This window comes from Nocardia cyriacigeorgica, from assembly GCF_010858045.1.
Lineage (GTDB): Bacteria > Actinomycetota > Actinomycetes > Mycobacteriales > Mycobacteriaceae > Nocardia > Nocardia cyriacigeorgica_E.
Genome location: NZ_JAAGVC010000004.1, coordinates 115,344 through 295,835 on the forward strand (window position 1 = coordinate 115,344; position 180,492 = coordinate 295,835).

The window sequence follows — 180,492 nt, forward strand, 5'->3', positions numbered from 1 at the left end:
ATCCAGGGCTGCGCGGGTTACGCGCAGGCGCGGGCGTACACGGTCGTCGAGATCATCGGTGACCACTACTCGAAGACCACCCTTTACGGGCAGCCGTTCAGCATCGGCTGAGTCGTCGAATTCGACCGTACAAACCTCTCGCCTCGAGCGAACTCGACCCTCGAAGGGTACAAACATGATCAACCGTAAGATCGTGGCGCGGGCGGCCGGACTCGGCGCTGCCGCCACCGTTGCCATGGGCCTGTTCTCCACCGGTGCGGCCAACGCCGACACCTTCGTGCCGCTGCCCGGCGGCGAAATCGTCAAGACGCTGTCCGACGGCACCGTGGTGACGGTCCGCCTGGTCGGTGAATCGGCCAACATCAACCCCTCCCTCGGCTCCACCCCGGTGCACCGCAACGCCTGGGTATCGGCCAGTGCGCAGGTCGAGCTGGCCGGTGAGGGCGCCAAGGGTGGCAAGATCTACCCCGGTTACGTGGTGGGCTGCCAGGTGAACATCGGCGGCGGCGGCGTCGAAGGCGGCGCCTCTGCCGGTGGCACCTGGGAAGGCGATCCCACCGGTGGCGTCGAGAGCGGCGGCGAGCTGTCGCTCGGCCCCGGCCAGGCCAAGTCCTTCTACGTGCTCGACCTCGAAGACACCGACGACTTCGGCAACGAGTCGCACGAGACTCGCAACGTCTTCAAGGGCACCAGCGGCTCGGTCACCTGGGCCGATGAGACCATCGGTCTGACCGGCTGCGCCGGCTACGCGCAGGCGCGTGCCTTCGTCAAGGTCAAGGTCGAGACCGACAATGTCATGTCGGTGGTGACCCTGTGGGGTCAGCCGTTCAGCCTGGGCTGATCGGCTCCCGCTCGGGCCGGCCAACGGCCTGAGCAAACGCGACCAGCGAAATGAACGCGGGTCTGTCACAATCGTGACAGGCCCGCGTTCTGCTGTTTTCGGCCCGCGACCGGTGAATTCGTCCCTGTCGCGGCGGATTCGGCCGATCTGCGTAACCTCTCGGCTACCTACACCTCATCTTGCTGCCATGCCGCGGACGAAATGCCGTCCCCGACTGTTCATTCGCTGTGCCGATTCGGGTTCATCTGGCGGTCAGCGCTTTCGAGCACGCTCATCTGAGCCTGCTGTAGGCCATCCCCGTGCGAACGGGGTTGTCGCTGAAAACCTGATGAGGGGAAGTATGAGCAAGAACCGCACCAACGTCACGCGCGCGATGGGCGTCGGCGCCGTCGCCGCCGTGGCCATGGGACTGTTCTCGGCCGGCGCCGCCAACGCGGACGCCTTCGTGCCGCTGCCGGACGGTGAGAAGATCGGCCCCGGCGTCACCATCAAGCGCACCCATGAGAGCGCGCTGGTCTCGCCGTCGCTGGCGGCCAACGGTGCCGGTCGCACCGTGTGGGTTTCCGGTATCGCGAGCGCCGATGTCACCGCCACCCCCGAGGGTGAAGTGGGTCCGAACAACGGTCCGACCGGTGCCCCCGGCACCAACAACTCCTCCACCCACGGCACCTCGCAGCTGAACACCGGCTACATCGTCGGCTGCCAGGTCGCCATCGGCGACGAGGCCATCTCGGCCGGTGTCTCCGGCAGTGTCGACCTCGACGGCGCGTCCGTCGGCGGCTCGGTGGGTCTCGAGCTCGGCCCGGGTGAGGTCAAGTTCGTCCAGATCGAGTACAAGGACATCACCAAGCCGGGTGTCTACTCCGTCGAGTACCAGGACGTCGAGATGGAGATCCAGGGCTGCGCCGGTTACGCGCAGGCCCGCGCCTACACCGTGGTCGAGATCATCGGCGACCACTACTCGAAGACCACCCTCTACGGCCAGCCGTTCAGCATCGGCTGATTCCGGGTCTGCCCGGCCGTCTCGGCCGGACCGGACCGATGTGTCTCGAATCCGCCAATCAATCTCTCGCTGAAGCGAATCAACCCCAGAGGGGCATTACACAATGATCAACCGTAAGAGCATCGTGCGTGCGGCCGGTGCGGGTGCCGCCGCGGCCGTCGCGATGGGCCTGTTCTCCACCGGTGCGGCCAACGCCGACACCTTCGTGCCGCTGCCCGGCGGCGAAATCGTCCGCACCCTGTCCGACGGCACCGTGGTGACGGTCCGTCTGGTCGGCGAGTCGGCCAACATCAACCCGTCGATGGGTTCCACCCCGGTGCACCGCAACGCGTGGGTCTCGGCCAGCGCGCAGGTCGAGCTGTCCGGCTCGGGCGCCAAGGGCGGCAAGATCTACCCCGGCTATGTCGTGGGCTGCCAGGTGAACATCGGCGGCGGCGGCGTCGAGGGCGGCGTCTCCGGTGAGGGCACCTGGGACGGCGAGTCCTTCGGTGTCGGCGCCGAGAGCGGCGGCGAGCTGTCGCTCGGCCCCGGCCAGGCCAAGTCCTTCTACGTGCTCGACCTCGAAGAGGCCGACGACTTCGGTGAGGAGTCGCACGAGAAGCGCAACAAGTTCAAGGGCAAGAGCGGCAGCGTCACCTGGGCCGACGAGACCATCGGCCTGAGCGGCTGCGCCGGTTACGCGCAGGCGCGGGCGTTCGTGAAGGTCAAGGTCGAGACCGAGAACGTGATGTCCGTGGTGACCCTGTGGGGTCAGCCGTTCAGCATCGGCTGATTCTCCTCCCACGATCGAAAGGGCCTGTCGCACTCGGCGACAGGCCCTTTCGTCGTCAGGACTCGGAGGAGTACTCGTGCCGCCCCCCGCCGGTCTTCTGGCCCTCGGCCAGCAGATCGCGGATCTGGATCAGCAGGTCGTTGTCGCTGAGCACTTCCTCCTTCTCCTCCTTGGCGAAGCGCTTCTTCACATGCGTGGAAGGCATCACCAAGACGAAGTACAGGACCGCCGCGATCATCAGGAAGTTGATGCACGCGGTGATGATCGGGCCCACCTCGATGAAGGTCGAGGGATTGTCGGCAACCAATCGGAAACCGAGCCCGAGTTCATTGGGACTGCCGAAAACCGCGAGCAGCGGATTGATGATCCCATTGGTGAACGCGGTGACGATCGCGACGAACGCGGTACCCATGACGACGGCAACAGCCAGGTCGACGACGTTTCCGCGAAGCACGAAATCCTTGAACCCCTTGAGCAATGCCCTATCTCCTTCGGTGTGCGGAACCGAATGTCCGCAGCCGGGTGCTGGTCTTCCCGGATGCTAGTTGACCGCACCGGCTAACGCTCGGCGAACGATGGAGCCGGCGATCAGAGGTGATCGATCTCAATGGAAGACGACGGTCAGGGCGGTGCTCAACGAGGCCGCGGCCACCGCGGCCGCGTTCTCGGCGCCCATCGCCACCAGGACCACTCGCTCCGCCGATCGTGTCGGCGATGACCCGGGGGAGCCGGAGATCAGGACCACGGCGGCATCGGTGGCCAGGGTGCGCGCGGGGCGGGCGGCTCGGTCGGATTCGTCGGCTGCGATGACGTCGACGCGATCACCCGCGCGCAGGATGTCGGCGACGGCGGTATCGGCCAGCCGGAGGGGAACGATCCTGGCGTCCGGTGCGCCACCGGCCACCGCGGCCAGCCGCGGGCCGATCACACGCAGATCGGTCAGGATCTCCCCGGTGCTCATCGCGCCGGTGATGGTGGCACCGATCAGCGGGGCCGGATCGCGCGCCGCACCGCCGGGTAGTGCGCCGGATTCCCGGTCGACGACCCGCAGGTCCGCTGAGGTGAGCAGATGGCCGGGTGGTAGATCGCGAGCCGCGACGACGACGCGTGCGCGGTCGGCATCGGGATCACCGCGCAGCATCAGTACGACTGCGGCGGCGGTGAGAACGGCGGCGAGGACCCGCCTGGCGAGCAATCCGTCGGCCCATGGTGGCCGATTCCAGAATGCTTCCCGCAGCGTCTCGCCGCGGCCGAGCGGACCATCGCCGAAGCGCTGGGGGCCGAGTCGGCGGCGGCCGGCGAACATTCCGATCATGCGCCGAGCGTATGGCGCGGATCGGCGGCCCGGGCCCGGTGAACGACGGGTTGTGGACAACTCGCGGGCTGTGCACAACCCGCGACTCGCCTCAGCTGGCGGCTGCGGTGCTGGCCGCCGCCGCGGGGGCGGCCGAGGAGCTCGAATCGGAGCCGGAGGAGGATCCGCTGTCGGACTTGGCGGGCTCGCTGGCGGTGGACGCACCGCCGCGGCTGTCGGTGCGGTAGAAACCGCTGCCCTTGAACACGATGCCGACGGAGTTGAACAGCTTGCGCAGCTTGCCCGAGCACTCCGAGCAGACGCTCAGCGCCTCGTCGGTGAAGGACTGAACGATGTCGAAGCGGTTATCACACTGGGTGCACGCGTACGAATAAGTTGGCACAGGATCCTCCGCAGGGTTCGTCGATCTAGCACTCTACAGGCGACAGTGCCAACATTGCCACCCGGGATTTCATTCCCGGCGGGCGCGCGGTCAATCGGCGGACAACTCGCGCAGCCCGCCGCGCGGCGTCAGGGCCCAGCCCATCCGCAGGTCGTGCGGCTCCTCGGGCAGCCGTTCCACCAGCTCAGCGTCACGAACCACCGCCACGAGCCGGGCAGCCGGGTCGGCCGCGGCCAGCGTGCGGTCGTAGTAGCCTGCGCCGCGCCCGAGTCGCACACCACGTAGATCCACCGCCAGCGCAGGGACGAGAATCACACTCGCGCGGGCCACCGCGGCAATACCCAATGCCGGTCCGCTCGGCTCGAGCAGCCCGTAGCGGGCGGCCCGCAGACTCGCCGCACCGGTGTACTCGGCCCAGTCCAGAGGTCCCGGCGGCCCCGTCACCGGCAGCAATACCCGCGCTCCCGCTGCCAGCAGCGCGTCGAGCATCGCCTCCGAGCCCGGTTCACCACGCACCGGGACATACGCGCACACCCATTCGCCGACCTCGATTTGCCCGGCCGTCGCTGCCAGCGCGGACGCCTCCTGCGCCCGGTCGGCGTCGGACACCGCGGCCCGCTGCGCGAGAATCTCCAACCGCCAGGCATGTTTATCGCGCTCACCGGGCATCTTCACGGTGATCACCATAGGCTCATGCGGGCGCCAGGCCGCCGCGAAGCAGGCTTGGACGACGTATTACACGGATAAGGTGTGCATATGACAGCGAAGGCAGGCGAGCCCGGCTCGACGACGGGCGCGGCGGTGGAGTCGTGCTTCCGTACTGCGGTCGTGCCGGCCGCTGGGCTCGGGACCCGGTTCCTGCCCGCGACCAAGACGGTGCCCAAGGAGTTGCTGCCGGTCGTCGATACCCCCGGCATCGAACTGGTGGCCGCCGAGGCCGCCGAATCCGGCGCCGACCGGCTGGTCATCGTCACCTCACCCGGTAAAGACGGTGTGGTCGCGCATTTCGTCGAGGATCTGGTGCTGGAGAGCACCCTCGCCGAACGGGGCAAGTTCCAGCTGCTGGAGAAGGTGCGTAAGGCGCCGGGGCTGCTCGATGTCACCTCCGTCGTGCAGGACGAGCCGCTCGGACTCGGCCACGCGATCGCCCAGGCCGAAAGTGTGCTCGACGCCGACGAGGACGCCATCGCCGTCCTGCTGCCCGACGATCTGGTGCTGCCGTGCGGTGTGCTCGACACGATGAGCCGGGTCCGGCGCGAACGCGGCGGCACGGTGCTGTGCGCCATCGACGTCCCCAAGGATCAGGTGAGCGCTTACGGCGTCTTCGATGTCGAGCCGGTGCCCGGCGTGGCGGATCCGGATGTGTTGCGCGTCAACGGGATGGTGGAAAAGCCGGCCCTCGCCGACGCGCCGTCGACCTACGCCGCGGCCGGCCGCTATCTGCTCGACCGGGCCATCTTCGACGCCCTGCGCCGGATCGAGCCGGGCACGGGCGGCGAACTGCAGGTGACCGATGCGATCGCGCTGCTGATCGCCGAGGGTCATCCGGTGCATGTGGTGGTTCACCGTGGGTCGCGCCACGATCTGGGCAACCCGGGCGGCTATCTTCGTGCTGCAGTGGATTTCGCGCTGGAGCGGGAGGAATACGGTCCCGCCTTGCGGGAGTGGCTGCAGCATCGGCTGGGACCCGACTGGGATCCGCAGGTGACGGCGTAGGAACAGATCGCCCGAGGGGCGAGGGAGATCGGGAAGGGCTGGATGCGCTCGGTTGAGGATCAGCAGATCAAGGTGACCGCGGCGGCGGTCGCGCCCCGGCCGGTCCGGGTCGCGATATCCGAGGCCCAGGGCCTGCTGTGTGCCGAGGACGTCGTCACCGAACGGCCGCTGCCCGGTTTCGACCAGGCCGCCATCGACGGTTACGCGGTGCGCAGCGTCGACGTCGCGTCGGCCGGCGCCGAAATCCGTGACGAAGAAGGCGAACTGGTCGATCTGACGTTGCCCGTGGTCGGCGAGGTGGTCGCGGGTTCGCGCCAGCCGATCCGGTTGCAGCCGCGCCAGACGGTGCGCGTCGACACCGGTGCCCCGCTGCCGACGCTGGCCGACGCGGTGCTGCCGATCGACTTCACCGACGGCGGTCGCGCCCGGATCAAGGTGTACGAGCCGGTGCGTTCCGGCGATTACGTGCGCCGCATCGGCGACGATGTGCAACCCGGCGACGTCGCCGTGCGCGCCGGCACCATCATCGGCGCGGCGCAGGTCGGGCTGCTCGCGGCGGTCGGCCAGGACAAGGTGCTGGTGCATCCGCGGCCCCGGCTGTCGGTGATCTCGGTGGGCGCCGAGCTCATCGACATCGACCGCACGCCCGGCCCTGGCCAGGTGTACGACGTGAATTCCTATGCCCTGGCGGCGGCTGCGCGCGATGCGGGCGCCGACGTCAACCGGGTCGGCATCGTCGACGCCGATCCGCGCAGGCTGCGTGATGTGGTCGAAGGTCAGCTGGTCCGTTCGGAGGTCGTGGTGATCGCGGGTGCGGTCGGCGGCTGGGCCTCGGAACAGGTGCGGGAAGCGTTGGAGGGTCTCGGCGAGCTCGAGATCGCCAGGGTCGCCATGCATCCCGGTTCCGTGCAGGGCTTCGGGCGGCTCGGCCGCGATGAGGTGCCGACGTTTCTGCTGCCGTCCAATCCCGTCGGCGCCCTCGTGGTGTTCGAGGTGATGGTGCGGCCGCTGATCCGGATCGCGCTCGGGCGACGTCAGCCGATGCGGCGAATCGTGCACGCCCGCACGATCACTCCGATCCAATCGATGGCCGGGCGCAAGGGCTATCTGCGTGCCCAGTTGATGCGCGACGAAGCCACCGGCGAATACCTGGTGCAACCACTGGGTTCGGGGGCGGGCGCGTCCTCCCATCTGCTGGCGACGCTGGCCGAGGCCAACAGCCTGATCGTCGTCGATCCGGACGACACCGAGATCCGGACCGGCGACGAGGTCCAGGTCGCTTTTCTCGCACAGCGCGGCTGAAACGTGGAGACCATGAACGTTTTCCGGGCCACCCAGCACCCTGGGTGGCCCGCACATCTGGGCCCGGTGCGGGTCGCGGCCGGGCAGGTGGCGTTGCGACCGGTGCGGCTGCGCGACGCCGCCGCCTGGAGCCGGATCCGGTTGCGTGACCAGCAGCATCTGGAACCGTGGGAGCCCACCGGCCGAGGTGCGTGGGAAGCGCGCAATCACGCCTCGAACTGGCCGTCGCTGTGGTCGAGCCTGAAGGCCGAGGCGCGGCGTGGGGCGATGATCCCGCTGGTGATCGAGGTCGACGGCGCGTTCAGCGGACAGTTGACCGTCGGCAATATCGTGCGCGGGGCGTTGCGATCGGCGTGGATCGGTTACTGGGTGGCCAAGGATCTCGGCGGACAAGGCGTGGCGACCGCGGCGCTGGCGCTCGGACTCGACCATTGTTTCGGGCCGGTCGGCTTGCACCGGGTCGAGGCGACCGTGCGGCCGGAGAATATGGCGAGCCAGGCGGTGCTGCGTAACGTCGGGTTCCGTGAGGAAGGCCTGCTACGCCGCTATCTGGATGTCGATGGGGCGTGGCGCGATCATCTACTCGTCGGCCTGACCGTCGAAGAGGTGGCCGGGACAGTGGTGGACCGGCTCGCTCGGGAAGGCCGGTTGACGCTGCTGTGAACGCGGGCCCGACGACGGGCCGCAATGGTGGAAATGTGACGGGTGTGGCGGATGTGCACGGCGCGCCTGCCGGACCGTGCCCCTACCCGGAATTAACCTACGGACGTCGGTGGTGCGCCCTGCGCCATCGGCAGGGAGCCTGCGACCCGCCCGGCGACCATGCCGCAGCGCCTGTGCGGCAGCCGGAACAGTCACCGCGACGGGGCCGCGGGGCGCGGGTCGGAACTGGATCAGGCGGGGACGGAGGTGCTGACGGCGATGCCGAATTCGATCTTGTGGATCGGCCTGGTCGTACTCTGGGTCTTCGTCCTGTTTCCGATACTCGCCGACCGGCATCCCCGGATCCGGCAGACCACCGACACGGCACTCGCCACCCGGGTGCTGCATCGCGGAGGTTCGAAGCGGCGCACCAGGTCCGGACCCGCCGCCGGGCACGACAGCGACCCCGATTGGCGGCCGAGACGAGTGCAGAGAAAGCGTCCCCACAGCGATGATGCGGAGGATCGGATGACGACTTCGGCCGACGAGCCCGTCACCGAGGCTGACGACGAACACAACACGCCGGGAGACGTCACCGACACCGGCGCGGCCCGTGCCACGACCGCCAAGGCGACCCGCCGGGCGGTGACTGAGACGGAACTCGATGAGATGGCGGCGGACGAGGCCGCCGACGCCGACGACACGGAATCGGGCGTGCCCGGCGACCCCGATGCCGTGCGCGCCGACTATGTGGACGATGAAGAGCGCGAGGAACGCGAAGAGCGCGAAGACCGCATCGACCGCGAACACCGTATCGACCGCGAAGAGCGTATCGACCGCGAAGAGCGCGTCGACTATGACGACGACCAGGACGATTACGCGGACGCCACCCGACGCGACCCGCTCGCCGCCCGGATACCTCCCGCGCGTTCGGCGCTGCCCGCCGTGGCCGAACCCGAGCCCGCCGACACCGACGACACCGACTTCATCCCCACCCGGCGCGGCCGCGGCGGATTCGACCCCGAAGCCGACGCCATCGCCCGCGCCGCCCGCTACACCTTCCGTCAGCGCGCCGTGCTCGGCCTGGTACTCACCACCCTGCTGTGCGGAGCGCTGGCCATCGCGATCGCGCCCGTCTTCTGGTGGGGTTGCGGCCTGACCGCGACCGTCCTCGTCACCTACCTGGCCTACCTGCGCAAGCAGGTCAGGATGGAAGAAGAGATCCGCCGGCGCCGCAGCGCCAGGCTCGCGCGCACCACCCAGCGCCCCGACAAAGAACGCGACGAACAAGCCGCGCGTCCCGCCCGCCGCGGCATGGACCGCGACACCGCCCGCGCCCTGCGCCGCCGCTCCGAACTGCTCGAACCCGACGACGAAGACCCCGCCTTCGAACACCTCGAAGCCTTCGACGCCACCGCCGCCCGCGCCGTCCGCAACCGCGCCGCCGGCGGCGACATGCGCCGCGCCGCCGGAGAATAACCGCAGGTGGCGGGCCCGATTCGGAATCGGCGCCCGCCTCCTGCTACAGTGTCACAGCGCGGTTCCCGCCAGGAACCGCACGGGGCTATAGCGCAGTTGGTAGCGCGTCTCGTTCGCATCGAGAAGGTCAGGGGTTCGATTCCCCTTAGCTCCACCAAAGGCGGCGCATGCTCATGGCGAGCATGCGCCGTTTTTCGCGGGCTCGCTCCACGCGGATCCGATGGGAACGGTGACGAACTGTGCCGGGCCGACCCAGACGGTGGGGTGAATCGCTGTGGGGGACTGCGCGTTGGGGACACGCTGACGGGGTGGATTTCCGTAGCGTGGGCGTGCTGGGAAGTGCGAATGACGGATGTGGGGGCGGGGTGCTGTGGGATTTGCGGGGCCTTCGGCTGCCGGGGTGCCGGGTGCCGCGGTCATCGGATATCGCGATATGGCGGGTGGCGGGTTGGACTTGCGGGCCGCGGCGACGACAGCGGTCGCTGTGGTGATTGAGTTCGGGGGGCGTGAGTTGATCGTCGAGGGCTCCGGTGGGCGGCAGGAGCTGGGTGGGTTCGTCGTGGGTCCCTCGATGGCGGCCACACGTGTTCGGGCCAGGCGGGCAGAGTGTGTGGAGGTTCGGATGTCGCCGATCCGGGCGTACTCGCTTCTGGGGGTCGCTGCTAACGAACTGGGGCTCGGCGTCGTTCCGGCGGAGCAGCTGTGGGGGTCCCGGGTCCGGCGGCTGCGCGAGCAACTCGCGGACGTCGCGACCTGGGAGGAGCGCTTCGCGCTGACGGGAACATTTCTGGCGCGGTGCGAGCGGCCGATGCGGGCGCCGGATCCCGAGGTGATTGCCGCCTGGCAGCGGATACTCGGCTCCGGTGGGCAGGTGAACGTCGGTGACCTGGCCGCGTCGGTGGGATGGAGCCGTAAACGGTTGTGGGCGAGGTTCGACACGCAGATCGGTGTGACGCCCAAGCGGGCGGCCATGCTAGTCCGGTTCCGGCGCGCGGTCGCCGGGTTGCTGGCGGGCCGGCCCGCCGCCGACGTCGCGGCGGTGTGCGGGTACACCGATCAGGCGCATCTGTGCCGAGACGTGGCGATCTTCGCCGAACGCACACCGGGGACGCTGCACGCGGGCAATCTGCCCGGCATCGCCCTGGATCGGTACCGGGCCTCGGGAACATTTTTCCAATCCCCGGGGTGACAGGTCGGTCGATAGTGGTGTTCGCCTCGGGTGCGGCCGGCGAGCCGAACGCACCCCCACCTGATCGACGAGAGGACACGTTCGTGACCGGCGCCCTCGGCCATGCGAAGCCATCCAACACCGATGAGCTGCCTGCGGCGACGAGACTGCTGCTGGCGTGCGGGGTCTTCGCTCCGCTGCTCAACATCGTTGTCGTGCTCATCCTCGGCGCCATCCGCCCTGACTACAACCCCTGGGTAGTCCCCGACAGCAACCTCGAACTGGGTCCCGGTGGGTGGATGCAGATAACCAACTACATCGTCATCGGGACGTTGCTACTCGCGTTCGCCTTCGGGATGCGGCAGGTTGTGCGGACCGGACGGGGATCCACCTGGGGTCCCATCCTGCTCGGCCTCTATGGCTTCACCTTCTTCGCTATCGGGCCGATCCTGCCCGACCCGTCGTTGGGCTACCCGCCGGGAGAGCCGGAAACGCTGACCCTTCACGGCGCCGTGCACAGCCTGCTCGGCCTCGTTCGGTTCACGTCGCTGGCCGTGGCCTGCATCGTATTGGCACGGCGACATGAGCTCGGAAGCCATGGGTTGTCCCGATATTCAATGGCCACCGCCCTGCTCGTCGCCATTTCCTACGTCGCTTTCGCGCTGGTCGCCGAACTCGCCGACGGGGGACCGGCAGGTCTCATCGAACGCATCGGGATCTTTGCCGGCGGCATCTGGGTTGCCGTGCTGGCGCTGCGCCTGATGTGCGGTCCGCGCCGTTCCGATCAGCGCTGACGCCAGTCGAGCCCGGATACGAAATGCACGTCGTATCGCTCTTGCTCCGGAATCAGGCTGTCGAAGGTCTCCTGGCCGTGCTGGATCCGGCCGAGCCTGCGGAAATACTCGAACCGATCGGTGCCGGGGCCGAGCACGATGAGCAGGTCGGCCGTCGAGCCGGGGGCGGCGCCGAAAGCGTGCGGCATGCCGGGCGGGATGATCACGAGCCCGCCGGCGGCGACGTTTTCCGACCGGCCGTCGAGATAGAACTCGGCCGAGCCGTCGAGCACATAGAACAGTTCCGAGGACCGCGCGTGGTAATGCGGCGCGGCGCCGTCGGCGCCGGTACCGAGGGTGAGGCGGTTCACACCGAGCGCGCCGCCGGTATCGATGGCGTCGGCGAGCAGATGGAAGGCTCCGCCGTGCGGCAGGGCAACGGTTTCCGCGGTCGCGTTCGGTACGACCACGGCGGCGGCAGTGCTGGATGACATTGTGCGCTCCTTCATATATGGGTGCCGTCTACGCCACGGCGTCGGGCGGGTCTGGATGGAACCGGTGGAAGCTGTAGCGCGCCGCGCTCACGGTAGGCTCGAACGCCATCGGTGTATTTCTTCATCGAGCCAGGTAGGAGGCAGCCATATCGGCCGACCCGTGCCCCGCGTCGGCCGCCCGGCGGAACCGGTCGAGGCCCGCCGCGGCGAGATCGGCCGCCACACCGGCGCGCTGCGCCGCGGCCAGGATGAGACGGGAGTCCTTGATGGCGTTGGTGATCGAGAACGCCGGCGCGAAATCGCCCGACAGGGCCGCGTCCGACTTTGCTCGGAAGAACCCGCTGTCGAGCGGACCACCGGATACCGCCTCGACGACAATGTGCGGGTCCACACCCAATGCTTCCGCGAGCGAAAGGCTTTCGGCCATACCGTGTGTGAGGGCGAAGACAAGGCTGTTCAGCGCCAGCTTGAGCCGCGTCGCCGCGCCGGGCCGATCGGCGACCCATAGGGTCCGGCTGCCGATCGCGTCGAAAACCGCGTTCGCCGTATCGCGTTCGCTTTCCGGTCCGGCGGCCAGCACTACCAGCCGGCCGAGCTCGGCGGGCTGCTTCGTGCCTTGAACGGGAGCGTCGTAGAACACCAATTCGCGCTCATCGGCGAAGGCGGCCAGCTCGGCGGTATCGTTGTCACCGACCGTGCTCATCTGCACCCACACCGTCCCCGGTGCAGGCGCGGCCGCTTCGACGACCTCGCGCACAGCCGCCGCGTCGGTCAATACCGTGACCACGACATGGGCGCCGGACGCAGCCGCCGCCGGGGTCGGTGAGACCTGAATACCGTCGGCGGCCAAGGGTTGCGCCGCGGCGGCGGTGCGATTCCAGGCGCGTACGGCAAAGGCTTTCCGCAGGTTACGTGCCACCGGGGCGCCGATGGTTCCGGTACCGAGTACGGCGGCGGTCCGGGAGTGTTCGGACATGGTGTCGGCTCCTTCACTGTTTTTGACTGATCATTACACTATGGGGCGATGCCTGACGATTAGACTGAAAGCCCTTGGTTCAGAACATGTCTCGCGTCTAAAGCGAGCGGATGTTGGTCTCGACAATGCCGACGAGCGTGTCGCGGCCCGCGGACTTACCGAGCACTCGAAGCCCGTACATGGCATTGAGTAGGCAGGCGGCGAGTGCTCGTGGGTCGCGGTCGGAACCGATCTCACCCTCACGCCGCGCTCGCGTGAGTGCCTCCTCGAACCCGTCCTGCATGCGTTCGAAGATGCGGCGGACCCGAGCGGTCACCTCGGCATCGTCACCGCCGAGTTCGATGGCCGCGTTCACTGCCAGGCAGCCGCGGTTCGCACACGCGGCGCCGGTTTCCTCGTCGACCACCGTCATCAGTACCGTGCGCACCTTGTCCCGCACGGGTCCCTCGCCGCTGAGTATCTCGACCTGCCGTGTCGCCCATTCGCTCTCATAGCGGCGCAGTGCCTCCAGGAACAGCTGATGCTTTCCGCTGAAGGTGTGATAGAGGCTGCCGCGGCCCAGGCCGGTGCTATCGACCAGGTCCTGTGCGGAGGTCGCCGCGTAACCCTTGTTCCAGAACGCCGTCATGGCGGCGTCGACCACGCGATCCGGATCGAATCCCTTGGGGCGAGGCATGGCTGTACTGTAGCAGATATTTTAATGGTCGTTACACAATGGTGGTAACACGCTGGTCAGCTGCCAAATGCTGCAGTGCCGAGCATGGGAGAGTGAGCAGTAACCGCCACCACGGACTCGGTTGCCGGCCCGCCTCGGCGGGCGTGCCGTCGGCTCACCGGGCATCTCCGGCCGCGCGGTGGCCACCATCTGCCGAGCAGGGGCGTCGGTCGTGCCGGTGGGGTGTTGCCCGGCGACGGCAGGGCGAGGTCATCGGGCAAGGTCATCGGGGGAGATACCCGCCGGCTCGAGGCGGATGATCCCTCGGTCCAACGCTGCCAGGACCGCCGGTATCCGACCGTGCACGCCGAGCCGATCGAAAATGCGAGCCAACCGGTCCTGGACGGTGCTGCGAGAGATATGCAGATGCTCGGCTATCTGGGCATTCGACAGGCCGCGAGCCAGCAGGGAGAGGGTCTTCACCTCGTCCTGGGAGAAACGGCTGTATCCCCGCGTCGCGGGTACGAGCTCACGGTCACCGAGGCGCAACCACCCGCGCTGCCAGGCCTGAATGACAGATTCGATCGTGCTGCCTGTCCCGAGTGTCGATTCGATGTCTTCCAGACGACGGCGGACGGTACTGGCCGACGCATCGATTGCCTTGCCCGCGTCCGCCAGCGAGCAGCCGTCCGCGATCAAGGAAAGAAGATAGATCTCGTCTTGGCTGAGCTCGGCGACGCGTTGTTCGTGGCCCTGTCGCGGGGTAGCAGCCGGCTGCTCGTCCCGTTGCGCGGCCGGACTGCTCCCAGCCGATTCGCTCGGCGCCGCTGATGCATACTCTCGCAACTTGTCCCGCCGCGCATGAGCGGCATCGAGTGTTTCCTGGGAGTGGTCGATGTCCATCCCCAGCACTTCGTCGGGGAACTGCTGGATCACCGCCGCCCGCTCGTCGGCGGTCAGTTCGCTATTCCACCAGGCGGCGAGGTCGGTGCCCGCCGGGCGCGCGGCAGGGTTGGTCAGCCATTCGGGCATCGCGTCGGCGCCGAGCTTGTCCAGCGCGACCGCCCACAGCAGGCGTTGGTCGATGAGGAAGTCGTCGATCGAGACCTCCGAGCCGGTCAGCCGTCGCAGCGCTTCCGCGAGGTTGTCTTCCTCGGGGTCGAGGATCATGTCACGGATGAGGTCCCCGGTCGCGGTGGTGAGCCCGTTTTGCTCGATGCTGGGGCCGATGAGCCGTCGGTAGACCGACAGCGCCACCACATCGCTGAACAGGTAGGACCAGTAGCGCCCGAAGTACACGTCGAATGCGCCCATACGAGCGAAAAGATGCCGGAACCATTGGGGTGGGTAGGGATTCCCGATCTCCGGGAAGTTGATGCCTGCCCGGGAGAGTACGTTCTCTGCGAACTCGGCCAGGAGAGCTCGGGCGTCCGGACCGTGCGGGACCTGCTCCGGCCGCAGCGAGCTCAACGCCAAATCGATGAGCGCTCCGGTCAACCGGCCAACGGTGATCGTGCCCCGGTAGGCAGCCTGCTGTTCGTCGAACTTCTCCAGCAGTTCCTGCGGCATCGGCTCACCGCTGTCGTGATGCGCGGCGAACCGCGACAGCACATCCGGATGCCTCCAGAAGTTCTGGAACACTTTGGCCACCAATTCGATCCACGCGAAGTTCAGGTGCCGTTCGGCAGGCTCATACGTGCCTTCGCTCAACAGGAAGTGCACCGCGTGCCCGAATTCGTGGAACAGTGTGCTCACTTCGACCGGGCTCAGGAGGGTGGGCTTACCCATGGGTGGCTTCTGGATGTTGACATGAACGCTGATCAGCGGCTGCTGGCCGGTCGGCGTAAATTTGATGCGGATCGGGTCCGTCCATGCTCCGCCGTTCTTTCCGTCACGCACGTACGGATCGAAGTAGAAGTGTGTCAGGTGTTGCCGGTCCTTGTCCTGCACCGCGAATACGCGGACATCGCTGTGCCAGACCGGTGGCTTGCGGTCGCTGTCGAGCTCCGTGACCGTCAGCCCGAATATGTGCTTCGCGAGGCCGAACACACCCTCCACCAGTACGCGATCCAGTTCGAAGTATTGCCGGATCTGCTGTTCATCGATCCCGATCCCCTTCTTGATCAGGACGTCGAGTGCCCGCGCCCTGTTCCACGGCCGGATCTCCGTACCGATGGCTTCGGCCAATCGCGGAAGCTCGACTCGAGTGGCAGCAGCCGCCGCGTGGGCGAGCTCGGCCGCGATGGCCTCCACCGACCGGACCGAATCGAAGATGCCGCCCGACAATACGTAGTCGGCATGGCTGTGGTAACCGGTCAACTCGGCACGTTTGGCGGAGGCCGACACCTGGCCGAGGACGTTCGCGGAATTGTCGTTGTCACCGCCGACGGCCATCCTGGCGACGGCCTCGTAGAGTTCTTTGCTCACCTGGGGATCGGTCAGGTAGGGGAGGTAGGGATGCCAGATCGAGCTGACGTCGGCGGTCGGGGGCAGGAGAAAGCCCTCGGAGTCTCCGGCTCGTGACCGCGCTGCCGCGATTTGGTCGTCGGTCAGGCCGTTCAGTTTTCCGACGTCTTCGACTCGGAATTCGAATCGCTCCAGCTCCCGCTGCTGGTTGTCTTTGTATTCGGCCTGCAGGAAAGACACCGTGTCGTTGTATTCGGCCAGTGCTTTCCTGTCATTCGGGTCGGTCAAATACGCGCCCGCTCGTTGGAAGGACCGGTACTTGCGCTCCAGGTAGGCACGGTCACGTTCGGTCAGGTCGAGCTCGTCGCGGCGCTCGTACAGCTCACGGAACAGTTCGGCCAAGTCCGGGTTGGAGCGAATCCAGTTCTCATGCTCCTCTTGCATATGCGCGATCACAGACTCGATCGAGGCGGTCGCGTCGTCTCGGTCCACCGCGGCCTTGTGGCTGAACAGCTGTTTCACCGCGCCCAGCGCAAGCCCGGACTCGACAAAGATCCGCAAAGACTCCTCATCGGCCCATCGTCTCGGCCGAGCGACGATGTCGGCGACAGCCAGCCACTGCAGCTCGATCGCGTAGGCGAACGCGGGCGGAAAATGATGCGCTTCCATGCGATCGAAATCAGGGTTAGCTGTGGGGTTCGTCATCGCTGCGAACACCGGATTTTCTAGGACGATATCGTCTGCGCTGGGTGACCGGAGGCCTGCTTCCAGGAGATTGAGCCGAGTATCGGTTCCAATCCACGTCCGTAATCCACTGTCCGCGCCCGGATTACTCGGACCGGACGTGGACCCCTCGCTGGAATCCGGTCCAGATGCCACGGTGCCGGGCTTGGTGGGGAGTTCGAGTCGGCCCGCTGGATCGGGCCAGAGGTCATCGCTGGTAACCGAAGGGCCATATGGCACGTTGGATACCAAGTAGCCTTCGCGGGCCAGATCGGAATACACGCGCATCGCGGTTCTGGGTGCAACGCTGAGATGCTGGGCGAGCAGCCGGCTTTCCGGGAGCCGCCTCCCGTCGGCGAATTCTCCATCGTGGATCGCTCGGCGCAGCGCGACGGTCAGCAGCGTTCGCCAGCCGTAGGTGTTTGCCAGGGCCGCGAGGTCGTCGGTTCCCAATGCCGCCGACAAGGCAGCGGATACCTCGCGTGAGGTGAATTCGGCGGCTGCCAGGTCCTCCTCGGCAGCCCATCTGCCTTCCGGTATCCGAGCGAGGTTCGTGACGGCTTGGCGCAGATGCAGAGGCGCGAGCACTCCGGACGGCCGCAGGAGGCTGCGGTACTGGTCAGGATGTGCTGCGGCCAGGTTGTTGAGGCGCTCCCGAAGTGCTTCGCGGGCGAGTGATCGAAACGCCCGCCCGTTCTTTCCGTACCGATGGCGTTCCGGAAGCGCGTTCAGCACGCGACGGCGAATCTGCTCTACCTGGACGTGGTCCTCGATGGTGTGCCCAACGATGTTGGCAAGCTTCTGGCCGATGTGTTCCGGACGGGTACCGCGCAGCTCACGGGACGCGGCGTCGAAACTCGCGTCGGTGATCTCTCGCGACAGTTGTCGGCGCTGCGCTGGGTCGAGTTCCAGGACACCGCGTTCGGCCATGCCTTCGACAGCCGCACGCACGCGCTCGAAGACCCTGTCGCCGAACAGATCACGCAGGTGGTTCGGCTCGGTGGCGGGAGCCGGCTGGATCTGTCCGCCCCGCGCGGCGCCCCCACCGTCGGCGTGAACGGTGCCGAGGTCGCGGAAGTTCTCGCGTAGCTGATGTTGCAGCGTCTTCCAGTCATCCACGCGATGCTCGAATCCCACCGTCCGGGGTTCGACGCTGCCTCCCGCGGCACGTGATACCCGCACAGATGGCTGTACTGCTGATTCGGCTTCATGGGAGGTGGACACCTGCGGAAGGGCGTGATGCGTCGCGTGGCGGCTGCCGGGTTCCACGAACGGCCGCGTGGGGGCTGTCGGCGCAGTCGGTGCACGGGTGATGCTGTTGATGAAGGGTACGTGCGCGGTGCCGTTCGGGTGGCGGTGACGGACGGTCTCCCTGACGTGGTCGATGTACTCCAGGTATTCGGGCAGTGCCCGGTGGTGAAGGTAGGAGCCGAGGTCGGTATGTCCGGCGAGCAGTTCGCCGACCGTGGCGGCGAATCGGCGGACTGCCTGGTCTTCGGCGGAAGATTCGGGTGCACTGCCGGACGTCTGGACCTTCAGCGCGTGCCGGAGTATCCGCGGGGCCGATTCCGAGGGCGCGTCCAGCATCGCGGCCGCGGTAGTCGCGAACCACTGGCCGATTCGTTCGTCGGCGGACAGCGGGCGACCGACGTAACTCTCGACGAGTTCTGCCGCCGCACGAAGCTGGAAGGGGGCTACCACGTCGTCCATCAGATAGCCGTAGAACGTGCGGGAGGCGATTTCCGGGAGCAGAACGTCGGCGTAGTACCTGGTCCGTAGATAGTCCTCGGTCCCGTTGAGGTACATCCGGCAGCCGGGGTAGTGGAGTGTGTAAACCCCATCGCGCGGGATGCGTTGGAACCGTTCGCGCTCGGCAGCCGACAGGACGGTCTTCGTCAGAGCGATATCGTGTGGCAGCAAGGGCCGCGCACCCACGAGCGAGATATAGGGGTACTGCGGAATCTCATCGAGCGAGAGCGTTCGAGCCCCGTGGCCGATAATGGTCGGCTGTGCCCCGGGGCTGGGCTCGAGCGTCGTCAACTTCCAGGTCGGAAGTATTTCACCAGGCAGTCGAGGACGATCTTGCACGATCAACAGCGGACCGTTGCCCGTGTGGGGCATACCGAGCAGCGTTTCCGCTTCCAAGGCCGCCAGCGTGAATGCGCCGAGGGCGCCCAGCCGCGCGCCGTTTTCGGCGAGCCAGTCCAGTTCCCAAGCCATTTGATGAGTGGTGTTGAAGAACGCCGCACCGCTCGGCTCACCGGGCTGGTTCGCGGGCCGGTTGACGACATAGCGGAAACCGTGATAGCGCACTAGGGCCGCCTCGCTGCCGGTGCCGCCGTGACCAGAGCCGGAGCCGGCCGGACGTGGTGACGCCGAGCTGGCACGGCCGCCCGGGTCGACTTCGTCGCCGGGCACTGCGCCGAGCTTCCACGGCGTTCCTCCGGTACCGCCCCTGCCGGCCCCGCCGCCGTCGTGCTCGAACTCGGCGAGCCGCTCGACGGCACGCTGCCCACGTCGGCGCGCTGGTCCGCGGTCCCAGGGTGTATGACCTCGACCGTCGAGCGGCGCATCGGAGTCCGGGACTCCCGTGGTTCCGATGATCGCCGTGGTCCCGGCTGGACCCGCCACGGTGTTGTTCTCGGCTGCTCTCCGGGCGTGTGTGTTTTGCTGGTAGCTGAACCAGTCGGTTGCGGGCGCGGCGCGCCCTGCTTCCGGATCTTCGGGCCTCGACCCGATTCGGCGCTGGAGCCACGTCGGACTATCGATGCTCAGCCGGTGCGGAGCGTGCGGTACCTCGGCTCCTCGGCCGACCGCGATCAAACCGAAGTAGCCGAGTGATTCGGTCGGGATCCGGAAGATGGGATCGATGAACTGCCAGTATTGCCGGTGAGTGCGCAGTCCGTCGGAGAATCGTGGCGTGTTCGGGAATTCGGCCGGGATCCGATGGATGGCGGTGTCGGTCGACGGATCGCGGCCCTGACCGCGGCCGACGAATCGGCCGGATCGGCCGGGAATGTTGGATCCGAGCCAGGTGACCGGATCTTGGCTGCCTGCGGCGACATACTTTTCCGGGATGGCGTCCGGGCGCTCCTGATGTATGCCGGGAGACCCCAGGTAAGTCACCGATTGGACGAAGTCGTCGAGACGACCGTTGTCGGCGGCGTATCCCGTGGTCGTGGAGCCGTAGCTGTGGGCGTAGAGACGGTTGATCGGTAGTGGAGCACCGTCGGGCAGGTCGGCATACAGCGCGCGTGTCGTGTGGAAACCCACGACGTCTCGAACCAGCAAACGCCCACCCTCGACGGCCGGCCGGGCCGAAATGGTCTCGGTCATCATCTTCCCGCCGCTGGGTGCGTCGTATCCCAGCCATGCGATCGACACAATGCCGAGCTCGGGGTCCAACCGCGTCGCTACCTCGTACAGGTTCAACGAGTTCGACAGCCTGCTGTTCAATCGTTGCAGCGTGGTGGTGATACCCGGGATCTGCCACAGCGTCGCAGCGGCGGTGTCGGGGTTGCCGTACCCGACAACCGCCCGACCGGATCCGCCGAAAGCCTCTGCGTCGAAGGCCATCACATGCACGGGTGGTGCGGGCACGGGCGGTGCCAACATCCGGGCTTTCGCAGCGGCTTTCGCCAGCGCGCCGTGGGTGTAGACCAGATTGCGCAGATGCAGCCGTTCCTCGTCGCTCAGCTGTCTCTGGAACCACTGCGCGAAATCGGCGCCCGCGGGAACGCGGGCCCGATAGGCCGCGATGCCGCGGGCGATCGCCAGACGGTTCGCCTGGTCTCGAACCGCGAAGGAAATGCCGTCGGTATTGCCGATCACGGCCGGATGCACCCGCACCACCGCCCGCTGTTGGTCGTCGGACAGTGCGTGCCACCACTGGAAGTTCGTCTCTGCCCGCCGCATGGCCGCTGCGGCTACCTCGTCGTCGAGGTAGTCGCCGTGCAGCAGCTCCGACACATGACGAACGGGGCTCGACGCACCGAACGCGCTCTGCGCCAGCGTCTTCTCGGCGGCCGTCGGCGGGCTCGCGTCGGGCAGGATCTCAGCGGGTAGCGACTGAATCTTTCCGGGCCCGATGACCTGACCGTCGAACCCGAGGTGCGCATCGGTACCGTCGTCGATCGCTGCGAAACTGGCGGCCACCCCCCGGGGCGAGACGACCTGGACGACCCAGTACGACGGCCTGTCGGTTTTCGAGCGAAAACGTCTGGGCTGCTGGGTTGGCAGCGCGCGGAACCATTCCCACGTACGCGCTGTGCCGAGGCGGCCGGAGCGCATCATGTCGCCGACTGCGGGCACCGCCGGATCGGTGTTCGTGGGGATGGCGGCGAAGACCTCGAGCGCCGCGGAGGGTTTCCCCGTCTCCGGATCGGCGGCGAGGTAGCGCTCGAGTACCGACTTTCCGGTCAGCGGAGTGCGCGGCACCGTGATGTGCCGACCGCCGAATCGCGCATCCACGCCGCGGCCGAAGACCTTGCCCGCCCCTTCGCCGAGCTGGACGAACCTACGCGGGGCGGCGTGCACGATATTGACCTGCGGCACACCATATTCCGTCGCCTTGCCGGCGCGCAGGGCGCCCCGTGGATCAGCCAATGTCAGGGTGTCGACCACTGAGTGCAGCCCATCGAGCACAGCAGCGCTGAGAATCGCCGCGCCGGCTCCGTATCCGAACGCGTGCTGTTGCGGTACCGGTGCGCCGCCGGGCAACTGTGCCGAGAACTCCCGGCCCGCTGCGAAACCGGAGATACCGGCCGCGACCTGGCGGGCCTGGGCCGCGGTGCCGAGGCGGGTGGCGCCAGGGACGTCGTGGCGATGCGAGATGATCGTGGCGATCGGTGCGCCGAGTGCACGTTTGGTCGCCGCGGTGTGATGGTGGTGCGCGTACACCACGTCGTCGGCCAGCGAGGACAGGTCGGCCCGGCGGCCGAGCGCGTGCCGCGATACCGACACGGCGCGATCGGCGTCGCCGTAGCCGATCGCGATTTCACTGTCGGTGTAGGTCAGCACCTGGACGGGCATCGGCACACCCCTGGCGGCACTCTCTTTCGCCAGTGTGTCGGCTCGAAGTAGGGCTTTACGCGCATCGAGGATGTTGCGCAGCTGCTGCGGCTCGTTCGGCCCGAACTCCGAGTTGACCAGTTGGCCGCTGCCGAGCCGCTCCGGGCGGCGAGCGAGAAATGCGGCGAGGGCACGGTCGAGCGCCAGCCGGTTCGCCGCGTCCTTGGTCGCGCTCGGCAGGCCGAGGGCGTTACCGACCTCGACCGGATGCACCAGCACCATCGCCTCTTGCCGGACCGAATCAAGTGCGTGCCACCAGGCGGCATTGGCCGTCGCGCGCTCTGCGGCGAGGACAACTACGTCCCCCTCGACGTCTGCCCCGAGGAGCAGGTCCGCGGCGGTTGCCTCGGTGGCGAGGCTCCGCAGCGCGTCTTCCGTGTAAGCGAGGTCGACAACGGTGGGGGGCCGGGTGGCGAGCCCGGTATCGGAAGGCGACGACGGCGTGCGGTCTGCTGGTCCGATCTGTTCGGCAGCTCCTTCCGCGGGCAGTCCAGGGGCGGCGCTCGCCGATGGCCGCGCCGGGCCGCGGGCAGCCCCGCCCCCGTCGTGCTCGAATTGAGCGAGCCGTTCGACCGGTCGTTGCCCTCGTGTCGGTGTGGGGCCGTGGTTCCATGCCCGGCCCACACCGTCGATGGGCACTTGCGGGTCCGGCACACCCGCGCCGTGAACCTTCGCGTCACCGCTGGGCCGGTCACGCCCGGCGCCGGAGACGGGAGTCTCGTTTTCCGGCGTCGTGTGGTCGTCCGCGGCTACGGGGGCCCGGCCATCCGGTGGGTGTGACACGGTGGCCGCTGCGACGATCAGTCCGTCGCTGACGGTGAAACGGCCGGGAATCACCGTGACCGGCGGTCCGGAGTCGGTGAGCGTGTCGGCGGGCAGGTGCGCGCGGAAGACACCGGGAGTGTCGGGGTCGAACATCACCTGGACGTGCCGGAGGTGAGGCCAGCGCCCGGCCAGGGGAAACCACGCGTGCCGGGCGCTTTCTTTGGCCGCCAGCAATACCCGGTCCCACCACACCTCGTCGCGGTGGCCTGTCTTCTGCAACCACCGCCGCTCGGCCGGCACGGAGATCTCGGCGAGCGTGCCGGCGGGCAGCCGTTCATTGCGCTCGGCATGCAGCCCGATCGATCGGAAGTCGCGAGCATCGGCTACGGCGGCGGCGCTGTAGGCCTCGGTTTGCGTCACGTCGCCGACCACGCCGTTCGGCCACAGTGGCCGGCCGACGGGTCCAGTCGCCACCGGGCCGTCCGCACGGCCGAGGCTGTGCAGCGCCTCGTCTGCGCTGCGGCGCACGGCCACGGCCGATAGGGGAGCATCGGCGCTGACGACCTCTGCTGTATGGACCGCGTGCGGCACGAGGTCCGCGAGGATGCTGCTGCGCCGTGCGGGTCTCTGAGCGCCGGGGGTAGGAGCAGGCGCTTCGTCGAACGTCGAGGTGCCGTTCGTGGTCACTTCTATGGGGGCGAACAGAATTCGCTGTTCGTCTTCGTCGGCCTGCGGCGCGCCGGCGGGCGCTGCGGATCGTGCCGCGGATTCCTCGGATGCGTCCGAGGCGTGGTTCGTCGCCTCGGCTTGCTCCGCGCGTACCCGGTCGACGGTGGTGCGGACCAGGGTGATGAGTTCGCGGCGCGTCATCATCGGATAGCTACGGCCAGTGGCGTCGAATGCGCTGACCATCGCCAACTGCAAGTTGCCGGCGAACATCCACGCCTGCGCGTCGTCCAGCTCGCCGGCGATATGCAACCGGACCATTCGCAGCAGGTCGACAGCGGACCGCCAGATATCGAGCAGTGCCCAGAACGGGTACTCCTCTTCGCGGATCTCCTCGGGAACAACCCCGGCCGCAGTCCCGCTCCGATGGGTGGCGATGATGCCGTCGAGACGCTGTGGTCCGGGGCCGGCGAGCTGAAAATCGGTGACGGTGATGTCCTCGTTGCGGTCGATCAAGACGTTACTCGGCTTGACGTCCATATGTAACGGCACCCATGGTTCCGGACGAAGCGTGCCCAGTCCCAGTCCCAGTCGATGTTCCAGTCCTTCGGTCAGCCGCGGACCGAACCCGAGTGCGATGCTCGCTGCCCGGAACTCCGGAGAAGTGCGAAGTGCCTCTTGGAAAATGTCCTCGTAATACTGAGCGTGCATCCGAATGATTCCCGCGATATCGCCGGACTTCGGGTACCACGCTGGCACCGGTGGAAATATTTCCAGCGGTAGACTGTGGAAATTTCGGAGAATGGTATTCACCTTTTCGCGAATACCGATGTCGAGGAAGTCGGACAGCGGAACTCCCGCGTAACGGTCGATACGGAATCCGTCACCGTTGAACAGGATACGCGGCAGCCCCCTCATCCTCCCCGCAGCAGCCGCGATCACCGCGGCCTCGTCCTTCCAGACCACGAAGTCCAGTGCATTGTCCGGGCGTGCCATCACCCGAATAGCGAACCCGAGCCCCACGTAGACGTCATGCGAGCCGCCCGCTCGGCGTGGGAAGTGCTCCATCGCGAAATCCCGCAACGCCGTGGCGAGGTCGGCAGACATGTGCACACCGGAATCGTCGGGCGCTCCCAAGAAGTGGTATTCGTCGGCCGATAGCAGCTCGCCGAGTAGCGGAGAAGCGCGCAAGGCGCGCATCGCCGCCGCATCGAGTAGTTCGCCCGCCTCCACGCGGGCCGCCAACTGCTCGGCGGGTGCCACGAAGAACTCATCGTCGGGATCGGTGACGACATAGACCTCCTCCTCGGATCCCGCAGTGCCCTCGGCAGTTCCGGTATCGCGGTTCGATGCGGCAGATGAGGAGTGTTCCGCCCTGGACGGCTCCAGTTCACCGCTTCCCGCGCGCGACGGCGCGGATTCGGCGACGTTGTTCGCCGGACCCGGTTCCTTCCCGGCCGGTGGCCACAGGTCCGGCGGTGTATCCGTACCGGCTGCCGGCGTCAGATATCGGCCGCCCGCACGATCGGTGCGGTAGATCGTGACGTTTTCGCCGTAGACGACGGAGACTTCGTCCTTGAAATGAACGTCGGTCGACAGCGCACCCAGTTTGGAGCGCACTCGAATTCCCTCTGGCGTGATCGCTTCGACAACGCCGCTGTGTGTGACAACCCCCTGGTCGTTCCGGTAGACCACGACATCGTCTGGCCTCGTCTCGCTGTCCGCGACCTCGTAGAAACCGTTCTCGGCGAGGATCGCGTCGATCGAGGCTCCACTCAGCCATCCGCCCCGACCGTCCGCGGTGAACGTCGCGCCGTGGCAGTTGTAGAACGGGTTGATCGGGCCGCGCGGCTCGAAATCCTCGTACCTTGTTCCTCTTTCGTGGCCGATGACGAACAGCTCGATGAGCCCATCGGTAGTTTCGTAGACCCACCCGGGCTCGGGTGCGTTCGCGGTGCCCTCCGCGAGAGATCTGGCCGGAATCGGAGTTCCGGCGTCGGTGACATGACCGCGCAACGGCAGGGGTTCTATTTGCCACCCGACGGTGTCGATTCGCTGCTGTGCGTAGGCGGGTACCTCCCGGGCCACTGGAGCCGGCGTCGTGGAGTCATCCCCGGTCGCGGCGGAGTTGGAGCGCTCGGCGCCGGGTCGCTTCGCCGGCTGTTGGTGGCCGGCGGGTTCGCCCGAGCCATAGCGACTCCAAACGTCCGGACCGGGGTGAAAGCTGTGTACCGATGGATCCGCGGCGTCGCGCACCTTGCTCGCTGGGATGTCGAGCGCGTCCGCGATGTCGTGCACGCCCGGCATCGCACCTTTGCCGGGGGTGACGCGGGCCCTTGCGAGAGCGTCGGAATTGCCGGTGACCTCGGAGGTTGTGCCTTGCCGGCGAGCGTTTTCGGCCGCTACCCTCCGCGCGAGGTAGGCGGCCATGATTTCTTCTCCCTCGCTCGCCATATTCCACCGGCTCGCGGTATGCGCCTCGGGAAAGGCCTCCAACGGATTGAGGTTGGCGAGGTTCTTTTCGTCCAGATAGTCGTGGAAACTGTATCCGCTGAACTCGCTCACCAATTCGTTCAGATAGGAGAGGAACCCGGTGCGATACTCGACGAGATCGCCGACGAAGTATTCTTCGACGAATTTCTCTGCGATCTGCTCGGCGTCCCGGGACTGATATTCGTCAATCGACGTCATGTCCTCGGGCTCGCGGGCTTCGAACTGGTTCAGAAAGTTCGGTAGGTGCTCCGGCGCATTGTTCTCGAGGTACCGACGGGCAAAGTCGCGCAGCACCATCGTCCAGTCGGCATCGGCCTGGATGAAGGCCGCTTCCGGCCGATCGTCGTGCCCGTGCGCATACATTTGCATGGCGTGGCCGAGCTCATGGGTCACGGTTCGCACCGGCTTGTCGCGGGGCCCGCTGAAGTGGCCTCGATCAACCATATCTTCGACGAAGGAACGGGTGAGTTCGCCGTTGATCGTGTAACGCTCGCTGAAAGTTATGGATATGCCGTCCGCGGTTTGTTCCGTTTCGCCGAGCCGATCATCGTTCCAGTAGGGCGCTGCGCCCATGTCGACGACGCCGAAATCGCCGAACCGGACCCGGTGGTAACGGTATTCGTCGACGGTCTCGCGGACTCGCTCCAGGGCGACTTCTTCGATATCGAAGCGGGACAGGTCCAGGCCGAGCTCCCGCTCCGACTCGCGTATGTACGCTCTCCTCTCCTGCTGGATCCGCTTCTCGACGACGGTCATCGTCCGGCCGACGGCCTCCGCCGTTTTTCCCTCCCATTCGTTCGCCAGATCGATCATCATGCGATGCAGCATCCGGTGCTGGGCTGTCGCACTCGGATCGCGGGTTTCGACCTTTTCGAAGGATTCGACGAGCACGGCCCGAACGTCCGGGGTGCGATTATGGGTATCACTTTCTTGCCGCTGGTTCCGCAGTTCGCGGGCGGCGTGAACTTCTACTCGCCACCGTCCAGCCTGGATGAGGGAATGCGCATACATCTCCATGACCGTGCTGCGGATGGCTTCCCGCGACATTTCCTGGACAGTATCCGGGTCCAGTACCAGTTCGATACTGCCCGCCGAGACTGCTCCGTTTTCTATCCGCGCGGAGGCATAGATCGCGCTCTCGCCGATCCCCGGCTCCGACGTGATGAGGATTTCCGACAGCCCGGTCGGATGGCGGGTGGCCAGTTCGTGCAGTGTTTGCGCGAAGACATACGCTCGACCCGGGTCGAAGACACCCAGCCCGTTCACGGCGATGGAGTCGTGCCGGTATGCGAACGCATCCGCGACATCTTGCGTGGTGTGCGCTTGCTGCTCCACCAGGTCGGCCCGGCTGTCCATGTCGAGGAACACCTCGATGGCCCCGATCATCCGGTCGAGTCCGGGTATGTGTCCGGTGAGTGACCGAAGCCCCGCCAGTGGCATATCGGTAGCTTCCGCCGTCGGCCATTCGGTGCCTCTCGGCAACCCGAGCAGGGCAGGCAGTTCGCCGCTGAGCGACCGCTGATCGAGCGCCGCCAGCCGATACGCTTCCGAGTACGGGTCCGTGGACTTCAGCGCGAGGTCTGCGGCGATCTGGCGGCCGACCCAATGAGCTATCTCCTCCGCCCTCGGGCCGGACGGTCGCAGGTGCTGAAGCCGGTCGTCCCAACCACTTCCGATCGACGTCACTGCTTTCAGAAGCGAAGAACGCTCGGACAACATCGCCGGGTCGATGTGGAGGATCTCGGCCAACTCCGCGCGTGCTCGATCGAGCTCCGCTGGACGGACGGTTGGTTTGCCCCACATAGGTGCCCCTGGACTGTCCGGGCTCTGGGCTACTCCGGGTGGAGACTGCGGCCGGTCGGCGAACACGGGTGTGGTCAGGGTGAGATGCCTGATCCGTTCTCCGTTCCGATATCGCTCGAGCACGGCGATCGGAGATCGGTGGCCCGGCAGGTCCAAGCGGTGTGCGGTCTCGACCGACTCGATGTCTGCGGCGCCGCGATCAGGCTCGTTCTCCGGCCGGTCGGCGACCTCGACGCGCATCCACGCCGTGTCCGGCCGCGGGCTACGGCTGACCCGAACCACTGCCGCGCCGTCGGCGGAGCCCAGCAGCTCACCGACCAATTCCACGACGGCCGCGGTGTGCGGCTCGAAGGGTGAGCCGGCGAGCATGCCGCCGACGACATCGCCAGCGCGGTTTACATCGAACTTCCGAGACGGGCCGGCGTGCACCGAGATCTCGATGCTGCTCTGCGGGGGCGGAGGTGCCTCGTTCAGCCGGGTGGCGGCCAGCGAGTCGGCCAGCTGCCGATCGTCGATCGCGAGATCGGAATACACCAACCAGTGGTCGGTCTCGGTCCGGGTGATACCGGAATCCGCGGCGACGAATTCCCGCGAGGCCACTACCTGGTCGGGTGCGCCGTCCCAGCCCGGCACGGTTCGGGCGTCGGGCGCGAGCACGGGGGACAGCCCGATCTCGTCGAAGGTTTGCTGGTACACCGCATGGGGACGGTCGGTGTTGAGATCCGCGGCGATCACCACGGGGCCGGTAGCCATGGAACGCAACGTCTGTGCGATTTCATCGGCGTGTGCGGCGCCGTCGCCTTCCTCGTAGCTGTACCCGAAGAAGCCGAGTGGCGTCGGATGCAGGTTCACCACGCTGATTCCGGCGATCTCGACAACTTGCGCGAAACGGTCGTGCGGAGCCACCGGCTGTCCGCCGATGCGTAGTTCGAGCCGGGTGACGGGCAGCTGGTGCGCGGTCGCCGCATCGATCGGCAGCCGGCTGATCACAGCGACACTCAGCATCTTGCTACTGTCCATGTGAGACTGCGACATCACGGTCTCGTACACATACGGGTAGCCGAGCAATTGCGCCAGTTGCTGTGCCGTCGAACCGTCGACGCCTGCCTCTGACTCTTGGATGGCGACCACATCCGGGTCGATGTCGCGGAGACGATCGGCGAAATACGCCACGTCGATGTCGTCGTAATCGAACGGGATCGTTTCGTTCCCGTCCTCTTCAGCCGAGGATTGCCGAAGCCGACGCCCTCCGGCGATATTCCATGTGGCCACGCGCAACGTGCGGGTGCGATCTATGGCACGGGTGGGGCTTTCGGCCGGGGCCGTGTTCTCGACTGCCGGCGCATTGTGCGGCCCTTGGTCGGCTCCGGAGGCCACATCGAATTCCGCAACCGGCGGATGGCCTTCGATAGCCCCGATACGGTTGTCCTGCTGGTCGTCAGAACTGTCGGGTGCCGGCTGCCGGGATGGGTGGTCGAGCTCGGACGCGGGCTCAGGTGTTTCGGCTGCGCTGTCGCCGGTACCGAAGCGGCTCAGTACCCAAGGGTTTCGACGGTAGGTGTGGACCGCGGAGTCGGTCGACACGCGCGCACGGCGCTCGTCGATTCCCAAAGCGGCCGCGATTTCGGCCGCGCCCGGAGGCATTGCCCCTTTGCGGGCAGGCGCATCGGGTCCGAGGCTGCCACTCTGCTCCCCGTTCGATGGTCGCCGCCACGGAATCGGTGCCGACGCGGGCTGCCGCGAGCTCCATGGGGTCGGCGGCGCCGGCGTCGGTGCAGTCGTCGGCTGGTGCGCAGATTCTGTGGTCGGATCAGCAGCACCGTTGTCGCCCTTTGCGCCAAAATCGCGGCCACCGATGCCCGGACGCAAGTCCATCGCCGCCCAGGTGATCTTGCCACCGTCGCGCATGTCGATTCCGGCTCGGATGGCACGGTTCTGGCCGGCCAGATCCTGGACTCGCCATCCGCTGCCGGTTGCCGATGGCGCGAGGGGTAGCCGGTCGGCCACCGTGACATGGAATTCCAGTCCGTGTCTGCCGAGGGCGACCTGTCCGGTCAGCAGCGCTGCACCGCCCGGTGCGACCACGAGATTGTGCACGAGCTCGAGCGCGAGCATGGCCGCAGCCGGGCGGGCGTCGGCACGTACGGCTTCCGCAGCGATGTCGGTGAATGCGCGGTCGACGAGTTCGAGCACGCGGCCGTAGGCCTGGTCTGCGTCGGTTCCGGCAGGGAACCGATGGACCGCGCGCACATACGGATCGGGTCCATCGTAAGGGCCGGACTTCGCGGCGGCGTCTTCGGTCTGTCGGTGGGCCTGCACCGATTCGACAGGAGCCGGGGGAACGACGGTGACCTCGGTGCTCGGCCGAGTCGATGGGCGGAAGACTATTTCGTATTCGGTGCTCGGGGCATATCCGACACCCCGGTCGTAGGTGATCGTCAGTGACAGGACACCGGATCGGGAGATCTGCACAGAAAACGTTCTGCCCGAGCGCCAGGCATCGACAGTCATCCGCACCACCGACTCGGCCAACGCGGCGAGATCCCGGATTTCACGTTCGGTGCCCTGGCCATGCTCGTGCATGAAGTCCCGCACGAGCCCCCCGGCGATGCCCGCCGCCTCGCGGGACAGCGGGATGTCCATCTGCCGGTAGTGGATGTCCTCGTCCGGCGTAAAGAAGAACGGCGTGAAGCGTGCCTCCCAGGCCGCACGCGTCCGGGCCTGGGGATACACATCGTCCACGCTCTGGAACTCGGCGACGATACGGCGACGCCCGCGGGGCATCTCGGCCCGCCACGCGCTCGCGCGTTCATCCAGGGCGCGCGCGACCTCCGGGGCCAGCTTGTTGTCGCCGGTGTGTTCGATCACCACCTGGAGGGCTTCGCCCGGCAGCGGCTGCACGTAGGCATTGATGCTGCTCTCGGTGGTGACCATCAGCGTATCCGCGGCCACCACCGCCACTGTGGCGGCCACTGCCCCTCGCCGGTCATCCGGCCAGGACGGGGCGGCGGCATCGATGGCGGACACGATCTTGGCGAACACGTCGTCGTCAGCGAACAGCCACAATGCCTTCGGTTGTGGTTCGCGGCTGCCCGGCCCGCCAGTGCGGGCGAAAGGCGGCGGGGTTCGGTCGCGAGCATCGGTCGGTGTCGCGGCCGGTCGAGCCGAACCATCTGCCGCCGCCTGCCTACGCGCGCGTTCGGCTTTCGCTTGCTTCGCGAGATAGCCGGCGATGATCCGCTGTCCCTCGGTCGCCGTCTGCCACCGCTGTGCAGTATGGGCCTCGGCGAAGGCCTCGGTCAGGTTGAGATATTCGATCGTGTGTTCAGGCGCGTTCTCGACGTAGCTGTACCCGCTGAGCCCCGCCGCTCCCGCTGCGAGATACTCCAGGAATCCGGTGAGGTGCTCGGGGAGGTGATGCTCGAAGAAACCCTCGACCAACTCGGGCAGAAACTCATGCCAGTTCGGGTGAGCGTCGCCGTGGTGGAGGTACAGCTGGGTTTCTCTTTCCGCCACCGTGTCGACCCGATGGCGGAACTCTGACAGCTGCTCCGGGGCATTGGCACGCAGGTACTGCTCGGCGAATTCGACGAAGATCCAGGCCCATTGGTTCTTCTCCGAGTTGGAGTAGCCGGTACCCGCGGCGCCGTCCGCCGGATACATTGCGATCGCATGGCCGAGCTCATGGCTGATGGTCCCGCGGATGGGCTCGTCGCGGGGACCGGCGTGAAATCCGCTGTCGGTATCGTCTTCGGTGACGTGTCTGGTCAGCGCCCTGTTTATCGCGTATCGCTCGTTCCAGTGCAGAATCAGGCCGTCGTCCGCGAAGTCGATTTGGGCGTAGACGTTCTCGTTCGCGAGCGGAGCGATGACGATCCTGGTGACGTCGGTGCCGCCGAACTCGTCGTAGTGGTGGCGATACTCATCGGCGAAATCGCGGATGGTCTGCGGTTTGACATCGGCCATGTCGAAACCGACGAGCTCGAGTCCGAATTCGGTTTCCAGCTCGTGGATCATCGGTGCTTTGACCTCGTGCAGGCGCGCCTCGAAAGCGGTCAGCGGACGGGCCAGCGCGGCTTCGTTCCGGCCGTCCCATTCCCTGGCCAGGTCCACCAACAGCCGATGAAGCACCCGATGTCCGGATGTGACACTCGGATCGCTGTTCTCGACCAGTTCGAACGCATCAGGGAGTGCGGTCCGCACATCCAAAGACGCATCGGCACGGAAATGCATCGGGTCGAACTGGGTGAAGAGCCACTCCACAAAACTGAGCTCGGACTCGGCAATGCGCAGTTCTTGTTCCTTGTGCGTGCGCAATCTGCTGACAGCGTATGCTTCGGCCCGCCAACGTCCGGCATGAATCATGGCGCCTGCGAAGGCGTGGAGGGCAACTCTACGGATGTCTTCGGCCGATATCGTGGCGTCCTCAGAGTTGACCTCGATATACAGGGTCTGCGCAGAAACCTCGCCATTTTCATCGACCCTCGGCACTGCGTGGGCGACCAGTTCTTCGCTGTTCGCCCGGACGTCGACCCGGACGGTCGGCAGCTGGATCGGATACTGCACCAGCAGCTCATGGATGGTCTGTACAAGCGCGTGGGCAGGGCTGTAATCCAGCAGCTCCCAACCACGAATCGCGGTGTACGGGTGCCTCGCTTCGAAGGCTTTGATCAGGTCGTCCAAGGACGGATACCGCTCGAAATCCAGTGCAGCGCGGTGGTCTGAGTCGATGAACTTCTCGATCGCCGCGGTGAGGGGGCCGAGCCCGGCCTGATGGTCGCCGAGTTGCCGCAACTCTGCCAACGGGTCACTACCCGGGACGCCCCAACCCCATGATCTGCTGGGCGGAAGGCCGAGCACCGCGTGCAGGGAACCCTCGAGCTCATGCAGCTCTTCCATCCACCGCCCGCGCTCGAGCGGACTGAGATCCCCGGCTTGCACAGCCGTTTCGGCGGCGATCCGCCGCCCGAGCCACCGCGCGATCTGCTCGGCCCTGGAGTCGTTATCGATGGCGTGCCAGTCCGGCTCTGTCAACGCGCCCAACGCATTCCGGATCGGCTGCAAAGCCTGCAGGACCGACTGCGAGGCCGTTAGCAGGGTGGTGTCGATCCGCAACAACGTCGCAAGTTCCGCGCGCGCTCTTTCGAGCTGCTCAGTGCCGACGACGGTCTGTCCCCAGGTGGGCGCCGTATCCTCCTGCGATGCGGGTGCGGCGTGATCAGGTCCGTCGGATCTCGGCAACTCGCCTGGTGCGTGACCCCAGGGAGTCGAACTGCCCGACCGGGGGGAGTCCGGTGATGCCGCTGCTTGCCGTCGCCGCGGCGTCGCGTGCGGATCGACCCCGCTCGCAGGCGGAGGGGTTCCTACCTCAGGTTCTGGCGCTACTTCATCGATATCGGCGAGTACGTCGGCAACCGTTCGTGGGGGTGGCCGGCCGTCATCCCCGGGCTGGGGGGCGATCTCGTCGATGTCAGCGAGAACCTCGGCGACCGATCGCGCAGTCGATATCGGCGGCGCCGCGCCATCTCGCCGATCCGGCAGGTCTTCGCCGAGAACCCTGGCGATATCGTCGACGACGTCGCTCGAGCCGGGGCGGAGCATCGACACGGGCCCCGTTGCGGCGTCAACTCCGGGCGCCACATCACCCGCAGCCGTGGGTCGTAGATCCACAGTCGCCCAGGTGATCGTGCCGCCACCCCAGGAGTCGGTTCCCGAACGCGCTGCCAGCCGATCGTGCACCTGTCCGTCGCCGGTAGCCGGATGGCGGTCGGCCAGCGCGACCCGGAATTCGAGACCGTGTGTGCCCATCGTCACCATGGCGGTGAGCAAGGCCTCACCGCCGCGGTTCGCCACGAAGTTCTCGACCATACCAAGCGTCAAGGTCATTGCCGCTCCCCTGGCGTCGCTGCGCACGAGTTCGCTCGGAATGGAGTCGAATACCTGATCGACGACCACTGCCGGCTCGACCGAGCCGTCGGCCGCCGTGAACAAACGTTCTGCTCGGGCGAAAGCGTCGTCACCGTCGAACAGGTCGCTCGCATTCGCCGCCGGATCGCCGCCGACCGCCCAGTGCAGTCCGACCAGCCAGCTGTTGCCGTAGAACGCGAGCGCTGCGGGCGATTGCGGCGCCCAGCCGGCCGTGCGCTGGAAGAGCTCGACAATCTGTTCCGTGCGGTGCGCGCCTTCGGCGGTCACGGTCAGTACCTTGCTGCCCGGTGCACCGGACACCGCCACCGCCAACCGCCACGGACCGTCATTTCCTGCTCGTGCCGCGAACTCCGATACCCGGTGGGCAAGTACGGTTTCGGCGGCTGTGAGCTGAGCGGAGTCGGTCCACCCGTGTCGTGTCATTTCGTCGCGGATCGCCCGCCGGACCTCGCCGCTTCGTGCTTCGATATCCGCTGCCCGAGTGAGGTGAATGCCGGGTTGCGGTGGGCCCGACGTCCGGAACACGACCGTGTGGTCGGTCGACTCGCCGTCGGTCGTCCGGTCACGGACGATTGCCATGGACACCAGCCCCGAGCGGGTGATCTCGGCGGTGAACGCAGTGCCCTCCCGCCAGGTGTACACAGCGTTCTGCACGAGGTTCTGGGCCAGATTCATGGCCTCGACAGCGTCCTGGTGGCCGGTGCGGCCGGCCAGTAGCCGGTGCATCACCTCGCGCGCGAGCTGGACGCTGCGGCGCTGGGGACCGATCTCGAGCATTCGTGACGCCACTGCGGGATCGTCGTGAGCGGGATCGGTGGGACGCGTGACCAGCGTGTGGTCGATCCGCCGGAAATCAGCGACGACGCGCCGGTGCGAGCCATCGGCATCAATCGACCACGATTCCGTTGTGCTTTCCAGCGCCGCCACGAGCTCTGGTGGTGTATCACCATCGGTGCGGTACCCGATCGTCACCCGCAGACCGAACTCACCCCGCGGCTCGGCAGAAACGGTCGCACGGACATTCTGCGGGGCATGAGCCACTGCCTCGTGAACAGTGCCGATGACCTCTGAGCGAGTGATCACCGGCCAACCGGGGGCGGCGCCGTTGATCGCTGTCTCCAGCCGTGCGACCAGCTCCGGATCCTCCGGAGAGATACGCGCGGATGTTGCCCGCGCCCGCTCCGGATCAGCGTCGTACACCGGTACGAAAGCGTCGTCGTCCGCGTAACCCGTACCTTCGGCCGGCGGTGGGGAATCCTGCCACGGCACGGTGGCCAGAAGCAGGACCTGGTGTGGCTCGGCGTCGAGCATTCGCACCGACACATCAGCGTGGTCCCTGCCGAGGGCCGCCGTGAGTCGCCCGACGCCGCGCCGGGCCTCCGCGACGAGTTCTTGGCGCAGCCCCTCCGGAACATTTTCGCCGACCGGATCGGTGCTCGCATCCGGCACCCGAGGTGCACGGTCGGCCAAGACAGCGACGAGATTGCCCGCTGTGTCGGTTCCATCACCGAACACCGTCCAGGCGGTGTAGCCGTCGTTGCTGTACTCGATGTCATGGGCGTCGGCGTACATCGAGGGGAGGTGCAGCTGCGCACGGCCGGTCCCGCGCACGCGGCTCTCGATGGCGACCGCGTCGGCGCCGGCAAGCTCCGTCAGCCACGTCACCACCAGCACCGCCTCGGCCTCCGGATGGCCGGCAACGCTGCTCACGATCTCATCGAGCAGCAGTAACAGCAGCTCGCCACGCTGGTCCGGCCAGGTATTGCCGCCGTCGAACAGTTCGCCGACCAGCTCCTCGACCTGCGCGCGGGCCTCCTCCGCTGAGCTGTCCTGCCCGATTTCGAGGATGCGGACCAGAGCTTGCCCGACCGGTCGCTGGTCGAGGTCCGAGTCATCGGCGAGAGTTGTCCGGGCACGATCGCCGGTCGCGCCCAGTGGCGTCGGTACCGCAGGCAGCGCGGTCGGGTGCGATGCGGGCCCCGAGGGCGTTCCGGCGGCAGTGGCGGTGTCGTCCCATCCCTCGTGCGGCCGATCCTGCGGGTGATGGAAGCCGAGCCAGGGCTGCTGTTGATCGAAGGTCGTGGCGGATGCGGCGTCATCGGTGGTCCGCGCGGCGCGGGGCTCGGAGAGCGGGTAGCCGAGTTCACTGGCCACCCGTCGGATCAACGCGGCATCCGCGGCGCTGGGACCGGGGAGCCCGCGCACGGCGAGGGAGACGGTGCTCTGCGGCTTTCCGGTGAGCGTGGCAATGGTTTTCTGGGTGACCGGACGGGTGCGGTCGACATCTGACAGGTCCACCGGCAGGCCGGGATCGGTCTGGACGACGAACTGGGCCGGGTCGACGGCGAGGAATCCTTCGAGGGCCTCGAGGAATTGCTCGAATTGCTCTGTTCCGCCCGTCTTTTCATGGATCGAACGCAGCTCGCTCAATGCGTCGTTACCCCAGTCCGCCACTGGTTCCTGCCGCAGTCCGGGCAGACCCAGCATGGTGGCCAGTTCGCGGTTGAGCGCATCGACCGCCCGAGTTCGATCCGCCACCGTGCCCGGGTTGTTCCCGCGCACGGTGGAATCGGCGATCGTGTGATGCAGTCCGATCAGGTCCCCGAACCAGCCCCGGATTCCGAGGAGATCCCCCGTAGCCAGCGCGCGCGTCCAATCGGCGTCATCGAAGAGTCGCAGCTCGATCGTGACGGTGCGCAAGGCTTCCCGCACCCGTCCGTGAGTTACCTCAGCGGGCTCGGCGCCGACCGCATCCGCCAGCGCCTTCCGCGCTTCCAGAGCCTCGCGATTCGGGGAACTGCCTCGCACCGAGTCATCGAGTGCTGCTACTCGGCTCGTGGTCGGCGGTGTTCCGGTCGTCGGCCGGTGAGCCGGACGCCGAGCGTGGGCATGGTCGGACCCGTCGCTCGTAGGATCGAACGCAGTGACCCTTCCTGGGTCGAAGCCGCCCGGTGGTTTCATGACCCCCGGATGATCCGGCGCGTTCCACGGGTGACGAGTGGGGCTGGGTGTGCGGGAGGTGGCCGAGAGGCGCGGTACGGGATCTCCCGGCCCTGCTACGTCACTGCCCGGCGGCCTGGTGGGGAAGAGTTCCTCCAACCGCCGCAGGACGTTGCCCAGTTGATCCGTCGCAGACTCGGGGTCTGCATTGATACGCGCCTGATGCTCTTCCCTTGCCAGTCGCTGTCCCCGCTGGAAGGCGGTCTCCTCGGCGGGCATGGCCGGACCGGTCTCGGTCGGGCTCTGCGTGGAGACGGGAACGCGCGCGCCGGTGACGGCAACGGATTCTACGAGATAGCCGGCCATTCGGCGCACCGCGCCCGCGACCATGAATTCGATTGTGGGCTCGGACAACCCCAGTCGCTGCGCCACCGTGGCGGGGGACTCACCTCGTTCGAGCAGCCCGACGACGATCTGCCGCTGTTGGGTGCCCAGCCGGCCCAGGGCGTCCTGTAGCTGCCGAACGTTCGCCGACGCGATGGCGGCGCGTCGAGGATCTGCCTCGATCTGTGCATCAGCGAGCACATCGGCCAGCTGTCGCGCCGCGCGCATTCCTTCGTCGCGGATCGTCTCGCGCGCGGCGGCCGGGATGAACTGCCCCGAGCGCAGTATTCGCAACGCTCTGCGTTCCCGCGGCGTGAGCGATCCGATGGCCTCAACCATCTGCTCGGCGGTGGTCGCCGCCAGTGTCTGCTCAGGGTCGGGGGTTGCGGACGCATCCAAAGTTGCGAGCAACTCGGCGCGGAAACTCTCGAGGCGAGGCCGGCTGTCCGCCTGCCAGGGGTGGTCGCCGAGCGTAACGCGGCCTGACTGCCGGTCGTCGGAATGCTTCCTTGGATCCGGAAACTCGTTGAAGCGGCTGAAGACTGCCGGATCTCTGCCATCGGCGCCGGACAGGCGATCGGGTCTGCCCACCAGCCTGTGACGTTCGGGGGCGAGGGGGTTGAACTCGGCATCGGGTCTATGGCCGACCTGGGGACCAGGTGTGGGGGATGTGGCGGGTGTGCCGCCGTCGGCGGGTCGAGCGACGGCGATACCGCGCGATTCGAGGTATGGGCCGACGTCCGGATCGTCGCCCAGGGACCCCTCGACGATCGAACGCAGGCCGATCTCTTCGTGCCGGAAGATCGTTTCGCGCATCCAGTCGCCGACAGCGCTGGTGAACCCGTCCTGCTCGATTCGCTGCTCGGTCGTTCTGGCGACGATCTTGGCGAGTATCTCGCCGACGGGGTACGCGTACATGACACCGCCGTAGGACGAGCCGATGATGTGGCCGAAATGTTGCAGGGGATGGCTGTCGAGGACATACGGCAGATCGAGTCCGTGCCGGGCCAGTTCGGAGTCTTCGAGATCGCGGACCAGCGCCGCGAGGTCCGTGCCCGGCGGGGTGCTCACGAGGTTGCGGACCAGCGCCTCGAGGTCCGTTCCTGCCGGGATGTCTTCGGGACTACGGACCAGCGCCCGCAGCTCCGCCGCTGCCGGCGGGAGGCCGTCCGGTGTGCTCATGTGCCACAGCAGATCGAGACGTGTGTAGGCAAAGTTGCGGGCGGTGCCCAATCCGCGGCGAGATTGCTTGTTTGCCAGCAGCGCCTCGATCATCTGCGGCGGCATCGGCTCGCCGGTTTCGTAATGCCTGGCGTACTCGCCGATGACCTCCGGACGCGACCAGAACATTTCCATCACCTGGGCCGGGAACTCGGCCCAACTGCGTGGTTTGTGGCTGCCGAGCAGCTCTCGCACGCCGTCACCGACGGTGATGTTCACACCGTGCCCGAACTCGTGGAAAATGGTGACGACATTGTCCGGGATCAGTTTTTCCGGTTCGCCGGCTTCCGGTTTGACGAAGTTGGTGGTGACGACGCATACGGGGAGTTGCCCGGTCGGCACGAACTTGTTGATGATTCCCTGCGTCCATGCCCCGCCACGCTTACCCGGTCTGGCGAACGGGTCGTGCAGAATCAGTCCGAGTTTGCTCCCTTGTTCATCGGTGACCTCGTAGGAGCGGACATCCGGATGGAACGTCGGGATATCAGGGCGTTCGGTGAAAGTCAGGCCGAAGAATTCCTTCGCGAAGGAGAAGAACCCGTCCTCGAGTACCTGATGCAGGATCAGGTAGTCCTGTGCCTTATTGTTGATCTGCGCGATCTCGGCGTCGGCGTTGGCGAGAGCCAGGCGGCGAGCGTAGGGCGCATCCCACGATTCCAGCTGCTCCACGCCGAGCAGCTCGGCACCTTCTGCCAATTCCTCCTTCGCTGCGGCTACTATCGACGGGAGGAGCTTGTCCAACAGGGCAAACCATTGTTGCGGACTGACGGGCTCGTCTTCCGTCGCGAACGTGGCGTGATCGGGATAGCCGAGTAGGTTGGCGCGTTCGGCGCGCAGCAACATCACCTGGACCGCGATGTGAGTGTTGTCATGCGGTCCGCCCCGGCCGATTTCGGTCGCCGCCCGCTCCAGCCGCTCGCGCAGGGCTCGGTCGTCCAGCGTCGTGAGCAGTGGTTGATAGTTACCGGAAGCGGCGGGGGTGAGCTCGATGACGTAGCCATCGGTAAAACCCCGCTTTACAGCCGCGGATTTCGCATCGTCGATCTGCGACTGCGACATGCCGGACAGGCTGTCGAGATCGGTGACGTACAGGGCCGCCGCATCTGTAGCCGCCGATACGTTGGTGTCGTACTCATTGATCAGTTCGGCGATCCGTTTGTCGATCGTCCTGAGCAGCTCCTGTTTTCCGGGCGGTAGGTCGATGCCGGTTCGGCGGAAATCCTGGTATAGGCGTTCCAGATGTTCTGCGGTGGCAGCATCGAGATCCAGTTCACCACGCTGATGCTGCTCATGAAGTGCCTTGACCCGTTCGAAGAACGACTTGCTGGTGAAGATGTCACTGCGAAGACCGGACCCCATCGCCGAGATTTCCGGAATGATCTCGTCTATTCCGGGGAACCGTTCGGGATCCTTCAGGTTGCCGGCGATGACATGAACCGCATTGACGACACGGTCGAGCAGCTTTCCCGCAGCAGCGAAGCGGTCCAGCGTGTTGGCGATATTCGCGGGTTCTCGGTTGTTGGAAATCTCTTCTATCTCCGAGAGGACCTCCGCGACCGCGGTTCGCATAGCGGGTATCAAGTGCTCGGATTCGAGCAGATCCCAGCGCACCATCCCGTAAGCATCGACGTTCTCGTCCGCGGCGATCAGCGGGTTCGAGCGGTCGGCGAGCGGTTCGGATGCGTCCGTCGAGGTGCCCTCGGGCAGCGAAACGGGCTGGGCGCCTGTGTCTTCCGCACCGACGTGGTCTGACCGGCCGGTCGGGTCGGCTGTGGCGTGGTTACCGACGGCGGGATCCGGCGCGTGTTCCGATTCCGGAACGAAAGTCCCGTCGAATGGCGCTTCGCGCGCGAGCTGGGCCAGGTGGGATCTGATCTGTGTGAACCACGCACTGTGGCCGTGTCGCTCGAATACTTCCTTCTCGTCGTACAGGCGGTTCCAGAGATCGACGATCTTCACTCGTGGGGTACCGGAAGGAACCCATGCCGAGGCCCGCTCGAGCTCGGCGGCGAAGCGTTGCTGCCAGTCATCGAACGACTCGGCGCGGGCAGATTCATCGGCAGGCGCTACCACCGGAGACAGCGCTCCGCTGCCTTTTCGCAGGGCATCTTTGATCTTGTTCGCGAGCTGCTTCGGGTTCGCGGCGTGCCAGCCATCGAAATACCGGGCGATCACGACGTCTGTGCCGAAGCCGCCTCTTGGTTGTGCGATCTCCACCCCGCCGCGGCCGTCGGGCGCCATCGGGATATCGATCTTCAGCCCGCCGACTTCGATCTCTTGACGCGTCTGCATCAGCGGTCGCCCGGCCAGCGGTTCGCGCCACTGCGTGGATGCGGAGGTTTCGCGGTTGAGGAATCGCCGGGCCACCTCGCGCGAGCTGAACGGTTCTTCGGCGACGGTGGCGATATCGCGCCGGGTGTCGCGGACGAGAGCGGCCGTCGCACCGGAGGCGGGTCCGTCGTCGGCAGCGAGCCGAGCGGCGATGTCGCCGACCTTCGTTGCCGGGGTTATCTCGCCGATGGGCTTCATCCATGTGTCGAAGCCGGCTGCGCCGGGAAGCAGATTCGCGCTGCGATAGGTGAGATACATCAGCAGGAACGTCGAGCTCATCTCTGCCGCGACCAGAGGTCTTTCCGGTCCGAGGCGTTCGGTCGAGATGTGGTAAGCCCTGCCCTGGGAACTCGGGCCCACATGCGCATGGAAGATGTCGAACGGCGGCTCCGGCGTCAGCGCGTGGGTGAGTTCTGGGTAATCCCCGCCCCTGGCGACGACGGCCTCGAGCAAGGCCCGCCGATGCCTGCCCGACGTGGCGACAATCCACAATTGCGCCGAGTGGCCATCGAGGGCCGGCTGGTATTTGACGTGGTCGGTGATCCATCGCCCGGGCTGGGACGGGAAGAGCTGCTGCGCGCGCTTGGCCACCTCGTCGTCGAGTACCCGGGTGGCCTGCTGGTGTTCGGCGAGCACCGTGCCGAGACGAATGACGTCGGCTGCGCGCCGCATGATGTCGCCGCGCTGCTTGTCGGCCAGCCAGAACCGTTCGGCCAGCGGCTGGAGTGGATCGTCGGACAGTCGAGCAGGATCGCCGAAGATGTCGAGCGGAAGGTCGGCGAGTACCGCGGGGTCGACGTGCATGTCGGCGGCGAGGTCGACCCAATCACGCTCGGTCTCGCCGCGGATCGCCGCGAGTTCCGCAGCGTTCGGAGTCAGCTCTCGCGACTGGTCGATATTCAGCCCGGCGGCCAGAGCGTCGCGTTCGCGAGCCAGACTTTCGATCCTGAGTTCGACGAGATCGAAGTCGAGCACCACCTCGCCACGGCTACGGTCGAAGTCTTCGAACGGTACGGCGAGCTCCTCGCGCTCATCGTGGATACCGGCCGACTGAGCGAGTGCGCGGTGTTGATCGAGTACCTCGGACAGTCGGGACAGTGCCGTTTCGTGGTGCCGCAACGAATAGATGGTGTCCTCGATTTGTCGCAGCGCCCAGACCCGACGATCCAGCGTTACCCGCTCGACCTGCTCGGACGTCACGCCGAGCCGCGTGGCCAGGTCCGTGCGGGAGGCGGCTACGCGGGCCGCGATGGCGCCGATCGCTTCGCGGATCGGAACCATCGGTAGCTCGAGCCCCGGCGTGGACACCAGGCCGAGTGTGTCGAGCAGCTCGTCACGCTCGCGCTCGAGGGCGTGAAGCTGTCGATCAACCGGCTGTTCCGTCTCTGCACGCCGTGGCGCCGGTGCGTCGGTGACAACCTCCCACCCGGTGTCTGTCCACCGAACCCGCTCTTCGGGCCGCTGGTCAGCACTTGCTCCAGGCGCGGATTCGGCGGCTCCCGGTTCGGCTCGGCGAGACGGTTCGGCAGTCCACACAGTCGAAGGGAGTCGCGTAGCCGGCGGTTCGGCCTGGTCGCGCCCGGCAGGTGCGCGCCCATGGTGATCGAAGGCAGGGCTACCCCAATCCTGCCCGCCGCCGTCGGGATGGGTGTGGTTCAGGATGGCGGGGTTCAGGCCGAGCCCGCCGAGTATTTGCCTGCGACCCTTGTGGGGCCCGCGTTCGGGTGCGAGTGGGTTGAGGTCCGCGACGGGCTGGAACCCGATGTGCGGGCCCGGTGTCGGGCCGGGGCTGCCCCCGTTCCGTGTCGTGGAGGCTTCGATTGTCGGTATGAGGATGCGCCGCTTATCGGAGCCTTGCTGATCGATGGCAGTTTCCGGCGAGGAAGCGGGAGTGCTGGAAGCAGCGGACCGTTCGACGGGGATGCCGCGTTCTTCGAGGAACCCGCTGACATCCGGGGAATGACCGAGGAGTGTGTCGACGAACCGCCGCAGACCGGTCTCATTGCGACTCAACACATTATCGATCAGCCAGTGCCCCGCCTCGCTGGAAAGCCCATGCCGCTCGATGAGCCGTTCGACAGTCGTCGCGGATATCTTGGCGAGGATATCGGCTACGAGGTAGGCGTGCATCACACCGCCGTAATTGGAGCCGATGATATGCCCGTAGTGCTGCAGGGTATGACTGTCGGTGACGTACGGTAGATCGAGCCCACGCTCGGCCAGTACGGCCACCTCGAGTTCACGAATCTTCCTCTGCAGGTCCGCTCCCGACGGTAGCTCGTCCGGCCGGCTTTGGTACCACATCAAATCGAGGACGGTGTAGGCGAGGTTACGAGCGGTCGCGATTCCCTTGGTCGGTTGCCTGGACGCCGGCGCGACAGCGGCTACATCTTCCGGAATGGTTGCGCCCGTGACATTCTGCTCCGCATAACGGCGGAGTGCGGTGGGATGAGACGCGAACATCTCCGTCACGAGAGCCGGGAATTCGGCCCAACTGCGTGGCATACGCATGCCGAGCAACTCGTTGGCACCGGAGCCGTGAATGATGTTGAAGGAATGCCCGTGCTCGTGGAAGAGGGTTCGGTGCTCGCTCTCCGTCAGCACGGCAGGTTTTCCGGGTGGCGGTTTGGGGATGTTCAAGGTGACGATGCACACCGGAAGCTGCCCGGCCGGGACGAACTTGTCGACCAGAACGTGGGTCCATGCACCACCGCGTTTCGTCGGCCTGGCGAAGGGGTCGAACAAAACCAGCCCCGCCTTTTCTCCATTCCTCGCGGTGACCTCGAACGTTCGGATGTCCGGATGGAATACCGGAATATCGAATCGCTCGGTGTAGGTGAGCTCGAGCGGATTCTCGGCGATGAAGTGAACGAACTGAAGGCTGGATTCCAGTGTCCTGTCGAGCTCTGGACGGTTCCGGGCATCATCGGCGGGCCGTGCGGTTTTGTCGACAGTGGCGTCCAATGCCTCCTGAGCTTTTGTGGTGGCGTACGGAACATCCCAGGGTTCCAGCCGCTCCAGGCCGAGCAGCTCGGCGCCTCGTTCCAGTTCTTCACGCGCTGCGGCGACCACCGGAGGGATGAGCTCATCGAGCAAGGCGAGCCACTGCTGCGGACTGACCGGCTCTTCCTCGGCGACGAATTCGGCGTGGTTGCGATAGCCCAGCAGCTCGGCGCGGACAGCGCGCAAGCGCACCACCTCGAGGCCGATTTCACTGTTGTTGTGGGCTTCGCGGCTGCCGATTTCGGTGGACGCGCGATACAGGCGTTCTCGGAGTTCACGGTTGTCCAGCACATCGAGCAGCGGCTGGTTGTTTCCGGAGGAGGTGGGCGTCAGTTCGATGACGTAGCCCGTCAGGCCCCGCGACTCGGCGGCGAGCCTCGCGGCTTCGATCTGCGCGGCAGACATTCCGGACAGGTCGTCGTGATCGGTGACATGGATGGCAGCGTCCCGGTATGCCTCCAGCATGTTTTTGTTGTAGGCGCCGATCAGGTCGGCGATCTTGTCATCGATCTCTTTGAGCAGCTGCTGATTCTCGGGCGGCAGGTCGATGCCGGTACGGCGGAAGTCCTGGTAGAGGCGTTGCAGATGTTCCTTGGTCGCCGGAGCGAGGGAAAGCGCGTCAATCTGTTCGTGGAGGGTCTTCACCCGTTCGAAGAAGGCCGTGTTCGTGAAGATTTCCCGGATGAGATCGGATCTCATCGACCTGATCTTGGGGATGATCTCGTCGATGCCAGGGAACCGGTCGGGATCCTTGTGGTTGTCGGCGATGACCGCAACCGTCAGCACCACCCGATTGAGCAGCTTCCCTGCCGCGGCGAACCGGTCGAGAGTATTGGCGATCGTCGGCGGAGCGGGATCGGCGATGATCGCGGCGATCTCGGTTTTGTACTCCGCGACCGCCGTCTCCATCGCGGGGATGATGTGCTCGGATTCGAGCAGATCCCAGCGCACCATCCCGTAGGCATCGACGTTCTGGTCCGCGGTGAGGATGGGGTTCGTGGCCGACGGTTCGCCGGACCGGGGTAGCTGGGCACCGGTGAGATCGCCGGCCCGCGCGGCGTCGAGGTCCTTGGCCATGCCCCTGGTGCCGGCCGCGAAGCCGGTGAACTGACCTTGAGCACGATGTGTGGCGCCAGAAGCGGGCCGCCCCGGCGCAGGGAGCGGATTGTGTTCGGGCGACGGGATCTGCGCGCTCGGTGTGGCGGCAGGGGCGTCCGCGGCCATCGACCATGGGATGCCCGCTTCGGCCAGTGCCTCCTGCAGTTGGTCATCGGGCGGTCGGCCATGGAAGACCGCACGCTCGATGTCGGCGACCGTGACATCTCCGCGGTCGGCGTCGCGGTGAATGTGTGCCTCGATGTAGCTGTTGCGGACGAATCGTTCGCCCGCATAGTCGCGGCCGATGCCTTCGAGACCGTAGTACCCGAGATCGTTGTGGTTACTCGGTGTCGCGCCGAAGGATTCGGGCTGCGGATCGACGACGCTGCTGGGTATGGAACTCACCCCCCACGGAGTTCCCACAGTCGCAGTGGTCCGCTCGGCCACGTTTCTGTCGAGGATTAGATCGACGTCACCGTATTCGGCGAAGGGGTCGTCGGCACCCGTCCGCTGATATGGCGTGGTGCGAATGTAGCCGTAGATGGGACGCTGTTCCGCCGGGAGGTCGGTCGGATACCCGAACAACTCTTGTTCGAGCGCGGAGCGTTTCGCCAGCATGCCCCGTGCCAGCGTATTCCGCTGCCCGACCAGCTCGTATTCGGTTTTGAACCGTCCACTCTGAATGATCCGATGAATCGTCAATGATTTGACGCGCACCACGATGTCGCCTCGGAATGCCTGGCGCAGTTCCTCGACCATGAGTGTGCGGAGTTCGTCTACCGTGATGCCCAGTTCCTCCGCCAGTGCGGTAGTGCGTCGCTCGTTGGCTACGCGGCGTTCCACGGCGGCGCGGTTCTCGGCATCCGGAATGGGTAGGTCGCTGTTGTAGCGTTCGGGCGAGCCGGGGACGGGCCGGTCGGTCCCGGGGGCCGGGTCCGCCGGGTTGATGCGCACATTTTCGGTGTCCGGCTGCCGCGCGGACGCAGGCGCTGGGTTGTGCGCCGTGGTGGATGGGTCGTCGGATCGTTCGCGTCCGAGGCGGGTGGTGGGGTGGGGTGTGTGCTGCCAGGATTCGCTGGTCCAGGTGCCAGAGCCGACGGGGTGTTCGGGCTGGACCAGGTATTCGTTGTTGTCGTCGTCGATGCGGTACGAGATGGCGTGGAACCGGATGCCCTCCCGCCTCAGTTGCGTCAGCCGTTGGTGTGCCTGTTCGCCGTGGTATTCGGCTTCGATGGTGTTCCCGTCGGGATCGCGGGCCAGGGTGTGGTCGGCATTGCGGCGGAGTTCGTGCAGCCACAGTCGGCCGTCGTCGTCCCGGGCCAGGGTGACGAGATGTCCGTCGATGGTGTCTTCGCGGTCGACGGCCTCATCGCCCTGGTGGGGATAGGTGACACTCAGAAATGCGAGGGCGGTGGATGATTCCTCGCTTTCGATGTTCGATACCAGCTCGTCGAGGGTGGGGGTGCGGCGCCCGGTGCTGTTTGGGGTGGACTCATCGGTGTTGCGGTATTCGCGGTAGCCGCCGTACGCGTACTGGGCGAATTCCTTCGGGTGGAATCCGGTGTACCGCATGATGAGAGCGGTGTCGTCGTCGGGGGTTTCGATGAATGTGTAGCTGTCGAGCTCTTCCTTGGTGGCGGTGTTGATATCCCTGCCGGGGTGTTCGCGCTCGAAGTACGGGGCGGCGAAGTATCTGCGGGCGAAGTCCAGCGCGCTGAGACCGCATTCTGCCGTGGTGGCCGAGCCGTCGGGGTCGAGCGCGGATGCCAGGGCGGCATGTACCTCGTTGTCCACTTCGGCTGTCGAATCGTGTCGACCGGCAGCGCTGTCCGGCTTCGCGGTGGGAGCCGGCTCGGTGGCGGGCGGGGTGGGAAGCTCGAGAATGCCGGTGCCCAGTCCGACGGCCACCGCCGCGGCGGGGGTGGCCGTTCCGAGCTGTTCACCGAGGCTGTCGAGCTGACCGCGGAGTTGCGCGGCGGTGAGACCGTGTGCGGCGGCAAGGGCGTTTCCGGACAGTCCTTCCGATATCGAGCGGAGTATCTCGAGCCCGGTTCCGGACAGGCGGGGCGGACCGGATACGGTCGCGGGGGTGAGGTCGGTGATATCGAGATATCCCCGCCGAGTCGCTTCGACGACCAGGCTGACGGCGTCGGTGGCACCGAACTGGGCGATCAGCTTGTCGAAGAGCTTCAGAGCGGATTCTGCTTCGATATCCAGCTGTGCGGCAATCTCTTCGGCCGTATGTCCGAGGGCGGTGCGGTGCAGCACCTCCCACTCGGTGTCGGTGAGGTAGTTATCGGCGCCCGGCAGATTGTCGGCACGGGCGACCATATGCGCGAGCCGATGTAGCGCACCGGTGGTCACGGTGTGGGCCGTCGTGGCGGTCAGCGTGGGGGATTCTGTGACCATGGCCGCGATGGCTTCATCGAGCCTGCCATGCTGAGCGACCAGCGTGGTTATCGCGGCCTGCTGTGGCGGGGACAAGAGCCTAAGGTGGGCCCGCACAGTGGAAAGACGCGTCGTGGCGAGCTCAGTGGCGATCGGGTCGTCGGGCGTTACCCGCGCGAGCGCCCGATAGGCGGCGGCCAGCTCTGCCGGGGTGGTCGTCGTGACCCCGAAGCGGTCGGGTCTGCCGGTGGCCCGGCGCACCCATCCGCGGAGCGGTTCCACGACCGGGGCGGCCGCCCTGCTGCGCACCAGTTGCGTGCCGGCGGCGGCCCCGGCGAACGTTCCCATGGTCGCGGCAGCGGTCCAGCCCGCCACGGTGGGGTCCACCGGGATCAGCGCTCCGGCGGCCGCTCCGCCGAGCAAGTAGGCGGTGCGGCTGGTGGCCCGGTACAGCCCGAGGTGGCGTCCATAAAAGGTCCCGGGGACCACCTGTTGGGTGTACGTTGCCCTGACTGTGTTGGTGACACTGTAGGTCGTCCAAAAGGCGGCCAAACTCAGTGCGGCGACGGCCGGGTCCGCGAACGCGGCTTCTGCGGCGGCGGCGGAAACCTCACGCACCACTATCCTGACCGCGGCGACCGCGGTCAGGATAGTGGTGCGTGAGGTTTCCGCTGCCGCCGCGCTGGTGCCCGGATGACGTGGCAGCTCGACGTCGTCTCCGCGCGACCGATGAAGCCGGATCCGGTCGGCGAACGTGCTGGCGACTCCACCGAGGATCGTACCCACCGGCATTCCCAGGCTGGCGATCGATTGCTCGACACCGGTGAGGTCATGTTCGTTTAACAGCGAGGCGAAATACAGACCCTGGAAGCCCAGATACAGATTCATCAGATCGTTTCCACGATCCAGCCTGCTCAGCACTGGATTTCGCTTGATGAACCGGCGGGCTTCGGCGTAGCTTTCCCGGAATCGCCCGAGACCTTCCCGGAGCCGCCTGACGTCTCTCGCGAACCGCCGGCCCGGATCGTCGGCCGCGCTCCGGCGACCTCGGCGCGGTGCGGTGGCCATATCGGGGAGCCGGTGGAACGTCCACCAATTGATACCGAATGTCGCGGCATTCAGCCCGAACACCGCTGCCGGTGACCAATCGAGCAAAATCGGCCCCAGGGCGGCACCGCTCATGGCGATGGTCGAACTCATCATCGAGTTGGCCCGTTGGTAGGACTTCGCGCGTTCCGGGCCGACCAGGAGCTCGTTGATCTTCCGGGCGGTGATCGACCGCAGTTCATAGCCGATCGCCTCCACGATCATCGTCGCCGCGACGTAGTAGGGCAGATAAGGAGCATCGGCAAGAATCGCCCCGGCGGTAACAGCTGCGCCGGCGCCGCCGAGAAGCTGGCCGATCTTGGCGGTATCCATCAGCCTTTCCGCATCGGCTTCGCGTCCGGCGGCGATCGCAGCGACGATATGCGGGGCCTGGGAAGCCGCGAAAATGCCCGCGGCCGGTCCAGGCCCGAACAGGCCGACCGACCAGAGCGCCAGCGCCGAGTCCATGGCGGCGTCGCCCAATCCCGAGGTCTGGGCACCGAAAAAGCGCCAACGGAAATCCGCATTGGTGCGAAGCAGTTCCAGGATCGAATCGCTTCGCTGGTTCGAGTTTTCGGATGTCGGCGTCCGCGGTTCGTGGTTGCGGTGCCAGAGTCGCCAGTCGCGGAGTTTCGCGATAGATGCCCGGTTCGGTTGGTTCCCGTGCTCCGGATTCTCCGGTTGGTCGCGGCCGATGCGGTACTGCGGCTGGGCCGTGGGCCTTCCGGTGTCCGCTCGTTCGGTGTCGTTGTCTTCCGGTCGGGACGACTTGGTGCCGGACCTATCGCTCTCGGCTTCTGGTTTGCGCGGATCTGGTGGTCCTTCTGGACGACCGGTCTGGTCGCCGGGGCCCTTTTTGGGTGTGGGGTCGGGGAAGTTGTTGAAGCGGTTGAAGACCGCGGGGTTACGTCCATCCGGACCCAGCCGTCGACTGGGCGTCGAGGGCTGCGCCGTCCGTTCGCGAGCGAACGGGTTGAATTCGGCGTCTGGCTGGTAACCGACATGGGGTCCGGGTGTCGGGGCGGTGCCGCCGGTCGGTTTGGGGGCGGCGGGTTGTGGGTTGACCGTGGCGCGGGTGCGGGCCTCCGCCTTGGCGCGCTCGACGATGTAGTCGGACAGGATGCGTTGTGCGGCATTCTCATCACCCTCGCGGCGGGCCGCGAAAGCCTCGGGAAAAGCCTCGGCCGGCCGGATGCTCCCGTCCTTGTGGAAGCTGAAGCCGCTCAGGACACGGCGCAACCACGCATCGAAAGGCTCGCGATCACCGACTTCGGCGGCATGCGCCGAGCGCAGGGCAGGGAGCACATTCTCCCAATCCTTGGCCGCCCGCTCGTTCGCCGCGTATTTGTCGACTCCTGGATCCGGTGCCGGGTACATATGTGCCGCGTGACCGATCTCGTGGCTGAACAGCCGGCGAACGAAGTTCGACCGGGAACCTGAATGGCTGTGACTGTCGACGTCGTCTTCGTTGATGTAGCGGGAAAGCTCTCGGTTTATGGCATAACGTTCGTTCCACCTGATCCACAGTCCCTCGGGAGTGGGATCCAGGTAGCCGATTCGCTCGTCGTGGAGCATGGGAGACAGCGCGATTCCGACGATGTCGAGGTCTCCCAGCTCTGCCCGGTGGTGGCGAAGCTCGTCGGTGATCTCCCGGAGGGTTTCCTCGCTGAAGTCGTTCATCTCGAAGCCGACCAACTGCAAACCGAACTCGTTTCGCAGAACGTCGAGCAACGGTTGTTTCGCCTGGAAGCGAGCCTCTTCGGATTCGGTCCTAGGCCGGTTCATCACGGCCTCGTTGCGGCCATCCCACTCCCGGGCGGCGTCCACCGCCACCTGATGGAGCACCCTGTGGCCCGACGTCGCGTTCGAGCTGTCGTCGACGACAGCAGAGAAGGACTCCTCCAGCGCCGTTCGCATGTCGAGGGAGCCATCGCCGCGGAAGTTCTCCGCGGCGAATTGTTCACGCAACCAGGGCCCGAACCCAGCTGGGCCCGCGCTGGGCCGAGTGAGCAAATAGTGCTGCTCGAGTTCTCCAAGTGCTCGGCTTTCGGCGCGCCACCGGCCTGCGTGTATAACCGCACGGAAGAAGGCCCGCGTCACTATGTCGCCGATGTGCTCGGTCAGCATGGACGGTGCGGCGTCGCGCCTGATCGTCACCTTGATCGAGAACGCGGAGACCTCGTCGCCGGAGATGTGCGGAGTTGCCTCGGCTGAGATGTCGTCGCCATCCTCCGCAATGGATACCGCGATCTCCCGCAGCTGGATCGGGTAACGAGTAAGGCGATCGTGGAAGGCTTGTGTCAGCTGATGAGCATGCTCGTCGGCCAGCGCCTCGATGCCGTAGAGCACCGTCTCCGGATGCTTCATCTCGAAGGCGTCGATGAGTTCGTACGGACTCGAATACAGGTCGGCGTCCAGTTCCACGCGCGAATCCATGTCGAAGAATTTCGCCAGGGACGCCACGAGCGGCGCGAGCCCGGACTCCCCGGGCACGTGTACGCCGAGGCGGCGCAGTTCGGCCAGCGGATCCTCGCCGAGGAGTCCCCCGTTCCCGAGCTCGATGTCGGGCGCGCCGAGCACCCTCACAAGGTCGTTCGCGATTGTTTCCAGCTGCGCTTTACGTTGTTCGAGCTCGTCGATGCTCAACCGTCGTCCGCGGACCGCTGCCTCGGCGGCGATGGACCTGCCGATCCAGCTGGAGAGTTCCGAGACCTGCAGGTTCTCGCCGACCACTCGCAGCGTCGTCTCGTCCAGCGGGCTCAACGCGTTCCTGAGCGGCGCCAGAGCTCGAAGCAGCGGTTGCGGAGTCGGTAGCAGCTCGGGATCGATCCCCAGGTGCGCGGCCAACTCCGCACGCGCCTGGTCGACCTGGTCCTTTCCAATCGTAGGTCGTCCCCACGCATTGCTGTCGGTAGCGGGTTCGGAGGCCAACGCGCCTGCTCGGTGCGGTTCTCCGGCAAACCACACCGATGGGTCCGTGCGCCCGCCAGGAACGGCAATAGTCTCGATCGGCCAGCCTTCGATGTGTTTGCGAGCGGGAATATCGAGGATCTCGGACGGGCTGAGCGGCGGACCCGTGACTGGCGTGCGCGCTGCCGTTGGGGCACTCGGCGCGCTCGTGGACCGAGGCTCCGGGTCGGGGAACGAGTTGAATCGGTTGAAGACTCCTGGGTTACGGCCATCGGGTCCCAGCCGCCGACTGGGCGTGGCCTGCTCGGTCCGGCGGTCGTGGCTGATGGGATCGAACTCGGCTTCCGGTCGGTTGCTGACCTGGGGGCCGGGAATGGCGGTGGGGCCGCCGGTGCGGTCCGGAGCTTCGGGTCCGTCGGCGAGTTGCTTCGGTCTGGCAGTCTGGCCGGAGTCCGGGAGGAGGTAGCCGTACTCGACGATCTGGTCGCCGTCCTGGACCACCCTGGTCACCACCTGGGTGATCCCTCGGCCGCGCACGCCTTCCGGGATGCCGGTGACACTTTCCACCCACGGAAGGCGAGTGCCCTTGGGCGCCAGGAAAATCCCCACATCGACGAAGTCGAAGCGTGGCGACGGGTGGTGGCCGAATTCGGCGGTGCTGTAGCCGGGGTTCCAGGAAGTCCCGACCGTGCCCTCGGACAACACGGGGACATTCACGAAATAGTCGCGATCGGTGCGATGGCGGTCCATGAACTCGTCCACCCGGCGGACGTGCTGGGCCGCGTCGTCGGTCGGTGAGCGTTGTTCCTCGGGAGTGGTCAGGTAACTGTTGGCGGCGTCGTATCCGAGGGGGCTCGCTGTGACCGAGCTGCGGATCCAAGCGAACGATTCACGGACCGGCTCGGGGAAGGTGGTCGTGAAATGCTGCCGGGCATAGTCGATGGCTTCGTCGCGGCTGCCGAACATCAGTGCCGTACCGGACAGTTCCGCGAGGGCAACCTCGTGCTGGCGGTGTGTGGGCAGCGCACCGAATTCCTCGTCGCTCATCGACGATCGATACTCGAACGGCCGATCGGAATCGGTAGTACCGGCGTGTGGTTGTGCAGTGGACCCGGCAGAGTGCTCGCCGGGGACGATGCGGCCCTGCTGGTCGGGTGGTTGCGTGTCCTGCGCCCGGATCTCGGCAGTGAACCGCGTGTTGGGATCGGTCTCCGCTGCGCTGAGCATGTCCGCGAATGCCTGTTCGGCGGGCAAGGGGCGGCCTTGGCCCGGCGGCGGAAACCGACCGGCGACACCGGAGGCGTCGCGGCCGGATTCTTCCTGTGCTGCCTGCTGGGTTATCGGCGCTCTGAGCCGTTCGTTCGCCTGCATGGCGCGCTGGACCAGATGGGCGGCCAGAATGAGCTCCGTCTGGTTTGCCGTGCCCCAACGCCAGGCAGAGTGTGCCTCGGCAAACGCCTCGACCGGTACGGGTTTACCGTCCTTATCGACGCTGTATCCGCTGAGTTCTCGCTGGAGGTGGGCAAGGAACTCACCCAGATCCTCTGGCAGGTTCGAGCCCACGAAATGCTTGACTAGTTCGGGTAGGACTGCTTTCCAATCGCTGGCCACCGAATCGGCCATGTTGTTCGGCCCGAGGACATCGGCCGCGAAAAACTGCAGCACGTGACCCATCTCGTGGATGATCGTTTCGGCGGCGCCATCGACTCCGGGAGCCGAGAAGTGGCCGCTTGCTGCACCGTCCGCGGCAGCTTGACGATGCAGCTCGGCGTTGATTGCGTGCCGTTCGGATATCTGGAGAGTTATCTCATGGTTCTCCAGTAACACATATCCCATGACGGCTTCATCTGCTATCGGGACCACCGAAAGGGCGGCCAGGCGAAGCTTGTCGAACGTTGCGAAATACGGAGCGAACTGCCGCAACATCGTGTGCAAGACTTCCGGGTCGATCTCGTCGAGGTCCAACCCGGACGTCTTGTCGACGGCGCGCAGCTCCTCGATGGCATCGATTGCGGATTTCCTGAGCGGCCGGATCATCTGCGCTGCCAATGTGCGGATATTCGCGGACGGGCTGCGATGGTACTGACCCATGGCGAGTGCGACCAGGGTTCGATAGAGAGTCCGATGCCCTTCGGTCGCATCGGGGGCCTTGGTGAAGATCTTCTCGAAGGAGCGGGACAATGCCAGTCGCTGCCATAGCCCACCGTCGTCGCGAAACGTCGCTCCATCGAACTGTTCGCGCATCCACGCAGCGAATCCGCGCTCCCCGCCTGTGCCTCCGCCTCCGATGTAGTGCATCCGCAGTTCGTCGAGGAGATAGCTTTCCGCCCGCCATCTGCCCTGATGAATCAGGGCATGTCCGAAAGTACGGATGGAGACGGAAGTGATGTCCGAACTGGAAAGCTCTCTTAAGCGCTTGCTCCCAACGGTGAACTGCACCGCCCCGGCCGAGACTTGATCGCCCGAGACAGCTGGTTTTGCGACTGCGCTCCAGCTGTTCCCGTCGACGACCGAAACGCCGATGACTCCGAGCGGGATCGGGAAATCGGTGAGCAGCCGGTGGAATATCTGGGCGAAGGTGTGCGCCTGCTCGGAACTCAGCTCACCGGCCAACTGCATCGAAGTGCGGGGATGCTGCTGCTCGAACCACTCGGCGATCTCCAATGGGGACAGGGCATGGCCTTGGCTCGGCGCTGGAATCCGATCGGCGTCACGGGATGCGTCGTGAGCAGATTCTTCCTGCGGTGGCCCGGTGATCTTTCCTTTCTGCCGGGGGCCCGGTGCATCGGGGTTGTGGGGATGGAGGTTGGTGAGGTTGTTTCGGTCGTCGGTGGTGAGTTCGGCGACATAGATCTTCTCGATCTCGTCGGCGAAGGGAAGCGTGTATTCCTCGTGCTCGTCCTTCTTGCTTTTGTCGTCCTTCTTGCTTTTGTCGACAGGGGTGCGGACGCGGACGCGGGGCGCCCAGTCGGGGTCGTCGGGGTCGGCGCTGTGGGCGTCCTTGATGTTGGTATCGAAGAAGACGAGAGTTCCTCCGCCGATATCGGTGACGACCGAGGAGTGCATTCCCTTCTTTTTTCGGTATTCGTAGAGGAATACCGTGGTGTCGACCCGGGACTTCGGGTCGGCGACCTTATCGAAGTACGCGGATAGGGTGGCCTTGGGGTCGCCGTTGTGCGGAAGCTCGACGAGCTGGGTCGCGATGGCAGCGGCGAGATGCTTGGGTTTCTTCTGCTTATCTGTGAGCTTTATACCGTCGTTGAGTCCGAGCGCCCAGGTGACTTCGGCTGTCTGGTTGATGCAGTCGAGAATCGGGCGGGCCTTGTGACGTCCGAAAAGGCGTTGCAGGACGGTCCATGCGCCGAATCCGCCGAAGCCTGCTGCGATCGCTACCGACGCAGGGGCCTGCCCCAACAATGCGAGCGAACCACCTGCGGCTGCGACGCCGAGCGCGACTCCGCCTCGCATCGTCATGGTGCGCAGCGCCTGTACCTGTCCCTGTACGCGCTCCGGCGTCTTTTTGCGCGCGTAGGTGGTGATGGGTGTCCCTGCGGCGGTGAGTAGCACCCAGCCGCCGGCATAGATCGAGGTGGCCATTACGGGATCATTGGTGAAGGCCTCCGCGATGCCGGTCGCACCCACACCGGCTGCCCTGATGGCGACCAGTGTTTTGATCCGGAGGTTCTGCAACCATTTCGGTTGTACGAAGTTCCCGAGGACCGCGCCAGCCGGGATGATGAGTGATACCGTGCCCATTTGGCCGACCGACATGCCTGAATTGACCAGTAAGGAGGTGATCTGGGTGAACTGCATGCCGGTGTAGACGTTGGTGATCGCATGCGCATTGTTGACATAGCGCAGCAAAGAGTGCCCGTAGATCGTGCGGGTACCTTCGACGATCGAATCGCGCATCTGTTCGCGAACACTGTTGGTTCGGGGGATGGTCGGTAGCTCTGGTATCCCCGACATCGACGCCAGGTTGACAATATTCGTTCCGAGGTTGATCGCCGGCGCCAACCAGACTCCGGCGGCTACGACTACGGGTGCCAGACCTCGCCCGATCAGCCGGGTCGTATACACCGTGATGTTGTTGAAGCGGGTGAGGTCATTCTGCGCGGCGCCTGCCATCCTGTTCAGCACCTTGGAGGAGCTGTTCCCATAGACGAGGGAGGCGCCGGCCTCAACGAAGGTGGTTCCGATGATTATCGGGACCGTATATGGCGTGCCGATCGCCAGCGCCGCCGTTGCCGTGGCTGCTGCGGCGGTTCCGACTATCGCGCTGCCGCGCATCAACTTCCTGGGTGAGAAGTGGTCGGTCAGATACCCCGCGATCGGTGCGCCCAAGAACCCCGGCAGCTGGGCCAGCGTCCCGACCGTACCCGCTACGGCAGGCCCTTCTTCCGCCATCAACCACAGGCCCATGGCCCCTTCCATGATCGCGAAGCCGATGGCGTTGAGGAACTCGGAGCCGACGCGGGTCCCCACATTGCGGTCGGTGCGCATCAGCTTCGCCAGCGAGCTGGTCGGCTGCTCGGGCGCTGATGGTTCCGTTGTGGACGCAGGTGTGAGTTCTGCGGCCTGCCCCTCCGCCGGTACGGGTGTCGACGCCTCGGCAGCGGGTTGTGCTGGGCGCGGAGTGGGTGCGGGCTTGTGGGCGTCACCCTCTTCGCCGTCGGGGATGCGCGCGGTCACCCGGCCGGGATCGAAGCCTCCCGGGGGAACCATGACGCCAGGGTGGTGCTGTCGGGCATCGGCTCGTCGCTGTGGAACGTCGAGGACATCCGCCGGCGAACGCGGAACCTCCGGTGCGCGTTGGTCGAGCGCCTCGCGAGTTGGCCTCGAGCCGATGAGATCGGCTGGCGGAAGCCCGGTTTCGCCGTCCAGAACACTTGCGTCGATGATGCCCACCAGGTATTCGGCGGGGACATAGCCGGGGGCTCTCGAAACATCGGTGTGGACGCGTATTTCCTCACCGGGAACATCCAGGACGATCGCTGTCGAGCCTGGCCCGGTGAAACGAGTGTCGCCGTGTGCGTCGAAGCGAATCGGCTGTTCGGGACCGAACAAGCGCGCTGTGCCGTGGAGTGCTCCCTGCTCCACATAGCGCAAGCCGTTGTCGATGATGCCCGGGATATCACGCGGGTTCCTGGAGATGTGAACAACTCGGATATGGCCTTCAGGTAGAACGGGCAGCGCCTCGACCGAGGTCGCGTACCGGTCGAGCTCGCCTGGGCGGAGTGTCCGTTGCGGGACAACGGGTACTGCGGCGGCCGGATCACGCGGCGGTCGTACCGGACGAGTTGGGCCCGGAAGTTCCGTTGAGCCGTCGGAAACCGGTGGCAGGTGGAGCTGGAGTGGCTCGCCATCGCCCATGTCGACCCAGCCGTCGTCTGCGTCGGGCAGGAACCCTGCGGCGGTGAAGAAATCTCCGATATCGATCCCTGGAGAGCGGTTCGGCAGCTCGGTCGGCAGCACGAACTCGCGGGTGTCCGAACCGGAATACATCCGGACCGTCAATGCCTCTGTACCGTCGACGATTTCGTATTTTGCGTAGATCAGCGGGTTCTGTGCGGTGGCGTGGGCGCCCGCCTGCGCGATGACGGTGTCGAGTTCGGCATTCTGCTCAGGCGACAGGTACCTGCGCAGCATCGAATCCCACACGATGGTGGCGCTGCCGGTTCTGTCCTGGGCGAGGCGGCGGGGCAGCCAGGTGAGCGCGCTTTCCTGGTCGATCGGCATATCCCCGGCGCGCTGTGCGTCGATGAACGAGGTCTGGATTCGTCGCACGGCATCGTTGTCGGTGCCGACGAAACCTGCGGCGAGGCGTCGCTGGTCCTCGATGTTGTCGGCTTGCAGTGGATCGAGATCGGCGCCGGCGACTTCGATCACTTGCGGCCGCACACCGAGCAGGTTGCGAATCCGGTCTACCTGTTCGGGCCGGGCCGACCATCGATCATCGATGACGGTCGCGGCGTCCGGGTTACCGTATTCGGCACCCGCGAAACGGTATCGATACAGGTGGGCTCGCGCATCGAGCATTCCGCACGCGCCGATCGACAACACCCGCAAGGGCAGTCCCGTGGCGACGGCCGCGAGGATCTCCACTGGCAACAACAATCGTGCTCGCGCCGGATCGTTGATCTGAGTGCCGCGGAGCAGGAACGGCGCCAATTCCGAAGCATTGTCGCGAATTATTTGGAGAACATCCTGCGCCATCGTGCGCAGATCGGCGTCGGTGTGCGCAGGTCGACCACCCATGACGGTGTGCCAACGCGCAAGGTCGGGTTCCAAACCGGACAGTGCGCGGTGATGCACGGCCTGGACAAGTCGAAAGACCGGGTGTGACGAGGCCTTGCCGCCCGGCGGCGAATGCGGACTCAACAGTTCCGCGACGATTCCACCCGCCGCCGCGTCCGCCGCCAGCGCGTGCAAGAGGTACATCTCCTGCCTGCGATGCGCCTCGTTCTCCGCCGACAACGGGGACATCAGCGCGTTGTCCTCTTCGAACCAGGTCAGAGCGCGTCGGATACCTGCGATGACGCTGCTGAGGCTCGGGTCCGAGGATGTGGGGAACGGGACCTGTATCGGCTCTGTTCCCTCGGTGGCCGGCAGGTTTGCCGGAGTCGCAGGCGCTGCGTTGCGTGGGCCGGCTTCGGGTGCGTGGTGGTCGAGGGCGGGGTCGCCCCATTCGCGCCCGCCGGGATGGTGATGGTTCAGCACGGAGGGATCGAGTCCGAGCGCGCCGGGGATTTCCAGGTGGCGTTTGCGGGTGCTGCGCTCACGTGTGAACGGATCGTGGGTGTCTTGGTAAGACACGGTAGGGCCGGGGGTTCGGCTGCCGCCGCCGGTTCCGGTGCGGCCAGGGTTCGCCGGCTTGTCATCGGTGTGCATGAAGCCCTGCCGTGGGTCGGCGGGGGGCTGTGCGGGCCGAGTTGTGGTGGTGTCGACCCAGATGACGAGGTCGGTCATGTTGTCGCGGGTGCCGGTGGTGTGGGCGTGTTCGTTGAGTGCTTCCGCGACCGCACGGTGATCGCCGGGGGACTGTTCGTGGACCTGCCGGATGATCGTTGCCAGCGCGTCGGCCTGGTAGGTGTCGTGCCAGATGCCGTCGGTGGCGATGAGGACGTATCCGCGGCCCTCGAGGGTGAACTCGGTGGCGTGTGAGGTGGCATCCTCGGGCAGTGGGCGTCCGAGTGATCGGGTAAGTTGGCCGGAGATCGACATGGCGAGTGCTTCGCCTTCGTCCATATTGTCGGCGACCAGCTTCGGCACGATGGTGTCGTCGACGTTGAGCTGCTTTGCCTGCCCGCCGTCCATCGGCAGCCAGTAGACGCGGGTGTCGCCGGCCCAGTCGACGACCAGTTTGTCCTCGTGGACCACCGCGAGCGCGATGGCGGCGTCGGGGGAGTTCGGTTGTCCCGGGTTTTCGGCCAACCCCGCGACGGCGGCGCGGGCCGCCGACATTCCCCTCCGCACCACGCGAATCGGTGCGAACTCTCCGGCGGAAGCGAGCTGTGTCGATGCCTCCGCCATGCCGGCAACGGCGGCGCGAACGGCCGCCAACGCCGCCTCTCCGCCCAGCGGAGAACCGCCGACCCCGTCGGCGACGGTGGCGAGGTGAACCGGCGCTTCGCCCTCCAGATGCACCGTGGTGAAGTCGAATGCGTCCTCGTTGTTGGAGCGGCCCTTGCGCTCGGGCCCCACGCCGATGTCGCTGACGGCGGCGATCGGGCCGGCCGCGCGTTCGGCATGGTCGGCAGGTGCGGGCGGTGCATCGCCGGGTTGCTCGTCGGCTACTGTCGGCGGGCCACCTATCACGCGGTCGATCGGCTCGGCATCCGTACCGGCGAATTCCTCCCGCAGCAAGATCCTCCGGTCGGGGAATCGTGCCAGCAGTGCCGTCTCGATCATCTTGCGAATAGGTTCGAAGCCGAGGTGGTCTATCTGCGGATTCTGGTAGAAGACCCACGCGTCGTACCTTTCGCCATCTTCGAACCGATAGATGACGCGGACCGGTACGGAAAGTCCGGCATGCTCTATATCCACCCAGAAGGGACTACGGGTTTCACCGCGCAGCAGCGCATGAGAGATACCGCCACGCTCGAAGGCATGCAGGACCAGCGAGTTCGTGTCGCTGTCGAACTCCGCGCGCGAGACCATCCCGGCGACGGAGTTCGGATCCCAGCCGGAGATCCCCAGGCTGTTCTCAGGTTCGTGCCGGACGATTCGCCCGGTCGGTGGAACATTGTTCCCGCCCTGAACAGCCGGTCCGGTGCGATCGCCTGGCGCATTCGGCGACGCCGGAGCCGGTGTCACATCCACGGCCGCCCAGGGGTTTCCGGTTTGGGTGCTGGCCTGCGCTCCTGGGGCCGGCTCGGCCGTCGCGGGCTGCCGCAGTTCTGGTGGCAGGGCCGGAACGATGACGGTCGGCGGCGGGACGGTGATGGGCTCATTCCAGGACGGGGTTCCGGGACCCGGTACTTGCGTGGCCTCCAGTCTCCACTGCCGCTCGCCCATGTCTTGCTTGTGGTCGACCCGGATCCACAGTCCATTCGTCAGCAACAGACGCGGAAGGATCGCCGGAGCATCGGGCAAGACGAACAACGGGAACATCGGGGTACCGGGGGATAAGGTCAGCGTGACCTCGATTCCCGATCCCAGCACGGGCGGGAGCACGCCCATTATCGCCACGTTGAACTCGGGCAACTGGAGGATGCGGCCCGTTGGGGTTTCGGATATGTTCAGCTGATCGCGGGAGATTCCGATACTCACCGTTATCGGCTCCGGCGACGGTCGGCGCGCCAGTGCGTGTTCGAGGATCTCGATAGTCCGGGCCAATTCCGGGGTGAGTTCGTGTTCTCCCCGCAATGCGCTCTCCAGCGCTTGGACGGTTTCGTTCCTGGAGGAGTCGCCGGTGAAAGGTCGCAGCGCTTCGATCTCTTCGGCGGTCAGTTGCGGCGCGATCTCGCTCCAGATCTCGTGGCCGTATTGCAGTCTGGCGGCCCAATCAGTCGAGCCCTTCTTGGAATAGAACAGTGCCGGCGCAGGCTGGGCTGCGCTGGATGTGTTCCGCAGGTCTGCATGCAGCCGGTCGATGCGCTGCTCGATCGCCTGACGTTCGGGTCCGGCGGCGTCGTGTACCGCCTCGACCGCATGGAACAAGTGGGACAGCAGCCGGAAGCGATTGGGGTCGGCTTCGGCGGGGCGCCTGATGTGGTGCAGAAACTCGTCGAGCAGCTCACGGACCTCGGTGAGACGTCGATGGGCCGCGTCGGCGCTGCTCGCAACGATGCCGCCGCGCGCGAACTCGAGGGATATCCCGTTGCGCGCAGAGCGGACTCGCTCCTCGTCGAGGACCTCCAGCAGGCTCGCCACCAGCGGGTCGAGCGAGCTGTTGTGCGCGTGACTGCGGCGGTCGCCCCTGGGGTCGAAGGCGGTGACCTGCCCGGGACCGGAGGAGGGCGGCTCCATCACACCCGGGTGCATCGGTCCACTGTCGGTCCGGCGGCGGGGTACATCGAGAGCGTCCGATCGCGACGGTGGCACGGTAGGGAGCCCGGAGCTCGGCGCGGGATTCGTCGGCTTGTTCGAGTCATGGCCGACGCTCAGCGAGCCGGCGTCGGAGGCAGGCGAATCTGATTGTGCGACAGGCGATGTCGTGCCCAACCTGTCGGCGGCCACGGCGATTTGCGATGGGGTGAATGCCACCACCACCTGGGTGTAATTTCCGGGTGGTCCTGCCAGGTGCAGCACCTCGACCTCGCCGAAGCCATGGCGAACGGCCATCTTGCCGGTCCAAGTGGTCAATGCGGCGTCCTCAGGTGAGAGGCCGGCCGCGATCCCTGCGTTGAAGGTGACGAGGTTGGAGTCTTGGCCCGCGTCCGCCTTCCACGCACCCGAGATGCTGCGCACGTCCTGGCCGATGGCCTGCCACAGGTCGTCGAACATCTCGGCGCCGCTCGGTGTGCGGTCGGAGCTCACGACCCGCAGGGAGAGGACGCCCGAGCTGTCGACTTCGCCGGAAATCCCTTCGAGAAGCCTGGTGAGGTCTGGGTGGTCACTGGCGCCATACCTGTTGACGTATCGGGTGACCGGAGATTCCTCGGCTTTCGCCCGCAGGAAATCCATGACCTGCTGGTGCCAGTCGGCGCCGCCGATGCTGTCGAATGTGGGCCGCAGCTCGGCGAACTGCTCGGCGAACGCCTCGATGTCGGCGCGCAGCATGTCGTAGTCGAGGAAGTCGAAGCTGCGCGCACCGGGGGCGAACGCGAATCGCGTGGCGAGGGGACCGAGGAGTTGGCGCATCGCGGCGACGGCGGGGTCGTGGGCATTCGACTCGGGCGGCGAGGAACTGTGGGCATGGTCACTACCGTCGCTCGTGGGGTTGTAGGCGGTGACCTGTCCCGGAGCATCGCTCCGCGGCGGAACCATCACGCCCGGATGTTTCGGGCCGCCGTCGGTCCGCCGTCTGGGCACGTCGAGAACATCTGCCGGTGTCCACATCGCGTCCGGCGGAGCAGGCGTCGCCGACGGGGTCCGGGTGGTCGCGGGCGTGGTGGGGGAACTGTCGTCGGACGGGGTCCGGGTCTGCTCCGGGGGCTTCATCCGGAACGTCAGTTGGATGGATTTGCCCGCCGCACCGTAGGGAGCGAGCTCATATCCGATCGATGCGGCGCCTTGCATCGAGATGCCGGCGCCGAGTCCGTGGGTTCCGTCGACTTGGGCGGTGGTCAAGTCGAAAGGGTTCTCATCCCGGGCGATCAGGGCGTCGAGGTCGATCACGCCGAGCCGCCGTTCGAGTTCGGCCTCGTCGATCTGATCCAGCGGAAGGTCGTCGACGATCTCTTCCGTCTCGTCGCCGTCGGGGATCTTCCAGTCGGGGACCTTCCTGGACGTATCCGAGATGTGGACGACCAACTCGTCTGGGTTGGAACCGCGCATCCACGCCTGAACCGAAGCGCTACCGCCGGCGGCATATCGGGCGACGTTGCCGAAGAATTCCGACATCGTCAACACGACCTCGTCGACCTGGGCGCCGGGCCAGTGTTCGTTTTCGAGCAGACGCCGGAAGCTGCGCCGGACTCGGCCGGTGCCGGGCGCGATCTCCTCCGGCGCGAAGTTCAGGTCGACGACCAGGTCGCCGCGATCGTGGAGCGGGCCATCGGGCACGGCGGGCGTCGCCAAGGTGAACCGCAGAGTGCGTTCGCCGCCCTCGTGCAAAGTCAGGCCCCAGGTCCGTGACTTCTCGTCCAGCGACGTGAGCGCCCTGCCGGTGTCAGTGGGAATGAAGATCCCGGTATTGGGGTCCGGCCTGTCCCTCGCCGGCGCCGAGCGGCTGTGGTCGGTCATTTCGACGATCACCCACTGCGCGTCACCCTCTCCGCCCCTCGTCGCGCGGACCACCGCCGGACCGTCGGCGAGGCCCAGCAGCACATCGACCAGTTCCTCGGCGGTGGCTGATTGCGGCTCCAGCGGCGTACCTGCCAATGTGCCGCGGACCGCTTCACGTGCTTGTGCGATCTCGGAGGACTGCCCGGGTTGCACCGAGACTTCCACCGGTGTGGCGGGTTGTCCTGCCGTCGATGTCCCGCTGTCGGCGGGTGCCAGTTCGGCCGGGACCGGTAGTTGGCGTTGGGTGTATCGCGCAGGGTCTTGTTCGTAGAACTCCTTGAGCTCGATGGACGAGCCAGGGAACCGAGACGTCAGCGCCGTATCGACGGAGCCGCGGAGCGCTTCGAGCCAGGCGGGATCGTGTGCGGGCAACGAGTAGATGGTCGTTGCTTCCACTGCCCCGGATGTGAAACGCCGGTACAGCACCGTGAGATGCACGGTCTCACCGTCGACTTCGACGGCGATAGAGGGTGGCTTACCGAGCTCACGCCACATGCCCGGATGACTGAGTACGGAGGATTCGATGGCCTGCAACTCGACGATGAAGGTTGGTCCCTCGGCGCCGGACGCCTCACCCGCGGCCGCGGCGGCCGGTGCCGTTTCCACACGAATGTCGGTGACCAAGCCCCTGAACTTGCCTTCGGCTGGGATGCCCTCGCTTCCGTCGTCGATGTTCCGCGCGACGATCGTTCCCGAACCACTCGACTCGACAGGAGAATCCGTGTTTGCTTGCCGTGGCGTTCCTCTGGGCGCCTCAGTTTCTCCCTCGCGGGGGGCTTGCAAGGCCGAGGCTTCTTCGTCCGGTGCTCGCTCTACGCCGAATAGCCCGGGCGCAGTGCCGAGCTCTTGAATGCCGTGTTGAGCCTCGGCCATCACCTCAGAGGGACCCGGGCTGTCATCGGCGAGGGCGGCCGCGACGGGCCAGTGTTCGGCATCCGCGACGAACGTTCCGAGTGACGGCTTGATCACCATGTAGCCTTCTCGCGCCAGCGTGCGGAATGCGGCTCGAATGGTGTCCTTCGACAACCCGAACGGCTTAGCCAGTTCCTCCGCTCGGGTCATCCGCTGCCCCTGGGCGAACCGGCCCTCACGGATCTTCTGCCGGAAAGCGTTGGTCAGGGTCGTTTGCCAACCGGTGCGGGCCGCTGTTTCTGCCAGGGCGCCGGGTGATGCGACACCGGTGAGCGCGACGAGCGTGTCCTCGGCAGAGAGCGGTATCTCCCTGGGAGTCGGATCCTCGCTCGGCCAGTTGCCCCTGCTTGTGACGGTGGTGCCAGCCGATCGATGATCGGGTGAGTGCTCGACGTGTAAGTAGCCTTCGTCAGCCAGTTGATTGTACGCAGTCAGGACCGTAGTCGGTGATACCGAAGTGGCGATGGCGAAACGTTCCGCTGACGAGAGCAATTGGCCCTCGGGAAAACGGCCGTCGAGAATTGCCCTGCGAAGCCCCGCCCTCAGCGCAGTGAGCCACCCTACCCGGGCAACAGTGGCCCTGAAGCCATCCGGGAGCGCTTCATCGACCAGGTTTTCCTGAACTTCTGCAGAGACTGGGACAGCCGGGTCATCAGGGGGGTCCTGGGGCCAAAGATCTCTGCTGGTCACTCTCGTGCCGCCCCTGCGACGACTCACCAGGTACCCCTGGCCGGCGAGCTCGACGTATGAGCGTGTGACAGTTCTGATCGAGACGAAAATTCCTGTCGAGTTCGCCAGACCTTCTGCGAGCGAGGGACCTGTCGCCAGCAGCTGACCTTCGGCGATGTCGCCTTCGAGAATCGCGCGGCGCAGCCCGGAAGTCAGTGCCCGGTGCCAGCCGATCCGAGCTACCGTCTCAGCGAGCCCGTCGGGCAGCGCGGCATCGATCAGGTCAGTTTGCTGCTGCGCGGACAATCTCGTTCCGGCAGTGGACGGGTCGGGCGCGGCCGACGGCTGCGCATTGTCCCCGGTCGTACTCGAGCGAGACTTCCCCGCACCAGGCTCTCCGCCGGGTGGCGTATGGAAGGCCATGATGCCTTCGGGAAGGCCTTTCGAATACGGCACAGGCGGGCGGACACCCAGACTACTGTCGGCGGCACGGCCGGTGTCGAGGCGGTCTGCCGGCGCCGGGTAGGCGGGCGGCGGTCCAGGGGTGGCGCGTGAGGGAGGCGTGGGGGCCGTTGGCGGTTCGGAGGTGGGGAGGATGGGCCGCGATTGCCACGTCCGGTACAGGTGGTCGAGGTATTCGCGCGCGGTGGCGTCCAATCCGGGTTCGGCGCGTTCGGCTCGGATGCCGTCGAGTACCCGGGTTCGCAGCGCGGACAGCGTGGGTGCCAGGTGCGCGGCGTTCGGATAGCGCTGGGCGTAGTCGTCGCTCTGGAGCAGATAGCGGGCGATCCGGTCGGCCCGGTCGAAGGCCAAGGCTGCTGATTCGAGGCGGGGTGGAATACGGTTCGCACTGGAAGCGATTGCGAGACTGCTGGTTTCGTCGAGGAGCGCCGAGACCGTGTTCTCCATCGTCATGACGAGCCGGTCCGGTGTGATGTCCTCGGCGTCGGCCGGGAGCACACGGGACAGAATGTCGAAGCGTTGCTCAGGGCTGATGGGTGTGTTTGAGGGCACGTGGTTCGCGCCTTGCGACGGTCTGCTGCCGATACGCGCGTGGTCGGAACCCGATCGGACCAGCAGTGCGTCGTCCAGGCCGGGTTGGCCGGTGGGTATCGCGTTGATGTCGTCTTGCAGGGCCGCCGGCACATCGACTCGCTGGTCCGGCGGCAGCTGCTCGGCCTCGGGGGCGTCCGCGCGCAATCGGGGGACCAGGTTGCCGTCCCGGTCGAACTCGATGGTTTCGAACCGCTGTTGTTCCGCCGCCAGGCTGATGCGTTTTTGCTGGTCGCGGAGCCAATCATCGAAGCCGACAGCCTTGTTCAGCAGGGTGCGGCTGTTGCGGAGGTCTTTGGGGCCGTAGTCGTTCGCGGTGTCACGATCCCGCGAGGCGGCCAGATCGACGACGAGCACTTTCGGATCGTCGACCGAGGTGCTGTCGTTGACCAGCAGCACCATATGGTCGTCGGCCTCGGTGCTGATGCCGTTGGCCGTGTCTTTCCATTTGTAGACCAGGACCGTGATCCCACCCGGCCGCGACTCGAGCGATTCGACCACCTCGTGCAGCGACCCGCGCCCCTCGAGCTCCGCACCGAATATCCGGTGGACGTCGTCGAGCCCGTATCCGCCCAGTTTGGTGGGCGGCACCTGAAAGCGGTCGGCATTGTCGGGACACAACACTCGCATTCCGGTCACGGCATTGTTGACACAACTGGTGGGACTGCGCCGATGGATCTGTACGACCAAGTCGAGCAGAGCCGAGAGCGCCAGATATCGCGACGCGGCGGCAACGATATCGTCGGCTGTCCCGTGGTCGACAGCGCTGGTCTGGGTGCCAGGCTTCTGAGCGGCGGCATCCTGGGTTGCCATGTCCGTGACTGTCGTGTCCGCGACTGTCGTGTCCGCGACTGCCGTGTCCACGACTGCCGTGTCCACGACAGTCCCGTCCGGGTGGTCGTGGTCGATCGGCAAGGAAACGGCTGCCGCCGCGGCGGCCTCGTCACGTGTCGCAGGTCCGTCGGAAGCCTCGGACTTGGCGGTGTTCGCGGCGAGCAAGTGATCGCCGAGCGCTTCACCGAGGATCTCCCGGGCGATAGCGGGGGTGATGCCGGCGGCGGGATAACCAAGGGCTGAGGCGAGAGCGTCCCGCGCTTCGGCCACCGCCGGATCGAGCGTGCGCATACCTTCGGCGCCATCGACAGCGGTGATCGGCAGGCCGAGTCCGGCGGCGAGCCGGTCCCGCAACGGAATCGCATGGTTCACAGCCTGCTCGTCGGTGAACAGAGCGTGCTGCAATGTCGTTGCGGGAGCGGTGGAATCGACATGTTGACGTAGTGCCTCGGCGGCCGCCGGGGCGATACCGGCAGGTTGCAGCAGCTGATGGATCGGGTCGAGCGCACCAGTGCGTTCGAGTACGGCGATGTGGTCCGCGACGGTCTCAGCCGGGATTCCCAGCAACCCGGCCAGGCGTGCGCTCCGATCCGCCGGCACGTCCGGACGGGTGAAGTCGACGTCGCCTGCGTACAGCCCGGTGTCGGCCTCGGCGAGGGCGAGGGCGGGCATGGCGGTCGAGAAGGCGTGATGCCGGATGAAATCCGCGGTCGCGTGCCGCAGCGCCCGCTGCTGTAGTTCGGGCACCAGCTCACGGACAGCGTGACGCGCCTCGACGACGGCGTCATGAGTCCGGGGCGTGGGGGCGGCCTCGTGAGCGGCCACGGCCTGCTCATAGTGGACGACCGCCTCACGGACCCCGCGCAGGTGCATGGCATTGCGAATCAGAGCATCCTGGGACGACATCACCACTTGCGCGCTGCCGAGCTGGCCGTTACGTGCCGTCCGGTTCTTGGCCTGCTCGTGGATGTACGACTGCTCCGGCGCTTCGGTGATCCAGACATGCATGCCGCCCTTGGCCTTCACCTCGCCCGATACCGAGATGTCGACGCCGCGTCGGCCCTGCCCGTTGATCACCAGGATCTTGCCCTGCTCACCGGCTTCGTCGAAAATCTTCTGCAGCTGGGCTTCCCAGTCCGCGCCCCAGCCGATGATCCGCTTGGCGTCGACCGCTTCGATCGCCTCTCTCGGCACGCCGGCGCGTACCAGCGCCTCCACCTGCCGCTCGACCAGGTCGTTGCGGTGAACCAGGATCTCCTGGAACCGGCCCGCACCCCCATCCCGCATCTCGTTCGCGTATTCGGCGATCGTGCGCAGCTTGGCGTGGGTGCTTTCGACTACGTCGTGCTGGCCTTCCACCAGCCGATGCGGCTGCGACCGCGCGATCTCATGTGCCGGTTCCAGTCCGTAGATCTTCTTCAGCACCGGGTTCAGGTCGGTGAGCGTGCCGGACGCGCCGGTCACTTCATCGAAGAGGGATTTGTCGCCGACACGGTAGATTTCGACCGAATCTATGCGTTTGGCCGACTCCGCATCCGCGCGCACCATGATCTGATGCTGCTCGGGACTCTCCCCCCGAGCCGCGGCCGCGCGGAACTCCTTCGCCTCGATGGCTTGCGCGAGGCTTGCCTTGCCCGGCTCCGCGCTCCACCGGGACTCGCTCGAGGTCTTCGGGTTCCGTTGCAGTCCGTGCTCGGCCTGATCGATGATGACGATCTTGCCCGCGTCCATTTCGTAGTGGACGCCTCTGCGGACGAGAAATTCGGCGTGGGCCGCGGTCTCCAGCCGGGAGAGACCCATTCCCTCCAGCCAGTCCTTGCCGCCGGGCAGCGCCTCGAGCTTTGCCCGCCCCCCGGGCGTGAGCTCGGGTTGACCGTCGTACCAGTAGAGGATTTCGGGTGTGCCGTCGGCGTGCACGCCGATTTCCTCGGCAATTCGCGCGAGACCGAAATCCTCATGGGACAGCTTGTTGTTCGCGATCGCCTTCGCGAGGAAGTCGTGCGCGTCGAAAACCTGCTTCGCCGTGGCCTCCGGCGCCGCTTGTTCGGGACCTTCGGACCGGAGGAACTGCCGTTCTCCACGGTCGATGACGGCGTCGAACTCGTCGATCAACACATGCCGTGGGGGTTTGATGCCGGCATTGGCCAAGTGCCCGACTGTTTCGCCGGTCGCGACCACCACCGCCGGCCGCCCCTTCGTGATCGGCCCGAAGCCGCTCTCCTGGTCGGCCCGGAACACATCGATATCGAAGTTGGCCAACAACTTCCGATAGGCCTCGGTTTCACGATGGGCCAGCCCATCGGCCGTGGTCACGAGCAGAACATCGCCGTGCTGCACCGCACGTTGTATCGCAGCGGCCATGAATACCAGCGATTTGCCCTGTCCAGGCTTCATTTCCACCGGACGTGAAGCCAGCGTGTAGACGGCCTCGGCCTGTGCGACCCACAACACCATGCCGTCCGGCGTGTCCGCATCGATCGTGCCACGCCGGATGATCTCCACCGTCGCCAGCATCGACTGGTGCTCATCGCCGCTGCGCAAACCGGCCGACAACACGTCGTCGGGTAGGTTGCGCAGGCGCTGACCTTCCGGTACATGGTCGGCGGAGGCCGCATGGTATTCGGCCAGCAGATCGACAGCCCGATCGCGATTACTACGCGCCGGACCGGCGGACGCATCGGCTCCGTCGGTCCGACCGCCCTGATCGGAGGCGGGGGCACCGTCCTCGTTGCGAATCGGAGACGAATGAGTTTCCGCCGCAGCCGCTTCGGCGCCGTCACCGGTCGAGTCGGTTCGATGCGAGTCCGCGGGATTGTCCGGTTCGTGTTCGCCGGCGGCCTGCCGCAGCGGAGTCGGCTGTTCTCCGTCACTCGTCGATCGATGCTCGTCGTGAACTCGCGACGGCCCGGCTGCGTCGTCGGCGACTGGATGGGGGCGTGCGGGCGCCGCGTTGCCGGCGCCGTCCGCGACCGCAGTGTGTTCTCGGGCCGGGAGAACGGCCTTGTCGGGAACCCCGCCGTCCGGCCGCGCACTCGCCGGGACATTCGGCGGCGGCGAGGTTTCTCCCGCCGCCTCGGCCCGAGGCACGGGCGCTCGCCCGGCAGTGGCCGACTTCTCCGTCGGCGGCCGCTCGGCTGTCGCGGTCGCATCCGAACGCGGCCGAGCGGGCGCGGAATCCGATGCCGCAGCACCGGCAGTGGTCTGCGCTCCCGCTGCTCTACCGCCGGTTCCTTCGGGTGTTCGGGAGCTGGTCCCTTCGGGTGCTCGGGTGCTGGTTCCCTCGGGTGTTCGGGTGCTGGTTCCCTGGGGTGCTTGGCTGCCGGTGCCCTCTGGCGCTCGATCACCGGAACCCTCGGGCGTTCGACCATCGGTCGCCCTGGCCGTCCGGGCACCGGCACCGTCGGCCGATGCCGATGCCGATGCCGGTGCCGATTGCCCGCTCTGCGATTGTGGCTGCGCGGCTTCGGCCTTACCCGCGCCCTCGGCAGGGGGCCTGGCAGGGGCCTGCGTGGAATTCCCGGTCGCCGCAACCGGCTTCCATGCCTGCCGCGCGTCGTTCCACGCTTTTTTCGATTCCGGCGACACCGTGACCGGTGGCCGAGGCGCTGCGGCCTTCCCGTCCTGCCCGGCCGAGACGGCATCGGGTGGCGTGAACGCCCCTCCGCCGTCGACCGCGGGCGGGCGGGCGCTTCGAGCATATACGCCTCCGGCGAAAGCGCCGTTGAGCAGCGGCCCAAGCACCTGCTCGTAGTGCTGCGGCCAGCCCGCGACCAAGGAGGCCGCGGCGAGGCCCGAGATCCCCCCGGCCACACCATGGACCACACCCATGGCCAACCGACTGGACGCGATCTGGGGGAACACCATCGGAGCGAACCGGCCCGCGAGCATGCCGCCGACAGCGCCGCCCGCACCGGCCAGAGCGGCGACCTTGATCGACGTCAGATCGATACCCGTGGGGTTGGAACCGTCCGATCCCATGATCTCGAGCGTTCGGTCACCAGTTGCGACCTGTAGCGCCTGCACACCGGCGTCGACACCCACGGGCAGCGCCACTGCCATGCCCATCCACTTGGCGAACTGCGCCGGCCCCAAGCCGCTCAGTCGGGCGGCCACCTGGGCTCCACCCGCCCGAATGGCCTGATTGAGGCCCGCGCGCATCACGGCGACCTCGGCGCGGCCCTCGGCCAGGGTGGCCTGCACCGCAGGCGCGGCCGCGACCGGACCGGCCGGACCCGCCGCCGTGGCGGCGGCGATCAAACCGTAGATCCGCCACGCCAAGTGGATTCCGAACGCGAACATCACGCACAGCCACTTCTCCGCGTCGTTGGCCGCCCCCTGCGCCTGATCGGCCAGGGCGTCCACATCCTTGCCGAGCCGGGCCGCGTCCTTCCGATAGGAGCTCAGCATCGTACGCAGCTCCTCGGCCATCTCGCCGACCGAATCCTCTTGCGTCACCAGGCTGGCGAGATCGGCCGAGTGGCCGTCCAGTTCTGCACTGCGGGCACGTAACTCGGCCGCCAGCCGGCGCAACCCGGAAATGTCGGCACGGGGGAGTTCCCCGCCGAACACCACCAGCTCGATCGGAGTCCGCAGGAAACCGGGCAGCGCTTCGAAGGCTCTGCGCAGCTCCACGACCGGGCTGAACAGCGAACCGTCCATCTCCTCGACCTACTCCGGTCGCGATGCCGCCGCGACCAGGATCGCATGCAGCAGTCGTGCCTGAATGCCGGCCTGCTCGCCGCGCTGGACTACCTCCGCGAACGCGATGCCGAGAGCCTCGTCCACATCGAATTCCGCTGGCGCCGTTACGCCTCCGGTCAGCTCGGCACGCCAGCCCCGGTAGCCGAGCACCACCTCGGAGAGGGCGGGGCGCGGGCGCGGCAGGGTGCTCAGGTATTCCGCGATCAGGACGCGTTGCGCCTGCCGACGCGCGAGACCGCCACCGGCAGCGTCGAAAGCGCGGCCGAACGCCCGCAAGGTGGCCGTAGAGATATCCGGCGGTGCCGGCGCGCCCGACTCCTCGGTATCGGCTGTAGTCACCTGGGTGTGTGCGGGCGCAGGCGAAGGCCGGGCAGGTTGCCTCGGCTGCTGTGCGGCGTACCGGTCGAGCGTCATCGACCGGGCACCGTCCTCGATGTCCGGTGCCGCGCGATCCCACCAGACCGTACCGAGCCCGTCACCGAGCTCGGCGACCGCGACGATCTCCAGCACAATCATCGGATAGTCGGTCAGGACCCGGTCCACGGCGGTCACGAACTCCTGTACCGGCGCGAGCTGAAGACCGGGAGTATCGAAACCGGTTACCTGGACGCCGTGTCGCTCGGCCAACGCGCGTGCCAGCCGTTCGATCTCCGATCCCGCCCGGTCGTCGCGTCGATCACGTTCGCGGGCCTTGTCACCGGCCCGCGCGTTCGGTCGCGGTGCGGGACCCTGCCGCGGATCCGCCCCGGCGTTCGCTGGGCGTCCAGCGTTTCCGGGGGCACCCGGTGTCCGGGGTTGGCCGGGTGTGCGGGGCGGCTGTTCGGTCCACGGTGTTCCATCCCTTCCAGCGGGTCCCGCGACCCGGCTGCCGGGCGGTGCACCCGGCGTGCGGACGTGGCCTGGTGTGCGGGGCGGCTGCGCCGTCCACGGTGTCCCGTCCCGTCCCGCGGGTCCTGCCACGCCGCCGCCGGACGGTGCGCTCGGCGTCCGGGCACCGGACCCGGCTGCGGGCGAAGGTGATGCCGCGGGCGACGATGGCGATGCCGGCGATCCGGACCGCTGGCCGGGCGCGCCGGCCGCATCGTCGCTCGCTGGGCCGGATTCGGGCCGGGAACGACCCCACGGCGCCTGGGATGGTTGTCCGTTGTCCACCGAAGGCAGCTCCGGGGATCCGCCGGATGGCGTCGCGCCAACGGGCCCGTCGTGGGCACCAGCCGGGAGCCGGTCGGCGCCCTGCGGCCCGCTGACGGGATAATCCGGCGGATTCGGCTCCAGCGATACCTCGGCCTGATGGGACGGGTCCGGCCGGCGTCCAGCCGGCGATTGCGGGTCTGCCGTGCCATTCGATGGCCACTCGGTGTGGCCGGCTCTTCCCGGGCCCAGATCCTGACCCGCCGCGGCCACCCTCCTGGCGCCGTCGGCGTCTCGTGCATCAAATGTATCGGCAGCGCTGACGATTCCGGCCGCGGTCCGGCGCAGGCTGCCCGCCATGGCCTCCACGGTGGAAACAACGTGTTCGGCGCGCGGCGTGAACTCCTCGGCGAACATGCGCCCCATATAGTCGTCGCCGTAGCTACTTTCCGCCAGCCGCAAGCACTCCTGCAGCCCGGCGTGGGTGCGCTGTACCCGATCGGCGATGGCGGCCAGCCGCGCGCCGCGCGCCCGCAGGCCATCCAAGTCCAGTCGCAGCTCGCCGGTCATCTCCCACCTCGGGCCGATGACATCGGTCCGCCGGTCCGTAGTCGGAATCGGTGCTCGAAATCGGCGATGAACGCGGACAACGGCACTGACGAGCTCGAGCGCTCCACCACGCCATCGTCCGCGACATAGAAGACCGCCCGGTCGAGCGCGATCTCACTCTCCGGCGCCGGCGATCGCACCATCCAGCCCACACTGATCCGCTCGGCCCGCAATGTCGAGAGCGGGAATTCGGTCGTGTCGTAACCCCGGCCGCGGATGTGATCTCGGACCAGCTTCAGCGCCTCCGCCTCCAGGATGCCGACGACGTCTCCGGCGACGAGATCGGCGAGCACGAACTGGAACAGGGCGCCGTCGGCATCGACCTCGGCGTTCTCGCCGACAACTTGCGCGATCGCCGCGCGGGTCACCGCTTTGGCCTGCGCGGCCGAGACCAGCAGTTCAGCGGCATCCTGCGACGGGCCGTCCAGCACGCCCGCCACCACCTTCGCCACCGAATCGGCCGTCCACACGGCGGGCAGCGCAGGTGCGCATTCGGCCATCGGAGCGGATTCGCCGCGGTACCACTGTCCCTGGTCCCACCAGTAGCAAAACGACAACATCCCGGTCAACACCCGCGGGTTGAGAACCGGGTCGGCCACCCAGGCCGGTGCTCCCGCGAACAATCGCGGCATCGCCGCATCGCCGTTGTAGGCGGCTACCAAGACCGGTGCATCCCAGACACCACCTGACAGCACCGCCCGATCACCGGGCAGCAGCGTCAATGTCGAACCGCTGTGCCGTGAACTCTCGAAGATGCCGACCGACGGGCCGATACGCGGGCCCCGTTCCGACCCGGCCGCCACGAATGCCGCGGACAGCACCGCCCACCGGGCCCACAGCGCCGCCAGATCCGGCAACTCGCCGGCCACCGGCACTGCCTGCACGCCCGCACTCCGATCAGCGCGCACAGCGTCCGCGGCTGCGCGCGGCGACCTCGATTGGGGTTCACCGCGCCCGATGTAGGCGGCCAGCCACGCGTGCAGCCGCGTGTGCGGATACTGTTCCAGATCCGCCAGATAAGCCTGTGGCGCGAACAATTGCTCACCGGAGAATGGCTCCGCGCCCCGATCGATGACGACCTCGGCCCCATCGGAATCGACGTGCACGATCAGCCGCCACCACGGCCCATCCTCGAGGCTTGCGGACAGGTCCCGATGTCGGCGTACCAACTCCCACACCTCATCCGACACCTGGCATCTGACCGGTTGGTCGCCGTCATCGGCGACGAACAGCGCAGACTCGGCGACAACGGTCATCGCGAAGGACGCCTCCAACCGGTGTCGCCCCGGCGGCGCGAGCGCACGCAGCCCCGCGACGATCCGATCGGCCAATTCCGCGAGTTCCGCACCCTCCGGACCGATCACATCACTCTCCCACGTCGGCGGACCTCCGTCCTGCGCCAGGTGAACCCGACCCGGACAGCGTCGGGCCGAGCGGCCGTCGGGATCGCACTCGGATCAAAGATTTTCGCAATCCCGGTGCGGGTGCAACCAGGCCTCTTGCCAGCTGTGGAAAGAGTTCGCGCGCGCAGTTCTCCCCGGACTGTTGGGCCGCGCCGCCGCGACGGCACACCGACCATCGTCGGTTCTGCCTCGAGGCACGGCGGCGCGCGCCCGTCGAGCGCGGTGCTGTCGATTCCACCCCAGACTCGGGGGCGGGCATGTAGCGGCGACGTCGGCAGCGAGTCCGATCACAGTGCTCAGCGGACGCGGACGTGTCGGGTCCGTCGGCGCGGGTCGTGGCGGGCGGACTGGCCCTTCGCGGTTCTTATCGGTCGGAGAGTCAGCGGACGACGTCGACCCGGTCGCCGGGATTCAGGTATTCGAAGAACCGGTGCGCGCCTTCTTCGGTCATCCGCACACACCCGTGCGAGGTGTGCTCGACCGGACCGACGTGGAAGGCGATGTCGTTGTTGAAGAACACCGCCCAGCGCATCGGGGCGTGATGCATGGTGCTCCAGTGGAAGGGCCGCTTGAAGTCGACGTCGAACACGCCAGGCGGCGTTTCGTAGCCGGGCATACCGTGCGAGATCGGGGTGGGTCCGAAGACCACGCGGCCGTTGTCGACCAGCCAGGCCTCGTTGGTGCTCAACCGCATACAGGCGCGGGCTTCGGGAGCGCAGGGCGCTGAGGTCGGGATGATCGCCGGAACGCCGGGAATGTCGGGTCCGCCCGGGAACAGTGGTTCGGTCTGGGCGGGGGCCGCGAACAGCACACCTGCGGACACGGCGCCGAGAAGCACTCCGAATCGAGCCGACCAGCTGCGGAAACGGTTACTGCGAATCAATTGTCCGAACCTCTCTAACCCTGCCGGTCGGCCTGCACGAGTCAGGTCGCCCGGGCCATCTCGTCTGCACAAGCCTGGGACCACCGAGGTAGTGGTGATCATGGCCGAGCGGCCGCACCTGGTCAACGATGGCGCGCGACTGGGATGAGTCCGTTACCTGCGCTCGGGCGCGCCGCGGTCAGTCCTCGCTGCTGTCGCGGCCGGCGAGGTAACGCAGTAGGTCCGGGTCGGAGGAGGTGAGGTGGTCGAGTTCCTCGTCGCCGGTGCAGGGGTAGAAGGTGACGGTGACGGCATCGGGCCGCCGCGCGGTGACGCGCCAGATGGCGCCGGAATCGTGCCAGCGCTGCAGGACTGCGATGGGGTTGTCCGGCATGAGTCTCCGCGGTCCTCGGTTACGTGATCGGCCTCGACGTTACCGCCCGGCGGGTAACCCGGCGGCGGTCGCGGCCCGCACGAGCATGTCCTCGATCATGGCGGGCGTGAGCCGCCCGGTGAAGGTGTTCTGCTGGCTGACGTGATAGCAGCCGAACAGCTGCAGCGGTTCGCGGGTGTCGGTGGGCGCGAGCTCGTAGTGGGCGCCGTGGCCGAACTTGGGTCGCGGCCGGGGAATCTGCCAGCCGGCGTCGGCGAGCACCGGGAGCAGGGCCTGCCAGCCGAATGCGCCGAGCACCATGACCGAGCGCAGCGTCGGCGCCAGCAGCCGCAGTTCGGTGTCGAGCCAGTGCCGGCAGCGGTCGCGTTCTTCCGGGGTGGGTTTGTTCGCCGGGGGAGCGCAACGCACCGGTGAGGCGATCCGGACGCCGTGCAGGAGCAGCCCGTCGTCACGGCTCACGGCGGTGGGCTGATTGGCCAGTCCCACCCCGTACATCGCCGCGTAGAGCACCTCGCCGCTGCGGTCGCCGGTGAACATCCGGCCGGTGCGGTTGGCGCCGTGCGCGGCGGGCGCGAGGCCGACGATCAGCATGCGCGCGTCGGCGGGGCCGAATCCGGGCACCGGGCGGCCCCAATAGGTCTGATCCCGGAAGGCCGCGCGCTTCTCCCTGGCCACCAGTTCTCGCCACGCCACCAGGCGGGGGCAGGCCCGGCAGTGTGTCAGCGTTTCGTCGAGCTCGGCGATGGTCCGGCACACCAGCCAATTCGATCACACGCCACGGGGTTTCCTGTGCAAATGTCCAGTTGAAGGCGACGTGCGCGAAACGATCTTGTGACCGGCACCGCCCGCCACGATTGGTAGCATGGCGGTCCTGGCCGACCGGATGCGGACTATGCCCGGTGGATTCATCTCGAAAGAGTCTTTCCATGCAGTTTGAAATCGTCGAGCGGGACGAGACGTGGGTTGCCGGGCTTCCGGTGCGCAGCCCCAAGCGTGCGCTGCGGGAACTGCGGGATCAGGACCTGGAAGCGGCATGGGCCGCGGTGCTGCACCACGACCTCGGCGGGCCGCTGGCCAGCGCCTACACCGACTACTCCGCGGAGCTCGGCACCTACAACACCCAGATCGTCGGCTATCAGTGCTCGTCGTTCGACGAGGTCACCCGTGGCCATCTGGTGGCCCGGCTGCCGCGCGGCACCTACGCGCGTTTCTCCTCGATGGGTGAGTTCCCGCAGATCATGACCGGCCTGTGGACCCAGATCGCCTACGCCGAGGAACACAAGCAGATCAAACGCACCTTCACCGGCGATTTCGAGTGTTATCCGCACGCCTACAAGATCGATCTCTACCTGGCGGTCGATCCGCGATGAGCTACTCCATCGTCGTCCGCAGCGAGGCGATCTACGGCGGTCTGGTGGTGCCGCGGGTGCGGCCGAGTTTCAAGGTGAGCAACAGCGAGCTGATCGAGTTCCTCAAGGATCGCCTGCGCGATCGGACGGCGGGCAGCGCGGCCGCCGGCGGCCCGATGTTCACCGTCTATGTCCCCGATCCCACCGAGACCTACAACGCGCTGGTCGGTTTCGAGTATCCGGCGCCCGAGGCCGCTCACGTCGGTGATGTGCTGGTGCGGGTACCCAAGGGCGTCTACGCCCGGTTCGTGCCGAACGGCGATTACCACGATCCGGTCGAGGATGTGTGGGCTCAGGTCGACGACGCGACCGCATCGGCCGAGATCACCCGCGCTTACCGTGAAGAGATCGAGATCTGGCACGGCCCGCATTCGGTGGAGTTGTTCATCTCCATTCTGGTGTAGCTTGCCGTTGGTTTGCTGTACACGTACCAACCGGTCTCGTTTCTATCCCGGTATGCGGACTTGAGCGGCCTGACCTGCGGGTTTTTCCGGAAGAAAAATTGGTTTTCGGAAGATTAACCAGATATCTAGTCAATTCTGGCCCCGATGACCCATACTGCCCATGACGTACTCACTCCGCGTTCGGGGCGCCGGGTGAGTCTGTCTGATGGGTTCGATCACTGTGTGCGCGCACGCAGCAACAGAGTAGGAACGTCATGGCTGTCGAAACGATCGCCGTCGACCTGGTTGAGACTTGTAGCGCCCCCGCGGTGCGATTTCACGACATCGTCTCCGGATGCGACTTCACCGCCACCACCCCGGCCGCCGACCCGCAGCTGTGGAATCGATATCTGGCGGGTGCGCTGGATGTTTACCGGCACTTCCGGGTCGAGTCGGCCCTCGAATACGACGCGGTGGCCGATGGCCGATCCACCACGCTGTTCTTCGCGGCGACCGACCGCAGCGGCGCCGTCGTCGCCGGTGTCCGGGCGCAGGGGCCGTACCTGCGCACCTCGGACGTCGGATCGCTGGCGCCCTGGGCCGGCCGCCCCGGCGAGCGTGAGCTGCGAGCCATGGTTGCCCGGCGAATACCGCGCGGCGTGGTGGAATCCCGTGGCGCCTGGGTGGCACGGGATGTACCCAACCGCAGGGAACTCGGCGCGGCGATCTCGCGCTGTATCGCGCACACCCCGCGCATTCTCGGCGTTCGGTACGGTTTCGCCACCGTGGCCGCCTTCACCACCGGTCGACATCGCGGCAGCGGCGGTGTCGCGGCCGATCTGATCCCCGCCGTGCCCTACCCCGACGACCGCTACGAGACGGTGCCCATCTGGTGGGACACCCGGATGTACCGGATGTTCGCCGATCGGTTGCAGTATCTGCTGATGTGCGATGAACTTCGAGATATGGGAGTGGCCGAGGGCGCGCTCGAGCGGGTGCGCCGCGGCTCCGGACGCAGATCGGAGAGTCGGTTCGGGTATGGCCGGTGAGGGTGACCGGGGGGTGGAATATCGGCCGTTGATACTGGATCCGCAGCACCCGGGCGATGCCCGGGTGCTGGCCGAACTGCGTGCGCGCGGCGATATCGAATTCAGTGATCTGCGCGATTTGCTGGACCGCGAGTTCGCCGAACTCACCGATCCGCCCGAACGCGTGGAAGGCCCGGAATCGGATCGCTGGATCTACTATCCGTGGCGCGGACGGGTTCTCGGATTGCCGGGCCCGCAGACCCTGCGCGCCATTCGCCTCGACCGCAATCGCAATAAGCTCACCCGCGATGAACAGCGCAGATTGCGCGAGATGTCGATCGGGGTGGTGGGCCAGAGCGTCGGCCACGCGGTGGCGTACACGATTGCGCTGGAAGGAATCTGCGGATCGCTGCGGTTGGCCGATTTCGACGTGCTCGAGCTGTCCAATCTCAATCGCGTGCCCGCGAGCCTGTTCGATATCGGGACGAACAAGGCCGTGGTCACCGCGCGCAAGATTGCCGAACTCGATCCGTATCTGCCGATCGAGGTCTATCGGGGCGGCGTCGACGAGGATTCGGTGGAGGAATTCGTCTCCGGGCTCTCGGTGGTGGTGGAGGAGTGTGATTCGCTCGATATCAAACTCGTCGTCCGCGAAGCCGCGCGCAGGCATCGCATTCCGGTGGTGATGGAGACCAGCGACCGCGGCCTGCTCGACGTGGAACGCTACGACCTGGAACCGCAGCGGCTGCCCTTCCACGGGCTGCTCGGCGGGGTCGCCGCGAGCGATCTACGTGGGCTGTCCACCCGTGACAAGGCGCCCTATGTGGTCGCGCTGATGGGGCCGACCGAGCTGTCCTCGCGGATGGCGGCCAGCATGGTCGAGGTGGGCGAAACCCTGAGCAGCTGGCCGCAACTGGCCGGTGACGTGATGCTCGGCGGCGCGAGTGTCACCACGGCCATCCGCCGGATCGGGCTCGGCCAGAAACTGCCGTCCGGACGCACCAGGGTCGACCTCGAATGCGATCTGGACGGGCTCGCCGAGCCGTCGCCGCCCGACGATCTGGACTGGGGCGCCGACGCCGGCCACCCCGAGCCCGAGCCCGCCGATCCGATCCAGCGGATCCTGGCCTGCGCCCAGCGCGCGCCGTCGGGCGGCAACGTCCAGCCGTGGACGCTGCACGCCGGTGACGACGAGATCCGTCTCGCGCTGGACCCCTCGGCCACCACCGCCATGGACGTCGGCTTTCGCGGCAGCGCTGTCGCCCTCGGCGCCGCGCTGTATAACGCGCGGGTCGCCGCGGCCGCGCACGGCATGCTCGGTGCCTGCGAACTCGTCGAATCGGCCGACCCGGGCGCCGCGCCGATCACCGCGATCCTGCGCCGGAGCGGCGCACCGGCCGACGCGCCCGCCGCCGACTATCCGCTGGCGCTGACCCGCGAGACCAACCGCAGGCTCGGCACCGGCGCGCCGATCCCCGCCGACGTGCTCGCCGGCCTGTCCGCGGCGGCCGCCGCCGAAGGCGCCACCCTGCGCCTGGTCACCGACCGCGCGGGCCTCGACCGCGCGGCCGCCCTACTGGCCGAGTCCGACCGCATCCGCTATCTCACTCCGCTGCTGCACGAGCAGATGTTCGCCGAACTGCGGTGGTCGGCCGATGACCTCGACACCGGCATCGATGTGCGCACGCTGGAACTGGCGCCCGACGAGCGGGCGGCCATGCAGATCGGCCGACGCGCCGATGTGATGGCGCAATTGCACAGCTGGTCGGCCGGGGCCGCGCTGGGCGATTACGCCCGCGATCGGGTGCGCTCGAGTTCGGCGATCGTCGCGGTCACCTTCACCGACCCACCGGGCGCAGATGAGCGGTCATTGGCCGGATATGTGCGTGCCGGCGGGGCCGTGGAACGGGTCTGGATCCAGGCTCAGCGCAGCGGTCTGGCGGTGCAACCGATGTCGCCGGTGTTTCTCTATTCGCGACGTGAGCGCGACTCGAACGCGATTTCTCCGGCGTACGCAGATACACTAGCGTCACTTCAAGGCTGTTTCCTGGACCTACTGGGAGTGCCGGAACATGAGACCATGGCATTGGTTCTTCGCCTGAGCTACGCGGCCGCGGCCGGTGTGCGCAGCAGGCGGCGACCGGTGCCTGGCGCGGACACCCGCAGTTAGCGCGATCGGAGACAAAGTGCCTCGGCGGACGCTCGACTCGTTGGTGACGGAGGTCGCCGCGGAGCTCATGGGTGTCGACGCCACGACGATGGTGTCGGCGACCGAGAAGGTCCTTGCCACGCTGGTCGACTATTTCGACGTCGATTTCAGCTACGTCCGGCATACCGATACCGAACGCCGGGCGACGGTGCTGGTGGCCGAATGGCCGCACCGGGCGAACGTGCCCGATCCGGACCCGCTGCGGGTGGTGTATTTCGAACAGGCCGATTCGGTGTTCCGCGCGCTCGAGCACGCCACCGAACCGTTCCTGGTCACCGGCTCCGACGCCGACTATCAGGAGACCATTCAGCGGGCCTCCGGGCTGCCGAATGTCACCTCGGCGGCGGTGCCGCTGGTCTCGCGCGGCCAGTCCACCGGTCTGCTCGGTTTCATCAAGGTCGGCGACCGGGAGTGGAGCACCCGCGAGCTCAACGTGCTCAAGGCGATCGCGGCCCTGTTCGCGCAGCTGCAGGCCCGGGTGGTGGCCGAGGAGCGGCTGCGCTACATCGCGCTGCACGACGACCTGACCGGGCTGGCCAACCGCCGCGCCCTGCTCGAGCACATGGAGCAGCGGCTCAGCGAGGGCAGCCCGGGCCCGGTCGCGGCGTTCTTCCTCGACCTGGACCGGCTCAAGGCGCTCAATGATTTCCTCGGCCACACCGCGGGCGACAACTTCATCCGCAGTCTGTCCACCCGTCTGCGGGAGAACCTCGACCCGAACGACATGATCGCCAGGCTCGGCGGCGACGAATTCGTGATCGTGCCCGCCAAACCGATGGACGCGGTGGCCGCCGAACACGAGGCGGGCCGCATCCAGCAGCTCATCGGCCGGAGGGTCACCGTCGGCGGCGAGTCGGTGAGCCGGGCGGCGAGCATCGGCGTCGCGGTCGGCATCCCGGGCGAGACCACGGTCGCCGACGTGCTGCGCCGCGCCGACCACGCCCTGCTCTCGGCGAAATCCGGTGGCGGCAACGGCGTCGCGATCTTCACCGACGCCATGCGCGCGCAATTCGAACTCCAGGACGACGTGGAGCTGAACCTGCGCGGGGCGGTGAGCGACGGTTCGCTGATCCTGCACTACCAGCCCGAGGTGGACCTGCGCACCGGCCGGATCGTGGCCATGGAGGCGCTGGTGCGCTGGCTGCACCCGACCAGGGGGCTGCTGCCGCCCGGCGCGTTCGTCACCGTCGCCGAGGCCACCAATCTGGCCGGTGAACTCGGCCGCTGGGTGATCCGTTCGGCATGTGCCCAGTTCGCCGAATGGCGCAGGCAGGGCCTGGCCGCGAATGTGGTGATGCGGATCAACGTGTCGCCGGTGCAGCTGGTGAGCCTGGATTTCGTGGAACGCATCGAGGACATCCTGCGCATGTTCGGCATCGACGGCAGCTCGGTGTGCCTGGAGATCACCGAGCATGTGGTGGTGCAGGATCTGGCCCGCACCCAAGTCACGCTGCGCGGGCTCAAGCGGATGGGCGTGCAGATCGCCATCGACGATTTCGGCACCGGATACAGCTCGCTATCGCATCTGAAGGCGCTGCCGGTGGACGCGGTGAAGATCGACCGCGGTTTCGTGCAGCGCCTCGGCGCCAGCACCGACGATCTGGCGATCGTGAAGTCGATCATCGGGCTGGCGGGCTCGTTCGGGCTCGGCGTGGTCGGCGAGGGCGTCGAGACGCCGGTCGCGGCGCGCACCCTGGTGGGGCTCGGCTGCTACCGGGCCCAGGGCTTCCTGATCGCGCGGCCGATGCCCGCCGAGGAGGTCGAGCAGCATCTGGCCGCGGGCCGCATCCCGCTGAACCTGGATCTGCCGCGGGTCGACCGCAACCTGACCGCGCGCTGAGCTCGGTTGGCCGGTTCTTTCACGCCTGTTCACGTGCCGTTCGGCAAGACGGTTCCGGCGGTAACCCGGTGCGCGTCACCATCGGCGGCGTGCGCATCGTGCAGCTGGCGAACTTCTACGGCCCGCGGTCGGGTGGGTTGCGCACCGCGCTGCATCATCTCGGGGAAGGCTATGTGGCGGCCGGGCACGAGGTGGTGCTGATCGTGCCCGGTCCACGCCGCGGTGAGGAACTGCTGCCGACGGGCGTCGTGCGGATCACCTTGCCCGCGCTCGCGATTCCGGGAACGGGCGGTTATCGGGCCGCCGACCCGCGCCGGGTGGCCGACGTGCTCGGCGGGCTGCGCCCTGACGTCCTGGAGGTCTCCGACCGGCTGACGTTGCGCGGTTTCGGCCGCTGGTCCCGGCGCCGCGATGTGGCGAGCGTGATGATCTCCCATGAACGCCTGGACCGGTTGCTCGGCCAGATCATGCCGCGCGCGCTGGCCCGCCGCTGTGCTGATGTGGCGAACCGGCGCACCGCCGACCAATACGACAGGGTGGTGTGCACAACGGATTTCGCGCGGGCCGAATTCGAGCGGATCGGCGCGCCGAACGTCGAACTGGTGCCGCTGGGCGTGGATCTCGACCTGTTCAGTCCGCGCCGCGCCGATCGCGGCCTGCGCGCCGATCTCGGTGTGCCCGGCCATCCGCTGCTGGTGCACTGCGGCAGGCTCTCGGTGGAGAAGCGGGTCGACCGCAGCATCGAAGCCGTGGCCGAGCTACGCCAGTCCGGAGTCGAGGCCCGATTGGTCGTCGCGGGCGACGGACCGCGCCGCGACGCGCTGCACCGGCGCGCGCGGTCACTGGCGCCGCTGCCGGGCGGGCTGCCCGCGGTGCACTTCACCGGATTCATCACCGATCGCGCGATGGTGGCGAAACTGCTGGCGACCGCCGATGTTTCGCTCGCCCCCGGCCCACACGAAACCTTCGGGCTCGCCGCGCTGGAGGCGCTGGCCGCGGGGACGCCGGTGGTGGCAAGCCGCTCCTCGGCACTGGCCGATATCGTCACCGCCGAATGCGGCGCCGTCGCCGACGACGATCCCTCGGCCTTCGCCGACGCCGTCACCGAGGTGCTGGCCCTGCCGCCCGCCGGCCGGCGCGCCGCCGCTCGCCGCCGCGCCGAGCAGTTCACCTGGCCCGCGGCGGTCGCAGGCATGCTCGCCGTGCTCGGTGGATGAGCGAATCGTTCCCGAACCTCGCCCCGGTCGGTAATGTCCGGCTGACATGCACTGCGGGACGAACGGATCGGAAGTGGGATCGATGGGTCGGGTACGCCGGAGGACGACGGTCGAGGGGGCCAAGACCCTGATCACGGGGGCGGCGAGCGGGATCGGGCGGGCCACCGCGCTGGCCGCCGCCGCGCGGGGCGCCGAACTGGTGCTCACCGATATCGACGCCGCCGGGTTGGCGAGCACGGTCGCCGATATCCACCGCGACGGCGGCAAGGTACTGGTCGCGACGCCGCTCGATATCACCGATCACGAGGCCGTCGCCGCCTTCGGCGCCGATGTGCACTCCCGGTTCGGCAGCGTGGACGTGGTCATGAATGTGGCGGGCACGTCGGTGTGGGGCACCGTCGACACTCTCGAACATCGGCATTGGCAGCGGATGGTCGACGTCAACCTGATGGGGCCGATCCATGTGATCGAGACGTTCGTGCCGGAGATGGTGCGGGCCGGGCGTGGCGGTGCGCTCGTCAACGTCTCCTCGGCGGCGGGCCTGCTCGCGCTGCCCTGGCACGCCGCCTACAGCGCGAGCAAGTACGGCCTGCGCGGGCTGTCGGAGGTGCTGCGCTTCGAGCTGGCGCAGCACGGTATCTCGGTGCATCTGGTCGCGCCCGGCGCGGTGAACACGCCGCTGGTGCAGAGCTTCGAACTGGTCGGCGTGGACAAGGAGGATCCGCGGGTCCGCAAGCTGGTCACCCGTTTCACCAGCCACGCCGTCTCTCCGGACAAGGTGGCCACCGCGATCCTGCGCGGTATCGAACGCAACCGGTTCATCGTCTACACCTCGTTCGACATCCGGTTCGGCTACTGGTGGAAGCGCAAATTCGCCTTCCCGTACGAACTGCTGATGCGGGTGGCCAATGTGCAGTTCAGCAGGCTGCGGAGTTCTCTGCGCACATCGGATCCCCGGTAGCGTCGACGTCGTCCGGGCAGTTGAGGTGCACATCGAGCACGCGCGCGCCCGGGCCCTCGTCACCGAGGTGATCGAACTCGTTGACGATCTTGCAGCTGCCAAGTGACAGACAGCCGCAGCCGATGCAGCCGGTGAGGTTGTCGCGCAGGCGCACCAGTTGGGTGATGCGTTCGTCGAGATCCGCGCGCCAGGTGGTGGACAGCGTCTCCCAGTCGCGCCGGGTGGGGGTGCGGCCCTCGGGCAGCCGGTCGAGGGCGTCGCGGATCTCGCTGAGCGGGATTCCGACCCGCTGCGAGATCCGGATGAAAGCGACCCGGCGCAGCGTTTCCCTGGCATACCTGCGCTGGTTGCCGCTGGTGCGCCGGCTCGAGATGAGCCCCTCGCGTTCGTAGAAGTGCAACGCGGAGACCGCCACTCCGCTACGCTCGGACAGCTGACCGGGGGTCAGCTCCTTGGCTCGCCAATCTGCTGTCGTCATTCGGCACTCCTCCTTTACCTCAACCCTACTTCAGGTTCTCGGTTGCGCGTGCGCGAATCGCCACACGTCACGCCGACAGCGGACACGCATCAATTCCGTGCTCTCCTGGCCGCGGCGAACTACGGTCGGAACATGGGAACAGATGCGGTACCGGCGAACCCCGGCAGCGGCCCGATTCCCGGTGACGGATGGGACACCGACCCCGGCACCGAACCCGCGCCCGCGCCGCGCCTCGCCGTGACCTCCGAGGTCGGCACCCTGCGCACGGTGCTGCTGCACCGGCCGGGTAACGAGCTGCGCAGGCTCACCCCGCGCAACAACGATCAACTGCTCTTCGACGGCATTCCGTGGGTCGAACGCGCCCAGCAGGAACACGACACCTTCGCCGGGGTGCTGCGCGATCGCGGAGTCGAGGTGTTGCTGCTGGCCGATCTGCTGGCCGAGACGCTCGCCGTCAGCGGGGCCGCGCGCATCCAGGGCATCTCCGCCGCCGTCGACGCCCGCAGGCTCGGCCACAGTCTGGCCGACGAACTCGCCGCCTATCTGCGCGGCGTCCCGGCCAGGGAACTGGCCGAGATCTTGATGGCGGGCATGACCTTCGACGAACTGCCCTTCGGCCCCGACCACACCTCGCTGGTGCGCCGGATGCATCACGGCGGCGATTTCGTCATCGATCCGCTGCCGAATCTGTTGTTCACCCGCGACTCCTCGTTCTGGGTCGGCCCGCGCGTGGCGATCACCGCGCTCGCCCTGCCCGCCAGGATGCGCGAGACCTCGCTCACCGATCTCGTCTACGCCTTCCACCCGCGTTTCCTCGGGGTGCGCCGCGCCTACGAATCCCATACCGCGCCCATCGAGGGCGGTGACGTACTGCTGCTCTCGCCCGGCGTGCTGGCCGTCGGCGTCGGTGAACGCACCTCGCCCGCCGGTGCGGAAGCCTTGGCGCGCAGCCTCTTCGACGACGATCTCGCCCACACCGTGCTGGTCGTGCCCATCGCGCAGAACCGCGCCACCATGCACTTGGACACCGTGTGCACCATGGTCGACACCGATGCGGTGGTCATGTATTCGGCGGTGCGGGAAACCTTGTCCGCGTTCACCATCCAGCGCGGCGACGACTACGACCACGGGGGCGCCGTCACCATGCGCGGGCCCGACCCGTTCCTGCCTGCGGCCGCCGACGCCATGGGCATCGGGAAGCTGCGGGTGATCGACACCGGGCTGGACGGCGTCACCGCCGAACGGGAACAGTGGGACGACGGCAACAACACCCTCGCCCTGCGGCCCGGTGTCGTGATCGCGTACGAACGCAATGAAATGACCAATGCCCGGCTGCTGGACGCCGGCGTCGAGGTGCTGCCCATCCCGGGATCCGAATTGGGTTCCGGCCGTGGTGGTCCGCGCTGCCTGTCGTGCCCGCTGTCCCGGGATGATGTGTGAGCTGGGGGCCATGCTCGAAATCACCGTGTCGCACGAATCCGCCGTGCCACCCTACGAACAGTTGCGGCTCGGCATCGTGGCACAGGTGCGCGCGGGCACGTTGACCGCGGGCACCAAGATCCCCACGGTGCGCGCGCTGGCCGCCCAACTCGGTCTCGCCCCGAACACCGTGGCCCGCGCCTACCGCGAGCTGGAGGCCGACGGCGTGCTCGAAACCCGCGGCAGGCTCGGCTCGTTCATCGCCTCCTCCGGCGATCCCACCCGCGATCAGGCCGGCCGGGCCGCCACCGAATACGTCGCCGCGGTACGCAGGCTCGGCCTCGACGACGACGCGGCGCTGCGCTACGTCAAGGCGGCGTTGGAGAGCTGACCGACGGCGCTCAGCGCCAACTGGGCAGCCACAAATGGTCCTGCCAGTTACCCGGCGTGATGGGCATGGCGGTCAGGATCGGCCACAGCCAGATGAAGTTCGCGATCACCAGGCCCAGATACAGGCTCACGATGAGCAGGCCGAGCCGATAGCGCTCGGTCGGTGGTGCGGCGACGAACGTGCCGGTGGGTCCGCGCGGCCCCGGAACCCGGCGCGCCGGTCCGAGAATGTCGCCCAGCACCAGCGCCACCGCCATCGCCAGGAACGGCGCGAGCACCATGGCGTAGAAGAAGTACATCTGCCGGTCCAGGGTGATGAACCAGGGCAGCAGGCCGGCGGCGTATCCGGTCAGCACCGCGGCGTAGCGCCAGTCGCGGCGCACGATGGTGCGCCACAGCGCCCACGCCAGCACCGGGAACGCGATCCACCAGAGGGCGGGCGTGCCGACCAGCATCACGGCCTTGACGCACTGGTTCTGCCCACAACCGGTGACGCCGGAGTCGGCGTAGTAGTAGAGCATCGGCCGCAGCCCCATCGGCCAGGTCCACGGCTTGGACTCCCACGGATGATGATTGCCCGCCGAGTTGGTCAGCTCCTCATGGAATTCCAGCACCTTGGTGCTGTAGAACCAGAGCGAGCGCAGGGCATCGGGGACGAACGCGAAGGAGCCGCCCCGGCCCACCTCGTTGCCGACGGCCCACCGGCTGAACCCGGTCTCACTGGCGAACCACGCCCAGTAGGTCGCGAGATACACCCCGATCGGGATCAGCACCAGCGCGTAGAGCGCCGGCCCGACATCACGCAGCGCGGTACCCACCCATGGTCTGCGCACCCGGTACGCGCGCCGGGCCGCGAGGTCGAAACACACGCTGAGCAGACCGAACGCGGCGATGAAATACAGCCCCGACCACTTCGTGCCGCAGGCAAGGCCGAGCAGCACGCCGGCGCCGAAACGCCACCAGCGCACCCCGAGCCGGGGCCCGGAGGCACTGTCGCCGAGGCGGCCCTCGGCGTCGGCGCGCGCTATGCGCTCGCGTACCTGATCGCGATCGACGATCAGGCAGCCGAACGCGGCCGTCACGAACAGCGCGAGGAAGATGTCGAGCATGCCGATGCGGGAGGAGACGAACGTGACGCCATCGGCGATCAACAGCAGCCCAGCGATTGCGCCGATCATGGTCGAGCGAGTCATCCGGCGCACGATGCGGATCACCAGCAGCACCAGCACGGTGCCGGCCAGCGCGGCCGAGAAGCGCCACCCCCAGCCGTTGTATCCGAACAGCGCCTCACCGAAGGCGATCAGCTGTTTACCGACCGGCGGATGCACCACAAGTCCGTAGGCGGGATTGTCCTCGACGCCGCCGCCCTTCAGGATCTGATACGCCTGCGGCGCGTAATGCTTTTCGTCGAAGACCGGGGTGCCGCCTTCGGTCGGGTAGTTGAGCATGGTGAACCGGGTCACCGCCGCGAGTGCGGTGAGGAACGCCGTCACCACCCAGCCGCGGGCGGTGTCGAGCGGCCCGAAATCGGGGGAGGGGCGCAGCGGCGCGGGGCTCGACCAGGAACGTATCGGCCGAGAGGGCGCGACGGAGCGCTGGTCGGTCACCTGGGTCACGACCCGATCGTATGCTGTGCGCACTCGCGTTCCGTATTCGTGGCCGCGGCGCTGGGCCCGCGTCGTGCGTCGTCTCGCCGTTTCGTGCCCGGGCGCCGCGCGCTGATGGGTGTGCCGTGCCGACCGCATCGTGCGCGACGGCAGGACGGGCGCGCCCGCCGCGTTCCTGGCCCGGCCGGGGGTGCCCGTACGCTGCCATGGTGCGGCAAGTGACGTGGGCGATCGAGGCGAGACGACGGTGACCGCGGATTCCGGCCCGACCGGCAGGCTGGTGCTGGCGGCGACACCGATGGGCGATATCGGCGACGCCTCCCGGCGGTTGCGCGATGGCCTGGCCACCGCCGATGTCGTCGCCGCCGAGGACACCCGCCGTACCCGATCGCTGGCCAAGGCGCTCGGCATCGAGATCGGCGGGCGCGTGGTCAGCTTCTACGACCACGTCGAGACCGCCCGCATTCCGGCGTTGCTGGAGGAGATCGAGTCCGGCAAGACCGTGCTGCTGGTCACCGACGCCGGTATGCCATCGGTGAGCGATCCCGGATACCGCATGGTCGCCGCCTGCGTCGAGCGCGGACTCCCGGTCACCTGTCTGCCGGGTCCCTCGGCGGTCACCACAGCGCTGGCGCTGTCCGGGCTGCCGGTGGAGCGGTTCTGCTTCGACGGATTCCCGCCGCGCAAATCCGGACAGCGCCGCGAATGGTTGCGCACCCTGGTCGCCGAACCGCGTGCCTGCGTGTTCTTCGAGGCACCGCACCGGCTCGCCGATTGCCTGGCCGACGCGGTCGAGGTGCTCGGGCCCGATCGCCGCGCCGCCGTCTGCCGGGAGCTGACCAAGACCTACGAGGAGGTCGTCCGCGGCACCCTGGCCGAGCTGGCCGCCTGGGCGGTCGAGGGTGCCCGCGGGGAGATCACCGTCGTCGTCGAGGGTGCTCAGCCCACCAGCGCCGAACCGGCCGATCTGGTCGCCGAGGTCGAAGCGCGTGTGCAGGAAGGCGTGCGCCTGAAAGAGGCGTGCGCCGAGATAGCCTCGACCACCGGCGTTTCCCGTAAGGAGCTCTACGATGCCGTCCTGGCCGCGCGCCGGCAGGCCGACGGTTGAGCGCCGAGCCGCACTCGCCATCCGCGCCGGTCACAGGGTTTACCAGTCGGCTACCGCGCGCGGCGGTCACCGGCCGACCATGACCAGCGGACCGTCACCCGGCGGCTCCGATGGCGCCGCGGAATCGGCCGTGGTCTCGACCGGGCCGACTTACCGTCGACCAGCGGCGGGCGGCCGGTGTGGAGCTCGGACGTCGCAGGAACGGGAGACGATCGCCGCGCCGGTTCGCCCGGCACGCGAGGTGACCTGGGCCGGACCGCGTGCGCGTGCGCAATGCCGGTGATCCCACCATGATCGACCCCATGACCTCTCTCGAGCACAAGGCCAAGGAACTACTCGCACTGCATCGTCCCGGTGATCCGGCGGTGCTGCCGACCGTATGGGATGCCTGGTCGGCGAATCTCGCGGTCGAGGCCGGGTTCGCGGCCTTGACGATGGGCAGCCATCCGGTCGCGGATTCGGTGGGACGCGCCGACGGCGAAGGCATGAGTTTCGACGAGCTGCTGGCGCGGGTGCGGCAGGTGACCGGCGCCGTCGAGGTGCCGGTGTCGGTGGATATCGAGTCGGGGTACGGGCTCGAGCCGGCGCAGCTGATCGAGGGGCTGCTCGGCGCCGGCGCGGTCGGGCTCAATATCGAGGACACCGTGCACAGCGAGGGCGGGCGGCTGCGCGGCGCGGAGGAACACGCCGATTTCGTTCGCGGGCTGCGCCAATTCGCCGACGCGGCCGGTGTGCACGTGGTCGTCAACGCGCGCACCGATCTGTTCCTGCGCAAGATCGGCGACGAGGCCGACCGCATGGATCGCGCGATCGAACGGCTGCGCCTGGCCGCCGATGCCGGCGCCGATGTGCTGTACCCGGTCGGACGCCACCCCGACGCCGACATGCGCCGGTTGACCAGTGAACTCCCGCTTCCGGTCAACGCGATCGGGCTGCCCGCCGAGGCGGACAAGGTGCTGCTGGCCGATCAGGGCGTGGCCAGGATCAGCTTCGGCCCCTATCTGCAGTACGCGCTCGCCGCCGAAGCCAACCGGCTGCTAGCGCGCTGGGCGTGAGCGCTCAGTCCTTCGGCTCGACGTAACGCGGGTACACCGGCTCCGGCGCTGGCAGTGCCACCCCCGGCTCCAGCGGCGTCGCGATATCGGCGAAGGTCCGGTTCGGTACCGCGAGCAGATCCAGGATCTTGGCCGCCGAACCGGGCATCACCGGCTGGACCAGGATGGCGACGATGCGCACCACCTCGAGGGTCACGTAGAGCACCGTCGCCATCCGGGCCAGATCCTCGTCGGTGCCGGACCTGCGCAGCGCCCACGGCGCCTGCGCGGAGAAGTAGCGGTTGGTCTCGCCGAGGGTCAGCCAGATCGCCTCCAGCGCCAGATGCAGCTGCTGGGCGTCGAATTCGGCGCGGCAGCGCTCGAGCAGACCGTTCGCCCGGTCGAGCAGGGCGCGGTCCTCGTCGGTGAACTCACCGGGCGTCGGAACCTTGGCGTCACAGTTCTTGGCGACCATGGTCAGGCTGCGCTGCACCAGATTGCCGAACTCGTTGGCCAGATCGGCATTGATCCGGCCGACGATCGCCTCGTGGCTGTAGCTGCCGTCCTGGCCGTAGGAGATCTCGCGCAGCAGGAAGAAGCGCAGCGCGTCGAGGCCATAGGTGTCGATCAGTGCCAGCGGGTCGATCACATTGCCGACCGACTTCGACATCTTCTCGCCCTTGTTGTACAGGAACCCGTGCACGAACACGCGTTTGGGCAACTGCACACCCGCCGACATCAGGAACGCCGGCCAGTACACGGTGTGGAAACGGGTGATGTCCTTACCGATGATGTGCACATCGGCGGGCCAGAACTGTTGGAACGCCGCCGATTCGGTATCGGGGAAGCCGACGCCGGTCAGGTAGTTGGTGAGCGCGTCGACCCACACGTACATCACGTGATCGGGATGGCCCGGCACCGGGACGCCCCAGTCGAAGGTGGTGCGCGAGATCGACAGATCCTTCAGGCCCGCCTTGACGTAGCTGACGATCTCGTTGCGGCGGGTCGCGGGCGCGATGAACTCCGGATGCGTCTCGTACAGCTCGAGCAGCTTGTCCTGATACTTCGACAGCCGGAAGAAGAAGTTCGACTCCTCGGTCCACTCCACCGGCGTCTTGGTTTCGGTGGAGACGCGGCTGCCGTCGTCGAGCAGCGTGGTCTCCTCCTCGGCGTAGAACGCCTCGTCCCGCACCGAATACCAGCCGGAGTAGTTGTCGAGGTAGATATCGCCCGCCTCCAGCATCCGCTCCCAGATCGCGACGCTGGCGACCTCGTGGTCGGCGTCGGTGGTGCGGATGAACCGGTCGAAGGAGATGTCGAGGGCCTTGTGCAGCTGCTCGAACACATCCGAGTTGCGCGTGGCCAGCTCCTCCACCGGGATGCCCTCGGCGGTCGCGGCCTGCTGCATCTTCTGGCCGTGCTCGTCGGTGCCGGTCATGAAGAACACGTCGTAGCCGTCCAGGCGCTTGAACCGCGCGATGGCGTCCGACGAGATGTACTCGTAGGCGTGCCCGATATGCGGCGCCCCATTGGGGTACGCGATGGCCGTGGTGATGTAGAAGTTTCGCTCGCTGCGCTCGCTGCTCATGGTGCATCTACTGTAATGCGCGTGCCATCTGACCTCCGCGTGAATATCCCCTCAGCGCACCGCCGGGTCACCGCGACGGGCGGTGCGCTCCGATGAGCGCCAAGCGTCCCGCTCCCGAAGCGCCCGAGCCGCTGGCGCCGCTGGTCGACGCGCACACCCATCTGGATGCCTGCGGCGCCACCGATGCCGAGTCGGTAAAGGACGTGGTCGATCGCGCCGCCGCGGTGGGTGTCGGTCGGGTGGTGACGGTGGCCGACGACCTCGCGGCCGCGCAGTGGGCGGTGCGGGCCGCGCACTGGGACGACCGGGTCTACGCCGCGGTCGCACTGCACCCGACGCGCGCCAACGCCCTCGACGACGCCGCCAAGGCCGAACTCGAGCGGCTGGCCGCCGATCCGCGCGTGGTCGCGATCGGCGAAACCGGCCTCGACTACTACTGGCCGGGCAAACTCGACGGCTGCGCCGACATCGAGACCCAGATCGAGGGCTTTCGCTGGCATATCGACCTGGCCAAACGCAGCGGCAAACCGCTGATGATCCACAACCGGGAAGCCGATCACGATCTGCTCACCGTGCTGCTGGACGAAGGCGCGCCGGAGACGGTGATCTTCCACTGCTTCTCCTCCGACACGACGATGGCGCTGGCCTGCGTGGCCGAGGGGTATCTGCTCAGCTTCTCCGGCACGGTCAGCTTCAAGAACGCCCATGAGCTGCGCGAAGCCGCCAAGGTGGTGCCCGACGAGCTGGTGCTGGTGGAGACCGACGCGCCGTACCTGACCCCGCACCCGTTCCGTGGCGCGCCGAACGAGCCGTACTGCCTGCCGTACACGATGCGGGCACTCGCCGAAGTGCGCGGTCAGGATCCCGCCGAATTGGCGGAAATAAGCACCGCGAATGCGCGCCGGGTATACCGATTTTGACGTTTCCGCAGGTCGAATAAAAATGTGTCTCAGATCACTTATCGCTGAAGGTTTGTGATCTACCTGCACAGTCTATATCTGATCGTAATGTGAAAAAGTGCTGCTCCACGGCGCGCTGTTGTTCCGCGGGGACGTCTTCGTTATCGTCCTGTGACCATGTCCCCTTTAGCGCGGATCAACTCGTCTCGGTCGCCGCTGTTGTACGCGGCGATCGCGGCGCTGCTGATGATTTTGATCGTCGGCGCCGTCATGGCGATCGTGAACCGCAAAACCGTCACCGTGGTCGTCGACGGCGCGAAATCGACGCAGACGTCCATGTCGCGGGACGTGCGCGGGGTGCTGAAGGACGCCGGCTACCAGATCGGTGATCGGGACGAGGTCACGCCCGCGCCCGACGCCGCCGTCACCGACGGCGCCACCATCACCCTCGACCGGGGCCGGGAGATCGAACTGACCCTCGACGGCCGCACCGAACGGGTATGGACCACCGGCCGCACCGCCGGCGCGGCGCTGGAGGAATGGGGTATCGACCCCGATGCCTTCGTCCAGCGCGGCCGCAGCCAGGAGCTGCCGCTCGACGGTGCCGCGCTCACCGTGGCCACCCCGCGGACGGTCTCGGTGATCGACGGCACCGCGGGGCCGAGGGAGATGCGGCTCGCCGCGCCGACCGTCGGCGAACTGCTCGACCTCGCCGGGGCTCCGCTGCGCGAGCACGATGTCGTCGAGCCGTCGGCCGACACCAGGCTGAGCGACGACATGCGCATCACGGTGACCCGCAAGCAGCTGGAGACGCGGACCGAGACGCTGCCGCTGGCGCCGCCGGAGAACATCATCGAAGACCCCACCATGAACATGAGCCGCACGGTGGTGGAGAACGCCGGTGCACCGGGCGTGCACGACGTCACCTTCGAGATCACCCTGGTCAACGGCGCCGAGGTGGCGCGAAGGGAGATCGCTTCGGACGTCAAGGTGCCCGCCCAGCCGCGCACCATCCGCAAGGGCGCCAAACCGGGCACCGAGGTGCCGCCGGTACAGAACGGCGAAATCTGGGACGCGCTGGCCAAATGCGAGGCCGGCGGCAACTGGAAGATCAATACCGGCAACGGTTACTACGGCGGCATCCAATTCGATCAGAGCACCTGGGAGCGCCAGGGCGGACTCAAGTACGCGCCCCGCGCCGACCTCGCCACCCGCGAAGAGCAGATCGCCATCGCCGAGGTGACCAGGGCCAAGCAGGGCTGGGGCGCCTGGCCGTCCTGCACCAGTCGTCTGGGCCTGAGCTAGCCGGGTCCGGATATCGCGAGCGCCACTTCCGACGACATAGTGGCGCTCGCGGCATATCCCGAGCCTGCCCACCTGCGGGTTCGCCATCGCCCATCGAGGCCGTCCCTGCTGTCGTACACTCGTCCAGATTTGTGGATACGAGGGTCGGGGGCAGAGGAGTGATTCGATGAATCTGCTGCACGTGGCCGGACGGTCGATGCTCGCCGTCGCCGTATCGGCCGCAGCCGTGCTCGCCACCGCGCAGGCCCCGGCCTCGGCCGCCCCCGCGGGCTCGGTGATCTCGGTGACCGCGCAGCCCGATGGCTGGCACGGCATGAGCGGCGGTTCGGTCATCGAGTACTGGATGAGCGGCTCGGACGGCACCCCGCGCCAGGCCAGCGGAGCGCTGCTGATGCCGGCGGGAACGCCGCCGCCGGGTGGCTGGCCGATCATCGCCTACGACCACGGCACCAGCGGGCTCGGCATGGGCTGCGGTGGCATGTCGCGGCCGGAGGCCGCGCCGTTCCCGAGCATGCAAGCACGCCAGGATCTGCTGCTGCGACGGCTGGTATCGCAGGGCTTCGCCGTGGTGGCGCCGGATTACCTCGGGCTCGGCACCTTCGACACCGGCCCGCACCCGTATCTCGAGCTGCGCACCGAGGCCACCGCCACCATCGACCTGGTGCGCGCGGCCCGCGCCACCCATCCCGAACTGTCGGCCACCTGGGCCGCGTTCGGCATCTCCCAGGGCGGGCAGGCTGCCCTCGGCACCGGGCACCTGCAGTCCTCCTATGCCCCGGAACTCGACTTCCGCGGCACCATCGCGGTCGACCCGGAATCCGATGTCGAGAAGCTGCTGCCGCTGGCCGGGCCGGGTGTCCCGTCGCTGCCGATGCTGGACGACGGGCTGAGTTTCATCGTCAGCATCCTCGCCGGACTCCGCGAGGCACGGCCCGATATCGCCGTCGACCGATACCTCACACCGCTCGGTAAGTCGGTGCTCGACGACGCCGGCGATATGTGTCTCGACCGGATCATCGAGCGGGTCGACGGGCTGAGCATCGGCGATCTGCTGGCCCGCCCGCTGTCCGAGGAGCCGATGCGTACCGCGCTGACCGAGTACATGGCGGTGCCGGTGCGCGGCTACGACGCCCCGATCCTGGTGCTGGCCAACGCGACCGACACGGTGGTGCCCTCCCCGCTGCACGGTGCGCTGATCGCCCAGTTGGCCGCGAACGGCGCCGACTTCCGGACGGTGGTCGGGACCGGCGAGCACGGCCAGGTCGATGCCAGGATGTGGGCGGCGATCGATGCGTTCCTCGCGGGCATGAAGCCCTGAGGTCGCGCCGGGCCGGGTGAGCCTGGCCTGTGGCACCAAACGCCTCCCGTGCGGACGGGCCGGGGCCTGCGGGTTGGTAGGTTCATCGGGTGTCCGATGCCGAAATCTCCGCCCGCGGAAGTGCCGCACTGCTCGGCCCCGCCGAAGTGCGGGCGCTGGCCGAACGGCTCGGCGTGCGGCCGACCAAGCAGCTCGGGCAGAACTTCGTGCACGATGCGAACACGGTGCGGCGGATCGTCGCCGCGGCCGGCGTCGGGCGTGACGATACGGTGCTCGAGGTCGGGCCCGGCCTCGGTTCGCTGACGTTGGCGCTGCTCGATGTGGTCGATTCGGTGGTCGCGGTCGAGATCGATCCGGTGCTGGCGAAGCATCTGCCGGTCACCGTTGCCGATCGCGCGCCGGAGTTGAGTGCGCACCTCACCGTCGTCGAGGCCGATGCGCTGCGCGTGCGGACCGGCGATCTGCCCGCCGCGCCGACCGCGCTGGTGGCGAACCTGCCGTACAACGTGGCCGTGCCGGTGCTGCTGCATCTGCTCGCCGAACTGCCGAGCATCACCACCTCGCTGGTGATGGTGCAGGCCGAGGTGGCCGACCGGTTGTCGGCGACCCCCGGCGGCCGGATCTACGGCGTGCCGAGTGTGAAGGCGGGCTTCTTCGGCACGGTGCGCCGCGCCGGTGCGGTGGGGCGTCAGGTGTTCTGGCCGGTGCCGCAGGTGGAATCGGGTCTGGTGCGCATCGACCGTTTCGCCGAACCGCCGTGGCCGATGGACGCCGAGCATCGCGCGAAGGTGTTCGCGGTGGTCGATGCGGCCTTCGCGCAACGCCGGAAGACGTTGCGGGCGGCGCTGTCCGGCTGGGCGGGCTCGCCCGCGGAGGCCGAACGCAGGCTCACCGCCGCTGGTATCGATCCGACCGCACGCGGGGAGACCCTCGATACCGCGGCGTTCGTCCGTGTGGCGGCGCAGGGCTGACGGCCGACCCTTCGGGGTGCTCGGCGGTTGATGTGCTCGTCGAGGCAGGGAATGCTCGGCTCGAGGCGCCACGTTGACGATCACCCTCCGCGGGGTGGTACTCATCGGGCGAATGCAGGCCCGCCCGAACGGAACGCCTCAGTTATGGCCGCCCGGGTGTCCGCCTGTGGACGGCGCCGCATCGGAAACCTCCACGGTGAATTCGGCGGTGTGCACGGATCCGCCGTGCGAGAAGTCCAGATACAGCCGGTAGGCGCCGGCACTCGGTGCCTGCGCGTGGAAACTCACCTGCGGCCCCGGCGGTGCCGTGCCGACTTCGCCCTGCGGATGGACGTGCAGGTAGGCGAGGTCCTCGGTGCGTAGCGCGACCAGATGGGCGTAGGCGCCGAGGTAGGGGTCCAGGTCGGTGACCGGGACGCCGTCGCGGGCGATGTCGAAATGGAGTTCGCCACCCGCGGTGGTCAATGCACCGGCGCGGGTGACGGTGTAGCCGTCGACGGTCGCGGTGGCCGAGGGCGGCGGAAGTGGTTGCAGTTGCACGGTTCCGGCCACCGTGACCGCCCGGCTCAGTACCAGATCGCCAGGGCTGTCGCCGGCGGCGGGCACGAAGTCGGCGAAGACCCGGTAGCTGCCTGGCGCGTCCCAGGTCCAGTCGATCGACCAGGTGCCATCGGCGGCCATGTCCGGATGGGCATGCCGGTACTCGGTGGTGTCGGAGCGCGCCACGATCAGATGCAGCTTCTTGTCGTGCTGAGTGGTGAACTCGGTGACGGGCGCGCCGTCGGGTCCGGTGATATGGAATCGCAGCGTGCCCGCCCGGCCGGGTGTCTCCGGCGCGCTGATCTCGGACAGCGTGTAACCGGCCACGTGCTCGGTGCGGCCGAGCGCGTGGCCGGCGGGCGCGGTCGGCTGCCCGTCCGGCGCCGGCTCGGTCTGGTCGCCCACCAGGGCGCCGATACCGAGCGCGACGCCGAACAGCAGCAGCAGCGCACCGCCCACCGCGGCGAACTTGCGGCGATCCGACATCAGCTCGCGATCGCGTAACCGGCCTCGTCGACGGCCGCGGCGACGTCGGCGTCGGCCAGCGGCGCCGCGCTGTCGACCGAGACGCGACCCGAGGCCAGATCGACGTCCACGCTGGTGACCCCGTCGATCTTGCCGATCTCGGACTTCACCGAGCTGACGCAGTGCCCGCAGGTCATCCCGGTGACAATGTAGGTGCTGGTGGCCATGTCCCACTCCTTCGCTCGCGGTAATTATACGGTCTGGGGGTATCCCCGACACAAGTGAACATACCCCCTCGGGGTATTGAGCGCAAGCCGTCGGCGCACGCACCTGTCGTGATCACCCATTACGCTTGGGCCTCGTGCTGTCCGTTGTGCCGAGCCCCGTCACCGTGCGTGCGCCGTCGAAGGTGAACCTCCATCTCGGAGTCGGTGACCTGCGCCCGGACGGATACCACGATCTCACCACCGTGTTCCAGGCGCTGTCGCTCAGTGACGATCTGGAAATCGCCCCCGCGGCCTCGCTGACGGTGCGGGTCACCGGCGAGAGCGCGAACGAAGTGCCCACCGACCGCACCAATCTGGTGTGGAAGGCGGCGGTGCGGCTGGCCCATCTGGCCGGGCGGGCGCCGCTGGTGGAGATCTCGATCAGCAAGGGCATCCCGGTGGCGGGTGGCATGGCCGGTGGCAGCGCCGATGCCGCCGCCACCCTGGTCGGGTTGAACGAACTGTGGGATCTGGGCCTGTCCCGTGAGGAACTCACCGCGGTGGCGGCCGAACTCGGCAGCGACGTTCCGTTCTCGCTGCACGGCGGAACCGCGCTCGGCACCGGACGCGGCGAGCGGCTGCTGCCGGTGTTGTCGCGCAACACCTTCCACTGGGTGATCGCGCTCGCCAAAGGCGGTCTGTCCACACCGGCCGTCTATCACGAGTTGGATCGCCTGCGCGAGATCGGCGATCCGCCACGGCTGGGCGCACCGCAGGAACTCATGCAGGCGCTGGCCTCCGGCGACCCGAAACAGCTCGCCCCGCTGCTCGGCAACGACCTCCAGGCGGCGGCGGTGTCGCTGAAACCCGAGTTGCGCCGCACGCTGCGGGCCGGGGTCGGCGCGGGTGCGCTGGCGGGTCTCGTCTCCGGTTCCGGCCCGACCTGCGCGTTCCTGTGCGAATCGGAAGAGTCCGCCGTCGCGGTGGCCGCGGAGCTGGCCGGTGCCGGGGTGAGCCGCAGTATCCGCACGGCCACCGGCCCGGTCCCCGGCGCCCGGGTGGTCGGGGGTGAGGGTCCGCATCCGCAGCCGCGGCGCGAGGGCGGCAAGATCGGCTGATCCGCGGGTCGTCGACGGGTGCAGCGAATTCGACGGCGGTCGATGCGATGGTGCGGTCGCAGGTCGGCATTCGTCCACACCTGAGTAATGGCGGTTCGACGGGCGCACGGTGGGGCCCCGCCGATTGCCGGACGGGGGCGTTCATAGTTCAGTCGGTACCCTTGCTCGGGGCAGGCGAGTCGACCGGCCTCCACGGGGGTGGACCACACAACGCCCGGTAAGGCACGGAAAGGTTTCATGTCCAACCTGATCAACCTCGAACAGGTCAGCAAGAGCTTCGGCATCAAACCGCTGCTCGATGACGTCTCGCTCGGCGTGCACGCGGGCGAGCGCATCGGCGTCGTCGGCCTCAACGGCGGCGGCAAGACCACCCTGCTCGAGGTGCTGACCGGCATCGAGGAGCCCGACAGCGGTCGCGTCAGCCGGGTCGGCGGGTTGCGCATGGCCGTCGTCACCCAGCGTGGGGTGCTGCCCGAGGGCGCCACCGTCGGCTCGGTGGTGCTGGCCGGATTGGCCGACGACGCCCTGACCGATTCGGTGGCCGAACACGAATGGGCCGCCAACCCGCGCATCCGTTCGGTGATGGAGGGCATCGGCATCGCCGGGCTCGGCCTCGACACCACGGTCGACAACCTCTCCGGTGGTGAACGCCGCCGCGTCGCGCTGGCCGCCGCGCTGGTGCGTGATCTGGATCTGCTGGTACTCGACGAGCCGACCAACCATCTCGATGTGGAGGGTGTGCGCTGGCTGGCCGATCATCTGCTGGCCCGCCGCAGCGCGCTGGTCGTGGTCACCCACGATCGCTGGTTCCTCGATACCGTCGCCACCCAGACCTGGGAGGTCGTCGGCGGCAAGGTGGAAAGCTATGAGGGCGGCTACGGCGACTGGATCTTCGCCCGCGCCGAACGCGCACGGCAGGCCGACGCCTCCGAGGCGCGCCGGCGCAACCTGGCTCGCAAGGAGCTGGCCTGGCTGCGGCGCGGCCCGCAGGCCCGCACCTCCAAACCGCGCTACCGGGTGGAGGCGGCCGAGGCGCTGATCGCCGATGTGCCGCCGCCGCGTGACAGTGTTTCGCTGAGCGCGTTCGCCCGTAAACGGCTGGGCCGCGTCGTCATCGAACTCGAGGACACCACGCTCACCACGCCCGACGGACGCGAATTGGTGCGCGATCTGACCTGGCGGCTCGCGCCGGGCGAGCGGGTGGGCCTGGTCGGTGTGAACGGTTCCGGCAAGACCACCTTGCTGCGCGCCCTCGCCGGTGACGCGGAACTCGCCGCTGGCAAGCGGATTCAGGGCCAGACCGTGCAGATCGGCTGGCTGCGACAGGAACTCGACGATCTGCCCACCGATATGCGGGTGCTGGAAGCGGTGCAGCAGATCGCGATGCGGATCATGCTCGGCGACAAGGAGATTTCGGCCGGTCAGCTGGCCGAGCGGCTCGGTTTCACGCCGGCTCGCCAGCGCACTCCGGTCGGCGATCTGTCCGGTGGTGAGCGCCGTCGTCTGCAGCTGACCCGGATCCTGATGTCGGAGCCGAATGTGCTGCTGCTCGACGAGCCGACCAACGACCTCGACATCGATACCCTGCAACAGCTAGAGGATCTGCTCGACAACTGGGCCGGAACGCTGGTGGTGATCAGCCACGACCGGTATCTGATCGAGCGGATCTGTGATTCCACCTGGGCGCTGTTCGGCGACGGCAAACTCACCAACCTGCCCGGCGGGATCGAGGAGTACCTCACCCGTCGTGCCGCACAGCAGACGACCCGCTCGACCGCGCCCAAGCCGGCGTCGGCGAGCGCCGGCTCCACCTCGGCGGCAGCCGCAGCACCGGTGACCGACTCGGCCGCCTACCGCGCCGCGCGCAAGGAATTGACGCGCCTGGAACGCTCCATCGACAAACTCACCGAACGCGAGCAGCGCCTGCACACCGCGCTCGCCGACGCCGCCACCGACCCGGACAAGCTCCTCACCCTCGGCGCCGAACTGAAGCAGGTGCTGGCCGAAAAGGAAGCGGCCGAGCAGCGTTGGATGGAACTCGCCGACGAAGCGTGAACCGTCAGCTGGTCTCGGCCGCGGGCCCCTCGTGCAGCACCACCGGCAGACAGGTCTGCACGAACTCCGCACCGAACCCGGTGAGGATGATGCTGCGATAGGACACCTTGGTGCCGAATCCCGAGCGCTTGAGCAGCTCGCGCACCGGTGACTGCGCCTCGAGCAGCTGGTAGCGGTTCGGGTTGCCGACCGGTTCCTTGGCCAGCTCGATCAGGCCGAGCCTGCGCAGGTTGGTCAGATAGTGCTGGATGCGGTTGGGGAACCGCAGCCCGGCGTGCTCGCCGAGCAGGGTGAGACCCGATTCCTGGCGCAGCCCGAGCCGTTCGGCGCCGAGGCGGCTGAGCCTGCCGCCGTGCACCTCGATGGACGGCTGCGGACCGTCGGTGCGCAGGTAGCGCAGGATGCGGGCCTCGTCGGGAGTGATCTCGGCGAGGATGTTCGCGAACGCGGGATGCCCCTCGTCGCCGGCGTGGGTACTGGCCGACAACCGCAGCAGCGCCGCGCCCTGTTCCCGCAGGGTGGGCGCACTGAGGGGGCGCCGGGGCTGTTCTGTCTCGGAAAGTCCGAGCGCGCGCCGGAGCGCGGCCCGCACCTCGGCCTCGGCTTCGGCGCGGATCTCGGCGGGCGGCACCCCGGCCGCGCTGCGGCGGACCACCGTCCCGGTCACGTCGAGGACGGTGCCGACGCCCCAGCCCGCGGCACCGGCCACCGTGGACAATGCCACCCGAACCACCCCGCTCGCCGTGCGCACGGTGACGATCGGACGGCGCAGGGGATTGGCCCGCACGGCGGGCGCCTTGGGCTCCGCCCCGTACTCGAAAAGATGCGCTACCTCGGTGGATGTGCTGACCGGCTCGGCCGCACCGCCGGGATCCGAGGACGCCGACGATGCCGCTGAACCGGTTACATCCATGTAGTCGCCACTCCTGTCCCGAAGACCAGAATGTGAGCGTAACCGGCGAAGAGCCCGAGCACACCGCCATGGACGAAAAGCAACCATTCGTCCTGTTTGATGGCCGATCGCAGCATTTCCACGAAGTCGTTGGGTGAGAGCACCGACATTTGTTTGGCGATGTAGTCGTTGATCTGCTTGCCCTGCCGGATGTTGAAGTCCGGGTCGGCGAAGGCGATCGGAGCGATGGCCATGGCCTCGCTGGTGATCGTCGATTGCAGGGCGTCGTACTCGCGGCTGCCGAGCACGAACTTGACCGCGCTGCGGGCCGGGCCGAGCGCGCGGTCGGCGGCAGGCCGCAGGGTGTCCTCCAGCATCTGCATGGTGCGATCCGACCGCGGGCCGTTCAGCAGCTCGTCACCGATATTGGCCACCGTGACCACCTGGCCGGACACCAATTCGGCGTAACCGGCGGTGATTTCGGGCTGCCGTTTGATCAGCAGCCCTTGCCGCCACGGGCACCACCATTTCGGCTCGGCGGGCGCGAAGATCATGTTGATGCCGACCCAGTTCACCACCCAGCCGATGATCACACCGCCGATCGGCAGCACCGCCAGCGTCGGCCATCCGGTCAGATGCAGCACCGCGACGAGGACCGCGCCCATCGGGGCGCCGAAGTAGAAGCCGAAATTCTGCATGAACCGCAGTTCCTTGGCGCCGAGTACCTGGAACAGCTGGTTGAGCAATTGCGGGCGGGCCTGGAAATAGCGGATGACCATTTGCTTGACGTCGAGCAACTGATCGATGTTCTCGCCGAGTTCCACGGTGAGCTGGCGCAGAATGTCGGGCAGTTGCGCGCGGACGCGGTCGTGCACCATCTCGCGCACCTGGCTCGGCAGGTTGTACCAGAGCTGCGGATGTTCGCGGCGCAGGATTTCCTCGACGATATCGCGGATCTGATCGTCGGCGATGCTGGCCAGATGTTCGGCGAGAGCGTCGGGTTCGAGTTCACGATAGAAATCGGCGACGCTGCCGAGCTTGGACAAACCTTTGTCCACGGCGATGCTCGCCATTTTGTCCGCACGCGAGGGCACGATTCCCTGCCAGCCCATGCGTCCGTCGTAGCTGAGCAGCGGTAGCACCTGAATTCGCTTGGGCAGGAAAGGATAGACGGCGCGCAGGCCCGGAACATGGATGCCGTGGAATGCGATCGGCCGAAACAGCATCAGCACACCGGTCCAGTTGGTGATGTAGCCGATGACGCCAGTGAAAAGCGGAATGGTCACAAGCTCGAGGAGGATCGTCGGGTGAATCCCGAACACACTCTCTAACACGACACCCTCCTGCCGATACCCGGTGATCGCCGCCTCACCGGCACCTCAAATTAGCACCCCGTCGGCAGCAGGACCCTATGTGACGTGCGGCTCCGACTCCAAGCGCGAGTGCCACGCACCACAGGTAGTGTCTGAGACGTTTACCACAGTGCCCTCCTGTGGTGTCGTGGTTCTACGCGGGGGTGGGGACAATGACCACCACCACATCTGTTCGTGACTGGTGGGCAATAATCTGTGAGCGGAATCGTTCACCTGGCGATACATCGGAGTAGACGTGGCAGACGACAGGACCGGACAGGACGTGGCCCGGGCCGGTTCCCGTGCTGTGGAACGCAGCTCGGATGTCGAACAGCGGCAGATCAGCAATGAGGCCCGGCTGATCCGCGGCGTGTTCCGGGCCGCGGGGCTGGCGGCGGGCACGGTGGTGCGCGGCGGCCAGTGGGCGGTAGAGACCTCCTATGAGATGACCCGCGAGATCACCCAGGCCGCGCTCGACGGTGAGTCCTCCGCCGAGATCGCCGAGCGCACGGGAAACGCGCTGCGCTCGATCGCGCGCAGTGCGCTCGGGGTCACCGAGGGGTCGGTGCGCGAGATCGTCAGCTATGTGCCCAATCCGCAGGGGCCGGGCCAGCAGGCCATCGGGGTGGGCTCGTACCTGCGCTCGGCCACGGTCGACGAACTGCGCAGGCGTGGTGACGCACTGCTGGCCCGTTCGGCGGATGTGTACTTCACCGAAGAAGTGCATCCCGCCTACGACCGTATCCTCGACGAACTCGCGCCCGACGAGGCGCGCATCCTGCGTTTCATGGCGCTCAACGGGCCGCAGCCCTCGGTCGATGTGCGCACCAACCGCCCACTGGGCATCGGCTCGGAGCTGGTGTCCGGTGATCTGACCTCGGTGCCCGAACAGGCCGGGGTGCGCTACCCGGATCGGGCCCGCTCGTATCTGATCAACCTCAACCGGCTCGGCCTGACGCTGACCTCCGACGATCCCGTGGTGCTGAGCCGGTACATGGTGCTCGAGGTGCAGCCGGTGGTGGAGGCGGCGCTGAAGAAGGCCGGCCGCGCGCCCAAGATCGTGCGCAAGAGCCTTCGGCTGACCGAATTCGGCGAGGACTTCTGCCGCACCTGCTTCACCATCGGCGGCTGACCGGGCCGCGGCCGCGAATTCGCTGGGTGATAGCGATCTGATACAGATCTCGTCAAACGTTCGGTATGCCCGGTGCCGGGTGGGATCGTTGAGGTATGGACCAGGACGAGGAGCGTAGGGACTCCGAGTCGGGCGCAGAGCGGGAACCGGTCGGCCGGGTTCTGTTCGGACGGATGCCGGGTTCGATACCGGCACCCGAGAACGGTGCGCGCGACGACGTGTCCGAGATCTGCCGTTTGAAGTACCGGTATCTGCGCACGCTGGATACCAAGCAGTGGGACGAGTTCGCCGACACCATGGTCGCCGAGGCGACGGCCACCTACAGCGAGTACCTGCAATTCGAATCCCGCGAGGCGTTCATCGCGTTCATGCGCAATACCCTCGGGCCGCACGTCATCACCGAACACCGCTGCGATCACCCCGAGGTCGACGTCGACGGCGATACCGCCACCGGCACCTGGTACCTGGCCGATACGGTGCTCATTCCGGAGCACAACATGCTGCTGCGCGGCGCCGCGTTCTACTCCGACCGCTATATCCGCTGCGACGACGGGCGCTGGCGGATCTCGCACACCGGCTACGAACGCACCTATGAGGTGGTGCTCTCGCTCAGCGATCTGCCGAGCCTGCGCCTGACCTCGAGCCGGTGGGGACTGATCGCAAGGGATTCCGGGCTCGAATCGGTCGAGCGCGAGCCGGAGGCCGGCTGACCACTCGGTTCGCGGCTGTACCGCCCGGCCAGGGCCGGACCACCCGGGTTCAGTCGGCGGTGGCGACCAGCGGTTCCAGGGTCAGGCCCGGATGCTCCTTCTCGATGTACTGCAATCGCCATTTATCGCTGAACAATGCGAGCAGCACGCCATCGCTGCGGGTGAACACCTCGACCCCGCGCTGGCGGCCGAGTTCCTCGGCGGAGCCGGCGTCGGTGCGCCGGGCCAGCGTGTAGGGCAGATGGTCCATCTGCGTTTCGACGTTGTACTCGGCCTGCATCCGGGCGGTGACCACCTCGAACTGCATCGGGCCGACCGCCGCGAGCACGGGGGAGGCGTCGCCGCGCGCATCGTTGCGCAGCACCTGCACGACACCTTCGGAGTCGAGCTGGTCGATGGCCTTGCGGAACTGTTTGTACTTGCCGGCGCTCTGGGCCCGCAGCACCGCGAAATGTTCCGGCGCGAAGGACGGGATCGGCGGGAACTCCACCTTCTTGTCCACGAACAGGGTGTGCCCCGGCGCCAGCGCGGTCGCGTTCACCAGGCCGACCACATCGCCGGGGTAGGCGGTGTCGACGGTGGCGCGTTCCCGGCCGAACACGGTGAGCGCGTACTTCGTCGCGAACGGGCGCCCGGTCTGCGCGTGCGTCACCACCATGCCGCGCTCGAACTCGCCCGACACGATCCGCATGAACGCCAGCCGGTCCCGGTGCGCGGTATCCATGCCCGCCTGCACCTTGAACACCACCGCGCTGAACGGATCGGTCGTCTCGCGGACGCCACCATCGACGTCGCGGCGGCCGGCCGGCGCCGGGGCCAGCGCCACCAGCGTCTCCAGCAGCTGACGCACACCGAAGTTCAGCATCGCCGAGGCGTAGATGACCGGTGAGGTCTGCCCGGCCAGGAACAGTTCCTGATCGTGGTCCTGACCGGTGGCCGAGAGCAGTTCGCTCTCCTCGGCCGCGGTCTCCCATGCCTCACCCTCGCGGGCCTGCGCCTGCTCCGGGGTCAGCGATTCCTCCGGCGCGATGGTCGCGCCGCCCGCGGTGCGGGTGAAGTGGATGTACTCGACCGCCTCGCCGCCAGGGCCGCGCCGCAGCAGGCCGCGGAAATCGCCCGCGATGCCGACCGGAAGGAACAGTGGTGTCGGGGTCAGGCCGATCCGCTCGTCGATCTCGTCGAGCAGCTCGAGCGGCGCCCGGCCGGGCCGGTCCCACTTGTTGATCACGGTGATCACCGGGATACCGCGGTGGCGGCAGACCTGGAACAGCTTCAGTGTCTGCGGCTCCAGACCCTTGGCGGCGTCGATCAGCATGACGGCCGCGTCCACGGCGGTCAGCACGCGGTAGGTGTCCTCGGAGAAATCCGAGTGGCCGGGGGTATCGACCAGGTTGATCACATTGTCGATGTCGGAGCCGGCGGCGCGATAGTTGAACTGCAACGCGGTCGAACTGACCGAGATGCCGCGCGCTTTCTCCATCTCCATCCAGTCCGACACGGTGGACTTGCGCCCAGCCTTGCCGTGGATGGCGCCCGCTTCGGAGATCATCTTGGCGTGCAGTGCCAGCGCCTCGGTGAGCGTGGACTTACCGGCGTCCGGATGGGAGATGACGGCGAAGGTCCGCCGCCTCGACACCTCGGCGGGCAGCCCGCGTGAACCGGACGAGACAGCGCCGTCAGTGGAGGCGGTCAACAGCGACAACCTTTCGGGGGAGTGCGAGAATGTGGCAACCGGACAGTGCCTATTTTGCGCTGCCTACGGTCGCGCGTGTTCACGGCCCCTGTATGTCTCGCGTTTGCGCTGCCACTCGGCCTGCGCGGCGAGAGCGCGAACGCGAGGCGGGCCCCGCACTCGCAAGGTTCGGTGGTGTCTCGCTCGACATCGGTGGCACGACCGCCCGTCGCTGCCCGGTGACCACCCGATTCTGGTACTCCGCCCGGGTTGCGCTATGGTGTTCAGGTTGTCTCGGCGAGGGTGACCGCAGACTTTTTGCGACACCGTGATCGACGCGGCTCGGCTTCCGGCCGTCCTCGTTGTTGTCTTCGCCCGACGAGTAGACCAACCGAGCCAGGGCTCCCACGTTCCCTGGCGCCACCGTTGACCAGCCCGGAAGAGCCGTAGGAGTAGATCAGGTCATGTCCGACGCCAACCTTCTCGAAGCCGCAGTCCGCACCGAGTTCGGCAAGGGCGCGGCCCGCCGCACCCGTCGTGACGGCAACGTTCCCGCCGTCCTGTACGGCCACCAGACCGATCCCCAGCACCTGGCGCTCAACGCCCAGGCGTTCGCGGCGATCCTGCGTGAGCACGGCACCAACGCGGTGCTCAACCTCGTCATCGACGGCAAGAAGCAGCTGGCGCTGACCAAGTCGGTCGTCGTGCACCCGATCCGTCGCTACATCGAGCACGCCGACCTGCTCGTCATCAAGAAGGGCGAGAAGGTCACCGCCGACGTCACCATCACCATCGTCGGTGACGCCGCCCCCGGCACCCTGGTCACCCAGGACGCCACCACCGTCTCCATCGAGGCCGACGCGCTGAACATCCCCGAGACCATCGAGGTCTCGGTCGAGGATGTCGAGGCAGGCACCCAGATCAACGCCTCCGACCTGCAGCTGCCCGAAGGCGTCGACCTGGCCGTGGATCCCGAGACCCTGATCGTCAACGTCATCGCCGCGCCGGCCGCCGCTGCCGAGACCGAGGGTGAGGGCGAAGCCGAGGCCGAGGGCGAGAGCGCCGAATAAGACTCGCGCATCGGTTGTCTCGATGACCGACTCCACGCCCGCGCTCGTCGTCGGGCTCGGTAACCCCGGGCCCGAATACGAGCGCACCAGGCACAATGTGGGCTTTCTGGTCGCCGACGTGCTCGCCGAGCGCGTCGGCGGCCGTTTCAGTGTGCACAAGAAGTCCGGTGCCGATCTGCTGACCGCGCGACTGGACGGCCGTCAGGTGCTGATCGCCAAGCCGCGCACGTTCATGAACCTGTCCGGCCGCCCGGTCGCCGCACTGGCCCGGTTCTTCTCGGTGCCCGCGACCGAGGTGATCGTCGTGCACGACGAACTCGATCTGCCCTTCGGCGCGATCAGGCTCAAGCGCGGCGGCGGCGAAGGCGGGCACAACGGCCTGCGCTCGGTGTCGCAGGCGCTGACCACCAAGGACTATCTGCGCACCCGCATCGGCATCGGCCGCCCGCCCGGCAGGCAGGACCCGGCGGACTATGTGCTCAAGCCGTTCTCCGCGCCCGAACGCAAGGAAGTGCCGGTGCTCGTCGAGCAGGCCGCCGATGCTGTGGAGTTATTGCTGCGGGTGGGCCTGGAAACCGCGCAGAACCAGCTGCACTAGTGCAGATGCACCGCGGTGGCGGCCCGGCGCAGCTTGCCCGATGACGTCTTCGGCAGGGCGCCGGGGCCGAGCACCGCGACGGTGCGCGGGCGCACGCCCACCTCGGAGAACACCGCGTGCACGATCTCGCGCTCGATCCGCTTGACCTCGTCCGGGTTCTGGTGATCGTTGCTTTCCACCACCACCGCGAAGCTCTCCCGCTTCTGCCCGGCGTCCAATCGCACCGCGACCGCATTGCCCGGACGCACGCCCTTGACCCGCATCGCCGCCCGTTCGATATCGGTGGGGAAGATATTGCGGCCGGCCATGATGATGACGTCCTTGATCCGGCCGCACACCACGATCAGCCCTTGTTCGGTGAAATAGCCGATATCGCCGGTGTCGAGCCAGCCGTCGGCATCCTGTGCCGACCGGAAGCCCTCGACGGTCACATAGCCGGAAGTGACGGCGGGACCACGCAATTCGATCACGCCCACCGAACGGGTGGGCAATGGCTGACGTTCGTCGTCGACGACGCGGCCCTCCAGATCGTCGACCAGGTAGCCGAGGGTCGGCAGTCGGCGGATATTGCCGTGATGCGAGTGCTGATCGTGCACCGGGACCGCTTTGCCGAGGGCTTCGAGCAGATCGGCGTCGACCAGGTCGAGCACCTGGCCGTGCCCGGGATCGGGGATGGAGACCGCGAGGGTGGTCTCGGCCATGCCGTAGACCGGGGTGAGCGCCATCGGGTTGAGCCCGAAACGCTGCCCGGCGGCGGCGAGTTTCTCCATGGTGTCCGGATCGACCGGCTCGGCCCCGTTCCACATATAGCGCACGCAGCTCAGGTCCAGGTTCGAGCCCTCGGCCTGATCGAGTCGGCGAGCCAGCAGTGAGTAGGCGAAATTCGGTGCCGCGGTGACGGTGCCGCGATACTTGTCGATCAGCTCGGCCCACAGGATCGGCCGCTGCAGGAAGTCCATCGGCGTCACGCACACCACCTCGGCGCCGAATTGCATCGGGACGCTGAGGAATCCGACCATGCCCATATCGTGGAACAGCGGCAGCCAGCTGACCATCACATCGTTGTCGAGCTGGAACTTCACCCGGTTGAACATGGCGTGCGCGTTGACGAAGAAGTTCTCGTGGGTGATCCGCACGGCCTTGGGCGAGCCGGTGGAACCCGAAGTCAGTTGTTGCAGCGCGATATCGGCCTCATCGGTGGGCAGCGGATCGGTATCCTGGCCCTCGCGCAACTGCTCGACCAGCACCACGGTGATGCCGCGTTCGCGCAGCAGCGGCTCGGCCGCCTCGAACGGCGCGCCGAGGATCACCGCCCGCGCCTCGATCATGCCGAGCACGGTTTCGGTATCGCGCGCCCACACCGCGAGATCGGTGCGCGGGGTCGGCTGATGCAGCATGGTGATCGAGCCGCCGCGCATCCACACGCCCTGACAGGCGGGCGCGATATCGACCGGCATCCCGGCCAGCACCCCGACCGCGTCGCCGTGCCCGATGCCCGCCGCGGCCAGACCGCCCGCCATGCGCCGCGCGATCCGATGGATTTCGCCCCACGTCTGCCGCAGTGGTGCATCCGGTTCCCCGGTCACCAGCCCGCGCGTGGTCTCGCGCGCCGTCGCGTACATCTCCTCGGTGAACCTGCTCAACGCACCCGCTCCTCACCGGCCACACGGGCCGCCGACCGACCTGTCTCAACTATCCCGCTGTTCGAGCCCCGCGTTAACCCCCTCCGTGTGCGCGCTGGTCAGCGCCACATTCACGCCTGAAATGGCGGATGCGTCCGCAGGTGTCCGAATGGCCGCCCCTGACCCGCGTGCCCGAACCCCGCCGCACCGCCTACGCCGTTCGCGCGGCATGACCGCCGACCGGCTCAGGGATAGTAGCCCGGGCCGCCGTGAGCCGGGCGCGCGCGGCCTCGGCGTGGCGCGGACCGAACACGCCGCCGACACCGGCGCGCCGGACCCGACACGCGAATTCCGTTGGCGTCGTGCCGGTATCCGCCAGATCCGCGATCGGTGATCTCAGCGGCGTGGCGGCAGCGGGATGCGGGTGAGGTCGGCGGCGACGACGATGGGGCCGCTGAATTCCCTTGCCGCCTCGGCGAAGTGTTCGTCCAGGGTGCGGTAGCGCTGGGAGAAATGGGTCAGCACCAGGGTGCGCACGCCTGCCTCGGCCGCGACCCTCGCGGCCTGGCCCGCGGTGAGGTGGCCGTGCTCCTCGGCCAGGTGCGCGTCGGCGTCCAGGAACGTCGCCTCGATGACCAGCATGTCCACCCCGGCCGCGAGTTCGGGTACGGCCGGGCACATACGGGTGTCCATGATGAACGCGAAACTCTGTCCGGGACGGCGGGTGCTCACCTCGTCGAGGGTGACGGTGCGGCCGTGCCAGTCGATCCGGCCGTCGCGCTGCAACCGGCCCACCGCGGGGCCGTGCAGGCCGATCGCCGCCAGCCGCTCCGGCCGGATGCGGTGGCCGTCCGGTTCGGTGATCCGGTAGCCGAAGGCCTCCACCGGATGCGAGAGGCGGGCCGCGGTGAGATGGAACGGCGCACCCGGCGCGTCCAGCGGGCCCGGTTCGGTGATCGGATGTCTGGTCAGCTCCGCGGTGCGGTAGTAGACGCTGGCATCGCACAGCCGCTCGAAGTAGTGCTCGCCGGAAGCCGGGTAGTAGGCGTCGATCGGGTGCGGCACCTGGTCCAGATTGATCCGCTGCACCACGCCGGCCAGTCCGAGACAGTGATCGCCGTGGAAGTGGGTGACCGCGATCCTGGTCAGATCGGTGACCGACACCCCGGCGTGGATCATCTGCCGCTGGGTGCCCTCGCCCGGATCGAACAAGATCCCCTCGGCACCCCAGCGCAGCAGGTAGCCGTTGTGGTTGCGCTGTTTCGTCGGCACCTGGCTGGCGGTGCCGAGGACGATCAGTTCGCGCTGCGACATCGCCGCGGGCCCGTCAGAGTTCCGCTACCGCGGCCAGGAACCGGTCCAACTCGTCGAAGGCGACGAAACAGTGCGGCGAGGCGCGGACCACGGCGTCGAGGGCACGTCCGGACATATCCAGCAGAGTGGAGCTGCGGTGGCTGACGGTGACGGTGATGTCCTGGGCGGCCAGCCGATCCCGCACCTCGATCGGGGCCACCGCGTCGACGGTGAACGACACGATGCCGCTGTGCCGGATGCCGAGATCGCGCACGGTGACGCCGGCGATCTCGGCCAGGCCCTTGCGCAGGTACTCCGCGCGGGCGGCGATCGCGGCGTAGACCTCGTCGGGACCCAGCCCGAGCAGGTAGTCGACGGCGGCGCCGAGGCCGAGCCTGGCGGCGACGTCGTGTTCCCAGAATTCGAACCGGCTCGCGTCCGGGGCCAGTCGGTAGTCCTCGGGTGCGGTCCATTCCGCGCTGTGCAGGTCCAGGCGGGCCGGCTCCATGGCCGCGGCCAATTCTGGACGCACGTACAGGAATCCGGTGCCGCGCGGGCCGCGCAGCCATTTGCGACCGGTGGCCGACAGCGCGTCGACGCCGAGCTCGGCGACGTCGAGCGGGATCTGCCCGGCCGACTGGCAGGCGTCGAGCACGACCAGCGCACCGGCCTCGTGCGCGATCCTTGTGGCCTCGGCGGCCGGATTGACCAGGCCGCCGTTGGTGGGTGCGTGCAGCAGCGACACCAGCTTCACCCGGTCGTCGATCAGGGCGGCGAAGGCATCCAGATCGAGCTGGCCGGTGCCGTCGCTGGGGATGTGCTCGACCGTCGCGCCGCTCGCGCGCGCCCGCTGCAGGGCTGCGATGGCATTGCTGGCGTAGTCGGAACCGGAGATGAGGACGCGGTCGCCGGGCCGCAGCGGCACCGAGTAGAAGAAGTCCGCCCAGGACCGGGTCGCGCTGTCGCTGAGCGCGATGCTCGCGGGCGTGGCATTGATGAGCCTGGCGATCGACTGTTTGACCGCGGCCAGATCGTCGAGGCGCTCATTGGCCGCGCGATAGCCGCCGACCTCGGCCTCACGGCGTAGATGGGCGATGACGGTGTCGGTGACCACCCGCGGCGGCAGCGACGATCCCGCGCTGTCGAGGAAGACCAGACCGTGTCCGACACCGGGGGTGTCCTCGCGTATCCGCTGCTCGTTCAGCATGCCGACGACGATATCCGCTCGATCCGCCGAACGCTTGCCCGGTACTTGTCGGTGTCCCTCGCTACCCTGGAATCCACCGACGACGCCGCCGGAACACCCACACGCCGTACCGCACGCCATATCGCAGCACCGAATATCCCGACGATCCACGCGCCGCATATCCACCGCGCACCGGAACCACCTGGAGGTCGAGCATGGCGGTCACCCTCGAGCGCAGGCAGGCGGGGCAGATAGCCGCCGACGGGGAGCTGTCCTCGCGCGCGGCGGCGGAGGCCTACATCGGCGGCGTCTGTTTCAAACTTGGGCCACCCGGTTTGATCGGCGCCGAACTCGAATGGCTCACCACCCACGGTGAGTGTCCGGCGTCAGGCCAGACGGCCGCCCCGCGTCCGCCACTCGACGTCGTCGCGGATGCCCTCGGACCGTACGCACCACGGTCCATCGCCCCCGATTCGCCCGCGCTGGCGCTACCGGGCGGCAGCCGGGTCACCATCGAACCCGGTGGTCAGATCGAACTCTCCAGCGCACCGTACGCCACCGCCGCCCAGCTCACCGAGCAGCTGCGTGCCGACACCGAGACGCTGCGCGAACTCCTCGAAACCCAGTGTGTCGGCATGGTTTCCGCGGCCGCCGACGCCGGTCGCCGCGCCCGCCGGGTGCTGCGACTGCCCCGCTATCAGGCCATGGAGCGATACCTCGCCGGTCTCGGTCCCTTCGGCAAACTCATGATGTGCAACACCGCGGCCACGCAGGTCAGTGTCGACGCAGGTGCCGATCACGCCGAGGTCGCCGCCCGCTGGACCGCGCTGTACACCATCGGCCCCGCACTGCTGGCGGCCTTCGCCTGTTCCCCTGAGCTACGCGGCGCGCCTGCGGGGGAGTGGGCCTCGCAGCGGATGCGTACCTGGCTCCGGCTGGACCACTCCCGCACCCGCCCACCGGTCGAGGACTGGGCCGACCCGATCGGCGGCTACGCCCGCTGGGCGCTGGACGCGCCGCTGCTGTGCGTGCGGTCCCGAGAGCCGCGGACCGGGCCCGCCGGTCGCGACGGTTCAGCCGAATGCTCATGGGCCGCCCCGCCCGGCGCCACGTTCGCCGACTGGCTGTCCGGCGCGTTGGACGACGAGATCGGCCGCCGCCCCGACCGCGGCGATCTCGACTACCACCTGACCACCATGTTCCCGCCCGTTCGGCCCTCGGGGCACCTCGAGGTTCGCTACCTGGACGCGCAGCCGGAGGAGAGCTGGACCGTCCCGATCGACGTCATCGACGCGGTGATGTCCACCCCCGCCGCGGTCGCCGAGGCCACCGCGATCGGGGCCCGGACGGCAGGCCGCTGGCTCGACGCCGCCCGTTGCGGACTGGCCGATTCCGAGATCCGGGCCGTCGCCGCCGAACTGCTCGACGCCGCGGCCACCCATGCCGCGACCCCGGACGCGGCCGCGTCGATCCAGGACGCCGCCCGGCGCTGCCGCAGTGCCAGGCAGCCGGGCCGGCTCGCGGCCGGGAGCGCCTCATGAGCGGGGCGATCACCCGAGACCGGCGGCTTCGACCGCTGTCGCGCGAGCCTCGCGCGCTGATTTTCATCGACCCACCAGTACCCGGAGATCCATCGTGACCATCCACCTGCCCGCCGATGACACATCCGAGACCGAACGACTTCGTTCCCGCATCGCCGACACCCTGACCCGCGCCAGGTCCCGCACCGCCGCGCTCACCGACTGCCTCGACGAGGCCGAACTCGTCGCCCAGCATTCGCGGCTGATGAGCCCGCTGGTGTGGGATCTGGCCCATATCGGCAATCAGGAAGAGCTGTGGCTGGTGCGTGATGTCGGCGGGCGCGAGCCGGTGCGCGCCGACATCGATGAGCTCTACGACGCGTTCAAACACGCGCGCGCGAACCGTCCGTCGCTGCCGTTGCTGAACCCGGGCCAGGCCCGCGAGTACGTCGGCACGGTCCGCGACAAGGTATGGGACGTGCTCGATCACAGCACCCTGCGCGGTGCGCCGCTGGTCGAGGGCGGGTTCGCCTTCGGCATGATCGCCCAGCACGAACAGCAGCACGACGAAACCATGCTGGCCACCCATCAATTGCGGGCAGGTCCGCCGGTGCTGTCCGCGCCGTCGGCGCCCACCGGCATCGCCGCGGTGAGCGGTGAGGTGATCATCCCCGCGGGGCAGTTCACCATGGGCACCTCCACCGACCCCTGGGCGCTCGACAATGAGCGGCCCGCCCATCTGGCGTATGTGCCGGGCTTCGCCATCGATGCCGCTCCGGTCACCAACGAGCAGTACCTGACCTTCATCGCCGACGGCGGCTACGACCGTCCGGAGCTGTGGTCCAAGCGTGGCTGGGATCATCGGCTCGAGGCAGGCCTGGTGGCGCCGCAGTTCTGGGAGCGCGATTCCGGCGGCCAGTGGTGGCGGCGGGTATTCGGCGTGCTGACGCCGTTGCGGCCGCATCAGCCGGTGGTGCACGTCTGCTGGTTCGAAGCCGATGCCTACGCCCGCTGGGCGGGTAAGCGCCTGCCCACCGAAACCGAATGGGAGAAGGCCGCCCGCTACGACCCGGACACCGGCCGGTCCCGCCGCTACCCGTGGGGCGAGGCCGAACCGGACGCGGCGCACGCCAATCTCGGCCAGCGCCATCTGGAACCGGCCGATGTCGGCGCCTACCCGGCGGGTGCGTCGCCGGCCGGCGTCCATCAGCTCATCGGCGATGTCTGGGAGTGGACGGCCTCCGGTTTCGACCCCTATCCGGGCTTCCGCGCCTTCCCGTATCGCGAGTACTCGGAGGTCTTCTTCGGCGGCGATTACCGCGTCCTGCGTGGTGGTTCGTTCGGCACCGATCCGGTGGCGTGTCGCGGCACCTTCCGCAATTGGGATCACCCGATCCGGCGCCAGATCTTCGCCGGTTTCCGGCTGGCCCGCGACCTGAAGCCGGGGGAGGCAGCGTGATCGGCCGCCATGTGTAGACATCTGGCATATGTCGGCCCGCCCGCGCCGGTCGGCGACCTGCTCACGCGTGGTGTGCACGCCCTGCGCACACAGGCCTGGGCGCCTCGGGATATGCGCGGCGGCGGCACGATCAACGCCGACGGATTCGGTGTCGCCTGGTGGCGCCGCGCCGACGACTCCGGCCGCGCCCTGGTCAGCCGCTACCGCAATGCGGCGCCGATCTGGACCGACCCGGCGGTGGAGGAGGTACTACCGCAGATCGAATCCGCCGCGGTAGTCGCGGCCGTGCGCTCGGCGACGGTGGGGATGCCGGTCGAGCGGGCCGCCTGCGCGCCGTTCACCGATGACGGGTGGGCCTTCAGCCACAACGGCGTCGTTCAGAATTGGCGCAAAGCGCTCACCGCTGCCCTGGCCGATCTGGACAGTGCCGCGACTCGCGCCGGCGCCACCCGGATGTTCCAGACCGCCGACCTGCTCGATGCCGAATCCGCCACCGATTCGGCCGCGCTGTGGGTGCTGCTGCGCGGCCTGCTCACCCCCGGTGCGCCACCGGATCTGGTGACGAGCCCGGCCGACGCGCTCCGCCTGTTGCTCACCTCGGTGCTCGCCCACGCACCGGCCGCCCGGCTGAACTTCCTGCTCGGCGACGGTTCGACCATCTGGGCCACCGCGTGGGAGCACGCGCTCTCGGCCCTGGTCACCGACGACTACGCGATCGTCTGCTCCGAACCGTATGACGCCGACCCCCGCTGGCGGCCGATCCCGGAGCACAGCTTGGTGCTCGCCGCCCCGGGCCGCCTGACCATCGAGTCGCTCGACCGTGAGCGGTGAACGCATGACACCGGATTCGCCGCCGAACGCAAAGGATGCCGCCATGACCGAACCGACGCTGGAAGTCCATCTCACCGACGCCGATCTCACCGCGGCGCTGCGCACGGACGCCCGGCGCGGGCTCACCGCCGATCCGAAGTGGCTGCCGCCCAAATGGTTCTACGACGCGCGCGGCAGTGAACTGTTCGAGCAGATCACCGAGCTGCCCGAGTACTACCCGACCCGCACCGAACGTGCCCTGCTCGAACGGGTGGTCGGCGAGATCGCCCACGCGGCCCAGGCGGAGGTCCTGGTCGAGCTCGGTGCGGGCTCCGCGGTGAAGACCCGGCTGCTGCTGTCGGCGCTCACCGCGCAGGGGCCGCTGAAAACCTACGTGCCCCAGGATGTCTCGGCCGCAGCGCTGCGCGCGACCGCCGCCGAGGTCGCGCGCGAGTTCCCCGGCCTCGCGGTGCACGGGGTGGTCAGCGATTTCACCGATACCCTGCACAATCTGCCGCGCGGAGGCCGCCGGATGATCGCCTTCCTCGGCGGCACCATCGGCAATCTGGTGCCCGCCGAACGCGCCGAATTCCTCACCGACATCCATGACGTGCTCGAACCGGGAGAACACCTGCTGCTCGGCGCGGGCCTGGTGATCGACCCGGCGATCCTGGTGCCCGCCTACGACGACGCGGCCGGGGTGACCGCCGAGTTCAACCGCAATGTGCTGCACGTGCTCAATGCCCGCCTCGCGGCCGACTTCGTTCCCGACGACTTCCGTCATGTCGCCGTCTGGGACGCCGAGAACGAGTGGATCGAGATGCGGCTGGAAGCCACCGAGGACATGCGGGTCGAGGTCGCCGATCTCGACCTCGTCCTCGACTTCGCGCGCGGCGAGCAGCTACGCACCGAGATCTCGGCCAAGTTCCGCCTGGAAGGCCTCGACACCGAACTGTCCGCGGCCGGGTTCACCGTGGACAAGGCATGGGCCGACCCGGACAGCCGCTTCACGCTGGTGCTGGCGACCCGCGCCTGAGCGCGGGCCCGCGCTAGTTCTGTTCGGGCACGATATCGGCGTTGAAGAACGCGAAGGCGAGGATCAACCCGATCGCCATCGCCACACCCGCGGCGACGGCGGCCCATTTGCCGAGCGGTTCGCCCTTGTTGTGGCCGATGATGCCGAGGATGATGCCGGCGGGCCCGAACAGGATCGGGCAGAACAGCAGGCAGATGCCCGCGCAGACGAACCCGATGATGGAGAACACCTGCGTCCCCGAGCGCTGCGGCTGGGCATCGTAGGGCTGGAAGGATTGCTGCGGATAGGACGGGAACCCGCCGCCCGCCTCACCGCCGGGACTGCCGGAGGCGGGCGGATAGGCTTCGGGATACCCGGATGTCCCGCCGGGGCCTGCGCCCCACTGCCCGCCCCCGTGCTGCCCCTGCGGGTACGGCTCACCATAAGGCTGCCCTGCGCCGGTGCCCCACGCCTGATCGCCCGACGGCGGTTGTCCGGGCGGCGGCTGTTGCGAGGATGTCGAACCCACTCCGCCCGGCTGCGCACTCCACGCCTGCCCCGGTCCGCTCTCCTGCGGCTGCTCCCGCCACGCCTGCTCGGGCACCTCACCACCGGGAGGAGTGCCGTGCCCGCCGGACGGCTTGTCCAGCCTCGGCGGCTCGGCCCCCGCGCCCTGGCCCGGCGCCGAACCGGTCACCTCCTCGCCGGGGCGCGCTTCGCCGCTCGTGGGCTTCCGCAACGTGGGCGGCTCGGTCCCCGCGCCCTCGCCCGGCGCCGAACCGGTCACCTCTCCCGACTCGCTCGACGGCTCCGGAGTGTCCGGTTCCCGCTCCGGTGGCGTCGCGCGCGGCTCCCCGTCCTGCGGCCGGTCCCCGCTGCCTGGGTCCTGCGGATGCTGCGGCGTGGTCATAGCGCTCTCCTCATTCGTCCGATCGGGTTCGGCTGTGGAGCAGGTCGAGCGGTCTACTGGTCGGGTTCTTCCACGATCTCCATGGCGGCGAGTTCGGCGGGCCGGTCGTCATCGTCGGCGAGTTCGGCGGCGCGGCGGCGCGGGGTCCACTCCTGGTCGAGTTCTTCGTCGATGCCGAGGCGGCCGTCGTCGTCGCCGGGGCGATTGCGGATCCGCAGGTCAGCGGGCGGATCTTCGACGGCGTCCTGGTAGGCGCGGATCTCGTCGGCCTGTTCGTCGTCGCCCATGTCCTCGTCCAGCGGGTCACGGTCCATGTTCGCCAGTATGCGCCGATCGGCGCACCGATCGCGGGAACCCGAACACAAAAAATAACGGGCCCGGACCACATTGGTCCGAGCCCGTCGCAAACTGAGCGGGTCAGGCGGTGTTCGATGTGCCTGCCCCGGAGGCCCTGCGTGGTGACGCTTCGCTACCGCCTCCGGGCCTTGACCGGATCAGGCGTTGCCGTTGAACAGCCCGGTCACCGAGCCGTTCTCGAACACCTCGCGGATGGTGCGGGCCAGCAGCGGCGCGATCGACAGCACGGTCAGCTGCGGGAACTTCTTGTCCTCGGTGATCGGCAGGGTGTTGGTCACCACGACCTCCTTGGCGCCGCAGGCGGCAAGCCGCTCGGCGGCCGGCGAGCTCAGCACGCCGTGGGTCGCGGCGATGACGACGTCACCGGCGCCGGCTTCCTTCAGCACGCTGACCGCGCCGGCGATGGTGCCACCGGTGTCGATCATGTCGTCGATCAGGATGCAGGTGCGGCCCTCGACCTCACCGACCACGCGGTTGGACTTGACCTGGTTGGGCACCAGCGGGTCGCGGGTCTTGTGGATGAACGCCAGCGGCGAGCCACCGAGGGAGTCGGCCCACTTCTCGGCGACGCGCACGCGGCCGGAGTCCGGCGAGACCACGGTGATGTGCTCGAGGCTGTAGTTGGACCGCACGTACTCGGCCAGCTGCAGCTGCGCGTGCATGTGGTCGACCGGGCCGTCGAAGAAGCCCTGGATCTGATCGGTGTGCAGGTCGACGGTGATGATGCGGTCCGCGCCCGCGGTCTTGAGCAGGTCGGCGACCAGGCGCGCCGAGATGGGCTCACGGCCGCGGTGCTTCTTGTCCTGGCGCGCGTACGGATAGAACGGCAGGATCGCGGTGATCCGCTTGGCCGAACCACGCTTGAGCGCGTCGATCATGATGAGCTGTTCCATCAGCCATTCGTTGAGCGGCGCGGGGAAGCTCTGCAGCACGAAGGCGTCCGAACCACGGACCGACTCCTCGAAGCGTACGAAGATCTCGCCGTTGGCGAAGTCGCGCGCGGTCTGGGGCGTGACGTGGACGTCGAGTTCCTTGGCGACCTGCTCGGCCAGCTCAGGATGCGAACGTCCGGCGAATAGCATCAGGTTCTTCTGATTATCGATCCATGACGCGGTCACTGCTGTTTGCCATCCTTTAGCTCGATTGCCTGACTCGACATCTCGTTTGCCGCGATGGCTTCTGCCGCCGCGCGCGCCGCAGCGGTTCCGGGACGATACCGCTGCACCCAGTTCTCAATATTGCGCTGTGGTCCACCCGACACGGCGAGCGCCCCCGGCGGAACGTTTCTGCGCAGTACAGTACCCGCCGCCGAATAGGCGCCGTCACCCACGGTGATGGGCGCGACGAACATCGTGTCGCTGCCCGTGCGCACATGCGAACCGACGGTGGTGTGGTGTTTGTTCACCCCGTCGTAGTTCACGAAAACGCTGGACGCGCCGATGTTGCTGTGCTCGCCGATGGTGGCGTCGCCGACGTAGGTCAGATGCGGCACCTTGGAGTGCGCGCCGACGGTGGCGTTCTTGGTTTCGACGAACGCTCCGAGTTTGCCGGACTCGCCGAGGACGGTACCGGGGCGCAGGAAACTGAACGGCCCGACGGTCGCGGCGGGCCCGATCACCGCGCCCTCGCCGTGCGTGCGCACCACCTTCGCGCCCTCGCCGACGATCACATCGGTGAGTGTGGAGTCCGGCCCGACCTCGGCGTCCTCGCCGATGACGGTGTTGCCGAGCAGCTGCACACCCGGCCGCAAGGTCACATCGCGGCCGATCCGCACCCCGGCGTCCACCCAGGTGGTGGCCGGATCGATGACGGTCACGCCGGCGCGCATATGCCGTTCCAGGATGTAGCGGTTGAGCGTGCGGGCGGCCGCGGCCAGCTGCACCCGGTCGTTGACGCCGGTGACCTTGGCCGAATCGACCAGCCGCGCACCCTGCACGGGATGGCCCGCCTCGTGCGCCAGCCGCAGCACATCGGTCAGGTAGAGCTCGTGCTGGGCGTTCGCGGTGGACAGCCGCCCGAGCATGGTGCGCAGCACCGTCGCGTCGAAGGCGTACACACCGGAGTTGACCTCGGTGATCTGGGCCTGCTCCGGGGTGGCATCGGCATGTTCGACGATCTCGGTGACCTGGCCGTCGGCGTCGCGCACGATCCGGCCGTAGCCGTTCGGGTCGTCCGGGACGAAGGTCAGCACCGTCACCGCTGGACGTTCGGCGTAGCTGCGGTGCTCGTCGAGCAGGGCGGCCAGGGTGTGCCCGTCCAGCAGCGGCACATCGGCGGAGGTGACGAGCACGTCACCGGTGAAGTCGGCGGGCAGCGCGGTCAGCCCGCACTGCACGGCGTGGCCGGTGCCGAGCTGCTGCTCCTGCACCGCCGGAATGATCTCGCGGGCCTGTTCGGCGGCCACCGCCGCGGCCGCGGCGCCGACCTGCTCCCGGTCGTGCCCGACCACCGTGATCAGATACGCGGGGTCGATCTCGTTCGCCGCATGCAGCGCGTGCGCGAGCATGCTGCGGCCGGCCAGCGAATGCAAAACTTTGGGGGTCTTCGACCGCATTCGTGTCCCGGCACCGGCTGCGAGAACGACGACGGCGGTCTGCTGTGGCATGAATCTCCCTCGGCTGCCTGTCATCGTGCTGGTCAAACCTTCGGCCCACGCAGTGCTCACACTGCCCGTGAGCCGGCACCGTGTCCGTGGCAGGCCACCGTGCCAACGGCCGGCACCGCACCCGTGCGCTGGACACCGTACCCGCGAGCTGATCCGCTGTGCTCGCGTGCTCCGCCGCCAGGACTCGAACCTGAACTATCTGAACCAAAATCAGAGGTGCTGCCATTACACTACGGCGGATTGTCGCATCGACGGGACACATACGCGCCCGCCAGTGCGCCTCGGCACGGCAACGATACTCGCATGCCGACCTCGGATCCGTCGAACCGTGGGCGTGATTCGCGCGCCCGGCTGCGCCCGCGCGCGAGCTGTCTGGAACAGTTGTCCCATACCAATCGCCGGCGTAGGTAGGGAGGCCAATGCACGAGACACCCACGACCGGCGAGAATCCGCGCGTCAGCGCATCCGGCGACAAAACGCGCCGGGGCGGCCAGTCGCCCCGCCCCCGGATGACGGGCACGCAGCGGCGTCAGCAGCTGATCGAGATCGGTCGCGCGTTGTTCGCCGAACGCGGCTACGACGCCACCTCCATCGAGGAGATCGCCCAGCGCGCGCAGGTGTCCAAGCCGGTGGTCTACGAACACTTCGGTGGCAAAGAGGGTCTCTACGCCGTTGTGGTGGACCGTGAGATGTCCATGCTGCTGGACATGATCACCTCTTCGCTGACCCAGAATCGGTCCAGGGTCCGGCTCGAACAGGTGGCGCTGGCGCTGCTCACCTACATCGAGCAGCGCACCGACGGCTTCCGCATCCTGGTCCGCGATCAGCTGCCGCAAACCGGCGACGGGCGCTATTCGAGCCTGCTCAACGAGGCCGTGAACCAGGTCGCGCACATCCTCGCCGGCGACTTCGAGCGCCGCGATCTGGACACCAGCTTGGCCACCCTGTACGCGCAGGCGCTCGTCGGCATGGTGTCCACCGCGGCGACCTGGTGGCTCGATGAACGCACCCCCTCGAAGGAGGTCGTCGCGGCGCATCTGGTCAACCTGTGCTGGAACGGTCTGCGCCACCTAGAGGCCGATCCGCAACTCAGTTCGGAGTGGCCGGCCGGGACCGAGAACCGGCCGTGATAGTTAACCGGTGAATTGCGAACGAGCTTGCACCACATACTCGAATCGTCTGCCGAGCGGCGCGCTGGTGGTACGGTTCACCCATCCTTTGGGTGCTGTTCGGGCGGTATGTCGGTCAAATTCGGGATGTCGGTCTACTTCAGGATGGCTGGTTTTTGGGATGACAGGCGGATCTGATGGCTAGGCAAGCGCGCGCGGGGAGATCACCCGCGACTCCGTCCTGGCGGGCGCGGCCGATGTCTTTCTGCGCTTGGGCTATGCGAACGCGAGCCTGAGCGAGATCATCGCGCAGTCCAACGTGACCAAGGGCGCCTTGTACTTTCACTTCGGTTCGAAGGAAGAGCTGGCCCGCGCGGTCGTCGACCAGGGCAACGAGCGCCTGGTGAGTTCCTGCCAGGGCTTCTTCGATCCCCGGGTGCCCGCGCTGGAGGCCTGCATCGGCATCACCTACGTGGTGGCCGATCTGTCGATGAACGACCCCATGGTCGGTGCGATGCTCAAGCTCACCCACCAGATCGGCGACTACCGCGGCGCCGCGGGTGACAACATCGCCAAATCCTGGGGTGATACCTACCGCCTGCTGGCCGAGCGCGCCATCGCCCAGGGCGATCTGCTGCCCGACCTCGACCCGGAAACCATCGGCCTGCTGTTGCAGGGCGTCACCACCGGCGTGCACATCGTCGCGGTCGGCACCGAAGCCATCGACCAGATGGCCACCCGCATGGAACGCGCCTGGTACTTCCTGCTGCCGGCGATCGTGCCGCCGGAGAAGATCTCCTACTTCCGCGAGTTCGCTGCCCGCCGCCTGCGCCGCTACGTGCCGTGATGGTGCGCGCGGCCGCTCGATCTCGCTTCGCTCGACATCGGGGCTGACCGGCGGTTGTGCCGGGTTGCGCGGTGAGGTTTCGCGTGACCTAGCGCGCATCGGGGTCATCACGTCACCGGCGCCCGTCTTGTCGACGCCGGAGGGGCGACTTCGAGGAGCCCCGTTCGCGGCCCGGCCCCCGGAAAACCGAGCCATGAGGGGGCCGCGAACACGCCGCGACGAAGGAGCGGCAGAATGGCAGGGCCGGTCGATTCGCCCGTTCGCTTCAGGAGTTGAGCATGTCTGCCCCACGTCCACCTCTGGCGGGCCTGGCCGCCGCGGCCGGCGCCGATATCGCGCTGCGGACCGTATCCGACCTGGTCGGCACGTCGCGGGTGGAGTTGGTCGCACCGGCGGCGGCGCGGGCGTTCGTGGCGGGGACGGTGGCGGCGAGCAAGCCGGTGGTGGTGGTGACGGCCACCGGACGCGAGGCCGACGATCTGACCGTCGAGCTGACCGAGATCCTCGGTGATGCGGTCGCGCAGTTCCCGTCCTGGGAGACGCTGCCGCATGAGCGGCTCTCACCCGGCGCGGACACTGTCGGCCGCAGGCTCGCGGTGTTGCGCAGGCTGGCGCATCCGGAAGACCCGGTATTCCCGGAACCGCTGCGCGTGGTGGTGACCACGGTGCGTTCGCTGATGCAGCCGATGGCCTCGGGGCTCGGCGATATCGAGCCGATCGTGCTGCGCGTCGGCACCGAGATCGACTTCGACGAATTGCTCACCCGCCTGGTCGAATTCGCCTACACCCGGGTCGACATGGTGGGCAAGCGCGGTGAATTCGCGGTGCGCGGCGGCATTCTCGATGTGTTCCCGCCGACCGCCGATCATCCGGTGCGCGTGGAGATGTGGGGCGACGAGGTCAGCGAGCTCCGCCCGTTCTCCGTCGCCGATCAGCGCTCGCTGCCGGAGCTGAACATCGACGTCGTGGTGGCGCCGCCGTGCCGGGAGCTGCTGCTCACCGAGGCGGTCCGCGACCGCGCGGCCGAGGTGGCATCGGCCAATTCCGCCGACGCCGCCCTGGTGGAAATGCTGGAGAAGCTGGCCCAGGGCATCCCGGTGGACGGCATGGAGGCGCTGCTTCCGGTGCTGCGGCCGGGCGCGTTGAGCCTGCTCACCGAGGAACTGCCCGAGGGCACCCATCTGCTGCTGTGCGATCCGGAGAAGATCCGCACCCGCGCCGCCGACCTGATGCGCACCGGCGCCGAATTCCTCGAAGCGTCCTGGACCGCCGCCTCCTTCGGCGGTGACGCGCCGCTGGGCGCACACGGCCTCGACCTGGCCGCCTCCGCCTACCGTGCGTTGCCCGACATTCACGACAGCGCCACCGAACATGATCTGCCCTGGTGGACGCTGAGCCCGCTGACCTCGGGCGATCCCGCCGAAGTGGTGCTCCCGGTGCAGGCGGGGCCGACGGCGCGGGGCTCCGACGAGCTGGTCGCGACGATCTTCGCCTCGCTGCGCGCGCACGTCACCACCGGTGGCCGGGCGGTCGTGGTGGTGGCCGGTCACGGTACCGCCCAGCGCGTGCTCGAACGGCTCGCCGACGCCGACGTGCCGGCCGCCGCGCTGGATAGTGGCGCCGAACCGGAGACCGGTGTGGTCGGGGTGCTGTGTGGTTCGCTGCACGACGGCGTCATCTTCGACGATGCGGGCCTGGTGGTCGTCGCCGAATCCGATCTCACCGGCAACCGGGTCACCGCGCCCACCGAGGGCAAACGGCTGCCGGCCAAACGCCGCAATCAGGTCGATCCGCTGGCGCTCAACGCCGGCGATATGGTCGTGCACGATCAGCACGGCATCGGCCGCTTCGTCGAGATGATCGAACGCACCGTCGGCGGCGCGCGGCGCGAATACCTGGTCATCGAGTACGCGCCCGGTAAGCGCGGCCAGCCCGGCGACCGGCTGTTCGTGCCGATGGAATCGCTGGATCAGCTGTCCCGCTATGTCGGCGGCGAGATGCCGAGCCTGTCCAAGCTCGGCGGCTCCGACTGGGCCAACACCAAACGCAAGGCCCGCAAGGCGGTGCGCGAGATCGCCGGCGAGCTGGTGCAGCTCTACGCCGCCCGCCAGGCCGCGCCCGGCCACGCCTTCGGCCCGGACACGCCGTGGCAGCAGGAGATGGAGGACGCGTTCGCGTTCACCGAGACCGTCGACCAGATGACCGCCATCACCGATGTGAAGGCGGATATGGAGAAGCCGGTCCCGATGGACCGGGTCGTCTGCGGCGACGTCGGCTACGGCAAGACCGAGATCGCGGTGCGCGCGGCGTTCAAGGCGGTGCAGGACGGCAAACAGGTCGTCGTGCTGGTGCCGACGACGCTGCTGGCCCAGCAGCATCTGCAAACCTTCACCGAGCGCGTCGCCGGTTTCCCGGTGACGGTCAAGGGCCTGTCGCGCTTCACCGATCCGGCCGAATCCCGCGAGGTGCTGGAGGGCATGGCCTCCGGCGAGGTCGACATCGTGGTCGGCACGCACCGGCTGTTGCAGACCGGTGTGCGCTGGAAGGATCTCGGCCTGGTCATCGTCGACGAGGAACAGCGCTTCGGTGTCGAGCACAAGGAACACATCAAGGCGTTGCGCACCCACGTCGACGTGCTCACCATGTCCGCGACGCCGATCCCGCGCACCCTGGAGATGAGTTTGGCGGGCATCCGGGAGATGTCGACCATCCTCACCCCGCCCGAGGAACGTCATCCGGTGCTCACCTACGTCGGCGCCTACAGCGACAAGCAGGTCACCGCCGCCATCCGGCGTGAGCTGCTGCGCGACGGCCAGGTGTTCTACGTGCACAACCGGGTGTCCTCGATCGACAAGGCCGCCAAGCGGATCCGGGAGCTGGTGCCGGAGGCGCGGGTGGTGGTCGCACACGGTCAGATGAACGAGGACACCCTCGAGAGCACCGTGCAGGGCTTCTGGCAGCGGGAATTCGATGTACTGGTGTGTACCACCATCATCGAGACCGGGCTCGACATCTCCAACGCCAATACCCTGATAGTGGAACGCGCCGACGCGCTCGGTCTGTCGCAGCTGCATCAGCTGCGCGGCCGGGTCGGGCGCAGTCGCGAGCGCGGGTACGCCTACTTCCTGTATCCGCCGGAGAAGCCGCTCACCGAAACCGCCTACGACCGGTTGGCCACCATCGCGCAGAACTCCGATCTCGGCGCGGGCATGGCGGTGGCGATGAAGGATCTCGAGATCCGTGGCGCTGGCAATGTGCTCGGCGCCGAACAGTCCGGTCACGTCGCCGGCGTCGGCTTCGACCTGTACGTGCGGCTGGTGGGCGAGGCGGTGGAGGCCTATCGCGCCGCCGCTGACGGCAAACCGATCACCACCGAGGAAACCAAGGAGGTGCGCATCGACCTGCCGGTGGACGCGCACATCCCGCCCGACTACATCACCAGCGACCGGCTGCGTCTGGAGGCCTACCGCAAACTGGCTGCCGCACACGATGATTCGACGCTGGCCGCGGTGGTGGAGGAGCTCGTCGACCGCTACGGCCCGCTGCCGGTGGAGGTCGGCAGGCTGGTGTCGGTGGCCAAGCTGCGGCTGCTGGCCCGCGAGTACGGCGTCACCGAGATCGCCGTCACCGGGACCACGGTGAAGATCTCGCCGCTGAACCTGCCCGATTCCAAGCAGTTGCGGCTCAAGCGGATCTACCCCAGCGCCACCTACAAGGCGGCCAGCGGGGTGGTCGGTGTTCCGCTGCCGCGGGTGCAGGACAGCGTCGGCGCGGACCGGTTGCGCGATGTGCCGCTGCTGCAATATCTCGCCGATCTGCTGCTGGCGCTGGACGGCAAGGCGCAGGGCGCCGTCGATCTCACCGTCGCCACCGAGGCCACGGTCGCCCGATGAACCCGGCACCCGATTCACGTCCGATGCCCGACGCGCTGCGCGTGCAGACCGATACCGCCACCCTCGCGGCCGGGCTCGCCGAGGCCGTCGAGGTGATGGATCGGCTGTGGCATTTCGGCGGCTGGGAATCCACCCAGACCCACGATTCGCTGCGCCCGTACCTGCTCGAGGAGACCTACGAGCTGCTCGACGCCATTCAGCACGAGGACGCCGAGACCATCAAGGAGGAACTCGGCGATCTGCTGTTGCAGGTGCTGTTCCATTCCCGGATCGCGCAGGCGGCGGGGGAGTTCACCGTCGACGATGTGGCGGCCGCGCTGGTCGCCAAGCTGGTCAACCGCAGCCCGCATCTGGTCGCCTCCGAGCTCCCGCCGGACGCCGGCGTCGAGGAGAAGATCGCCGCGCAGGAAAAGGCCTGGGAGGAACGCAAATCCGCGGAGAAGGCGCGCCGATCGTGTCTTGACGGCATCGCGATGGCGCAACCGGCGCTGGCCCTGGCCGAGAAGGTCCTGCAGCGCAGTAACCGGGCGGGGCTGCCGGAGGATCTGATTCCGCCCGCGCTGCGCATGGTCCGCCTGGGCGGACGCGACAGCGCCGAGGAACGGCTGCGCAAGGCCACCCTGGCCTTCGCCGATGCCATCCGAGCCGCCGAGGACGCCGCCGAAGCCGACCGCGGCACCCGCGCTCCGCTCGATGCCGCCGCCTGGCGCAGGTACTGGCCGGCGAGCCGCTGACAGCTCCTGTCGCGCCCCGAACCGCTTGTCCGTTCCGGCGGTGTGGTCGGCCGTGACCGCTGTCCGGCCGGATCGGCTCTTCGGTCGGCCACGGCGGTCCGACCGTCGCCACCGCCCGGTGACTGTGAGCTGCACCGCAGCGACGGCCGAAGCCATCACATCCGCGTGCGCTGTCTCGTCCGAGTCGTGTATCCACCCGCACTGACGCGACTAGGAGGCAGTAATGCCGGCGGGACTGATCGATCTCATCATGCGGCGCAGACGTGCCGTACTGGTTCTCTTCGCGGTACTGCTCATACTGGCCGGAGCAGGTAGTTCGACCTTGTTCGACAAGTTGAAGGGCGGCGGATTCAACGATCCGGGCGCCGAGTCCGGTGCGGCGGCCGAGGTGCTGCGCGACCAGTTCGGGCAGGGCCAGCCGAACCTGGTGCTGCTGGTCGACGGCGGCTCGGTCGACGATCCCGGCACGACCGCGGCGGCGACCGCGCTGGTGCAGCGGCTGACCGGCGAAGCCGACGTCACCGGCGTGACCTCCTACTGGACCTCGGGCAAGCCGCCCGCGCTGCGCAGCGCCGACGGCTCCACGGGCCTGGTGGTGGCCACCATCCTCGGTGACGACGACGCTGTCGAAGACCGGATCACCGATCTGGCGCCGCGCTACTCCGGCACCCACGACGGCCTCGACGTCCAGGTCGGCGGGTACGCCATGCTCCAGCACGAGATGGTGGAGCAGTCGGAGAAGGACGCGGTGACCGGCGAATCCATCGCCTTCCCGATCACCCTGATCGCGCTGGTGCTGGTGTTCGGCAGCGTGATGGCGGCGCTGCTGCCGTTGGCGGTCGCGATGGTGACGGTGCTGCTCACCATGGGGGCGATGTGGTTGCTGGCCGGGGTGACGGATCTGAACGCGCTGGCCATCAATGTCGTCACCTTGCTCGGGCTCGGCCTGGCGATCGACTACAGCCTGCTGATCGTGAGCCGCTACCGCGAGGAACTCGAGGCCGGGGTCGACCCGGGGCAGGCCTTGCGCAACACCATGAACTCCGCCGGGCGCACCGTCGCGTTCTCGGCGGTCACGGTGGCGGTGGCGCTGTCGGGCCTGGTGTTCTTCCCGCTGCTGGCCGTTCGATCGGTGGGTTACGCGGGTATCGCGGTGGCGCTGATCGCCGCCCTGAGCTCGCTGACGGTGCTGCCCGCGCTGCTGGCGATGCTGGGCACCCGAGTCGACAAATGGCGAATCCGCCGGCGCAACAACGAGTCCAGGCAACTGCACGAAGGCCGCTGGCACCGGCTGGCGATGTTCGTGATGCGCAGGCCTGGAACGGTGGCGATCACGGTGACGGTGGTACTGCTGTTCCTCGGCGCACCGTTCCTCGGGCTGAAGCTCGGGTACCCGGACGAACGGTCGATGCCGGAAGCGTCGGCGTCGCGGCAGGTGGCCGAGACGGTGCGCGCGGAGTTCGATACCAGTGAGCAGAGTGCGTTGAGTGTGGTACTGCCGCAGGGCGGTTCGGGTGTGCCCGAGTACGCGCAGCAGCTGTCGGCGCTGCCGGATGTGCAGCGGGTCGATACCGTCAGCGGCAGCTATGCCGATGGTGCGCAGATCGCGCCGCCGTCCGCACTGAACGCGCGATTCGCCGCCGACGGCGGGGTGTACCTGTCGGTGGTGCCCGCCACCGACGATGCCGCCGTGCTCGAGGATCTGGTCGGCACCATCCGCGATGTCGACGCGCCGTCGGAGGCGCTGGTCGGAGGCGTGTCGGCGGTGAGCGCCGATGCCACCGAGGCCCTGCTGGACCGGCTGCCGATCGCCCTCGGCGTGGTGCTGGCGATGATGCTGATCCTGCTGTTCCTGTTGACCGGCAGCGTGTTCCTGCCGGTGGTCGCGGTACTGCTCAGCTGCCTGAGCCTCACCGCGACCTTCGGTGCGCTGGTCTGGATCTTCCAGGACGGGCATCTGTCGGACCTGCTCGGCTTCACCGTCACCGGGACGCTGGCCTCGACCGTGCCGATCATGCTGTTCGGGGTGGCGTTCGGCCTGGCCATGGATTACCAGGTGTTCCTGCTGTCGCGGATCCGCGAGGAGTACGAACGCACCGGTGACGGCACCGCGGCGGTCGCAGTCGGTTTGGAGCGAATCGGCCGGATCGTCACCGCGGCGGCGGTGCTGATCTCGGTGGTGTTCCTCGGCTTCCTGGTCTCCGACATCACCTTCATGAAAGCGTTCGGTATCGGGCTGCCGCTGGCTGTGCTGGCCGACGCCACCTTGATTCGTGGGTTCCTGCTGCCGGCCACCATGAAACTCGGTGGACGCTGGACCTGGTGGGCGCCCGCCCCGCTGCGGAAACTGCACGACCGCTTCGGTATTCGCGAAAGTGCGGGCCCGCGGGAGCGGGAGGGGGATCTGGTCGGCGCCTGAAACGGTCAGCCGGAAGGCGGGTACCCTCCAACAGAGCACGGCGGGTGCGTGAAATCCTCACGCACCCGCCGTCTTCGATTGCGGACAGCTCAGATATTGACGCCGTAGTCCCGCGCGATCCCCGCGAGCCCGGAGGCGTAACCCTGGCCGATGGCGCGGAACTTCCACTCCCCGTTGTGCCGGTAGAGCTCGCCGAAGACCATCGCCGTCTCGGTGGAGGCGTCCTCGCTGAGGTCGTAACGCGCCAGTTCCGAGCCGGTGGTCGAATCCACCACCCGGATGTAGGCGTTGCGCACCTGGCCGAAGGACTGCCTGCGGGTATCGGCCTCGTGGATCGAGACCGGGAAGAAGATATTGGTGATCGTGGGCGGGGTGGCCGCCAGATCGACGTTGATCACCTCGTCGTCGCCGTCGCCCTCACCGGTGAGGTTGTCGCCGGTGTGCTCGATGGATCCCTCCGGCGAGCGCAGGTTGTTGTAGAAGATGAAATGCTGGTCCGACAGCACTTTCAGGTCGGGTCCGGTGGCCAGCGCGCTGGCATCGAGGTCGTAATCGGCCCCGGTGCTGGTACGCACGTCCCACCCGAGGCCGACGGCGACTTTGGTCAGATTCGGGGCCTGCTTGGACAGCGAGACATTGCCGCCTTTGGCCAGTGTGACGCTCATGTTCCCCTTCCTCGCGGCGCTGACGCTGCGCCCTTGCCCACGATTATGTCGAACGGCAGGCGACGCCGCCGTGGTTCAGCTCTCGCTCTCCGCCCAGGACCGCAGGGTGGCCACCCGGCCCTCCAGCGCGTGCAGTTCGGTGGCGTCGAGCACGGTGCGCTGAATCCCCTTGTCCACCTGGAACGCCGACTGGCGGTGATCGTCGATCACGTCGACGTCGATGCGCACCGCCACGTAGTCGGTGGCGTCCGGCATTTCCTCCGCGATCACCTTCGCGGTGCCGCGCGCGCACAGCGCGACATTGCCGCCGGCCAGGATCAGCAACGCCACCTCGGGCCGTTCCCGCAGCCGGGCCAGCGAGCCGCGGTCGAACTTCAGGCTCAGCAGAATCGCGCGGTCACCCGCGCGCACGGGCCAGGACACCGGAATCGCGTGCGGCGCCGGATCGGTGGTGACCAGCACGGCGATGGTCTCGGTGGGCCATTCCGGCAGCACGTCCAGCTCGGGATGATCGGTCGAGGGGTCCTGATGTTGCGCAGGGCTGACTCCGGCTGCCATGTTCATCACCTCATGAATCGACGCGCGCGACGGGCTGTGCCGCACTCCGCACCCAGTTTACGGGCTGACCCCGACAACCGGCCCGGGATGAGCGGTCGGCCGCCGCGAGCGGGCGCGCGATCAGATCGGCTGCGGTGCACCGCGATCAGACCGCGGCCAGTGCCGCCTCGTCGGTGATGCGCAACCCGCGCGCCCATTCACGGGCCATCGCAGTGGGCTTGATCTCGGTGGACGCATCGTGGCGGGCGTGCTCGCCCACCTGCACCGCACCGCATTCGGCGAGCTTCTCGGCGATGATCTCGCCGCCACGGTTGAAGGTGTCGCCGTATACGGAATCGCCGAGCCCGAACACCGCGAACCGCAAGCCCGCGAGGTTCGGTGTGCGGGCGTTCAACGCGTCGAAGAACGGTTCGGCGCCGGTCGGCAGTTCGCCATCGCCGTAGGTGGAGCAGACGATGATGTGGAAGTCGCGGACGTCGAGGTCGTCGATATCGACATCGGTCATGTCGTAGACCGACACGTCATGAGTGGCGAGCTCGTCGGCCACGCTTTCGGCGGCGGACTCGGCCGTACCCATCTCCGACCCGAACAGAATGACGACGCGCACCGCGACTCCCTTCTTCGTGCAAGTATGGTGAGGCTAGCCTAATATTCGGGAGGGACCGTAGGCAATATCGTCGTCCTGCGGAAACGACCCTCGCAGCGATCGGCCTCGGCTCAGCCCGGTGTACCGAGCGCCTGTGGGAGCATCCCGGGATGTTCACGCGCAGCCGTATTCAGCAGCGTGAAGTAGCGCCGCAACATCAACCCCGCCGTGGCCGCGAGGCCCGCGGTGAGCCCCCACCACACACCCGCGGCGCCGAGCCCGGCCGGGAACGCCAGTAGCAGCGCCGTCGGCAGGCCGACCAGCCAATAGCCGACCAGTGACAACCGGAATCCGGCCTTGGTGGCCTTCAACCCGCGCAGCAGTCCGTTGCCGATGTTCTGCGCGGCGTCGAAGAACTGGAGCACGATGCCGATCAGCAACAGCGTCTTCGCCACCTCGATGGTCGCGGTGTCGCCGGGATCGAGGAACGGCCGCAGCACCAGATCGGGGATCACCACATAGGCCACGCCGGTGACCGCGGCGATCACCGCGGCATGGCGCAGCGCCAGCCACGCCAGCGCCCGCGCATGGTCGAATTCGTCGCGTGCCACCGCATGACTCACCAGGATCGACGCACCGTGCGAGAGCCCGATCGCGACCTGGAACACGATGTAGATGACCTGATAGACGACGTTGTGCGCCGCCAGAGCCGCGGGCCCGATGCTGCCCATGACCAGTGCGAGCACCGAGAACATGCCCGCCTCGGAACCGTAGGTGAGCGAAATCGGCACCCCGAGCTTCAGCTCGGCGCGCACCGTCGTCATCCGCACCGGCCACGGCCGTAGCGACAGGCCCGCCGCGAGTTCCTGGTCGCGGCGCACCATCGCCCAGAACACCGCGAAGGTGATCAGGAAGACCAGCGACGTCGCCACGCCGATGCCGGTGAGCCCGAGCGCGGGCAGGCCGAGCCAGCCGTGCATGAAGGTCAGCGCGAGCACCAGATTCAGCGCCACCGAACCGAGCGTCACCAGCAGCAGCGCCTGCGGTTTCTGCATGCCGACGGTGTACTGGCGCAGCACCTGGAACCACAGGCAGGGCAGCAGCCCGGGCGCAAGCGCCACCATCATCGGGCGCGCGTCGGCGAGCACACCGGCGTCCTGGCCGAGCCATTGCAGCGACCAGCCGAGCCCGACCAGCACGACGCCGCCGAGCAGGCCGGCGAGCGTGGCGATCAGGAAGCTCGACCGCACCACCTCGCGGACCTCACGGTCGGCGCTGACGCCGCGTTTGCCCGCCGCGCTCACCGCCGAGGCGATCTGGTTCCCGCTGCCGGTGATCAGCCCGACGCACATGGTCCGGATCTGGTTGAACAGCACGATCGCCAGACCGCCCGCCGCGACCTGACGCACGCCGAGGCTGCCCATGAGGGCGATATTCGTGGTGGAGACCGCGATCTGTGCCAGCTGCGTCAACGCGATCGGCGTCGCCAGGGCGGTGAGCCGTTTGCTGTCGGCGCGGAAGTCGGACAGATTCACCGCGCCTCCACCAGATGATTTCGGCGGGCGGCGGGCGTGTAGCGGGCGAGCATGTCCTTGACCTCGCGTTCGGCCTCGGGATCGAGCAGGTCCCTGGCCCGCATCCAGTCGTCGTCGAAGACGGTGTCGAGGTATTTCTCGCCGCCGTCGCACACGATGGTCACCACGGTGGAGCCGGGCGGGAACTCGTCGAGCCGGGTCAGCGCCGCGTGCACCGAACCGCCCGCCGAGCCGCCGAGCATCAGCCCGAGCTCGGCGGCGACGGCGCGCGCGGTGGCGAAGGCCGCCACATCGCTCACCTTCACGCCCTCGTCGAGCAGCGAATAGTCGACGGCGGTGCCGATGGTGGCGCCGGGCGGCGTTCCGGTGCCGGATTGCCAGTACGGGCCGCCGGGCCCGCCGAACGCGATCGAACCGACCGGCTCGACGCCGATCACCCGCGGCACGCACCCGAGCTGACGCAGCCGGGTGGCGGTGCCGAACAGCGAACCGCCGGTGCCGACCGCGGACAGCAGGATATCGACGCGTTCGACGTCTTCCAGCAACTCTTCGGCCACCGCGTAGTAGCCCACCGCGTTCGCGTCGTTGTTGTGCTGTTCGGTGAAGTAGGCGTCGTCCTCGGCGGCGGCCATCGCCTCGGCGAGGTCCTCGCGGGCCGAGGTGGCGAGGTTGTCGTCGCCCTCATCGGCGACGAACACCAGTTCCGCACCCATTGCTCGCATCGCGCGCAGCTTGTCCTTACATGCGTGGTGGTCGACCACCGCGGTGAAGCGGTAGCCGCGTTCGGCGGCAACCACCGCCAGGCCGAGGCCGGTGTTGCCGGATGTCGATTCGATGATATGCCCGCCATCGCTCAGCAAACCTCTTCGCTCGGCATCGAGCACCATTTCGCGCGCCATCCGGATCTTGGCGGCGCCGGTCGGGTTGAACTGTTCGAGCTTGAGCAGCAGCCTGGTGCCGGTCGCGGTGGCCGCCAGCTCGAACAACGGGGTGCGGCCGATCAGGTCCGTCACACGCGTGACGAGCGGCATGGAAGGTCTCCTCGGTCGGTACGGTCCCGGAGCTGAGCCGGGGTCGATGGGAACGGGGGGCGCGCGGCAGCGTCGGCGGCCGTGCGCCGATTACTCACTCGGTGTCGAGCTTCCAGCGGTACCTGCCGCCCGGCGCGTCGTGCAGCGTCACCTTGGGTGGGATCGGCAGTTCGTGGAACGCGGACTCGTTGGAGTCCATCTGATAGCCGGCGGTGTTCGGGTAGACGAGCAGATCGCCGGGCTCGGCCGCGCGCGACAGCGGGATCCGGCGCCAGCTGAGCATGTCCGATTCCAGACAGGTCGCCGCGCCGACCACGGTGGGCGTGACCGTGCCACGGCCCGGCGGCCACACCACCGGATCCGGCAGGTATTCGCTGTCGAACCACTGTTCGGACAGGCTCAGGCTGCTGCCGTCGACGGTCAGGATGCGGTACGGATGTCCGTGCGCGAGCCGGGTCTTGCTGCCCTGCACCCGGAATACGGTGCTGCCGGCGCGGTCGAGCAGTGCCCGGCCGGGTTCGATGGCCAGGCGGATGCCGTTCTCGCGCAGGCTCTCGGCCAGGCCGTCCCGCGCGAGGATGGTGGTGAGCATGGCCGGTCCCGGGGCGGGGCAGTGGTACGGGTAGTAGCTGTCGAACTTCTTGCCGGTGTGGAACCAGCGGCGGCTGGCCTCGTCGGTGAAACCGGACCAGGCTTCGGCGGGCACATAGTCCACGCCGAAGCCGCCGCCGATCGATATGGTGCCCGCCGGATGACCGAGCGTGCGCGCGTACCGGCACCGGCGGACGAGCTCGGCGGCCAGTTCGGCGCGCGGCACCGGGTCGTAGCCGGACAGGTGGAAACTGAAGCCCTCCAGCCGGATCGAGGCCATGGCGGTCGCCGCATCGAGGGCCTGCTCGATCTCGGCCTCCGTCATTCCGAACCGGCTGGCCGAGGCCGGGGGAAGCACCCGGAACAGCACCCGGACCGCGAGGCCGAGCGCGGCGATCCGCTGGAGTTCGCCGACGCTGTCCACCGCGATCAGCGCACCGTGCCTGGCCGCGAGCCACAGCAGGTCATCGGATTTCTCCGGCCCGGTCACCATCAGGTCGGTGCCGCGAATGCCCTGCGCCAGCGCCGCCGTGAGCTCGCCGGTGGACGCCACATCGACGCCCGCGCCCTGCTCCGCGCACGCCCGTGCCACACACGCGGCCTTATTGGCCTTCTTGCCGAAGTAGACGAAACCGTCGACGCCCGCCTGCGCGAACGCATCCTGGAAGCCGCGGACATTACCAGCGACCCGCGCCGGATACATCAGGTGGAACGGCCCGCCGACGGCGAAAGCGATGTCGCCCAGCAGGTTCGGGTCGTCGAGCACGCGCTGTTCCCACTCGTCGCGGTACGCGGGCAGCGCCGCGGCCATGATCGAGCCGGCTCCGGGGTCGGACTCGACCGTGCCGATCACCCGATGCCCGGCCGCTGTGCCATCGGCCTGCGCGGCCCCGGCGCCTACCGGTTGCGCCTCGGTCAATCCCACAGCGGTACCTCCGTGCCGCGCCCTTCGGCGATGGCGCGTTCGGCGAGTGCGTGCGCGACGGCGATATCGGTGAGGACGAGCCCGCTGTTGTAGACGAAGATCCGCTCCTTCTCCGAACGCCTTGCCACAGCGCGACGGCTGAGGATCTGCGGTAGCTCGGCGTCCACCGGCCGCAGCACGCCGTCGGGGCCGGCCATATCGGTGCCGGTCACCGCCATTTGCGCGGCGCTGGTGGCGACGACGCGGTCGGCGTCGTTCAGCGTGGACGGTGCCAGCCCGTACCCGACCAGCACCGCCACCGAACCGGCCTTCAGATCACCGGATTCGAGCGCCACCTCGGTGCCGGGCCCCGCCGTCGCCAGCACGACATCCGCCGCAGACGCGGCGGCGCGCGGATCGTTGACGGTCTCCAGCATCGCGTGCGGGTGATGTTCGGCCAACTGCCGGTGCACCGCCTCGATGCCTTCCGGATGGGTGCCGTACAGCATGAGTTTGCGCAGCCCGGGATTCGCGGCGAGCAGATGCGGCAGCGCGTTGCGGCCCTGGGTGCCGGTGCCGATGAGCAGCACGGTGTCGGCGTCGCGGCGGGCGGTTTCGCGCACCAGCAGGGCCGAGACCGCCGGCGTGCGCAGCGCGCCGACCCGGGCACAGTCCATCATCGCGATCGGGGCGCCGGTGGTGTCGTCGTAGAGGGTGATGGTGGTGTAGTACCGCTTGGTGCTGCGGTCGTGACCGGGATCGAACTTGTAGGAGGTCTTCATCGCGACCACCCGGCGGCGGCCGTCGCGGCCGAGCATGGCGTAGGCCACCGACCAGCCATCCGGATTGGCGACGCTCAACTTCCGTGGATTGTCCGAATCTCCCGCCGCGAAGGCGAGATACGCGTCTTCCACCGCTCGCACCACGGCCGATGGCGAGATCGGCACGTCGGCGAGGTCGCTTCGGCTCAGCACCCGCAGCGGGGTGACTCGATCACGCGTGCTCAAAGGATCCTCGATCATCTGCTGTGCCGTCCCGCTCTACTTCCGCCGGAACCGTTTCCGGTCCGGCCGCCCGGAATGGGCGGACCAATAGCTGTCCATACCCATTCTCACCGGCCTCGGCGTCGCGTCGGCGTCGATCGGGTAACCGGATGTTCACTCGTTTGAGCCAGCGGTCGGTGCCGTCGTAGCGGGCGGTGAACGGCACCCGGCCGTGCACGGCGACGTCGTTGTCCACCAACAGCAGCTCACCGGGTTCGAGAGCCGCGGTGACGCAGACGCGTTCGAGCTCGTCGGTGAGGTGCGCGTAGGCCGAGCGATATTCGGGATCGGCGTCGTCGAGCGGGGTGTAGGCGGGGTCGTACCGCATCGTCAGATCGCCGGTTTCCCCGTGGTTTTCGCTCGCGCTCCACAACGTGGGCACCGGTGTGGCGGTCGCGCGATCGTAGCCGGAGCCATAGGAGACATCGGGCAGGATCGGCAGCACGGGTGTGCTGAGAAGTCGCCGCTGTCGCGCGCTGAGCTCGACCCGGCGCACCGAGGAGACGGTGGTACCGACGCGGTCGGGATTGCGCAGGCACGACAGCATCAGCAGATGCGCGCGGCCGGGATGGAAGGCGTCTTCGGTATGCGGGCTGAGCAGGGTTTTGCTGCTCGCGCCGGATTGTTCGTGCTCATGGCCTGCCGCGGGGACGATGTTGTTGACCAAGCGTCCGTCTTGCTGGCCCTGCCAGCCGAACGGTTCGCCCGCCGATCGGGCCAGCAGCAGCATGACGATGTCGAGTTCGAGCGAACACGAGCGCGTGCTCGAATCCCCGCTCCACAGCGCGGCTTCGCGCCAGCTGGGCGGGGTCGGGCCGCATTCGGCGTCGTCGAGCGGCAGTCGGCTGACGATGGCGGCGCCGGCCGAGGTCTGCGGCGGGCGCATGGCGTGGCGCACCTCGGCCGGCAACTCGTGCGCGCGGGCCGCTACCTGGGCGACGAGAGCCGGGTCGGTGAGCGTGCGCGCGGCCTGCGCGCCGGCGACGCCCGAATAACCGAGTGTGTCGCCTATCACACGAGCCAGCTCGCGCACCGCGCGTGCGGCGGCCAGGGGGAGCTCGCGTCGTTCGATCATCTGGGGGTGAAGCGTCTTACGTTCGGAGAGAACGCTTTTCACCAGGTATTCCCTTCTTCGCATCGGGTCGAAAAGCGAGTGGTGACGATTCGAACTGCGAAGCTAGTGCTTCCCTCGAGCTAGAGCAAGGCTTACCTAACTTTGGCGATTGGATAGCGATGTAGCATAACCGAGCCGAAGTGCAGCTAGTGGGCGGTATCACCCAATTCGCACATCGGCCGCCGAGAGACGCAGAACACGATTAGGCTAGCCTTCCCTGGGTGATTTCTCCAGGGTCGACGGGCGGGTGTGTTTCGGTAGGGAAGGCGGCGCAATGGGTTTGAACCGACGACAGTTGCTGCGATCCGGTGTCGGTGTCGGCGCCGTACTGCTGGCGGCTGCCTGTTCGAATGGGACAGAATCAGCCGGTCCACCGCGGTCTGGCGGCACCTTGCGGGTCGGCGCGCTCGGCACCCCCGCACGCCTGGAACGCGATCCACACGCCAACCTCAGCAATGACAGCGATTTCCTCGTCACCTCGCTGGTCTACGACCCGCTGACGGTGCCGGCGGCGAACCCGACCGTGGCCGCGCGGCTGGCCACCGCGTGGGAACCGGACGCCGCGGGCAAGCGCTGGCGGTTCACCCTCGCCGAGGGCGCCACCTTCCACGACGGTAGCCCGGTCACCTCCGAGGACGTGGTCTGGTCGCTGCGCCGACTGCGCGAGCAGGGCGGGCCGTCCAAAATGCCCGTGGCGGCCGAGGACATCACCGCCGACGGACCGGGCCATATCGTGCTCGCCACACCCGAACCCAACTCGCAGATCCCGTTGCTGGTGCGTCTGATGACGTTCACCGTCAAGAAGGACACCACCGACTTCACCCAGCCGAACGGCACCGGGCCGTTCCGCTTCGAATCCTTCGAGGGCGGCACCGCCCGGCTGGTGCGCAACGAACGCTGGCACAGCACACCGGCACTGCTCGACGCCATCGAGGTCACCATGTTCGACAGCGTCACCGCGCTGGGCAACGCTGTGCTCGGCAACCAGATCGACCTGGCCTCCAATGTGGGGGCGATCGCCGGGCGCACCGCGGCCGGGCGCGGCGATCTCCAGGTGGTGCGCAGGGCGAACGACACCGTCGTCGGGGTGGCCATGCGCGCCTCCGACGGGCCCTTCGCCGATCCACGGGTGCGCACCGCGGTGCGCCTCGGCGTCGATCGCGGCGCGCTGGTCGACCAGGTGCATTCCGGGTACGGCACCGTCGCCAACGACATCCTCGGCACCGGGGATCCGTTGTACGACAAGGCCATTCCGCAGCGCTCCCGCGATATCGACCGCGCGAAGAACCTGCTGCGTGAGGCCGGGTTCGACACCGGCCGCGGCTACCAGCTGGTGACCAAGGCGGAGGCTCCGGGCGAGGTGGAGTCGGCGCAGGTGATCGCCACCCAGCTGGCCGATATCGGACTGCGGGTCGAGGTGGTGACGCAGGAGCCGAACACCTTCTACGACCAGACCTGGCTGCTCGCGCCGTTCTACACGATCTCCTGGGGCACCAACGATTCCACATTGTTCTTCGCCAACAGCCTGATGTCGAGTGCCTCCAACCGCAATGAAACCGCCTTCCGCGACCCGGCTTTCGACGCCGCCACGGCGAAAGCGCTGGCGGCGCAGAACCCGGCCGATCAAGCCGACGCCGCACGCGAGCTGCAGCGCATCCAGCACGAGCGCGGCGGCTACCTGGTGTGGGGCATGGCAGACGGCATCGATATCGCGACCACACGGGTACACGATCTGCCCACGCTCGGCGGTTACGCGCGGGTGCAACTGGAACGCGCCTGGTTGTCGTGATCAGGTTCGCCCGCCTGTTGATCCGGCGCGTCGCCCTGCTCGTCGTCTTGCTGGCGGCGGTGTTCGCGGCCGTCGATCTGCTGCCGGGCAGCACCGCCCGCGCCGTCCTCGGCCGTGACGCCACCGAGGCGGCGGTCGCGGCGAAGGAACGCGAACTCGGCCTGGACCGTGCGCTGCCGGTGCGCTTCGGCGATTGGCTCGCCGGCGTGCTCACCGGCGATTTCGGCCGGACCGCGCGCGGCAGACCGGTCGGTGAGCTGCTGGCCGACACCTTCCCGCAGACGCTGCTGCTCGGCGGCCTCGCTTTCGCGGTGACGATTGCCGCCTCATTGGCGCTCGGGGCCTGGTGGTCGGTGCGACCACGCGGCGCGCTCGGCCGCGTCCTGCAACCGAGTACCACGACCGCCGTCGCGGTGCCGGAGTTCGTGGTCGCGACGCTGCTGATCCTGGTGTTCTCGCTGGCCACCGGCTGGCTGCCGGCGGTGACCATCACCGGCCGTTCCGGATTCCCGGTCTCGGCCGACATGCTGGTGCTGCCGGTGCTCGCCCTGGCCATCCCGCAGATCGGCTGGAACACCAGGGTCGTGCGCGCGGCCCTGGCGGACGCCGCCCGGCTTCCGCATGTGGAAACGGCTGTGCTGGACGGGCTTCCGGAACGCACGGTGCTGACCCGGCATGTGCTGCCCTTCGCTCTGCCGACGATCGTCGCGAGCTTCGCCACCACCGTCGGCATGCTGCTCGGCGGTGCCCTCGTGGTGGAGACGATCTTCAACTATCCGGGGCTCGGGGCGCTGCTGGCCGCATCGGTCGCCGACCGGGACACCGCACTGATGGCGGCGGTCGTGGCGCTGACGGGTGTGGTGATCATGGTGATGCTGGCCGCGGCGGATGCGGTGCGGACCTGGGCGCTGCGGGGGCGGATGTGAACGCCGCGCGGGAGTTCCTTCGCGGCCGCGGATCGCGACGTCGACGGCCGGCCGGCCGCGCTCGAGCTACGGCGGTGATGCGGTGATGAACTTGCGGCGGATCGCGGCGGTGGCGCCCGCTGTGCTGGTGGTCGTGCTCGCGGTGCTCGGCCCGAGTCTGGCCGCGCGCGGTGCCGAGCAGCCCGTCGGGATCCCGTTCGCCGGCCCGAGTGGTGCGGCGTGGCTCGGCACCGACCGGCTGGGCCGGGATGTGCTGAGCCGTCTGCTGTACGGCGGCTGGGGCCTGTTGTTGACGGCCGCGGTGATCGCCGTCGTCGTGACCGTGGTGGCCGGCGTGCTCGGCGTCGTGGCGGCGCTACGTCCACGCGCGGGTGCGGTGATCGAACTCGGCATGGATTTCGTCATCCTGCTGCCCGCAGTCCTCGGCATCCTGCTCGTGCTGACGTCCTGGCCGGATGCGGGGGTGGCCGGCTTGATCGTGCTGGCCCTGCTCTTCGGCGCGCCCTACTGCGCCCGCGTGTTCGCCGCCGCGGCCGCGGGCGTGGCCGCCAGTGGCTATGTGGAAGCCGCGCAGGCCAGCGGAGAAACACTGCCCCACCTGGTGTTCCGCGAGGTGATGCCCAACCTGCGCGAAGTGTTCGCGACTCAACTCGGCCTGCGTTTCGTGGCCGGTGTCTACTTGGTAGCCACCGCCTCCTTCCTGCAACTGCCCACCACCCTTGGCGCCACCAACTGGGCCGTCATGGTCCGCGACAACACCTCCGGCCTCCTACTGAACCCATGGGCAGCGCTGGCCCCGAGCCTCGCCATCGCGATCGTGGCGGTCAGCGTGAACCTCGCGGTCTCGGAGTTCGGCCGGGACGTGGCGCCGAACGCCACGACGTCTCCCGGTGCCCGGCCCGCAGCCACCGGACCGTTCGAGGGTGTTGGGGCTGCTGGGTTTCGCGACGATGCGGGTGCGCGTGCTGCTGGTTCGAGTGCGGGAGCCGGAGGGGCGCGCGACGATTCGAGTGCGCGGGCTGCTGAGTTGAGCATGGGAGCCGTTGGGGATGCTGGGTCGCGCGATGTGGCAGGTGCGGCCGGGGTGGTTGCTGGGCGGCGCGACGGTGCGGGTGTTCCGCCCAACGCCGCCGATACCGGCGCGGGGGTAGCTGGTCGGGGCGACGTCGCGGGGGCTGGTAGCGGTGTGGGTGTGCGGGCGGCGGCCGGTGATGCGGTGCGACGGGTGGATGACGCCGCTGTGGTTGTGGACGGTGTCGTCGTGGTCGGATCGGGTGGGCAGAAACTGTTGGGGCCGGTCTCCTTTCGGGCGGGGCCGGGTGGGGTCACCGCGTTGACCGGGCCGTCGGGATGCGGGAAGACGACGTTGCTGCGGTTGCTGCTTGGGCAATTGCCGGAGGCGAATGTGCGCGTCGAGGGCGGGTTGACCGTGGCCGGGCGCTCGGTGTTGACGCTCGAGCAGGCGCAGTTGCGGGCCTTGCGCCGCGATCGGATCGCTTATGTCGGGCAGGATCCCGGTTCGGCGCTCAATCCGCTCATGCGGGTGCGGACGTTGCTGGCCGAAGTCGCGCGCGACAGCTCGGGCGCGGCCCTGACGCAGGTGCTGGAACAGGTCGGCCTGTCCGCCGCACACCTGGATCGCAGGCCCGACGAGCTGTCCGGCGGGCAGCAACGTCGCGTGGCCCTGGCGCGTGCGCTGGTCCGTGGCACCGGCATCCTGGCGTTGGACGAGCCGTTCGCCGGGCTGCACGCCGCGCTGCGCGCCGAGATCGCCGGCGTGATCTCGGGGATCGCGGCGACCGGCGTCACGGTTGTGCTCACCGGTCACGACACCGAGACCGTGCACTCGATCGCCGATCAGGTCGTCGAGCTCGGCAGTGTGTCGGCCCGCCGAGTGCGCGGCGACGCCTCGGCGTCCGGTGCCGAGCCGATCGTCCTGCGCGCGCAGCAGGTGTGCGCCTCGATCGGTGGGAAGCCGGTGTTGTCCGGGATCGACTTCACGCTCGCTCGCGGGTCGGCACTAGCCGTCGTCGGTGCCTCCGGCGCGGGCAAGACCACCCTCGCGCGGGTGCTGGCCGGCCTGCACCGGGAGGGCTCCGGTTCGCTCGAACTGGAGGGCGCGTCGCTGCCGCTCATTGCCTCGCGTAGGGATTCGCACGCGCACAACCGGATTCAACTCGTCACGCAGAATCCGAGATCCGCGCTCAATCCGCGCCGCACCGTCGCGCAGACGCTGGCTCGCCCGCTGGGCCGGGTCGCGAAACGTCGGGCGCAAGCCCACCGGGGGCAGATCGATCGGGTGCAGGCGCGTCTCTTCGATCGTCGATCGAAACAACGACTGCGGCAACAGATCTCCGAATTGCTGACGTCGGTCGAACTGGATCCCGCGCTCGCCACCCGCTATCCACATGAGCTCTCCGGCGGCCAACGTCAACGCGTGGCCCTGGCCCGCGCCCTTGCCGCCGAGCCCGCCGTCCTGTTGTGCGACGAGATCACCGCCGCGCTCGACCACGCCACCGCCGACGCCATCTTGTCCCTGCTCGACCGCATCCGCACCGAGCGCGGCACCGCCCTGCTGCTCATTACGCACGATATGGCAGTCGTCGCTGCCAACTGCCCCGACATCCTGGTCCTCGACCACGGCCGCCCGGTCGAGTCCGGCCCGAGCGCGACCGTCCTCGCCGCCCCGGACCACGCGGCCACCCGCGAGCTGCTGCACTGACCCGGCCCTGCGCACTCCACCGGCCGTCCGGGAGCTCCCACCGGACGAGGTCGGCGGCGATCGATTCATGCGCCGCCTCGACCCGGCGTTCGGGCTGTGCGGGAAACGGCCGAGCGCTCTCACGCCCCCGCGGGAAGGCCTACGCCGGCTCGCCCGAACTTGTCGTACCCCTCTGCCACACTGCTGAGGAACCAGAGGTCACAGGGGGTTTTCATGGCTCATTCCTTGGCAATCGCCGGCATCGCCATCTTCAGCACGGTCGCGGTCGCGGCGCTGCTGACGGGTGCTGTCGCGCACGTGCTCGGTGCACGCGCGCGGCGCAGCGCGGATTTCTGTTTCGTCGGCGACTGGGTCCCCACCTCCGGGTATTTCCAGCACCGTGAACGTCACCGGCATATCGCGCGAATCGAGTTCTGGTCCAACCTGATCGGCCTGCTGTGCACTCTCGGCGGGCTGGCAACACTCGTCTTCGCTCTCGGCGCCGGATAGTGCCGGGCGCGGGATCGGCATGAGGCGGGTGCCCGCAACACACGCGCCGGAAGCGGCCCGCCGGTTCAGGTCGCGCCGATGGACCGCGCGCCCATGGCGATATAGAACATCGTCAGCGTGAACAGGAACCACCCGGCGCCCTGCCAGATCACCCAGTTGCTGCCCCGTCGCCATTGCCGAAGCGTCTGCACGAAGGCGCCGATCCCGCCGAGCAGCGCCACCACGGTCGGCCCGATCAGGATCGCCGACTGGGCGGGCGCATCGCACATCAGCGGCTCGTGCTCACCGCAGTGCGCGCTCGCCCAGAACGCGGCGATGCCGAAGACGACGGCAGCTGCCCCGATCACAGACAGCGCGTACACCGCCGCCCGCCGGTAGGTTCCCTCGTCGGTCCAGCGTTTCTCCACGTCATCGGTCATATGCCCGCACCTCGACTGATCGGATATCTGCCGAATTGCCGCAACCCTCTGTCGCAAACGTGTCCGGCGGGGTCCGAGTGACCCACCCCACCGCGCGGCGCCTCTCACCGGCCGCACCGATCTGGATGATGGAAGGGTGCTCTCGAAGAAGACCGGCGCGATCGCCGTAACCCTCGCCGCGCTGGTGCTCGCCGGTTGCGGGATCGACCGCGACCTGGTGCCGATCCCGGAGGGGCTGCCGCCCGGCCCGGGCGCGCCGCTGCCCGTGATCGATATCGACGCTCCCGGACGCACCGCCGCCCAGCTGAACGCCTGGGCCACCGAACACGCCGACACGCTGCGCATCCCGGTGCCGGCGCTGGAGGCCTACGGGTACGCGGCCGCGGTGATGGTGCGTGCGCGGCCCGATTGCGGCATCGCCTGGACCACCCTGGCCGGGATCGGCAGCGTGGAGAGCAAGCACGGCACCTACCGCGGTTCGGAGGTGAGCGGGACCGGCCGTGTCGAGCCGCCGATCATCGGCATCGCACTGGACGGCTCCCCTGGCGTCGCGCGCATCCCTGACACCGACAACGGCGCCCTGGACGGTGATCCGGTGCACGACCGTGCCGTCGGCCCGTTGCAGTTCATCCCGGAAACCTGGAAGCGCTGGGGCGTGGACGCCAACGGCGACGGCGTGATCGATCCGCACAGCATCGACGACGCCGCCCTCACCGCCGCCCGCTATCTCTGCGACAGCGGCGGCGTGCTCACCACACCGGAGGGCTGGTCCAAGGCGCTGTTCACCTACAACCGCTCCGAGAGCTACATGATGGACGTGCGCGACCGTGCCGCCGCCTACAGCGTCGGCAGGCGGGTGTGAGGCCGCCCACGTGCGCGGCGCCGCCGAACAGCGGTGCACCCGGAGTGCCGGTTACTCCCACAGCGCGGTGGGCGTTAGGCTCGCAGCGCACGGCCAACACGTCAGCAACCACCGTGCCAGCAGCCGAAGGAGTGTCGTTTTCGTGGCCATCATCGAACAGGTCGGAGCTCGCGAGATCCTGGATTCGCGCGGAAACCCCACCGTCGAGGTCGAGATCGCCCTCGACGACGGCACGCTGACCAGGGCGGCCGTGCCGTCCGGCGCGTCCACCGGTGAGCACGAGGCGGTGGAACTGCGCGATGGTGGCGACCGCTACCTGGGCAAGGGTGTGCAGAAGGCCGTCGAGGGTGTGCTCGACGAGATCGCCCCGGCCGTCATCGGTCTGGACGCGGTGGAGCAGCGCACCGTCGACCAGGTGCTGCTGGATCTGGATGGCACCCCGGACAAGTCGCGCCTGGGCGCCAACGCCCTGCTGGGTGTGTCGCTCGCGGTGGCTCGCGCCGCCGCCGAATCCTCGGGTCTCGAGCTGTTCCGCTACCTCGGCGGCCCGAACGCCCATGTGCTCCCGGTGCCGATGATGAACATCCTCAACGGCGGCGCGCACGCCGACACCGGCGTCGATGTCCAGGAGTTCATGGTCGCCCCGATCGGCGCGCCCACCTTCAAGGAGTCGCTGCGCTGGGGCGCGGAGGTCTACCACGCCCTCAAGTCGGTGCTCAAGTCCAAGGGCCTGGCCACCGGCCTCGGTGACGAAGGCGGTTTCGCCCCCGACGTGGCGGGCACCCGTGAGGCGCTGGACCTGATCAGCTCCGCGATCGCCAAGACCGGCCTGAAGCTGGGCAGCGATGTCGCGCTGGCGCTGGACGTGGCCGCCACCGAGTTCTACTCTGACGCCGGCTACAAGTTCGAGGGCAACGTCCGGACCGCCGCCGAGATGGCGCAGTTCTACGCCGACCTGCTCACCGCCTACCCGCTGGTCTCCATCGAGGACCCGCTGTCGGAGGACGACTGGGACGGCTGGGTCGCGCTGACCGATCAGATCGGCGACAAGATCCAGCTGGTCGGCGACGACCTGTTCGTCACCAACCCGGAGCGCCTGGAAGAGGGCATCAGCAAGGGCGCCGCGAACGCGCTGCTGGTGAAGGTGAACCAGATCGGCACGCTGACCGAGACCCTCGACGCCGTCGAGCTCGCCCACCGCAACGGCTACAAGACCATGATGAGCCACCGCTCCGGCGAGACCGAGGACACCACCATCGCCGACCTGGCGGTGGCCGTCGGCAGCGGTCAGATCAAGACCGGCGCGCCCGCCCGCAGCGAGCGCGTGGCCAAGTACAACCAGCTGCTGCGCATCGAGGACGCCCTCGGTGATTCGGCGCGTTACGCGGGCGACGTCGCGTTCCCGCGCTTCGCGTTCGAGGACTGACAGCAGCGATACATGGGGTAGGGATATGACGGAGCGACGTGCGCGTGGTACCAGTCCAGCCGGACGAGGCGACCGCCGCACGTCGCGTGCCGCCCGCTCCCGCCCCGCCGCCGATCAGCACGGCCGGGCCGCGGCGCCGAGCCGGACCGCGCGGCGCCGCCCCGACGACAAGGCCGAGCCGCGCAAGATCAGCGCCCGCAAGAAGAAGTCGGCGGGCAAGGACACACCCGAACGCACCATCCTCGGTTTGTCCACCGGGAAGGCGGTCATCCTGGCGATGGTCGTGTGCGCGCTGGCGCTGACCCTGGCGGTGCCGATGCGCACCTATTTCAGTCAGCGGGCCGAGGCCGCGCAGCTGGCTCAGGAACGCAGGCAGCTCGAAGACGATCTGGCCCGGTTGCGTGATCGTCGCGCGCAGCAGCAGGATCCGGCCTATATCCGCTCCGAGGCCAAGGACCGGCTGCGCCTGGTGATGCCCGGTGAAACGCCGTACATCGTGCAGGTTCCCGGCATCGAGGCGCCAGCGCGTCCGGGCCCGACGACGCCGTCGCGGGAACCGGATCCCTGGTATACCGGCCTGTGGCGCAGTGTGTCCGAACCACAGCCCGCCCCCGAACCCGCACCGGCGACAACGACGCCGCCGGCCGCGCCCGCGCCGAACCCGGAAGGACCCAGGTGACCGAACCCGACGACCGGGATCTGCGGATCATCGCCGAACAGCTGGGCCGCACCCCGCGCGGGGTGCTCGCCATCGCCTACCGCACCCCCGACGGTGTGCCCGCGGTGGTGAAGACGGCGCCACGGCTGCCCGACGGCACCCCGTTCCCGACCCTGTACTACCTCACCGACCCGCGGCTCACGGCGGAGGCGAGCAGGCAGGAATCGGCGGGCGTGATGCGCGAGATGACCGAACGCCTCGGCAGCGACCCCGAACTGGCCGCCGCCTACCGCGCCGCCCACGAGAGCTACCTGGCCGAACGCGACGCCATCGAGCCGCTGGGCACCGATTTCACCGGCGGCGGCATGCCGGAGCGGGTCAAATGCCTGCATGTGCTGATCGCGCATTCGCTGGCCAAGGGCCCCGGTGTGAACCCGCTCGGCGACGAGGCCGTGGCGCTGGCCGCCGAACACGGCCTGCGTGGGACGGCGGTCCCGGCGGATTGGCCGCGATTCGAGCGGGCGGATCAGGACGCATGAGCCGGTCGGCGCGTTTCGGCCGGGTGCAGGAGGACACAGCATGAGTGACAGGGTCGCCGCGGTCGATTGCGGCACGAACTCGATCCGCTTACTGATCGCCGATATCGGCGCCGACGGCAAGCTCACCGACGTGCACCGCGAGATGCGCATCGTGCGGCTCGGCCAGGGTGTGGACGCCACCGGCAGGCTCGCGCCCGAAGCCATCGAACGCACCCGCGTCGCGCTCGCCGACTACGTCGCGCTCATGCGTGAACACCAGGTGGCCCGGGTGCGCATGGTCGCCACCTCCGCCACTCGCGACGCCGCCAACCGCGCGGATTTCTTCGCCATGACCAGGGCCGAACTCGGCGCGGTGGTGCCGGGCGCGGAGGCCGAGGTCATCACCGGCGATGAGGAGGCGCGGCTGTCGTTCTCCGGCGCGGTGGGCGAATTGCCCGATGCCGCAGGACCGTTCGTCGTGGTCGACTTGGGCGGCGGCTCCACCGAACTCGTGGTCGGTGACAGCGATGGCGTGCACGCCGCCTACTCCGCCGACATCGGTTGCGTCCGGATCACCGAACGCTGCCTGCCCGGCAACCCGCCCGACGCCGAACAGGTCACCGCCGCACGCGCTTTCGCCGCCGAACGCCTCGCCGAGGCCTTCACGCATGTGCCCGTCGATTCGGCGCACACCTGGGTCGGCGTCGCGGGCACCATGACCACCATCGCCGCCGTCGCCCTCGATCTACCCGAATACGACTCCGAGCGCGTTCATCTCACCCGGCTGACGCTCGAGCAGTTGCATGACGTCTGCGACCGCCTCGTCGCGATGAGCCACGATGAGCGTGCGGCCCTCGGCCCGATGCATCCCGGCCGCGTCGACGTCATCGGCGGCGGCGCCGTCATCACCGAGGTGCTCTCCGAAGAACTCGCCCGTCGCGCGGGCATCTCCGAACTCGTCGTCAGCGAACACGACATCCTCGACGGCATCGCCCTGTCCATCGCCTGAGTGCCCTCAGGTGCCCCGGTTCTGCAGCATCTGCTGATAGTCGGTGATACCAGGGGTGTGCCACCAGATCGGCTGCGCACCCGGTCCGCAATCCTGGCTGAAGGTTCCGGAGGAATTGCCCGCGAGCCGGAAATGGGCCTCATACAGGATGCGCAGGTTGCTGCACAGCCCGACGAGTGTGCCGGTGCCCGCACCGACGTCGGTGTTGGTGCAGGTGACGTCCAGCCGGGAACCCACCGGCGTCGCACCGCAGGTGACATGACCCGGCGGCGCGGCCTGCGCGGGCGGTGCGGTGAAAATGGCGGCCACGGCCGTGATCGCGAGCGCCCCGGCGCCCAGCGATGCTCGTGCGAAACGCATGTGATTCCCTCCCGGTGACGCGGCCATCCGCCGCGCATCGAGACTACCCAGAACTGCTGTGCGGAGGGAAGATCGAACTACTGAGCGCGTCAGCGCCGCGTCACGGCTGCGCTTCGGCCCGTCCGATGATCAGGTGCGCGAGCCGGTCCAGCGATTCCTGATTGCGCGCGGCGAAGAACAGGTTCTGCGCGATCCCCGGGATCAGGCTGCCCACGCCTCGGGACGCGCGCTCCGACATCCTGATCCGAGTGAGGTTCGGTTGCGGCTCGTCGAGGTCGAAGCGGATCCAGGCCGCGCCGATCAACCACAGGTGGGCGTCGAGTTCGAGCAGGTACGGCGGGTCGACGGCGGTGACCTTGGTGACGTCCTGCATGGTCAGCGGCCACAGGCCGACGCTGTGATGGATGCGAGTGCCCACGGCGGGCCAGCCACGGTCCACCACCCGGATATGCGAGGCGCCGACGACCCAGCTCGCGTACAACCAGCCATCGGCCAGGGCCGCGAAGGCCTGGTCGATCGGCACCGGCACCGTCACTTCGACTTCCGTCATCAGCGCACCGCCTTCGTCGTCGGGGCTCCCGGAGCGCCCGCACTCGCCACGGGTGTGATGTTCCCGGCCCGAGCCTAATCACCCTCGGCGAACCCGGCGCGCCGCGACGGATGCGGCACCAGCGCAAATCGCGCGAAGACGTCGCGGTTCGATGCATTTTCGGTGTGGATGCCTGTGCACAACGGCCGAACGTGGGATTGTCTGACCATGTCCGATGCAGTGAAGATCGAGCAATCGCCCGCCGAGCGGACGTTGTTCGGGCACCCGATCGGGTTGACGAACCTGTTCGGTGTCGAGATGTGGGAGCGGTTCTCCTTCTACGGCATGCTGACCATCCTCGGGTATTACCTGTACTACTCGGCCACCGAGGGCGGCCTCGGGATGGATCAGGACACCGCCGTGGGCATCGTCGGGGCGTATGGCGGCCTGGTGTATCTGTCCACCGTGCTCGGCGGCTGGGTAGCCGACCGGTTGCTGGGCATGGAACGCACCGTGTTCTACGGCGGCGTGGTGGTGATGGCCGGCCATATCGCCCTGGCCGTCCTGCCCGGGCTCGCGGGCGTCGGCGTCGGGCTGGTGCTGGTGGCACTGGGCAGCGGTGCGCTCAAGGCGAACGCCTCCTCGCTGCTCGGCACGCTGTACCCGCACGGCGATCCGCGCACCGACGGCGGTTTCACACTGTTCTATCTGGGCATCAATCTCGGCGCCTTCGTCGGTCCGCTGCTCACCGGGCTGCTGCAACGCGAGTGGGGCTTCCACGCCGGTTTCGGCGCCGCCGCCATCGGCATGGGGCTCGGTCTGGCCCAGTACGTGGTGTTCCGTCGCAATCTGGGCACGGCCGGGCGCAACGTGCCCGATCCGCTGCCGCCCAGCGCCATCGGCAAGGTGCTCGGCCTGGTCGCCGCGGCGGCCGTGATCGTCGCGGTGGCCGCGTTCACCGGGCTGGTGACCCTGGACAACCTCTCCGACGTCACCACCGGCGTCATCGCGGTCGCCTCGGTCGTCTACTTCGTGGTCATGCTCATCGACCGCAAGGTGAGCCCCGTCGAACGCAGCCGGGTACGCGCGTTCATCCCGCTGTTCATCGCCAACGCGGTGTTCTGGTCGCTGTTCCAGCAGATCTTCACCGTGCTGGCCGTGTATTCCGATGAGCGGATGGACTGGAACATCTTCGGCTGGACCGCCCCGTCGAGCTGGATCGGTTCGGTGGAGCCGGTGTGGATCATCGCGCTCTCGCCGCTGTTCGCGCTGATGTGGACCAAGCTCGGTTCCCGCGCGCCGAGCACCCCGCGCAAGTTCGCTCTCGGCGTGATCGGCATGGGCCTGGCGTTCTGGTTGTTCACGCCGATGTCGCAGAGCAGTGGCCGCGCGGTGCCCGCCCTGCTGGTGCTGTTCATCATGGGCGTGTTCGCCGTCTCCGAGCTGCTGATCTCGCCGATCGGCCTGGCCGTCACCACTCAGCTCGCGCCCGAGGTGTTCCGCGCGCAGATGATGGCGCTGTATTTCTTCTCGGTCGGTCTCGGTACTTCGATGTCGGGCACCCTCGCGCGCTACTACGATCCGGCAGACGAGTTCGCCTACTTCGGCATCATCGGCGCGGTCGCGATCCTCGCCGGTCTGGTTGTCGCCGGCCTCTCACCCTGGGTGAGCAGGCATATGGAAGGCGTCCACTGACCACCACCTGGGAGACCTCGAGACGAAGGAGATCGCCGTGGCGATACCGACCAGCCGCCGACAGCTGTGGCGCACCAAAAGCGTGGAGCAGTCGATCCGCGATACCGACGAACCCGATTCCAAGCTCCGCAAGGAGCTCACCGCGTGGGATCTCACGATCTTCGGCGTCGCCGTCGTCGTCGGCGCGGGCATCTTCACCCTCACCGCGCGCACCGCGGGCAATGTGGCGGGACCGTCGGTGTCGCTGGCGTTCGTCTTCGCCGCCATCGCGTGTGCGCTGACCGCCCTCTGCTATGCCGAGTTCGCCTCGACCGTCCCGGTGGCGGGCAGCGCATACACCTTCTCCTACGCCACCTTCGGTGAGCTGGCGGCCTGGATCATCGGCTGGGACCTGATCCTGGAATTCGCGCTGGCCGCGGCGGTGGTGTCGAAGGGGTGGTCGCAGTATCTGGGTGAACTGATGGGTTCGCGCTCGCCGATCCTGCATATCGGTTCGGTCGATTTCGACTGGGGTGCGGTGTTGCTCATCGCGGTGCTCACCACGCTGATCGCGCTCGGCACCAAGCTGTCCTCGCGGGTGTCGGCGGTGGCCGTCGCGATCAAGCTCGGCGTCATCGCGCTGGTGCTGGTGATGGGCGTGACCTACTTCAGCGCCGACAACCTCACCCCCTACATCCCCGAATCCAAGCCGGGTGAAGGCGGCGAGGGCGTGCACCAGTCGCTGTTCTCCTTCGTGACCGGCGCGGGGAACAGCACCTTCGGCTGGTACGGCCTGCTCGCGGCGGCGAGCCTGGTGTTCTTCGCCTTCATCGGGTTCGACGTCGTCGCCACCGCGGCCGAGGAGACCAAGAACCCGCAGCGCGATATGCCGCGCGGCATCCTCGGCTCGCTGATGATCGTGACGGTGCTCTACGTCGCGGTGTCGCTGGTGCTCACCGGCATGGTGCCCTACACCGAGCTGGCCGGTGACGACGCGACGCTGGCCACGGCGTTCGCCATCCACGGCGACACCTGGGTGAAGAACATCATCTCCGTTGGTGCGCTCGCCGGCCTGACCACCGTCGTCATGGTGATGCTGCTCGGCCAGACCCGGGTGCTGTTCGCCATGTCGCGGGACGGGCTGATGCCGCGCAAGCTCGCCCACACCGGCAACCGCGGCACGCCGGTGCGGATCACCGTCATCGTCGGCGCGGTGTGTGCGGTGCTGGCCGGCTTCATCGAGTTCGGCACGCTCGAGGAGATGGTCAATATCGGCACGCTGTTCGCGTTCGTGCTGGTCTCCATCGGTGTGCTGGTGCTGCGTAAGACCCGCCCGGATCTGCCGCGCGGGTTCAAGGTGCCCTTCGTTCCGGTGCTGCCGATTCTGGCCGTGCTGGCCTGCTTGTGGCTGATGCTCAACCTGTCGGTGGAAACCTGGCTGCGTTTCATTGTCTGGATGGCGCTGGGTTTGGTGGTGTACTTCGCATACGGCAAGCGGCATTCGGTGCTCGGGAAGTCCGTCTCAGAACAGAGGTGACACGATGCGCAATCCGTGGCGACGCAGGCGCCGGGCGGAACCTCCCGCCCGCGCCGTCGACCATTCCGGCACCGACCTGGTCATCCGCTGGATCGACGCGGTGACCACCGGACTGGCCGACGCGCCTCCCGGGCCGCCGGAAGCGGGGCCTGCCCGGGTGTGCGACGGCATGTTCACCGCCGCCACCATCGCCGCGGTGCTCATCGAGCGGGTCTCCGACCGCACCGAATACCGCGTCGCCAACAACCGCTGCCTGGCGGCGTCGGTCGAATTCATGAAGGTGCTCGGCGAGGACACCCTGCGCCGCTACCGCATCCAGTCCGACGCCCAGCCCGTCGGCCTGGACGAGGTGAACGCCGACGCCGACGAGCTCGCCATCGCCCGCCATCTCGCCCTGCTCGGCGAGGCCCTCCAGATCGCCCTGTGCAAGGTCACCACCGACCCCGCCCTGTCCGCTGAAATCCGCGAAACCGCCAACGAATCCGGCCTGCTCGCCGCCGACGTCCTCGTCGAAACCTGCCAGACCATCCAGTCCGACCCCACCACCTGACACGCCTCTCCGCCCCGGGGGATTCCGGTACACCCGTACGAGTCGGTAGGGTGAGCCGACGCCCCTATAGCCCAATTGGCAGAGGCAGCGGACTTAAAATCCGCACAGTGTGGGTTCGAGTCCCACTGGGGGCACCAGTGTCGGTGCAGGGCGGATGCTGTCCAGCGCATCCTGCGTCGGGCCGACCGGCTGATTCGGCCCGCAACGAGTCCGGAGTGCCGCCGCCCACCATCCGTGAGGCGTTTCGGTAGCCGCGCGGATCGGCTTACAGTGGCGTTATGACTGATCAGCGGGTTCCCGGTGGGGTGGTGCACGAGTTGCCCGACGATCTGCGCACGGCGTTGATCGGTAACTCGGTGGCGCTGGCCGCCTGGCACGACATCACGCCGCTGGCCCGCAACGAATTCATCTGCTGGGTCGAGGACGCGGTGCAGGCCCAGACCCGGGAGCGCCGTATCCGGCGCACCCAGGAGGAACTGGAGGAAGGCCAGCGGCGGCCGTGCTGCTGGCCGGGGTGCAAGCACCGCGAGCGCACGGGCCGCTGATTCCGCATTGCCGAGGTGCGGGCGCACCTGGCTGAGGTTCAGCCCTGCCGGGCCGCAGCCTCCGCGCGCGAATTCATGTCCGTCGGCTCGTGAGGTGGCCGACCAGTGGTTCGCGGCGGAGCCGGTTCAGGAGGATCGGGTGAGCTCGGTGCGTTCGGTGTAGACGCCGTGACCGACCTGTAGGTAGGACAGCCGGTCGGCCAATCGCGTGCTCACCCGACGGACGATGTCGTAAACGCGGGCGTCCTTCCCGATGACGACGCGCCCGCTGCCCTTCGCCGTCGCCTCGACCATCCGACGGGCCACCCGTTCCGGTTTCGCCGAGAAACCCTTCGCCAGCTTCTCGGGCGCACCCAGCTCCTGTGCCACCTTGCGCACGAGGTCGGTCCAGACCGATCCGGGCAGTACCGTGGTCACGGTGATATTCGTGCGACCCCGCAGATCCTGCGCCAAGCCGTAGCTGAACAGCGCGAGTGCGGCTTTGGACGCGCCGTACACCGCGGAGCCGGGTACCGGCACGATCGCCGAGAGGCTCGAGGTGTTCATGATGACCGCTTCGGGACGTTGTCGCAGGTGCGGGAGGAAGGCGCGGGTCAGCCACACCGCGCCGAAGAAGTTCACCCGCATCAGGGTTTCGATCCGCGAGTCGCTGAGATCGGTCACGGTCTGGAGTTCTTGGGCGATTCCCGCGATATTGAACAGTCCGTCCACCGGGCCGTGGGTGGCGATCACGGTATCGGTGAACGCCGTCACCGCCGCATGGTCGGAGATGTCGAGCCGGTGGGCGGTGAAGCGCGCCGGATCCGCGATCAGTGCGGCGGTTTCGGCCAGCGCCCGCTCGTCGAGGTCGGCGCCGATCACCACCGCACCGCGGCCGACCAGCTCCATGGTCACGCAGCGCCCGATTCCGTTCCCGGCTCCGGTCACCACGAACGTACGTCCGGTGATCTGCATGCGTTACCCGCCCACCAGCCCTTTGGCGATATGCGTCACCTGGATCTCGTTGCTGCCCGCGTAGATCATCAGCGACTTCGCGTCGCGGGCGAGCTGCTCGACCTTGTATTCGGCCATGTAGCCGTTGCCGCCGAAGAGCTGCACGGCTTCCATCGCGACCTCGGTGGCGGCGCGGGAGGAGTAGAGCTTCATGGCGGAGGCTTCTGCGAGGGAGACCTTTTCGCCGGCGGCGGTGCGTTCGATGGCGTTGAAGACCATGTTCTGCACGTTGATGCGGGCGATCTCCATTTCCGCGAGTTTGAGCTGGATGAGCTGGAATTGGGCGATTTCCCGGCCCCAGAGCTTGCGGGACTTGGCGTATTCCACACAGAGCCGGTGGCATTCGTTGATGATGCCGAGGGCGAGGGAGGCGATGCCGATGCGTTCGGCGGCGAAGGATTCCTTGGCGCTGTCCTTGCCGTCGCCCTTGGCCGGGTTCTCGGTCTCGCCGAGCAGGCGGTCGGGGGTGATGCGCACGTTGTCGAAGAACAGCTCGCCGGTGGGGGAGGAGTTCATGCCCATCTTTTTGAACGGCGGGCTCTGGGTGAAGCCTGGCATGCCCTTGTCGAGCACGAACGTCAGCACCTTGCGGTCGCGCCGATCGGTGCCGTCCTGTTCGTCGAGCTTGGCGTAGACCACGGTGACGTCGGCGTAGGGGCCGTTGGTGATGAAGGTCTTCTGCCCGTTGAGGATGTAGTCCTCGCCGTCGCGGCGCACGTAGGACTTCATGCCGCCGAAGGCATCCGAGCCCGAATCGGGTTCGGTGATCGCCCAGGCGCCCACCTTCTCCATGGTGACCAGTTCCGGCAGCCAGCGCTTCTTCTGGGCGAGGGTGCCGCGGCTGCGGATGGTGCCGACGGCGAGGCCGAGGCTCACCCCCATCGAGGCCACCAGTCCGAGGCTGACCCCGGCCAGTTCGCTGTTGAGGATGACGCCCATGCTGCCCGCGCCGCTGAACCCGCCGCCGGGCTTACCCGTGGTGCCCGCCTCCTCGCGGGCCAGCGATTTCGCCAGTCCCTCCCGCGCCATCTCGTCGAGGCCGAAGGTGGCATACAGCTTGCGGATGATGTCGTAGGGCGGCATCGCACCGCTTTCCAGCTGGTCGACGTGGGGTTTGAGCTCCTTGTCGATGAAGCCGCGCACCGCGTCGCGGAACATCAGGTCTTCGTCAGACCACTGGTACATCGCGTGAACTCCCGAGGAATCGTCGGAACAGTCCCCCAAATATAGAACACGTTCTAATTCAGCCCGCCGGGTGTGCGGTTTACCACCAACGGGTGCAGCCGGGTGAACGGAAGTTGGACAATGGTCTGTATGGCACCGATAACTCGCGTCGGCATCGTGCTGTCCGTCCTCGCGCTGGGGATCCTCGCGGCGTCGATCTTCCTGCAGATCATCAACGATCGATCCGCGGTGCTGGTGGCTGTCACCACCGCCGCATGGGTGGCGCTCGCGGCCTCGACGTCGGTCGGCGCTAAGCGCGCGTGGCAGCATCCGCGGTACTGAGGCTCTCGTGCCTGCGCCAGGCCGGCCACTGCCGGTAGGTCGCGGCGCGCAGCACCCATTCCACCGGGCCGTAGGAATGCCCGCGCAACCATCGCTCGCTCACCCACAGCTGAACCAGGTAGGTGACGACGGCGATGGCGAGCACAGCGAACGGCGGGACGCGATCGCCGAGCGCGAACCCGTACCCGGTGAAGATCACCGCCATCACCACCGATTGGCCGATGTAATTGCTCGCCGCCATGCGCCCGGCCGGTGCCAATCGGCGCACCCACGTCGCGCGGCTCGAGTGCGCCAACCAGACGATCGCCGCGATGTACAGCACGGTCAGCACGGGATTGAGCAATTCCTGGAGACCGAACAGGTAGTTCGGTACCTCGGCGTGCAGCGTGTGCAGGACCACCGTCGCGATCGAGACGGGCAGCCCGACGACGCCGCCGATCAGCAGCGCCCGCGGCGTCCATCGCCGTAACCGCTCGGCATCCTCGAACAAGCGCACCTTGCCGGCGGCCATGCCGATCAGGAACATGCCCATGCTGGTGCAGCCCTGCCCGAGGAAGGTGAAGATCAGGAATATCGGGCCGGTCTCCAGCTGGGTGGTGAAGACGTCGCCGGGACCACCGAGGAATCCGTTCCGAATCCCTTCCAGGTCGAAGAACTCGCCGAGCTTGCCGACTCCGCCGCCGCTGCCGGGCAGAAATGCGAGCGCGGCGAACATGCCGTACAGCAGCACGCCGGTGATCACGGCGGTGCGCGGCCGAATCCTGCGCAGCAGCACCAGAATCGCGCACAGCACGGCGTAGAGGGTGAGGATGTCGCCGATCCACAGCAGGCTCACATGCGCCAGGCCGATCAGCAGCAGCGCCGCGCACCGGCGCAGCAGTCGCGGGACGGGTGCGGCGCCGGCGCGGTCGGCGGCCGCGATCTGCAGCGTGAACGAATACCCGAACAGGAACGCGAACAGCACATAGAACTTGCCGAGGAAAAACCCGTAGATGATTCCGTAGGCGAGCCGGTCCCATGTGCCGTCGTACATCGGAACGGGGTCGGAATTCGGGCCGGCGAACGACAGCAGCATGGTCAGCACTGCCGCATTGGTGACCAGAATTCCGAACAGCGCGAAGCCGCGCAGCATATCCACTTCGCCGATGCGCCGCGCCAGCTGCGCCGTGTGGGTCATGCCGCAACGCTAGGTGGCCACGGGACGTGCCCACATCGGCCGCCCGGATGATCTACATCGCGCGCGGATCAGCCGGGAGAATGACTCACGGGCTCGGTTGCGGGAGCTTGCAATCGTTGACCTTGGGGTTGACGCCGGCATAGTTCAACGGGCCGGCGATAACGGTCACCGCGACGGTCCCGACGCTCGCGCAATTCTGTTCCCGGTCGGTGAAATAGCCGCGTTGTACGGCCGCGATGGCGCCGATGAGCAGCCATACGACTGCCACGATCGTCACTAGGCGTCGCATTCCGCCCTCCTCTGACTGGTGTGTCGGGCGTGAATCAGTAGTAGTGGCGCCTGCCCGCGACGGGTCGGCCGACGCTGCCGAGTAGCAACAGCACCGCGCCGATGATCAGGATGACGACGCCGAGCATGGTGATCGCGGAAACGTCGAAAATCAGTCCGGCAATGAGGAGTACGGCTCCGATAATGATCATGAGGTGGATCCGATCAGGTGTAGCGATGACGGTGCAGGCCGGTTGGTGGACCTGCCGTCGTACTAAGTAGACGCCCGAAATGCCGTATTCGCAAGGGACGGAAAGCCGTGAGGGTTCGCAGACCGTGCCGGATTGCGATCCGGTCACGTGCCGGGGTGCTTTTCGATGCGAACTGGCAAAGCGGGGTTACGGACCGCTCGTGCTCCCGGACCGACGTTCGGAGAGCTGTTGCAGGGCACGAAGAAAACCGCGGCGATCATCGGCCGAGAGGGAGGACAGGAGTTCGGCTTCCTGCTGCTGGATGGCGGCCTGCGTGCGGTCGCGAAGTTCCCGTCCGGCGGGGGTGAGCGATAGCAGGCGAGCGCGGCGATCGGCCGGGTCCGGGACGCGGGTGATCAGGCCGCGTTCCTGGAGATCGTCGAGGGTGGGGATGATGCGGGTCTTGTCGGCGCCGATGGCCTGGGCGAGGGCCGATTGGGTGCGAACCGGAGATTCCTCGAGGCCGAGCAATACGCCGTAGGCCCACATGGTGAGGCCGTGTGATTCCAGGATCGGGCGTTCGATGGCCATCAAGGTGCGGCCGAGCGGCACGATCATCGCTGCTAGGTCGGGTCGGTCCGGCATGGGAAAAAGATACCTCTGGGCAAATGATAAGCGGGCACCTACGATATGTGCATGCCTACTGATATTCGCGAACAACATCGAGAGTCCGTCCGACTGTGTCGTGATGCCGTCGCACGAGTCGCGCCGCATCGGCTCGCCGACTCGACGCCCTGTGCGGAATGGGATCTCCGCGACCTGCTGCATCACATCGCCGTGCAGAACCGCGGATTCGCCGCCGCGGCCGCCGGCCACGGCAGCGAATACGACTGGTGGACCGGGGAATTCGCCGAGGATCCGATCGCCGACTGCCTGACCTCCTGCGATGAGGTCGTCACCGCTTTCGCCGCCGACGACGCGCTCGACCGCCACTGGTCCCTGCCCGACGTCACCACCGAGACCGCCATCCCCGGCAGTACCGCGATCAACTTCCACCTCGTGGACTCGGTGGTCCACGCATGGGACGTCGCCCGCGCGATCGGGGAGCACATCGAGATCAATCCGGAGCTGGCGGCGGTCGCGCTGCGGATCGCCGAAAAAGTGCCCACCGGCTCGAGTCGCCTCGAACCCGGCGCGGCGTTCGGTCCGGCCATGCCGACCGTGGCGCAGGAGTCGCGCCTGGATCGGATGTTGCGCTTGCTGGGCAGGTCACCGGCGTGGCCGGAGGTCGATGTGGCCGCACCGGCACCGTGACCGCACTGTGCTCGTCGCGGGTGGGCTTCGCGTGTGCCTGCCCGCCGGTGCCGTCGAGATTCAGCATGATCGGGCCGCACTCGCTCGTCATCGAGACGAACCGGTGATCAAAAACGAGCACATTATTGCGTTCAGGGGGCAATACTCGGGACGAATGGCCGATTCCCGCGCGAATAGGAGGACAGTGGTGAACATCGTGATCCGATCCGTCGCCGGTGCCCTGGCCGCGATCGCGCTGGCCCTCGGTTTCGTGATCGGCGGTTCCGGCCCCGCGGTGGCGCAGCCGACCACCGTCTTCCCGGTGCCGGTGGTGTTCAACTACTCCTACGATCTGTCGCCCTCGGTCGGCGTGGTGCATGTGGCGGCGACGCCGACCGGGGCGCCCGGCGAAACGGCCCTCTCGGTCGACGATCCCATTTTCTCGCTCATCCCGTTCTCACCGACCGTGCAGGTGAACTGGCGCAACTGGAACACCGGCGCGAACGGCACCATCGAACTGCCCACCACGACCAGCTCGACGGGCAAGCCGAAGCCGGTGGTCGTCACCACCGGCACCGGCCTGGTCACCGCCACCGTCTTCGCCACCAGCGGCAATATCGTCCCTGGTTTCGGCGCCTTCCAGACGCCCTAGGGCTGGATCGGCGGCGTTCGGTCAGTGCCCTCGCCGATGGCCGGTGGCGGGCGGTACTCGGCCCGCCACCGACCCTCGGCGACCGGCCTCAGTTCTGGCCGAGCATCTGCCGCATCTGATCGATCTCGGCCTGCTGGGCGGCGACGATGCTCGTGGCCAGAGCCTTGGTGTCGGGGTTGACGCCCTCGGCCAGCACCGTGTTCGCCATGTCGATGGCGCCGATGTGGTGCTCGATCATCATCTGCATCCACTGCCGGTCGAACTCGGCTCCGGTGGCGTTCTCCAGCGCCGTCATCTGCTCGGGTGTCATCATGCCCGGCATATCGTGCCCACCGTGACCGCCGTGCTCACCGGCGTTCGGCGCGGGCTTGCCGAAGCTCTCGAGCAGCGTGGTGATCTGCTGCATCTCCGGTGCCTGCGCCGCCTCGACCGCGGCGGCCAACGCCAGCAGCTGCGGGTTCTGGGTGCGGCTCGGCACCATCTTCGCCATGTCGACGGCCTGCGCGTGATGCGGGTACATCATCTGCAAGAACGTGACATCGGCGGCGTTGAAGTCGGTGCGCGTGCTCGCGCTGGTGCTGGCCGCCGCGCTGGTCGTGGTCTCGGTGGCGGTGGTCGAATCGTCGCTGCATCCGGCGACGGTGAGGGCGGTCGCGGCGACGGCGGCGATCAGGAAACGGGTACGGGTGATGAACATGTCTGTGCTCCTGGGGAATGCGAGGGAATGCGGGCAGGCCGAGTCGCGCCCCCGGCCTGGTGACCAGGGCGCGACGGCCCATCAGATCCGCAGAATCGACAATTCCGCGAGCGTCGGCACGGTCCACGGCGGTGGACGTTCGCGCCGAGCGGGACGGTGGCCGCGGAGGATTCCGGAGCCGTCCACGGGCTGAAACGCCAACCGGAACAACAGCACAAGCCCGATCGCCAGACCGAGCATCGAGAGGATGAACACGCAGCCGTGCATCCCACCGTGCACCCCGCAGTCACCGCAATCCTGCTCGTGCCCGCCGATGCCGTCGGCGGATAGCAGCGGGACCGCGAATGTGCCCGTGAACAGGTCACTTTCGGGCTGATCGGGCTGCGCGACGAGGGGGCCTCGAGGGTGATCGGCGAGCATGCGTACATCGCTGTCGGACCGAGCTGCACCCGTGAGCGGATTGCTTTCGGACCGATCAGGCTGCGCGAGTACCGAGCTTCGAGGGTGATCGGCCGGTTCGCGTACATCACCGCCGGACCGAACTGGACGCGTGAGCGGGTCGCTTCGGGACCGATGAGCATGCGTGAGCGACCCGTTGCCGGACCGATCCGCGTGCACATCACCGGCAGACGCGGCAGCCGATTGTGCACTGTGCGCGGGATTTTCGAACCCGGCTGCCGGGAAGCCCTGCGGCGCAGTGGCGGTCACGGTGGCGGGTGGGGCGGTGCCGAGCGCGGGTGCAGCCGCATCCGTCGCCGGCGTGGAGGCGTGCGCGGCGCGGCTCTCGTGCGGATGATCCGCGGCCCCGGCCGACGCACCGTGATCGGCCCACGCATGCCCGAAATCGAACACTCCGACGTGCATGCCGACGATCCCACCCAGCAGCGCGACCAGTGCGAACAGCCGGGCGAGCCCCGGCAGGCGCGAAGTCGGATGCTGGTCGGTCACGGGCCCCAGTCTAGTGGGGGCGCGGACTATACCCCGGCGAGGTACTTACTCGTAGTCGTCGCAGGCGTCGACCGCGGCGTTCTTGGTGGTGTTGAAGGTGTCGATGTGGTCGTTCATGAGGTCGGTCGGCGCGTTCGTCTTCAGCATGTCGGCCAGCTTCTTGCTGTCGTCGCGCCAGTCCCGCAACGCCTGGGCGACGCCGGAGGGGACGTTCTTGACCAGCTTGCGGTCGACGTCGTTCGCGCCGTCGCGCAGCGCCGTCTCGGCGTCGGCGGCCTTGGCCGCGGTGTCGGGCGCATCGTTATTGCTGGCATCGATGTAGGCGTTGAACTTGCGCACGGCGTTGCCGTTGGCGTCGCTGAACGCATCGCAGGCGGTGGTCGCCGCGGATGTGGCGGCCGCCGACGACGACGCTGCCGCCATCGAGGTGTAGGTGGCCAGATCGGCCTGGTTGACCTGGGCAGTGCCGGAGACGCTGTTCGAACAGGCGCTCACCAGAACGAGTCCGCCCGCCAGCGCCACCGCGGCGGCGGCAAGGCTCATGCGCTCGTAGCGTCGCATCGGTCTTTCTCCCCTCGCGGATGCCGGCCGCCCCGTGTCTTCGCGGAGACAGACATTGCCGGCATCTGACCGTAAGTCTTCCTGACCGTACTGGGTCGTTACCGCCGATGGCCAAGCGTGGCGCGAACGTTGGCGAACCGATACCCCGGCTAGCCCTGTCGCGCCAGCGCCCGTCCGATCACCCGTGCCCCGTCCGGGAAGGCGCCGGGATTCGGGCCGGAGTAGTTGAGCCGCAGATACGGTCCGGTCGGCTCGGCGGGGAACCATTCGTCGCCGGCCGCCACGGTGACGCCCTCCGTCTCGCAGTCGCGTACCAGCCGGGCCAGGTCGGTGGCATCGGGCAGCCGCACCCACAGGTTCAATCCGCCCTCGGGAACGGCCGTCACATGCGCGCCGGGCGCGTGTTCGCGCAATGCTTCCACGAGCAGGTCGCGGCGAACTGCGAGCTGCTGGCGCACCGTCCGCAGATGGCGCCGCCATGCCGGTTGCGTGACGACGTCGAGCGCGACCGACTGCAACAACCCGCTCACATACATCGATTCCGCCTGAGTATCGGCGAGGATGCGTTCACGCGCTGGTCCGCGCGCAATGATCGCGGCGACCCGCACCGCCGGGGACACGCTTTTGGTGAGTGAACGCAGATAGACCACATGCCCGGCGTCGTCACGCGCGGCGACGGGCACCGAATCGGCGGTGATGCCGAAATCGTGCGCCCAATCGTCTTCGATCAGGAACGCCCCGTGCCCGCGCACGATCTCGAGCACCCGCTCTGCGACCTCCGGCGACCAGCGCGCACCGGTGGGGTTGGCGAAGTTGGGCTGAGCGTAGAAAGCGCGGGCTCCGGTGCGCCGGAAGGCGCGGTCCAGTTCCTCGGGGTCGGGGCCGTCGCTGCCGCTGGGCACCGGCACGACCGGGATGCCGGCCTGACCCGCGGCGAGCATGGCTCCCCAATACGTGGGCGATTCGATCAGCAGTGGCCCGCGCGCGCCGGCCAGCGCGCGGAAGGCGCTTCCGAGGCCGCTCTGGCTGCCCGGGGTGATGATGGCGTCATTGAGCGCGGGCGGTGTGACGCCGACCGGTACGGCCGCCCCGAGTTCGGCAGCGAACCACGCCTGGAGTTCCGCGAACCCGGCGACGGGCGGCCGCGACATCGTCGCCGTGCTGCGCGCCGCACGGGAGAACGCGGCCCGGACCAGCCGATCGGGTAGCAGTTCCCGGTCCGGATAACCCGAATGCAAGGCGATCGCGTCACTGGGTGCGGTGCGCAACGCGGCGGCGAGCTGTGGTGCACGAGCGATCGGCGAGCCGAGCGCAGCCGTCTGCCAGCCGTAGTCATGCGGGCGGGCCACCCGCACACCCTGGACGAAAGTGCCTATACCCGGACGTGTTTCGATCATGCCCTGCGCCGTCAGGGTTCGCAGCGCCTTCTGCACCGTCACCGGACTCGCGCCGTACTGCGCCACCAGCGCCCGCGTCGACGGGAGCTTCGCGCCCGGTGTCGCGGTGGCGATCCACGCGCGGAGGTCGGCGACAATGCGGGAGCTGCTATCGTTGAACATGAGAGTTCAGAGTAGCGCTATTGTTGATTCGCGCCCACCGCTACCGAGTGGGTCCGGCATCCGCTGGGGGCTTCTCGGCGTAGCCGCCTTCTCCTTCACCGTCCCCCTCACGCGAGTGGCCGTCGACGACGGCGGGCTATCGCCGCTGTTCGTGGGAGCGGGCCGGGCCGTCATCGCCGCACTCCTCGCCGCCATCGCATTGGTCGTCACCGAGCAGCCCTTGCCCCGCGGACGCCGGTGGATTCGGATCGCGGTCGTGGCAGGCGGCGTCGTGATCGGCTTCCCGCTGCTGACCTCTTACGCGCTCACCACCGCGCCCGCGGGCCACAGTGCGGTGGTGATCGCCGTGCTGCCCGCCGCGACCGCGGTCACGGCGGTCTTACGCGGTCACGAACGACCGCCGCGGGCCTTCTGGTACGCGGCGGCGCTCGGCGCTGTCGCCGCCCTCGTCTTCGCCGCCCTGCAAGGCGGCGGATTCGGGGTACCGCACTGGTCGGATCTGCTGCTCTTCGGCGCGGTCGCGGCCGCCGCGATCGGCTATGCCGAAGGCGGGCTGCTGGCCAGGGAACTCGGCGCATGGCAGACGGTCTCGTGGGCTCTCGTGCTGGCCGCGCCGCTGATGATCCTGTTGACCGCACTTTCGATCGCACACGATCCACCGAGCGGCACGGTGACCGAATGGTCCGCTTTCGCCTACCTCGCGGTGGTGAGCATGTACCTGGGTTTCTTCGCCTGGTACCGCGGGCTCGCGATCGGCCCGATGTCGCAGGTCAGCCAGATTCAGCTGGTACAGCCGGTGCTGACGATCGGCTGGGCCGCGTTGCTGCTCGGTGAACAACTCACCTTGCCGACGGTGCTCGGCGGGCTCGCCGTCATCGGCTGCGCCGCACTGGCCGTACGGACACGGCTCGGACGGGCCGGCTAGGACGTGGCGATATCGATGACCAGCCTGGTCGGGTTGCTCAGTGTGCTCACCGAGAACGCGGGCCGCTCGCCGTTGACGCCGATGAACGACTGGGTGACGCCCTCGAAGACGATCGTGCGATACACCCCGGCAACGGCGGGCGCGGACGGCTCGATCACCGGGTCCGGCCCCGAGTAGGGCTCGACGCCGCTGTCGAACGGGTAGACCGAGCCGGTGATCCGCACTTCCAGGACGGATTGCCCCGCGACATCGATGGCGGTGCCGCTGCCGTCCTGCACCGCCTGGTCGACGTATTCGACGTCCCAGCCGGGCGTGCCGGTGCCGCCGAGCTCGTAGACGACCCGGTCGAACCCCTCGTGGTGGCCGACGCTGATGTCGGTGACGGTGAGCGCGGCGTCGCCGGAGGCCTGGGCACGCTTGGGTGCGGCGTCGGCCGGGGCGTCGGGGGCTTCCTGGGGAGCCACGGTGGTGGTGCGCTCCGCGGCCGAGGTGCCAGGGGAGTCGACGACGGTGGCGGGGGTCGGTTCGTCGTCGCCGCAGGCCGCCGCGAATCCGACGACACCGAGGGCAACCAGGCCGACCACCAGCTTGTTACGCATGTGGCAAATGTTACCCATCATTGCCCGCTCGCACGGGGTATTCGGCCGGGGTGTTCGCCTGTCGAAACCGGCCCGAATCGGGGCAGATGTGCTTGCCGGGCAACGATCTAGCACACTTGACGGGTGCTGAATGTGGAGGATCTGCTGGGGCGGCTGCGCCGGTATCCGGATGTGGAGGCGCCGAACCTGTATGCCGTCGATGCCGCTGATCGGTTGATTCTCGATGTCGCGGCCGAGGCCTTGGCCGCCGCGGATAGCGGGGAAGTTGCCATTATCGGCGACAGCTACGGCGCCCTCACCCTCGGCGCCGCCGCCACACACGACCTGCGCGGTTTACGCGTGCACCAGGATCTGCTCACCGGCGAACTCGCCCTCGCCGCCAACGCCCGCGCCCTCGGCCTCGCCGACCGCTACACCGCGCACGCCCTCGACGCCGAACTGCTCAAAGGCGTGCGCGTGGTCCTGCTGCGCTTGCCGCGCGTCCTGGCGGGGCTCAGCGAGATCGCCGACACCATCGCCCGATTCGCCGAACCCGACGTCAAGGTGTTCGCCGGCGGTCGCGACAAATACCTCACCACCACGATGAACGAGGTCCTCGGCGAATCCTTCACCGAGGTGCGGGCCAGCCGCGGCCGCCAGAAATCGCGCATGCTGCTGGTCAGTGGCCCGAAACAGCTGGGCGAGCCGCCATTTCCGGTGCGCGAGCATCTCGGTGAACTCGATATCGATGTCGTCGCGCACGGTGCCGCTTTCTCCGGCGCTCGCCTCGATATCGGCACCCGTTTCCTGCTCGAGCACATGAAGACGATGAAGCCCGACGCACGCACCGCCATCGACCTCGGCTGTGGCACCGGCATCCTGGCCGTGGCGCTCGCCAAGGCCAGGCCCCGGCTGGAGGTGATCGGCACCGATCAGTCCGCCGCCGCGGTGGCCTCCGCCATGGCCACGGTTGCCGCCAACGACGTCGCCGACCGGGTGACGGTGGTGCGCGACGACGCGATGTCCAGCGCCCCGGACAACAGCGCCGACCTGGTGCTGTGTAATCCGCCGTTCCACGTCGGCGCCGCGGTGCACACCGGGTCGGCGATCAAGATGTTCAGCCAGACCGGGCGGGTGCTGCGGCCCGGTGGGGAACTCTGGACCGTCTACAACTCCCATCTCAATTACCGGGGTGTGGTGGAGCGGATGGTCGGGCGCACCGACGTCATCGGGCGCAACCGCAAATTCACCGTCACCAGGTCGGTGTGTGGCCTGCACGATGCCCAAGAACGGTAGAGTCCGATTTGTCGGTCTTTGCCGCAACGCCGAGTCGCCGTCCGGGAACTCGACGCCGGCGACGAACGTTGGACAGAACAAGTTGGAAATCGGGCGTAGCTCGATTCCGGCGGCCACGCATCGACGTGGGCCACGACTCCAGAAAGGGATAAGCGGTGCGCGCCACAAGCAATCCGGTATTCAAGAACTTGCCGAAACAGGAAGGTGGCGGCTACGCCAACTTCGGTTCGGGCGTGGCCGGTGCGGGTCAGCTGGGCCAGCAGTTCGGTAACCAGTACGGCCAGCCCCCGCAGTACCAGCCCTACCAGCAGGCCCCCGCCACCCGGTCGATGACCATCGACGACGTGGTCACCAAGACGGGCATCACGCTGGGTGTGCTGGCGGTCTCGGCCCTGATCTCCTACATCCTCAGCAGCGCCAACAACGGCCTTGCGCCGCTGTTCGTCATCGGTGGCGGCCTGGTGGGCCTGGTGCTGGTGCTGGTCGCCAGCTTCGGCCGCAAGATGGACAACCCGGCCATCGTGCTCGGTTACGCCGTCGCCGAGGGTCTGTTCCTCGGTGCGCTGTCGCTGATGTTCACCGACATCTCCTTCGGCGGTGCCGGCGGTTCGGCGCTGATCGGGCAGGCGGTGCTCGGCACCTTCGGTGTGTTCGCGGGCATGCTGGTCGTCTACAAGACCGGCGCCATCCGGGTCACCCCGCGCTTCACCCGCATGATCGTCGGCGCGATGATCGGTGTGCTGGTGCTGATCGTGGGCAACCTGATCGCGAGCTTCTTCACCGACGGCGGCTTCGGCCTGCGTGATGGCGGCCCGATCGCCATCATCTTCAGCCTGGTCTGCATCGCGATCGCCGCGTTCAGCTTCCTGCTCGACTTCGACGCCGCCGACCAGCTGATCCGCGCTCAGGCGCCGGAGAAGGCCGCATGGGGCGTCGCCCTCGGCCTGACCGTCACCCTGGTCTGGCTCTACGTCGAGATCCTGCGCCTGCTGAGCTACTTCCAGAACGATTAGTAGGCTCCGGCCGCACAAGAATGGCTCCCTACCCGCTCGGGTAGGGAGCCATTCTGCTGTTGCTGGCGCTACTAGCTGAGGCGCTCGATGATCATGGCCATGCCCTGGCCGCCACCGACGCACATGGTCTCCAGGCCGAACTGCTTGTCGTGGGTCTGGAGGTTGTTGATCAGGGTCGCGGTGATGCGGGCGCCGGTCATGCCGAACGGGTGGCCGAGGGCGATGGCGCCACCGGAGACGTTGAGCCGGTCCAGGTCCATGTTCAGCTCGCGGGCCGAGCCGAGCACCTGCACCGCGAAGGCCTCGTTGATCTCGTAGAGGTCGATGTCGTCGATGGTCTTGCCGGCGATCTTCAGCGCCTTGCGGACGGCCTCGATCGGGCCGAGGCCCATGATCTCCGGCGACAGGCCGGACACGCCGGTGGAGACGATGCGGGCCAGCGGGGTCAGGCCCAGCTCCTTGGCCTTGGTGTCGCTCATGATCACCAGGGCGGCGGCGCCGTCGTTGAGCGGGCAGGCGTTACCGGCGGTGACGGTGCCGTCCGGGCGGAACACCGGCTTGAGCTGCGAGATCTTCTCGTAGGTGGTGCCGGCGCGCGGGCCGTCGTCGGTGGTGACGACGGTGCCGTCGGGCAGGGTGACCGGGGTGATCTCCCGCTCGAAGAAGCCGGCCTTGATGGCTTCCTCGGCCCGGTTCTGCGAGCGCACGCCCCAGTGGTCCTGGTCCTCCCGCGAGATACCGGTGAACTGAGCGACGTTCTCGGCGGTCTGGCCCATCGCGATGTAGACGTCGGGCAGCTCGCCGCTCTCGCGCGGATCGGTCCAGCCGTCGGAGCCGCCTTCGGCGCGCTTGACGGTGCGCGCCTCGGCCTCGGCGAACTTCTCGTTGTGGGTGTCGGGCCAGCCGTCGGAGGTGCCCTTCGGGAAGCGCGAGACGGTCTCCACACCGGCGGAGATGAACACATCGCCTTCACCGGCCTTGATGGCGTGCAGCGCCATGCGGGTGGTCTGTAGCGACGACGAACAGTACCGGTTGAGGGTCACACCGGGCAGGAAGTCGTAGCCGAGCTGGGTGGCCACCACCTTGGCCATGTTGAAGCCGGCTTCGCCGCCGGGCTGGCCGCAGCCGAGCATCAGATCGTCGATCTGGGTGGGGTCGAGGGCGGGGACCTTGTCGAGGGCGGCGCGGACCATCTGGGTGGCGAGGTCGTCCGGCCGCATGCTCACCAGAGAACCCTTGCCTGCGCGGCCGATGGGGGAGCGGGCGTACGAAACGATGACGGCCTCGGGCATGAGGACTCCTTATGTCTCGGAGTGCGCACGGTGGTCACCGACCAGGTGCGTGCGGCACTCGCGGGGTATGGATCACCTCGAATCTACGTCGCGCTGGTCGAGGGGGAAACACCCGGTGTGACCAGATCCCGCTCACTGAGAGCACTGAGCAGAACCGGCAGCAAATGCTCGGCCGCGAGGGCGTAGCCGGCGGCCGAGGGATGGAAGCCATCGGCGGAGAACATCTGTTCCGGGGCGGCGTGAAAATCCTTGCTGAGCAAATCGCCCATCGAGACCGGATGGCCGCCCGCGGTCAATGTGACGGCGGTCTGGGCTCTGGCCAGCCGGTGACTCCAGGTGTGCACCACGCTGCGCAGCGGTTGCGGGATGGCGGCCACGGTGCCCAGATCCGGGCAGGTGCCGACCACCACGACGCTGCCCGCCTCGCTCAGCCGCGCCACGGCCCGCTTCAACCGCCCCGCCGAGCGGGCCACCGAATGCTTTTTGGTGATGTCGTTGCCGCCGATCAGGATGACGGCGGCGTCCGGCGGTGGCCCGGCCACGAACATGGCGTCCACCTGGCCGGACAGGCCCTTGGAGGTGGCGCCGGAGATGGCTTTGGTGCTGAGCCGGATGCTGCGGCCGGTGGCCTCGGCCAGGCCGCGGGCCAGCCGCACGCCGGGCACTTCGGTCGCGTCGGTGCAGCCGACGCCGGCCGCGGTGGAGTCGCCGAAGATCATCAGGTGCAGATCGGCGTGCCGGTCCAGCCGCCACGGCTCGGGCGTCGCGCAGCCGGGCAGGTAGATGCCGTCGGCTTCCGGCGGTTTGGAGGTGTCGCGCCCGATCACGCCGCGCGCCACGCCCGCCTGCGCCATGAGATACCGGTACGCCGCCCATGACGCGGTGCCCGCGCTCGACCCGGCGAGCACGGTCGCGGCGCCGGTCATCGCCGCGCTCCGCCATCGGATTCGAGGTTCGCCCACGACCTCGGATTTTACGTGCTCTCGCCGTGTCCGCAGCTCGCATCTGGGCCGGTCGGCCGGCGGCTGGGAGCAGCGTTGCATGCCGCCGGACACGGCGATGTGGGGCGAGGCGGGGAGTGGGGCGGCGCGGCCTCGGCCAGCGCGCCGCCCCGAATCAGATCAGCCCGGGACGTGGAATGAGCCGCGCGCCGGAATGCTGGCGTGGTTGGTGCTCACGGTGACCTCGATCTGCCCGGGCCCGGTGTCCTGGAACAGCGAGTACTGGATGCTGCCGTAGATGCCCGTCACGACGTTGTTCTCATAGGTGCCGGTGGCGCCGGTGGTGGTGTTGCGCCAGGCCACGGTGGTGCGCACCTCGCACAGCGGCGCCAGCGGGTACTGGCCGGGGCCGATGCCCGCGACCGGCGCGGCGCGCACGTTGACGACGGCGCGGCCCGGCCAGTCGGGGCTGGTATCGGCCCAGGTGTGGATGCTGGTCCAGCACAATCCGCCATAGGCCATGGTGGGGACATCCGGGAACGCGACGGTGGTGGTCGCGGCAGCGGGCGCACCGGAGGCGACGACCAGCGCGACCGTCGATCCGGCCAGCACCGCGGCGACCCGGGCAGTGTTCGGCAGCCTCATGGCCGCAGATATTAGGCGGCGGAGGCACTTTCCGCAGGAGAGCGCGCCGCGGCCCGGTGTGGCCGGTGTGGTGTGCGCTACCGGCCCGCACCTACCGGCAACGGTTCTGCAACGATGGAGTCATGCGCATCGCGGATCATGTCGTGGACCTCATCGGCAACACCCCGCTGGTCCGGCTGAACTCGGTCGTCGGGCCGAACGCCGGCGTGGTGGCCGCCAAGATCGAATACTTGAACCCGGGCGGCAGCTCCAAGGACCGGATCGCGGTGAAGATGATCGACGCCGCCGAAGCATCCGGGCAGCTACGCCCCGGTGGCACGATTGTCGAGCCGACCTCGGGTAACACCGGTGTGGGTCTGGCGCTGGTCGCGCAGCAGCGCGGCTACAAGTGCGTGTTCGTCTGCCCCGACAAGGTCAGCGAGGACAAGCGCAACGTGCTGCGTGCCTACGGCGCCGAGGTGGTGGTCTGCCCGACCGCCGTCCCGCCGGACCACCCGGACAGCTACTACAGCGTCTCCGACCGACTGGTCCGCGAGATCGACGGTGCGTGGAAGCCGGACCAGTACTCCAACCCCGGCGGCCCCGACAGCCACTACGAGACCACCGGTCCGGAGATCTGGCGCGACACCGAAGGCAAGGTCACCCACTTCGTCGCCGGTGTCGGCACCGGCGGCACCATCACCGGCACCGGCCGCTACCTCAAGGAGGTCTCCGGCGGGAAGGTGCAGATCATCGGCGCCGATCCGGAAGGCTCGGTGTACTCCGGCGGCACCGGCCGGCCGTATCTGGTGGAAGGCGTCGGCGAGGATTTCTGGCCCTCGGCCTACGACCCGAGCGTGCCGGACGAGATCATCGCCGTCTCCGACGCCGACTCCTTCGATATGACCCGCCGCCTCGCCCGCGAGGAAGGCCTGCTGGTGGGTGGTTCCTGCGGTATGGCCGTGGTCGCCGCCATCGAGGTGGCGCGCCGCGATCCCGACGCGCTGGTCGTGGTGCTACTGCCCGACGGCGGCCGCGGCTACATGTCCAAGATCTTCAACGACGAGTGGATGAGCTCCTACGGCTTCCTGCGCACCCGCCTCGACGGCACCACGGCCGAACCGCTCGTCGGCGACGTGCTGCGCGGCAAGTCCGGCGCACTGCCCGACCTGGTGCACACCCATCCGTCGGAAACCCTGCGCGACGCCATCGAGATCCTGCGCGAGTACGGCGTCTCCCAGATGCCCGTCGTCGGTGCAGAACCGCCCGTCATGGCGGGTGAGGTGGCGGGCAGCGTCTCCGAACGCGATCTGCTCTCGGCCGTCTTCGAGGGTCGAGCGCATCTCACCGATTCGGTGGCTCAGCACATGTCGCCGTCGTTCCCGCTGATCGGTTCCGGTGAGCCGATTTCGGCGGCCACCAAAGCGCTGTCGGATTCGGATGCGCTGATGGTGGTGGAGGATGGCAAACCGGTCGGCGTGATCACCCGCCACGATCTGCTCGGCTTCCTGAGCACCGGCGCCATCGGAAAGTAACGCTGCCTAACCCTTCGTTCGCCGCTCGAGCGCAAATTTTTGGCAAATTGGCGGTTCGTCGATTTCTCGTTGGGTAATTCCGCGATGGACGGGCCGCGGCAGCCGCCACGGCGCATCGGCGAGCGAAGGGAAAGGTTGTGCAAACTACAAGTTTGGCCATCGACTTTCAGCAGGGCCTATCCGATGCCTGGAGCTCGGTCGCGACGTTCGTGCCCAAGCTCGTCGGCTTCCTGATCATCCTGCTGATCGGTTGGCTGATCGCGAAGACTGTCGCGACCATCGTGAACAAGGTGCTCGAGCGGGTGGGCTTCGATCGGCTCGTCGAGCGCGGGGGTATCAATCAGATGCTGGCGCGCAGTAAATACGACGCGTCCGATCTGCTGGCGAAGCTCGCGTACTACGCGATTCTGCTGATCGCGCTTCAACTCGGCTTCGGCGTGTTCGGGCCGAACCCGGTCAGTGACATGCTCAACGGCATCGTCGCCTGGCTGCCCAAGGCGGCCGTCGCGATCCTGATCGTTGTCGTCGCCGCGGCCATCGCGCGGGCGGTGCGCGACATCGTCACCAATGTGCTGTCTGGCCTCAGCTTCGGCTCCATGCTCGGGCGGCTGGCCGCGATCTTCATCTGGGGCGTCGGCATCATCGCCGCGCTGAACCAGATCGGGGTGGCGACCTCGGTGACCACGCCCATCCTGATCACGGTGCTCGCCACGATCGGCGGCATCATGGTCGTCGGTGTCGGCGGCGGTCTGGTGCGGCCCATGCAGCAGCGCTGGGAAGGCTGGTTGAGCAACCTGGAGGACGAGATCCCCGCGGCCAAGGGGCGCGCCGAGGCCTACCAGCGTGGCCGGGAAGACGCGGCCCGGCAGCAGCAGGGCGCGGGCCGTCCGGCCGAGGCGGCGCAGCAGCCGCAGTGGGCGAACCAGCCCGCGGGCGGCGGCTCCCAGGAGTGGACCAACCAGCCCGGAACCCAGGGCCAGGCGGAGTGGGGTAACCAGCCGGGTCGTCAGCAGTGGGAGCAGGCCACCGACCCGGGCCGGCAGTGGCCGCAGGAGCCGCGCGGCGGGTACGGCGATTACGGCGAGGGCCGCCACATGCGGTAGCGAGCCATCGCGCACGAGTCCCCCACCGATCCCGAATCGGTGGGGGATTCTTCTGTTATGCCGGTGAGGGTCAGGCCAGGTGCGGGGCGGCGCACACGCACACCGCCGCCAGCCGCAGCACCATCCAGTCCGCCTCCGACCAGTCGGCATGGTCGACCGGGACGACGGGCGGGCCCGGCACGGTGTCCTCGTGGCCGAGCGGCACGGGTGCGCTCGCACGCACCTCGTCGAGGAGTCCGCGCGCATAGGCGGTCAGCAGCACCACGGGCGAGGTTCCGTGGTGCGGGTTTACGCCGAACTGGAGGATGTCGCGTACCGCGGCCGCATGCTGATCGAGCGCCGCCGAGAGCGCGGGCAGCTGTGCCGCTGCCGCGAGCGCCGGGGCCCCGTACATCGTGTGCAGGCGTTTGATACTGCGACGCGCCGACTGTTCGAGCAATACGGGGCCGAGCAAAAACACCTCGTCATGCTAACAATCAGCGCAGGCAGGGGGACTGTGGCGTTCATAGTGGCGTCGTCTCCGCGCGAGGGCAGCGCGACAGTGCCGATCACCAGCAGGCCGGCCAGGGCTGGTCGCGTCCGCCGATCGCGGGCTCCGCGAGCCGATGGATGAGCCGGTACCCACCTGACCGGTTTCCCCGATCGGGCGCCGCCGTCCGGCCCGGCCGCTACCCGCCGGGCAGGTCGGCGCCGGATTCGCGGTCGCCATCAGTGGCCCGGGGTCATGCCGGCCGGGGCTGGCTCGGCGCTGCTGGTGATCGGTGCCGCTACAGATCCGCGAAGCAGATGACGAACTTGCGTTCGGAGTAGACGAAGCCGCGGTCGGCGTCGGGGCAGGTGTCGACGTTGGTGGTGTTCTGTTGGACCGCAACCACTTTCACGCCGTCGGGGGAGGTGCAGGGGATGCGGGTGGGGGAGGGCTTCAACGTCATGCAGGATCCGACGGTCCAGTCGATGTCGAGGCAGAGCGTGGTCTTGTCGACGGAGTGGGAACGGTCCGCGTCGGAGGGGCAGGTGCTGGCCTCGGTGCCCTTGTCGACGACCTTGTAGGTGGAATCGGCGCTGCCGCAGGCGGTTTTGCCGACCTTCTTCGGGTCCGGGTCGAGCACGACGCAGTCGCCGACGTTCACCTGGACTGCCACGGCTTCCTTGGCGGTCTTGTTGTCCGCGACGGGGGAGGCCGAGGTCTGCGGGGTCGTCGTGGTCGGCGGCGGTACCGGCGCCAGGCCGGGTTGTTTCAGCGGGGCCTTCGGGGTGGGCGATGCCGTCGTCGTCGCGGTGGCGCTGACCTCTTGCTTCGCCTCGGCCACCGTGGATTCGAACGACGACGCCAGCACCGAGACACCGACGATCAAGATGCCCGCCGTCACGAAGGCGCCGATCGCGACGATGAGTGCGCTGTTGGTCAGGCGGCGCCGAGTACGGTTCGGCGCCGGCGTGCCCTGCTCGGCCGGTGTGCCCTGCTGGGCGGGGATCGGCTCGGTCATCGGCTCGGTCACGGCTGGCCGCTGAGGACGGCCATGATGGCATCGACGAACGGCTGGCCGCCCATGATGGCGCCGCCGGCGAGCGCGCCGACGACCGCACCGATCGGGCCGGTGAGCAGGGTGAAGAAGCCCATGCCGATGACGGCGCCGATGAGGCCGCCGATCACCGCACCGGCGACGACGCCGACGACGTTCTTCTCCAGTTCGGCCACCAGCCGCGACATCGAGCTGATCTCGCGCATCTCGCCGATTTCCTTGGCCGACGGCTTGGTGGTGAGGGTGAGTTCACGGCCGTGGTCGGCGATCTCGTGCGCCACGCTCATCCGCGCGCCGGCGATCTCGTAGGCGAGCGGGATCTCGGCGACCACTTCGCCGCTGTCCGACTTCAGAACAGCCCGGTCGGCCTTGTCCTCCACGCCCTCGACCAGCTCGAACGTGCCGTCTTCGACCTTGGTGGTGATGGTGCGGCCGGAGCGGTCGGTGGTGGTCGTGTACTCGATCCCGTGTTCGGCCCCCTCCGCCCTTAGTTCCTCGGAGGCCTTCGCTGGTTCTGCGTGCACGGTGCCCGCGGAGATACCGAGAGCGGCGACGGCGAGGACGGTGGTGACGGCGAAACGGCCGAACTTCATTCCTGGAATCCCTTACTCAAACTCACGCGAGACCGGCGTATTGCCGGACGGCGTCGGAGTTTACGGCGCACACAACCTTTAGTCCCAGGTTTGGAAAGACCGCACTACCAGGGATTTTGTGAAAATCAATCATTCAAATTAATGCGGGCCGGCGGTGCCGCGATGCCGGTTTGTGCGCTACCTGCGGTGATCGAGAAAAGCGCAGAATTGGACGGTTGATCAACAAGTAATGTATCTCACAGCTGGGCGGCAGGTGGGGTGGAGTCACAGTGCGGGACCAAGGCTGTTGCCCCGGCCTGCCCCGACCGCATCGGCCCCGGCAGCGGCGATGGAGCGGCGAGCGTTGTTGCCGCCGTAGGGGAATGGCGGCAGCCGAGCTGCCGCTCGCCGGTCGGTCCGGCTCAGGCGCGCGTCGCGGCCCAGCGCACCAGATCGTCGACGGGCACGTTCCAGGAGCCGATGGCGGAGTTCGGGACGAAGGCCGGGATCTCCGGGATGTCGCCCAACTCTGGGACGGTGGCGACGAAGTGCAGATACCGGCCATCGTCGAGTCGGGTCGAGAAGGGCTGGTCCGGATGATCCGGTGGGGCTTCGAAGGTCAGCTCCGGCGCGTCGGCGAGCCACGGTTCCAGCAGATCTTCGACTTCGGCGAAAGTGGCTTGGGTGAGCCATTCCCGCTGCGGCGCGCACACGACGAATCGGTCGACCGCACTGAAGCACAGAACCGGCCAGTCCTCGATCGGGTTCGCTCGGCACTCTCCGGCCAGTTCGGTGAGGTCGAGTTCGTACAGCTCCGGATCCGGTTCGCCCGAGGCCACGCTGACCCAGCCGTTGTCGACGTCCTGCCCTTCGGCGCCGAAACTGCCGAGCGCCGAATCGACATACTCGGCGAACTTCGCGTACTCATCGGCCGTGAAGAATTCGCACCACTCGGGAACCATTCCACCTGCTCTCCATAGCTACCGCGCACTGACCGGCCGATGGTATGCCGACGATCCACACCTTGCCGCCCGTGGAAAATCGCGGAGCCCTCGACCTGCCGCCCCTACCGGTGTGCGCGAACTTCGCACAGGTTATGGCGATTTCGATAGCTCACACCTTGTGCGACGTGCCCGAATCCTGTGCGAAGCCGCAACTCGATCTACGCGAGAGGGGGGAACCTCTTGTGCTGGATGGCCGTGGTGAAGTGGTCCCAGTCGGTGGGGTGAAGACGAGGGCGGGGCCGGTGGGGTTCTTGGAGTCGCGGACGCCGACTGCCCACCGACCCGCGCGGCCTGCCCGGCTGCCGACCGAACGTCTCTACCTGCTGTGAGACGGCATCCTTCCCAGCGCCCGGTCTGGCGGCGGCCAGTTGCGCCGAGGGCCTCGGGCATACTGCCGACCGCTCGATCCGGAGGCGTCGTCCGGCCCGACCGGCTCGAATCGCGGCAGATGGTGTGGCCACGGCAGTGAGTTGAGTCGATCGGAGGTCGCCGGGGTGGTAGTCAGTCGAGGTGATCGGCCTTGCTGTGTAGGTAGCGCTTTTCGACCTGGTTATCGGTGAGTTCGGCGGCGCGGCGGAAGTATTCGGTGGCGGCGGCGTTCTCGCCGACCTGCTGTAAGAGGTGGGCTCGGACGGCGTGTTCACGCTGCCGGGTGAGCGGGTTGCTGTCGAGGTGGTGGCGCTGGTTGAGGTCGTCGAGCAAGGCCAGGCCCCTGGCCGGTCCGTGCGCATGGGCGACGGCCACCACGCGGGCGAGCTGGACCGGCGGCGTCGGGGTGAGGCGTTCGAGCCACAGGTACAGCATCGCGATCTGGGCCCAGTCGGTGCGGCCCGGTTCGGCCGCGGCGTGCACCGCGGCGATCGCGGCCTGGATCTGGTAAGTGCCGGCCGGGGCTCGGTTCCACACGCTGTCGATGAGAGCTGTTCCCTCCGCGATCATTTCGCGATTCCACTGTGCGGGATCCTGCTGATCGAGGGGTATCAGTTCGCCGGCCTCGGTGCGGGCCGCGCGGCGGGATTCGGTGAGCAGCATCAGTGCGAGCAGGCCCGTCACCTCCGCGTCGGCGGGGACGGTGGCGTGCAGCATTCTGGTGAGTCTGATGGCCTCGGCGGTGAGGTCCACGCGGGTGAGGTCGGCTCCGGCGGTGGCGGTGTAGCCCTCGTTGAAGATGAGATACAGCACCTGGAGAACCGCGGTCATTCGACTGTCGCGGTCCTCGCCGGTGGGGAGCGTGAAGCGGGCGCCGGCCTTCGCGAGTTGTTGTTTGGCGCGGCTGATCCGGGTGCCCATGGTGGCCTCGGTCGTGCCGTAGGCGTGCGCGATCTCGGCCGTAGTCAGGCCGCCGACCGCGCGCAAGGTGAGCGCCACCTGCGAGGTATGCGCGAGTGCGGGATGGCAGCACAGCAGGAGCAAGGTGAGGCTGTCGTCCACTCCGCCGGTCTGCGTGGCCCGGGTGGGCTCGGCCATGGCCAGTTCGGCGGCGCCGGCTTCCAGTTCCCGGCGCCTGCGGGCCTGATCGGAGCGCAGCAGATCCACCATGCGCCGGTAGGCGACGCGGATGAGCCAACTGCGCGGTTCGTCCGGAATGCCCTCGACCGGCCACTTTCCGGCTGCGGCCAGCAACGCTTCCTGCACGGCGTCCTCGGCGATATCGAAGCGGCCGAACCGGCGGACCAGCGCGCCGAGGACCTGCGGCGCTTCGGCGCGCAGCAGGTCCTCGAGCTCCGGGTTCACGCGGTGAAGTCCTCGCCCATGATCGGGCGGATCTCGATCGGCTCACCGAGCGCTTCGACGATGCGGGCGGTGATCTCCACGGCCCGTTCATGTCCGGCCACGTCGATCACGGCGAAGCTGGCCAGCACCTCCTTCAACTCCGCGAACGGCCCGTCGGTGGCGACCACGCCATCGGCGGTCTTGCGAACCGTGGTGCTGACCGCCGGGTGGCCGAGGCCCTCCGTACTGACCAGCTCGCCGGAGGCGAACAGCTCCTTCTCCAGCTGCTGGTAGGTGGCGAACGCGGCCAGGGCCTCCTCCGAGGCGGTGTCGGCGGTCGCGGCGTCCCATGCGGCGGCCGGGGTGTAGCCGAGCAGCAGATATTTCACGGGGTCCTCCGATGTGGTGGGTTCTCGTCACGGTAGCCGGTCCGCGACCGCGATCTGGGTCCGTTGCCACCTCGGAGCCGCGGCCCGAACCTCGACACGGTCGCCCTGTGATCCAGATCACAGTCAGGTGATGTCGAGGACGGTCTGCCTGCACCGAGGTACCAGCGAACGACCCACACAGAAGGAGTACGACAATGAACGACACCCAGCAGCAGCCCACCCCCGAGCTCCAGGCCCTTGACCGCCTCGTCGGCACCTGGAAAGTCAGCGGCGGCGCCGAAGGAACCGTGCGCTACGAATGGATGCCCGGCCGGTTCTTCCTGCTCCAGCACGTCGACCTCACCCAGTACGGCGAACCCGTCACCGGTTTGGAGGTGATCGGCAACCTGCACCCGTTCGGCGAACCCACCGGCCCCGACGTGGTCTCCCGGTACTACGACTCGGTCGGCAACACCTTCGACTACGTCTACGAACTCGACGGTGACACCCTCACCATCTGGGGCGGCGCCAAAGGCAGCCCCGCCTACTACCGTGGCACCTTCGATGCCGAAGGCACCACGGTCACCGGCGAATGGGTCTACCCGGGCGGCGGGGGATACGCCTCGACCATGACCCGGATGTGATCCTGCTGCCCGAGTCGGTCACCGCCGGCTCGGGCACGGCCGGATTGTGGATGCCCGTTACGAGGGCTGCTGGCAATCCAGCCACTTACCGTCTTCTTTGGCGTAAGCGTTGGTTTCGGTCTTGGTCTCCGACTCCGCGCCTTCGTTCTTCCACGTGGAGGTGATGTCGGCGGTGGCGGTATCCCCGGTTACCTTGATGTTGTCGACTTTGTCGACAGTGACCGTGGTGGTTTCGCGCATGATGGCCAGATTCGCGGCCTTGTAGGCCGGTTCGTCGTAGCGGATGAACGCGTCGACCAGGTTATTGATGCTCTCATCGGAGGCCGCCGGGTATTCCGCCTTCAGAGCGGCGGCGAGCTGATCGGCAGGCTTGGCGGCGAACTCCTCGGCCGTTCCCGCCGAGCTGAGCGGCGGGAACATGGTGTCCGGCAGGTTCTTGACCTGGTCGCGGTACTTGGTGCAGGTGAGTTCGGCCATCCGGTCGAAATCGAAGGTCGCCATCGCGGGCTCCTGCTGCGCGATGAGGTCGCGGATCTGCTGCGCATCGCCGCCCTCGGCGGCGGCCGGAGCCGACACGGACGTCGAAGCCGCGGTCGTCGACTCCTCCGAGCTGCAGCCCACCGCCGCTACCGCGACGAACGCCAGCCCTACTGCAAGTGTGCGCTTCACTGAAGTCTTCCTGTCAATCATCGACGACAGCCACACGAACGTTCCAGGGAAAGGACCGTTCCGGCGCACCGTCTGCTGAACGAGCGAAGATTAGCCCAGGCGCAGGTGGTTCGCTCAACCGAAATACCCAGGGCCGGAGGGTTCCCATGCAGGTCATGCGGGGTAGCTATGGTAACCGAAGCCGGGCGGCCGGCTACCAGACCGGTTCCTGGGCATCCTCACGTAGCCGCTTACGGGCGCGCACGATCCAGTTGGTGAACATCTCGGTGAACATCTGCGGGGCGGCCGGGCGGACGTTCAACTGTTCGCGGTTGCGCTGTTCCAGGTAGCGGCCGTCGCCGGTGAGGTCGAACCACTGGAAGGCGTACCAGGGGTCCGGGCGGGCGTGCAGTGGGCCGACGAGAAGTCCGGCATTGCCGCCGCCGTCGGCGGGTCGCAGCGCCAGCCGCTGATACTCCTCCCGGGGCGTGCGGTGCGCGAAACTGCGCTGCTCGCTGCGCTGTTCGAGATCCGCGAGATGGAAGGTGGCCGCGGGGCGGGTGCCCGGCGCGCAGGCGGGCAAAGCCGCGGTCAGGCGATTCGGCAGTTGTTCGGGGCGGAACAGGCGGCAGGTGATGGGGCCGTCGACTCCGTCGATCGCCGTTTGTGACAAGGTGACCGCCTGATAGGTGGTACTTGCCCCGACAACGCGATACTCGCCCTCCCGGCCGCGTTTGGTTTTCGTTGTGCCGCCGAGGATTTCGATACGGAAATCGGATTCGGCGAGCGTGTGGAAGGCGAGCTGGATGCGTTCGAGTTCGTCGCCGTCGTAGCCCGTGCGCACCTTCTCGCGGTGTGCCGCGACTTCACCGAGGAAACGGAAGCGGCTGACATACCGCAGCGGGCGTGGGAAGCGGTCGTGCGCGTCGCTGTACCACAGGGCCGCGAAATCATCGGGGTCCCATCGCCATTCGCTCACCGCCGATCCTCCCCCTCCTGCGGTGCGGTGGGCTCGGCCGCCGGGATATCGCCGCCGATCACGCCGCCGGGAACGGTCTTGGGGACTTCGCCGAGCAGTTCGTCGGTGTTCTCGGCGGTGATCAGGTACTCCGGCGTCTTGTGCTCGTCCTCATCGGAGTTGCCGCCCCGGCCCGCACCGGCACCCATGCCGCCCATCGGCATACCCATCAAGCCGCGACCAGCGGCCGCCGACCTGGCAGCATTGGCCGCGGCCGCCGGACCTGCCGCAGCACCCGATCCGCCCGGCCCACCCGGAATGCTGCGCCCGGCGCCGGGCTTCTCGCTGCCGGAACCCGAGCCACCGGAACCGGAGCCGCCCCCGGACCCCGCGCCGCCCGCACGCCCCGGGAGGAGTATCAGCGGC

Annotated in this window: 122 protein-coding genes, 3 tRNA genes and 3 pseudogenes (1 of these 128 cut by a window edge); 64 read left to right on the forward strand and 64 right to left on the reverse strand. The window is 67.9% G+C overall.

All coding sequences use genetic code 11. The features are described 5' to 3' along the window. The 4 genes from GV790_RS05765 to GV790_RS05780 form a co-directional block, all read left to right on the forward strand. A protein-coding gene (locus GV790_RS05765; protein ID WP_163811288.1) for an MspA family porin crosses the window boundary here: on the forward strand, positions 1–111 show its 3' end. It extends 564 nt beyond the left edge of the window; 111 of the gene's 675 nt are visible here — the last part of the coding sequence; its start codon lies beyond the left edge, outside the window; it ends in the stop codon at positions 109–111. Positions 112–175: 64 nt separating this feature from the next. Next, the gene (locus tag GV790_RS05770; RefSeq protein ID WP_163811290.1) at positions 176–841 is read left to right on the forward strand and encodes an MspA family porin; all 666 of its coding nucleotides are present in this window, start codon (positions 176–178) and stop codon (positions 839–841) included. A gap of 340 nt (positions 842–1,181) precedes the next feature. Continuing rightward, on the forward strand, positions 1,182–1,844 hold the full coding sequence (locus GV790_RS05775; protein WP_163811292.1) for an MspA family porin: 663 nt from the start codon (positions 1,182–1,184) through the stop codon (positions 1,842–1,844). Positions 1,845–1,947: 103 nt separating this feature from the next. Then, positions 1,948–2,616, forward strand: a complete 669-nt coding sequence (locus GV790_RS05780) for an MspA family porin (RefSeq protein ID WP_163811293.1) — start codon at positions 1,948–1,950, stop codon at positions 2,614–2,616. A 55-nt stretch (positions 2,617–2,671) separates the two neighbouring features. Here the strand turns inward: GV790_RS05780 and mscL are convergent, their stop codons facing one another. From mscL to GV790_RS05800, 4 genes are all read right to left on the reverse strand, one after another. Continuing rightward, positions 2,672–3,094, reverse strand: coding sequence for a large conductance mechanosensitive channel protein MscL (gene mscL, locus GV790_RS05785; protein ID WP_163811295.1), 423 nt, complete (start codon positions 3,092–3,094; stop codon positions 2,672–2,674). Positions 3,095–3,220: 126 nt separating this feature from the next. Beyond that, positions 3,221–3,931, reverse strand: coding sequence for an SAF domain-containing protein (locus GV790_RS05790; RefSeq protein WP_228805995.1), 711 nt, complete (start codon positions 3,929–3,931; stop codon positions 3,221–3,223). Positions 3,932–4,022: 91 nt separating this feature from the next. Continuing rightward, positions 4,023–4,313: an FmdB family zinc ribbon protein gene (locus GV790_RS05795; protein WP_036540013.1), complete on the reverse strand. Its 291-nt coding sequence runs from the start codon at positions 4,311–4,313 to the stop codon at positions 4,023–4,025. Between the two features lie 90 nt (positions 4,314–4,403). Continuing rightward, positions 4,404–5,000 (reverse strand): 5-formyltetrahydrofolate cyclo-ligase, encoded by a 597-nt coding sequence (locus GV790_RS05800; RefSeq protein ID WP_163811297.1) that lies wholly within the window; start codon positions 4,998–5,000, stop codon positions 4,404–4,406. Between the two features lie 69 nt (positions 5,001–5,069). On the opposite strand from GV790_RS05800, the gene GV790_RS05805 reads away from it, so the two are divergent. The 7 genes from GV790_RS05805 to GV790_RS05835 all read left to right on the forward strand — a co-directional run bounded on the left by GV790_RS05805 (position 5,070) and on the right by GV790_RS05835 (position 11,414). After that, a complete protein-coding gene (locus GV790_RS05805; protein ID WP_163811299.1) occupies positions 5,070–6,029 on the forward strand; it encodes a UTP--glucose-1-phosphate uridylyltransferase in 960 nt (319 codons plus the stop codon). Positions 6,030–6,071: 42 nt separating this feature from the next. Beyond that, positions 6,072–7,331, forward strand: coding sequence for a molybdotransferase-like divisome protein Glp (gene glp / locus GV790_RS05810; protein ID WP_014352933.1), 1,260 nt, complete (start codon positions 6,072–6,074; stop codon positions 7,329–7,331). Positions 7,332–7,343: 12 nt separating this feature from the next. Beyond that, positions 7,344–7,994, forward strand: a complete 651-nt coding sequence (locus tag GV790_RS05815) for a GNAT family N-acetyltransferase (RefSeq protein ID WP_048834420.1) — start codon at positions 7,344–7,346, stop codon at positions 7,992–7,994. A 258-nt stretch (positions 7,995–8,252) separates the two neighbouring features. Further along, complete coding sequence (gene sepX / locus GV790_RS05820; RefSeq protein WP_218586376.1) at positions 8,253–9,452, forward strand: divisome protein SepX/GlpR; 1,200 nt, start codon at positions 8,253–8,255, stop codon at positions 9,450–9,452. Positions 9,453–9,533: 81 nt separating this feature from the next. After that, a tRNA-Ala gene (locus tag GV790_RS05825) sits at positions 9,534–9,609 on the forward strand. A gap of 276 nt (positions 9,610–9,885) precedes the next feature. Then, complete coding sequence (locus tag GV790_RS05830) at positions 9,886–10,641, forward strand: helix-turn-helix domain-containing protein (protein WP_163811304.1); 756 nt, start codon at positions 9,886–9,888, stop codon at positions 10,639–10,641. A gap of 83 nt (positions 10,642–10,724) precedes the next feature. Then, positions 10,725–11,414, forward strand: a complete 690-nt coding sequence (locus GV790_RS05835) for a DUF998 domain-containing protein (protein WP_163811306.1) — start codon at positions 10,725–10,727, stop codon at positions 11,412–11,414. Here GV790_RS05835 and GV790_RS05840 read toward each other — a convergent pair. The 9 genes from GV790_RS05840 to GV790_RS05880 all read right to left on the reverse strand — a co-directional run bounded on the left by GV790_RS05840 (position 11,405) and on the right by GV790_RS05880 (position 75,448). After that, on the reverse strand, positions 11,405–11,887 hold the full coding sequence (locus GV790_RS05840; protein WP_163811308.1) for a cupin domain-containing protein: 483 nt from the start codon (positions 11,885–11,887) through the stop codon (positions 11,405–11,407). The two genes, GV790_RS05835 and GV790_RS05840, sit on opposite strands and share 10 nt — an antisense overlap. Positions 11,888–12,008: 121 nt before the next feature. After that, positions 12,009–12,863, reverse strand: a complete 855-nt coding sequence (locus GV790_RS05845) for an NAD(P)-dependent oxidoreductase (RefSeq protein WP_163811310.1) — start codon at positions 12,861–12,863, stop codon at positions 12,009–12,011. Positions 12,864–12,960: 97 nt separating this feature from the next. Continuing rightward, positions 12,961–13,539, reverse strand: a complete 579-nt coding sequence (locus GV790_RS05850) for a TetR/AcrR family transcriptional regulator (protein WP_163811312.1) — start codon at positions 13,537–13,539, stop codon at positions 12,961–12,963. Positions 13,540–13,788: 249 nt separating this feature from the next. Next, positions 13,789–70,164, reverse strand: a complete 56,376-nt coding sequence (locus GV790_RS05855; protein WP_218586377.1) for a DUF2332 family protein — start codon at positions 70,162–70,164, stop codon at positions 13,789–13,791. Between the two features lie 96 nt (positions 70,165–70,260). Beyond that, a complete protein-coding gene (locus GV790_RS05860; RefSeq protein ID WP_163811324.1) occupies positions 70,261–70,845 on the reverse strand; it encodes a hypothetical protein in 585 nt (194 codons plus the stop codon). A gap of 1,145 nt (positions 70,846–71,990) precedes the next feature. Then, on the reverse strand, positions 71,991–73,397 hold the full coding sequence (locus GV790_RS05865; protein ID WP_163811326.1) for a hypothetical protein: 1,407 nt from the start codon (positions 73,395–73,397) through the stop codon (positions 71,991–71,993). A gap of 418 nt (positions 73,398–73,815) precedes the next feature. Beyond that, positions 73,816–74,259 (reverse strand): L,D-transpeptidase, encoded by a 444-nt coding sequence (locus tag GV790_RS05870; protein WP_280213142.1) that lies wholly within the window; start codon positions 74,257–74,259, stop codon positions 73,816–73,818. Positions 74,260–74,497: 238 nt separating this feature from the next. After that, positions 74,498–74,692 carry a hypothetical protein gene (locus tag GV790_RS05875; protein WP_163811330.1) on the reverse strand — a complete coding sequence of 65 codons (195 nt, stop codon included), beginning with the start codon at positions 74,690–74,692 and terminating at the stop codon, positions 74,498–74,500. A gap of 39 nt (positions 74,693–74,731) precedes the next feature. Continuing rightward, on the reverse strand, positions 74,732–75,448 hold the full coding sequence (locus GV790_RS05880) for a uracil-DNA glycosylase (RefSeq protein WP_163811332.1): 717 nt from the start codon (positions 75,446–75,448) through the stop codon (positions 74,732–74,734). A gap of 170 nt (positions 75,449–75,618) precedes the next feature. Between GV790_RS05880 and GV790_RS05885 the strand changes: the two genes are divergently transcribed. The 7 genes from GV790_RS05885 to GV790_RS05915 all read left to right on the forward strand — a co-directional run bounded on the left by GV790_RS05885 (position 75,619) and on the right by GV790_RS05915 (position 83,739). Next, positions 75,619–76,062, forward strand: a complete 444-nt coding sequence (locus tag GV790_RS05885) for a GyrI-like domain-containing protein (RefSeq protein WP_163811334.1) — start codon at positions 75,619–75,621, stop codon at positions 76,060–76,062. Then, complete coding sequence (locus GV790_RS05890; protein ID WP_163811336.1) at positions 76,059–76,505, forward strand: GyrI-like domain-containing protein; 447 nt, start codon at positions 76,059–76,061, stop codon at positions 76,503–76,505. Before GV790_RS05885 ends, GV790_RS05890 begins: the two co-directional genes overlap by 4 nt. Positions 76,506–76,759: 254 nt before the next feature. Continuing rightward, on the forward strand, positions 76,760–77,533 hold the full coding sequence (locus tag GV790_RS05895) for a hypothetical protein (RefSeq protein ID WP_163811338.1): 774 nt from the start codon (positions 76,760–76,762) through the stop codon (positions 77,531–77,533). Beyond that, positions 77,523–79,682, forward strand: coding sequence for an Rv1355c family protein (locus tag GV790_RS05900; RefSeq protein WP_175585808.1), 2,160 nt, complete (start codon positions 77,523–77,525; stop codon positions 79,680–79,682). Before GV790_RS05895 ends, GV790_RS05900 begins: the two co-directional genes overlap by 11 nt. Before the next feature lie 43 nt (positions 79,683–79,725). Next, entirely contained in the window at positions 79,726–81,561 is a 1,836-nt protein-coding gene (locus GV790_RS05905) for a putative bifunctional diguanylate cyclase/phosphodiesterase (protein ID WP_163811502.1), read from the forward strand. Positions 81,562–81,650: 89 nt separating this feature from the next. Further along, entirely contained in the window at positions 81,651–82,778 is a 1,128-nt protein-coding gene (locus GV790_RS05910) for a glycosyltransferase (RefSeq protein WP_163811504.1), read from the forward strand. Between the two features lie 82 nt (positions 82,779–82,860). Beyond that, positions 82,861–83,739 (forward strand): SDR family oxidoreductase, encoded by an 879-nt coding sequence (locus tag GV790_RS05915; protein WP_163811506.1) that lies wholly within the window; start codon positions 82,861–82,863, stop codon positions 83,737–83,739. On the opposite strand, the gene soxR is transcribed toward GV790_RS05915, so the two are convergent. Beyond that, positions 83,696–84,217, reverse strand: coding sequence for a redox-sensitive transcriptional activator SoxR (soxR, locus tag GV790_RS05920; RefSeq protein WP_163811343.1), 522 nt, complete (start codon positions 84,215–84,217; stop codon positions 83,696–83,698). The two genes, GV790_RS05915 and soxR, sit on opposite strands and share 44 nt — an antisense overlap. 132 nt (positions 84,218–84,349) lie before the next feature. Between soxR and arcA the strand changes: the two genes are divergently transcribed. Continuing rightward, a complete protein-coding gene (gene arcA, locus GV790_RS05925) occupies positions 84,350–85,657 on the forward strand; it encodes an arginine deiminase (RefSeq protein WP_178127594.1) in 1,308 nt (435 codons plus the stop codon). 10 nt (positions 85,658–85,667) lie between these two features. Further along, positions 85,668–86,027, forward strand: coding sequence for a GntR family transcriptional regulator (locus tag GV790_RS05930; RefSeq protein WP_014352902.1), 360 nt, complete (start codon positions 85,668–85,670; stop codon positions 86,025–86,027). A gap of 10 nt (positions 86,028–86,037) precedes the next feature. On the opposite strand, the gene GV790_RS05935 is transcribed toward GV790_RS05930, so the two are convergent. Then, positions 86,038–87,642, reverse strand: a complete 1,605-nt coding sequence (locus tag GV790_RS05935) for a dolichyl-phosphate-mannose--protein mannosyltransferase (RefSeq protein WP_375139372.1) — start codon at positions 87,640–87,642, stop codon at positions 86,038–86,040. A gap of 214 nt (positions 87,643–87,856) precedes the next feature. Between GV790_RS05935 and rsmI the strand changes: the two genes are divergently transcribed. Further along, positions 87,857–88,741, forward strand: a complete 885-nt coding sequence (rsmI, locus tag GV790_RS05940) for a 16S rRNA (cytidine(1402)-2'-O)-methyltransferase (protein ID WP_280212746.1) — start codon at positions 87,857–87,859, stop codon at positions 88,739–88,741. A gap of 302 nt (positions 88,742–89,043) precedes the next feature. Beyond that, positions 89,044–89,796: an isocitrate lyase/PEP mutase family protein gene (locus tag GV790_RS05945; RefSeq protein ID WP_163811344.1), complete on the forward strand. Its 753-nt coding sequence runs from the start codon at positions 89,044–89,046 to the stop codon at positions 89,794–89,796. A gap of 4 nt (positions 89,797–89,800) precedes the next feature. On the opposite strand, the gene metG is transcribed toward GV790_RS05945, so the two are convergent. Further along, the gene (gene metG, locus GV790_RS05950) at positions 89,801–91,363 is read right to left on the reverse strand and encodes a methionine--tRNA ligase (protein WP_163811346.1); all 1,563 of its coding nucleotides are present in this window, start codon (positions 91,361–91,363) and stop codon (positions 89,801–89,803) included. Positions 91,364–91,455: 92 nt separating this feature from the next. Between metG and GV790_RS05955 the strand changes: the two genes are divergently transcribed. From GV790_RS05955 to rsmA, 4 genes are all read left to right on the forward strand, one after another. Then, positions 91,456–92,283, forward strand: coding sequence for a TatD family hydrolase (locus GV790_RS05955; RefSeq protein ID WP_163811348.1), 828 nt, complete (start codon positions 91,456–91,458; stop codon positions 92,281–92,283). A gap of 156 nt (positions 92,284–92,439) precedes the next feature. Further along, complete coding sequence (locus GV790_RS05960; RefSeq protein WP_163811350.1) at positions 92,440–93,567, forward strand: resuscitation-promoting factor; 1,128 nt, start codon at positions 92,440–92,442, stop codon at positions 93,565–93,567. A gap of 166 nt (positions 93,568–93,733) precedes the next feature. Then, complete coding sequence (locus GV790_RS05965; RefSeq protein WP_163811352.1) at positions 93,734–94,885, forward strand: alpha/beta fold hydrolase; 1,152 nt, start codon at positions 93,734–93,736, stop codon at positions 94,883–94,885. A gap of 89 nt (positions 94,886–94,974) precedes the next feature. After that, on the forward strand, positions 94,975–95,856 hold the full coding sequence (rsmA, locus tag GV790_RS05970) for a 16S rRNA (adenine(1518)-N(6)/adenine(1519)-N(6))-dimethyltransferase RsmA (protein ID WP_163811354.1): 882 nt from the start codon (positions 94,975–94,977) through the stop codon (positions 95,854–95,856). 138 nt (positions 95,857–95,994) lie between these two features. On the opposite strand, the gene GV790_RS05975 is transcribed toward rsmA, so the two are convergent. Together GV790_RS05975 and GV790_RS05980 are read right to left on the reverse strand one after the other, a co-directional pair. Further along, positions 95,995–96,882, reverse strand: coding sequence for a hypothetical protein (locus tag GV790_RS05975; protein ID WP_163811356.1), 888 nt, complete (start codon positions 96,880–96,882; stop codon positions 95,995–95,997). Beyond that, positions 96,882–97,088 carry a heavy-metal-associated domain-containing protein gene (locus tag GV790_RS05980; RefSeq protein ID WP_163811358.1) on the reverse strand — a complete coding sequence of 69 codons (207 nt, stop codon included), beginning with the start codon at positions 97,086–97,088 and terminating at the stop codon, positions 96,882–96,884. The genes GV790_RS05975 and GV790_RS05980 overlap by 1 nt, the downstream gene beginning before the upstream one ends. Before the next feature lie 134 nt (positions 97,089–97,222). Here GV790_RS05980 and GV790_RS05985 point away from each other — a divergent pair, with 134 nt between their 5' ends. Both GV790_RS05985 and GV790_RS05990 read left to right on the forward strand, forming a co-directional pair. Next, a complete protein-coding gene (locus tag GV790_RS05985; RefSeq protein WP_163811360.1) occupies positions 97,223–98,185 on the forward strand; it encodes a 4-(cytidine 5'-diphospho)-2-C-methyl-D-erythritol kinase in 963 nt (320 codons plus the stop codon). Between the two features lie 237 nt (positions 98,186–98,422). Beyond that, positions 98,423–100,240 (forward strand): ABC-F family ATP-binding cassette domain-containing protein, encoded by a 1,818-nt coding sequence (locus GV790_RS05990; protein ID WP_163811362.1) that lies wholly within the window; start codon positions 98,423–98,425, stop codon positions 100,238–100,240. Between the two features lie 4 nt (positions 100,241–100,244). On the opposite strand, the gene GV790_RS05995 is transcribed toward GV790_RS05990, so the two are convergent. Both GV790_RS05995 and GV790_RS06000 read right to left on the reverse strand, forming a co-directional pair. Then, the gene (locus GV790_RS05995) at positions 100,245–101,153 is read right to left on the reverse strand and encodes an Abi-alpha family protein (RefSeq protein ID WP_163811364.1); all 909 of its coding nucleotides are present in this window, start codon (positions 101,151–101,153) and stop codon (positions 100,245–100,247) included. After that, the gene (locus GV790_RS06000) at positions 101,144–102,418 is read right to left on the reverse strand and encodes a hypothetical protein (RefSeq protein ID WP_280212414.1); all 1,275 of its coding nucleotides are present in this window, start codon (positions 102,416–102,418) and stop codon (positions 101,144–101,146) included. The genes GV790_RS05995 and GV790_RS06000 overlap by 10 nt, the downstream gene beginning before the upstream one ends. Positions 102,419–102,740: 322 nt before the next feature. Between GV790_RS06000 and GV790_RS30985 the strand changes: the two genes are divergently transcribed. Further along, positions 102,741–103,616 (forward strand): Abi-alpha family protein, encoded by an 876-nt coding sequence (locus GV790_RS30985; RefSeq protein WP_163811368.1) that lies wholly within the window; start codon positions 102,741–102,743, stop codon positions 103,614–103,616. A gap of 173 nt (positions 103,617–103,789) precedes the next feature. After that, a complete protein-coding gene (locus GV790_RS06010) occupies positions 103,790–104,326 on the forward strand; it encodes a nuclear transport factor 2 family protein (protein ID WP_163811370.1) in 537 nt (178 codons plus the stop codon). A gap of 49 nt (positions 104,327–104,375) precedes the next feature. Here the strand turns inward: GV790_RS06010 and GV790_RS06015 are convergent, their stop codons facing one another. Further along, positions 104,376–106,019, reverse strand: a complete 1,644-nt coding sequence (locus GV790_RS06015) for a peptide chain release factor 3 (protein ID WP_163811371.1) — start codon at positions 106,017–106,019, stop codon at positions 104,376–104,378. A gap of 443 nt (positions 106,020–106,462) precedes the next feature. Here GV790_RS06015 and GV790_RS06020 point away from each other — a divergent pair, with 443 nt between their 5' ends. Continuing rightward, positions 106,463–107,068, forward strand: a complete 606-nt coding sequence (locus GV790_RS06020; protein WP_163811373.1) for a 50S ribosomal protein L25/general stress protein Ctc — start codon at positions 106,463–106,465, stop codon at positions 107,066–107,068. Positions 107,069–107,090: 22 nt separating this feature from the next. After that, positions 107,091–107,666 carry an aminoacyl-tRNA hydrolase gene (pth, locus tag GV790_RS06025; protein ID WP_163811375.1) on the forward strand — a complete coding sequence of 192 codons (576 nt, stop codon included), beginning with the start codon at positions 107,091–107,093 and terminating at the stop codon, positions 107,664–107,666. Here the strand turns inward: pth and GV790_RS06030 are convergent. The 3 genes from GV790_RS06030 to GV790_RS06040 form a co-directional block, all read right to left on the reverse strand. Then, the gene (locus GV790_RS06030) at positions 107,663–109,309 is read right to left on the reverse strand and encodes a fatty acyl-AMP ligase (RefSeq protein WP_163811377.1); all 1,647 of its coding nucleotides are present in this window, start codon (positions 109,307–109,309) and stop codon (positions 107,663–107,665) included. The two genes, pth and GV790_RS06030, sit on opposite strands and share 4 nt — an antisense overlap. 375 nt (positions 109,310–109,684) lie before the next feature. Further along, positions 109,685–110,602 carry a ribonuclease Z gene (locus tag GV790_RS06035; protein ID WP_163811380.1) on the reverse strand — a complete coding sequence of 306 codons (918 nt, stop codon included), beginning with the start codon at positions 110,600–110,602 and terminating at the stop codon, positions 109,685–109,687. A 13-nt stretch (positions 110,603–110,615) separates the two neighbouring features. Further along, entirely contained in the window at positions 110,616–111,788 is a 1,173-nt protein-coding gene (locus tag GV790_RS06040) for an aminotransferase class V-fold PLP-dependent enzyme (RefSeq protein WP_163811382.1), read from the reverse strand. Positions 111,789–111,982: 194 nt separating this feature from the next. Here GV790_RS06040 and egtA point away from each other — a divergent pair, with 194 nt between their 5' ends. The 4 genes from egtA to egtD all read left to right on the forward strand — a co-directional run bounded on the left by egtA (position 111,983) and on the right by egtD (position 116,592). Beyond that, on the forward strand, positions 111,983–113,308 hold the full coding sequence (egtA, locus tag GV790_RS06045; RefSeq protein ID WP_163811384.1) for an ergothioneine biosynthesis glutamate--cysteine ligase EgtA: 1,326 nt from the start codon (positions 111,983–111,985) through the stop codon (positions 113,306–113,308). Positions 113,309–113,408: 100 nt separating this feature from the next. Further along, on the forward strand, positions 113,409–114,746 hold the full coding sequence (gene egtB / locus GV790_RS06050) for an ergothioneine biosynthesis protein EgtB (protein WP_375139374.1): 1,338 nt from the start codon (positions 113,409–113,411) through the stop codon (positions 114,744–114,746). Positions 114,747–114,755: 9 nt separating this feature from the next. Beyond that, the gene (gene egtC / locus GV790_RS06055; protein ID WP_163811386.1) at positions 114,756–115,577 is read left to right on the forward strand and encodes an ergothioneine biosynthesis protein EgtC; all 822 of its coding nucleotides are present in this window, start codon (positions 114,756–114,758) and stop codon (positions 115,575–115,577) included. Positions 115,578–115,620: 43 nt separating this feature from the next. Next, positions 115,621–116,592 (forward strand): L-histidine N(alpha)-methyltransferase, encoded by a 972-nt coding sequence (egtD, locus tag GV790_RS06060; protein WP_163811388.1) that lies wholly within the window; start codon positions 115,621–115,623, stop codon positions 116,590–116,592. Between the two features lie 13 nt (positions 116,593–116,605). Here egtD and GV790_RS06065 read toward each other — a convergent pair whose 3' ends face one another. The 5 genes from GV790_RS06065 to GV790_RS06085 form a co-directional block, all read right to left on the reverse strand. Next, positions 116,606–117,481 carry a DUF4190 domain-containing protein gene (locus GV790_RS06065; RefSeq protein ID WP_163811390.1) on the reverse strand — a complete coding sequence of 292 codons (876 nt, stop codon included), beginning with the start codon at positions 117,479–117,481 and terminating at the stop codon, positions 116,606–116,608. Between the two features lie 53 nt (positions 117,482–117,534). Beyond that, positions 117,535–117,795, reverse strand: a complete 261-nt coding sequence (locus GV790_RS06070; RefSeq protein ID WP_163811392.1) for a hypothetical protein — start codon at positions 117,793–117,795, stop codon at positions 117,535–117,537. A gap of 180 nt (positions 117,796–117,975) precedes the next feature. Further along, the gene (locus GV790_RS06075; RefSeq protein ID WP_036539892.1) at positions 117,976–118,956 is read right to left on the reverse strand and encodes a ribose-phosphate diphosphokinase; all 981 of its coding nucleotides are present in this window, start codon (positions 118,954–118,956) and stop codon (positions 117,976–117,978) included. Beyond that, the gene (glmU, locus tag GV790_RS06080; RefSeq protein WP_163811394.1) at positions 118,953–120,443 is read right to left on the reverse strand and encodes a bifunctional UDP-N-acetylglucosamine diphosphorylase/glucosamine-1-phosphate N-acetyltransferase GlmU; all 1,491 of its coding nucleotides are present in this window, start codon (positions 120,441–120,443) and stop codon (positions 118,953–118,955) included. Before glmU ends, GV790_RS06075 begins: the two co-directional genes overlap by 4 nt. A 169-nt stretch (positions 120,444–120,612) precedes the next feature. Continuing rightward, positions 120,613–120,683: transfer RNA gene (locus GV790_RS06085), tRNA-Gln, on the reverse strand. A gap of 269 nt (positions 120,684–120,952) precedes the next feature. Here GV790_RS06085 and GV790_RS06090 point away from each other — a divergent pair. From GV790_RS06090 to GV790_RS06110, 5 genes and pseudogenes are all read left to right on the forward strand, one after another. Further along, positions 120,953–121,573 (forward strand): TetR/AcrR family transcriptional regulator, encoded by a 621-nt coding sequence (locus GV790_RS06090; protein WP_163811517.1) that lies wholly within the window; start codon positions 120,953–120,955, stop codon positions 121,571–121,573. Positions 121,574–121,749: 176 nt separating this feature from the next. Continuing rightward, positions 121,750–122,399: pseudogene (locus GV790_RS06095) on the forward strand (TetR family transcriptional regulator). Positions 122,400–122,677: 278 nt separating this feature from the next. Then, positions 122,678–126,292 (forward strand): transcription-repair coupling factor, encoded by a 3,615-nt coding sequence (gene mfd / locus GV790_RS06100; protein WP_163811396.1) that lies wholly within the window; start codon positions 122,678–122,680, stop codon positions 126,290–126,292. Next, positions 126,289–127,026: a MazG family protein gene (locus GV790_RS06105; RefSeq protein WP_375139373.1), complete on the forward strand. Its 738-nt coding sequence runs from the start codon at positions 126,289–126,291 to the stop codon at positions 127,024–127,026. The genes mfd and GV790_RS06105 overlap by 4 nt, the downstream gene beginning before the upstream one ends. Positions 127,027–127,249: 223 nt before the next feature. Continuing rightward, on the forward strand, positions 127,250–129,445 hold the full coding sequence (locus tag GV790_RS06110; protein WP_163811398.1) for an MMPL family transporter: 2,196 nt from the start codon (positions 127,250–127,252) through the stop codon (positions 129,443–129,445). Between the two features lie 89 nt (positions 129,446–129,534). Here the strand turns inward: GV790_RS06110 and GV790_RS06115 are convergent, their stop codons facing one another. The 8 genes from GV790_RS06115 to GV790_RS06150 form a co-directional block, all read right to left on the reverse strand. Next, positions 129,535–130,110: a TerD family protein gene (locus tag GV790_RS06115; RefSeq protein ID WP_163811400.1), complete on the reverse strand. Its 576-nt coding sequence runs from the start codon at positions 130,108–130,110 to the stop codon at positions 129,535–129,537. Between the two features lie 75 nt (positions 130,111–130,185). Beyond that, entirely contained in the window at positions 130,186–130,668 is a 483-nt protein-coding gene (locus GV790_RS06120; protein ID WP_163811403.1) for a hypothetical protein, read from the reverse strand. A 145-nt stretch (positions 130,669–130,813) separates the two neighbouring features. Then, a complete protein-coding gene (locus GV790_RS06125; protein ID WP_163811405.1) occupies positions 130,814–131,275 on the reverse strand; it encodes a flavodoxin domain-containing protein in 462 nt (153 codons plus the stop codon). Between the two features lie 110 nt (positions 131,276–131,385). Next, complete coding sequence (locus GV790_RS06130; RefSeq protein ID WP_163811406.1) at positions 131,386–132,789, reverse strand: MATE family efflux transporter; 1,404 nt, start codon at positions 132,787–132,789, stop codon at positions 131,386–131,388. Then, positions 132,786–133,820 carry a PLP-dependent cysteine synthase family protein gene (locus GV790_RS06135; protein WP_163811408.1) on the reverse strand — a complete coding sequence of 345 codons (1,035 nt, stop codon included), beginning with the start codon at positions 133,818–133,820 and terminating at the stop codon, positions 132,786–132,788. The genes GV790_RS06130 and GV790_RS06135 overlap by 4 nt, the downstream gene beginning before the upstream one ends. Before the next feature lie 94 nt (positions 133,821–133,914). Continuing rightward, complete coding sequence (locus GV790_RS06140) at positions 133,915–135,336, reverse strand: alanine racemase (RefSeq protein WP_309138980.1); 1,422 nt, start codon at positions 135,334–135,336, stop codon at positions 133,915–133,917. Next, positions 135,327–136,337: an ornithine cyclodeaminase family protein gene (locus GV790_RS06145; RefSeq protein ID WP_175585809.1), complete on the reverse strand. Its 1,011-nt coding sequence runs from the start codon at positions 136,335–136,337 to the stop codon at positions 135,327–135,329. The genes GV790_RS06140 and GV790_RS06145 overlap by 10 nt, the downstream gene beginning before the upstream one ends. Beyond that, positions 136,309–137,475 carry a TauD/TfdA family dioxygenase gene (locus GV790_RS06150; RefSeq protein ID WP_280499261.1) on the reverse strand — a complete coding sequence of 389 codons (1,167 nt, stop codon included), beginning with the start codon at positions 137,473–137,475 and terminating at the stop codon, positions 136,309–136,311. The genes GV790_RS06145 and GV790_RS06150 overlap by 29 nt, the downstream gene beginning before the upstream one ends. Positions 137,476–137,746: 271 nt before the next feature. Between GV790_RS06150 and GV790_RS06155 the strand changes: the two genes are divergently transcribed. The 4 genes from GV790_RS06155 to GV790_RS06175 all read left to right on the forward strand — a co-directional run bounded on the left by GV790_RS06155 (position 137,747) and on the right by GV790_RS06175 (position 143,398). Beyond that, positions 137,747–139,261 (forward strand): ABC transporter substrate-binding protein, encoded by a 1,515-nt coding sequence (locus tag GV790_RS06155; protein ID WP_163811412.1) that lies wholly within the window; start codon positions 137,747–137,749, stop codon positions 139,259–139,261. Next, positions 139,258–140,187 carry an ABC transporter permease gene (locus GV790_RS06160; RefSeq protein WP_163811414.1) on the forward strand — a complete coding sequence of 310 codons (930 nt, stop codon included), beginning with the start codon at positions 139,258–139,260 and terminating at the stop codon, positions 140,185–140,187. Before GV790_RS06155 ends, GV790_RS06160 begins: the two co-directional genes overlap by 4 nt. A gap of 85 nt (positions 140,188–140,272) precedes the next feature. Next, complete coding sequence (locus GV790_RS31615) at positions 140,273–142,909, forward strand: ATP-binding cassette domain-containing protein (protein WP_280212597.1); 2,637 nt, start codon at positions 140,273–140,275, stop codon at positions 142,907–142,909. Positions 142,910–143,122: 213 nt separating this feature from the next. Further along, positions 143,123–143,398 carry a hypothetical protein gene (locus GV790_RS06175; protein WP_163811416.1) on the forward strand — a complete coding sequence of 92 codons (276 nt, stop codon included), beginning with the start codon at positions 143,123–143,125 and terminating at the stop codon, positions 143,396–143,398. Positions 143,399–143,463: 65 nt separating this feature from the next. On the opposite strand, the gene GV790_RS06180 is transcribed toward GV790_RS06175, so the two are convergent. Next, positions 143,464–143,817 (reverse strand): hypothetical protein, encoded by a 354-nt coding sequence (locus GV790_RS06180; protein ID WP_163811418.1) that lies wholly within the window; start codon positions 143,815–143,817, stop codon positions 143,464–143,466. Positions 143,818–143,953: 136 nt separating this feature from the next. On the opposite strand from GV790_RS06180, the gene GV790_RS06185 reads away from it, so the two are divergent. From GV790_RS06185 to GV790_RS06205, 5 genes are all read left to right on the forward strand, one after another. Next, a complete protein-coding gene (locus GV790_RS06185; RefSeq protein WP_163811420.1) occupies positions 143,954–144,679 on the forward strand; it encodes a lytic transglycosylase domain-containing protein in 726 nt (241 codons plus the stop codon). Between the two features lie 142 nt (positions 144,680–144,821). Then, positions 144,822–146,105, forward strand: a complete 1,284-nt coding sequence (eno, locus tag GV790_RS06190; protein WP_138450834.1) for a phosphopyruvate hydratase — start codon at positions 144,822–144,824, stop codon at positions 146,103–146,105. A 25-nt stretch (positions 146,106–146,130) separates the two neighbouring features. Continuing rightward, positions 146,131–146,784, forward strand: coding sequence for an FtsB family cell division protein (locus tag GV790_RS06195; RefSeq protein ID WP_175585810.1), 654 nt, complete (start codon positions 146,131–146,133; stop codon positions 146,782–146,784). Then, on the forward strand, positions 146,781–147,302 hold the full coding sequence (locus GV790_RS06200; protein WP_163811423.1) for a DUF501 domain-containing protein: 522 nt from the start codon (positions 146,781–146,783) through the stop codon (positions 147,300–147,302). Before GV790_RS06195 ends, GV790_RS06200 begins: the two co-directional genes overlap by 4 nt. Positions 147,303–147,342: 40 nt before the next feature. Then, on the forward strand, positions 147,343–148,290 hold the full coding sequence (locus GV790_RS06205) for a Ppx/GppA phosphatase family protein (protein ID WP_163811425.1): 948 nt from the start codon (positions 147,343–147,345) through the stop codon (positions 148,288–148,290). A gap of 6 nt (positions 148,291–148,296) precedes the next feature. Here GV790_RS06205 and GV790_RS06210 read toward each other — a convergent pair whose 3' ends face one another. Both GV790_RS06210 and GV790_RS06215 read right to left on the reverse strand, forming a co-directional pair. Further along, positions 148,297–148,650 (reverse strand): hypothetical protein, encoded by a 354-nt coding sequence (locus tag GV790_RS06210; RefSeq protein ID WP_163811427.1) that lies wholly within the window; start codon positions 148,648–148,650, stop codon positions 148,297–148,299. A 100-nt stretch (positions 148,651–148,750) separates the two neighbouring features. After that, entirely contained in the window at positions 148,751–149,200 is a 450-nt protein-coding gene (locus GV790_RS06215; protein WP_163811430.1) for an SRPBCC family protein, read from the reverse strand. 207 nt (positions 149,201–149,407) lie between these two features. Between GV790_RS06215 and GV790_RS06220 the strand changes: the two genes are divergently transcribed. The 5 genes from GV790_RS06220 (at position 149,408) to GV790_RS06240 (ending at position 153,485) form a co-directional block, all read left to right on the forward strand. Then, positions 149,408–150,874 (forward strand): peptide MFS transporter, encoded by a 1,467-nt coding sequence (locus tag GV790_RS06220; RefSeq protein WP_163811432.1) that lies wholly within the window; start codon positions 149,408–149,410, stop codon positions 150,872–150,874. 37 nt (positions 150,875–150,911) lie between these two features. Further along, entirely contained in the window at positions 150,912–152,390 is a 1,479-nt protein-coding gene (locus GV790_RS06225) for an amino acid permease (protein WP_163811434.1), read from the forward strand. 4 nt (positions 152,391–152,394) lie between these two features. Next, on the forward strand, positions 152,395–152,940 hold the full coding sequence (locus GV790_RS06230; RefSeq protein ID WP_138456220.1) for a hypothetical protein: 546 nt from the start codon (positions 152,395–152,397) through the stop codon (positions 152,938–152,940). A gap of 60 nt (positions 152,941–153,000) precedes the next feature. After that, a tRNA-Leu gene (locus tag GV790_RS06235) sits at positions 153,001–153,077 on the forward strand. 141 nt (positions 153,078–153,218) lie between these two features. Next, on the forward strand, positions 153,219–153,485 hold the full coding sequence (locus tag GV790_RS06240) for a YdeI/OmpD-associated family protein (protein ID WP_163811436.1): 267 nt from the start codon (positions 153,219–153,221) through the stop codon (positions 153,483–153,485). Positions 153,486–153,611: 126 nt separating this feature from the next. Here GV790_RS06240 and GV790_RS06245 read toward each other — a convergent pair whose 3' ends face one another. Both GV790_RS06245 and GV790_RS06250 read right to left on the reverse strand, forming a co-directional pair. Continuing rightward, complete coding sequence (locus GV790_RS06245) at positions 153,612–154,439, reverse strand: SDR family NAD(P)-dependent oxidoreductase (RefSeq protein ID WP_163811437.1); 828 nt, start codon at positions 154,437–154,439, stop codon at positions 153,612–153,614. Positions 154,440–154,442: 3 nt separating this feature from the next. Then, a complete protein-coding gene (locus tag GV790_RS06250) occupies positions 154,443–155,663 on the reverse strand; it encodes an acyl-CoA dehydrogenase family protein (protein WP_163811439.1) in 1,221 nt (406 codons plus the stop codon). Between the two features lie 129 nt (positions 155,664–155,792). Between GV790_RS06250 and GV790_RS06255 the strand changes: the two genes are divergently transcribed. After that, positions 155,793–155,984 carry a hypothetical protein gene (locus GV790_RS06255; protein ID WP_138450856.1) on the forward strand — a complete coding sequence of 64 codons (192 nt, stop codon included), beginning with the start codon at positions 155,793–155,795 and terminating at the stop codon, positions 155,982–155,984. Here the strand turns inward: GV790_RS06255 and GV790_RS06260 are convergent. From GV790_RS06260 to GV790_RS06270, 4 genes are all read right to left on the reverse strand, one after another. Beyond that, on the reverse strand, positions 155,953–157,161 hold the full coding sequence (locus GV790_RS06260) for a DUF418 domain-containing protein (RefSeq protein WP_163811441.1): 1,209 nt from the start codon (positions 157,159–157,161) through the stop codon (positions 155,953–155,955). The genes GV790_RS06255 and GV790_RS06260 overlap by 32 nt on opposite strands. Before the next feature lie 85 nt (positions 157,162–157,246). Further along, entirely contained in the window at positions 157,247–157,450 is a 204-nt protein-coding gene (locus GV790_RS06265; protein WP_163811442.1) for a hypothetical protein, read from the reverse strand. Between the two features lie 34 nt (positions 157,451–157,484). After that, a complete protein-coding gene (locus GV790_RS30510; RefSeq protein WP_085996257.1) occupies positions 157,485–157,640 on the reverse strand; it encodes a hypothetical protein in 156 nt (51 codons plus the stop codon). A 186-nt stretch (positions 157,641–157,826) separates the two neighbouring features. After that, positions 157,827–158,264: a MarR family winged helix-turn-helix transcriptional regulator gene (locus GV790_RS06270; protein WP_163811444.1), complete on the reverse strand. Its 438-nt coding sequence runs from the start codon at positions 158,262–158,264 to the stop codon at positions 157,827–157,829. 51 nt (positions 158,265–158,315) lie between these two features. Between GV790_RS06270 and GV790_RS06275 the strand changes: the two genes are divergently transcribed. Both GV790_RS06275 and GV790_RS06280 read left to right on the forward strand, forming a co-directional pair. Beyond that, positions 158,316–158,933 (forward strand): TIGR03086 family metal-binding protein, encoded by a 618-nt coding sequence (locus GV790_RS06275; RefSeq protein WP_163811446.1) that lies wholly within the window; start codon positions 158,316–158,318, stop codon positions 158,931–158,933. Positions 158,934–159,120: 187 nt separating this feature from the next. Further along, positions 159,121–159,564 (forward strand): hypothetical protein, encoded by a 444-nt coding sequence (locus GV790_RS06280; RefSeq protein ID WP_163811448.1) that lies wholly within the window; start codon positions 159,121–159,123, stop codon positions 159,562–159,564. Between the two features lie 88 nt (positions 159,565–159,652). Here GV790_RS06280 and GV790_RS06285 read toward each other — a convergent pair whose 3' ends face one another. From GV790_RS06285 to GV790_RS06300, 4 genes are all read right to left on the reverse strand, one after another. Next, positions 159,653–160,261 carry a DUF305 domain-containing protein gene (locus tag GV790_RS06285; protein ID WP_163811450.1) on the reverse strand — a complete coding sequence of 203 codons (609 nt, stop codon included), beginning with the start codon at positions 160,259–160,261 and terminating at the stop codon, positions 159,653–159,655. A gap of 81 nt (positions 160,262–160,342) precedes the next feature. Beyond that, positions 160,343–160,681 carry a hypothetical protein gene (locus tag GV790_RS06290; protein WP_163811452.1) on the reverse strand — a complete coding sequence of 113 codons (339 nt, stop codon included), beginning with the start codon at positions 160,679–160,681 and terminating at the stop codon, positions 160,343–160,345. A gap of 573 nt (positions 160,682–161,254) precedes the next feature. Further along, complete coding sequence (locus GV790_RS06295) at positions 161,255–161,770, reverse strand: hypothetical protein (RefSeq protein ID WP_163811454.1); 516 nt, start codon at positions 161,768–161,770, stop codon at positions 161,255–161,257. A gap of 149 nt (positions 161,771–161,919) precedes the next feature. Beyond that, the gene (locus GV790_RS06300) at positions 161,920–163,329 is read right to left on the reverse strand and encodes an aminotransferase-like domain-containing protein (RefSeq protein ID WP_163811456.1); all 1,410 of its coding nucleotides are present in this window, start codon (positions 163,327–163,329) and stop codon (positions 161,920–161,922) included. On the opposite strand from GV790_RS06300, the gene GV790_RS06305 reads away from it, so the two are divergent. Then, the gene (locus GV790_RS06305; protein WP_163811458.1) at positions 163,328–164,254 is read left to right on the forward strand and encodes a DMT family transporter; all 927 of its coding nucleotides are present in this window, start codon (positions 163,328–163,330) and stop codon (positions 164,252–164,254) included. The two genes, GV790_RS06300 and GV790_RS06305, sit on opposite strands and share 2 nt — an antisense overlap. On the opposite strand, the gene GV790_RS06310 is transcribed toward GV790_RS06305, so the two are convergent. Further along, the gene (locus GV790_RS06310) at positions 164,251–164,853 is read right to left on the reverse strand and encodes an AMIN-like domain-containing (lipo)protein (RefSeq protein ID WP_163811460.1); all 603 of its coding nucleotides are present in this window, start codon (positions 164,851–164,853) and stop codon (positions 164,251–164,253) included. The genes GV790_RS06305 and GV790_RS06310 overlap by 4 nt on opposite strands. 123 nt (positions 164,854–164,976) lie before the next feature. Between GV790_RS06310 and GV790_RS06315 the strand changes: the two genes are divergently transcribed. Both GV790_RS06315 and GV790_RS06320 read left to right on the forward strand, forming a co-directional pair. Further along, positions 164,977–166,128, forward strand: coding sequence for a class I SAM-dependent methyltransferase (locus GV790_RS06315; protein ID WP_163811462.1), 1,152 nt, complete (start codon positions 164,977–164,979; stop codon positions 166,126–166,128). 155 nt (positions 166,129–166,283) lie between these two features. Further along, complete coding sequence (locus tag GV790_RS06320; RefSeq protein WP_104359988.1) at positions 166,284–167,141, forward strand: Bax inhibitor-1/YccA family protein; 858 nt, start codon at positions 166,284–166,286, stop codon at positions 167,139–167,141. A gap of 71 nt (positions 167,142–167,212) precedes the next feature. On the opposite strand, the gene GV790_RS06325 is transcribed toward GV790_RS06320, so the two are convergent. The 3 genes from GV790_RS06325 to GV790_RS06335 form a co-directional block, all read right to left on the reverse strand. Beyond that, positions 167,213–168,433, reverse strand: coding sequence for an acetyl-CoA C-acetyltransferase (locus GV790_RS06325; protein ID WP_163811464.1), 1,221 nt, complete (start codon positions 168,431–168,433; stop codon positions 167,213–167,215). Positions 168,434–168,516: 83 nt separating this feature from the next. Continuing rightward, on the reverse strand, positions 168,517–169,359 hold the full coding sequence (locus GV790_RS06330) for an SGNH/GDSL hydrolase family protein (protein ID WP_163811466.1): 843 nt from the start codon (positions 169,357–169,359) through the stop codon (positions 168,517–168,519). Between the two features lie 195 nt (positions 169,360–169,554). Then, positions 169,555–170,019, reverse strand: a complete 465-nt coding sequence (locus tag GV790_RS06335) for a hypothetical protein (protein ID WP_163811468.1) — start codon at positions 170,017–170,019, stop codon at positions 169,555–169,557. 122 nt (positions 170,020–170,141) lie between these two features. Here GV790_RS06335 and GV790_RS06340 point away from each other — a divergent pair, with 122 nt between their 5' ends. Together GV790_RS06340 and GV790_RS06345 are read left to right on the forward strand one after the other, a co-directional pair. After that, positions 170,142–171,533 (forward strand): cystathionine beta-synthase, encoded by a 1,392-nt coding sequence (locus GV790_RS06340; RefSeq protein WP_163811470.1) that lies wholly within the window; start codon positions 170,142–170,144, stop codon positions 171,531–171,533. Positions 171,534–171,685: 152 nt separating this feature from the next. Then, positions 171,686–172,636, forward strand: a complete 951-nt coding sequence (locus GV790_RS06345) for a mechanosensitive ion channel family protein (protein WP_178127596.1) — start codon at positions 171,686–171,688, stop codon at positions 172,634–172,636. Between the two features lie 70 nt (positions 172,637–172,706). Here the strand turns inward: GV790_RS06345 and GV790_RS06350 are convergent, their stop codons facing one another. The 7 genes and pseudogenes from GV790_RS06350 to GV790_RS06380 all read right to left on the reverse strand — a co-directional run bounded on the left by GV790_RS06350 (position 172,707) and on the right by GV790_RS06380 (position 177,837). Beyond that, positions 172,707–173,096, reverse strand: coding sequence for a DUF6401 family natural product biosynthesis protein (locus tag GV790_RS06350; RefSeq protein WP_163811475.1), 390 nt, complete (start codon positions 173,094–173,096; stop codon positions 172,707–172,709). Between the two features lie 307 nt (positions 173,097–173,403). Continuing rightward, entirely contained in the window at positions 173,404–174,123 is a 720-nt protein-coding gene (locus tag GV790_RS06355; RefSeq protein WP_163811477.1) for an LppU/SCO3897 family protein, read from the reverse strand. 8 nt (positions 174,124–174,131) lie between these two features. Next, complete coding sequence (locus GV790_RS06360) at positions 174,132–174,752, reverse strand: hypothetical protein (RefSeq protein ID WP_163811479.1); 621 nt, start codon at positions 174,750–174,752, stop codon at positions 174,132–174,134. Between the two features lie 401 nt (positions 174,753–175,153). Continuing rightward, positions 175,154–175,693: a hypothetical protein gene (locus GV790_RS06365; RefSeq protein WP_163811482.1), complete on the reverse strand. Its 540-nt coding sequence runs from the start codon at positions 175,691–175,693 to the stop codon at positions 175,154–175,156. Between the two features lie 151 nt (positions 175,694–175,844). Beyond that, positions 175,845–175,994, reverse strand: a pseudogene (locus GV790_RS06370) (DUF397 domain-containing protein); the annotation flags it as partial. Between the two features lie 242 nt (positions 175,995–176,236). Further along, positions 176,237–177,469: an RNA polymerase sigma factor gene (locus GV790_RS06375; RefSeq protein ID WP_163811484.1), complete on the reverse strand. Its 1,233-nt coding sequence runs from the start codon at positions 177,467–177,469 to the stop codon at positions 176,237–176,239. After that, a complete protein-coding gene (locus GV790_RS06380; RefSeq protein ID WP_163811486.1) occupies positions 177,466–177,837 on the reverse strand; it encodes a YciI family protein in 372 nt (123 codons plus the stop codon). The genes GV790_RS06375 and GV790_RS06380 overlap by 4 nt, the downstream gene beginning before the upstream one ends. A 194-nt stretch (positions 177,838–178,031) precedes the next feature. On the opposite strand from GV790_RS06380, the gene GV790_RS06385 reads away from it, so the two are divergent. Then, positions 178,032–178,460, forward strand: coding sequence for a DUF1579 domain-containing protein (locus GV790_RS06385; RefSeq protein WP_163811488.1), 429 nt, complete (start codon positions 178,032–178,034; stop codon positions 178,458–178,460). Positions 178,461–178,517: 57 nt separating this feature from the next. On the opposite strand, the gene GV790_RS06390 is transcribed toward GV790_RS06385, so the two are convergent. The 3 genes and pseudogenes from GV790_RS06390 to GV790_RS06400 form a co-directional block, all read right to left on the reverse strand. Next, on the reverse strand, positions 178,518–179,165 hold the full coding sequence (locus tag GV790_RS06390) for a hypothetical protein (RefSeq protein ID WP_163811490.1): 648 nt from the start codon (positions 179,163–179,165) through the stop codon (positions 178,518–178,520). Positions 179,166–179,322: 157 nt separating this feature from the next. After that, positions 179,323–180,087 (reverse strand): ESX secretion-associated protein EspG, encoded by a 765-nt coding sequence (locus GV790_RS06395; protein WP_163811492.1) that lies wholly within the window; start codon positions 180,085–180,087, stop codon positions 179,323–179,325. Further along, positions 180,084–180,492: pseudogene (locus tag GV790_RS06400) on the reverse strand (hypothetical protein); the annotation flags it as partial. The gene GV790_RS06395 and the pseudogene GV790_RS06400, both read right to left, overlap by 4 nt.

Bases quoted from the DNA above. Each gene is read 5' to 3' on its own strand.
- GV790_RS05965 (WP_163811352.1), top strand. From the start codon at position 93,734: ATGAATCTGCTGCACGTGGCCGGACGGTCGATGCTCGCCGTCGCCGTA.
- GV790_RS05890 (WP_163811336.1), top strand. From the start codon at position 76,059: ATGAGCTACTCCATCGTCGTCCGCAGCGAGGCGATCTACGGCGGTCTG.
- GV790_RS05955 (WP_163811348.1), top strand. From the start codon at position 91,456: ATGAGCGCCAAGCGTCCCGCTCCCGAAGCGCCCGAGCCGCTGGCGCCG.
- GV790_RS06305 (WP_163811458.1), top strand. From the start codon at position 163,328: ATGAGAGTTCAGAGTAGCGCTATTGTTGATTCGCGCCCACCGCTACCG.
- GV790_RS06135 (WP_163811408.1), bottom strand. From the start codon at position 133,820: ATGCCGCTCGTCACGCGTGTGACGGACCTGATCGGCCGCACCCCGTTG.
- glp (WP_014352933.1), top strand. From the start codon at position 6,072: ATGCGCTCGGTTGAGGATCAGCAGATCAAGGTGACCGCGGCGGCGGTC.
- GV790_RS31615 (WP_280212597.1), top strand. From the start codon at position 140,273: ATGAACTTGCGGCGGATCGCGGCGGTGGCGCCCGCTGTGCTGGTGGTC.
- GV790_RS06110 (WP_163811398.1), top strand. From the start codon at position 127,250: ATGCCGGCGGGACTGATCGATCTCATCATGCGGCGCAGACGTGCCGTA.
- GV790_RS06065 (WP_163811390.1), bottom strand. From the start codon at position 117,481: ATGACCACGCCGCAGCATCCGCAGGACCCAGGCAGCGGGGACCGGCCG.
- GV790_RS06020 (WP_163811373.1), top strand. From the start codon at position 106,463: ATGTCCGACGCCAACCTTCTCGAAGCCGCAGTCCGCACCGAGTTCGGC.
- GV790_RS06325 (WP_163811464.1), bottom strand. From the start codon at position 168,433: ATGCCCGAGGCCGTCATCGTTTCGTACGCCCGCTCCCCCATCGGCCGC.
- GV790_RS05805 (WP_163811299.1), top strand. From the start codon at position 5,070: ATGACAGCGAAGGCAGGCGAGCCCGGCTCGACGACGGGCGCGGCGGTG.
- GV790_RS06120 (WP_163811403.1), bottom strand. From the start codon at position 130,668: ATGGCAGCCGGAGTCAGCCCTGCGCAACATCAGGACCCCTCGACCGAT.
- GV790_RS06230 (WP_138456220.1), top strand. From the start codon at position 152,395: ATGCGCAATCCGTGGCGACGCAGGCGCCGGGCGGAACCTCCCGCCCGC.
- mfd (WP_163811396.1), top strand. From the start codon at position 122,678: ATGTCTGCCCCACGTCCACCTCTGGCGGGCCTGGCCGCCGCGGCCGGC.
- GV790_RS06155 (WP_163811412.1), top strand. From the start codon at position 137,747: ATGGGTTTGAACCGACGACAGTTGCTGCGATCCGGTGTCGGTGTCGGC.
- GV790_RS06265 (WP_163811442.1), bottom strand. From the start codon at position 157,450: ATGCGACGCCTAGTGACGATCGTGGCAGTCGTATGGCTGCTCATCGGC.
- GV790_RS06040 (WP_163811382.1), bottom strand. From the start codon at position 111,788: ATGCTGAACGAGCAGCGGATACGCGAGGACACCCCCGGTGTCGGACAC.
- GV790_RS06070 (WP_163811392.1), bottom strand. From the start codon at position 117,795: ATGGACCGTGACCCGCTGGACGAGGACATGGGCGACGACGAACAGGCC.
- GV790_RS05815 (WP_048834420.1), top strand. From the start codon at position 7,344: ATGAACGTTTTCCGGGCCACCCAGCACCCTGGGTGGCCCGCACATCTG.
- GV790_RS05830 (WP_163811304.1), top strand. From the start codon at position 9,886: ATGGCGGGTGGCGGGTTGGACTTGCGGGCCGCGGCGACGACAGCGGTC.
- GV790_RS06270 (WP_163811444.1), bottom strand. From the start codon at position 158,264: ATGCCGGACCGACCCGACCTAGCAGCGATGATCGTGCCGCTCGGCCGC.
- glmU (WP_163811394.1), bottom strand. From the start codon at position 120,443: ATGCCACAGCAGACCGCCGTCGTCGTTCTCGCAGCCGGTGCCGGGACA.
- GV790_RS06290 (WP_163811452.1), bottom strand. From the start codon at position 160,681: ATGCTCGCCGATCACCCTCGAGGCCCCCTCGTCGCGCAGCCCGATCAG.
- GV790_RS06205 (WP_163811425.1), top strand. From the start codon at position 147,343: ATGAGTGACAGGGTCGCCGCGGTCGATTGCGGCACGAACTCGATCCGC.
- GV790_RS06090 (WP_163811517.1), top strand. From the start codon at position 120,953: ATGACGGGCACGCAGCGGCGTCAGCAGCTGATCGAGATCGGTCGCGCG.
- GV790_RS05875 (WP_163811330.1), bottom strand. From the start codon at position 74,692: ATGCCGGACAACCCCATCGCAGTCCTGCAGCGCTGGCACGATTCCGGC.
- GV790_RS06180 (WP_163811418.1), bottom strand. From the start codon at position 143,817: ATGACCGATGACGTGGAGAAACGCTGGACCGACGAGGGAACCTACCGG.
- GV790_RS05775 (WP_163811292.1), top strand. From the start codon at position 1,182: ATGAGCAAGAACCGCACCAACGTCACGCGCGCGATGGGCGTCGGCGCC.
- arcA (WP_178127594.1), top strand. From the start codon at position 84,350: ATGGGAACAGATGCGGTACCGGCGAACCCCGGCAGCGGCCCGATTCCC.
- GV790_RS06385 (WP_163811488.1), top strand. From the start codon at position 178,032: ATGAACGACACCCAGCAGCAGCCCACCCCCGAGCTCCAGGCCCTTGAC.
- GV790_RS06285 (WP_163811450.1), bottom strand. From the start codon at position 160,261: ATGTTCATCACCCGTACCCGTTTCCTGATCGCCGCCGTCGCCGCGACC.
- GV790_RS05885 (WP_163811334.1), top strand. From the start codon at position 75,619: ATGCAGTTTGAAATCGTCGAGCGGGACGAGACGTGGGTTGCCGGGCTT.
- GV790_RS06035 (WP_163811380.1), bottom strand. From the start codon at position 110,602: ATGTCGCAGCGCGAACTGATCGTCCTCGGCACCGCCAGCCAGGTGCCG.
- GV790_RS06250 (WP_163811439.1), bottom strand. From the start codon at position 155,663: ATGTACCAGTGGTCTGACGAAGACCTGATGTTCCGCGACGCGGTGCGC.
- GV790_RS05800 (WP_163811297.1), bottom strand. From the start codon at position 5,000: ATGGTGATCACCGTGAAGATGCCCGGTGAGCGCGATAAACATGCCTGG.
- GV790_RS06365 (WP_163811482.1), bottom strand. From the start codon at position 175,693: ATGGTTCCCGAGTGGTGCGAATTCTTCACGGCCGATGAGTACGCGAAG.
- GV790_RS05850 (WP_163811312.1), bottom strand. From the start codon at position 13,539: ATGCCTCGCCCCAAGGGATTCGATCCGGATCGCGTGGTCGACGCCGCC.
- GV790_RS06360 (WP_163811479.1), bottom strand. From the start codon at position 174,752: ATGAAGTTCGGCCGTTTCGCCGTCACCACCGTCCTCGCCGTCGCCGCT.
- GV790_RS05960 (WP_163811350.1), top strand. From the start codon at position 92,440: ATGTCCCCTTTAGCGCGGATCAACTCGTCTCGGTCGCCGCTGTTGTAC.
- GV790_RS06295 (WP_163811454.1), bottom strand. From the start codon at position 161,770: ATGCGACGCTACGAGCGCATGAGCCTTGCCGCCGCCGCGGTGGCGCTG.
- GV790_RS05770 (WP_163811290.1), top strand. From the start codon at position 176: ATGATCAACCGTAAGATCGTGGCGCGGGCGGCCGGACTCGGCGCTGCC.
- GV790_RS06145 (WP_175585809.1), bottom strand. From the start codon at position 136,337: ATGATCGAGGATCCTTTGAGCACGCGTGATCGAGTCACCCCGCTGCGG.
- GV790_RS05980 (WP_163811358.1), bottom strand. From the start codon at position 97,088: ATGGCCACCAGCACCTACATTGTCACCGGGATGACCTGCGGGCACTGC.
- GV790_RS06195 (WP_175585810.1), top strand. From the start codon at position 146,131: ATGACGGAGCGACGTGCGCGTGGTACCAGTCCAGCCGGACGAGGCGAC.
- GV790_RS05790 (WP_228805995.1), bottom strand. From the start codon at position 3,931: ATGATCGGAATGTTCGCCGGCCGCCGCCGACTCGGCCCCCAGCGCTTC.
- soxR (WP_163811343.1), bottom strand. From the start codon at position 84,217: ATGACGACAGCAGATTGGCGAGCCAAGGAGCTGACCCCCGGTCAGCTG.
- GV790_RS06275 (WP_163811446.1), top strand. From the start codon at position 158,316: ATGCCTACTGATATTCGCGAACAACATCGAGAGTCCGTCCGACTGTGT.
- GV790_RS06115 (WP_163811400.1), bottom strand. From the start codon at position 130,110: ATGAGCGTCACACTGGCCAAAGGCGGCAATGTCTCGCTGTCCAAGCAG.
- GV790_RS05780 (WP_163811293.1), top strand. From the start codon at position 1,948: ATGATCAACCGTAAGAGCATCGTGCGTGCGGCCGGTGCGGGTGCCGCC.
- GV790_RS06310 (WP_163811460.1), bottom strand. From the start codon at position 164,853: ATGCGTAACAAGCTGGTGGTCGGCCTGGTTGCCCTCGGTGTCGTCGGA.
- GV790_RS05975 (WP_163811356.1), bottom strand. From the start codon at position 96,882: ATGTCGGATCGCCGCAAGTTCGCCGCGGTGGGCGGTGCGCTGCTGCTG.
- GV790_RS06105 (WP_375139373.1), top strand. From the start codon at position 126,289: ATGAACCCGGCACCCGATTCACGTCCGATGCCCGACGCGCTGCGCGTG.
- GV790_RS06210 (WP_163811427.1), bottom strand. From the start codon at position 148,650: ATGCGTTTCGCACGAGCATCGCTGGGCGCCGGGGCGCTCGCGATCACG.
- GV790_RS06340 (WP_163811470.1), top strand. From the start codon at position 170,142: ATGCGCATCGCGGATCATGTCGTGGACCTCATCGGCAACACCCCGCTG.
- GV790_RS05840 (WP_163811308.1), bottom strand. From the start codon at position 11,887: ATGTCATCCAGCACTGCCGCCGCCGTGGTCGTACCGAACGCGACCGCG.
- GV790_RS05895 (WP_163811338.1), top strand. From the start codon at position 76,760: ATGGCTGTCGAAACGATCGCCGTCGACCTGGTTGAGACTTGTAGCGCC.
- GV790_RS06240 (WP_163811436.1), top strand. From the start codon at position 153,219: ATGACTGATCAGCGGGTTCCCGGTGGGGTGGTGCACGAGTTGCCCGAC.
- GV790_RS06300 (WP_163811456.1), bottom strand. From the start codon at position 163,329: ATGTTCAACGATAGCAGCTCCCGCATTGTCGCCGACCTCCGCGCGTGG.
- GV790_RS05915 (WP_163811506.1), top strand. From the start codon at position 82,861: ATGGGTCGGGTACGCCGGAGGACGACGGTCGAGGGGGCCAAGACCCTG.
- GV790_RS06175 (WP_163811416.1), top strand. From the start codon at position 143,123: ATGGCTCATTCCTTGGCAATCGCCGGCATCGCCATCTTCAGCACGGTC.
- GV790_RS05930 (WP_014352902.1), top strand. From the start codon at position 85,668: ATGCTCGAAATCACCGTGTCGCACGAATCCGCCGTGCCACCCTACGAA.
- GV790_RS06335 (WP_163811468.1), bottom strand. From the start codon at position 170,019: ATGAGGCTGCCGAACACTGCCCGGGTCGCCGCGGTGCTGGCCGGATCG.
- GV790_RS05995 (WP_163811364.1), bottom strand. From the start codon at position 101,153: ATGGATGTAACCGGTTCAGCGGCATCGTCGGCGTCCTCGGATCCCGGC.
- GV790_RS05990 (WP_163811362.1), top strand. From the start codon at position 98,423: ATGTCCAACCTGATCAACCTCGAACAGGTCAGCAAGAGCTTCGGCATC.
- pth (WP_163811375.1), top strand. From the start codon at position 107,091: ATGACCGACTCCACGCCCGCGCTCGTCGTCGGGCTCGGTAACCCCGGG.
- GV790_RS06355 (WP_163811477.1), bottom strand. From the start codon at position 174,123: ATGACCGAGCCGATCCCCGCCCAGCAGGGCACACCGGCCGAGCAGGGC.
- GV790_RS06010 (WP_163811370.1), top strand. From the start codon at position 103,790: ATGCCGGGTTCGATACCGGCACCCGAGAACGGTGCGCGCGACGACGTG.
- GV790_RS06255 (WP_138450856.1), top strand. From the start codon at position 155,793: ATGGCACCGATAACTCGCGTCGGCATCGTGCTGTCCGTCCTCGCGCTG.
- GV790_RS05900 (WP_175585808.1), top strand. From the start codon at position 77,523: ATGGCCGGTGAGGGTGACCGGGGGGTGGAATATCGGCCGTTGATACTG.
- GV790_RS06220 (WP_163811432.1), top strand. From the start codon at position 149,408: ATGTCCGATGCAGTGAAGATCGAGCAATCGCCCGCCGAGCGGACGTTG.
- GV790_RS30510 (WP_085996257.1), bottom strand. From the start codon at position 157,640: ATGATCATTATCGGAGCCGTACTCCTCATTGCCGGACTGATTTTCGAC.
- GV790_RS05945 (WP_163811344.1), top strand. From the start codon at position 89,044: ATGACCTCTCTCGAGCACAAGGCCAAGGAACTACTCGCACTGCATCGT.
- GV790_RS05845 (WP_163811310.1), bottom strand. From the start codon at position 12,863: ATGTCCGAACACTCCCGGACCGCCGCCGTACTCGGTACCGGAACCATC.
- GV790_RS06260 (WP_163811441.1), bottom strand. From the start codon at position 157,161: ATGACCCACACGGCGCAGCTGGCGCGGCGCATCGGCGAAGTGGATATG.
- GV790_RS06330 (WP_163811466.1), bottom strand. From the start codon at position 169,359: ATGACCGGCGCCGCGACCGTGCTCGCCGGGTCGAGCGCGGGCACCGCG.
- metG (WP_163811346.1), bottom strand. From the start codon at position 91,363: ATGAGCAGCGAGCGCAGCGAGCGAAACTTCTACATCACCACGGCCATC.
- GV790_RS06215 (WP_163811430.1), bottom strand. From the start codon at position 149,200: ATGACGGAAGTCGAAGTGACGGTGCCGGTGCCGATCGACCAGGCCTTC.
- GV790_RS06245 (WP_163811437.1), bottom strand. From the start codon at position 154,439: ATGCAGATCACCGGACGTACGTTCGTGGTGACCGGAGCCGGGAACGGA.
- egtD (WP_163811388.1), top strand. From the start codon at position 115,621: ATGACCGAACCGACGCTGGAAGTCCATCTCACCGACGCCGATCTCACC.
- egtA (WP_163811384.1), top strand. From the start codon at position 111,983: ATGGCGGTCACCCTCGAGCGCAGGCAGGCGGGGCAGATAGCCGCCGAC.
- egtC (WP_163811386.1), top strand. From the start codon at position 114,756: ATGTGTAGACATCTGGCATATGTCGGCCCGCCCGCGCCGGTCGGCGAC.
- sepX (WP_218586376.1), top strand. From the start codon at position 8,253: ATGCCGAATTCGATCTTGTGGATCGGCCTGGTCGTACTCTGGGTCTTC.